The sequence below is a fragment of the Dyadobacter diqingensis genome (assembly GCF_024220585.1).
GTDB lineage: Bacteria > Bacteroidota > Bacteroidia > Cytophagales > Spirosomataceae > Dyadobacter > Dyadobacter diqingensis.
This window is the reverse complement of the sequence record NZ_JAMXKF010000011.1, coordinates 1-230686: the sequence shown is the minus strand read 5'-3', so window position 1 is coordinate 230686 and position 230686 is coordinate 1. Positions and strand designations below refer to the sequence as shown.

Below are 230686 nucleotides of genomic sequence, written 5' to 3'. Positions count from 1 at the left end.
CAGCGGGGTTGTCCGTTTGGCGGATATTTCAGCAGCAACGCTTCGACCATTCCCTGGGCGGAACGCACAGGCAATATGACCTTACGCCCAAATTCGGTGGTGCATTCCATTATCTATGATGAAAAGCAAAATAAGGCGACCGGAATAAGAGTCGTCGATACGCTGACGAAGGAAATGACGGAATATTATGCAAAAATCATTTTTGTAAATGCTTCGGCCATCAACTCCAACCTGATCTTGCTCAATTCAATATCGAATCGTTTTCCCAATGGCCTGGGAAATGACAGCGGTGTTTTGGGAAAATTCATCGGTTTTCATAATTATCGTGGCAGAGTCACTGCTGAATTTGATGGGTTTCATGATTCCACAACCGATGGAAAACGACCAAATGCTGCTTACATTCCACGTTTCCGTAACGTTTTCAAGCAGGAAACTGATTTTCTTCGCGGTTATGCGACATCTTTCTCCACTTCAAAAATGGGCAATCCGACGGATGGACTGGGGGAATCGCTGAAAGCAAACCTATTTAAACCTGAATCCGGTGGATGGATTGCCAACGCGCAAATGATGGGCGAAACTTTGATGAAAGAAAGCAATTTTATAAAACTGGATTCCGAACAAAAGGATAACTGGGGGATACCGAAACTCCATATGTCGGTGGATTTTGATGATAACGACATGAAAATGGTTCAGGATTTCTACGTGCAGTTATCTGAAATGCTGGATAAATCGGGTTTTACCAATATCAAAACATCCGACACCAAACGTAATCCCGGAAGTGAAAATCATGAAATGGGCGGCGTACGTATGGGGAAAGATCCAAAAACCTCCATGCTCAACAAATGGAATCAAATGCATCACTGTGCTAATGTGTTTGTTACCGACGGCGCGTCGATGACTTCCACTGCTACGCAAAATCCTTCGCTGACGTATATGGCCTTGACTGCGAGAGCGGTTGACTACGCGGTTCGGGAAATGAAAAAGGGAAATTTGTAACCAAAAAATGAAGTCAGCAAGTTTTAACTATTATAAAAATTCAGCGAATTTCGTTAATTTTAATAATCCAAGCTGACTATCTCTATGAAAATCAAATTGTTAAAATTTTCTACTGTTTTACTGCTTTCACTTTTCGCATTCGTGGCATGTGATGAAGGAACTGTGGAAGGCTCAACGGAACAGCAGATCTATTTCGAAGTAAGTTATTCCAACAGCGCCTGGGGAAATCAGTTTAAAGGTTTCATTATTGACCGGGACGGGCAGATCAGGCTTTACGAAAAGCCGGCTAAATGGAATCAGGTCAATGGAAAAAACGGGCTTACTTCGGGTCAGATCAAAGAAAACCTTTTGAACACGACGCTCGCATCAACGTCCATTGCTGCTGCGGATTTGAAAAACTATGTTTCAAAAAGCATTGCTATTAGCGACTCTGCCTTTTCCAAACCCGTCAGCGGCGGCGCAGACCGGGGAATAACCAGCTATTACGTTTATACCTACGACAAAGAAACGCAGGTTTATAAGTCCATTTTGGTTAGCCAGACTGGTGATATCGAAACATATAACAAAGATAAATCTGCGATTGAAGTTGCAGCCTGGCTGTCGACAGTGGTTGATCAGGTATATTAGAGGGGCTTTCGGCAATAGGCTGTTTCTCTTCCTGATTTTATTCACGTAAATCATGTAGAAACGCGTCGATCTGCTCTTTTTTGCTAATCATCCCTGCTTTCAGATTTCTTATAAAACAACAGGCTGCCCTTATGAAAGGACAGCCTGTTGTTTTTACAGCTCAGTTATTGATTAAAGTTTGAGTACGGATACGTTGTAGGTTTCCTTATCTCCCGATAAAATTACCTGGTAGACACCCGACGGTAATTTTGCAACGTCGAGATTGAAGTTGCCATTGACAATCTTCACCGCATCTTTTACAAATACCCTTTGTCCGGCAGAATTGATGATCTGAACCTGAACAGATTTAATTTCAGGATCAGGCAATTCCAGCGTCAGCATAGACTGAACCGGGTTGGGGAAAAACTTAATCTCTTTCGTTTGAAGCGAATTGATGTCGATGATACGGCTGTAAGCATATTTTCCGCCTTTGTCAACCTGTTTCAGACGATAATAACTTATTCCCTTCGGATTAGCGCTGTCAAGGAATTTATAGCGATTCAGTACAGATGAGTTTCCGATTCCGGATACTTTGCCAATTTCGGCAAAATTCTTTCCGTCTGTCGTTCTTTCAACAGCAAAATACTCATTGTTAACCTCCATCGTAGTTGCCCAGTTTAGTAGGTTTCCTTCAACCGTATTTTTTCCTTCAAATGTCGTTAGCGTAACAGGAAGCGGGCCGACTGGTGGGGCATCCGATAAACCAAAACCAGAAAATCCGGAATCAAAAGTGGCGGTGTAGGCCAGATCGGTATTGAAAGCCGCACTTCCCTGAACTTCCGCAAAGGATGAAGAAGCAACATTTCCTGCACCGATACTGCCTGCGCTTTTACCCATCGAAGTAATATCACCGCCATTAAAGTTTGGCAATTCCGCTGTCTTGTAATACAGCGTTATCTCATACTTTCCAGCCGGATTGTTATTCGTTGGCGTCACCTTGAATGTCTTCTTCGTTATTTTATAAGTTCCTACCCACGACGTTTCATCCACACCCGACCGATCGATTTCAACCGAAGTACATCCGTAATCGTGTGCCGTAAGGTTTTTGATTTTCGCCATAAGATTTCCTGTGGCCGGATCGTAGAACACTGCCGTTTCATTTGGCCCCAGATACTGCTGATCTGCATTACCCGTATTTACCGCCGTTAAAATGTCGGTCGAATGAGAACTGGTGAGTTTCACGTTGTCCACACCCCAATAGCCATCATAGATAGCCACATAACGGAAACGAATCTTCATATTAACATTAGCATATGCGTCCGGAATGTTAATGGTTTGCAGGTTAGCAGCTCCAAAAATTGATCCCAAATGCCCCGATGTCTGAGCTTGGGTTTGTACATTATGCCATGTGCTACCATCCCAGACATCAACCAAACCTTGTTCCGCAAATCCGCCGTTGTAGGGAAACCAATCCTGAGAATAAGTAAGTACAAGGTTCTTTTTCCCAACCGTATTGATAGCTGGTGATTCTATAATTTCATCCATCGTGATCGCGGTAGTTCCGGTTGCATCGCTATTCACAAAAAAGAACGGACGACCGGTTGCATCCAAAGTCGCATTACCATATTCTGTAAGCTGCCAGGTATCCAGCGTATTGCCTCCATTTTTTACGGTCCAGCCGCCCGAACCGTCATTGAAGCGCGAATTAAGTAATTCTTCTGTATAATTTCCAGGCGTAAGGTCATCGTCAACAATGGTCAGCTGATACGTTTGTAAGGATGCCGCCACAAAACCATTTCCTCCGTTTGCATTAATATTGTAAGAAAGATTGATGGTTTCGTTGCCTTCAACATATGCATCATTAAAAATCCTGATGGTAACATTTTGGGTTAATGCGCCTGCCTGCAACGTCACCGTCGAAGGTGTGATCGTATAATCGGCAGTAGATCCCAATTTCGCAGTACCGGTGGGCGCGTTGAAATTAACGGTTACCGGTTGCGTTGGAGCCTGGTCAATCTGCACGGTAACAACCTTATCGATATATTTAAAACAGCCCGAAATGGTTGTTGCTTCTCCTTCATTGATTGTTGATTTGTCGGTAATAAAATGTACAGTTGGTGTTACAGCGCAGGTAAATACCCGGACATCATCAATATACCAGCCGTCAGTGCCCCCGCACCCGTCCGTACCCACTTCCCAGCGGAATTTAATATTACCACCGGCTAAAAGACCTATGGACGTAAGATCAATCTGACTTTGCCCCCATGAGCCTTTTAAGGCTCCCTCATTAGCACCTGTAAACGCAGGCTGTCCTTGTAATGGATTGGTGTTTGCTGCCCCGCTTGTATTCAACGCGTTGTTGTAACCATTCGCAGTAAAGGCGGTCGCAGGTAATATTGTCCATGCTCCGCCATTTAAAGAGTATTTAATGTTACCGCCATCCCAGCCTGCTTCTGTGTTTACATAATGATCAAAGGCCATATTGAGATTACCTGCTGTTCCACCAGGAATGGTGATCAAAGGGCTTTCCAAACGAATGAGCCCCGCCTGATTGGAAGAAGTACAATTCCCACCCGGATAGTTAATACCAAAAGCCACTTTACCAGGTCTTCCGGCAGGAGCGGTAGATGATATCCACTGGCGCGCAACCCAGGAACCTGACGATGTCTGAGCGCTTACCGAAAATGCGCCCAGTCCTGATTCAAAATTTTCATTAAACAAAGCCAGTCCGGGACTAGCACCTGCGCACAAAGCCGCAACCGGTTTCAAAATAGGCTGAAAACCACAACCAGGCTCTGACCGGAGCTCAACTGCCAACAGTACTTTATTAAGTTCAACGGCGTCAGCCGCTGTAAGAATCTGTCCGGAATTGCCAACCGCCGCTCCCGTAGAAAGTCCCTGGAGATTGATCCCAACTAGATCCGTCAGTGAAGATTCGAGATAATCGGCCTGCGCCGCAAAATCAGTGGTTGCAGTCATATACACCGACTGTGCACGCCAGAAAATATGTGCGGCTTTGATTAAACCCAAGCCATTAATTGTTTGTCCATTATATGTCCCACCATCTACCAATAACGCATACGCATGGTTTAATACTCCCGAATTGGTATGCACTCCACCTTCATCGTTGGCCGCGCACCAATACTGCGGATCAGAAACTTTACCTGGTGCTCCCTTACAGGTCGGATCCCACATATCCCGCAGCGCTCCGCCGAAAGCAGAAGCTTTTTCGCCCATCTGCCAACGGGTCGAACTTGCACATCCGTTTCTAAGGGTACTGGTTTCTCCCGCATCCATATAATTGTCCAGCATATCAACGGTTTCTCCCCAGATATCAGAATAAGCTTCATTCATCGCGCCGGCCTGCCATGCGTAAATGAGGTTACTTGTGTATTCGGTATATGCGTGTGCCCATTCATGTGCCACTACATCATCTGCGGCAGTTCCGGTACAATAATTGGCGGTCGCCCCATTCCAGTTTGCGTTTGGACAACTGATACCCGGGGCGTTGTTGATGGTGATCATGGGTGCATCACTTCCGTTATAGGATATGCGACCAAAAGCATTTTTCATCAGATTGTAAATAAACCCGGATGTTTCAACTTCTGACTCCTGCCATTGATCCAGTGGTCCGTGTATGGCATCAAGCTCATCCCATTTCTTATTGGCAGGAGAGATAGACGTTTCATACAAAGTACGGTGTAGAGCACTATGAATACCGGTAAATTGCTCAACCAAAACGCCGGTATGCGCATCGATGTATAAAAACTCGCGCACATCAACGTCATTTCTAACCTCCACCTCATATACCAGTGATTTGTCTCCGTTATATCCTTGCGCCAGGCCTTTCTGAAAAATATACAGGCTACTCTTGTTGACTCTCAGCTGATTTTCAACCTTTTGTAATACTCCCTTTTGAACATATTTTATGGCCAGTGCCTCTGCCTCATGCTGCGCCAGTGTAGGCGCTGTATTGACCTTTATTTCTGAAATAAAATTACCATTGAGCGCGGTCAGCTCTTTGTTATTGTTGTAGTGAAACCTGTACATACCGTCAAATACCGGAACGCCCTTATAGGTTTGCTGAAGTGTAACATGTTCCAATCCGTAATTATCTGTCCGAATTTCTCTAAACCTGAAATCATCCTGATTAGCTCTTAAACCAAATATTTTAGGATTGACCGACATAAAATTTGCAGACTTTTGCTGCACATCGCCCCCGTCTGCCTGATAGGCTCTGGCAACAGGGAAACGTAAAAAACTGATCGAATTGGTTGCTTTATCGATCGTAGCAACAGAACCGGTTTTGGCCGCAAATGCATCAATTTCTCCCTTGACTGCATCCTGTGCCTGAGATACCTCTGCGCACAGGAAAACGGCACAAACAATTTGTAGAATTTTTTTCATAGATATGTAAGAATAAGTTCGGGATAACGAGATGCCAAAGTAGTAAATTATATTGTCGTATAGATCGTTGATTCTAAATATTTTATGAATTTTCCGCATAAAACCGACCCCATATCATCCACCCGACGGATTGCCTGTTTTTGTACTCATGATCCCTTCCGGCTGATACTAAACGTTCCTTCGTTGAAAGATCATTAAAAACAGTTTCCTGAATAGATATGTAAAAAAAATCAGTGCTGCCTGTTTCCCTTGCGTTACCTTATTGCGACTAAAAACATGCTGTTAATCAATGGCTGGCCAACCATCCGGTTGTAGCCAATATCATTCACCTAAATGTTATTAACCATGTCAGAATTACTTCCTGTTTATCGCCTTTCGCAATCGGAATCAGATTATGCTCAAACCATCGACTTGTCAAAACGTTTATTCGGAGACAGAAACGACTTTAAGTTTTCTAAATCAGCATCGGGAATCCATTTGCAAAATGATCAATACAGTGTTGAACTTGGTAATGGCGCTCAGGATATCTGGGCGGCAGACGTCACTCAATTGTGGAATCCTTCCATTCGTCCACAACTCTTAAAAGGCCGGGAGGCATTGGCGGAAGCCCAAAAGATTGTAGCAGAAAAAAAATTACTCCCAAAGCTGGACAAACAGTTCAAATTTGGCGAGCCTCATCTGGGAGGCACTTTCTTTGCTCAGACTGAGAATAAGAAACGTACCGATCACCAGCTTGACACACAAGTCGTATTTCCCGTTTTGGTGAATGGCTATCCTGTTGTTGGTGGAGGTGGAGATTTTACGGTGACGCTCGGCGACAAAGGAAAACTAACCGGTTTTTCGGGCAGCTGGAACCAGCCAAAGGAATCGTTTAATGTAGAAGTGATTGAAAAAGGCACAGTGGATGGCCAGTTCAGAGAAATTACCAAATCTATGGGGATTCATTCATTTGAATCGTATCTGGCTTATTATGCCGGGCCTGCATTCAGCGGACAATCTTATTTATATCCGGTTTATGTTTACAAATCGTCTGCAAAGTTGGGAGACCGGATTATTGCGTTGAGAAATATCGTTATTCCCGCCACGAAGTTTGGGCCGACGCCAGCAAGAAATATCCCTCAAAAAGCCCGTAATCCCCGTATTACGCCAAAGGTTATTGAAGAAAAAGATAAACTGCGTCGCTCATACAGCACCCACGCGCTCGCCGCAGCAATTAATCCTTTTGAAGCGGGTACCTCATGGATTGGCCTAAGCGGCGGACTTTCGGGAAGCCAGGCCAATGCAAAAGGTTTTATTGATGCATGGCGTGCCGACGGTTGGAATATCAATTTCAACTGGGGCGACGCGAACGCTTTTGAATCAGACTGGCGAAGAAACGATGATGTGTGGGTTGATGCGACCGATTTTGTGTTTTACACCGGTCATGCCAATAAGGACGGCTGGGTTTTGTCAAAACCGGATGACGGGTTCCTGTCTTTCTCAGAAGTAAGTACGGCAGCACAAACTCCCGGTGATCTTTGGGGACAAAACGATCTGGAATGGGCTATCATCGCCGCTTGCGGACCGTTACAGGATGACATTCTATATGCCGGCGGCGGCGACGTATTAGCCCGGTGGGATGGGGCCTTCGACGGACTTCACATACTGATGGGTTACGGAGGTATAACTTTTGACAATACCGAAGAGGGAAAACGTGTTTCGCAATATGCCAAACAGGGAAACACCCTGATCAATTCATGGTTCAGAGCTGCCAAGGAAATACAGCCATCCACGAATGGCTACGGAGCACCTGATGGTCCTAACATTTATGTGGGTGCTATGTGGGCCAGTCGTGCCGGTGCAGATCCGTTCAACGACCATGCCTGGGGACACGGTTCCGTATCAGCAGACCCGACCAACCCTACATCGATGAGTGCTATGTGGACGGTTTGCTAAAAAAAGAATGGTTCGGCGTAGTCCTCAAACTATGCCGAACTACTCTATGAAGCGTTTTAATCACAACTTCCAAGGATTCAGATAAGAACTTACTTTACCCGATTCATGAAATAGTCCCAAGCTGCTTTTGAAATATCCGAAATTATTTTTTCGTTGGTATCACTATTTTCAGTCGATTTTGATACAAAAACACTAATAAAATACTTTTGTCCATTTGGCAAAAACACTACGCCGATGTCATTTACTGCTTCTGTTATACCTGCCTTACTTGCTCCCGACGAGCCGGTTTTGTGGGCAACAATCGTATTACCCGGCAGCTCTCCTTTTAGCCGGGCTTTGCCTGTTTTGGTTCCTTTCATCGTTTCCCAAATAAAGTCGTGGCTTTTTTGAGACAGTAGCTTTTTCTTGTTATGATAAAATTTCACCAGGACTTCATTTGCCGCTTTTGGTGTCGTCCAGTTTTCAAACTGTAAATCCCAGTTTGCCTGCTGTACTTCTTCGGTTATTTTTATCGAAACGTCTTTAATATTGATTTTCCTGAAATATTCGTCAACGACGTGCGGACCACCAAGTAGTCTTAACAACAGGTCGCATCCAACATTGTCACTTTGGGAAACGGTGTACTCCAAAATTTCGGAAAGTTGCAATGTCGTTCCATTGGGATATTTGTCCCGAATTGGACTGTAAAGATTTGGTAGAAGGTCTTTCTTTTCAATTTTAATTTTTTGCTCCAGTGAAAATTTCCCCTGGTCAATTTGAGATAGGACTGCCAATGCAATATGAAACTTAAATACACTCTGCAACGGAAAATGCCTGTCGCCGTTTATGGATAAAATTTCCTTCTCATTGCCATCAACGATTGAAACGCCGACAACAGCCTTTTTTGCCGAAATAATTTGTTCAATTTTCTCTTTTAAAGCGCCAGTTGTTTGAGCTGAAATATGTTGAAGGGTAAATAGAAAAAGAAAAAAGGTTGAACGAAGTACTCTGGTCATAAGTTGCCCCTAATTAAATGTAATAGAAGTATCTGCAAAATTGCATCAGCTATCAAACTTAATAAAACATTGCCATACTTTTGGTGGACCCGATTCTAATTATTTAAGGGTTTCATTCAATGGTTAAACGATATGCTTTTCGGTATTGTTCGGCGCGGTCATTATTCGGTGCAGCCACTGTTCGGCGTAGTTACTGTTCACTGTTCGGCGTAGTCTCCAGACTACGTCGTTGCGTCACCGGTCTCGGACCGGACTTCGTTATAGCGCAGATCTTCATTAAACATTATACCCAACAATAATTAAAAGGTGCCGGATCACGAAACGTTCCTACGGAACGAAAACCACATGGTTTCGCTGCATTTTCTACCTACAAAATGTCCCTATGGGACAATAATATCAGGATATTTAAATGTTTTTGTTCCGATAAGGACATAATATCTGAACATCACATATTTTGTTCCGGTAGGAACATTTCGTTGGTAGCAAGCGAGTTGAATTGCTCGATTTCCGTTCCATCGGAACGGCTAGTATTTGCTATTATTAAACGTAATCCGGAAAACATGCGCACACGACCCCGTTCCATTTCCTACCAACCAAATCTCTCCATGGGACAACGACATCAGAACATCCACATGTTCTGTTCCGGCAGGAACATTTCGTTGGTAGCGAACATGTTGGATTTCTCCATTTCCGTTCCATCGGAACGGCTCGTATCTGCTATTATTAAACGTAACCCCAAAGACATGTGAACATGACCCAGCCTCAACAACAATTAAAATGCGCCAAATCACGAAACGTTCCTACGGAACGAAAACCACATGGTTCCGCTCCATTTTCTACCTACAAAATGTCCCTATGGGACAATGATATCGGGATATTTAAGTGTTTTTGTTCCGACTGAGAGATGATATCAGATTATCCACATATTTTGTTCCGGCAGGAACATTCCGTTGGTAGAAAGCATGTTGGATTTCTCCATTTCCGTTCCATCAGAACGGCTCGTATTTGCTATTGCTAAACGTAACTCCGAAAACATGTCAAAATGAACCCGCCTCAACAACAATTCAAATGCACCAAATCACGAAACGTTCCTACGGAACGAAAACCACATGGTTCCGCTCCATTTTCTACCTACAAAATGTCCCTATGGGACAATGATATCGGGATATTAAAGTGTTTTTGTTCCGACTGAGAGATGATATCAGATTATCCACATATTTTGTTCCGGTAGGAACATTTCGTTGGTAGAAAGCACGTTGAATTGCTCGATTTCCGTTCCATCGGAACGGTTCGTATTTGCGATTATTAAACGTAATCCGGAAAACATGCGTACGCGACCCCGTTCTATTTCCTACCAACCAAATCTCTCCATGGGACAACGACATCAGAACATCCACATGTTTTGTTCTGGTAGGAACATTTCGTTGGTAGAAAGCACGTTGAATTGCTCGATTTCCGTTCCGTCGGAACGGTTCGTATTTGCTATTGCTAAACCTAACACCGGAAACATGTGAACATGACCCAGCCTCAACAACAATTAAAAGGTGCCGGATCACGAAACGTTCCTACGGAACGAAAACCACATGGTTCCGCTCCATTTTCTACCTACAAAATGTCCCTATGGGACAATGATATCGGGATATTAAAGCGTTTTTGTTCCGACTGAGAGATGATATCAGATTATCCACATATTTTGTTCCGGTAGGAACATTTCGTTGGTAGAAAGCATGTTGGATTGCTCGATTTCCGTTCCATCGGAACGGCTCGTATTTGCTATTGCTAAACCTAACCCCGGAAACATGTGAACATGACCCAGCCTCAACAACAATTAAAATGCGCCAAATCACGAAACGTTCCTACGGAACGAAAACCACATGGTTCTGCTCCATTTTCTACCTACAAAATGTCCCTATGGGACAATGATATCGAGATATTTAAGCCTTTTGTTCCGACGAAGAGATGATATCAGATTATCCACATGTTTTGTTTCGACAGGAACATTTCGTTGGTAGCGAACATGTTGAATTTCTCCATTTCCGTTCCATCGGAACGGCTCGTATCTGCTATTCCTAAACGTAACATCCGTTCTCCGGTTCGACATAGTCACCACCGGTCTCCGACCGGACCAATAACCCCAAACCTCACTAAACATTATTCTCCTTTATTCCCAAAAAGTTAGCGACAAACTGAAAAGCAATAAACCCAAAACCAAACAGCGTTGTAAATTCATTGAAAAGCTCACCCGTCCTAAATGTCACGGTTATCGCAGCAATTCCCAACAAACCGAGCACGGCAGTATAAACAACCAGCGCATGTTTGTATTTTGTTTTTGAAAACATGGACCCGAAAGGTACCATCATGGCAAATCCGAAAGCCGCTATTGAAATAAATTTATCATCGCCGCTCGCTAACAACCCTGCCATCCCAACCAGAAACACCAGGAAACTTGCCGCAACAAAATTGGAGCTCATAATCTCTTTTTTATCCAGCAGATGTTTTCCGTATTTGTTAAAACGCAGGAAAAGATTACTTACCGGCGTAATGATCCACGTTGAAAATGCAATAATCGCCAACAATGTAACCAAAGGATTAAGAAACGGCCGCAGGCTTTCGTTGCTGTTGGCAATAACCCTCAATAATTTTGATCCCGCATAGAGTCCAATGATTACGCCCCATTGATAATTGGCGGTTAAATTCCCGATCCAGAATGCATACTTCAAAAATAACCGGTACACCAGATTGTTCGCCTTCAACGCTTCCACCATACCACCCTGAGCGTGATAGTTATCCGGATCATTTTTTAAAGCTTCTCCAAAATGCACCAGCGCTTTCTTATGGTCGCCCCGCTCTAAAAGGTTCCATCCATAATTTGCATGCGTATAAGCGTTATTGGGATCTTCCCTCAGTGCCCCTTCAATGGTTTGAAACGACTCCTCATGATTATTCAGCTTTAACAAAGCGGTGCTCCTTGTATTCAGCGCCAATATGTTTTCAGGATCAATTTCCAGTGCCTGATCCGCCAGCTCCAGAGCATTTTCATATTGTTTCCGAAGCAATTTTATCGAAGCCCAAAATGCGTAGTAGTCTGGTTCAGCCGGATCAAGTTCAAGCGCCTGTTTAAAATTCGCCTCGGCTTCATCATAGTCATTTTTCAGGAGAGAAATCCTCGCCTTCATATAAAACAGATATCCCGAACCCGGATCAATGCCGATGGCCGTGTCAATCAGACGCTCCGCTTTTTCGGTTTGTTCAAGATGAATGCTAGTCTCGGCAAGCAAAACGAGCGTATGCAAATCCCCCGGATCGCTGCTTAATACATCCTTTAAAATTTTTTCTGCTTCAATATATCTGCGCTGCTGAATCAATATCTCTGCTCTCTGAAGAAGGATTCCGGTCATTATTTTTTGATTTTTAAATGCGTAAGAATATCATCATACAAACCCGAATCATTTGCAAAAAGAGCAAAGTTCTTGGCCGTAGTGAACCACTCCTGTGTACTTGCCTTATGTTTTTTACCAGCATTCAGTAAATCCTGCGTTTTCAGCGGCTTGGGTACACCATCGATAAACGAGGATTCTATTTTTTCTTCTATTGCAATATCAATCACCGCTTCCAAATCCGCGCCCGAATAATGTTCCAGCTTTTTGGCTACCTGCTTATAATCTATCCCGTCAACAGGTTTGTTTTTGAGTTTCAGCTCAAGAATGGATTCACGCGCAGCATCGTCTGGCGGCGGTACAAAAATAATCCGGTCAAAACGGCCAGGTCTGCGGAAAGCAGGATCCTGGTGCCATGGCGTATTGGTTGCGCCCATGATCAGGATCCCATCATTATTATTTCCGATCCCATCGAGCTCCTGCAAAAACTGATTGATCAAATGTCTTCCACTTGATTGTTTCATATCGCTGCGGCTCGCTCCCAACGCATCTATTTCATCAAAAAACAGTACACAAGGGGTATTTTGTCTGGCTAGTTCAAATATTTGGTGCAGATTCTTTTCACTGCTGCCGATCCACATATCGAGAATATCATTCAGACCGACATTGATAAATCGTGCGTTAACCTGACCTGCTGTCGCCTTGGCGATAAAAGTTTTTCCACATCCCGGAGGACCATACAACAAAATGCCGCCGCCCGTCTTTTTGCCATATGCCTTATACAAATCCTGATGTAAAAGAGGCTTGATGATTTTAAGGTCAATCTCCTTTTTTACCTGGTCCATGCCGCCCACATCATTAAAATTAATGGATGGCCTTTGCATAAATCCAACTTCGGTTTCCTCTTCAAATACATCCTCATCCGGATGAATGCCTGTTATTCTCAATTCTCTATCAAGTTCCTCATCCTGATATCCCGGGTTCAGCGCCAGTGCTTTCTGGTATATATCCACGGCAGCATGAATACTTTTCTCCCTCAAAAGTGCCCTCGCATACAGTACCAATACATCGAAATTCCGCGGCTCATCTTCAATAAGATGTTCCAGAATGACATTACATTTGGAATATTCTGCCTTCAAAAAGAAAATCCTGGCAAGCCCGAATTTAGATTTTGTATCGCCTGACAACTTTAATAACTCTGAATATTCCTTTTCTGCCTCTTCAAGCCGGTTCGCGTGTAGCAAAGTTTCAGCAAGATGCTGTTTTAGAGGAATATTGTCCGGTGAAAAACTGAGGGCCGCCTTTAAACTATTAATCGAATTTTCGTCCATTCCTTATCATTAATAACTGATCCTGTTCGCTAATCTGTATCAAACTTTAATAATACGCTTATTATTGGTTAATCAGGCTTTTTAACGGTTTAAAAATTTAGTGATGCTACCGCTGACGTATTCCTGCTGGTCTGTATACCCGTGTTCGGAGTAGCGTTCGGCGTAGTCTGGAGACTACTCCGAACGCGTCATCGGTTTGAAAAAAATAGTGGGCAAGAAGTCTGCCAGAACGTCTTCCAAAGTATAAATTTGAAAAAATCATACAGGCATCAACTTCCCGAAAACAAATAATTTCTCCGTAATTTTATTAATAAGTGATTAATCACTTATATTTGAAAACAATTTTAAATATATGAGACACAGAAATATAGAAAAGGAGCAACTGGTTAAGCAAAAAACGATTGAACAGCTGGTCAACCACGGTTTCGAAAGCTTTACCGTGAATAAACTCGCAAAAGTCTGCGAGATTTCAATTGCTACGATTTACATCTATTATAAAGACAAGGACGACCTGATCATTAAAATTGCCCGGGAGCAAATTGAACTGATGCGGCAGGTTATACTTCGGGGGTTTGATCCGGAAACCAGTTTTGAAGAAGGGCTTCGCGTGCAGTGGAAGAACCGATATGACTATTTTATGGAGAACCCGATACTGGGGTTATTCTTCGATCAACTCCGGTCTTCATCTTATCAGGATCAGGTATACAATGGTTTTCAGGACGATTATCAAAAAATCCTGGATCGTTTTATGCAGAATGCCGTCAGCCGTGGCGAGGTAGAAGCCATGCCTTTGGAAGTGTACTGGTCTGTTGCATTTTCTCCTCTTCAGTCGCTGATCCGCGCACATTATGAAGGGAGCAGGCCAGGCGCTACGCCATTCAAAATGACGGAAATCATTCTCTGGCAAACATTTGACCTTATTCTAAAGGCTTTAAAAAAATAATCACCTCCAAAGCGCCTCTTGCAGTGTCTGGCAAATCTTCTTTATCAGTAAACAAAAGATCAATTCTCTAACCATTAGAACAAATATTTATGAAACTGAATCACTTAGGACTTGGGGTAACCGATGTTATCGGAACTGTTGAAATGTTTGAGAATTATTTCGGCCTGCTACGCGCTCCCGGAACTCCATTTAACTCAAAAATGGCGTTTGTTCTGGACGACAATGGGTCATTGATTACAATTTTCAAAAGCGATGATGTGATCTATCCAAAGATATTTCACATTGGCTTTATGCAGGATACCGTAGAACAGGTCCACGCAATACATGAAAGAATAACCGCCGACGGATACGCGCCAGAAGACATCCGGGAAGAGTTTGGAAGACTCACTTTTTATTTCAACGCTCCCGGAGGGTTTATGGTCGAGGTAAACAGCCTGATTCAGGAAGAACGTCCCGAGCTTAAAAGTAAAGTAAATGCAAACTGACGGCAGCAGGCAATCCTGATCATGTCGGCATTTGCTTTAAAACGGAACCGTTTATTATGCAGTCCTAATCGGAAGATAGGACTGCATTTTTTTATATTCATATAAAAATTTAACGTAACCGGATTGTCACGATCCTTGAAAACGATAACCGTAAAAATGTGTTAGTAATACCCACTTTTGTATAAAATGGCCAGGCACCGGACATAGTACTTTTGTTGTGTAACAAACAACGAAAATAATGTCAAAAACAATAATAATTACCGGTGCTTCACGTGGCTTCGGTAAACTATGGGCAGAGGCCCTTTTACAACGTGGTGATAAAGTAGCGGCTACTGCAAGAGATACCAAAACGCTGGACGACCTGGTAGCGAAATATGGCGACGCCGTATTGCCGATCAAGCTGGACGTGAACGACAGACAGGCCTCTTTTGAGGCCATAGATAAAGTGGTAAAACACTTTGGCCGTATTGATGTGTTGATTAATAACGCAGGTTATGGCTTATTCGGTACGGTTGAAGAAACGACCGAAGAGGAAGCAAGGGCGCAAATGGAAACCAACTTTTTTGGACTACTTTGGTTATCACAGGCCGTTTTACCCGTTATGCGTCAGCAAAAAAGTGGCCATATTATTCAGGTTTCCAGCATTTTAGGATTGGTCACTTTACCGGTTTTAGGGCTGTATAATGCGTCCAAATTTGCGGTTGAGGGCCTTAGTGAAACGCTTGCATCAGAAGTCAAGGACTTCGGGATCAACATTACGCTGATTGAACCTAACGGGTTTACAACCGACTGGTCAGGAGCTTCGGCATTCCAGACTGAACATATGGATGAATATAATGAAGTAAAAGAAGCCTTCAAAAAAAGTGCCGATCCCGATTCTTTCGGCAAGCCGGAGGCCACAGTTGACGCAGTTTTAAAAGTAATCGACTCAGAAAACCCTCCTTTACGTTTGCTTTTGGGTAAAGTTGCTTATCCTTTTATTAAACAGGTTTACGGGCAACGGCTGGAAAGTTTTAAAGAATGGGAGGAGGTTTCAGCAGCCGCACATGGATAATTTAATATAACTTTGTAGGGTTCAGCGACAGTCCTGAACCCTGCAAAAATCAGGCATATGAAACATTATAAAAAACTGAGCGACCTGCATCGCGAAAATGGATTTCCACCACCGGAAAATCCACTGTTCAGCCTGTACCAATGTAACAAAACCTGTTCCATTGGTGACCGTGAATTCACGAGCGACTTTTACATGATCGGTTTTAAAAAATTAAAATCCGGTGTGATCATGTATGGCCGCACAAAATACGATCATGATTGCGGGTCTATGATGTTTGTTAAACCGCGCCAGGTAATCGAAATGAAAAACCTGGAATTTGACGAAGATGGTTTCCTTCTTTTTATCCATGAAGATTTCCTGAACGGTCATGAGCTGTATAATGAAATAAAAAAATACCATTTCTTCGATTACGAAACCAATGAAGCGCTTCATCTGTCACCAAGAGAAGAGCAGATCATCTGGTCGTTTTATCATGCGCTGGAAGCCGAGTACAACAATAATCAGGATGAATTCAGCCGGGAGATTATGTTATCCAATGTGAGCTCCATGCTGAAATACGCTCAGCGTTTTTACAAACGCCAGTTTCTGAACCGCTCCCAGCTATCCGGTAAAACAGTAACAAAGTTCAACGACACCTTGGCCAAATATTTCTCGGGCGATAACCTTCAGACCCTCGGGTTACCGACTGTCAACTACATGGCCGGACAAATGAACGTTTCTCCACGTTATCTGAGTGATCTGTTAAAACAGGAAAGCGGTAAAACAGCACTGGAATTGATCCATATCTATCTCATTTCGGAAGCCAAAAATATGCTGATAGGGCCGGAGCAATCCGTTACCGAGGTTGCTTATACGTTAGGTTTTGAAAATATGTCCTATTTTTCGCGTCTTTTCAAGAAAGAGGTCGGAGTAACACCGAATGGTTTTAAAAAACATCAGCTGAATTAACCGTTCACAAGAAAGTACAAATTTGTCTTGCCTCCCCCCTGTCCTTGTCCCAAACCCCGACGTATAACTTCCTGAATTTCTCGTTACTTTGTGTTATGTTAATCAAAGCACAAACAACCGAAAGCTATGGAAACATTTGAATTGAAGGAAGATCTGAAAGTCATTTGTAATACAGCCAAGTCTTTTCCCGATGGGATAAAGGAAGCGTTTGACACTTTACAGGCGACCCTACCCGATTGCGAAAAAAGAACCTGGTACGGGTTATCCAGTCCTAATGAAAAAGGGGTGATCATTTACAAGGCAGCCGTTACGGAACTTCATGACGGGGAAGCCGAAAAAGCAGGTTATACCCCATTCACGATCGTCAAAGGACAATATATCAGTGAAACCATAATCGACTGGATGAAAAATCCACAGATCATCGGCAGCACATTCATGAAACTTCTTGAAGACCCACGTATCGCCCACGACGGTTACTGCCTGGAATGGTATAAAAACGATAACGAGGTGCTGTGCCTCGTGCGTCTCGAATAAAATATGGCTCTATTTGCTAAAAAAGGATGAATTCCGGTTTGGAATTCATCCTTTTTTATTTTCAGTTTATTCCTGACCTCTCGGATTTGACCTTTGTGACGGCTGCCTCGACTGTTCTCCACCAGATCTCGTGGCCGGTCTGGGCTGATTCACTGCCGGTTGCTGGCTTTGTGGAGGACGGGTATTTTGTCCCGGGTTAACCGACGGGCGCGTAACAGGCGGGCGATCGCGGTTAGGCTGCACCGCTGGCTGGCGCCCCGACTCGGTCGGTCTCGTAACCGGACGGGTAACCTCTGGTCGGGTGACTTCCGGACGGGTGGTTTGTCCGCCGCCCGTGGATGGTCTCGTTCTGTCAGGAACAGTCACACCTCCCGAGCCGGTTGATGGTCGTCCGATATCAGGTCTGGCGTTATCGTTATTTCCGGTCCCCGGCCTTGTAACCGAAGGCCTGCCCGACGAATTGTCGCCAGTGGACGGCCTTGTTCTGTCCGGAACGGTAACGCCTCCCGACCCTGTTGATGGCCTTCCGATATTCGGTCTTCCGTTGTCATTATTACCTGTCCCCGGTCTCGTGACAGGCGGCCTGCCTGTTGAATTATCACCAGTTGATGGCCTGCCTGTCGAAGGCCGTGTCACCGGTCTGAAAACATTATCCCGTGTCGAAACAACGTATTTGCGGTCGCGATATAAATTATTGTTACTGCCAGGTCGGGTGTAATCACCTCCCGGTCGGGTATACCCGCCACCTGGCCTTGGTCTGTTAACGGCAACATTGGGTCTTGGACGATTGTTATAGTCGTTTCCTCCCGGACGGTTATAACCTGGCCGATTTCCATAATATCCACCATTCCATCCCCATGGACGATGTGGAGGACGGTAAGCAGGCGGTCCAAACCAACCTCCTCCGTAGTAAGGGCGGCTGTATGCATAGTGGTACCAGCCAACATTGAAGCCCAGTCCAAAACTCATGGACCAGCCTGTCCAGGGATTATAGTGCATGCCAAAACCCCAGGTAATCGGCCTCGGGCGGTAATATCTGCCTCTCCATGGCCGGTAATGCCAACCGGTTCCCCACACAACGGTCGGGCCATAAATGTAATTCCCCATATAACCTTGCGTATATCCTACGTAGACATACTGCGGTGTCGTTTCATAGATCTGTACATACCTCGCATTGTAGGCGCTGCTGCTTGGAGGAATTCTGTCAACATCGGCGGGGCGCTCATTGGCTACCTGCCATGGGCCATAAGGATCATTGCTCACATACCAAATTCCGTTATCAAGGGCATAAAACCGGTTGTTGGCAGCCCGCATGACGGTGATATTACTATTTTCGGCAATCGACAGATTTGTATTTTCAATGGGGGCAAAACTTGGATTTCCGTCATAGTTCACTTCAACCCGCGCCGTAGAGCGGTCCACTTTTGCGGTTTGGGGAATTTGCGCATCCATTACTGCTTCATAGGCTTCGTCGGTTCCTGCTACGCTCGCCAGCACGCCATCCTTTTCCGACCCCGCCGGAATATCTGCGAAAGCACTGGGTAGCGCATCCTGAGAAACATATTCCCAGGGGCCATTCAGAGAGGAGCTCCGATACCAGCGCCCGGCAATAAGAATGTAATTTTTCTGACTGTCAATATCTTTAAAAATCTCATCCAGCGAGTTGTTGACATACAAAAGTGTAGAACCTTGCACGGATTGATACGTTGGTTTCCCCTCCGTCTGAATAAGCTCAGCAGGCTCCGTTACAACCAAAATGGCCGTCGGTGTGGTAAACTTGCTCGTTGGGTCATTTTCACTAGATGCTTTCTTTTCTTCCTCTTTCATTTTGGCATCCACCTTTTTTATCCGCGAGGGCAGTTTTTTTACATTTACCCAACCGTCTTTAATGCGCGTGGAGCTGTACCAGAAACTTCCTCCGTACAAATAATATTTCTTATCGTCGGGATTTTTAACGATCAGATAAGGTGTATTCACAACCCGCGTCATTTTCAGCTCCTCGTCGGTTTCTTCCAAAGGTTCACCATCCAGCACGATCAGTGTCGTAGGTTTGTCACGATAGATGATCAGTGGCGGATCATTTTTCAAATTCTCTCCGCCCCGTTGCTGATTAATGGAAGCCTGAAGGTTTTCTTTTGAAAACTGTACACGAAGACCGGGAAAACCCTGTTCTACTGATCTTTTAAAATCAGCTGCCGATATCGTTTCCTGATCCGCAAATTTGGACTGCCTGACCGTAACCTGTTTTACCGTCGCATTACTTCCGCGACTATCCAGTTGTGCCTGGACCCACATCGCTCCAAAAACCGGCTCGTCGCCTGATTTCTTCCTGACCGACACTGCTGCACGGAAATCAAGGTTATCCCCGGATAGTTTTTCAGGCTGTGGCTGGTAAATCGTTATGACACCTCCGCCCGAAAACGATAACTCTTTCGGCCAGCTGTCCTGAGCGCACACCTGCTTTCCCAGCAGAACGCTCCATAGTATGACGATAATCTTTAATGATCTTGAAGTGGCTAACATAGTTGAGATGAATTGATAATGCTTGAAATGCTAAACCAAATTAGCAATATTTTATTACTTTCGGGCATATCCGACGCTTTCCATTCTGCCGGCGTTAAACTTCTCGCGATAAGATTTCGGAGTCATACCGGCACTCTTTTTGAACAATTGCCGGAAAGCTTTCAAATCATTGTATCCGGAATTCAACATGACTTCCAACACACTCTGGTCGGTTTGTTCCAATAGTTTTTTGGCTGCTTCAATCCTGGTTTTCTGAAGGTATTCTATGGGGGTAACACCGGTCGCGAGCTTGAACCTACGGACAACGTTCCGACGGCTGGCCGGAATATCCTGTATCATTTCCTCAATCGTGCTTACTTCCTGATATGCATCCTCGATCCGTTTCTGAGCCATGGTAACGAGGTTATCCCCATGGTTTTGCGGAGGCTGAAAAGTGCCGAAATAAGCCTGCTGCTCACGGTCCATATCAATGGCAAACAATTTGGCAATGTGTATCGTTACTTCCCGACCGCAGTACAGTTTGATCAGGTGCAGCATCAGGTGAAAGCTGCTGGTCGCTCCTCCACTGGTATATATCCCGGCCTCGTCCGTCACAATCGCGTCGCCATAGAGGCGAACCGCGGGAAAAGCAGCTGCAAAATTCGCCGTGGCATTAACATGGGTAGTGGCACTTTTTCCATTTAAAAGTCCGGTGGCAGCCAGCAAAAAGGCTCCGGTACAGAAACTTGCAATTTCGGCCCCCTTCTGATATTGCTGCTGCAACCATGGGATCAAGGATCTGTTTTCCTGCACGGCTTCATTGGTATCTGTTGCCGAAAATGCGGGAATCAATATCAGATCTTGCTGTTCTGCCATGCGGACGGGCTGAAGCTGATGGTTACCGAAAGTCATTACACCCGGAGATTCCGTGGCGAGGGTGAATAATTTTATATCAAAAAAACGTGATTCTCCATTCGATTCATAAAACCGGTTTACCGATTCAAAAACATCCAGGATAGCAGCCACGCTTAATAAACGGTGTTTGTTTGTAATTAAAAGAGCTAGTTGTACCATCTTATTTTCGTTAAAATCATGACTAATCTAATTTTTGTCTCAAATACCCCTTGCGAATGACTTTTTAGGCCTGCATTTGAGTTCGCCAATATACTTAATTTTGTCCTGTAACATGATAAATAAGTGCTATGAAACTTGTCACGTACCAGGCTTTCCTCAGAAACGACAGAGGGCCATCAATGATCATCAAAATATATGAGTAGCAGACCTGTGTTTGATGGAGGTGTAAACGTCGCCGTCAAAATTCCGCTCGACCGATATGATAAAACCATCACGTTTTACCGGGATGTTCTTGGTTTCGAACTGACACCCTATTTCCATGAATATACTGGTCAAAGTCATTATTGCCGTTTTGGGACTCTTACGCTATGGTTTGACCGCGTTGATCATTTTAGCCAGACGGATATATGGTTTGAATTAAACACAGACGATATTCATCTGGCGAGAACATATTTATCAGAAAATGGAGTAAATTTCAGACCAGAGCTTGAAAAACTGCCTGACGATATGAAGGGAAACTGGATGTCGGATCCTGCCGGTGTGGTTCTCCTGCTCAAAGAAGATGAGCGTTTGAAAAAAAACTGATAAGATGGATGCCGTTTTTAAAAAACTAAACCTGAAAAACCAGAAAGCCGTAGTTGTGGTCAACGGACCGGATTCATTCCAGGTAAATCTGGACAGCATCCGTGATGAAACCACGGTTATCGATACGCTGGAAGGATTATCTGACATTGAATTTATCCTCCTTTTCGTTACCAGACAAAGCGAAATTGATCATTTAATTCCGACAATAGCCCCGCTTCTCAAAGGCGACGCGCTTCTCTGGATGTGTTATCCAAAAGGCACTTCAAAAAAATACAAATGCGACTTTAACCGTGATACCGGCTGGCAAATCATGGGCAACTATGATCTCGAACCCGTACGCATGGTAGCCATCGATGAAGACTGGAGTGCATTACGTTTTAAAAAAGTGGAATTTATTAAAACCATGACAAGAACATCGGAGCATGCATTATCCGAAAAAGGAAAAATTAAATCCGGACAAGGTAACGGTAAGTAATCATGAGCGAAAACAAGTTTGAAATTTCATTGCAATCAGGTGTCCATAAACAGTTGGGTACTTTGGCGGGACAATGGGAAGGAATAACCAAAACCTGGTTCGAACCCAATGTGCTGGCCGATGAATCGCCCATGAAGGGAACGATACGTCCGATCATGGAGGGCCGCTTTCTTCTTCATGCATACCAGGGAAGCCTGAACGGGAATTATTTTGAAGGCGTTGCTACCTTTGGTTTTGATATTGCAAACAACAAGGTCCAGTGCTCATGGGTCGACAGTTTTCATATGGGGACCGGAATACTTTTGTCCGAAGGAAATATCACCGATCGTGGCTTTTCAGTTTTGGGAAGTTATGGCGGCCCGGATATTCCCGAACCATGGGGCTGGCGAACGGTTTTCGAGTTGATCGATGAAAATAATCTGATCATAACCGCCTACAATATCTCACCCGAAGGCCAGGAAGACAAAGCTACGGAAACAGTGTACCAACGTGTCTCCTAAGTTTAAAGCTGATTCAACTCGTTTTTTATAAATACTTCAAGTTGCTCTTTACTTGGCAATTCAAGAATGTATTTGCTGACAATAAGGCCATATCCGTGTCTGCTACCGCATATTCGACCAGTGCTTTGTTCTGATCGGTTACCAGAAGAATTCCAACCGGAGGATTATCTCCTTCCAGCATAATCTCTTTTTTATAGTAATTGATATAGGTTTTGAGCTGCCCGATATGTTCATGTTTCACCTCATCGGTTTTGAGTTCGACCAGAACGTGACATTTTAAAACCCGGTGGTAAAAAACGAGGTCGATAAAGAAATATTCGTCCCCTATGGTTATACGTTTTTGTTTGGCCTCAAAGCAAAAACCATGACCCAGTTCAATCAAAAATTCTTCGAGGTGATCTACAAGGGCTTGCTCCAGGTCATTTTCGTAAACAGTGTCCCTTGATTTCAATCCCAAAAATTCAAAGGTAAAAGGAGATTTGATGATGTCTGACACTCTGACTTTCTCAGCATTTTCCTGAACATCCAGACTCAATTTCTCCGGATTCAGGCTCATTCCAGAGCGCTCGAAATACAACGTATTAATCTGACGCTTCAATTCGCTGACACTCCAGTTGCCCTTGATGCAGGCGATTTCGTAAAAAGTGCGCTTAATTTGATTTTTGATTGGTAACAACAACGTAAGATGTGAAAAAGACAGCTTTGTTGTCAGCAAATCCGAAGATAACTTATCAGGTTTCCCTGTCTGCTCCGTTGGTGATGCGGCGAGCAAATGTAACATTTCAGCATCAAACTTGTTTATACCGATGGACTTTTCAGAAACCCCAATTTCCGCTCTTTTCAATTGTGCAGACGCTGTCTGCACAATTTGAGGATAAGCAAAATAAAACTGTCTGAAGAGCTTTAAGTTTCTGGACCCGAGCCCTTTTATTTGAAGCGCCGTCCCCAACTCATCCAACAATCGCTCCCCATACCTCGCCCGATCCTCCCCTTTTTGTTCAAATTCTACGATGTAAAAGCCGATGAGCCAGTTTCTGATCGTCAAATGTTTGTTGATCGCTTTGATCGCACTTTGCTGAAGCGTAGCATGCGTATCATGAATGGTGTGTACCAATAAATCGAAATTCATCATCTTTTTATGTTATAGTGTGTATTTGTACACAAGATAACAGCAAATCGCTTTCAAAACAAAATAGGTCAGCTTCTGAAAAACTGACCTATTTACTATCTAACTACCTAACCTGTTAATCCCACTCACTATATATTATTTTTCAATTCGGTCTGCCATTGCTGGGCGAAAGTACGTGCAGCATTGGTGGGAGCCTGACCCATCCGGTAGCAAAATTTCCAGAGGTCGCTTTTTCCTTCATAGGCTCCGTTCACAAATTTTTTCCTGCCGTTAACCAGTTTCGTCTGGGCAGCAAAATCAACTCCCTGAGTTTTCGCCAAGAATTCACCCAACTTGGCTGAAAGCACTTTTTTAGGGTCTTTCCATTTTTCAAATTCCGCAGCATTCGACTTGTTATTTCTCGTCAGCTGATCGAGTTCCTGATCAATTTGTTCCTGCGCCTGAAGCTCTGCATATTGTTTTTTAAATGCCGCGTAGTCTGTTTTCAGAAGCTGTTTCAATCTTTTGTATTCAGCCACATTTCGTTTTCCGTTATCGACCTGCTTTTTAAAATCAGCTCGCTGGTCGGCCGGCAAACTGTTTAACATATTCCCCATTTCCGCAAAACTCTGGTTTGCTGAAATCTGCATATCGATCACCGGAGCGACATCCTGTTCTTTCATCATATCCACATTTTTCTGTCTGTCGTCACGGATCTGCTTGATCCGGCGCTCCGGAAGCTGAACGGTCGTTTGCGTAAATGTTTTCGCGAGCCAATCCTGATAACGCTTTTTAAAATCATCGGAAGCATAATATGCTTTGCAAAGGCCGCCAATCTTTTTGACGGCAGCAGCCTGTTGTTCTCCTGGAAAAGCACGGCAGGCAGTTTTTATATTATTGCTTACATAGGGAACATTAAGCCCGTTGTGTTGCAGCACATTCCACAACCGCTCATGCACATCACGGGAAGTCGTTTCAAATTCTGAGAAATCATCGGCAAACCTAAAATTCAGGAATGCAAGGGCGACACAATAAATAAGCAGGGAAGAAATTAAGTTTTTCATGGCAATGGCTAATAGAAATCAGGATATTTTAATTACAAGGTGTTTTCAAAAATTCGTCCAGGGCATCCTTGGAAGCTCCCGAATAGTACGTCGGGCAGGACTTAAAAAAATTATTGACGGCTGTTTTATAGGCTTCACATTTTGAAGTGCTCGTGGGATTCGCAGTATAAGCCTGGGCAGCTTCCGAAACTTTTTCCGCGTTTCTTTCGCAGGATGTGCCGACAACAGGATCGGATTTGGTGCAGCTGAATATCAAACCAATAGCAGCAAAAAAGGCAACAATTCTAAAATTTTCAAATATCGTTTTCATCTATCCGGGAATATATGGTAGGTGCATTTGCCATCGGCTTTCGGCAATCAGCTGTCGGATCGGTCCGAAAAACAACTTTTTAGCCGATTGCCAACCGCCGAAAGCCGATGGCAAAACAAATGATCCGTTATGTTGAGAAGTGTTATTTTTTAGTAGCGACAATATCAATTTGCGAACCGTCAGAGAAGACCGAAACGGTCAGGAGATTGTCCTTGCTTACATTCCCAACCTTTTCCGATCCGTCGTATAAATCGATACCGTTGTCACCTTTGTCTTTCAGGAGCACGTCCCCAAGATCCTCCGCTCCACTGTCTCCATCTTCGGTCGTGTATTTCATGATACCGTTCACCTCGGTCGCTGTGGATTTTGTAAAAACCATCGTGATCGAACGTCCATTGACAAGCGGTTTGTTCTCTCCGTCGATTTTCAGTTTAGTCGCTTTGTAAGAACCTTGTACGAGCGTACTCAGTTCGGGTGCCGGCTCAGGATCCTTCTTGTCTTTGTCTGTGCACGAAAAGATAAAAGTGGTAAGCGTCAATAATAAAAGTAATTTTTTCATGGCTGTAAAAAGTTATTGTGTTAATTTGTAATTGTTTAAAAATGAGTTCACTAACTTGCCTTTCGACGTTACAAAGGTAGCTACACAAACCGACGGCAATCAATCGTACGAAAGCACGATTTTTGAAAAATCATGCTTTTAGAGGATATTATTTAAAGGTTTTGTTTCAGACCTTTACGCTCGTAATTTACCGGCTGAACAAATTCAAACCGATTCAATGAAATCAGTTTTAAGCAGCATTTTCTTACTTTTTATCGGAATAGATATTCAGGCTCAAACGACTTTGCCCAACGTTGACCAGGCAACCGTTTTGAGGCAGATCCAACAAAGCAAGGGAGATAGCAACCGGGTATTGGCTTACATTAAATACGGGCAGCTTTGGGAAGGTGAAAACCTGGACAGCGCCGGAAAGTACTATATAAAAGCAGGCGCTCTGAGTGACAAGATCAATTATGCGCCGGGAAAAATCCGGTTCAGAACGAACTATACGTATATTTTAAATTTGCAGGGGAAATTTGCACAGGCCCTGAAACTCAACGAGGAATGCCTGGATATTTCAAAAGGTATTAAGGATCAGATTTATATCGGGAAAAGCCTTGCCAACATCGGAACCAGTTATTCATACCTTGGCAAGTTCACCGAATCGATTAAGTATTACCAGCAGGCTGCTGACATTTTTGATAAGGAAGGGAGGAAAGAATATGCTCCCCAGCTGTATTCCAACATTGGTACGGCTTTCGAACATGCCAATCTTTTCAGCAAATCGTATGTGTACAAGCAAAAAGCATTGGCCCTGGCCAGGCCGCTCGGCGACAGTTTGCAGCTTGCCGATCTTTTAACAACACTGGGTTTATGTCTTTATAACTTAAAAAAATACGAACAAAGCATTCCTTATTTTAACGAAGGGCTTACGATCGCCAAGGCGATCAAATCTGACATTTTCATTACCCAGGCATACAGCGGCTTGTGCAGTTCGTACCGGAATTTAAAACAGATGGACAAGGCCCGGGAATTTGGAGAGAAAGGTTTGGCGCTGGCGAGAAAAAGTAGTAATGTATTTCTTGAAATGTCGTGTCTCAGAGCGTTGATGTTTATCGCGGAAGATCAGGACCGGACCGAAGAATCGGCAAAATATACGGCGCAGGCTTTAAAAATTGCGGAAGAAAACGAGATGCAGGATCATCTGGTGGAATTGTATGAGGATTATGCGGCCGATCTGGCAAGAAAAAACAATTACAAAGGCGCTTATGATTATTTGATGAAATACAAGATTCTGAATGATTCTGTGCAGGGAAAGGACGTACAAAATCAGTTACAGGAACTGGACGCAAAATATCAGACCGCGCAAAAAGAAAAACAGATTCTTTCGCTTGAAAAAGACAAGGAAGCAAGAAACACAATGATTTATGGCCTGCTGGCCGGGCTGGTTGTCAGCATTATTATCGCTGCCCTGGTTTACAGAAACATCATGATCCGCAAGCGAATCGCTGAGAATGAGGTGCGGCAGTTACAACAGGAAAAACAATTGGTAGCAACAAACTCAATTTTAAAAGGCCAGGAAGAAGAACGAACCCGGGTGGCGCGCGACCTGCACGACGGTCTGGGAGGATTACTATCCGGCATAAAACTTACGTTAAATTCTGTGAAAGGAAATGTTATTTTGCCCGAATCGAGTGCCATTGCATTCACCCGGGCGCTCAGTCAGCTCGACGGCGCAATTAACGAAATGCGCCGTGTCGCACACAGCATGATGCCCGAAACGCTGGTCAGGTTCGGACTTGTGGATGCGCTCAGTGATTTCTGCGACGGCATAAGTGATTCAGGATCGCTGAAAGTAAAAATCCAAACCTTTGGATTTTCTGAAAGACTGGAATCTTCCGTGGAAATTACGCTTTACCGGATCGTTCAGGAGTTATTGAACAACGTCATCAAATATGCAGACGCCACCGAGGCACAGGTACAGCTTGCACGTATCGGCAACGAAGTGAGTGTTACCGTGGAGGATAACGGGAAAGGATTTGATGTCGATATTATAAAAACGAACAAAGGGGCCGGTTTACAGAATGTACAGGCGCGGGTAGATTATCTGAACGGAAAACTGGATATTCAGTCAAAACCAGCCGAAGGAACTTCCATCCTGATTGAAATTACCGTTTAATATCTTTTCCGCATGCCGGGGCGTTCGTTTTTAAATTTTCAGGGATGAACGCATACTTTTGCCAAAAATATTGAATAATGGCTGTAAGAATATTAATCGTAGACGATCATCTTCTGGTTCTGGAAGGCTTAAAATCACTTTTATCCGATTGTGAGGGCATTACTGTGGCCGGCACAGCCACGAATGCCTTTGACGCAATATCGTTTTTGAAAAACAATGAAGTTGACATCGCTTTCCTCGATATTAACCTGCCGGATATCAATGGAATAGATCTCTGTAAAAAAATAAAGGAGCAGTTCCCCTCCGTGAAATCGCTTGCATTGAGTACGTTCAGTGAAAGGGCTTATGTTTCCAGAATGATCCAGAACGGAGCCTGCGGTTATCTGATCAAAAGTTCTTCCAAAGAAGACATCCTGGAAGCGATCAAACAGGTACAGCAGGGAGGGTATTTTATGAATGTAAATTTCGACCAGCATTCCGCCACTGACATTACGCCCAAGGCAGTTCCCTTTCTGACCCGACGGGAAAAGGAGGTATTGGTGTTAATCGCCGAAGGTATGACAAACCCACAGATTGCAGAAAAACTGTTCATCAGCGTAACCACCGTAAACAGCCATCGGGCTAATCTGCTCATGAAATTTGATGTGGGAAATACTGCCTCGCTGATTAAGGTCTCCGCGACATTGGGATTAATTTAATCATTTTGGTACTCAAATTCTGGTTAACAGATCATCGATGATCGTCAACCCTTCGATCAGGATTTTTTCCTCCGAAACATTTCCCAGCGCCACCCTTATTCCGTTAAATCCAGGATCGCCTGCCACGTTATAACCGGCACTGGTCACTACATCCACACCGTTTTCCGATAATGTTTTGCCAAATTCCCATGGATTAACAAACGCGGGTAAAGGCAGCCAGAAATGAAAACTGGTCGGTTGTGTAATATAACTTAGGCCGCTTAACACGCGTGCCACGATTTTTTGCTTCTCAGCCGCTACCTTCCGTTTTTCCTCAATCATCTGCGCAACAACGCCTGCGTTGATCCAGTTACTCACGAGCCGGTTGTACAAAGTTACCGATCCGCTGACAGTCATCCATAACGCATTCGTAACCTGGGTTCTCCATTTTTCCGGTGTCAGGATGTAAGAAGTTTTTACACCGGGTGCGAGTATTTTTGCAAAACTGTATATGAAAAAGCCACGTTCCGGGGCAAGATGCGCAAAACTTGGCAGGATATCAGGTTGAAGAAAACCGTAGGCGTCATCGTCAATTAAAATCAGGTCGAAGCGACGGGCTACGTCAACAATGGCTTCTCTTCTTTGCAGCGGCATGACATAACATAGCGGGTTATGGATGGTTGGCATGAGGTAGGCCGCTTTGATACTCGGGTCAGCACACAATTCAGCCATTGCTTCTGGTATAATTCCGTGTTCATCAATCGCACAGGGAATCAGCGTGATGTTAAACATGGAGGCCAGCCCAATAAATCCGTTGTACGTTACGGGATCTACCAAGACTTTTCCACCCGACAAACCTGTTGCCAAAATGATAACGGTCAACGCATGATGCCCACCACATCCGATCAAAACAGCTTCGCTTTCGACCTTGTATCCAGGTGTTGAAAGCCATTCAGCTCCCGTTTGTCTATCATCAGGATAACCACCGGGTACCGCCATTTTCATGTAAGATTCATCCGGCTCCAAAGCCGATAAAGCGTCAATCAGTAACGGATGCTGGGAAGGCAGAACCGGGTAGTTGAAACGAAAATCAATCATGACCAATATTTAACGAAATATACCAATCCTTAAAATTGCATAATTCCATTAACTTAAACCAGCCATAACGTCGAAGCATTTTTATGATCTGCCGAAAAATATCCGCGAAAGTAGTGAGGTAAAAAGAAGCCTTATTTCCCTTCCTTACCAAATGGAAATAGCGCTGATGGCGTGTGAGACTGTTTCATAATGCGGCCGAGCTCTTTTGCTTTGTCAGGAAACTGCGCGGCTACATTGATTCGTTCACCGGAATCTTTTGATAAATCATAAAGCTCCACCGGTGCGTCAGGATTTTCTGTCACTTTTAGCCGCACTGCTTTCCAGTTTCCTTGACGAACCGCCTGTCTCCCGCCTTGTTCATGGAATTCCCAATACAGGTGATCATGTTTTTTCTGGATACCTTTTCCGGTAATGGATGCAGCAAAGGAAATCCCGTCAATATGCTGAGGAGCTTTGGCGCCTGCCAGTTCGGCAAATGTGGGTAGTATATCCCAGAAGGCACCTATAAAATCATTTTTTGTTCCGGGCTTGATCACGCCGGGCCAGCGCGCCGCAAACGGTTCACGTATTCCGCCTTCGTACAAATCACGCTTTACGCCTTTCAGACCAGCTCCGCTGTGAAAAAATTTGGGATCTGCGCCGCCTTCAATATGCGGTCCGTTGTCACTGGTAAAGATCACCAGGGTGTTTTTATCGAGACCTTTTTCTTTTAATTTATCCAGAATCTGACCTACATAAAGGTCCAGCCTTGCTACCATGGCAGCAAATGCGGCGTGGGGATATTGTTGCGAAGCATACCCTCCGTTGGTCGCTTTCGGCCCATAATCTGCTCCTTTGAAAGGCTGCTCATCAAACTTTCCCTTGTAATATTGGAAGATACTGTCTTCCGGTACGATAAGCTCCGCATGAGGCAGAATGTATGGTAAAAATAAAAAGAACGGTTGCTTACCATCTTTCGAATCGACGAAATCCAATGCCTGTTTCTGGATAAGATCGGGGGCATATTGTTTGTTGTGAATCAGGTTTTGATTTTCTTCCAGCACAACTTTTTTCTGGTTATCCCACAAATGATCGGGGTAATAACGGTGCGCCAGACTCTGGCAGTTGTAGCCATAAAACTGATCGAAACCCTGCTTGTTGGGATCTCCGTAAGAACCTACCGGGCCCAAACCCCATTTGCCAAAAGCACCTGTAACATATCCGGCCTTTTTCAAAACTTCCGCAACCGTAACCACCGAATCGGCGATCGGTTCCTGACCTTCCGGATCTACGCCCTTGTTCCCGCGGATGTAGGTATGCCCGGTATGTTTCCCACTCATCAGCGACGACCGAGACGGCGCACACACTGATGTGCCGGCGTAAAACTGGGGAAATTTAACACCCTCGGCAGCAAGGCGATCGATATTGGGCGTTTTGATTAATTTTTGTCCGTTAAATCCAACATCGCCATAACCCAGGTCGTCGGCCAGAATAAAAATAATATTGGGACGTTTGGCATTCTTATTCTGGGCAAAAAGATCGTTTAGCGAAATAACGGTCAGGATAAAGGCAAGGAGTAGGTATTTCTTCATTTCAGGACGAATTCTTGGTGATCGGGAATCATCTTTCAGGATTTCAACCCGAAAAATATTATCCGTATGTAGTATATTTGCGCTTCGCTTTGATCAAAAAATTTATTCTTTTCAGACTATTGTCATCGCGGTAGTCGTTAAGATATATAAAGGAAGCAATTTCCGAAGTCAGATAATATCAGGCAAAAAAATTAACCACTCCTGATACCCCGCGACAGCCCAGCCGGGCTAGCTTGAATTGACAACCACCGAAAATCCGGCAAGTCCGGTTTGCGCTGTCTCTCGGGTATCAGGAGTGGAAATATTTATCTCATCGAAAGATTTTCAAAACGTTGAATGTTATAAGTATCGTAAAATTTCAATATACTCTACTTAATTGATAGGCAAAGTAATGATATTGTTTTGATACTAACAAGGAGATTCAGAAAATAATTATTTTGTCTATCAAACTATACCAGGCACAAAGGATACAACAATCTCTTTTTCTGCTCCTTGTGGTTTGATACCATGCTAAAATTTCGGATCAATAAATTCCCATTCTTTTACAGTGGCATTCAAATGTTCCTTTCTCACGATATCATCCAGCCTGGAAATAATTTCGGGATGTTTTGACGCGATATCCAGCGTTTCTTTTTCATCAGCGATCATATCATACAATTCCCAGGAGGCATTTTTGTTATTCTTCACATCACTTTTGACCGCTTTAAACTTTTCGAAACGGATCGCAATCTGGCCTGACTTTTCACCATATTCAAAGTACAGGTATTCTCTTGCTTTGGGTTTTCCTTTTCCGGTGAAAACAGGCAGCAGCGAAATTCCGTCCGAAACCGGTGCGGGCAAGCCTGCGATATCCGAGAAGGTAGCAAACATATCAAACTGCGCAGACACAAAGTCTGTTGTTGTACCGGCTTTAATTTTCCCTGGCCATCGGGCAATGAAGGGCTCGCGGATCCCGCCTTCATAAATATCCATTTTCAGCCCGCGCAACCCGGCTACACTGTTGAAAAAACCAGCATCCACCCCTCCATTAAACGTTGCGCCGTTATCACTTGAAAACATGATGATGGTATTTTCATCCAGTCCGAGCGCCTTAATCTGCTGCATGATCTTGCCTACCTGCTTGTCCAGATATGTAATCATGGCTGCATAAGTGGAAAGCGGATATTTTACCGATGCATAATTCTTTGTCCCATAGTAGGGTTTTTCGTCAAACTTGCCAATGTATTCCTTCACCGCCTCATCCGGCACTTGCAGCGAAACATGCGGGATCGTCATCGGGAGATATAGAAAAAATGACTCTTTCTGATGATCAGCAATGAATTTTTGCGCTTTGTCGGCAATTTTAGCAATTGCATAATCTTTGCCTTTGAAGTAATTAAACGCACTGTCCGGGGCATCCGGGGATAATTTTCTATGCACATCGATCACCGGGTTATTCAGTTGATCCCGCTTGCCGTTTTCCCATAAATGCGTCGGATAATAGTTGTGGGCCTGTTTCTGGTCCAGGTAGCCGTAGAAATAATCAAATCCCTGTTTGTTTGGATCTCCTGTCGTGTTATTCATGCCAAGGCCCCACTTCCCAAAAGCACCGGTTACATAACCTGCGTTTTTCAGGATTTTGGCAATGGTGACGGTCCCTTCCGGCAAGGGCATTTGTCCACCTTCCTTATCGTCCGAAAAACCACCCATTTCATAATTCCCCCGAATAAAGGAATGGCCACCATGACGGCCCGTCAATAACATACAGCGGGCGGGTGCGCAAACGGGTGTACTCGTATAATGTTTGGTGAAACGTATCCCCTCTCCGGCCAGCTTATCCAGATTGGGCGTTTTGATTTTCTTTTGTCCGTAACATCCCAATTCACCGTACCCCATATCATCGGCATAGATGTAAATGATATTGGGTTTTCGGAACTGCTTTTGAGCAAAAACTGCGTTTGAGGTCGGCAGCTGTAAGGATAAACAAAAAACGAAAGAGGTTATTTTAAGATATTTCATGGGTTCAGGTTTTTGGTGTTAAAAAAGAGAAGTCAAGACTGGGTGTCCCCGTTTTAAAAAAGAGAAGTCAAGTTTTGAAAACTTGACTTCTCTATCAATTATTCACGCTATCAATCACTCATACTTCATATCAGCCGGTTTTGTTACTTATCCAGCTTGCCGACCGGCCTTACATTTTTCCCGGTACGTTTCTGTAAATCGTCCCCCAAATCTTCTCTCGCCGCCTCAGCTATCTTTTCAAGTTCGGCTACAATTTCAGGATTTTGCTCATACACGTTGTAACGCTCACCCGGATCACGGCCCAGGTTATAAAGTGCTCCCGGAAAATCATGATTTTCCGGTGCCGGACCCGGCTGACCATTTTTACCCGGCAGCGATCCTTCATATGTACGTCCCGGATGCGCAAAAACCAGCTTCCAGTCGTGTTTCCTCACCGCTTCAAGGCTGTTTTTCCGGTAATAATAAAGGAAGTTTTCACGCGGCGTTTGTGTATCGTCGCCTTTCAGCAATGCGGCAAACTCAATACCGTCAATTTTTTCCTTCGGAGATTTCGCTCCGGTCAATTTCACCAACGTCGGAAGAATATCAATATTGGACAATAACTTGTTCGAAACCCGGCCTGCCGGTACAACACCCGGCCAGCGAATAATTGCCGGAACGCGCTGCCCGCCTTCAAATGAAGTTCCTTTTCCTTCTCTGAAACCACCCGAAGAACCCGCATGATCGCCATAGTTCAGCCATGGACCGTTATCACTTGTAAAAATGACGATGGTGTTATCATCCAGCCCCTGCGCTTTCAGTTCTTTCATGATCTGCCCAACCGACCAGTCAAGTTCGGTCAACACATCACCAAAAATTCCACGGTCACTCTTTCCTTTAAACTTGTCTGTGGCAGCCAAGGGTACGTGCGGCATCGGGTGCGGAACATACAGAAAAAATGGTTTCTTCTTGTTTTTTCTGATAAAAGAAACGGCATGTTCGGTCACTGTCGGCGTGATCAGACTTGCATCGTCAAGGTTTTTGATTTCCTTCACCTGCTTGCTGCCTTCAATCCAGAAAAGTGGCGGATATTTCGCCTGAGCCTGCCACGGATGCAGCGGCCACATATCGTGTGAATACGGTACGCCGTAATATTCATCAAAACCCTGCTGCAACGGCAAAAATATAGAATCACTGCCGAGGTGCCATTTGCCAAAAATACCGGTTGTATATCCATTGGCCTTTAACAGATCAGCGATGGTTTCTTCTTTCGGATGAAGTCCAATGCCTTGTTTTGGTCCAAATGCACCGGAAACCCCAACGCGGTTTGGATAACAACCTGTCAGCAAAGCAGCACGTGACGCACTACACACCGCCTGAGCCGCCATGAAGTTCGTGAAACGTGTTCCTTCGGCAGCCATTTTATCAATATTCGGTGTTTTATAACCTAATGCTCCATTGACGGACAGGTCGCCGTACCCCATGTCATCGATAAAAAATAAAACAATATTGGGTGTTTTGGAAGCTGGTTTTGGCGCCATGGCTACCATAAACAACGTAAGGCATAATCCAAAACCCGACAAAAAAACGAGTTTCAACTTTTTAATTTTCAACATACTACCAACCAGGATTTTGTGTTAACGATGGATTTAGATCTCTTTCCTTTTGCGGAACCGGCCAAAGGTAATGACGATTTACATCAAATACCTTGTTCACGGCAACGACCTGAACGGTCACCAAAGCGCCGCTTGCATCTTTGTATGTGATCCCGTAAACAGGTCCCGGAATCACTTTTTCAGCCGTTTTCCAACGACGGATATCAAACAAATGCTGACCTTCGAAAGCCAGTTCAACAGTTCTTTCGCGGCGAACAATTTCTCTCAGTTCTGACTGCGAAGTAATCGTTATAGAAGGTTGTTTCACGTCTGTTCTGCCATTTCTTACGGTATTGATCGCAGCCAGCACACTCGCATCAGCCTGTCCCAATTCGATTTTTGCTTCGGCATAAGTCAGCAAAATCTCTGCGTAACGAAGCAAAATGATATTGATTCCGCTATTGTTTGGATTGGCAAAATCGTCGGCAAGAATATATTTTTTGATGTTGAATCCGGTTGTTGAAGCGATATAAGTGCTGCCGATTGCATCCGCGGTTCCGCTATTGGGCTGCGGTTTGAAAACATTTCCCCCCGGCAGAATATCCCCTTCCAAAAACACAGAATATTTCAGACGACTATCCCTGTTGGCATACGGCGTTGCGGGATTGTAGCCGCTGCCCGCGTCCGTAATTTTCTTTCCGTCCAACGTTTCATACGTATCCACCAATGCTTTGGTCGGGACGTAACTGCTGTTGCTGTTTTTCTGGCTGTAAGGTCCCAGAAGCTGGAAAATGTCAATTTTATATGTATCCTTAATGAACTGTCTGTCCAGCAAAACCTCCTTGCTGTTCTCAGCCGCGTAGCTGAACAGTTTCTCATAAGACTCATACACGCCATAGATACCAAGCTTCATAACCTTGTCCGCTGCGTCAGCCGCTTTCTGGTAACGCCCCGCATAAAGGTTTGCCCTTGCCAGCAAACCCAAAGCAGCGCCCTGCGTAATGCGACCTTTGTCCGTTGCCGGGTAAGTGGTCGGAAGCAACGCAGACGCTTCGGTAAGCTCCTTATCGATAAAATCCCAGATTTCGGCAACCGGCGTCCTTTTTAATACCCTGCCTTCATCAATGGTGATCGATGAAGTTACCAGGGGTACATCGCCGTAAAAACCGGCCAGTTTGATGTACTGGTAAGCACGTAACGTTTTCGCTTCACCTTTCAGCTGGTTAATCAGCGACGTATTGGTGGTAGTCACCTTATCCACATTTTCCAGAAAATAACTGGTGGCGCGAATACCCCGGTAAGCTCTTTTCCATTCACCATAAATCTTCGAACTCGTGCCGTCATAAGCACCAAGTTCAATATAGGCCTGCACATCGAAATTCTGATTCGTGTGTGCAATGTCCGTCAGGGCATCCCAGGTTACTATATTGGTACTGTCGAGGTCCGTATACAGGCCGTTCACGGCAAGTTTGGCATCCGTTTCCGTGCGCCAGAACACGTCAACCGACAAACGGTCATTCGGAACCGTTTCCAACAGATCACTGTCGCAGGAAACCAGGGCGCCTGCTGAAAGGGCTGCCAGGGACAAAATCAGACTTTTTAATTTATATTTTCTCATGTTCATTCAAGCTAATGGTAATGGATTCGATCAGAATTGGAGGTTCAAACCAGCTGTGTACAAAGCCGTTTGCGGATAATAAACCGCACGCCCTGACGGTGCTTCGGGATCCAGATTCCACTCGTTCAGTTTCGAGATCGTGAAAAGGTTTGTCGCCGATATGTACACGCGCACCCTGTTCAAATGGATTTTCTGGCTTAATGAAGTCGGCACATTATAAGCCAGCTGAACATTTTTAAGACGCAGGTAAGAACCGTTCAACACCAACCGGTCGGAAGTCGCTACGTTACGCAAATCGTATTTCACCGGACGTGGGAAACGGGCATCCGTGTGCTCCGGCGTCCAGTAATTATTGGTATAAATCTCATGTGTAAAACCTTCCTGGTTACCCATTTCGGCCAATGCACCGGCAAGTCTTGAATCTACTTTTGCCGCCCCCTGAAAAAGGATTGTCAGGTCGAAATTCTTGTAAGAGAAATCTGCATTCACCCCGAACGTGTATTTTGGGAAAGAATTTCCGATGTTGGTCATATCGTTGGCATCAATTTTACCATCGCGGTTCAGGTCAACATACTTAACGTCACCGGGTTTCGTATTGGCTGCATACGTAGCCCCATACTCTGTAATTTCCTGTTGCGTCTGAAACAACCCATCCGTTTTGTACCCCCAAAGCGTGTTGATCGGCAGGCCTTTTTTGATGATATAACGCGGATCAATGTCAGAACCGGTGATGTAGGGTCCCGTGCCTTTCAGGTCCGTTACCAAATTCTGGTTAATGCTCAAATTACCACCGACACCATAACGAAAGCCCGAAGCTGTTGGTGTTCCCCGGTAATTCAAGCTGAATTCCCAACCTTTGTTTTGCACCGAACCTGCATTTTGCGGAGGCGCCGTAAGACCGATTGTCGCAGGAATATCCAGGTTTAAGAGGATGTTATCCGTTTGCTTGTTGTAGTAATCAACAGTCAGATTTAACTTCTTGTGAAAAAATGCTGCGTCCAGACCTAAATCCAGCTGTGTAGTCGACTCCCATCCAAGGTTTGTATTGGCAAGCGTATTCTGACGGTATCCCTGCACAGCCGTTCCACCAAAGCTGTATCCGTTTGCAGTCAAAGCCGCGTAATAACTGTACAAATCAACCGACTGATTTCCCGTCTTACCCCATGATCCACGGAATTTCAGGTCGTTAACCGTTGTTTCAAGTCCCTCCCAGAATTTTTCTTTTGAGATTCTCCATCCGGCAGAAAATGAAGGGAAAAAGCTGTATTGTTTCGAGCCGGTAAATTTGGACGAACCGTCATAACGACCGTTTACTTCAACCAGGTATTTTCCGTTGTAGTCATAGTTTAGCCTTCCGAAAAACGATCTTAGGCCATAAACGGCATCACGTCCTGAATTACTTTTCGTTCCGTCATTAGCTCCCTGACCGATTGACCCAATATCATTGTTGTAAAAACGCTCGCGGTAAGCCGTTAAAAAAGTCTGGGTATTGCCAATTTGTGAATAACCGACCAGCGCTTTCAGATTGTGGCTTCCAAACGTTTTTTCATACGTCAGCAAATTATTCAGGGTATACTCACGGAGTGTATTCCGGATTTCGTACAAACTGTTGTTGGCGATCGTCTTGGTAATGTTGGTATTCTTATCGGTATTGATATAGGAATTCGTGTAATTTTTTTGCTGGGTGAAAAGACCTCTGCCCGCGATCTGAGTAGAGAAAGTCAACCCTTCGGCAATTTCAAATTCACCTTTTACATAACCCGCCAGATAATCCGTCCGTTGTTTCGATTGTCCACCGATTTCGATAAACATCAGCGGATTATTTCCCTGGGTGCTCAAACCGTAAGTGCCGTCCGGATATTTAGGAACTGCCCACAAGGATCCATGGAAGAAGTTATTTAGGGGTGAAACAACCGTCCCGACCGAAGCATCCGTGTTAGTAGTCGGGTTTTCGGTCACATTGTAGCGATAGTTGATATCAGCACTGACGCGGATTCTCTTCGAAACTTCATAGTCAGAGTTCAATCTGAATTCCCCGATTTTGTTACCAAAGTTTTTAATAACCCCATCCTGATCCTGATAACGAATACTCAAACGCGTACGCAACACATCATTTCCGCCAGCGATCGACAAGCTGTGATTTTGCTGAGGTGCAGCACGCAGCAAAGTTTCAAACCAGGTATTGGGCAAGGGATATTTTTCGCGGTCCGTCGCATTTACATATGCCTGAATCGATTCTTCTGTAAAACGGGCCGGAACAGCCGATCCCGCATTGGTATAAGCAGCCACCTGCTCACGCATGTAAGCTTCCAATCCCATCATTTTCGGAACATTATTCGATTTTTGAATCGCGTAATAACCGTGGTAATCAACCTGAATTTTACTTCCCTTAGCTCTTTTCGTCGTGATCAAAACAACACCGTTCGTTGCTCTGGAACCGTAAATGGCTGTTGAAGCAGCGTCTTTCAAAATGGAAACAGATTCAATATCATCCGGGTTAATGTCGCTCAGCTGCTGTTCGATTCCATCCACAATAACCAGTGCGTCATTTTTACCAAGGTCATAACCGCTGGTGCTGCTGCCGTTGATGTTAAAAGTCGTGATCCCGCGTACACGGATCGTGGCATTGGATTTTCCCGGAGCACCTCCCAAATCATTTACTGCCACACCGGGCATAAGTCCCTGAAAAGACTGCTGAATATTGGAAACCGGTCGGCGGGCTACGTCTTCACCCGTAATGGTCGAAACGGCATTGGTAAGACTGTTCCGCTTCTGCGTTCCATAACCAACTACGACCACCTCATCCAGCAAACTCTGGTCCGGTTTCAGCTGAACCGTAATATTGTCACGGCTTCCGATCGCAACTTCCTGCGCCTTATATCCTACAAACGAAAAAACAAGTGTGCCTTTTTCCGGGGCTCTGACCTGGAAATCACCGTTAACATCGGTTGAAGTTCCTACACGGCTGCTTTTCACCAGAACGTTCACACCTGGCAGCGACTCTCCTTTTTCATCCGTTACCTTTCCCTTTATAAGAATATCCTCTGCGGCCGGTTGTGCGGGCTCAATGACGCTGGCTTGTTTCACCGGCGCCGGTTTGGGAGCTTCCACCTTGATCAGCACATAACTACCTTCCACCTCATAATCCAGATGGTTTGGCTTCAGAATGCTGGTTAAAATTGACTTGACAGTCTGGTCCTTCGCATTGATAGAAACTTTTCCGGTCTTTTTCAGCACTTCGGCGGCATACATAAATTTGACTTTCGTTTGCGCAGACAGCTGATCCAGCGTCGCCGGTAGCGACTTGTTCCGCACCGAGAAAGTGGTTTTTTGTTCCAGGAGCTTCTGTGCCTGTGCCACGTCCGAAAACGCAACCGCGCTCCCGATGCTGGTTATCAACAGAAAAACTGCCGACAACTTTATTGCAAAGAGACTGGATCGTTTGGTAAACGATATTGATTTCATACGTTTTAAATTAAGTTTTAGTTACCTGTTGTTTTTGGTGTTCCGACATCAGCCTATCATGCCGAGCACAGTTATGGAGGATTGAGTTTTTTCATTTGCGGGTTAAATAGAAGTGCAGCCTGCACCGGTAATGTGGTAGATATCATTAACCTTTTTGATTTTTGCATCCATCAAACGGGTTAGCGCTTTGAGTGTAAGGTCAACCGGCTCGTTTCCGATCTGAGCATATACGTTGCAATTTTCCATGGCGGCATTCAGGCGGATGGTGATATCAAACTTCCGTTCCAAAACTCTGGCCACTTCCTTCATGGAGTTATTCCTGAAATTCAGCACACCGTTCTGCCAGGCAATCTCGTCCGCACTATCACATATGCCTTTTTCCAAAACACCCGTCGCAACCGTGTAGCTGGCCTTTTGTTGTGGCGTGAGCAAAACAGACCGGCCGGCGCCTTTTTCATTTGAATCCACAGCCACCTTACCCTCGACCACGGAAACTTCCATGAGGGCGTCCTGCCTGTAAGAGCGTATATTGAAACTTGTGCCCAGCACCTGTACATGAAGCTTTTCGGTCCGCACGATGAAAGGCTGTTTGGGACGTTTCGTTACCTGAAAATACCCTTCCCCTTCCAGCTGTACTTCCCGAATATCTCCCCTGAAAAGATTCGGATATTTCAGCTTGCTTCCGGCATTAAGTGTTACCAGAGTGCCATCGGCCAGCGTGATTTTGGATAATTTTCCGGCCGGAACCTGCAATTCGGTGTATTCAACCGGAGAGACGATATTCAGAATGCTGTTCCATTTTGAATAAAACAACCAGCCTATCCCGAGTGCCAGCACCACGGAAGCGGCCATCAGCAAGGTTCTGAACTGGATGTGACGGATCACTTTTTCTTCTCTGTCGTGCCGGATTTGGGAAGTGATCCTTTGAAAGATTTCATTTTCCAGCCTTGTTTCCTGTGACTCGGAAAGTTGAGGTACAGGTTCATTTTCAAACGCATCATCGTACGCTTTCAGAAATTCATTTTCCTCCTGCGTCGAACGGTTGTTCAAAAACTTTTTAATCAATGTCGTAAGTGACCGCTTGTTCATTTAACTATTAGTCTATATACTAACTAGTCAATCAAAAAGTGAAATCTCCTACGCGGGAAGTGAAAAAAGTTTTATTTTTTTTATATTGTTTCAAATGGTATTGAAAATCAATGAAATACACAGAAAATGTATTAGACATTTAGCAATAAGTTATTACGGTGCGTTGCAACGGGCTCTTTGTTACGGGTAATTGAGGTATGAATATTTGCAGGATAGTCAGATCGTGTTAGTCAGATGCAGCGCACCGTAATCATTGTAGCAATAAAATTCCCGGAATCAGATCGATCTAAATAAAAAAGCAAGAAGGAGGAAAAGCATGAATAACGCTTCCTTGATCGAATCAACAGCCTTGATCAGTTGGTTCTGGACTGTTTTCTGCGTGATGTTCAGTTTCTCGGCGATGTCGTGCGTGGAAAGTCCTTCCTCGTAACGCAGTTCAAAAACCTCACGTCTTTTCAGAGGCATTTTGTTTAAAATGACACCAAACCTTTCCTGCAATTCGGAGTATAATACATGCTGATCAGCACCCCCAAGTGACGTTTCAAAAGAAGCAAGATATTTGAAATACGTATCATTAACCTTTTCCCGCGCAATCAGGTTGTAGACCTGGTAACGCGCCGCAGTCTGTAAATAGGCTTTCAGATTATCGATGGCCAGGGTTTCACGCTGATCCCAGAGTTTGACAAAAATATCCTGAACGACATCCTTCGCCTGGTCTTCATCTCCAAGCCGTTTGTAGGCCGTGTCGTGAAGTAACTTCCAATACGTTTTGTAGATTTCAGCAAAAGCACATTCGTCGCTTTGTGATAAAGCGAAAAGTAGATGCTGCTCATGTTGATTCTGATCTGCCAACTTATTAAAAGGATTAGGCGGCAAATTTAATAATCTATTAATTATATAGGCTAAATAAATTAATAAAATTTATTTCAGCTGAAACACTTTAAAATTATCGATACGGTGTCTTGATTTTGTCGAACGGAAACCAAAATACCCCTCTGATAACGGATTCTTATCCTTATAAAAGAAATATTGCCTGCCATCTACCCAAAAGCCGGTAGCGCCATTTTCAACGACAATTCTGATTTTATAGGTATGGTTTGCCATAAGCAAATGTTCCTTATCGAGGTATTCCTGAATCAGAACACGCTCGCCATTTCCAGGATATTTCCTGAATCGGGTCGTGGTATTCGTATTGCCGCCCATTCCAATGTAGTACAAAGACAGGGAATCGTATTCTTCCAGCACACCTTTTCTGGTAAACAGATTTTTGTTTTTGGGATCGCTCGCCATCCAGAACTGGTTCAGGTCGGATAACCGGTCATTTTTTCCTCCGTCTACAACCACGGTCCAGTCGTATTCTATTTCAATATTTCCTTCGAGCTTCCTATTGAACCAAACCGTCACCCCACCCTGCGTATCCAGAACGAGTTTTCCATTCTGAACGGTTACGGACGAATTCGACAAAGGCGCAATTTCCGCTTTCCAGATTTCCGGATCCAATGCTTTTTCAAAAAAATCCGAATAAATCAACGTCTTATGCTGTGCCTTTACCCCGGCCGACAGCAAAACCATCAGGCCAATGGCCAGACCATTCCACTTTCCATTTAATAACCTTTTCATGCGTACTTTCTATTACTTTCCAACTCCGTTGACCTATCTTCCGTAAACCAGCTGAAGATATTGTTTCTGCAAAGATGAAAAATAAGCGAGTGACGCCACAATTAACAATATTAAAGAGGCAATAATCGTCGGATGGGGGTAATAGTAAAAGGTGGTGATGATCACCAGACAGCCCCTGACAAATTCAAGATAAAAAACCCAGCGGCGCTGTTCGAGAATGGCGCCACAGTTGATCAGCGTTATTAAGATGAATAGTGCCACCATGGTCTGGAGGAAGTTATCGGTCTGGTGTTCAAACAATAACAGAAAAAACAGTACGGTCACCATGACGATGAACTGACCCAGCACATAATGTCTGAATTTCTGAGAGCTCGTCCTTACCCTGTTTTTAGATAAAAATTTCTTTTCGACCAGGCCGCGTAATGCCGGATCAAAATCAGCAGGACTGCCAAAGATCATTTTTATTTTATTGACAAAACCCGTCTGATTTTTTACCGCATAACGAAGTTCAACCAGATAATGGAAATGCTGCCAAAGAAAACTGTAACTATCCAGCTGCTTGGTTAGGCCATAAACTGCCTCCTCTTTTTCTTCGGCGAAAGTCCCGAACAATTTGTCCCAAATGATAAACATATCGCCAAAATTCTTGTCCAGATATTGCTCATTACTCGCATGATGTACCCGATGATGCGAAGGCGTCACCAATATATATTCCAGAATCCCAAGTTTGCCAATCAGCTGCGTATGGGTAAAAAACGGATATAAACCGTGGATAATAAGCATGGTGGTGATCATCGGAGCGGGAAAACCGATCACCGGTAAAATGGCCCAGAAAGCCGTTCTGACCACCGACTGGAAAATCGTGATCCGCGTTCCGGCTGTGTAATTAAACTCTTCACTTTGATGATGCACCACATGAAACCCCCAGAACAAATTAACCTTATGCCCGAAGCGGTGATACCAATACCATAACAGGTCCGTTGCCAGCATCAGCGCAATCCAGAGCAAAATGCTGGGTTTTATATCAAAAATGGCAAAATGCTGATGGAGATAATCGTAAAAAAAATAAAATCCGCCGGCTGTAAACAAATCGATTAACCGCTCGGCCACACCCACATTCATATTGGCAAGTGAACTATTGAAATTAAAAACATTCTTCCCTAATCTTTTGGACATCACATATTCCAGTCCTATAAAAAAAAGGAAAACCGGAACGGCCAGTGCCATGTAATTGAGCGTCATAGGTTTAAATTTATGTGGAAGTGTTAATATTAGTTTATTAATATACTTATACGATAGATTTTATATGCAAATGTAAAAAGCAAAAAATGATATTCAATTTCTTTCTGATAAATCATTTTGGGTACATTCTCAGATTGTTACAAAAAATATCTTTTTTTGTTATTTAGAAAAGCCTCGTTACATTCGATATTATCTACTAATTATAAGCCGTGCTCCGGCCGATTGAAGGTTAATTTTAACTAAATGGAAAAAGATTCGACGTATTTTGGTGTGAAGGAAATTGCCCGCAGAGCCAACGTATCCATTGCGACGGTGGACAGGGTGATTCACAACCGCACCGGCGTTTCGGAAAAAACTCGAAAAAAAATCAATGAGATCATCAAGGAACTGGATTATCAGCCCAATATCCTCGCAAGCCGTCTCGCCTCAAAAAATATCATCATCCTGGCCATATTGATTCCGAGAGTTTCCGAGGAAACGGATTTCTGGGAGGCACCTTTACGTGGTATTCAGCGTGCAGAGGCAGAAATAAAGCAGTACGGTATCCAGACGATCAACTATTTCTTCGATCTGAACGATAAAGATTCCTTCATAAAACAGTCAAATCTGATCCTGGAAAAGGGCGTGAACGGCGTTTTGTTATCCCCGTCTTTTATCGAACAATCCATCCTTTTCACTCAGGAATGCCAAAAACGCAAGATCCCTTACGTTTTTATAGATTCCAATATTCCTGAGCAGCACAGCCTTTCCTATATCGGCCCTCACCTTTTCAAGAGTGGTTATGTGGGAGCAAAACTGCTGACCTACCGCGTTAAAAGCAATAACAAAGTACTGGTTGTCAATATTTCGAAGGAAATTGAAAACTATAATTATCTGCAAATCGAAGAAGGTTTCCGCACTTACTTCAAAGACAATCATATGGATAATGAAATTGTCCGGATTGACATGAAGGAAACGGACTATCTCTCGGTCGCCAGGCATATGACTTACGTTTTTCATATGCATAAAGATATTGAAGCCATTTTCGTGACCAATTCAAGGGTTTTCACGGTTGCGTCCTTTCTTCAGAACAGCCACCGAAAAAACATCTCATTAATAGGTTATGATTTTATAAAAGAAAACGTCCAGCATTTAAATACAGGCGTTATCGACTTCCTGATCTGCCATAAACCGGAAGAGCAGGCATACCGGGCGGTGATGGCTTTGTATCAAACCCTGGTCATAGGCAGTTCCGTCGAGAAAATCCAGTACATGCCAATAGACATCATCACCAAGGAAAACTACGAATTTTATCAGAATTAGGCTGATAGAATTAATTGAATGCTATTTATCGGTTTTTTAGTCAAAAGAAAGGCAATTGAATAGTTTCGACAGAATTTTTCATATATTTTTCAAAAAATCGTAGTATTTAAAATTTGTTTGTATATTTACGGGTACGTACCCGAAAGCAGTAAATTTCGAAGCTATTCCTAAACCCGTTACCATATTAATTGATGGATTCTTACAACAGAAGATTATTCATTAAAGCGGCCGTTGTATCAGGTGTAGGTCTGCACCTGATGGATGGATTACCTGCCCTGGCCCGTCAGTCCGATGGAAAAAGAGTCGGCATCATCGGGCTGGACACTTCCCACAGCGTAGCCTTTACGAAAGCACTGAACGCCGTTGCGCCGGGCGCCGCCGCGCCGGATCCGGTTTACGATGGCTACAAAGTCGTAGCCGCTTACCCGCATGGAAGCAAAGACATTGAGTCCAGCGTGAAAAGAATTCCGGGTTATACTGAAGAGGTAAAAAAACTCGGCGTTGAAATAACCGGTTCGATTAAAGAGCTGCTGTCAAAAGTGGATGTGGTTTTGCTGGAAACCAACGACGGACGCCTGCACCTGGAACAAGCACTGGAAGTCCTGAAAGCTGGTAAAAGGATGTTTATCGACAAGCCAGTCGCCGGAACTTTGTCCGACGCCATTGCGATTTATGAAGCTGCCAAAAAATATAACATTCCCGTTTTTTCAGCCTCTTCGTTACGATATATCAAGGGACTGGAAAACATCGACAAAGCGAAAGTGGTCGGTGCCGATACGTTCAGTCCGGCGGTGCTGGAAAAGACGCATCCTGATTTTTTCTGGTACGGCATCCACGGTGTGGAAACATTGTATACCGTGATGGGAACAGGCTGTAAAAGCGTTACAAGGGTTAACACACCTGATACCGATATCGTTGTGGGTATCTGGGGGGACGGAAGGACCGGTACTTTTCGGGGTACACGGACTGGCAAACACGACTACGGCGGAACCGTTTTTACGAAGGACGGAAATAAAGTATTGGGGCCTTACGCCGGATATGAACCGCTTTTGGCAGATATTATCAAATATTTCAAAACCGGACAAGTTCCTGTGACACCCGAAGAAACCATTGAAATTTTTGCCTTTATGGAAGCTGCCGACGAAAGCAAGCGCCAGGGCGGAAAAACTGTTACGCTGGAAAGTGTAATGGCAAAAGCGAAGAAAAAATAACACAACCTCCTATTCTATTTTCCATTCATAAATAACGGACTTTGGAAAACACCCAAAATTTCGTGCTCCGGTGGCTTAAGTCACTGGGGCCTGGCCTGATCACCGCAGCACTGGTGTTTGGCCCAAGCAAGCTTACCATCACCTCCAAGCTGGGCGCCGTTTACGGTTATTCGCTGCTCTGGGTTGTCATCGTGGCTATTTTCTTTATGGCTGTTTTTGTGTCGATGTCGACGCGGATTGGCATCGCAACCAATCAGTCCCTGCTGGCATCGGTAAAACAGAAATATGGAAAACCTGCCTCCGTTGCCATGGGAATCGGCGTTTTTCTGGTCACAACCTCCTTTCAGGCGGGCAATTCCATTGGTGTCGGTATCGCAGCAGGAGAGCTCTTCAAAACCTCACCCGTTCCCTGGATTATCTTTTTCAACCTCTTTGGCATCAGCCTGCTTTTCTTCCGCAGCTTTTATAAAGTACTGGAAAGCACAATGATATTGCTGATCTTTGTGAAGTTATTTTCGTTCTTCACCACCCTGTTTTATGCAAAACCGGATGTCGTAGAAATAGCAAAAGGATACGTCACTCCGACTTTCCCAGTAGGTTCACAGGGGCTGATCATCGCTTTTATAGCATCCTGCTTCTCCATTGTCGGTGCGTTATATCAATCTTATCTGATCCAGGAACGGATCCGTATCAATCCTGAACTGAGAAACAGTAAGAACGACAGCATCACCGGCATTATCCTGCTGGGTTTCATGTGCAGCATTGTTATCATCTGTGCGGCAGCCGTTTTGCATCCGAAAGGCATTCCGGTAAACTCCGCAACCGATATGGCCAAAGCCCTTGAACCCATATTTGGAAGCAACGCTTCCACCGTTTTCCTGATCGGTTTGTTTGGTGCAGCATTTTCGTCCCTAATTGGAAACGCCTCCGTTGGCGGGACTTTATTGGGTGATGCGTTGGGTTTCGGGAGCAATTTTAACTCAAAACCAGTTCGTTATCTCGTTGCCACGGTAATGGTTATCGGCGCCAGTATTGCCATCAAATTTGGTAAATTACCCCTTGAACTTATCGTTTTTGCCCAAAGTGTCACAATCCTGATCGTACCATTTATCGGGATTGCCATGTATACCGTAGGGAATGATAAAAAAATCATGGGAGATAAAGTCAACAGTAACACGGTGAAGTTTTTCGGCGGACTCGGGTTGTTCATTATCATCACACTCGCCATTATTAATTGCAGGGAATTATTTAATAATCCTCTTTTCCATTAAAAGAAATGACAGTAAAAGAACAATTTTTAAAACCTTCGGAGGCCTTGATCAGCGATGTAGCGCAGCTGGAAGGAGATATCCTGATCCTTGGCGCCGGCGGAAAAATCGGCCCAAGCATAGCCCGGTTAACACGGCAGGCACTGGATCTGGCCGGTAAGACCAACCGGGTCATCGGTGTTTCCCGGTTTAGCGAAGCAGGTTTGCAGCAGGAATTAAACAACGACGGCATCGAAACCATCGCGGCCGACATATTGGACGACGCTCAATTGCAGGCTTTGCCGCTTGCACCAAATGTTCTGTATCTGGCGGGAACAAAATTCGGGACCAAAAATAATGAACCCTACACCTGGGCGATGAATGCGTATCTGCCGGGCCGGGTTGCTGAAAAATATAAAGACAGCCGGATCGTGGTTTATTCAACGGGAAATGTTTATCCGTATACACAGATAGGTTCGGGCGGAGCAACGGAGGAAACCAAACCCGAACCGGTTGGTGAATACGGGCAATCATGCCTGGGGAGGGAAAGAATGTTTCAGCATTTTTCTTCCGTATATGGAACACCGTTGGTGCTATACCGTTTGAATTATGCCATCGATTTTCGGTACGGGGTATTGCTGGAAGTGGCAAAAGCGGTATTGGCCGATAAGGCTGTTGATTTGTCGACCGGGTATGTGAATGTGATCTGGCAAAGTGATGCAAATGAAATGGCGATACGCTCGTTGTTGCATTGCGAATCGCCTTCAAAAATTTTAAATATAACCGGTCCTGAGACAGTTTCAGTCCGGTGGCTGGCCGCTGAGTTTGGAAAACATTTTGGTAAAGTACCGGAGTTTATCAATGAGGAGCAGTCTACGGCCTTACTGAGCAATGCGGCTGAGTCGTTCAGGCTGTTTGGGTATCCGCAGGTCACGCTGAAACAAATGATAGAGATTACCGCCAACTGGTTGCTCGAAGGCGGAGAAACAATAAATAAACCAACACATTTTCAGGAAAGAAAGGGACAGTATTGAGGCTGATAGGTTGGGATTGGGCGACCACGAGGGTCGCCCGTACGGGCTATAAAAACACAAAACATGAAAAATTTATCTTCCGAAAAAAGGGACTTGCTGTCTCAGGGAACCGTCATTCCGGCGCATCCGCTGGCATTAAACGCAGACTATAAATTAGACGAGAACAGACAGCGTGGGCTGACCCGTTATTATATTGAAAGTGGCGCCGGCGGTGTCGCGATTGGTGTGCACACCACGCAGTTTGAAATAAGAAAACCTGAAATCAATTTACTGGAAGCCGTTTTTAAGATCACAGCAGAGGAAATTGAGAAAGCGGGTTTAACGAGGCCTTTCCTTAAAGTGGCCGGTATATGCGGCCCGACCGAGCAGGCCGTTGCCGAGGCTAATCTTGCAGTTCAATATGGTTACGACATGGGGTTGGTTAGTATGGCTGCCCTTGGAGATCGTTCAGAGGCAGAAGTACTTGAACATATCAGGACAGTATCTGAAATTATTCCTGTTTTTGGATTTTACCTTCAGGCGGCCATCGGCGGACGGGTTTACAGTTATGAATTCTGGAAGGAGTTTGTAAATATCCCTAACGTGCTCGCAATCAAGGTGGCGGCATTTAACCGTTACCAGACATTGGATGTGGTCAGGGCGCTTTGTAATTCGCCTCGAAAAGATGAAGTGGCATTGTATACTGGCAACGACGATAACATCGTCGCAGACCTGATTACTCCTTACCGGTTTAAAATCAATAATCAAATTGTTGAAAAACGATTCGTAGGCGGCTTACTCGGACACTGGGCTGCATGGACGAAAAAAGCAGTTGATTTGTTGGTTGAAATCAAAGAGACCGTAAAAACAGATACCAATGCGTTCGAAGAATTATTGGTCAGAAATATAGAAGTTACCGACATGAACGCCGCAATTTTTGATCCTGCACACGCCTTTCATGGCTGTATTCCGGGTGTACATCAGGTACTTTTCAAACAAGGGTTACTGGAAGGAATATGGTGTTTAAATCCGGATGAGGTACTTTCAGAAGGTCAGGCAGAAGAAATTGACCGGGTTCGCAACGCATATCCGCATCTGATTGACGACGAATTCGTTGCAGGATTATTAGGACAAGAAGCCAATTAAATATTGGAAAAACAGAAGTATCCCATCAAACTTTACAATGAAGTTCATCTTTTCTTCCCTGCTGTTTTTAAGCACCTTTTTCTTTGTTTCAAAATCGAAAACAAAGAGGGCTGACGATTTGGTGAGCATCGAAAAGCAGGTTGATGTCAACATTACGGATTCCACGAGAATAGCAGTCAGTACCGTGATCTCCGGATTGAACGTACCCTGGGAAATAAGTTGGGGACCCGACAACTGGATATGGTTTACAGAGCAAAGCGGCACAATCAGCAGGGTAAATCCGCAGACAGGAGAAAAAAAGGAATTAGTCAGGATCAGTGAGGTACTGAGATTAAGGTCATTAGGACTGCTGGGTATGGCTTTTCATCCTGATTTCAAGAAATATCCGTACGTATTCGTCGATTATACAACCCGGAAAGATTCAATTCATATTGTCTGTAAACTCGTCCGGTATCGTTATGCCCATGACAAATTGATCGACCCCAAAACATTGCTTGCAATACCGGGAAACACAGGACATAATGGATCTCGGATCGTCATTTCGCCCGATAGAAAAATCATGTTTGCCACCGGTGATGCGATCACCGAGACGAACGCACAGGATATTAACTCGTTAAATGGCAAAGTTTTAAGGTTAAATCTAGACGGCAGCGTTCCGGCTGACAACCCAATCAAAGGCAGTCTGGTTTGGTCCTGGGGGCATCGGAATATTCAGGGACTGGTTTACGGACCAAATAATATCCTGTACGCATCCGAACACGGCGACGCGTCAGATGATGAACTAAATATTATCCAAAAAGGGAGAAACTATGGCTGGATCAGGGTCGAAGGATTTTGCGACCAGCCGAAAGAAAAAACCTTCTGCGATTCTGTAAAGATAACGGAGCCCATAAAGGCCTGGACGCCAACCATTGCACCAGCAGGAATAGATTATTACAACGCAGACGCCATCCCCGAATGGAAAAACTCAGTCTTACTGACGACATTGAAAGACAGCGACTTGAGGGTTTTAAAACTGGACAAAACCGGAAAAAAGGTTATCCAGGAAACGGTTTATTTCGACAAAACCTACGGACGCCTGCGTGATCTGTGCGTAGCACCCAACGGTGATGTTTATGTCTCAACGAGCAATCGGGACTGGAACCCGGCGAAGGGATTTCCCAAAGAAACGGACGACCGGATTTTGCGTATTTCTCGCAGCAAAAAAGGCATGACGCTGGCAAAGGCTTCCCTTTCTCAACCGGAAGATCGGAGCTTAACCAGCGACAATGGGAAAAGGATTTATACACAGTATTGTTCTGCTTGTCATAAAGTTGATGGGACAGGGGTCGAAGGAACGTTTCCGCCTTTGAAGGGTGCAGAGCAGGTTTTGGGAGAGAAAACGGTATTGTTAAAAATCATTTTGAAAGGTTTGTCGGGTAAGATAGACGTAAATGGGAAATCGTATAATCAGCATATGCCAGCGTTCGGCTTCCTTAAAAATCAGGATATTGCGGATGTGAGCACCTATATCCGGACCAGTTTCGGAAATGAAGCGGCCAAGGTATCGGTGGATGAAGTGATTGCCGCAAGAAATTAGGTAGGCCAAATCACCAAACGTTCCTACGGAACGAAATTTACGGCATTCAATCATATTTTCTACCGACCAAACGTCCTGACAGGACGTGAATGAGGAGTCTACGGCAAAATTCTTTAAACCCAAAGCACCCAAAAAACCACGTCCCAAAGGGACGGTTCGTCGGTGATCACAAACCAGACATTTTAAACAAAAAGCAAATTTCCACGTCCCAAAGGGACGGCTCGTCGGTAGCAACGAAGTTGGTCAAAGCCAACATCGTTCCGTAGGAACGTTTGGTGAATGGTTATTAATCAAAGATTTTACAAACATATGCCAACGTCCCAAAGGGACGACTCGTTGGTAGCAACCAAGTCAGTTAAAGCCAACATCATTCCATAGGAACGTTTGGTGAATGGTTATTAATCAAAGATTTTACAAACATATGCCAACGTCCCAAAGGGACGGCTCGTTGGTAGCAACCAAGCCGGTTAAAGCCAACATCATTCCATAGGAACGTCTGGTGAATGGTTATTAATCAAAGATTTTACAAACATATGCTAACGTCCCAAATCGACGACTCGCTGGTAGCAACCAAGTTGGTTAAAGCCAACATCATTCCGTAGGAACGTTTGGTAAATGGTTATTAATCAAAGATTTTACAAACATATGCTAACGTCCCAAAAGGACGATTCGTCGGTAGCAACCAAGTTAACAGAAGCCAATATCGTTCCGTAGGAACGTCTGGTGGATGGTCATAAACAAAGACTTTAAACAAAAATGCCAATATGCCAACGTCCCAAAGGGACGATTCGTCGGTAGCAACCAAGTTAGTAGAAGCCAACATCGTTCCGTAGGAACGTTTGGTGAATTGTTATTAACCAAAGATTTACACACACATGCCAACGTCCCAAAGGGACGGTTCGTCGGTAGCAACAAAGTTGGTTAAAGCCAACATCGTTCCGTAGGAAAGTTTGGTAAGATGCGATAAACCTTTGATTACGTTCAAATTAAACACTTTCAATTTGACTATTTTTGCTATATTTACAAACAATATAAGTTTACCAATTAAACAAATTTTTGTTTACAAATATTCAAATGAAAGAAGATTCACTAGCCAGCAAAGTATACATTGAATTACGCAGAAAAATATTATCAAACCAACTGATTGCCGGAACAAGATTAAAGGAAGATGTATGGGCAAAGAAAATGGAAGTCAGCAGAATGGCCGTTCGAGAAGCACTAACCCGACTACTGGGTGAAAAACTCATCGTCTTAGGTGAAAAAAGCGGCTACTTTGTAAAATCCATGAATGCTGATGATATCCGGGAAATCAGAGAACTACGCGAAATTCTCGAACTCGGCGCACTACGACTCGCTTTTCAGAAAAACGACAAGGAAAGCATTCAGAAACTGGAAGAAATATGCAACGACTTCACAGCCATGGCACAACGGGGATATTTGGGCGGCGCAATGGAAGCTGACATAAAATTTCACGAAACACTCATACATGCTGCCTATAACGAGAAACTTAAAGATGCATACCAGGGAAGCAATATCCCTTTATTTCATCAGAAATTAGGTACCACACAAACCCATATGAACGACTACGAACAAACCGATATGGAACATCGGAAAATTGTAGAGGCATTAAAGAAGAACGATCTTACGCTTGCAGAGACCACATTGAGCAAGCACCTATCAAGAGGCGAAATTTCTTCACTGGATTAACGCAAAAAAATATAGAGAACAAATACATTTTAGTTGGCTATTGCCAACATTTAAAAATTTTATATTTAGATTTTTTTGTAAACAATAATAATATATATTTGTAAACATTAATTATTCAAAATTAATTACAAGTCTGTTAAAGTGTGAAGTAACATTGTTTATACAATCTCCCGGATTTCTAAACAATCGGAATATATATCTATTAGCATTTCTGTTATGAAAGAACAACATAACGGCCGCTCGTGGCAGGATGAATACTGAAGACATATTGTTGATCATAGTCGAATCTTAAAATATTGACAATCCAAACGCTTTCATACATGACTAAAACCCTTCGTTCTGATTGCACCCGCTTTACGGGTTATTTTTATTGATCAAAATAATTTCTTGATGACAAAGCGGGTACGTACCCTTTTTAAAAAACAGGTTATTGTTGATTCAATAAGTATTCCTAAACCATTCTTACACTTTAACGAAATGAAAAAAAGAAAACTTTACCAACTGAGACCTATCCTGATGATGGTTATTGCATTGTCATTATGCAGGACCGGATTATCGTTTGCTCAAAATGTGCGTGCCATCAAAGGAACGATCATCGACAGTGTGGCCAAATCCTCATTGCCAGGCGTTAATGTGATGATCAAGGGAACGAGCCGCGGTGTAGCTACGGATGTAAACGGCGACTTCACGCTCGAAGCAGCAAGCAACGAAGTGCTGGTCTTTTCGTTTATTGGTTATAATAAAAAAGAGGTAGCGGTTGGAAACCAGTCCGTTTTCAATGTCTCGCTCAGTCCAAGCAACACAAATCTCGATGAGCTCGTTGTGGTGGGTTATGGAACGATGAAGAAAAGTTCCGTTACCGCAGCGGTCAGTAAAATCGAAAATGTAATTCTCGATCAGATACCCGCCGGTAGGCCCGAATCTGCTTTGGTTGGACGTTTGGCAGGTGTAAATATTTCCCAAACCCGCAGTACACCAGGCTCGGCGCCACTCATCCGAATCCGCGGAGCAGGTTCTATTGACGCAGGCAATGAGCCATTGGTCGTTATCGACGGCTTTCCGGGAGGGAGTCTTGGGAGCATCAACATGAATGATGTACAATCCATTGAAGTTTTGAAGGATGCTTCTTCCGCGGCCATTTATGGATCCAGAGCAGCCGGAGGCGTAATTATCGTCACAACGAAAAAAGGAAAGAGTGGCAAACCCAAGTTCAGCGTAAACGCCTACACCGGTTTGGCAAAAGCAAGAGGCCATGACGACTGGCTGTCGGGCCAGGAGTATTATGACTATGCGGTCCGTTACCAGAACCGCGAATACGCCTGGGTTGGCGGAGACGTTTCCATTCCTGTTTGGGGAGATTCCCGCCGTCCCAACCAGTATCAGGTGAGTGATGTCCTGAAAAATGGCAACAATGTAAACTGGCAGGATCAGGTATTACAAACCGCCGCGATTCAGAACTACAACCTATCTGTTTCGGGAGGCACCGATAATGCGAAATATTATATTTCCACTACATTAAAAGACGAAAAAGGAACGCTAAAAAATACCTGGTACAAAAACTACGGTGTACGTGCGAACGTTGACCTGAAAGTGAATTCAGTTGTGAGCGTCGGATTGATGGTTAACCCCTCCTACTCCAACCGCCGTTATGCACCGATCGATATTAACGGCCTGGTAAAATATCCAAGTTTCGTAGCGGTACAGAATCCCGACGGCACCTATCCCAAATCCAGAGATTACTGGGGATTTGTTGTGTCGGGGCAAGTTAATCCAATGGCCGTTCTGAATGGCTCCGATTACAAGGCAAACACCTTCAACAACATCGGAGAGGCTTATATCAACTTTGATATCGCCCCTGGTTTACGCTTCAAGTCTTCCATCGGGAGTAACATTGCCTATAATACCACACAGCAGTTTCAGGCAACCTATGCGGCGAGCACCGGCACCAACTCAGGGTCGGAAGCGACTTCAAGAGGCATTAGTTTGCTGAATGAAAACGTTCTGAGTTATTCGACTACACTGAAAGAAAATCATGAGCTCAACGCCATCGCCGGTGCTTCCTATCAGCAGTTCAAGTCCAATTCGTCATCCATGACGGCCGTAGCCGGTTCTTTTAATAATGATATTATTCATACCCTGAACAATGCCATCATTAACCCGGCTTTGACCAGTACTTCAAAGTCTCAGTGGGGATTAATTTCCTATTTCACCCGTGTTCATTATGGTTACAAAAACAAATACCTATTGTCCGCATCGATCCGTACCGATGGCAGCTCCCGCTTCGGGCCGGATAATCGCTGGGGATATTTTCCATCAGCTTCGGTAGCATGGAGAGTTTCTCAGGAACCGTTTTTACAAAATGTGAAAGCGATCAGCGATCTTAAAATACGGGCCAGTTACGGTGCCACGGGTAACTTCAACATTGGTGATTTTGATTATCTGGGTAAAATCGGGGACGTTTATTACTCGCCGGGCGGTGTGTTGACCAAAGGACAGGCGCAGACTTCTTTTGGCAACAACAAATTGAGCTGGGAAAAAACAAATGGTTACGACGCCGGCATTGACATCGGACTTTTCAACAATCGCCTGAATCTGGTTATCGATTATTACGACAAGAAAACGTCAAAACTGCTTTACAACGTTTCTATTCCTTCCATTACGGGTTTTGCAACATCCATTTCCAACATCGGACAAATCAGTAACAAGGGAATAGAACTGGAAATTAACGGGCGAATTTTAACGGGCGAATTCAAATGGGATGCGTCATTCAACGCGGCCAAAAATGTTAACAAAGTTCTGGACCTTGGTGGGGTGGAAGAACGCATCACCACGGACACTTACGGCATGAGCTGGCTGCTTCGCAAAGGAGAAAAGATGTTCTCATACTACGGCTACAAAACCATCGGTGTGATCAAAACACAGGAAGAACTCGCAAATTCTCCGGTTTTGGCCGGGTCTAAATTAGGTAGTCCAAAATACCAGGATACCAATGGCGATGGTAAAATTAATGCTTCTGACAAGGTTATCCTGGGCAATTTCCAGCCCAAAGCATTTCTCGGCTTTATTAATAATTTCTCCTATAAAAACTTCGATCTGAGTATTGCGATGCAGGCTTCGCTAGGAGCCAAAATGTACAACTTCGAGAACGAATATTATCAGGGTGCTCTCCTGGGCGCGATGCGTCGTTCGCTGGTGGAAACGCAATGGTGGTCGACCAGTGAACCGGGAGACAACAAAATGCCGGCAAGTGCTTTGAGTACATTGAGTTTCCAGTCCTCTTCGGATGTGTACATTGAAAACGCTTCATTCCTCGCAGTCCGCAACATTAACCTGGGTTATACGCTTCCTGCTTCCATCGCACAAAAGTTAAAAATGAGCAACCTCCGGATTTACACCTCGCTCGCCAACCCGATCATGATCACCAGCAAAGATTTCCACGGCTACAACCCGGAAGGATATACCGCCGGAGAAATTGCCGGGATTAGCAGCAAGCCGGGTTTAAACAATGGTTCCGAGCCGATCAACAGAGTAATTACGCTGGGTGTGAATGTTAGTTTTTAACTTCTAATTTTTGAAATCATGAAAAGAAATAAACTATATATCAGTGCGTTGCTTTCGCTTTCCATAGCACTTGGAGGCTGTGAAGACAAACTTTTGAATCTGACACCCGAATCGGTTTTGACCAATGTCAATTTTTATACCAATGCGAAGGATATGAATTCAGCCGTGCTGGGGGTTTATAACCGTCTTCAGACACGGAAACAAACCGATTATCTGTTGCTGGAATCCCCCTCAGATAATCTGTATATGTCGTCCAACACCAATGTTGCAGGGGCATCGGAAATGGATTTGTTAGCCATCACATCTGATAATCCTCTTGCGGCCTCATTCTGGGACGCGAGTTATAACGGTATTTTTCATGCCAATGCGGTTTTGAAAAACATCGACAAACCGACAGATTACGCAGCCGGCACCAAAGATCAGTACGCGGGCGAGGCAAAATTTATGCGGGCACTTTTCTACTTCGATCTGGTCCGTGTTTTCGGCGCGGTGCCAAAAGTAGATTCGCAGCTTTCCATCGAAGAAGCTGCAAAACTTTCACGTGCTTCGATAGATGATATTTACGCATTCATCATCGAAGATCTCAAAGATGCACTGACCAAACTCCCTGCGCCCGACAAGGCTGTAAAAGGAAGAGCGAACAAAGGGGCTGCGGCAGGTTTACTGGCCAAGGTATATGTTTATCGTAAAGACTGGGCGAATGCCAAAACCTATCTTGAACAGGTTAACACCGAGTTTAAATTCAAACTGGTACCCAATTTCGCATCGTTGTGGCAGGTTGTGACCGAAGACAACGACGAAACGATGTTTGCCATGAAATACATCGATGGCACCAATGGACAAACATTATCAACAGCCTTCATTCCCAATTCAGGAGCTATTAATATCGTTGACCGCGGTGCAGAAGTGGCTTTGCCTTCCTGGTCATTACTGCAAAAATACGAGGCAACCGATACCCGAAAAGCGGCAACCATTACCGAATGGTGGGTTGCACCAAGCAAACCAAACGACCCGGCGACCTGGTATCCTTATGTCAGCAAGTATGCCATCAAACATACTTTTAACGCATCGGGATTGGATTTACCAGTGTTGCGTTATGCGGATATAGTCTTGCTTTATGCTGAAACACTGTATGAACTAAACCTGGCTGATCAGGCACTTTTTCAGCTGAATAAAATCCGTGAGCGTGCTTTTGGCAATGCGACACACAATTATACAGCAGCCGATATCGCTACAAAAGATGCTTTTACCAATATACTTCTGACAGAGCGCCAGCTTGAATTTGCCTATGAAAACGAACGCTGGTTTGATCTGGTACGTAAAGACAAGTTCCTGAACGTACTGACAAAGGAAGAAACCTATTATAATTATTCGAACAAAACACCAGTGGTGGTGACGCTGAAGCCTCAGGCTTACCAAAAGTTCTTACCGATCCCACAACAGCAGATTAATTTGTCGGGCGCGGGTGTGCTGGTTCAGAATGAGGGTTACTAAGTGAGCATTCCTGCCGCCCGTTTCCAACAGAGGCGGCAGGAAACTTTGTAGGTCTGATCATTTGTGTTCTGGGAGGCTCCGAAGGAGCCGGGGCCGTCGAGTTGGTCGGCATTTCTATAAACAGGATGCTCTTAAAAGAGCTGCTTGCATTGCACATTACTAAAACATTTACATTATGAAATGGCTACAAAGTTGTGAGAAGTTGACTTACCGCTCAGCTTTTGCCAGCGTTACGTTATGGCTCATCGTCATTCTCCTGTCCGTTAATTCAATCTCGGCCGTAGCTGAACCGCTGAGGAAAGGAAAATGGCAGATCAGAAAAGATGATAAAAACGAAGGTACCAACGTAAAAAAATTTGGTGCGAAGGCAGATGGTAAAACGGATGATACAAAAGCCATTCAGGCCGCTATTGATAAGGCCATAAAAGATGGCTCAGGAAAAACGCTGATTCCGGAAGGGCGTTATCTGATTTCCTCGGCACTTTTGATTCCCTCCAATTTCACCTTGACCGCCCACGAAAAAGCATACATAGAGCTTAAAAAATCGTCGAACCAATATCTGCTTCGTAATAAAGATCTCATCAACGGTAACGAAAACATCAAAGTTTCCGGCGGAAAATGGAATGGAAATGCCTGGACACAAACCCGGACAATCCGCAAAACCGTTGAAGATTCCGATTTCTGTTTTGGCTTTTTCTTTTATAAGGTAAAAAATCTGGAAGTTGCCAAAATGCAGATCGACAGCACCAGAAGCTGGGGAATCGCCTACATGGAATGTAATGATGTCCACATCCACGACATTCATTTTCAACAAAACCCATTCAGAGATAACCGGTATACGAGCGCATTAAACCACAACGGCGACGGAGTGACCGGTGGTGGAAACAACGTTTTGCTCGAAAACATCTCCGGCTTCACCAACGACGACCTGATCGCTTTTGCGTCAGGCGGCGCTAGTTTTCAGGGAAAGATGTCGCCGTTCCCGGCTTATGATTACAAGAATGTGACGGTCAGAAATATTTTCCCGCAAAACATCTACGACTCGATTCCGGCACTGAAAGCCGTGGCTTTTTACACCTTTGAAAATACCAAGGTTTCAGACATCACCATTGAAAATGTGAAAGGGAATACCGCCGCTGCATCCATCCTCTTTTACAGTTTATTCAATAAAAAGGGCACTTTTTCCAATGTCAAAATTAGTAATGTGGAAGGGGCGAATATTTATTCGAGATCGAGTCATCCCAACCTTCACGCTTCCTACGGCATTTTCACTTTCAAAGATTCCTATATCGATAACCTGACGATCACCAACGTAAGCAGGACTGAAAACATGTATGCCTCGCCGCAGTTTGTGTTTGACGACAATACAGTCGTAGACAAGCTGGTGATCAGCAAAGTGAATATCAAACACAAAAATATTGTCGGAAACCTTTTCTGGGATGCCGGAAAAGCGACGCTAAAAAATGTATCCGTCTCGGAGATCAGCATAAACAACATCAACAAATAACAACTGAAAATCAAAATTTTAAACATATCACTTCCGAAAATTAAATAGTATCGATTATGAATGCATGGCCAAAATCATTAGCACTTTTAAAGAATAACGAGCAATATATTCCTGGCGGCGTGGTGTCACTGAACCGGAAATCGGATCCGAATATTTGTTTTACAAAAGGAAGAGGAAGCCGCGTCTGGGATATCGAAGGTAATGAGTACATCGACTATCAGGCCGGATTCGCCGCTTCTTTTTTAGGACATAACGACCCAGATATCAACAATGCTGTACGTGATTTATTAGGCCAGGATGCCGTGTTAATGGGAGCCGGCCCTACCGATCAGGAAGGACGTTTTGCAGAATTATTCTGTAAAAGTGTTCCCTCTGTCGACAGCATCCAGATCACCACGACAGGCTCGGAAGCGACGTATCATGCCATTCGCATCGCCCGTTCGGTAACCCAAAAGGACCATATTATCGTGATGCAGGGCGGATACAACGGCTGGCATAACGAGGTGGCTTGCAACGTGATCAGCGCCTTAAGTGACGTGGGTGAGCGCGTGAGTCCCGGCGAATACCCATTCGACTCCCTTTCAGCTGGTATTCCTGATGAGCATAAATCCCTTGTTCACATCATCAACTACAATGACCTGGACTCGGTTCGGTATGTGCTGAAACGCTATCCGGTGGCCTGCCTGATTCTTGAACCGATCCTGCAAAACATCGGTATCGTAAAACCTCAGCCGGGATATCTGGAAGGACTACGCCAGCTGGCTGATGAAAATGGTTTTCTGCTGATTTTTGACGAAGTAAAAACAGGTTTCCGTCACGCAATTGGTGGCTATCAGAGCATTTGTGGTGTCACACCCGATTTGAGCACTTTTGGAAAAGCAGTTGCAAACGGGTATCCGCTTGGCGTGATCGGCGGAAAGAAAGAGTACATGGATTATTTTGTCAATCCCGACCGCAATAAACGTGCGCTTATTGCCGGTACCTATAACGCATTTCCACTGACCACGGTCGCTGCCATTGCTACACTGGAAAAACTAAGCTCACCGGAACATAAGGTTTATGAGCATATCAACAAACTTGGACAAATGATGGAAGATGGGTTAAATACCATATTCGCTCCTTTGGACAAGCCCTATTATGTTGCCCGCCAGGGATCAGCGTATTGTCTGTATTTCATGGATCACGCGCCTGTCGATTTCCACGACATCATGAAAAACCACGACTTCGCTTTTGACAAAAATTACCGTCTAAAACTGATCGAAAAAGGTATTTTCAACTTCCCCTTGCCGATCAAACAAGGCAGTATCTCCTTTGCTCATACCGAAAAAGACATTGAGGAGACACTGGAAAAAACGCAGGATGTTGTTCAGGAACTGGTAAAACAAACGACACTGGCATAATACCGGTCTTTTATTCTCAGGTGTTTCAGATACAACACCGCGGTGCTCTGCGCCCTAAACCTTTATTCAAAAATTTACTTCAAATGAAAATCACTGCCATAGAAACCCAGGTTTGCCATGCCCGCATGCGAAACTGGATCTTTGTCAAAATTATAACGGACCAGCCCGGATTGTGGGGCTGGGGCGAAGCTACACTGGAATGGCATACCCGCTCGGTTGTCGGAGCGATAGAAGATATTTCACAGTTACTGATTGGTGAAGATCCTCGCCGGATCGAGCACTTATGGCAGATGATGTATCGTCAGCATTTCTGGCATGGCAACGGAATTGTCCGCGGAACAGCCATTAGCGGCATTGATATTGCACTTTGGGACATTCTTGGAAAAATTCACGGAGTTCCCTGCCACGAACTGTGGGGCGGTCGTGTACGTGATTACATCCGACTATATTGTCACCTCGGCGGCGGAAAAATGGAAGACTTCTATCAGACAAAACCTGACGACGCCAACCGCTTCGGCGAACTTGCACAACGGGCCGTTGAAGATGGCTTTACGGCTTTCAAATCGATGGCTGTACCCGAAACGATGCCTTTGGAAGGTTTACAACCGATCCACTATGCGGAAGCGTGCGTAAAATCCATGCGTGAGGCCGTGGGCGACCATATTGATATCATGGTCGATTGCCACGCGCGGCCTTCCCCCAGAATGGGTATGCAGTTTGCAAAAGCGCTGGAACCTTACGGACTGTACTTTTTCGAAGAACCTTGCTGGCCCGAATCCATGGAAGATATCGCTTTGATCCAGCGTGCGGTTACCACACCGATTGCAAGCGGGGAACGTTTGATTGGCTTGCACGCCTTTCGTGATTTACTGGAAAAACGTGCCGTGAGCGTTATCCAGCCCGATATTACCCATTGCGGCGGTCTGAGCGAAGTGCGCCGCATTGCTGCATTGGCCGAAGCCTACAAGGTAGCCGTTGCGCCGCATAATCCGCAGGGGCCGGTGAGCACCGCAGCTTCCATCGAATTTGGCTTTGCAACACCTTCATACAGTATTTGCGAAAGTGTCCATAACGATGTCCCCTGGCGTGTGGATGTAGTCAGCGAAGGTTTCACGGTTGAGAAAGAGGGCAGGATTGTCAGACCAAACCAACGTCCGGGACTTGGCATCGAAATCAACGAAACAGAAGTAAAAAAACATCCATTTCAGCAGGAAGTGTTACAACGCACATTTTACAAAGATGGCAGTGTTGGCGATTGGTAAAAGAATTTATCGCGAATGACAAAGTTTCTGACTAGGTTAGCGACACAGGTTATTTTAAAAACTTAATTCCTGAACAATTCAGATTTTAACGGGAATGGATCAACTATTTAAAACAAAAACCGTCCTGATCAGCGGAGGTTTGGGAGATATCGGAAAGGCAATAGCTCTGGAATTTGCAGGTCGTGGCGCCAATATTGCGTTGGGGGATATCAAAGACGAGATTGACGCGTCCGGGTTTATGGCTGCACTCAGCCATTTCAATATTTCATCGGTCTATCATCAGGTAGACGTCTCCGATGCCCAAGCAGTCGACGAATGGATCGACGACGTCGAAAATAAACTGGGCACGCCCGACATCATCATCGCCAACGCTGCAACAGTAACGTTAGGTGGAGTGCATGCCATTACCCCACAGCAATGGTCGCAGGAATTGCGGGTCAACCTGAATGGTGCTTTTTTTATGACCCAAAATACTACTGCAAGGTTGCTCGCTAAAAAACTACCGGGACGGGTTGTCTTTATCGGAAGCTGGGCCGCGCATGCGGTGCACCCCAACCTTCCGGCCTATTGTGTTTCAAAAGCAGGGATAAGAATGCTTTGTCAGTGTATGGCTTTGGAACTTGCCCCTCACAATATTCTGGTCAACGAAATTGCGCCGGGGTTTGTTGAAGCCGGGTTAAGTGCGAGTATCTGGAAGGAAAAACCCGAGCTCAGCAAACAGGCAGCCGAACGGGTCCCGGTAAAAAAACTGATCAGCGCGGAAGCTGTGGCCAAACAGGTCGCTTACTTATGCCATCCGGATAACGAACATATGACCGGCAGCACTTTATTAATGGACGGCGGACTTTCAATACTTACTTAAATGGATTCAAAAACTTATCCCACCATAAAAAACCCTTCATTCTCGGGATTAATCGGTGTTTCACAGGAAGATATCACACCGCCGGTAGGAATTTACGCACGGAACTGGGGTGCGGCCAGACACGAAATCGCCGAAGGAATTCATCGACCGCTGATGCTCACCTGCCATACCTTTCAGTCTTCGGAAAATGAACAGCCGCTGGTGTTAATCGGAGCGGACCTCGGGTGGTGGAAAAGTGCTGAAGACGAACATTTTCTGCGACACAGTATCCTGAAAGCGCTTTCTTTGGAGCCTTCAAATCTGATGTTTTGCCTTTCACATACACACGCCGGACCAAGCCTTTTCACGGAAGATGCGGAAAAACCGGGTGGTAATTTGATCCGACCCTATCTCGAACAGGTTATCGAACGGGCCGTAGCCGCTATTAAAAACGCGCTTTCAACAGCGGTACCGGCAACGCTTGCCTGGCATTATGGTACATGTGATCTGGCTACCAACCGTGACCTGCCGGAAAGAACCAGTGACAGATTGCTTGTTGCATTCAATCCAGACGAAGTGGCTGATGACACTTTACTGGTTGGAAGAATAACTGATTCGGAAGATCGGATTATGGGGACAATCGTCAATTATGCCTGTCACCCAACTACCCTGGCCTGGGATAACCGCCTGATTTCCCCGGACTATATCGGCGCCATGCGCGAAGTTATTGAGTCTGAAACAAAAGCTCCCTGTCTGTTTTTGCAGGGTGCATCGGGAGAACTGGCACCGAAAGAGCAATATGTAGGGGACCTAAAACTGGCAGACAGTTATGGCCGGCAGCTCGGTTTTGCCGTGTTATCAGTTCTGGAAGGTATGTTTCCTGCAAAATCTCAATTGTATTTTAGCGGCGCAGTGGAATCCGGTGCACCTTTGGGAATATGGAAAAAAAAGGCTTTCGATCCGTCAAAGAAATTATCAGCCCAAATGATCGCGGTGGAATTTCCCTTAAAACCGCTCCCGTCCCTGGCAGAAATTGAAAAAGAATGGGCCGATTGCCAGGACAATGTTTTAAAAGAAAGGCTTTGGCGAAAACGGGGCATCAGAAAAACCGTCGGCGAAGGTGAAACCTCCAAAATGCCGCTATGGATCTGGCAGCTGGGCGATTCGTTTTTGATCGGACAGCCCAATGAAGCTTACGCAGAATTTCAGCAAAAACTGCGCGAACAGCTTGCTCCCAATGCCGTGGCTGCTATCAACATCGTGAACGGTTATGCCGGTTATCTGCCGCCAAAAGATTTATACCCAAAAGATATGTATGCCGTTTGGCAAACCCCTTTTGCATCCGGTTCGCTGGAATTACTTATCGCCACTGCCGTTGAGGCAGCCCAACGAATGATCTAAAATGAACCTGAACCTTACAGCGCTGGACGCAACCATTTTCGGCGTGTACATTCTGGGCGTCCTCGCGCTCGGTTTGTATGCATCCCGGAAAGGAAAACAAACGAAACGTGATTATTTCTTGGCCGGCGACAAGCTTCCCTGGTGGATGATCGGCGGCAGCATTATCGCCTCCAACATCAGCAGCCATCATTTGGTGGGTGCCATGGGCGCCGCTTACAGCCGCGGATTTGTTGTCATCGCGATGGAATGGGGCGCCATTCTGATGGGGTTTAATGCCCTATTATGGATTTTTCTGCCTTTTTATATCCGAAATGGATTTTATACCATCCCTGAATTCCTGCACCGGCGCTTCGGGACAGCAACACGTACAACGTATGCCGGACTTATCCTGTTTACTTACATTTTTGTAGAAATAAGCGCCGTGTTATATCTGGGCGCACTTTCACTACACTCACTTCTGAATATTCCGGTCCTTGCCAGCATCCTTATCCTTGCCTTGCTGACAGGTGTTTACACGATTTCAGGAGGATTACGGGCAGTGATCTGGACAGAAATGTTACAACTCGGTGTACTGGTAACCGGAGGAATTATTTTGACCATTGCTACCGTAAAAGCCTCAGGTGGCATATCTGCAGTGTTGGAAACGACCAAAGACTGGGAACTTATACTACCAGCCAATGACCCCGATTTTCCCTGGACGATGTACCTCGGCGGTGCCCTTTGTATCAGTGTTTTTTATTGCGCCACCAACCAGTTTATCGTACAGCGTGTGCTGGCAGCCAAAAATGAGTGGCATGCCCGAATGGGTGTTATTTTCGGAGATTATCTCAAATTCCTGATCCCCTTGATCATTACCGTTCCGGCACTGGTTGCCCCTAAACTCATTCCTCATCTGGACAACCCGGATCTCCTTTTCCCGACTCTCGTTGGAACCTTGCTGCCCTCGGGTCTCGTTGGGCTGGTGATGGCCGGATTGATTGCGGCAGTGATGTCACATCTATCAGGCGCCATCAATTCCTGCACAACAATCCTTACCGTCGATGTCTATTTACCCTATTTTGGAAAAAAAGCGAGTGAAGCGCAGGCTGTCCGGTTCGGGAGAATTTCCGGAGCATTTATTATTGTAGTCGGGATTCTATGTACCGGCGTTCTGATGAATTATTCCGATAAACCCATTTTCATTTACCTGATGAATGCCTACGGATTATTCACGCCCGGCATCGCCACGATGTTTTTGTTGGGAATTTTATGGAAACGGACTACCCAGGCCGGTGCGCTGACGGCCGGCATACTGACCATTCCACTGTCATTACTTATTGAATTCGTATTCCCGCAAATGCCATTTTTTAACCGGACAGGGATTGTTTTCTGGACTTGCATGGCGCTCTGCGTTGTCGTTAGCTTAGTTACAAAACCCAAACCGGAAACAGAACTGGAAGGACTGATATGGAATAAAGAAAGTCTTTCCTTGCTTCCCGAAGAACAGGAACAGCAGCGCGGATTGCGCAATCCGTTCATCTGGTGGGCGATTATCACTGCGCTTGTACTTTTCTTTTACGTGAAATACGCATGACCTGGGACATAGTCAGCACGCATCGATGTGCTCTTGGAGAAAGCCCTGTTTGGGATAAAAATAAAAACAGGGTGCTTTGGGTGGATATTCTGACAGGAGAAATTCACCATTTTTATCCGGAATCCGGCCGGCACGATACTGATAGGACAGGACAAAAAACCGGGGCGATTGCACTGAGGAAATCGGGAGGACTCATTGCAGCACTGGAAAATGGTTTTTATGAAATAGATATCGACAACCGACTCCAAAATCTGATTTCTAATCCGGAAAAACACCTGCCGGATAACCGATTCAACGACGGAAAGTGTGATCCAACAGGAAGATTCTGGGCCGGGACGATGTCGATGAGCGACAAACCAGGGGCAGGAAAGTTATATGCTCTGGAAAAAGATCTTTCGGTTACTGTTAAAATAGAAAATGTAAGCTGCTCCAACGGACTTGCATGGAGCCCCGACCAAAAAATTTTTTACCACATCGATACATTAACCCAAAACGTAGTCGCATACGATTTTGAAGCTTTGACCGGCCATATTTCCAATCCGGAAATCGTCATTCAGATTTCGAAAGAGGAAGGATATCCTGATGGGATGACCATCGATTCAGAAGGTATGTTATGGATCGCAATCTGGAATGGCTGGAAGATAGCCCGGTTCAATCCATTTACCGGAAAAAAAATAAGTGAGGTCAAACTGCCTACCGCCCAAATCACATCCTGCACTTTCGGCGGAAAAGACCTGACGGATTTATATGTAACCTCGGCCAGAACAGGATTAACCGGCGAACAACTAAACAAACAGCCGTATGCCGGAAGTTTGTTTATGATCGGCGATACGCATTGCAGGGGTCTGGAAACATTTGAATTTATGGGTTAATCTACCGACCGACCATTGCAAATTATATTTTTAAAAATTCCAGTTTAACCTTATTTTCTCATTGCATTTGTTAATTAAGATTATTGTTTATATTTTTCGGGTACGTACCCGAAATCAGTAATATTTTCCGAACACCGGCTTTTACAGGCATATTCTCCTGTGAATTTCGAGCCATCATTGATAATAAAATTAAAAGCACTAAACTCTTAACTTTATGCAGCACATAGATAAAAACTCGGCAGATCACGGCGCCCCAGGCGCAGATTCCAGAAGAGATTTCATTAAGAAAACACTGGCCGGTACAGCCTTGTTGTCATTTGGCGGAATCCTGCCGGGCTTCAGTCCCAAAAGTTATGCCAAAATTATTGGCGCGAACGAAAAAGTACGCGTGGGTGTCATGGGTGTCAACAGCCGTGGATTCGCGCTGGCTAGCAACTATGCTTTACAACCCAATTGTGAGGTTGTTTACATTTCGGATGTTGATTCCAGAGCCGCTGCTAAATGTATCGCCAAAGTGGAAGAGCTTTCGGGTTCGAAACCGAAAAACCAGCCTGATTTCCGGAAGGCGCTGGAAGACAAAAATATGGATGCGCTGGTTGTCGCTGCTCCCGACCACTGGCATGCGCCTGCTGCCATTCTGGCTTCCAAGGCAGGAAAACATGTTTATCTGGAAAAACCATGCAGCCACAATCCCAACGAAGGTGAGCTTTTGGTAGCCGCTTCAAAAAAATATAAAAACGTAATCCAGATGGGCAACCAGCGCCGGTCCTGGCCGAATGTTGCTGCCGGAGTAAAAGAAGTCATCAACGGAACCATCGGCAGACCTTACTTTGCGAAGGGCTGGTATACCAATAACCGGGCTTCCATTGGTATCGGGAAAGAAGTGGCAGTACCAACCTGGCTGGATTATGAATTATGGCAGGGCCCTGCGCCACGTACCGCTTACAAAGACAACCTGGTTCACTACAACTGGCACTGGTTATGGAACTGGGGCACGGGCGAAGCACTTAATAACGGCACGCACATGGTAGATTTAATGCGCTGGGGACTCGGCGTGGAATATCCAACGCATGTAACTTCTTCGGGTGGACGGTACCGTTACAAAGATGACTGGCAAACACCCGACACACAGGTTATCAGCTGGGATTTTGGCAACGACAAAGGCATGACCTGGGAAGGGCGAAGCTGCAATGGCCGAACCATCGAAGGCGCGAGTGTTGGTGTTGTATTTTATGGTGAAACCGGCTCGATCCAGATTGAACCAGGCAATTCCTACAAAGTATATGACCTGGAAAATAAATTGGTAAAGGACGTTAAAAACGACTATAAAATAGATCCGAGAAACAAAATGGATCCGTCTCAGGCACTGGATGCTATTCACATTCAAAATTTCTTTGATGGTATTAAAAAAGGAACGACTGTCAACGCCGAAATCGTTGGCGGGCACCAGAGCACCTTACTTTGCCAGCTTGGGAACATAGCGGTCCGTTCGGGTGGGTCTCTTGAAATCGATCCCAAAAACGGACATATCAAAAATAACAAGGAAGCCGAAAAACTCTGGAAGCGTGAATACGCAAAGGGTTGGGAACCCACTGTCTAGTTGAAAGTTAACGATTGAGTCTGGAAGTTATACCTTAAAAGAGCAGGCATAACTTCCAGTCCTCAGCCATAATGAAGGTAATTAGTGTACCTCCATACTTTCAATTCTCAACTCTCCACTTTCAACTTCCCAAAGAAATGAGTGCACAAACAACCGCGATCCGGGTAAACCAGCTCAGCAAGAATGACACCACGATCTCCATTCTGATCATCGGTCTGATGTTCTTCATTTTCGGTTTTGTTTCCTGGGTCAATTCCATTCTTATACCTTATTTTAAAATTGCCTGCGAACTCACGAGCTTTCAGGCGTATCTGGTGGCTTTTGCATTTTACATCGCCTATTTTGTCATGTCTGTACCTTCCTCCTATCTGTTAAAAGCAGTGGGTTTTAAAAAGGGTATGATGATTGGTTTCTGGTGCATGGCCACGGGCGCGTTTATTTTTGTCCCGGCTGCTATGTCCCGGACATATGAAATTTTCCTTCTTGGTTTATTCACAATCGGGATTGGCCTCGCCATTTTGCAAACTGCCGCAAACCCATACATTACCATTCTGGGCGCGAAAGAAAGAGCAGCGCAACGGATCAGTATGATGGGAATTTGCAACAAAGCAGCCGGCATCTTGTCTCCGATTGTATTTGCAGCCGTGATTCTTCGTCCTACTGATACGGATCTGTTCGCTCAGTTAAGTACAATGACCGAAACGCAGCGGAGCGGCGCTTTGGATGAATTGATTCGCCGGGTTATCAATCCTTATATCGGCCTGGGAACATTTCTTTTTGTGTTAGGATTTCTCGTCTATAAATCGCCTTTACCCGAAATTGACACCGAACATGAAAGCGAAGAAATTGCTACGGCGAACGCAGGCAAAACGAGTATTTTTCAGTTCCCCCACCTGATTCTGGGCGCACTAGCCATCTTTTTACATGTCGGAACGCAGGTTATTGCCATCGACACGATCATCGGTTATGCCAATTCCATGGGAATCGATTTGCTGGAAGCCAAGGTATTTCCTTCCTACACGCTGTTTTGTACCATCTGCGGATACCTTATCGGGATATCTTTGATCCCAAAATTTATCAGTCAGGTAAATGCCCTTCGGATTTGTACACTCTTGGGAACCGTTTTTACGCTGCTCATTATTTTCACCCACGGGCAATTGAATTTCCTGGGCCATACAACGGATGTTTCGATATGGTTTGTCGTGCTTTTAGGGCTGGCAAATTCTCTGGTCTGGGCCGGAATCTGGCCATTAGCGCTGGATGATCTTGGCCGTTTTACAAAACTTGGCGCGTCGGTGATGATCATGGGTTTGTGTGGAAATGCCATCATGCCGCTGTTTTACGGATACGTCGCCGATTTGTATGATGTACGAACAGCGTATTGGGTTTTGTTTCCTTGTTATCTATATCTGGTTTTTTACGCGGTTCAAGGACATAAAGTCAGGAAGTGGGTTGTTTAACACGAATCAATTATGCCACCCTTTCAGGGTTTGCACCCCGCTCGAAAGACTATTTTCTATAATAGTTTCATCCCGTCGGGATTTGGAACCGGATAAGGTAAAATCTTGTGACAGTATTAGAGAAAGATGTAGAGAAAAAAAATACGATTCCGAATTGGGGTATGTCACCCTCACAGGGTTTGCACCCCGCTCGAAAGACTATTTTCTATAATAATTTCATCCCGTCGGGATCTGGAACCGGATAAGGCAAAATCTTGTGAGATTATGATAAGCAATGGACATCAGTCCCGAAGGGATGACAGTTGTAGCACAATAAAACCAAACGCTAACTACAACCCTGAAGGGTGGAAGTATTATAGCACAATAAAAACCAAACGCTAACCGCAACCCTGAAAGGGTGACAGATTTGATTTCCGGTAGCCACAAAATGTCTACCGGATTAAACGAAAAAACAAAATGACCCTTACCAAAATATTCAACGGAAAAATACTCACGCCACACCGCATCATTTCAGGCGGTTGTGTCATCATTGAAAATGGTATCATCCGTGAAGTAAGCGAGAAAAATATTGAGGTTCCCGGTGCGACAGAAATCGACGCACACGGAAAATACATTGCACCTGGCTTTATAGATCTTCACATTCACGGAGGCGGGGGCGCGGATTTTATGGATGGAACCGAGGAGGCATTTCTAACGATTGCCGAAATCCATGCCCGATACGGAACGACCGCCATGGTTCCCACAACCCTGACCAGCGAAAAAGAAGATTTGTTAAAGACGCTGGATCTTTATGAAATAGCAAACAAAAACAATACAAAAGGTGCACAATTTTTAGGCATGCACCTCGAAGGCCCCTATTTTGCGATGAGCCAGCGGGGTGCGCAGGATCCACGTTACATACGCGACCCTGATCCTGCTGAATATCAGGAAGTACTCGCTCATTCATCATCCATAACCCGTTGGAGTGCAGCCCCCGAACTAAAAGGCGCTATTGAATTTGCCAAATATTTAAAGTCAAAAGGCGTATTGGCAGCTTTGGCACATACCGACGCCATCTACGAAGAAGTTTTGGAAGGTTTTGAAAACGGGTATACACTAGCCACACACTTATACTCGGGCATGTCAGGGGTTACGCGTAAAAATGCTTTCCGCTATGCAGGTGTCATCGAAAGCGCATTTATCATTGATGCGATGGATGTTGAAATTATTGCCGATGGTATCCATTTGCCTGCTCCTCTGTTGAAACTGATTATGAAAATAAAAGGAGCCGACAGAATCGCATTGATCACCGATGCCATGCGCGCGGCCGGCATGCCGGAGGGAGACAGCGTATTAGGTCCGTTAAAAACCGGATTGAAAGTGATCGTGGAAGACGGTGTTGCCAAATTACCCGACAGATCCTCCTTTGCCGGAAGCGTCGCGACAGCGGACCGACTTGTCAGAAATATGATTCAAATGGCCGATGTATCACTGCTGGATGCGGTCAAAATGATCTCCCTCACGCCGGCGAGAATTATGAAGGTAGACAACAGGAAAGGATCTCTGGTAGCAGGCAAAGACGCCGACATCGTAATCTTTGACGAAAATATTAACATAGAAAAAACCATAATAAACGGAAGTATCATTTACGATGCTCTCACTATTAAAACGTATTAAACGCAGAGGGAGGGAGTTTCTCGCGGAGTTGCTCGGATTGATTAACTCTAAATATAGACTAAGTAAATAATACACTCTTTTAACTCTGCGCAAAACCTCCTATAACACTGCGTTTAACAGACCGAAATATAGACTAAGTAAATAATATACACTCTTTTAACTCTGCGCAAAACCTCCTATAACACTGCGTTTAACAGACCGAAATATAGACTAAGTAAATAATACACTCTTTTAACTCAGCGCAAAACCTCCTATAACACTGCGTTTAATGCGTTTAAACCAAACCTTAACAAACAGAAAAAAATGAAAGCTGGTAATTTAGAAGTAAAGATATTTGACACGAGACTGGAAATGGGTGCAAATGCTGCGAAAACAGTAGCCGATAAGATCAGGGAATTATTAAAAACGAAAGAATTCCTGAACATCATTTTTGCTTCCGCTCCCTCTCAAAATGAGTTTCTTGCCGTTCTCTCAGAAGAGGAAAATATTGCCTGGGAGCGGATCAATGCCTTTCATATGGACGAATATGTAGGTCTTGCCAACGACGCGCCTCAAAATTTTGGTTATTTCCTCAAAACCAGACTTTTCGATAAAATCCCCTTACATTCTGTTCATTATCTCAACGGGAATGCAACCGATATCGAGGCCGAATGCGTACGTTACTCAAAATTACTCACCGATTTTCCAACTGATATCGTTTGCCTTGGTATCGGCGAAAACTGTCACCTTGCTTTCAATGACCCGCATGTTGCCTTTTTTGACGACCCTTTCATTGTTAAACAGGTAAGCCTCGACGATGCGTGCAGACAGCAACAGGTAAATGACGCTTGTTTTGACTCTTTTGATGAAGTGCCTCAGTATGCCCTCACCATTACCATTCCGGCATTATTAAAAGCACAGTATGCCTACGCCATAGTTCCCGGGCCAAAGAAAGCGGAAGCCATTCAGCATACCCTTGAAGATGAGATCAGTGAGGAATTCCCTTCAACGATTCTTCGCAATCACCCGGGTGCGATTTTATATATTGATAAAGACAGTGCGGGGAGATTAGCCGAAATTTCGTCTTTAAGTTAAATCTTGCCTGCCTTGCGCCAATGCAGGAACCTGTACTTTGTCAATTATCAATTAACATTATATGAAGGGAAAACTTTTGACAATCGCTTTAACCAGTATTCTTGCTTTGAACCAAGGATGTAACACAACAAAAAAAGAAGAAAAAAAGGAGGAAGAATCAAGCAAACCGCTAAGCCTCATTGTGGTTGAACCGGGACATTTTCATGCCGCTTTGGTACAAAAATCGATGTATGCCGATGTTAATCCGTTGGTGCATGTGTATGCATCCGAAGGACCGGATGTAAAAGCATATCTGGATAAAGTAGAAAAGTATAACACGCGCGCCGAAGACCCGACGAAATGGGAGGAAAAAGTATACACAGGTCCTGATTTCCTTGACAAAATGTTGTCTGAGAAAAAAGGGAACGTTGTTGTTTTGGCAGGAAACAATCAGAAAAAGACAGATTTCATTAAAAAATCTGTTGATGCCGGCCTAAATGTTCTGGCCGACAAACCGATGGCTATCGATGCGGCTGGTTTTGATTTGTTAAAAGAAGCGTTCACAAGTGCCGAGAAAAACAAAGTTTTGCTTTACGATATCATGACGGAGCGTTATGAAATCACCAATACACTGCAACGTGAACTGGCTGAACTTCCTGACATTTTCGGCGAGCTGCAAAAAGGAACCCCTTCTGATCCTGCGGTGGCCAAAGAAAGTGTTCACCACTTTTTCAAATACATATCAGGAGAACCGCTGGTACGTCCAACCTGGTTTTTTGATGTGAATCAGCAAGGTGAAGGAATGGTAGACGTAACAACACATTTAGTGGATCTGGTTCAGTGGAGCTGTTTTCCCAACGTAACGTTGGATTACCAAAAGGACATAAAATTGCTTTCTACAAAAAGATCGGCTACGCAATTGAAACCATCGCAGTTCAAGCTGGTTACAAAAAGTGATACTTATCCTGAATTTCTGAAAAAGGATGTAAAAGACAGTACTTTGAATGTTTATTCAAACGGCGAGATCAACTACACGCTTAAAGGCGTTCATGCGAAAGTTTCTGTGATCTGGAATTTTCAGGCTCCGGAAGGAACCGGCGACACGCATTACTCGATCATGAAAGGCTCGAAAGCCAATCTGATCGTTCGTCAGGGGAAAGACCAGAAGTACAAGCCTGTGCTTTACATTGAAACGGTTAGCAAAGACAAAGGTTATGAAGAGGCTGTCGCGAAAAGCTTTAAAACAGTACAGGATAAATTTCCTGGCATTGAATTGAAGAAAAACGCCAAAGGCTGGGAAATCAGCATTCCTGCAAAATACGATACAGGCCATGAGTCTCACTTTGCACAGGTTGCCAATAAATACATGGAGTACCTGAAAGCCGGTAAACTGCCGGAGTGGGAAGTGCCCAATATGATTTCTAAATATTACACAACCACGCAAGCGCTGAAGCAGGCGAAGGGAGGTAAATAAAAGTTCAGGGAATTTACAATCACTTCAAAGCGATACGGAGCACAACTCTGTATCGCTTTTTGTTTGAGAGCAAGACCTGCCCCTAAATTTCAGCGGTTTAGCTTTATTTGCCTATATTTGTTTAGATTCAAATCAATTCATGTATGGAAATCACCAGCCTCGATCAGCTAGATCTTAATGCAACATACAGCTATGCCGATTATTTAAAATGGCATTTTGAGGAAAGGATTGAGCTTATCAAGGGAAAAATATTCAAGATGTCTCCGGCCCCCGCCACAAGGCATCAGTTGATTTCTGGCGAAATCTACTTTCTTTTTAAGAGTCATTTAAAAAGAAATCCTTGTAAAGTATTTATCTCTCCGTTTGACGTGCGGTTAACACCATTAAGAAAACAAGAATCCAGCAAAATTTACACCGTTGTACAGCCCGATGTCTGTGTGGTTTGTGATCCAAACAAAATTGACGCAAAAGGCTGTGTAGGTGCGCCTGACCTTGTTGTGGAAGTACTTTCCCCGGGTAACACCGATAAGGAAATGAAAGAAAAATTTGAGATTTATGAGGAAAACGGTGTGAAAGAATATTGGCTCGTTGAACCGGATCATCACGTCGTTTTGGTTTATAAATTGAACGAGGCTGGCAAGTTCATCGGATTAAAACCCTTCGTTGAATCTGAAATTTTGACATCAGAAGTTATTGGGGGTTTTGAGGTATTGGTAAGAGATATATTTGATGTCTAAGTAATTTAGACATCATATTAGCTCCTTTAGGAGCTCCCTGTTTGCAGCAATCAAATTTACCAAAGTACGAATCCTGACTCCTTCGGATTCACCCCATAAAATAAGTTTTGGACTCATAACAAGAGGCTCCAAAGGAGCCACGCCTCCTGATGCAGCATTTTCTGCTATAAACAGGGCGCTCCTAAAGGAGCTTTGCAAGCCTTATTAGTACCGGCCAGGGTTTATTTGTCTCCGCAATTTATCCGATCTCTAACAACCGATTCCTTACCAACAAGCAGGCTCCTAAAATCCCGGCGCGTTCACCCAACTTCGACATTTTAAGCTGAGAATCATTGTTCACCAGACTTAATGAATATTTATTTAAGGCCGTTTTGATCGGCAGGTAAAGGTAATCTCCGGTTTTAATCAGACTACCGCCCAAAACAACCAGTTCGGGATTAAGCACATTAATCAACGCGGCAATACCTCGACCCAGGTTCTCTCCCACCCTTGCAATCAGCTCGATCGCCAGAACGTCGTCATTTAACGCGGCTTCGATAATATCGTCCATCGTGATATCTTCCGGTTTGATCTTTTTGGTTGAAGTCAGAACGGAAGAAGAACCTTCGGCGAGTTTTTCTCGGAACATTCTTTTCAGGGCCCAGCCTGAGGCTTCGGTTTCCAGACACCCTTTTTTTCCGCAATGACAAATGCGTTCATTGTCAAAAAACGGCATATGGCCTACTTCTCCGGCATACCCCGACTTACCATAATAAACCTGTCCGTCAAATAATATTCCGACGCCAATGCCATAATCAAGATTCAGGAAAAGCACGTCCTTTTCTTCCTCGACAGCCCCAGCGCAAAATTCCCCGTAGGCCATTGCTCTGGAATCATTTTCGAGAAAGACAGGGATACCAACCCGTCCCTGAATAATTTCGGCCAGCGGGCTTTCGTCAAAATGAAAAAAGCTGTAACTATGACCGGTGGTATAATTTATCCTGCCCGAAAGGTTGATACCTATACCTAAAACGCGGTCTGAGGGTACATTTAATCCGGCAATAAAATCCTGAATGTAACCGCAAAGCGCTTCAAGGGATTCGGGCGTATTGTCCAGTTTGTAGTCAAGCTTTTCAGAAACCTTTACCAGATTTTTCTGAAGGTCGGATAAGCCTATATTGATGTGGCTTTGTTTCACGTCCACCCCAATGAAAAATGCCGAATCCGGCACTATTCCATACAAATTCGGCTTTCTTCCGCCGGTTGATTCTATTTTTCCGTAATCTTTGATCAATCCTTCCTGAATCAGTTCATTGACCAGAGAGGTTACTTTGGGAACACTCACATCCAGATCTTTGCTCAGATCAGGAATCGTGGTGTTTCCGTTATTCGCGAAATAGCCAAGAATTATTTTTTTAGGATCGCCTTTTTTGCCTCCAACACCCACTAATCGAATCGTTCGACTCATATATTTACATCTGATACTTTCTCCCAAACTTACTTACTTTCAGTAATAATATTTGCATTTTACACTCTGAATTAGCGAAAGGAAAACTCATTTCAGGCTAATATTTTAGTAAGTCGGGTGAAAGTATCTCCACTTAATCAATTTAAAAATCTGGTATTAATTTTTTCAGGCTTTCGGCCATTGGGTCTCTATCCCCTGTTTTGTAATAAAACCCTGAAATTCTTTCAGCAAATTATTTTTGGCACGAACTTCCCGGGGAATCACTTTTTTATCCAGGGCATATTTGATCAGCAGCCCGACGGATTCTCCAATGCTCCATTCTACGGGATGCAACCTGTAACAGCCGTTCGTGATATGCGTTGTACCAATATTCTTGTTCGCAGGCAGCAAATTCTCCATTCTTTGGGGCAGCAATGCTCCTAACGGAATCTGAAAAGGCAGTGAGCCAAAATCGATATAATTATTGCCTGCCGTACTTGGATGCACGTCGATATGGTAATAACCTACGCCGACACTATCGTAAAATTCAGCGGCAGTATTTTCCTTCTTTCCCGTCACTAGTGCACGATTTTCTGCTCCGACATGTTCTTCTTTAATCGTAAACACCGCCTTGATTCTTCTCGACTCGCGGATGTAAGGATATTTGGCCAACCCGTCTTCCGTTCCCATAATATCTTTTCTCAGCCTGATTCCCGGCCAGCCTTTCCCGCCATCTGGTCGCGGTGCCTCCGTTTGAAGCCAGTATAAAAGTGACAGACTTAACTGTTTCCCTCCATCAAAATATTTTTTAAAATCCTTTTCGCTGGCTCCGATCAGGTTTCCCAGAAAATAATCGTTCTGAGGCCAGTTCACAATTGTGATATCGCCCGGATAAGTACCTTTCTTAAAATTATCCTTGCTGATAATCTTCCGGTAATTCCACAGGTTCAGCGTGTCACCCATCAGCACGCCTTCCGGATGAAAACCCAGTACTTTCGGTTCCAAGGTTTTGGGATTGGAGTAGGATAAGTCCAGCAATTTGCCCGACCAGGGTTTGGTCATTTTGGGTACAAAATTTTTCCAGAAATCATAATCCTTTGGCTTTTCAATAACATGATTTTCTCCCGGAACATAGTCAATCGCGAAACAAACCGTGAAGGCCTGATTATTCTCCGGATTAGCTTTCTCTGGTGCGTGCAGTTCGTTGGTTTCGCTTTTTGCCTCTGCACCCGTTACGAACTCGGTACCAGTCATAGGAAGCAAGTCCCCCATTTCCGTTGCGTCAACAAAATACGGCGCCGACAAAATCAGTTTTGAATTACTCCGCAAATTCACTGCTTCCAGTGCCTTCACCTGATTTCCCGCTACCGATGCACTGGTGATTTTGTGTTCCAGCAAAAGGGTAAGTTTTCCGGTACTGATGTAAGGCGCGAACATATTGTTCAAAACTGCCACCGCAACTCTTGGCTCATGACATAATTTGGATACCGAACCATCGCCCGGGTTCAGGTTTTTACGTGCTTTCGCCTCGTCCGTTAATGGATAATTTCTTTTGTAATAGTCCCTGACGCCATTTCTGAAATCCCGGTAAAGCTGTGTTGCACCGTGGGTTTCAATCCAGATATGCTCATCCGGCGGCACGCCCTGCTGACTTAATTGTCCGCCAATCCAGTCTGTTTCTTCTGTCAGGATAACCGACAAGTTATTTCTCAACGCCGCAAACGCCGAAGCGCAGCCTCCCAATCCTCCGCCTGCAATCACGACATCGGCGTTAAGCTTGGTCTTCCCATTTACAATTTCTTTTGTTTCCGCCTTGGCTGCGGCTGGTACAAAAGCCGAAGCAGTGGCCAACGCGCCACCGCTCAAAGCAATATTTTCAATAAAATTTCTTCTATTCATGATTCTAATTTAAAGGTTTAGCATGCTGTCGGCAATCGGCTTTCAGACTATTGCTATGAAACAAACATCGTCCTTCCAAAACTGGCCGATTGCCGACAACAATTCATCACCACTCAGGATTCTGCGTCAGTTTGGGGTTAATGTCTCTCTCTGACTGCGGAACCGGCAGCAGGTTTAGTTTTGGATACCAGTAACGAATCTCCCGTAACATCCTCGTGCTTTCGCTGGCGCTGTATGTTGGAATATTATTCAGATCATTGGCTGCCGTTGCCTTAAAATCAGGCGAAGCAGGTGTTATGGCAGGATCCTTGGCAATACCCATTACTTTTTGCGGCATCACGATCGAGGCAATGCCCCAGCGACGAATGTCGAACCAACGGAAACCCTCCATTGCCAATTCCACAGTCCGCTCACGCCGGATAAGCTGGCGCAATTTACTCTGATCCGCCTGAATCGCAGTCTCCACATCCGGTTGCCCTGCTCTTCTTCTTACCAGATTCATTGCATTCACTACCGATGCGTCCATCTCGTTAAGCTCGATTTTCGATTCTGCATAGGTAAGCAAAATTTCTGCATAACGCATCAAAATAAAGTTCACACGAGCTGTAAACGCATTTTCAGCTGTGAAAGTGTACTTGGCGTGCAACAGTCCGACACCGCTTTTTGATGGTCCATAGGCATTGTCAAAATCCGCGTTGGCTTTGGTACTCCACGTTCCGTCAGCGTTTCTTACCGATGTAGTATTTTTATAAATGTCATAGACAAAAGTAGTCTGGTTCATCGTAATCGTGTCTCCCGGAATTGCGACGGTATATTTCAAACGCATGTCTCGGTTCAAACGGGGATTTTTCGGATCATACACTTTTGATTCATCGATACGCTTGCCATCTTTTGCCTCGAACATATCCACCAGTCGCTGCTGCGGAAAACGTCCCGACTGTCCACCGGCCGTTCTGGAAATACTTCCCAAAGGCAGGTACGTAATCGAATTCGCATCAGCATCCGTGTAAAGAATTTCAAACATAATCTCTTTTCCCGCATTCGGTGTCTGTCCGGCCCTTGTAAAAAGATCCTGAAATTTAGGATTCAAGCCTAAACCTGCCCCGTCGATAACTTGCTTGGAAACATCGGCCGCCACTTTGTATTCCTTATTGTAAAGTGCAGTGCGGGCTTTTATTCCCAAAACAATGGCTTTGGACATACGTCCGCGGTCCGTTGGAGCCCAATCAAGTGTAGCCGCTGCCGCATCCAGGTCACTGTAAATAAATTTGATCACCTCGGCTTTTGGCGCTCGGGTTTGGGTGTAAAAGTCAGCAGGCAGCAGAGGTTTGGTAATCAACGGTACATCGCCGTATAGATTCACCAAAAAGAAATAAGCAAATGCCCTCAAGCCTTTTGCCTCAGCCTGCATGCGGTTAAACGCCGCCGCAGGAACATTGGCCTTACCCACTTCCATCCCATCAATCATCGTATTGGCGCGCTGGATCGTCGTATACGCCAGCGTCCAGATTGATTTTGCGTTGGCATTAAAAACATCGAAGTTACCCTCACCCATGTCTGGCGCCCGGAGCAAGGCAATATCCGTCCAGCCATCCATGATCGACTGATAAGGGGTCGTACCGGTATTCCAGTAAGCCGATTTGTACACAGCCGTTAAAGCTGCATTCATCTCCGTCTGGTTATTAAAAAACTGGCCTGTTGCGGGAGCGTCCAGCGGCGCTTGTTCAAGGTAATCGTTACAGCCCGAAAACACTTGTAATGAAACGCAAAGACCGATTGTATAGAGGAATTTCTTTTTCATGTTCTTAAAACTTAATGTTAATACCCACAGTGTACGTTTTCATGATCGGATAAAACTCTCCGCCGGTATCTTTTTGTTCCGGGTCAAATCCTGGGAAGAACTTGCTCCACGTTACCAGGTTCTGCCCACTCAGGTAGATTCTGGCCGACTTGATTTTTACTTTTTCAGTCAGCATTTTTGGCAAAGTATAACCCAGCACTACGTTTTTGATGCGGAGATAAGAAGCCGATCTAACCCAGTATGAAGACGTCACATAGTTATTCGGAATGCTGTTGGCCGTCAGACGCGGATAAGCTGCGCCGGTATTTTGCGGTGTCCAGAAATCTTCCTGATATTTAAACATAGATCCCTGAAAGCTGGCTGAATAAAACGGCTGAGAACCCGTTCCCGACAAATAGTTATCTTTTTTACCAACCCCCTGAAAGAACGCCGTTACGTCAAAACCTTTGTACTGAGCGGCCAGGTTGAAGCTGTATTCGTAACGAGGGAAATAATTTCCGAGAATCGTACGGTCATAGCTGTCAATTTTATTATCCGGAACGCCATCCGGACCGCTGAGATCTTTGTAACGAATGTCGCCGGGCGCCGTATTTCCATACTGGAAAGGAGCATTTTTCACCTCCTCGGCTGTCTGGAACAATCCATCGGCCTGATAACCGTAGTAAGAATCCAGTGCGTAACCCTCCTGCTGGATGTTCGCCCCGTTGATTATGGGCGTACCACCGTTTTTCAGCACTTTATTTTTAACGTCGGAAATATTAAACTGCACCTGGTAGTTGAAATCACTTATTTTGTCTTTCCATCCAATCGCCAGTTCCCAACCCGTATTACGCATGGAACCTACATTCACAAAAGGAGAAGCAAGCCCTACGTAACCCGGAATCGGAACGAGTTGCAGCATATCCTTGATATCACGCTGAAAATAGTCAGCCGTTACTGTCAGACGATTACGCAACAAACCAAAATCAGCACCAATATCCAGGATTTTCGACGTTTCCCATTTGATATTCGGATTGGCAGCCGTTGTCAGTGCATAACCTGCGTTTACTACATTGTTGAAATAATAGTTATAAGCCGTTCCCGAATAGAAGGTTGAATAGCTTGGGTAATAATCAGAAGCGCCGCCTCTTATCAAATTCTGGTTTCCAAGCGTTCCGTAGGAAGCACGTAGTTTCGCATCGTTCACGATATGGCTGATCCCCGACCAGAAATTTTCCTGCGACATTCTCCACCCTCCGGATACTGACGGGAACAGTTTCCACCAGTTGGCCTCTCTGAAACGCGAAGAGGCATCCATCCGGCCATTGACTTCCAGCAGGTATTTTTCGTTGTAGTTATAATTCAAACGACCATATGCCGAAACCATCGAATACTTGCTTGCACCACCACTAATGGTTTGTCCGAGCGGATCACCACTATCAAGATATGGGCGGTCCGGCGACAACAGGTTTTGGCGGAATGTGTTGACATTGGAAGTACTGAAATCCTCTGTACTAAAACCGCCCAAAACCGTAAAATTATGTTTTCCGAACGCCTTATTGAACGTAGCCTGTGCACGGAAAAGATTTTGCGTATTCTCGGAATTATTATCCGATAGCGAGTTCAGTGCAGGCCACGGACGAGCTAAGACCAGGGTTTTGGTAGAAGGATCAGCGTTGTAAATTTTGTATTGATCCGTAAAGTTTCTGCCGTGGGTTGTATAATAATTCGAACTGTAAGTGGCAAGAATTTCCAGCCCTTCGATCGGCTTATAGGTCAAAGTACCCTTTATGATTCTTGAATTGGTAATACTTCTCGAAAATCCTCCGTCCTCAGCCTGAGCAGCCGGATTGGCATTGGACCACCCCTCGCCCCATTCTCCCGTATCATAACGGCCCGGTGTTGTTGCCGGAAAACCCAGCATCTGACGAATGATTGACTGTGGCGTAGATTGTCCCGGCCACAAACGGTTGGATTTATTCAAAACAAGATCCATCGATGCAGACAATGTTTTGGTCACCGCGATGTCGGTATTGAAACGAAAATCGGCTCGTTTGTAATTTGTGTTGGCTGTTAATCCCTTCTGATCCAGAAAGCTTCCTGACGCGAAAACCTTGATCCGGTCCGTTCCACCTGAAACATTCAGGTTATGGTTTTGCATCATGCCACTATTGGTCAGCACGAGTTTTTTCCAGTCGGTATTGAAAAGGCTGAAATTATCCGGTCCGTTTTTCTCATAAGCGGCAATCTGCGAAGTGAAGGCTGCCGGCAAACCGCTGTTTACCTGTGCAATATCCCAGTATTTCATATGCTCCAACGCATTGACCTTATCAGGAAGATCCGTTGGTTTCTGGTCGGACACATAAGCATTATAACTGATGTTGATACCATTCGCGCCACGTTTGGTTGTGATCAGAATCACCCCGTTGGCCGCGCGTGAGCCATAAACAGCAGCCGCAGCAGCATCTTTCAAGACTGAAATGCTTTCAATATTGTTTGGATCGATCGCATCCAGATTCATCTCTACGTTATCAATCAGAACAAGTGGATTTTGTCCGGCATTAATTGAACCGATACCACGTATACGTATCGTACCGACATCACCACCCGGAACTCCCGATTGCTGCGTGATGGTAACACCCGGTGCAGCGCCCTGTAAAGCTAGCGAAGTGGATGCCACCTGCCGGTTGGACAATTTTTCCCCGTCAATGACAGAAACCGAGCCCGTTAAGTTTACTTTTTTCTGCGTTCCATAACCCACGACCACGAGTTCATTCAGCGTTTTGCTATCCGAAACCAACGACACGTTGATTTCCCCCGGCCCGTTAAAAGCTATTTCCTGGCTTACCATGCCCATAAAAGAGAACACGACTGTACCGGAATTCTGTGATAATGTCAGTTTATAATTCCCCTCTGCATCCGTTGTTGTTCCGACGGAAGTACCTTTAATCAAAACAGTTACACCCGGCAACGTTCCTCCTGTACTTTCCGTTACCTTACCTCGTAGATCCTGACTTTGCGCAGCAGCATAATATTGCTGGCAAATCGTAATGAGCACGGCGAGCCACCAGCCCATGCGCCGTTTTTGCTTGGAAAAATTCTGCATTGGTTAAATAATTGGGGGTTTAATTGAACATAGTCTTCCCGACCGGTCAAAAGACCGGCAAGGCAATCAGCATTAGGTATTAAAAATTTATTGGGTTTAGGAATAATCTGTATTTATTGGACCTGGCAGCTGATATTGAAATCAATGTCCGCTTCAAAAGTACGGTTCCATGGCAAATCAAAACTCAGGTTTGCCGGCTTGCTGCATTGTATGTTTTGCTGTAAACTATTGTTTTTCTTGAAATAACCCGTCAGAAACGAGTCCATATAATGTTGAAGCAGGCCCAGGCAATAAACTTCTACTTTCTGGTTGTCTACCTCGTTCATCAGGGTTGCGCTCGGCAATTTCTTCCCCGACAAATAGGTATTTGCTTTGGCACGTACCAGGTTATGATAATAATAATCGTCCATCACCCGATTCACCATAAACCAATTTTGTGCAGTCCAGATACGATTGGCGATCGTTTTGTTTTTCAGGAAGCGGGATTCCGCCAGTCCGAAAACAATTCCATGCGGAAGGGCAGTTCCTATCGTGTTCCCCGCGGTATTCCATGAAGCATATCCATTTAAGGATGAAAAAACATTGCGCTTTTCCAGCGCCTCCGTGAACACAGAATCACCGCCCTGTACATTACCGATCGGATCAATATCGGCCACGATCACTCTTTTGCCTGCCTTCACTTTTTGCTCAATTTCAGCGGCAAATTTTTCTGCAACCCCGGCCTCATGTCTTGAAGGAAATACATAAAACAGGATATCAGCTGCATTTTCAGTTTCAACTTCACCTGCTCCGGTAGCCTTAATATGATGACTTACCGTTTCTGCAAGTGTCCGGTCTTCAAATGGCATAACGGTATTTCTCAGCTTTTCAGACGAATAAACCGCCTTGATCTTCGGAGCGAACTGGTAGTTTTTATTCAGAGCCCTCGCTAAAAGAAGCATGGAAACCTCGTCTGCACCAGGCTGTATGGCAATTTTTTCCGTCAACCCGAGGGCATCACGTGTTTTTATTAGGTTCTGCCGGTCTACCAAATGGACGCCTTTGGGTGAAGCGTCATCCTGAGACAGGATCAGATAATCGATAAGACCATTTTTTACAAAATCGATCGCTTTCACATTCGTTTTATAATTGCGCTCTCTTGCTCGTTTGTAGTCAGCCAGGACTGACGCAGGAATATCCCGTTCCAGCTTTACGACTTCCGCTTTCGTTTTTTCATCGGTATCCGGCGATATTTTTGCCCAGGTTGCCAGTTTCTCACGATAAGCCTCATTTTTTCCGTCCGCGCTCGGAGCCAGACGCATGATTACGCTTTGCCCGTAAATTTTCAATTTCGGCGCATTTCTGCGAATTTGTTTCAAAACATCAACCCGGGATAAGGCAACCGAAGACTCCACATTATGTTTGCGGGAAGCAACCAGACCACCGTAAGCAATCATATCCAACACGATAATGGCTGCATCAAACGATTTCAGATCCTGTTTTAAAATCCATTCATTGATTTTTTCGGATTGTCCCGGATCCTGAAAATTCCCCAGTAAAGCCAAAGGCGGAGCAATCACCTCGGCGTCACCAATCAGCCCCATTTTCTCCGTCATTTTCAGGCAAGGCGGACGTGCATCCAACGGGATAAACAAAATCTTTGACGATAGCTTTACCTTTTTTTGAGCAAAACCGTTTATCACAAAACTTAGTAAGACCAAAATGAGAACGATCTTCTTTTTCATAAACTGCTAAATTTTGATTTATAACCGTTCAAACCGTAAAACATGATATAGACATAACAAGCCATCGGGAGCATAAAAGCTATTTTCCAGGTGCTATTGTCGATCAGCAAACCCTGACAGAACGATATCATAGCCCCACCCGCGATGGCCGTCGATAACAATCCCGATGCCTGCGTTGTATATTTCCCCAAGCCGTTTACAGCCAGTGAAAAAATGATCGCAAACATGATTGAATTGCATAAACCAACCGCGATCATACTCCATACTGCCAGATAACCCGACGTATTCACCGACACGATGATCAGGAGAATCGCGAACGCTGCACAGACACTCAGTACCGTTGACGCCTTGATGGATTTAAGCAAAACAGAACCAATCAGACGTCCTACAAGCATACCGCCCCAGTAAAAGGCCACATAATTATTGGCCGCACTTTCGGTAATTTTCAATAAATCAGCAATATAGTTGGTCAGAAAAGTGCCGACCGAAACCTCTGCGCCGACATAGACAAATAGCCCTATGATCCCGTAGTTAAGGTTTCTGAATGAGAAAATGCCCTTTTTTGAGTCATTGGATTTATCAACCACCTCCTCTTCTGTTGTTATAACCGGCAATGACAACCTGCTCACCACGAGTGCAATTACGATCAGTGCGGCAGCAATGCCCAGGTAAGGGTATTTCACCGCGTCACTGGAAGCGCTGGATGTTTGCAACGGTGCCAGAATATAATAGGCTCCAAAAAGCGGCGCTGCGGTCGTCCCGATAGAACCAACACCCTGAATCAGGGTTAACCGCGAAGAGGCTGTTTTGGCCGGACCTAAAATGGTGATATAAGGATTGGCGGCCACCTGTAAAAGCACGATACCGATCGCGACGATAAACAAAGCGGCCAAAAACAAAGCATATTGATGCATCACCGCAGCAGGAAAAAATAACAAAGCTCCGCAGGCCGCAATCGAAAATCCAAGTACCATTCCTTTTTTATACCCGACGCGCTCCACCACTTTCCCTGCCGGAATGGATGCAATTCCATAAGTTAAAAAGAAATAAAACTGCACCAGCGAAGATTCTGAATAAGTCAGTGTAAAACCTTTTTTGAAAAAAGGCACCAGGGTATCATTCAGGCAGGTGATAAAACCCATCATGAAATACAACACAGCCAGCGTGATCAGCGCCGGTGTATAATTTTGTTTTCCCTGACCAATCGGTTCGGAAATGGTCATATTGCTTACTGGAATTCCGGCCATATTACGAATATTGGACTTCTGATGATTTTTTAGCTACAATGGCTTCCAACGTTTTCCAGCACTGATATAATCCGCGTGGAACGTGGAAACAGCCTTTCCATTTACCACCCTTCAAAGGTAACAATACTTCACCCTGCCGGTTCAGGTAACCATACCATTCCGGATTTTCCTGATCTGCAAAATGCGACCAGGTATATTCGTGCACTTTCTCAAACCAGGTCCAGCACCTTTCGTCACCGGTATGCAGATAACCTTTCAAAAGGCTGATCAAAGTCTCCACATGCACCCACCATAACTTCTGATCCCATTCCAGCTGCTGTGGCGGAGCTCCTTTTACATCGAGAAAATAGAATATTCCGCCATGTTTCTTGTCCCAACCGTATTCCAGAATGTTCAAAGTTATCTCCATCGCTTTTTGCGCCAATGCCTTGTTATCCGAACGTTCTGCCAGATCCATCAAAAACCACATGGCTTCAATGCCATGGCCCGGGTTCACCAGACGACCTTCGAAGGAATCGGAGAAATTTCCGTCAGGTGTTACATTTTCCAGGATGATACCCAGCTCAGGCCGGTAAAACTGGTTCATGATGGTATCAATCCCATTTTGAATCGTGTTTTCAACCAGATCAGCGTCCAGTAAATGTTCTATTTCCAACACGAGATTACAAAGGATCATCGGCAGTGCAAACCCTTGCAACGGACGTGTTCCGGGGAAATTTTTATTGTAGATACCTTTTGAGTTATCCTTTTTTTTCAAAATGCTGTGAAAAGTATCCACCGCGATTTTAGCATGCGCCGGTTCATGAGTCGCCTTGTATAACTGCCCAAAGGCCATCGAAGCGAAACAATCCGAAAAGATATTATGTGGCTGAGTCAACGGAATACCTTCACGGTTTACTGAAAAATACCAGTTTCCGTTTTCATCCCTGCCATTTTTTTCCAGAAAGGAAGCGCCCAGCAAGGCGAAGTCGAGCCATTCCTGTTTTTTCTCAACCTTATTGTACAACATGGAAAAACACCAGACCTGGCGACATTGCAGCCAGATAAATTTATCTGTATCGAATACCTTACCTTCTTTATCAAGACACGTAAAATATCCTCCAAATGTTTCGTCCCCTGAATGCTGTAACCAGAACGGTATTACATTATCCAGGAGTGTGTCTTTATATTGTTGAATGTAATCGTCAGGCTGCATTGTAATCGAGTATTGTTAAAATAAAGCTTACTTGATATCTTATTTTACTTTGTTCGATGTAAAAAAAGTAAATAATTATTAAGTAGTCAAGTTTTTGACCTAATAATATTTTATAATTTTAACAAATACAGAAATATGCTACTACAATTACAAAGAAACACGGTAAATAATCCCGGCAGAAACGAAAAATGCCCTTGTTGAAGATTAACTTCAACAAGGGCAACCTTACTTTATTATTTAAAATATTAAGTTTCTAAAATTACATCCGGATATTTTCAAACCTTACCCATTACATACATATCTTCCATTGTTGGACTCGGGCTTCCGCCTGTTTTTTCAAGCGTGATTGCAAAGGCAACTGCGCCCGGGTTTGCCTGCTTCATTTTCAGTAACTTTTTGGTAAATTCCTGATCCAGTACCCCCATATCTACCGGCTTTCCGTTAACGATCGTCCACAACTGGTATTGTTTACCTTCCGGTGCAGCCGGCAATTTTTGCACATCCAGCAAAACATCGTTGGTTTTTGTATCCCATATGGCCGCTACGGCGCTTTCGGGAGACTTTTCCAAACCGGCCATTCTTACGACCTTATAACTTGGGTCTCTGTAAAGACTGGCTAAGGTCTGACCATATTCAACGTCCTTTTTCAGTACTTCCATATCCGACTTCATCGCTTCCATACTCGTCGCATAATCTTCCTTCTCTTTTTTCAGCCCTGAATTCTGCATGGCAGACCAGCCAAATAACACAGCAAAGAGAATTGAAGCAGCAGCGGCAAATTTGGCCCAGGAAGGATATATCACCGTGGCGCCCGCATTTGTATTAACTCCTGCATCGACAACGGTTTGGTTTTCCTCAGCTTTGAAATCTGTTTCAACCGGCAACTTCTTAATTTTATTATCGTCATCTCCCTGAACCAATGTTACCGGTTCAGAAATATCAGATTCAGCAGATTCAGGTTCTTCTGTAACCTCATCGAAATTCATCTGAGCAAAAAGCATCTCTTTTAAAGAAGCCGGCGGTGGTGTCTGATGTTTAAGCGCATACTGCTCCAAAGCGCTTTCTGTGCGCATCAACTCCTCTTTTATCTCGGGATAAATATGAGACATACACTCCACTTCCTGCTTCTCCTGAGGAGAAACGGTGCCCAATACATATTCCTCTAATATACCGGACTCTATGTAGGCTTGGATATTCATACTGCAAAGTATTGTTTTAACTCTTGTAATGCTGTTCGGATTCGCGATTTCACTGTACCTAGCGGAATCTTCAATTCATCGGAAATTTCTTCATGGGTATAGCCCTGGAAATAGGCCATATCAATAAGAATCTTCCGCTCGGGCCGAAGCATATTTACGATTGATTTTATTTCGGAACTCGTGGTACTTAATTCTTCACTCGTGTCCCGCTCGTTCAGAGCGGCCCGATCATCGATATCATCCATCATGGGTTTCCTGCCTTCCACACGGGCAGCGTCAATTGCACCGTTACGGGCAATATTCAGTATCCATGTAAATAACCTTCCCTTTTCCGGATTGTACGAGGCAATGTTTTTCCAGATCTTCAAAAATGATTCCTGCATAACATCAGCAGCCCGTTCCTCATCACGCAATGTTTTGCATATGATATTAAACAATGCCCCAGAGTAGTGATCGTAGAGGAATTCAAAAGCAGCCCGCTCATTTCGTTTGAGCGCCGCCACCAGTTCTTCTTCCGAATATTTTACTTTGCTAGTCGCCAAGAGTCGCTTAACATTTAATTTAACATTTCTTATTGGCAAGCTAATAAAATTTCCCAAGATCTGGTTAACCGGCAAATATATAATTACCTGCCTTTTACCATAATGCGAAATAGTTGCTGATCCGGGCGGTGCGGCCCCAATCAATAAGCTTGGTGAATTGATCATCTTAGTGTGCTTTTTATTATATACGTGAAAAGCAGAATCTTAGATCAATTCAAAAGTTCAAGAATAAACAGAATGTAAAAAACATTTTGGCATAACGGATCAAACAGGCCAGTGCAGGCTTGATAAGCACTTTTGGGAGCAATTCCAGTCAGATAAACCAGTAAAAAAGTCCGGTACTTAGCCAGAAACCGGCGGTAGAAATCATTACTTCCGAAGTAATGCCACGCGCTGATAGGTCAGATAAAGAAAGAAAACCATCAGGCTGAATAAGTAGATAACATTGCGGGAATCGACCAACCCTTTGCCGAGCGCCCGGTATTGTTCGTCCAGCGCGGTCCAGGAAAAAATATCAGCCGCAAACCCGCTTCCGAGCAGGGAAGAAACGGAACCAAAACCGACATACCAGATGAAGGCAAGAAAAACACCGAGGATAAAAGCAACGATCTGGTTTTCGTTCAGGGACGACGACCAGATACCCATGGACACAAGCACCCCGCTAAAAAGGAATAAACCGATGTAGGAGCCAAAAACAGCGGCAGAATCAATATTCCCTGCCGGGTTTCCTAATTTGTAGATACTGTAATAATAAAGTAACGTGGGCAGGATGGTCAATAACACCAGTATCCAGTTGGCAAAGAATTTCCCGAGGATCAGCTCCCAGTTACGGATTGGTTTTGTCAGCAATAATTCGAGCGTTCCCGTCCGGCTTTCTTCCGCAAGAGAACGCATGGTAATAGCAGGGATCAAAAACAGCAATACGTAAGGCGCCAGACTAAAAAAAGAGCTCAGGTCGGCATAACCGTAATCCAGTACATTGGAATCCGGAAAAACCCATACGATAAGTCCCACTGCAATCAAAAAGACTGCCATGACCATGTAGGCAACGAGGGAATTAAAAAAACTACCTATCTCCTTTTGAAAAATTGCAAACACCTTTTTGTTGTGAAAAAGTAAAATGAAGAATCTTTACCAGTTTTTTATGAAAATCGTTTCTATAAAACTTATTCAAAAACCGGCTTTTCGCGGCGCAAAACGGCTGCGATAATCAGTGAAAATATAAATCCTGCCAGAATATACACAAAAACTCCTCCGGCAAACATGATGCCCGGAGAGCTGAATTTTTGAGACAATTCCATGTAATGATCAATTTGTGCGTCATCCAGTCCTTGCGCTTCCATATCCGCACGGGCTTTGTCCAATATCTGGGCCGTTATCGTGGTATCAATAAATTTCACATAAAACATAGAAAACATGGAGGCGATAAAACCCAAAACACCGGACATCAAACTTCCAAGCCCTAACCCCTCACCATACCCCATAAATCCTTTGTTGTTATCCCGGAATTCTTTCATGGCCAGTATAATACCAATGATCAAAATCACGTAGGCCAACATCGGCAGCCATTTGTTTAGCGACAGTCCTGATACATATAATATTGTTGTGTAAACGATAACAGCTACTGAGGTGAGAATTCCGTATTTAAGTGCGGTGCGTGCGCTAGAAGCTTGTTCTTCCATAGGTATTTCGTGTACAGGTTTAGGTTAGTATGGGTTTAAAACTGGTTATTGACAAATTTAGGATTTATTATGAAATACGCCATAGTCCTGTTTCCTCAAAATCAGCGCTATGATCAAAATCGGGATAATGGCCATTACGGTTTTCTTGCTGATCTCGTCCGTTATAATTTCCGAAGTTTCCATGGCCTGGATGCTCGCATACATTTTAAGATATTCCGCATTTCCTATATTTTTTACCAGCTCCGCTTTTCCCTGTTGCAGAAGCGCTCCCATTTCCTGAAGGTAATTGGTAAAAACAGACGGATCGATATAAGTTATAAACAGGTAAATCAACCAGCCGTTAATAAAGGCACCAATGGTATTCACGGCATATCCGATCGTGAGTGCTTCCCATAAATGCAGAAATCCATTCCCGATCTTTTTCCTGAAATACCAGCAAGCGCCCGCGATCATAATCGCGTGAATACCGATATCCATCACTTTATTATTTCCCAACGGTACAATCCCGATTGCATACAATCCGAGAAAAAAAGCAAAAGCAAGAATTCCGGTAATAAATCCAAAAACAAGCGACACCTTTAAAAGTGGCTTGTCAAAATACGCTAATATTGATTTCATGATAATTAATGATAGAATGACAGATTAACAAACCAGAGACCCGGTGAGTTTATCTGTCATTCAGAAATGAACTTAATACCAATCCAGACGGTCGTTATTGAAAACACCGCGTACGGCACCTTTCAACGTTTTTCCAAGGAATGGTGTGTTTTTTGATTTTGAATAAGTTTTATCGAAAACCCATTCTGTTTCCGGTTCAAAGAATGTAAGATTTGCCTCTGATCCCGCATTTATATTAATCTCCGCCAACCTTAAAATATGTCTCGGCTGTGAGGTAAGTTTCTCAACAATATCTTCCGTCTTTAACCCGCTATGCATCACAGCCAGCGAAAATGCTGTTTCCAGGCCGGTGATACCAAAGTCAGCATGATCAAATTCCAGATTTTTGCATTCCTCGTCATGCGGGTTATGATCCGACACAATTGCATCAATCGTTCCATCCAATAAGCCCCGACGAATTGCCTCGTGATCAGAAGACGCACGGAAAGGTGGATTTACTTTAAGGTTTGTATCAAAATCAATCAGGTCCCTATCCTCAAAAGCAAGCTGATGCGCCGCAACATCACAGGTAACTGGAAGGCCTTTTCTCTTTGCCTCACGAATCAGCTCAACCGCTTCTGTTGTAGAAACCAGCGAAACGTGCAGCATAGGTTGCCCTGTCAGTGCAAATGTAGATTTTTCCAGTGCGTATTCCAGCAATTTCAAATCACGGTTCAGCATCATTTCTTCCGCCAGCGACGGCATTCCTTTCATACCGATCAGCGTACTGGTGATGCCCTCATGCATCTGGCCAAAAACAGTCAGCTGTCTGTCTTCCGGCCGATTCATCAGCAACGCGTTCAGCGGCTGCAAATAAAGTATTGTTTTCAGGAAAAGGTCGGCGTTCTGTACCGGATGTTCCCCGTCAGTAAAAGCAACAGCACCTGCCGTATGGAGGTCGATCATTTCGGTAAAATCAACACCCTGCGCTTTTCTGGTAACAGAAGCGGCGACGTGTAACGTAACCAAACCTCCCCGGCCAGAATTTTTGATATAATTTAACGTGTCTTTGCTATGCACTACCGGCTCAGAATTAGGAAGCAATACAATTTCTGTAAACCCTCCGTGAGCCGCCGTCGTCCGGACCGAATCCAGATCTTCCTTATGCTCAAAACCAGGATCACGGGAAGCAACCCGCATATCCACCCATCCCGGCGAAACACATAAACCGTTTCCCTCCTTCACCAGAGCGTCGGCATCGGACAGGCCATCGCCTATCTCAGCAATTTTTCCATCCCGGATCAATATGTCTTTAACCTGCCCATTGAAAGGCGAATTCTTATCGATGATTCGAACTGATCGAATTAGTACTTTCATAAATTGTTGTGACCGCAATACATGAATTTTTTCAGTAAATAAGCAGGAGGAAATAAACCGCACGCTTTATCCGAATCATTCATTTTTATTAAAACATCATCTTTTTTAACAAGCAAAAAAAAAGCTCCCTTCGGAGCTTTAATGCTTTCATCAGGCACCGATGAATTGTTTATAATCTTCGACAGAAAGTAATCCTTCCGTATCGTCAGGATTTGCCAAAGTTATTTTAACCATCCAACCGCGTCCGTATGGATCAGAGTTTACCAATTCAGGTTCGCTATCCAACTCGTCGTTCACCTCCGTTACCGTTCCGGCAACAGGAATAAACAAATCAGAAACTGTCTTCACAGCCTCAACTGAGCCAAAGACCTCCCCTTTTTCGAGTGAATCCCCAACTGTATTAATATCTACATACACGATATCACCCAATTCTTTCTGAGCGTGATCTGTAATTCCGATAAATGCCGTATCTCCTTCAATACGGATCCATTCGTGATCTTCTGTGTACTTTAGTTCTGAAGGGAAATTCATGATATAATTAGAGTAAGTTTCGAAACGTATTTCAGACGCAAATTACAGGATGTACTTTGTATTTTCCAAATCGAAATTTTATTCTGCCAGATTGAACTTCAACTGAACCCCTCCCGATGTACTCGAACGATAAAAAGAGTTGGACACCAGCGGGTCGTTAAATGTTTTGTCAAAGTAGAACTGGCAGCTTAGCCGGTTGTTGACCACATAGTTGATCGTCGGGTGCAGCTGGAAGTTGATGTTACCAGCGATAGGGATATTTTCGCCGTCAAACTTGCGCTGAATGTGGCGCGTATCACGGAAAGTCAAGCCTAGCTGCATCGTCATATCATTTTTCAGTTTTTTCTTCACACCATTAATCTTAAACGGCAGCGGAACATTATTTTTTGTAAAACCAATGTTCACCGTCAAATCCTGATTAAAGAGTTCAGCCACCTGAGCGTTCGAGAGATTCAGCGCAACCGTTCTGTCGCGGTTGTAGTCAATACTTGCTGTAATCCGGCTCTGCGTCCGGAAATTCACACCGACCAGAGGCGAAAATTTCTCCGACAATGTTATTGTGCTCATGGCAAACACCGGTACATATTGACCCAGATAGTTTGTTTTGGAAGATAATGGATACCCGGTCACCGCAAGATTTACATACAATGCTTCATAATCCAGATTAGACGTAAAGTTACCAACACTGTAGGTCGACATATACCTATGTTTCACTGTAAAACTGCTAAATAATCTTTTAAATGCAGGAATTCTCGACAAACCATCATAATTGATATCCCAGTTTGGCATTGGGAATTTCAGGAATGGATTGGTACGGACCGTCTTCGGATCTTTTCCGGTATACGCCGCAAAAAATGAAGAAATCAGAACATCCTGAGAATTTTCATTATACTCCCCGCCACTGCCATTTTCAGCATTCAAGCGATCACGCAGAACCGCACGATAAGATCTGAACTTATCAAAAACCGGAGACGAGTTATCCTTTCTGATTTTGGCAAATGCCGTTCTGAATGACATGAAAGACATGCTGAACTGGCCGTTACGCAGAGGATTCTGATGTGCATAATTACCCGATGAATCGGGTCTGTAAAATTCCTGATACGCGTCCTGCCTCGTCAACCTCACCTCAATCTGCATCCTGAAATCTTTGAAGGGTTCCAAAGAAGTGTTGGCCGCAAAATTCTTCGCAATTGTCTGCTGGAACGGCTGGTTCTGCTCTTGGCTTTTTGTTATCCATCCGTTGGCAGCAGCTTTCGTCTGGAAATTTCTGTCTTGTTGTCCAAGTACAAAACCCAAACCAGGTGCATTTGCATTATCAAGTCCAAAATATTTTGGAGCCCGCAAATACCCCGGAAGCGCCGTTGTTTCCTGAATTGAATAACTGACATTTATTCCACGCACAGTCATCAGAACACGGGTGATGTTTTTCAAAATATCGGTTGAACGCATATCGATGTCTTCAATATCACCAGGGCTACGTGCAAAGTTTTTGCGCTGCGCCGAAGGTGTATTGGCAAATTTCAGATAACGCAGTTTGTTATAGAGCATCACAAAATCGACTTTACCCGTGATACCTCTCTCCCTGCTGTTCCGGATAATATCACCAAAAGGCAGACTATCAGCATCCATCAATCCGAAAGCATTTGCCTGATAATTATACCCGATCGAATGCGAATAATCTGCCGTCATCCAGTCCAGAGCCGGTATTTTGTCCAACGGTAAGCGGTATGTAAGCTTGATCTTCTGATCGAAGTTTTTGATACGTCCCAGCTTTTTGAAGTTATTCCAAAGCGAGTCTTTCTTTTGTGCAGTATTCAGATCGCCCTGTGGTTCATCAATGATGGCGTTAGCGGATGCATTGTACATCAGGGTCATATTTTTGGTCAAATTCCAGCCAAAATCGTAATAGCGGTTAAACCAGAAATATTTCTCAAACATTGGCGTCATTCCTTCCGTCGTAAGGTCGGAGTTACGAAGCTGCGTGCGTGCAAACCTGCGGTCAACATCGGCTCTCACAGACACCATATTGGGCAGAAGCGTCAGATTGAAGTCTCTGATAAATTCAGCGTAACGGTTTGTTGCCTTCATCTTTTTGAAGGGTTCAAACGGCTTCGGCTGACTACTATATATGTAGGAAATTCCGCCCTTATACATCCGCTGAGAATATTCCTGTGTCAAAATATTTCGGCGTGTATCATCGCTGAAAGCATAGGTAAAGGAGAAGTTTTCAAAATCGTAGAAATGATTCCGAGCTCCTGGTTTGGTCTTGATCTTCCTTACATTGGAGAAATTAATCCCTCGTCTTACGGCATTCTCCTCAACGAGTCGCCGGTAACCATCCCGTTCCTCATCAGAGCGTAAATTGCTCAAAGAAGTTGACAAAGGTGTGTCTGGATCAAGGGGGTCGAAATGTGGTTTTACATTGCGTCGGTCATAACTTACAAACAACGGAATGCTGAATCCCCACTGTTGCGGCAATAACTTATCAACCGCGATATTTGAGGAGAAACCGTATTCTGTGGTCAGGTTTCTCGAACGCTCTCCGATGCGTTGCTGTACACTTCCAAACCCAAAAGTTTCAAGTCGCCCTGAGGCCGTAACCGTAGCAAAATCCGCCAGTTTTGCATTAAGCTGAGCAATCGCTGCAAAGCCGCCTGTTTCGTCAAAACCTTCGGCATGCATTTCGTCGGTCCAGATACAGAAAGTTTTTGCACGTTCATCCGCAGATTTCGGGTTACGCATACCGATCATCATCACCCGTACCGCACTTAAATCCGGGTTACCAACAACCGTAATCTTATACCTGCCATCAGCCGTGGTAATCGTATATGGCACACTCTGATTTTTATCAATCGCTTTATTTCTTTCAGATTTTGCACGAATTAAGTCAGCCAGCGCAATATTCAATTCATTGCTTTCAGGCCAGATTTCTTCACGTACCGTAACATTTTCTCTCGTCGATTGTAATCCTGAAATGTCAATTTCATAATAGTTTTGCGTAAGATCCGTACCCAATCTCATAAACGCACCAACCAACCCGTTTTCGTTGTCGTCGTTCTGCATGTGGATATACATACGAAGGCGTTTACGGAACAAAAGGTCAAGGTTAACATTTTTATAAACAGCTCTTGAATCACCATCGCGAAGATTGGTCACGCAAAGGCTCATCGATTGCTCATTCAACTGCAAACTTGGTCTCTGGGTAAAATCCTGATCACGCTCCCAACCCGGAGGTAGCTGATAGACATATTTCTTCGCAGATGCGTTAAGAGAGCTTGCTGCCTGTCCGTTTTCTTCAATACTTACCGTTCCCACTGTAAATTTGGCATCATAGGGCTCAGGAACTTCCTGCAAACCACCCGCATCCAGATTATAGGTGTATTTACGATATTGCTGGCCAATCATCTGAAGTTGTGCAAAACGAAGCACTACCGGCTGTTGGAAATCTGCCAGATACATACGCATAAAACGAATGGATTTGAAACCGTTGATTGTTCCAACCTGTCCTGTAAATTCCTTAATCGGAACACGGAACAGATACCAGTTCTGGGTTTCGCCGTTCTCACTTTTTGTAACAGTCTGGTCTACGACAAAACCGTTTCCAACTTTCATCTGATCTGGTTTCAGATCTATCGAATATTCATAATACGCTTCATTGTCGTTGATGGTATTGTCAACGTTCATATCTTCCCCATCCGGTATGCTGCTTGACGCAGGGGTCACGGTTGCCGAGTTTCCTGCACTTTCGGGAGAGTTATTTTCCATCCCGATATAATCCTTGTAACGGGCAAGAATTTTCAGATCAGCAAGATCCTGCTCTTCTCCAAGGAAATATTTAAAATCATCTCCCGACGGATCCGCCATGATTTTGGCTTTGGCCTCTGCTGTCATATTAGCCGGCAAGCGGTCAAGATAACTTTTAAAGAAAGCTCTTTCTTCTTCATTGCTTAGTCCGTCCAAACCAACATCCTGCTTCTGGCGGGCTCCTGCTTCGTTACTGAAAGCATTGATCAGGTATTGCGACTTTGTAACCTGTCCCCATACTGTCTGCTCAACGTTTTCGCCAACAACCTTAGTTGTCAGAGGCAATCCGTTCTCAAAATTGTAACGTTCATCCGGAATTACATCTTCTGAAATATCTCCCAAATTGAAGACCAGTTTACCACCGGTTGTATTGTTGGTTTCATTTCCAGGACCAGAGCCGTCACGGACAATTCCGTTTTTCCCTTTTACAAAAGGATCAAGCATCCAGAACTCGATACTTTCTATATTGGCATTGTCAAAATCATTATCCGAAGTGATAGCTCTGCTCAAACCACCAAAATTCTGTCTCGGATTTTTTAAACGTCCATTTACATCAAGGTCTGTGTTATAGTTGTAAATACCACGCTCAGTAGGGTAATAGGCAATATCCAATACATTTTGCGGATAATTAATTAACCCGGAAACCGATCTGTTCGGAAAAATATCTCTTGGCAGATACAACTTTTCGTAGACATTCTGGCGATCCTCATCTGTGATATTGCCAGGCGCCTGAGCACTTCCACCCAAACCTGCCGACCCTCCAAAAAGGTTATCAATCACATAGGCTGAAATTTTAGCTCTCTTGAAACCGTAATCCAGGGTCTTGCCATCAAAACCCTGACGATATGCTGCCGGCACAGCAGAAAGTCGCCATTTTTGCGGCTGCCGCGCCAGATCATATACAGTACGTGTAGATTCAAAATCGTCGATCAGCGATCTGTTATTAACCTCTTTTGAAACGCCGGGAATTAATTTCGCGAACTCAGCCTTAAACTGAATGCTCGACATTTCCTTCGTTTGCAAAAATGGTAACTTATCCAGCCACCTGGTCAGGAAAGGTACATTCTTACGAATGTTGATATTAAAACCAAGCATTGTGTTGTTCACGGGTTCATTTCCCAATGCTACACGGGTTAGAAATCCTGCCGGTTTTTCATGATAACGAATGGCCGTCAATCCCAGACTTATATCCCTGTTTACAACGTAATCCAAATGTGTCCCCAGGAGTGTACGAATCTGGTTCTGGAACATATCCGGGCGTTCATACTCAATAACGATTTCACGCCCCGAATTTATTACGCTGCTGTTCAATATACGGACACGGCCAATTTGCGCTTCCACGATATAGTCAGAACCTGCCGCCAAAGGAACACCTCCGGAAGTAACTGTAACTGACGTCTCCAGAACACCGTAGGGTAATGAAACCTCAGCTCCACCACTCGACTGATAAGAGCCTTTGATATAAAATTTATTGTGCTCGGTTACCTGCTGCGCATCGATCATCGTGGTGCGATACAGTTCATCAAATACATACTTTTTACGATAGGTATCTTCTGAAATCCGGGCGTTAAGGTTAGATCCAAAAGGTTCAAGCACCGGGAAGAAAACACGGCCGCTTTTGGTATCAATGGTTACGTTTTCAACAAAGTCAAAGTTACCATCAGGCTGCAAATCGTTCACCGGGTTCAACCGGTCAAGACCCATTACTTTGATCAATGGAATATTGGCCAGGTTACTTTCCTGCAAATTAGGATTATCAATCCCGGTAAGGTCGTCTTTATAAATGACTCTCAGTTGAAAACCTGTCTTATCAATGGAGCTTGTACCCAGCGAGTAAACGTTTTTCATCATCAAATCCCACATCGGTAACTTAGTATTGTTCCGGATCGTGGATGATTTAATCAATTTCAGGGCGATCACTTCATCGTCTTTACGGTTTTGGTAATCTTCCGTTAGCTCACCGACTTTATAGGATCTTCCATTGTAGGTATACTCGTAAGCAACCCCAAGTATCTCATCATTTCTTAAAGGCGTAGTCAAAGAAATATAACCCAGTTGAGGATGATAGGTATATTCCCGGTCCTGCACCAATTTTTTTGCTCCTCTCAACAATTCATAATCCACGGTTTTTTCAAATCCAAAACTCGTAACGGAAGAATTAGTATTATCAACTTGACGAAAACCAGGATTATCGGTTAGCTTTTTATACAAACCATTCGTGGCATTGTCCGCAGGCTGATTGGATCGGATCGGTTGAAGGCTTGGGTTACCAACCTGGTATGGCGTTGGCTCACCCAAATCGGTAAAACCAACTACGTTACGCAAAGATTCGGTGGTAGTGGTTCTGTTTGTTACATACACTTCCATCCTCGTAATCGTAACACCGGATGTAATCTGAGGCGTATTTTTTAAAGCGCTTTCATATTTACTGCGGAAATACTGAGAAAGAAAGAAGTTGCGGTTTTCATCATAATTATCAACCCGTATTTCAAATTCCCGGTTTTGAGCGCCGCCACGCAACGTCACCCTTTCCTTACTTGAACGTTGCTGCGAAGCGACAAAAGTTGCGCTTAAACGCCCGAACTGAAAATCGGTTTTTAGACCGAACAGGTTTTGAACACCCGGGATAAGCTGGCTATTGATCGCCCAGTTGATATTACCGGCCTCCACTTTTCTTAGAAAACTCTCTTCCGGATTTTTATAATTAAGCTTTAAAGCATTTTCAAAGTTAAAACTTGCTTTCGTATCAAAGTTGGTAAGAAAGCCCAGCCTGTCGCCAAGGTTCGCATTGAAGTTTATGCTGATCTGCTCATTAAAAATGAAATTGGTATTACTTCTCTGACGGATCGGAAGCGCCGGATTATCGATAAACTGATGCATCACACCAAGATCAAGCGCGACGAAACCGGTTGGTTTAAAATCAAGGAAATTGTCTCCAAGAATTTTCGAAAGAGCAGGCGGCACATCCAGTTTCGGAAGAAGCCCGCGTGCCCCCATGGCACTTTTGCCATCCTGTCTGGATGAATATTCACGCAGAAGACTTTTGAAGGCGCGGTCTTCCAATTCTTTGTCATAGGTTTCCATGTCCATTGTTTCAGGCGCACGGAAATCCAGATTCCCGTTGGGTGTCTGGATATCTTCTGTAACAGCAATTTTACCGCTGCTGTCCAATAAGATATTGGTTGAAATATTGGCCGGATCCTTTAGGTAAAAAGGAGAACGGGGCCGGGGCTGTGCAAATTTGTTGGAATAATAATCTTTCCAACGCATGATCAACTGATTTCCGGAGCGATCAACATTTTTACGTGTTGTATCGCCGAGCGTATCTGCTAAAATCGCCCAGTCTGCAAAAGCTTCCGCAGTTGATTCTTTTTGATCCACAGAAGCGGTTGCCAGCAGCAATGCTCCGGATGAAATCGTAATAGCCTTAAAGAGGGATGAGTAAACCGTTGATGACAAAGCTAAATACTTTATTTATAGAGGGTTCCTGCAATGATCACTGTCAACATATCCAACGAAACAATATAGATCTTTTCCATATTCCTGAACAACCATTATTTAATTATGACTAGCGAAGTGCCAATTTAATCAATTGCTCGACAGTTATCGCATATCCCTCACGTTTGATAATAGCATCCACGCTTTTTTCGGCTGTGGCTTTTGGAATACCCAGCGTAACCAAAGCAGCCAAAGCTTCGCTTTTCAAGGCACCATTCGAACTGCCAGGCGTTTTCACACCGGTAGTAAGCATTGCATCTTTGCGCATCTTATCACTTAATTCCAGAATAACCCTTTGAGCTGTTTTTAATCCTATACCTTTAATAGACTGGATTAAACGTAAATCCTCGTCGATGATACCCTGGCGGATCTCAGGCGACGAGAGCGAGGAAAGCATAACCAAAGCGGTAGAAGGACCCACTCCTGAAATGCTTATCAAATCTAAAAATAATTTCTTTTCATCACTTTCCAGAAAACCAAAAAGTACATGAGCATCCTCGCGTATATTCAGATAGGTAACCAACTTACACCGCTTCCCGACATCGGGCATTGCCGTATATGTCTGTAATGAAATACGAACTTCATAACCCAGTCCCTGAACATCAATAACGGCAAATGCAGGATCTTTATAAGTCACTGTTCCGTCAACGTAGGCAATCATATGTTTATAGTATGTGCGTTAATTACAACTTGTCTAGCTTGATACGATTAGTTTCATACCTGGCTTGATCTCGTTTCCTCTGATTTTGTTTGCCCGTTTCAGATAATCGATAGGCAATCCATAACGTTGTGAGATATTCCATAGCGTATCACCATGCTGAACGGTGTGGTAACGCATTTTGATATGTCTTGATTTCCTTTGTTCTTCTTTTTCAGTTCTTGCCTGGTCGTCTTTGTCGATTTTTGCAGAAGCAACCAGGGTAGCCGGCACTGTCACCTTAACATCTTTGTAAACTACCAGTTTTTGTCCTTTACGGATAGCGCTTCTGCGGATGTGGTTCCATTTTCTCAGCTCCGCAATCTCAACATCATATTTTCTGGAAATCGATTCAAGTGTCTCCCCTCCTTTAACAGTATGTGAAGATTTTTTTGATCTGATTTTTGTCACACTCGCCACTTCCTGTGCTTCGTCTCCCCCTTCTTCCGTTTCTTCACTGACATTGGTCAAAGCTACTTTGTCAAGCGAGTCATTGGTAACAGGTTCTTTGACCGCTTTACGCGAAGCTACCAAAACCGGCTTCACAGTCACCTTAACATTTTTGTAAACAACCAGTCGCTGACCTCTTTGCAATGAATTTCTGCGAATACGGTTCCATTTTTTCAGCTCCGCAACCCTGACGTCGTATTTTCTGGAAATCGATTGCAGTGTCTCGCCTCTCTTAACCGTATGTGATGATTTTTTGGACTGAATTTTTGTAACACCCGCGTTCTCAAATTCTTCCCCATCTCCATCCACATAGGCATAAGGGAATGCGCCGTTTCTGAACGAATCAGCTTTTGCGCTGTCAAGTTTTGCCAATACCAAACCGGATGGCAGGAATCTGCGGGTGCAGGAATCCATGATAATATTCCTGTTGCTAACCAGATAAGTGTATTTCACACTTGGTACTCTCAAAACAAAGTCACGTGTCTGATCCGGAAGCATGGTTTTGGTCAGCTGTGGATTCAGCTTCGTCAGTTCTTCGAAATCAATTCCGCTTTGCTGGCAGAAAGTGGTCAGGTTAATGTATCCATTTACATGAATTGTATCATTTGGAATCTGATATTCCATGTTTTGTGCATACACCCCATGATCATTACCATAATTCATCATGTAGTTCATCGCTACATATTGCGGCACGTAAGATCTTGTTTCTTTGGGAAGTACGTTATAAATCGTCCAGAAAGTGGTTCCGTGTGAGCGGCGCATGGCACGTTTTACATTACCCGGACCTGTGTTATAAGAAGCCAGTGCAAGTTCCCAGTCACCAAAAATATTATAAAGCTGTTTCAGATATTTACAAGCCGCCTCGGTAGCCTTTACGGGCTCAAAGCGTTCGTCAACGTAGCTATCCTGATACAATCCGAATTCACGGCCCGTCGCTGGCATAAACTGCCAAAGGCCACCCGCTCTTACTCTTGATAATGCCGTAGGATTCAGCCCTGATTCGATCATCGACAAATATTTAAGCTCTGTCGGAAGGCCGTATTTTTGAAGTGTTTTTTCAAACAAAGGGAAGTACAATGGCATCTTTTCCATCATACTGATTGTAAACTTTGTCTTTTTATAGATAAAGTATTCAACAAATTCGTGAGACGACTTATGATAAGTCAGGGGAATTGATTTTTCCAGTTTGGCGAAACGTTCACGGAGCAACTCTTCCGGAATTGCTGGCGTTAAACCGATCTCCTCAACATTTGGGAGTGCCGGAATTTCAGAATTCTCGTCAGCTTCGGCTGCGATTCCGAGGGTATCCGGACCAATTTCTAATTTCTCTCTTTGTATTGTCGCCATAACCGGCGAATTCCACAATCCTGCACACACGGCTCCAAGCCACAATACTCTTTTTGAAATCTTCATTAATTAATGCTTTTTGATGGGTTAATCAATTCCTGTTATCAAATAGTCAATGTCTGATGATGAATACTTTTTTATAAAATGACATACTATTTATAATTTCCTTTACAATTACTTCCGGAAATTATTTATTTAGGCACGGTTTTTTAGCATTTATGATGTCGTAAACAGAAATTAAAACGGTTAATCTGTTCAAAAAAATTTACGACAATTTTGATTATTTTTTCAAAGCCTTACTTATGCTTCTAAAATATTCTCTTTTAAAGTCGTTGAAAGATGGTTCGCAAACGAAAGCATCTTTTCTTCCTCAAAGAACGGCGCCATGATTTGTATCCCGATCGGCATGCCGTCTCTATCGACGCCGTTTGGAATAGAAATCGCGGGATTTCCCACCACGTTGGCCTGAACAGTGAATATATCAGCAAGATACATCTGTAAAGGATCATCCGTTTTCTCTCCAATTGTAAACGCGGTAGTCGGCGTAACCGGAGAAATCAGGAAGTCGAACTGTTCAAAAAAGCGTTCGGTTTCTTCTCGCACTAATCTTCTAACGCGTTGCGCCTTGGTATAGTATGCGTCATAATAATTTGCACTTAAAACAAAAGTACCTAATAATATTCTTCTCCTCACTTCTTCTCCAAAACCTTCTGTACGGGTGTTCTTATAAAGTGCGTCCAGATCACCGGTAACAGCTGATCTGCTTCCATACCTCACACCATCAAATCTCGATAAATTTGAGCTGGCTTCGGCTGTGGTAAGAATATAATAAGTCGGTAATAAAAAATCGAGAAGCGGCATTTCAATCGGCGTGACCTCATGTCCCTGAGCACGCAGGCGATTTAAAACATCAAGCGTCTGCTCCCTTATTTCGGGAGCGATCGCTTCGTTTTCAACTGAATTCCGGAGATAGCCGATTCTGGCCTTTCCGTTCCATTCCAGTTTTTTTGTATAGGCAGGTACTGCCTTGGCTGATACTGTACTGTCAAATTCATCTCCGCCCGCCATGATTTCCAGGATCAACGCAGCATCTTCCACGCTTTTGGTAATAGGTCCTATGCAGTCAAAAGAAGAAGCATAAGCCAAAAGTCCCCAGCGGGAAACGCGGCCGTAGGAAGGTTTTACACCAACTACACCACAAAAAGCTGCCGGCTGACGCACCGATCCACCGGTATCGCTACCCAAAGAAACGTGGCATAATCCTGCCTGCACAGCCACAGCCGAACCTCCTGACGAACCACCCGGAACTTTGGAGGGATCCGCTGCATTCAATACAGGACCAAATGCAGAATTTTCATTGGAAGACCCCATGGCGAATTCGTCACAGTTCTGGCGGCCGATCACGATCGCATCTTCGTCCAGAAGACGCTGAACTGCCGTAGCGGTATATGGCGATTTATAGTTATCCAGAATACGGCTTCCTGCCTGAACGCCATGACCTTTGTGAGCCAAAACGTCTTTCAAACCAATAACAAGACCTGCAAGCCGGCCAGCGGTTCCGTTCTTTATTTTTGTGTCAACCTCAGAAGCCAAAAGAAGTGCTTCTTCTGAATAAACATCAACGAAAACATTTAAATGGGCATTGGACTCAATCCTTTCCAAATAATGATTCACCAACTGCACGCAGGTTAAACCTCCTTCACGCAAATCATTTTGTATTTCGGTCAGCGTCGGGTACTCTTTCAACTTAATTATTTTTGGCGGGTAATAAATAAAGAATCAGAGCCATTTAAGTGTCTACTAAACGGCTCTGTTATGTACTCAATACGATGGAAAGATTACTTGGTAGTATCTTCCATACTTTTTTCAATATTCTCTTTTACGTCTTTGGTAGCGTTTTTGAATTCGTTAATTCCCTGGCCTAAACCACGCATTAACTCAGGAATTTTCTTCGCTCCGAAGAATAGCAAAACGAACAAGGCTACCAAAAATATCTCTTGTCCACCCAACCCCATAATTCCACCTAAAACAGTTACTGATTCCATATCTATTCTTTGATTATATGTTTACAAAAATACTTAATAATTCGAAAAGAACTAAAATAATCAGACACTTTATCCGATATTAATTGTTTTTTCGTTCTTTTCCCACTCGCTGAATTTGCGAATATCGTCCCCCAGTGTCTTGATTAGCCATAGAACAAGGGCCACGTCATCCGTAATTCCTATAACCGGCAGAAAATCAGGGATAAGGTCGATGGGCGACACAAAATAGATCAGAACCGCCACAATCGAAACCAGACTTTTCCATGGCAGATTCTTGTAAGCTCCCGAAGAATAGGCTTTCACCATTCTGATCAGCAACTGTACACTGCTTTGAAACTCGGTCATATTCCCTTTGAACCCTACTGTCTGTAATTTACCGGCAACGTCTTTTATCAATTCAAATAAACGGCTTGTGTTACTGGCATAACGTCCCGCCTTACCGGTGGCTTTTCTAAAAAAAATGGAATGTAATATTCTCGATATTAGTGACTCGTCATTCATTCTTTAAAATAAGAAAAAGTGGTTTATTGTGCCAATATAACTATCTATTTACGTAAAAAATTGCATTACGGATGTAAGCGTACTACTTTTCACACAAAAATTAAATCGGCTAGTGGTTTTAACAAATTATGTAACCTATTTTTAGGGTATATTTCAAAACATTAATTTTTACACAATTAAATACATTTTTTTATGAAGATTACTGTCGTAGGCGCTGGCGCTGTGGGTGCAACCACAGCCGACAATATCATTCGTCGCGAATTGGCGGAAGAATTAGTGTTGTTGGATATCAAAGAAGGTGTAAGTGAAGGAAAATCATTGGATATGTACCAAACCGCCGCGTTGCTGGGTTTCAATACCAAGCCTGTTGGTTCTACCAATGACTATGAAAAAACAAAAGGATCCGACGTAGTTGTCATCACTTCCGGTATTCCACGCAAACCCGGTATGACCCGCGAAGAGCTGATCGGAATCAATGCCGGAATTGTAAAATCAGTTACTGAAAATATTTTAAAATATTCGCCAAAAGCCATTCTTATTGTCGTTTCCAACCCGATGGATACGATGACCTATCTTGCTTTTAAAGAGGCGGATATCCCTAAGAAACGAATTATCGGTATGGGTGGTGCGCTGGACAGTGCGCGCTTCAAAACCTATCTGGCAATGGCGATGGAGGTTTCACCAAGTGATATCCACGGCATGGTGATCGGAGGCCACGGAGATACGACCATGATTCCTTTAACGCGACTTGCCACTTATAACGGGATTCCGGTAAGCCGTTTCCTTTCAGCCGAAAAACTGGAACAGATTGCCGCCGACACGATGATTGGTGGGGCTACCCTTACCAAACTTATCGGCACTTCGGCCTGGTATGCTCCGGGTGCAGCGGCAGCCATGATGGTTGAAAGCATTGTCCGCAACCAGAAACGCATTGTTCCCTGCGGTGTTTATCTGAACGGCGAATACGGCCAGAAAGATATCTGTATGGGCGTTCCGGTGGTTTTGGGCCGCAATGGATGGGAAAAAATCATTAACCTGCGTTTGAGTGATGCAGAAAAAGCTGCTTACGAAAAATCAGCAGAAGCCGTTCGTGCGATGAATGGTGCTTTGACGCTCTAAGCCGATCATGAAAGAAGTCAACTTTTGAAAAGTTGACTTCTTTACTACTTTAACTTCTTTACTACTCTTACTATTTTTTATCAGATCGAAACCTGGTATTGGAGAATCCAGGCTCCTTTTCTACCATCCTTCACCAATTCATTCGCAACGACCCCGTTTTTATAAACAGGACGGTTCTCATAGTTCAAAGTCAGTTTTGCGTTGTTTCCTTTGATGATCCAGTTTACACCTACATTATAAAGGTTCATCGGATCTTTCAGCCGTTCATAATCCGAACGCTGAACGGATGCAAACGGCATCAGCGTTCCCTGACTGCCAAGCAATCCATCTTTGAATTTATAGCCGGCCTGCGCATAGGTAACATTACCGGTCCCGAACATCGGGTAAGCATTACCATGTGTTCCGCTCGCACCTGCTATCGGGAGTGTAGTTCCGGTTGCCGGATTCATGCTTCCGTTATAACGCAGATATCCCTTGCCATAATCCATATGGAAAAATCCAAGATAACCGGAGACTGCGGTTCCTTTCTCTGTGTCAAGCGGCATATCAAGATATGACGCCACCGACCACAGATTCATATTGCTGTAAAGGGTATCAGCCCCTTCTCTTCTCCATGTCGCATTTTTTTGTGCGATAAATCCAGCTTCAACATTCCAGACTTTGCGTTTCCCCAGGTAAGTTCCGGTCATATAACCCGGCGTAGTATTATCTTCTGTATCAAAAATATTGTAGATCAGTAATCCGTCCAGTTGTTTTTTGTGTTTCTTCTGGGCAAAAACAGCGTTACCACCCAACACCGGAGGAACAGCCCCATTGGTTTCAATCGGAAAAGGATCAGCAACTGCTATCCGATAGTTAAACTTTCCTACTTGTCCCCGGCTGTAAATCGCCAGTTTACGAGCAAACTGGTCGGTTTGGTCCACTGTGGCCTGTGCAAAAATCGGAACATCCATGGTCATGATGGTGCCTATGCTCGGCTGAGAGAAACGGGAAAGTCCGTTCACAACCGTCAGCCCTCCCCCAAAACGGATAAAACTGTTGCCTTTACGCTGAATCTCGTATTCACCAAGCGCGTCGTGGAAAAATGCGGCCACTTTCCGGTTGCTCGGCGTTCCGGCTGTGTTATAACCCGGGAAACCATTTGTTTTATTAAAATTGTTCAGTCCAAACTGTGTATAAAAAAAGACACGATCAGTAATCTGGCCAAAGAGCTGCATCCGCGTACGACGCAAGCCAATATCAAAGGTGTTGGAAGCAGGATCGCTTAAAACCGTGGTTCCCGGGTTGTTTTCATTGAACCGGAACCAGGCCTGATTGGTAAATGTAAATTTCACATAATGCGAGCCCGAAGAGTTAAGACTATACCGGATATCGCTTTTGTTATTGTCATCCGTTGGCTTAATTTCCGCCATGACTCCCGATGAAGCCAGTAAAATTGAACAAAGTACTTTTTTCATTCCCATACGTTATATTGTTTCATATGCTAATAGCGTATATTACCCTTGATAAAGAGTCGAACGTTATTAAAAAATAGGTTAAAATGTTTTTTTTAGTGAGAAAAGAATGTTCTTCAAACATGTCTTTTTACAACCGTTGCGCCAAACATAAGCACATTTTAAACGGCATTATACTGTTTTTATTTGTGTTTTTTTCTTCTGCGGCTGCACAGGAGACACCTCCTCTTGTCAATTTTCCGAATACCCTTTACAAAGCGCACAACCAGAACTGGGCCATCGACCAGAGCAAAGACAACGTCATTTACACCGCCAATTCTGACGGACTTCTTGAATACGATGGTGCCGTATGGAAGTTATATCCTTTCCCCAACCGGCAGATAGTCAGGACAGTTTTAAGCGATACGGCGCCTGACGGCGACGGTCGTATTTACGTTGGCGGATACTCCGAATTCGGGTACTGGAAAAAGAACGAAATGAGCCAGCTCGTCTATCATTCATTAAGTAAAGGAGCCAATTTTAAAAGTTTACAAACCGAAGAAATCTGGCACATTTTAAAAGCCGGAAACAATATTTATTTCCAGTCTTTTTCCCGCATCTACCGCTACGACGGCAAAAAAATAACCGAACTGCTATCGAAGGACAACTTCATGTTCATGCGAAATGTCAGGAACCGGCTTTTCATCCAGTTTCTTAACAAAGGGTTATATGAGTTGGTAGGCAATACGTTTGTCAAACTGGCCGGAAGCGATTTTTTTGCCTCGTCTGTTGTTACAAGTATCCTTCCATTTTCAGGCAATCGTGTTTTAATCACAACTTCCAAACACGGGTTATTTATCTGGGACAACGGAAAATTCTCGGAGTGGAAAATAGCAATTGCCGATGATCTTAAACAGAATATCATCAACAAAGCAGTTGTTTTAAGTGCAGACAGCAGCTTCGCTTTTGGCACGATTTCAAAAGGATTGTATGTCGTTGACAAGAACGGGAATTTAAAATATCAGATCAAAAAGGAAAACGGTCTGCAAAACAATACCATATTGTCCCTCTTTGAGGATAATCGCAAACACTTATGGCTTGGGCTTGATCAGGGCATCGACCTTATTAAGCTATCTTCACCGATTATCTCCTACCAAACCAATGACAATCCGCTGGGGTCAACCTATGCAGCAGCGATCTGGAAAGACAAGTTATACATTGGCTCTAACAATGGTGTGTTTGTAAAAAAATGGCTGTCATCCGAGCCTTTCCGCCCGATCCGCGGATTGGAGGGACAGACCTGGAACCTCAAAGTACTTAACAACCAATTGCTGGCCGGCCATAACGACGCTACTTTCCGGATTGAAGAGAATGGGATAAAAAAAATATCTTCGATTAACGGGGGCTGGGTATTTCTGCCTATCGCAACCGGCCAGGATACACTCCTGTTACAGGGTTCCTACACTGGCCTGCACATTTATAAAAGAGATCCGAAGGGAATCTGGACTTACAATGCTGCTGTAAAAGGTATTCCGCCAATTCCGGCCAAACAGATCGTCAGAACAAAAGATGGTTCTTTATGGATTGCTCATGCGTACAGAGGTTTGTATCATATTGTTTTAACGCCCGGGCTGGACTCGGCACTTTCCTGGAAAGAGTACCGCTCACCGCAGGATATTCCCAGTGAATATGCCGTTGAAATTACTCCCTGGAAACAAAGCGTATTGGTGCGGTCGGGTAACAACTTTTTTCAGCCCGACGGCAACAACAAACTGCTGCCTTATAAAAATCTCGGCATCCTGGATGATAACGTGTTTAAAATCCGGACCGGCAGTGACAGCGATTGGTTTAAAATCTATCTTAATCAGGTCGTTTTTTATCACAAAAACGAGCCGCGCCCATTGGAACTTGCATTGATCCGAAACAGTGAAACCGTAATCCCTTTGTCAAAAAGATATTATTTCTTTTGTCTTGATAACGGCTATGCCTTGTACGACCGGACATTCGGAGAGAAACCGATCACAGCTACTTTGAAACCGGCAATCCGGAAGGTAATTAATCTGAGAAATTTGTCGGAGATGTTTGGCACGAACAACAACACCGCGTTACCAGCCGATGTCCGTTCTATCAGAATCATGTACGCGCTGCCGATTTTCGGGCAGGATATACAATATAAATATCGTTTGCGAGGACTTTCTGAACAATGGTCGGAATGGACCGAGGAGAGTTATGTTGATTATACCAACCTCGCGTCCGATAAGTATATTTTTGAAATCAAGAGCAGCCTGAATAATCAGATTACTGCATATCATTTTGTTGTGAAACCTTACTGGTACGAAACCGTCTGGGCCCGTTTACTCTTTGTTTTGCTTGCGGCAGCGGCTTTAACGGGCATTATCATTTTTCAGGAAAAAAGACTCGTGAGTCACCGCCAGAAATTGATAAAAGAACAGGAAGAAAAACTGCGGCAGCAAAAACTGATCAATGAAAGAAGGATTATCGAAATCACCAATGAAAACCTTCAGAACGAAATCAAAAACAAAAGCCAGCAACTGAGCAATGTTGCTATCAACGTCGTTCGCAAAAACGAGATCCTTCAGGAGATCCGTGATGAGCTGCAACAGGTGAAACAGGAACTCGGGCAACAACTCCCCAATATCCATTATCAGAAATTACTGAACAGTATCGAAAGAAATGTTGCAGGCAAGGATGACTGGGTGCTGTTTGAAGAAAATTTCAACGAAGTACATGACGAATTTTTCAAAAGACTGAAAAGAATTTGTCCTGCAATCTCCCCCTCTGAACTGCGACTTGCGGCATGTCTCCGCATGAATCTTTCCAGCAAGGAAATGGCTCCTGTACTGGGAATTTCTGTCCGCGGAATTGAAATCAAGCGTTACCGTCTCAGAAAAAAACTGGATTTAGATGCCGATCTTAACCTGACCGAGTATATGATGGACATATGAAAGGATAAGACAAAACCAATTTTAATGCAATAAAATACTATATTTTGTTGCATTATTCTCATTGATGTAGTGGTGATGTAGTGGTATTTTTGACAATAGGTATGATTAGTACTTAGTTTTGAAGACAATTTAATCTTCTAAAAGTTCAATACACCTAATTAATCACCAATGAATGGATATGTACGATCACTGTACTTGTTGATCTTTCTGGCGTGCAGCACAACACTTGCGTTCGCACAGGAAATTAACATAACAGGTAAGGTCACTTCAGCATCAGACGGCTCAGCGCTTCCGGGAGCCAGTGTATTACTAAAAGGAACAACAACAGGAGTTCCTACTGATACCGACGGCAGTTTTAATATCAAGGTTCCTTCTTCGAGCTCAATTCTGGTTATTTCAATGATTGGAATGACTTCACAGGAAATCACAGTTGGCTCAAATTCGGTTATTAATGTAGCACTTCAGGAAGACGCCCGCTCACTAAACGAAGTAGTTGTCGTTGGTTACGGCTCACAAAGAAAAGTAGATGTGACAGGATCTGTGGTGGCGATCAAGGGAGCGGAAATTGCCAAGCAATCTTCTATAAACCCGGTCAGCGGTCTTCAGGGAAAAGTAGCTGGTGTTCAGGTAAACAATTCCGGAAAACCAGGCGAAGCACCTCAAATCCGTATCCGCGGTGTCGGTACGGCATACGGCAGCCCAAACCCTCTTTATGTTGTAGACGGTGTGTGGTTTGACGATATCAGTTTTCTTAACTCGGCTGATATTGAAAGCATGAACATTCTGAAAGATGCATCCAGCCAATCCATTTATGGGGTACGTGCAGCGAATGGCGTGGTTTTGATCACAACAAAAAAAGGAAAATCTGGCAAAGCAATTGTTGATTACAATGGTTATGTTGGTGTTCAAAAAGTGACCAACCAGGTCAAAATGGCCAATGCAAACGAGTATGCAACGATTATTAATGAGTTGAGCAATATCAACGGCGGCAAGCAGATTTTGGATCCGACCCAATATGGCGAAGGTACAGACTGGTACAAGCAGATTCTACGCGATGCGTTTATCACCAATCACCAGATTTCTGTGAGCGGCGGCGGCGAAAAATCTACTTACAACTTCTCGCTGGGATATCTGAAACAGGATGGTATTGTTGAAAAAAATAATTTTAAACGTTACACAGCCCGTTTTCAAAATGATTTCCAGGTAGCTAAAAACCTTCGCGTGGGTTATACAGCAACCGGTGCATTCAGCAAATCTCAGGACGAAGCAGGTGGTATTTTCAGACAATTGTATGCTGCATCTCCTGCACTTTCCGTGTACAATGCTGACGGGACCTATGGCGATCCATCCAAACTGAATCTTGGAGATGGTGCCAATTTCAACCCTCAGGTTACTGTTGATGTTTACAATCAAAACACAAAAAAGACGCTTCTGACTGCGAATGCCTACGCAGAATTGTCTTTCCTGAAAGATTTCACTTTCAAAACCAGTCTTGGCGGCCGTTATTCACAAGATGAAACACGGGCTTATGTACCGGTGTACGCAGCTACGGTTGCACAACGTAACACAAACAGCCTTTTAACTTTCACGCGTCCACAGGCACGTTACTGGATCTTTGAAAATACACTGACGTATACCAAAGAGATCGGTAAACATAACTTCACGGCTCTTCTTGGCCAGTCTGCACAGCATGATCAGTCGTACAAACTAACTGCCTCAGCCCGCGATGTTCCTTATTCGAGCGAAGGTGATTTATATCTTACATTGGGTAATGTGGATGGAAGAAACGTAACGGATGAAGGAGATCTTGCTACGTATTCATCTTACTTCGGACGTGTCAACTACTCGTTTTCCGATCGTTACCTGATCAATGCATCTTTGAGAGCGGATGGATCATCCAAGTTTTATCAGGGAGGTAATGCATGGGGCTATTTCCCATCGGTAGGAGCCGGCTGGGTGATCAGCAATGAAAGTTTCATGAAAGATCAAAAGATATTTGATAACCTTAAACTTCGTGCAAGCTGGGGTAAAATCGGTAATGCTTCGGTTCCTTCAAACTTATCTACCCTGACAGTTGCGACCGGAGGAAATCTGGCTGCTATTTATGGCGGAACGGTTAACACAGGTGCGAGTATTAACTCGATCATCCCGCCGGTTACTGTCTGGGAACGTGGTGTAGGAACGGATATCGGTTTGGAAGCATCTTTAATGAAAAATCGTCTTACTGTTGAACTGGATTATTACACAAAGAAAACAGAACGTGCGATTTTCGATCTTCCTATCCTGGCTTCAATTGGAACAGCTTCCGGAAAAATCATCGGCAACCAGGCCGATTTCCAGAATAAAGGTTTTGAAGCAGCTATCAGCTGGAAAGATGATATCGGCGAAAATCTTTCTTACAGCATTGGCGTCAACGGAAGCGTTAACAATAACAAAGTATTGTCTGTGTCTACCGGTGCCAACCCGATTTATGATGGAGGCGTTGGACTTACAGGTGGTGCGCTTGCAACAAGAACAAGAGTTGGAGATCCGATTGGTTCATTCTACGGATACATCGTTGACGGCATTTTCCAAAACCAGGCAGAAATCGACGGATCGGCACAGAAAACAGCTAAGCCGGGTGATTTTAAATACCGCGATATCAGTGGAAGCAATGGTACTCCTGATGGCAACATCACAGGATTGGATCGCCAGGTAATTGGAAATCCTAACCCAAAATATACTTACGGTATCAACACGAGCTGGAATTACAAATGGTTTGATTTGATGCTCGACTTCCAGGGCGTTGCAAAAGTTGACATTTACAATGCAAACATGGGATGGCGTTATGGAAATGAAAATTTCACCAAGGATTATTTCGATAACAGATGGCATGGCGAAGGAACTTCCAATACTTATCCGTCAGCCAATATCGGTGGTGGTTCCAACTATCTTGCCAATTCGTTCTTTGTGCAAAGCGGAAGTTACTTCCGTGTGAGAAATGCGCAACTGGGATATACGTTCCCGGCAGCAGTTACAGATCGTCTGAAATTGAAAAAATTGAGAATCTATGCCAACGCGCAGAATGCACTTAATTTCTTCAAGTACAAAGGACTTTCACCGGAAGTGAGAGCGAATGAGAACAAGCCAACTCAGGCAGGTATTGATGCTAACGTGTATCCGTTATCAGCTACCTACAACTTTGGTATCAATGTTACTTTCTAAGACGAATAAGACTATGAAAAATATAAATTTGAAAACGAAATTAGGAAGATTCGGGCTTTATGCCGGCCTGGCTTCAATGCTGCTGCTTCCATCAGCCTGTCAGGATAGCTTTCTGGATACCGATCCGCAAGGAAAGCAATCCGGCGACGTTTTCTGGCAAAATGAGGGAGATGCAACAAAAGCGGTTAATGCCATGTATGCCAATCTTCGCAGCTGGAACAACACGGCATTCGCTCCTATCGCGATCGAAAGTGTGGGCTCTGATGAAACAGAAAAAGGAAGTTCCGCATCAGATGCTACTTTCTTTAATACATATGATAACTTTTCTGTGGGTTCAACCGACGGCCTCTTAGGAGGATTTTGGCAGGGACAATATGAAAATATCAATTATGCCAATCAGGTACTGGATAATGTTCCGGCGATTGAAATGACTGCGGCATTAAAAGACCGTTATCTGGCAGAAGCAAAGTTTGTACGTGCTTATTCTTATTTCAGATTGGTACGCGCTTTCGGAGATGTTCCATTACGTCTGAAAGTGCCTGCCGGAACTGCTGAATATAATATTCCACGTACCGCAAAAGCTGAAATTTATGCTGTCATTGAAAAGGATCTGACGGAAGCCGCAGCGGTTTTACCCGTTTCTTACGGAGCATCAGATCTTGGCCGTGCCACCAAGGGTGCAGCGCTTTCCTTGCATGCAAAAGTATCGATGTATCAGCAAAAATGGCAGCAGGTATATGACCTGACAACGCAGGTGATCAATTCAGGAAAATATTCGCTTTTCGCTGACTACTATCAATTGTTTAGAATCAAAAATGAAAATTCTTCGGAATCTGTCTTTGAGATACAAAACGAACTGGTTCTTGAAAACAAGGATGCTTCCAATTCACAGTATTCTCAGGTTCAGGGAACCAGAGGTGTTGTTGGCGGAGGCTGGGGCTTTAACGTCCCAACCAAAGAACTGGCAGCAAGTTATGAAACCGGCGACCCAAGAAGAGACGCAACCATTATTTTCCGTGGTGAAACTACACCGGAAGGCGATGTGATCCCTACGACAGGAGATAACCCGATGTACAACCAAAAATCATACGTTCCTTTCAGCCTGTTTGTTTCAGGATTTAATGAGGGAGCGCAGCAAAATATACGTGTAATCCGCTATGCTGATGTATTGCTGATGAACGCCGAAGCTGCCAATGAACTTGGAAAAAGTGCAGAAGCCCTGGCATCTCTTGAATTGGTCCGCGCAAGGGCCAGAGGTGCAAGTACCACGATTTTACCAAAAGTAACGGCAACAGAAAAAGCGACTTTGCAAAAAGCGATCTGGAAAGAGCGTCAGTCTGAGTTGGCAATGGAATATGACCGTTATTTCGACGTCATCCGCCAGGGAAGAGGAACGGAAGTTTTTGGTCCAAAAGGATGGAAAGCAAATAAAAACGAAGTGTGGCCCGTACCCCAAACAGAAATCGACCTGAGTGGTGGTGTCTTGACCCAAAATACAGGGTATTAAATTAACCTAACTATAAATTTGAAAAGACCCGTGGCAGTGATAAAAGAAATCAGATGTTCTGATATTCCCGAAATCACTTCTGCGGGTTCTTTTTTGCCCAAATCCGGAGATTTACTCCCAATACCAGCCTTGCCGTGAAAAACTGTTCTTTATTGTTGCTACTCCTGACTTTTGTAGCCGTTGGCTGTAATAGCGGAAAGGTCAGCGCACCCGACGTTATCAAGCCTTCCACTTTCGTGGTAGACTCAACAGACAAATTTCCGGTCATTACGGACGAAGCGCTGCTCACGTTAGTCCAAAAACAAACTTTTAAATACTTCTGGGACTTCGCTCACCCGGTCAGCGGGTTGGCCCGGGAAAGAAATACTTCCGGCGATGTCGTTACTTCCGGTGGCAGCGGGTTTGGGATCATGACCATTCCTGTGGCAATTGAACGAGGGTTCATCACAAGAGCAGAGGGATTGCAAAGGATTCAGAAAATCACGGGATTCCTGAAAGCCAATACGCAAAAATTCCACGGTGCATTCCCGCACTGGATCAATGGAAGCACTGGAGCCGTTGTCCCGTTCAACACAAAAGACGATGGGGCTGATCTGGTCGAAACTTCGTATCTGATTCAGGGCTTGCTTACCGCCCGACAATATTTTAGCGGAACAGATGCCGCCGAGACAGCATTGAGAAATGACATCAACACAATCTGGCAGGGTGTTGAGTGGGACTGGTTCAGAAAAAACAACGAAAATGTGCTGTACTGGCATTGGAGCCCAACCTATAACTGGGACATGAATCTGCCCATCAAAGGCTGGAACGAATGTCTGATCACTTATGCGCTTGCCGCTTCTTCACCAACACATCCCATACCAAAAATTGTTTATGACAATAGCTGGACGAGAAATGGCTCCTTTGTCAACGGCAAAGATTATTATGGTATCACCCTTCCGTTGGGAGATGCGTACGGTGGACCACTGTTTTTCTCCCAATATTCTTTCCTTGGTCTCAACCCAAAACTGCTGATTGATAAATACGCCAATTATTTCAATCAAAATCGGAGCCATGCTTTGATTAACTACAATTACTGTAAAACCAATCCTTTGAAATATTATGGATATAGTGATCAATGCTGGGGCCTGACGGCCAGTGACATTCCGGATGGATACGCAGCAAGTTCACCAACCAATGACCAGGGAGTTATTGCGCCAACGGCTGCCTTGTCCAGCTTTCCCTACAAGCCAGTAGAGTCGATGAAAGCTTTAAAGTTTTTCTATTATAAACTGGGCAATAAAATCTGGGGAGAATATGGTTTTTACGATGCGTTCTCTCTGAAACAGCCGTGGTTTGCCAATTCCTATCTGGCCATTGATCAGGGGCCGATCATCATCATGATTGAGAACCATCGCAGCCAACTCTTATGGAATTTATTTATGAGTTGTCCGGAAATCCAAACCGGACTAAAAAATCTGGACTTTCAGAGTTCCGGCATATAGTTTCTCAACGAAAAATTATTGAAAAAGAAATTAATTAACCAATCATGAAATATATACTTTTAAACATAGCAGTATTATTCTGCCTGCTATTTTCAACGACAGAAAGTTTAGCCCAAAAGAAAAAAGCAGCAGGCCCTACCCCTGCTTTCAATCCTGCCAACAGGCCTAAAAACTTATCCGATACCGCGCTGCTTGAACTCGTGCAGAAGCAAACATTTCGTTATTTCTGGGATTTTGGCCACCCTGTGAGCGGCATGGCGCGCGAAAGGAGTAACGTTGCATTTGACTATGGCGACGAGGTAGTGACGACCGGCGGAACCGGCTTTGGTATCATGGCCATGGTCGTGGCCGCCGAACGCGGTTGGGTACCCCGGGATTCTGTCTCTGCCAGGTTATTGAAGATGGTGAAATTTCTTTCCAAAGCGGATCATTATCACGGTATATTCCCGCACTGGCTTAACGGAGGCACCGGAAAAATTATCCCGTTCGGTCGTAAGGACGACGGCGGCGATTTGGTAGAATCTTCATTTCTATTTCAGGGATTACTCACTGCAAAACAATACTTCAATGGAGATAATGATACCGAACGCGACCTTAGAAACAGAATAACCTGGATCTGGGACGAAGCAGAATGGGATTGGTACACGCGGGGAAATCCTGATCAGCTCTTCTGGCACTGGAGCCCGAACAACGGTTGGGCTATGAACTTTGAATTACGAGGGTATAATGAAACATTGATCACATACATCCTGGCGGCGTCATCCCCACGTTATCCGATCAATGCGCAGGTTTACAACAAATGCTGGGCACAAAGCGACCATTTCAGAAACGGCAAAGAGTTTTATGGCGTTAAACTTCCTTTGGGATTTGATTTTGGCGGACCGTTATTCTTTGCCCATTACTCATTCCTCGGCCTGGATCCACGAAACCTCAAAGATCAGTACGCCAACTACTGGGAGCAAAACGTGAATCACACCATGATCAACTACAAACACTGCGTGGCGAATCCAGGTCAATTTAAAGGTTATGGCGAAAACAGCTGGGGACTCACAGCCAGCGATACCTACAATGGTTACAACGCTTTTTCCCCAACCAATGATTTTGGAACGATCACACCAACCGCAGCATTGTCGTCTTTCCCATACACACCGGAACAGTCGATGAAAGCATTAAAGCATTTTTACAACGATCTGGGTGATAAAATATGGAGCGAATACGGCTTTACTGATTCCTTCAACGAATCTCAGAACTGGTATGCAAAATCCCATCTGGCGATTGACCAGGGGCCGATCATTGTCATGATTGAAAATTACAGAACGGGTCTGTTGTGGAAATTATTTATGAGTAATCCGGACGTACAGAACGGCTTAAAAAAGCTGAATTTCGAAAGCCCCGCTTTGAAAGCAATCAGCAAAAATTGATCATTCATTACCCAATATTCGCAAGAATCAGAAGCCGATACTGATCTTTCGAATTTATAAAATAAATTGTACCTTAATGGTATTTCTCAGCCTTCCGGGATCTTAAAAAATCCCGGAAGGAACTTATACCTGGACAATTTATGATGAACGCATTCTACAAAATCGGAGCACTTCTTCTGGTCATTAATGCAATGACCGTTAGCGCCACAGCCCAAATCTGGCGTGCCATAGAACCCGAAAACCTTCCCGACAAAAGGCACGAAAATGCGATGTCCCATGCCAATGGAAAACTGTACCTGTTGGGCGGTCGTGGGTTAAAATCTGTCGATGAGTATGATCCGAAAAAAGACACCTGGGTTACGCTTAGCAAAGCACCTATGGAAATGAGTCATTTTCAGGCCGTGTCTTTTAAAAATGAAATTTACGTTTTGGGCGCCTTTACAGGCAGTTATCCCCATGAAACCCCGATTCCCAATATTTATATCTTCAACCCTGTTAAAAACGAATGGCGCAAAGGGCCGGAAATACCTGAAAACCGGAGACGCGGGGCAGCCGGCGCTTTTGTATTAAATGACAAAATATACCTGGTCTGCGGTATCCAGGATGGGCATTGGGACGGACAGGTAACCTGGTTTGATGAATACAATCCGGCAACCAATACCTGGCAGCAGCTTGCAGAAGCACCTCGCCCGCGTGATCATGTACAAGTCGCCGTTGTGAATAACAAACTTTATGTAGCTGGCGGCCGGTTGTCGACTGCCAGAATTAACCAGGTTCTTAATACGACTATTGCCGAAGTGGACGTTTACGATTTTAAAATGGGTAAATGGACCACGCTTGACGCCTCCAACAACATTCCTACAAAACGCGCCGGAAATACAACGATTGCCCTGGGTAAAAAACTTCTGGTCATCGGCGGGGAAAGTGATGCACACGTAGAAGCACACAACGAAGTAGAGGCTTTCAATACCCAAACGCAAAAATGGGAAAAATACCCTTCCATGCATCAGGGCCGGCATGGTACACAAGCTGTTTCGATGAACAAAAAAGTGTACATCGCAGCCGGTTCAGCCAACCGTGGCGGTGGTCCCGAATTAAATACCATGGAAGTTCTGGAAGAATAATCAACTACAATCAGACTATAAATTATCCTAACCTGTTCAGTAAATGTTAAAGAACCTTTTTTCTTTTTGTCTATTCATAAGTCCTTTTCTTTCCGTTGCCCAGGAACAAACTGTTTTTACCCACGCCGATACACTTCGCGGATCGGTTACCCCGGAGCGTGTATGGTGGGATCTTACTTATTACCATTTGAAAGTGCGCCCCAATGCACAGGACAGTACCATTACCGGTAGCACCGTTATTAATTACAAGGTTTTGCAACCTTACCAAACCCTGCAAGTCGACTTACAGGAGCCTTTAAAAATTGAAAAGGTAACTCAGGACGGACAAACACTTGCTTTCAAAAGAGATGGAAATGCGTTCTTTATTGATTTAAGCAAGAAACAAGAGAAAGGTAAACTGGAATCGATCGAGGTATTTTACTCGGGACGTCCCCGCCTCGCCCGCCGCCCGCCCTGGGATGGTGGCGTGCAATGGGTTCCTGATGGCAATGGAAACACCATCATTTCCACTTCATGCCAGGGTCTTGGATCAAGCGTGTGGTGGCCCTGCAAAGATCATATGTATGATGAACCGGACAGCATGATGGTCAGTGTCACAGTGCCTAAAAAGATGACGGATGTATCCAATGGAAAACTACGAAGCATTGTTGAGAACAGCGATGATACGCATACTTTCAATTGGGCCGTTGTCAATCCGATCAATAATTACGGCGTGAATATGAACGTAGCAAATTATGTAAGCTGGAAGGAAATTTACAAGGGTGAAAAAGGTGATTTGCCGGTGAGCTTTTACGTGTATCCTGAAAATCTTGAAAAAGCGAAAGTACAATTTCAGCAGGCAAACAAAATGCTCAAAGCTTTTGAACACTGGTTTGGACCATACCCTTTTTACGAAGACGGATACAAGTTGGTTGAAGTACCTTACCTGGGCATGGAACACCAGAGCTCCGTCACATATGGAAACGGTTATAAAATGGGTTATCTCGGCCGCGACTTATCCAAAACAGGCTGGGGATTAAAATGGGATTTTATCATCATCCACGAAAGCGGTCACGAATGGTTTGCCAACAATATTACGTACAAGGACGTTGCCGATATGTGGATTCATGAAAGTTTCACCAACTATTCAGAGAACCTTTACACGGAATATTATTTTGGCAAAGAGGCCGGATCTGATTATGTGATTGGGACCCGTGCTCTTATCGCGAACGATAAACCCATCATCGGCCCTTACCATGTAAACCGGGAAGGATCGAGAGATATGTATTACAAGGGCGGCAATATGCTTCATACGATCCGTCAGGTTGTAAATGATGATGAAAAATGGCGCCAGATATTGAGAGGGCTCAACAAAACATTTTATCATCAAACCGTTGAAACTGCTCAGATTGAGGGTTATGTCAGCAAAAATGCGGGACGTGACATCAGCAAAGTTTTTGACCAGTATTTAAGAGACACCCGTATTCCGGTTCTGGAATATTCATTTAAAGGCAACACGGTGGAGTACCGCTGGACCAACGTCGTAAACGGATTTGATATGCCTGTTAAAATAAAACTGGGTGAAGGAAAAGATCAGTTTATCTCTCCCACTTCTGAATGGAAAACTTTGAAGACCAAGGGAGAAAAAACGCTGGTGGTAGACCGCAACTTCTATGTGGAATCCAAAGGTGTTTAATCCCAGCATTCCATAATTAACAAATCTCCATTTCGGGCGGAAATTCGAACCATACCATCGGTTTCCGCCTCATTGCTGTTACCCGTCCGGTGGCCTAGCGTCAGTGTTTCATCGTAAAGGTTATATTTCAAACCGGAAGTAATAATCCCTTCAACCACACCAACAGGAATAAGCGAAACGGGTGTTCCCTTCACATACCATTTTTCAAAAACGCCCGACAGCGGAAAAATTTTCGAATAGTCATCAAACAACACCAAACGGATTGTTTCCTTATAACGGACCAGATTGGTAATATTGGTAATGGAATGGTCGGCACGGCGCCCCGTAGCCCAGACAATATTGGCGGCCGGAAAACCTTCTTCAACCAGATAATCGATCGCCTTTTCGAGATCTGTTTTTTCCTGGTCCGGCGTATGCACAATCTTCAAAGGATGCTGACGGGCACTGATTTCTTCAAAGTCGTGATTTTGATCAAAATCTCCCAACCACACATCCACCTTAATCCCCAGTTCGAGAACCCTGTAAATGGCATGATCCAAAACAAGCACCAAAGGACTCCATTCCAGCAGTTGCCCCAATAACTCTTCGCTGCACGCCTCGCCATTGGCAATGATCAGTGCTGGCTCCTGTTTTTCTCTAATGATATGATGTGAAGACATTAATTATTCTTATTTCGCTTTAATGAGAGAAACGAGCAGATCGAATCTGTCGTCAAATTTACGTTCCATTTTGTCGAAACGTTCATTTACTTCTCCTCGCAAATTATTTAAGTCTTGTTTTATTTCCGCAACATCCGTTTTTAGACCGTTAACGTCGGCTTTCAAAACACTGACATCAATTTTCAGTTCGCTGACATCAGCCTTCAAAACACTAACATCAGTTTTCAGCTCGCTAACGTCAATTTTCAAAACACTGACATCGGTTTTCAGCTCGCTAACGTCAATTTTCAAAACACTAACATCCAACTTAAGGCCGCTGACATCAAGTTTCAGTGAACTTATATCGGTTTTCACACCAGACATATCCCGCTGCAAGCCGGCTATGTCCTTCCTTATTTCTGTCTGCTGTTTCTTGATATCAGCAAAACCTTTGTGTACCACCGTAGTCAGCTTGGCCAAACCACCGGCAATGATCTCAATTTGCCTCCCCTGATCCACAGAAATATTCTCCAATTGCTCCACTCGTTTAAGTAAATTCATGTCCGTTCATAGTGTGTTGACTGATACATTTCGCAAATTATATCCAATATCAGCAACATATTTCTGCTACACAAACCTTAATCAAATTATGAATAATTTAATCTAAACCTTCAACACCTTCGCCTGATTCCAGTACTCATCCATCTCTGTAAGCGTCATTTCTGTTAACGATTTCCCGTCGGCTTTGGAAGCTTCTTCCATGTATTGGAAACGACGGATGAATTTCTTGTTGGTCCTTTCCAGAGCTGTTTCCGGATTGATATCGACGAATCTCGAATAATTCACCAGTGAAAAAAGTAAATCGCCAAATTCAGCTTCCGCCTCATTTTGATCAATGACTTCCTGTGATTCAATGTTGAAATTTTCTTTAAATTCCTGCAATTCTTCCTCAACCTTTTCCCAAACCTGCTGCTTCTCATCCCAGTCAAAGCCTGCACCTCTGGCTTTTTCCTGGATACGCATCGCTTTTACCAATGCCGGCAACGAAGACGGAACTCCTGACAATACCGACTTATTCCCTTCCTTCAATTTAAGTTTCTCCCAATTTTGCTTTACCTCCTCCTCCGTATCAGCTTTGGTGTCTCCATAAATATGCGGATGACGGGAAATCAGTTTGTCACAGATGCCATGCAACACATCCTTTATATCAAATCCTGGTGCAAGATCAGGGTTATTTTCGGACGCTATTTTTGCATAAAACACGATATGTAAAAGAACGTCTCCGAGCTCCTTCTTTATTTCAGGCAAATCATTTTCAAGAATTGCGTCCGACAGCTCATATGTTTCTTCTATGGTTAGATGTCTCAGGCTGTCCATCGTCTGTTTCCGGTCCCAGGGGCACTGCTCACGAAGCTCATCCATGATGGTCAGCAAACGGTCAAATGCCATCAGTTGCTGCTGGCGGCTTTCGGGTAATTCATTGAAGTGTTTTTCCATGTTACAAAGGTAATGTTTCGGTTTTGAAAACTTCGCTGTCGGCAAAGAACCGCAACAAAGTGTCAAGTGAGTCAGCACTTTTTCAAAACGAACTTTTTTCATAACAAAATGATTTACAATAAGTCATCATTCATATTCGATCTATTGAAAAAAAAGCCGGCAACCAATTCCTTTAAGTCATCTCCCGATAAGTCAGAATCTTTCAAAAAGCGATTTTCCGCTTTGCAAAACCTTCCCCGTTTTTTTCGCCTCGTCTGGGAAACCAATAAACTATTAACCGTTGGAAATGTTCTTTTCCGGCTCATAAAATCCGGGCTTCCTCTGATAATGCTTTACATTGGTAAAGAAATTATTGACGAAGTAGTCCGACTTGCCGATCACCGTGCCGATTCGCACCGGTATTTATGGATGCTGGTTGGTGCTGAACTTGCATTAACCATCGTCTCCGATCTTTTAAATCGCTGTATTAATCTTTTTGATAGCCTTCTGGGTGATCTGGTAGCCAACAAAACTTCTGTGGACCTGGTACATCATGCAGCAAAACTGGATCTGTATCAATTTGAGAATCCGGTTTTTTATGACAAACTGGAACGTGCCCGTCGCCAGACTTCCGGCCGTACTGTCCTGCTTTCACAGACACTGGCACAAATGCAGGATATCGTGACGCTGCTTTCCCTTGGAGCGGGTTTGATTGTTTTCAATCCATGGCTTATCCTGATATTGATCATCGCCGTTATCCCTTCTTTTCTTGGCGAAACCCATTTTAATGAAAAAACGTACTCATTGACCCGTAGCTGGACACCCGAAAGGCGTGAGCTCGATTATCTGCGTTACCTCGGTTCAAGTGCAGAAACAGCGAAAGAAGTGAAGGTATTCGGGCTTGAAAATTATCTTTCCAAACGTTTTAAAGAACTTTCGGAGGAATATTTTCTGGCAAACCGAAAAATCGCCATAAGCCGGGCGGGCTGGGGATATTTGTTATCCGCAATCGGTACTTTGGCCTATTACGCCGCTTATTTATTTGTACTGATGCAAACACTGGCCGGCCTGATCACCATCGGAACCATGACTTTCCTTTCAGGAGCCTTCCAACGCATGCATGGGATGTTGCAGGGTATAATGAGCCGTTTTTCAGGGATTGCCGAGAATGCGCTCTACCTTAAGGACCTGTTTGATTTTTTTGAGATTGAACCGACTATACTGGCCAATGAGCATGGAAAATCCATACCCCGCCCCATTAAAAAAGGCATAACTTTTGAAAATGTCAGCTTCAAATATCCCGACAGCGATTTCTGGGCTATTAAAGATCTTTCGTTTAACCTGAATCCCGGCGAAAAACTGGCACTGGTTGGTGAAAACGGAGCAGGAAAAACAACCTTGGTCAAACTGCTGGCCTGCTTGTACAAACCGACGGAAGGCCGAATCCTGATCGACGGAATTGATATTCTGGACTATCAGCTGGCGGATCTGAGGGCCAATATCGGGATTATCTTCCAGGATTACATCCGTTACGAAATGACAGTTTCAGACAATATTGCCGTCGGAGATATTGAAAATATTGATGACAAAGCAGCGATCTCTGTTGCCTCTGATATGAGCATGGCCAGCGAGGTTATTGCGCAGTTACCACACGGTTTTGATCAGGTTTTAGGTAAAAGATTCAAGGAAGGTACAGAGCTTTCCGGCGGACAATGGCAAAAAATAGCGCTGGCACGCGCCTACATGCGGGATGCTCAGCTTATTGTTTTGGACGAACCTACCTCAGCCCTTGACGCAAGAGCTGAACACAAGGTTTTTCAACGCTTCAGTGAATTGATTCATGGCAAAATGGCGGTGCTCATTTCACATCGTTTTTCTACGGTGAGGATGGCTGACCGCATTTTATTCCTGGAAAAAGGAAGGCTAATCGAATTCGGATCTCATAAAGAGTTGCTCGGTCTGGATGGGAAATATGCCGAACTTTTTCAATTGCAGGCCCAGGGTTATCTTTGATCAGAACGGAATTTTCAGATTGGTCTGTAAAAGATTACTGCTGCATTTGGCGATAATCAGTCCCTCGGCATTTGTAATCACTCCTTCCACGTGAATTATATTCTTGCCCGCGCGGATTACTTTGGCATTTGCCGTGACAACCTCGCCCGTTTTCGCAGCATTTAAAAAATCGCAATTCAGGTTAACAGAGGTGTAGGCAAACTCACGTCCCAAGGCAAAAACCATTGTACCCACAACATCATCAAGGATCGTGGCCGCAATACCACCGTGAAGCACGCGCATTGGATTGGACATATCCTCACGTACCACGTATTCCACCTGCATACTTCCATCCTGAATATCCAGCAGCTTTCCGTTCAGCCATCTGCCGACCGGCGAAAAACTTTCCTGCATCGACTTGCCAATAAAGGCCTGCATATATTCCAGTCGTGTCGTTGCCTTATCTGTGATGGATTTATCGGGTTCAGTCATTTTCAAAAATCGATTAAAGAAAGTAAATATACACAGGTATACATTTGAAAAATAGTAATTATCATAGATTTAGGTATTCCTTTGCGTCAATACTATGGATTTTATTGCTACGTATCAAAGGTAATTGCTACCTTTGCCCGAGTTTTTCGAAGACTTAAAAGAGTATCCAAATATGAATTTTACGTTATCACAAGTTCCTTCCCGTTCTGAAAAGCCTCGTGAAAAGGGAATTACGATGGTTATGGATAAAGGGCTCAGTATCAGGGAAACCGAAGATATGCTTTCCAGTGCCTCCACATTTATAGATATCGTAAAGCTGGGCTGGGCCACATCTTATGTAACCTCCAACCTGAATGAAAAACTGGCCGTATATAAAAATGCCGGGATTCCAGTATACTTCGGAGGAACCTTGTTCGAAGCCTTTGTTGTAAGAAATCAGTTTGACGACTACCGCAAACTACTTGATAAATACGACCTGAAATACGCGGAAGTGTCCGATGGATCAATAGAAATGCATCAGGATGTAAAATGTGGATATATTCGCACTTTGGCGCAGCAGGTTACCGTTCTATCTGAAGTTGGTTCAAAGGATGAGAATAAAATCATTCCGCCTTACAAATGGATCCAGCTTATTCAGTCGGAATTGGAAGCAGGTGCCTGGAAAGTGATCGGAGAAGCGAGAGAATCCGGAAATGTGGGTCTTTTCAGAGCGAGCGGCGAGGTTCGTCAGGGTTTGGTTGAAGAAATTTTAACCCAGATCCCATTTGAAAAAATGCTTTGGGAAGCACCGCAGAAGTCGCAGCAGGTTTGGTTTGTAAAACTTTTGGGAGCCAATGTCAACCTGGGCAATATTGCACCAAGCGAACTTATTCCACTGGAAACCATTCGTCTTGGCCTTCGTGGAGATACTTTCACTCATTTCCTGAATGCCAAAACAAAAAAAGAATGGAAAGTTGATTCCAAATAACTGTTTTAAAACTCACCTTTCATATTTATAACTAATAAGTTAAACTTAAAAAAAGCAATGGAATTTTTAACGCAGTTTATTGACTTTTTCCTTCACCTGGATAAGCATTTGTTTGATATCGTACAGGAATATGGTACGCTCACCTATGTAATTCTGTTTCTGATTGTTTTCACAGAAACCGGCCTGGTTATTATGCCACTGCTGCCTGGTGACTCACTTCTTTTTGCGGCTGGCGCAATCGCTGCCAATGAAGGAACGGGACTAAACGTTTTCCTTATTATTATAATTTTAATTGTTGCAGCACTTTTGGGCGACAATCTCAATTATTTTATGGGTAAAAAATTCGGTGGCGAGATTAAAAAACGGGAAAGAATATTATTCCTGAAAAGAGAATACCTTGAAAAAACCGAAGCTTTCTACGAAAAACATGGTGGAAGCACGGTGATTATGGCGCGTTTTATTCCTATCGTTCGTACCGTCGCTCCTTTTGTTGCAGGTGCGGGCAGTATGAATTATTCGAAATACATTGGCTATTGTGTCCTGGGTGCTCTTCTTTGGGTTCCTTCTTTAACGCTTCTGGGTTATTTCTTCGGAAATATGGAAGTGGTTAAGAAAAACTTCGAGCTGGTTATTTTTGGAATCATCGGGTTCTCCGTGTTGCCAATGATCTATCAGTTTCTTAAAAGCAAAATGGCAAAAACGAACGTAGCATAAGTTCTGGCTTATCGCCAAAAATTTTCAGTGATCATTAATATAACAAAAAATGCCCTGTTTCATCAACAGGGCATTTTTTGTTTCACTATCTGGTTAAAATCAGAAAATTATTTCGAAGAATAATTCGGTGCTTCCTTCTGAATCATGATATCATGCGGGTGGCTTTCTTTGGAGCCCGCTGTCGTTATTTTTACAAACTGGGCCTGATGTAATGCAGTTATATCAGGAGCTCCGCAATAACCCATCCCGGCTTTCAGTCCACCGACCATCTGGTAAATGATTTCGGAAACTTTTCCTTTAAAAGGAACACGTCCTACAATTCCTTCCGGAACCAGCTTTTTGATATCATCTTCCGCATCCTGAAAATAACGGTCTTTCGAGCCTTCTTCCATGGCCTCCACAGAACCCATTCCCCGGTAAAGTTTAAATTTACGACCTTCATAAATCACGATTTCTCCCGGTGCTTCATCGGTGCCGGCAAGCATTGAACCGATCATCACCGTACTTGCCCCGCCGGCAATGGCTTTGGTAACATCCCCCGAAAAACGAATTCCGCCGTCCGCAATAACCGGGACACCGGTCCCTTCCAAAGCCTCGGCAGCTGAAATAACTGCGGTTAACTGAGGAACACCGATACCTGCAATGATCCTTGTGGTACAAATACTGCCAGGTCCTACGCCTACTTTTACGGCATCCGCACCGGCATCAGCCAGGGCTTTTGCAGCATCGCCCGTTGCCACATTACCGGCTATAACCTGTAAATTGGGGAATGCAGCTTTCAGTTTCCTTACAGATTCAATCACATTGACATGATGCCCATGTGCCGTATCCAGGCTCACGACATCCACACCCGCTTTTACCAGCGCTTCCACGCGTTTGTGCAGATCAGCCGTGACGCCGACTGCCGCCCCAACGCGTAACCGGCCGTATTCATCCTTACACGCATTAGGGTGGGATTTTCTTTTCAGAATGTCGCGGTAGGTAATCAGCCCTGTCAGCTGATAATCTTTGTTGACGATCGGGAGTTTTTCAATTTTATATTCTTCCAGAATCGCTTCCGACTCTTCCAGTGTAATTCCTTCCAAAGCAGTAATCAACCGCTCTCTGGTCATGATTTCCGTAACAGGTTTCGACATTTCCCGCTGAAAACGAAGATCCCTGTTGGTCAGTATCCCGATCAGCTTTCGGGATGCATCAATAACCGGAATACCACCAATTTTAAATTCGCCCATAATCTGATACGCGTCTCCCAGCGTGGCGCCTTCGGTCAGCGTAATCGGGTCGAGGATCATCCCGCTTTCCGAACGTTTTACTTTGCGCACCTGCTCAGCCTGCGCCTCGAGACTCATGTTTTTATGGATAATACCGATCCCGCCTTCCTGAGCCATGGCAATAGCCAGTTCATACTCGGTAACGGTATCCATCGCGGCAGAAATAAACGGTATGTTCAGAGAAATTTTTCTCGTAAGCTGGGTAATAGTTTTGGTGTCTCGCGGAAGTACTTCCGAATAGGCGGGCATTAAAAGAACGTCGTCGTAAGTAAGCGCCTCGAAGAGGACTTTGGTGGGATTTGTGCTCATAGCAAATAATCGATTTGTTATTTGCCAGGTAAAACTAATAAGAAATTTGGAGTCTGACAAACAAAATCCCTCCCCAACCCAATATTATTTCCCCAAAGTATCGATTTTCAACAATTTAGTTTTACGCACTTTTTTAAATTTATTAATTAGAGAGACAGTTACAAAAAAATAATTAAAATAATCATAAACAGGTTTAGGGATTTTTATTCTTTGTTTGACTATACATTTGTATCCACATAGCGGAAACCCCATGATCAAGTTATTAACCGATGAACAGCTGGTTATTCAACTCAATGAAAGCAATAAACGTGCTTTCGGGGAAATCTACGACCGTTACTGGTACAAACTTTTTTGTATCGCCTATCATCAGATCGGCACGAGGGAAGAAGCCGAGGAGCTGGTACATGATTTATTTGAAAGCCTCTGGAACCGGAGAGATCAGAGTAATATCCGGCATCTCAGCTCCTATCTGGTACTTTCGATGAAACACCTGATAACCAATTTCATCAAGTCGAAAATTACCTGGCGGAAGTACAAGGAACACATTCTCCTCCAAAAAATGCAGGAAGCTTCCATCACCGATAATGATGTTGAGTTTACAGATTTATCCCAGGCTCTGGATGCCGCTCTGAAAAAACTTCCTGAGAAAACGAGCAAAATTTTTCAGCTGAGCCGGTTTGAGAATCAGTCGGTGAAGGATATCGCCAAAGAGCTGAATTTATCCGAAAAGGCTGTCGAATATCATATTACCAGGTCGCTTAAAATATTGAAAGACCACCTTTGGATCTATCACACACCAAACTAAAATCACTCCGCTGAAACATAAAAGATGAATCAATTTGACTTCGATATACTGTTGCAGAAATATCTGTCGGGCGAGCAAACACCCGAGGAAGAAAAGTATGTCCTGGAATATCTGGAAAATAATCCTCCCCTGGCGTCTCCCGTTTTCGAATCTGAAAAAGAGCAGATCGGTGACCGGATAAAACAAAAACTTCATAAAAGTACAATTGGAGAGCCCTGGCAAATCCGTTTTTTACCGTGGATTAAAGGTATTGCCGCCTCGATCCTCCTGGTTTCCGGCAGTTGGTTTCTCGTCAACAGAATCCAAAATAAAGAATCCGCCAGCATTGAAACGATTGAAAACCGCGGGGTTATCGAAGTGAAAAATACTTCCAACAGTCCCCAGCGTGTTCCGTTGGAGGATGGGAGCGTAGTCATTTTAAAACAAAAGAGCAGCATCAGTTTCCCCGAACATTTCGGAGAGGAACGCCGGTTAGTCTATTTACATGGTGAAGCATTTTTTCAGGTAAAAAGAAATCCTGCTAAACCATTTGTGGTATCTACGGAGAACCTGGCAACGCAGGTGCTGGGCACAAGTTTCACCGTTAAATCCTACGACGATGCGCGCTCAATTGAAGTTTTGGTTACTTCCGGCCGTGTATCCGTGTATGAAGTGGCCGATAAGGTTTCCGCAAACAGTAACGGGGTGATTCTGACACGGAATCAAAAAATTGTTTTTGACAAAAAATCAAAAAAAATGGAACTGGCTATCGTCGAGAACCCGGTTATTACGACTTCCCAGTTGCTATCTACCCATGGGTTTTCGTTTCTGGAAACACCGGTAAAAGACGCATTTTCTTTACTTGAAAAGGCTTACGGAATTGATATCGTGATCGAAAATGATGCGGTGGAAACCTGTTTGTTCACCGGTGATCTGACTGATCTTTCACTTTTTGAGCAGCTGGATCTGATTTGCAAGTCTGTTAACGCAAGTTACGAACGGCGCGGAACAACGCTTTTTGTAAGAGGCGAAGGATGTACCAAATAATTTACAACAATAAAAAGGTGCCGGAATGCTCTAACATAACCGGCACCGATAAAGTCCCCTGCTGAAAATCAGCAGGATATTTCCACGTTTTTGCGTTTCGTTAACCACAAAAACTTTTAAAATTATGAATAAAAAAATACCCCTCAAAAGGGTTGTTTACAAAGTCATGCGTACTACCGTAAAGCAACTGTTTATTTCGATTTTATGCTGTGGTATTTCCATGGCCCATACCCTGCGCGGCCAGGAGTTGCTTAGCAAGGAAATCTCGCTGAAGGTGGAATCGATGGAGATTAAAAAGATCCTTAACCTTATCGAAAAACAGGCGGATGTGAAATTTGTGTATAGCACGAGCAGCATACAAAACTCGCAAAGCACTTCTTTAAAGGAATTGCGAGGACCGCTGAACAAGGTACTTGACCAGATATTAAATCCGTTGAATGTTTCATACGAAGTGGTCGGCAACACCCGGATTTTGCTGAGAAAAAAGCCATCGGGAACCGCAATTCCATCCCAGGGACTGCTTTTCCCTAATCAACTGATCGAGCGTAAAATCTCGGGCAAGGTGATCGATGAGAAAGGCGAAGGACTGCCTGGCGTTAATATTCTCGTACTCGGTACGCAGCAGGGAACTTCTACCAACGAAAAAGGCGACTATCAGTTAGCCGTTGGAGATGGCGCTGTAACGCTGAAATTTTCATTTATAGGTTATGTCAGCCAGGAAATTGCGCTGGATAAAAGTGATGTCGTCAACATATCACTCGTGCCTGATGTGAGCGCTCTGAAAGAGGTGGTAGTTGTAGGTTATGGAACCCAGGAAAAGAAAGATGTGACTGGCGCTGTGTCGTCCGTAAAAGGTTCCGATTTCCAGAATCTGCCGTCTGGCGGTGCTCAGCAGGCCCTTCAGGGCCGCGCAGCCGGGGTTAATATCGTCAGAAATGGCGGTGCTCCGGGAGATGCCGGAACAATTCAGATCCGTGGTTTTGGAACAGTAAACAATTCAACTCCACTTGTTGTGATTGACGGGGTGCCATCAGGCACCATGAACGATGTCAATCCCAATGATATCGAATCCATTGAAATTTTAAAAGATGCTTCGGCTTCCGCGATTTACGGAACACGGGCTGCCAACGGAGTGATCATCATCACAACCAAACGCGGGAAATTCGATAATCCGATTGCGCTTACGGTAAACGGATACCTGGGTGTAACCAACCGGATCAAAACACTGGATGTACTGGATGCCAATTCGCTGGCTACTTTAAAACGTGAAGCTTATACCAACGACGGGCTGCCGGTTCCGGCGATCTGGCAGGATCCAAAATACCAGACCCAGCTTACCAACTGGCAGGATGAGTTGTTGAAACAAGGCATTACGAGAAATTATGATGCCTCGATCAGAGGTGGCGGAAAATATTCTTCTTTCGCCATTTCGGGTGGTTATTATAATGAAAAAGGTATCATCGGTAATTCAAATTACAAAAGGCTTACTTTTCGTATAAACTCGGACCACAAAATCGGCTCACGTATTAAAATTGGCCAGAATTTCCAGTTTACGAATACCCATAACAGCTCTCCCGATACCAAATCCTCACAAACAGGTTTGCTTTGGAGTGCCATTCGTTTTCATCCGGGATTGCCCGTTAAAAATGCCGATGGATCTTACAGCTCTACGCAGGGGATTGGTGCTTTCGGAGATATCAACAACCCGATTTTCACGGTTGACAATCAGGATACGGACAATATCCGCAACCGCTTCCTGGGCAGCGTTACCGGCGAACTTGAAATTCTGGAAGGGCTTAAACTTCGTGCCAACGTGGCCATGGATGCTACTTTTGGAGAAAGCCATACTTTTGACATTAAAATCAACGATCAGTTCAGGACTAATTCCTACAATCAGCTAAGTTTGAGCCACGATAAAAACTGGTCGTTCCTTCAGGAGTATTTCCTGTCTTATGACAAAAAATTTGGTCAGCATTCGCTAAATCTGGTTGGTGGTTATACTTCCCAGACTTTCAATGATATTTATTCCAACCAGCGCGGGCGTGATTTTGCCAGCGAAGATATGTCCCTGCGCTACATGCAATATGCAGGAACCATTGTTTCCATCCCCCTTTCCGACGGAGGCAATGGCGGACGCACTTATGATGCACTGGCTTCCGTATTTGGCCGGGTAAATTATTCGTTCAAAGACCGCTATTTGTTCACTGCGACTGTCCGCAGTGATGGCTCTTCCAAGTTTGCTCCCGGCAACCAATGGGGTTATTTCCCTGCGTTTTCAGCAGGATGGAGAGTTTCAGAGGAAGATTTTTTCAAAAATGCCCTTCCGATTTTCAGCAACTTCAAGCTAACCGGTGGCTGGGGACAATTGGGTAACCAAAACGTAGCTTCTCTGCAATATCTTGCTTTGATCAATTCGTCATACCGTTATGCATTTGGCAACGGAGGCGTACAAAATCAAATTGCCGGCGCTGCGCAAAGCAGACTTGCCAACGTTCATATCGGCTGGGAAACTGCCGAAATGAGCAACTTCGGTCTGGAAGCAGGGTTGTTGAAAAACAGTCTTTATTTCTCCGCAAACTATTTTGTGAAGGATACGAAGAAGATGCTTCTGGCACCTCCATCGATCGGAACCATCGGAACTTCTACAATTCCTGATCAAAACATTGGGCAGCTGAGAAATCAGGGACTTGAACTGGAAGCTTCTTATCGCCATAGCGTTGGAGATTTCACCTTCAATTTCAGCGGGAACGCAACGTTCATCAAAAACAGAATTACCAAACTGGCTACTCCAGGCGGTTTCCTCGCCACGCAGTTATACGGAAGAGGGCAGCAGGAAATTGTCCGCACGTATGAAGGGCATCCCTATGGCACTTTTTATGGATACAAAACCGATGGTCTTTATCAAAACCAGGGTCAGATTGATTCTGATGCCAATATCGCCAATGATTCCCGCCGCACTGACGGGCAAATCCATCCCGGCGACGTCCGCTTCGTTGATTTGAATAAGGACGGTGTCGTTGACGATCAGGACAGAACCATCATTGGCAGCCCTCAGCCTAAAATCAATTACGGGTTTTCAGCAGGCGTTAATTACAAAGGTTTTGACCTTAACCTGTTTTTTGTCGGTGTGGGCGGTGTCTCCATTTACAACGCAGACCGGATGCAGGGACTTGACGCGAGTTATTCCTTTAATCTTTATGCCGAAGAACAAAACCGCTGGCATGGCGACGGGACGAGCAATACGGTTCCACGCGTAAGCATCGATAACGCCAACCGCAATTTCCGTCCTTCGGATCTTTTCGTTGAAAAAGGTGATTTCTTACGCCTGAAAAATATGACACTGGGTTATACCATTCCTAAATCGGTGATCGGTAAATTAAAAATGTCGCAAGCGAGAATTTATGTTACGGGTCAGAATATCATCACGTTTACAAAATACTCCGGCTTAAATCCTGAACTCGGATATGTTGGCGGCGGTACAGGGCAATACAACCAGCTTAATGTTGATTATGCTCAATATCCTTTGGCCAGAACATGGACAATCGGTGCTTCGCTATCTTTCTAATCCTAACGTTCAGATTTTATACCAGCAGAATTTCTACTATTTATGAAAAAGATAACTACACTCGCCGGCTATATTTTTCTTGCAACGTTGATCAGTTGTCAGGATAACTTACTCGAAACAACGCCATACGGACAGGTTACATCACAGCAATACTGGCGCAACGGCGACGACGTTGTGGCCGCTACCAACGCCATTTATGCCCCATTATTAAACGAAGACGGATTCGCGCATACAGAATATACCTTCGATAACTGCTCGGATGATATGAACCGTGCGGGTGACCATGCTGATGAGACTGCCCTGGAAATGTTCACCTTCGATGCTTCCAATTCACACATTCTGGCAACCTGGTCGACCAAATACGAAGTTATTTCAAGAGCCAATGCAGTGCTGATCAACGCTCCGAAAGTCAAGATGGATGATGCGCTGCGTAACCGCAGCATGGGCGAAGCTTATTTCTTGAGAGGATTCGTCTACTGGCGGCTTTCATTAATCTACGGAGAAGTCCCGATTTTACTGGAAGAAGATGCCATTAACCAGACTTATAACAAACCAAAATCAACGCTGGCGCAAGTGCGCGCCCAGGCGGAGGCCGATTTCCAGAAAGCAGCATCACTGTTGCCGGTAACGTATGAGGCTGCCGAAGGAGGCCGTGTAACACAGGGAGCTGCCTATGGTTTCCTGACCAAACTATATGTTTATCAGGAAAATTGGGCGAAAGCCGTTGAAGCCGGTACCAAAGTAACGTCAAATGCTGCCTACAAACTGGCAACGGGCTATAATCAGAACTTTGAACTGGTCACCGAGAATAACACCGAGACATTGTTTTCACTTCAATATGAAACAGGGTGGACCACCGATAACTCCCCCGCTTATTACCACACGCCACAGGCTTTTGGTGGCTGGGGTTTTCATGAACCGATCCAGGATCTGGTCAACGAATTTGAAGCAGGTGACCCAAGACGAGCCTATTCTATTTTCAGTCCGGGTGATACTGTGACGCAGGGTTCTCAGGGAAATGTCAAATTTACAGCCGATATGACGCGTGTGACGGGTTATGCATTCAGGAAATACACGCAGTTTACGGCTACGGGGGATATGGACCAGAGTTTAAATTCGCCTTTCCTTCGCTCGGCCGATGTATATCTTCTGGTGGCAGAAGCGAAGATACGGTCAGGACAAAATGGCGATACGGAATTGAATACGGTAAGAAAACGTGCCGGTTTGAAATCGATCACGAACGCAGCGATCAAGGATATCATGCACGAGCGCCGGGTGGAACTTGCGGGTGAAAATGAAAGACATCAGGATCTGATGCGCTGGGACAAAGCAGGTTTGATCGACATTTCCGCTCATTATAAGATTGCCCGCGGGCCTTACAAACCGAGCCGTAATTTCGTAAAACCGAAACATTATTACTTCCCGCTTCCGCAACGTGAAGTCGATTTGAGTAATGGCGTGTTGATCCAGAATAGCAATTATTAAGCGTTAACTGTTATTGAAATTGGCTCGAATGATTCTCAGCCATTAGAGAAGTTAAGTTTCCATAAAGAAGTCAAGTTTTGAAAACTTGACTTCTTTTTCTCGCTCTCGCTCAGACCTGCCCACATTTTTAAATTTATTATTTCCTCAAATCGTGAAAAGAGTAATAGCCTGTATCATTCTTGTAAGTCTTCTGACACAATGTGCATCCCGGGAAAAAAATATCCAGGGCACCTGGCGGACGGATTCCATTTCTACGTTTGTGAACGGCTTTACACATACCAACGATTCGCAGGATGAGCATTGGTCGCATTTTGAGTACAATAGCAAAGGCGAGGTTTTTGAGCGAAAAAAAACAGAGTTCAGAAAGTACACCTACAAAATTCTGGCTGCCGATTCACTGGTTTACCTCGATTCTACCGGAAATTTTTTGTCAGGTTATAAGATCCTTAAACTGGATGATAAGCAACTGGTTTTAAAGAAAATACAGAAACCCTATCTTTCCGGTAAAAATCAAACACTTTACGAAGTCCGCTTCTTTTCAAAAATTCTTCCCGATCATACTTCTGCTTCAAAATGATCCAACGACTGATATTATTGCTTTCGCTAGGCAGCGTTTTATTCGCATGTAAAAAGAAAGAGCAGGATACGTTATTTGAATTATTGCCTTCTTCTGAAACCGGAATCAGCTTTGCCAACAATCTGAAAGAAGATGAAAAACTCAATATCCTTACCTACGAATATTTTTACAATGGCGGAGGCGTAGGCATCGGGGATATTAACAATGACGGCTTGCAGGATATTTTCCTGGGCGGCAACATGGCCGAAAGCAAGTTGTATCTGAATCGTGGTAATCTGAAATTTGAAGATATTACAACCTCTTCCGGCATTGCGCTTTCGGATAGCTGGTCGCGGGGAATTTCCATGGTCGACATCAACGCCGATGGCCTATTGGACATCTACGTTTGCAGGGCCGGGCCACGATTGGCTGGGCCGCGATCAACAGGATCTGATTTTGAATCTCGACCGAACGCGGCCCGGCCCAATTTATTGTACATCAACCAAGGCAACAACAAATTTACCGAAGAAGCCAAAAAATATGGCCTGGACTACGACGGCAACACCACCCAGGCAGCTTTTTTTGACTATGATCACGATGGAGATCTGGATGTTTTTCTGCTGACCAACGTCATGGAGAGAAAAGGCCCGAACGTTATCAGACCCAAAAGAACGGATGGCTCTGCGTTGAGCACCGACAAGCTGTATCGGAATGATGGTAAAATCTCAGGGAAGCCTGTTTTTACCAATGTTTCCAGGGAAGCCAATATATTGACCGAGGGTTTTGGCCTCGGCGTTTCCATCGTAGATATCAATGAAGATGGCTGGCCGGATGTATACGTTTCCAACGACTATTTGTCCAATGACCTGCTTTACATCAACCAGCAGAACGGCACTTTTAAAAATGAGATCACCGATTATTTCCGCCATCAAAGTTATTCGGCGATGGGTAATGACGCAGCCGATATCGATAACGACGGACTGGTAGATTTCGTCACACTGGATATGTTACCGGAGGGGAACACACGCCGGAAGAACATGTTCGGGCTCATGAATTATGACCGTTATCTGTCCGAGCAACGCATGGGTTATCAGCCTCAGTTTATGCGGAATACCTTGCAACATAACAATGGCAATCGTCCCGGAACAAATCATCCTTTTTTCAGTGAAATCGGACGGTTTTCAGGAATACAGGCTACTGATTGGAGTTGGAGCGCCTTGTTTGCCGACTACGATAACGATGGTCAGCGTGACCTCATAATCACGAACGGTTACCCGAAAGACATCACAAACCGGGATTTTGTCATTTACAGAATGGCACAATATCAGCAGCAGATGCAATCGGGGAATATGAACAACACCCCCACCCTAAATGCTTTAAAGGAGGTAGAAGGCGCGCATGTCGCCAATTACCTGTTTAAAAATAACGGCGATCTCTCATTCAAAAATCAGTCGGAATTGTGGGGTTTTGACAAGCCATCATTCTCAAATGGCGCGGCCTATGCGGATCTCGACAATGACGGAGATCTTGATTTGGTGATCAACAACATTGATCAGGAAGCGTTTGTTTATAAAAACCATGCTGAAAAACTTCCGGACCATCATTATCTGCGCATCAATTTAAAAGGCCCGAAAGAAAACCCTCACGGTTTTGGTGCCAAAGTGACTATCTATTACGGTGCAGAAAAACAGTTTATCGAGCATTCTCCGTACCGGGGTTATCAGTCATCGGTTGAAAATACACTGCATTTTGGTTTAGGAAAAAACAAAAAACTGGACTCGGTTCGCATTGTCTGGCCAGATCAAAAAACGCTGTCGCTAAAAAATGTTCCTGCGGATCAGGTGTTAACGGCGGATTTTGAAAAAGCCAAAGCCGAAAAAGTGATAAGGCCGGCATTACCCACCACGCTTTTTAAAGAAGCAGCCGACATCACCGGAATTCATTACAAACATACTGACGAGTTATACATTGACTTTAAGGTGCAGCCACTTTTACCGCATCTTTTATCCCAAAACGGACCGGGTATTTCTGTTGGTGATATCAACGGAGATGGTCGTGAAGATTTTTACATAGGCGGCGCTTTCAAACATTCCGGCAACTTTTTTGTGCAAAATGCGCAGCAAAAATTCATCCAAAAACCGCTGACGAAGGACCAAAAATTCGAAGAAGATATGGGGTCGCTCCTCTTCGATGCGGATCAGGACGGGGATCTTGATTTGTATGTCGTGAGCGGAAGCAGTGAATTCCCAACGGATTCTAAATACTATCAGGACCGCCTTTATCTCAACGATGGCAAAGGAAACTTCAGGTTAGATCCGGCCGCTTTACCCGTTAATACAACAAGCGGATCCTCGGTCAGTGCAACGGATTTTGACAAAGACGGTGATCTTGATTTATTTGTTGGCGGGCGGCTTACGCCGGGTCAATATCCGGTTTCCCCTAAAAGCACGCTGCTGAGAAATGACCATGGAAAGTTCACGGACATGACGGCACAAGCCTGTCCTGAGCTCAAAAATGCGGGCATGATAACCACTTCGCTCTGGACTGATTTCGACGAGGACGGATGGACGGACCTGATCATTGCAGGAGAATGGATGCCACTTACTTTTCTTAAAAATCGCAGCGGAAAATTTGTCAACGTAACGGCCTCAACCGGCCTGACTGACACACAAGGCTGGTGGAACAGCATGATTGCCGGAGATTTTGACGAGGACGGAGATATTGATTATGTTGCCGGAAATGTTGGGTTAAATACAGAAGGTCGCCCGCAAACCGGTAAACCACTAACACTTTTTGCGAAAGATTTTGATAAAAGCGGGACGATGGATCCGGTTATCTGTCAGTACCTGGGAGAAAATTTATACCCTGTACACCCACGTGATGAGATGACCAGTCAGATGAATTTTCTCAAAAAACGATTTGTTTACTATGCCGATTACGCCAAAGCTGAAATGAAGGATGTTTTCACGAAAAAAGAGCTGAAAGACGTAACCAAACTGGTATGCGAGCAAATGCAAAGTGTATTGCTGGAAAATCTGGGGCATGGGAAATTCAAGATCAAACCACTGCCCGTCGCTGCTCAATTAGGTCCTGTGTACGGCCTTTCAGCCGCAGATTACGATCTTGACGGACACCTTGATTTACTGATAACCGGAAATTCCTACGCGCCGGAATCGATCAGCGGCCGGCTGGACGCCTTCAACGGTTTGTTACTAAAGGGAAATGGAAAAGGTAGCTTCACTCCTGTTTCCGCTGCAAAAAGTGGCTTTCTGGTGGAAGGAGATGGAAAAAGTCTCGCGGTTTTAAATTTGAACGATGGAAAAAGACTGGTTCTCGCGGCTCAGAATAATGATTTACTTAAAGTCTTTTCATCGGAGAAATCCACTGAGAAATTGATAAAAGTACAGCCATCAGCAACCGACAACTGGGCGGAAATTATTTTCAAAGACGGAAGCAAAAGACGACATGAATGGAGCAACGGCTCGGGATATCTGTCGCAATCGTCAGGTGTGTTGACTGTCCGGAAAGATAATTTGTCAGCGATAAAAATTCACGATTCGAAAGGAGGCATTCGGTCGGTTGATATTTCAAAATAACGATTGCTAACCAACCAGCACCCTTACTTTCTTGATCCTTTTCTTGTCGGCAGACTGTACCTTAAAGGTGATTTCCCTATGCGTGGCAATTTCGCCGGTTCGCGGCAGTCTTGAAAAAAGTTCGAGTAAGAGCCCTGCGAGCGACTCACTGTTTCCACGGACTTCATCGAAATAATCCGATTCAAGATTGAGTATTCTGCACAGGTCGTTGATCAGAACTTTTCCCTCGAACACATACGTGTTCTCGTCGACCTTGGTGTAATTGACTTCTTCCTCTTCATCATATTCGTCGTTAATATCACCAAAAATCTCTTCGATGATATCTTCCAGCGTGATTAAACCGCTTGTCCCACCATATTCGTCGATGACAATCGCCATGTGCACGCGACGGTTCTGAAATTCCTTCATCAGGTCGTCCAGCCGCTTGCTTTCCGGAATAAGATAAGGCTCACGAAGTAATTTCTGCCAGTTAAAATGCTCGTTGTGATGCAGATAAGGCAGCAAATCTTTTACATTCAGCGTTCCTTCCACGCTGTCGAGCGTGTCACGATAAACAGGAACCCTCGAATATCCCGACTTATTGATCTTGTCCATTAACTCATGAAAATCCAGCTCAATATCAAATGCCGTGATATTGACACGCGGCTGCATTGCTTTTCTGGCGTTGGTCTGTCTGAAATTTGCCAGACCGCGTAAAAGATCTGTTTCCTCTTCACTTTCCGCTTTTGCTTCGAATCTTTCCGTAGAAATTTCGGAACCCTCCGGCGTCAGTATCCCGAAAAAGTAACCCAGGCGTGTTATAGGTTTGGTGAGCGGTTCACAAATTTTGATAATAAGATGAGTCGTGCCGGCAATTTTCGGGATCAGCTCAGCTGCATTGCGTGCCGAATAAAACCTGACCATTACATCCAGCCAGATCCAGAAGGCAAGTACGGCCAGCGATATCCATTGAAAAATAGTTTCATCGTTATCCTGAACCTGTAACCAGGTAAATCTTGCAGCAAGTAAAAGTGCGAGCAGGGTGACTCCGCGCTGAATAATAGAAAGTGCGAGCTGTTGAATACGGGTTGGAAGATTTCCTTCAGAAACACTTTTTCGTTCCCAGGGATTTTCCATCGCGCCGGCTGTTGCGTAAGAGGCTCTGATTCCGGAAAGAAAAAGAGAGACAGCCAAAAGAATGAAGACAAGAATTAATTCGTAAACGGCAAAACGATCAATGGGTATAACCATCCCGGCCAGCAGAGGAAGCGCACTTTTAACAGGATAAATTATCCCCGTACGCTTTCGGGACAAAGGATCGTCACTATCGGCAGTTTCTTTCACAAAAAGTCAGAAAAGTTCATAATAAACCCAAGATAAGAATTCTACCCAAAAATCTTGCTGCTTATTTGCACCGCAGTGGAAATAAACATGTTTTCCGGATAGAATTCCTTTGAAAATCAGAATGGCAGATCGTCATCATCATTTCCGGCAGCCATAGACGGCGGAATCGGATCGTTTGATCTCGGCTCCTGATTATTAGGCCTTGGTGCCGCAGAAGGTTGACTATAACCCTGATTACTGGAATTATCACCCGCTCCGCCCGTATTGGGCCCGCCCAGCAATGTCATGCTGTTCGCACGAATGGTCACGCCGGAACGCTGCTGTCCTTCTTTGTCCGTCCAGTTATCCGTCCGAAGTCTGCCTTCGATATATACAGAATTTCCTTTTTTAAGATATTTCTCGGCGACCTTCGCAAGTCCTTCCCACAGTTCAATGCGGTGCCATTCGGTATTTTCTACCCTTTCGCCATTCTTATTGGTATAGGCTTCGGTTGTGGCAATACTGAATTTTGCCACGGCTGATCCGCTTTCCAGATATCGTACTTCCGGGTCACTTCCCAGGTTTCCGATTAAAATTACTTTGTTAACACTTGCCATGATTTTGTGCGCTTGTGATGATTGTGGATAATTAAATTCAATATACCGGATATTAGTTCAAATAAACAAATTCAAATTTTGCATAAATCTATCTGGCAACGGAATAACCCCACATTCCTCTTTAAATATCCCTTTCACTGATTTTCCCCGTCACCTTATCCTTTAAAATTAATTTATTTCGGCCGTCATGCGTTACTTCCTGTTTGATCAGATAATGGCTTTCATCATATTCGACGTAGTTTGACGGTTTGGTAACGCCCTCTTGTCCGCGCCAAACCGGAAGTTCTACTTTTTCCCACAATTTGGTCTTTGCTGACCGGTACGCGGCGTCGATAATGGCATTGACTACATATCCGTCGTAAAAAGTTTCAGCTGACTCACGGCCCTCTTCCGCCGCATTGAACATATCCGTAAACATATGGTTATATCCCAATTCATTTACTTCATCTCCGACGGGAAACAGCCAGCCGCTCTTACTTTCAGCCTTTTCTGCAACATAATCACCGCCGCTTCCCGAGGTATACATTTCAAATCCGGTTCTCAGGAAATTGTTTATCCATATGGTACCTTCTGTACCCATCACTTCGTCGCGCAAGTCCATTCCTCCACGAAACGTCCAGCTGACTTCAAATTGCCCGATGGCTCCGTTTTCATACTTCACCAGCGCAATTGCATGATCTTCCGCATCAATCGGCTTTACCTGCGTATCTGCCCAGCACATGACCTCCACCGGACGAATATCCTTGCCGATAAAATTCCTCGAAATTTCGATACAGTGGCAGCCAAGATCCAGAATACAGCCGCCGCCAGCCTGCTCAATATCCCAGAACCATTCGCTATGCGGTCCCGGATGTGCCTCCCTCGATTTCGCCCAGATAATTCTTCCCAGCGCGCCGTTTTTGACACTTTCGAGCGACTTTAAAAATTTCGGTGTATAACAAAGGTCTTCCAGATAACCTGCAAAAATGCCTGCTTCCTCCACCGCTTTCAACATCCGAAGCGCTTCGTCCGCATTTCTTCCCAATGGTTTTGTCGACACAACTGCCTTTTTGTGTTTGGCACAAAGCATAACCGCCTCTTCGTGAATATTGTTGGGCAGCGCGATGCAGACCATATTCACACTCGGATGTGAAATAACTTCCTCCATATTCGCAGACCAGAAATCACAACCATAATCCTCCGCAAATTTCCGGGCGCTTTCTTCCCTGCGTGCATAAATGGCAACAACCCTATCCCGGCCCCGCTGGCCATGAATTGATTCAGCATAAAACCGTCCGATAAATCCGGAACCCAGCATCGCTATTTTTTGCATACAATAAAGTCTAAGGTTTAGTAATTAATTCCTACCGGTAAAAGCATTGTAACGGCATCAAATACTAGTGTGCAGCTTTCCTCTTTTTTATCATGCGGTATTAAAGGAAAAACTCTTCTTTTAGTACCGTATCCATCAAAATCGGTTTCGGGAGAACTTCAACCTCATTTTTGGTATAAAACGCCATATCTTCCGGTAATTCAACAGATTCATTTTCGGGAACAGTAACCCACCAGAATCTTACCGTCAGCCTCTGATGTGTGAGCAAATGGGTATATTCTTTGAGCACCTGCCGGAGCTGTCCTTTTTGTTGCCAGTCTTTCAGAAATTTATCCTCAGGCAAATCGTCCGGATTATTGATATCGGAGGCCGATTCAACCAGATAAAAGTCATATAATCCTTTCCATATGTCTTTTTTCAACCGTTCGTGCATCGCCAGTTTGCCTCCTTTCTCCAAAATGAAATAATTAAAATACCGGTTCTTCACAGCATTCTTTTTCATCTTGACCGGAAGCTTGCTCTGCATATTAAATGCATAGGCATAACACATATAGGTAAAAGGACAAACCGCACAATTGGGCGACACGGGTACGCATTGCAAGGCGCCAAATTCGATCATCGCCTGGTTGTAGGTCGCGGGATCCTCCCGCGAAATGATTTGTTTGCCCAGATCTGTAAATTCTTTTTTTGCTCCCGAACTTAAAATATCCGTATCAATTCCGAACAAACGGGACATGACCCTGTAAACATTTCCATCAATAGCCGGTACTGCCTCACCGAACGCAAAAGATGCGATCGCCGCTGCCGTGTAAGCACCAAGCCCTTTGAGCTTTGCCAGTTTAACAGAACTTTCCGGGAAGCTGCCTCCCCACTCTTCCACAATATGCCGGGCGGTATGGTGCATGTTCCTGGCCCGCGAATAATAGCCCAATCCCTGCCAAAGCCGCAGCACATCACGCTCATCAGCAGCTGCCAAATCAAAAACCGTAGGGTAATTGAGCAGGAATTTTTCGTAGTAGGGAGTGCCCTGCGCGACCCGCGTTTGCTGCAAAATTATTTCCGAAAGCCATATCTTATAGGGATCAGTTGTCTGTCTCCACAACAGCGGACGATGGTTTTCCAGGTACCAGGATTTGAGTTTTGCGTTAAATTCAAGTAGTTGTAAATGATCGGGTAGCATAACGTTTAGACTTATGTACGCTGTTTTTTAATGAATTAGAAAAAAAATGAAAATGCTAACCTTTTAAAATATGGTAAAATTACCCTACCTTTGTGTTCCCAAAATTTAGAGGAGGAAATAAATAAACGAAATAATATCCACTTAAAGTAAACAATCAAAGTGACTAAGGCAGACGTAATCGCACAAATTTCCGAGAAAACAGGTGTAGACAAGGGCGATGTTCAACAAACGCTAGAATCGTTTTTCACCGTGGTAAAAGACTCGCTTGCAGAGGGTGAAAATCTATATGTTAGAGGTTTCGGTAGCTTTATCAATAAAAAGCGTGCCCGTAAAGTAGCTCGTAATATCTCTCAAGGAACTTCAATGATCATTGACGAGCATTTTGTACCTAGCTTTAAACCAGCAAAAGTTTTTGTTGAGCAAGTTAAAGTGAGCGACAAATTGAAAGATCTAGCTGAAAAATAATTTGCCTAAATAGGTTTGATTAAAACAGTATGAAAAAGTCTATAATTCTTTCTTGCGTATTAGCACTGGCACTGGTCGGAACACTTTACAGTCTTCCGAAGGTTGTTGTGAATACAAAAGCAAAAGAAGTGGACACCGAGAAGAGTGAGGTAGCGGCAGCACCCGGTGCTTCGGCATCAGCTACTCCGGCGCCCGAAACTCCCTCAAACATGCATGATGGAGCCACTTTATCTCCTGAACAACAAAAACAAGTTGAACAACAGAGAAGTGGCTTCAATCAGGCAAGTGGAAAAGAAAAAATAGCTGCCGGATTAAAATTGTCTGACACGTTTGCCAAACTTCAAAAGTTTGACAGCGCCGCACGTTACGCTGAACTGGTAGCCCAGTTATCGCCCTCTGTTGAGAATGTTACAAAGGCCGGTGACCGCTATTATGAAGCGTACGGATTTGCCGTTGATGAGGCCAAGGCTAAGACCCTGGGCAGCAAAACGCGTGAATATTACGGAAAAGCAATTGAAAAAAATCCAGGATTGCTAGCTGCGAAAGCCAATATGGCCATGACTTACGTCAATACAGAAAACCCTATGCAGGGAATTTTGATGCTGCGTGAAGTGTTGGATACGGATCCTACGAATGAGCTGGCTTTATTTAACCTTGGTATTTTGTCCATGCGATCGAACCAATACTCGAAAGCTGCTGACAGGTTCAAACAAATATTGACCAACAACCCTAACAACACAAAAGCTAAGTTTTATTTAGGACTTACACTTGTGGAATTGGGCAAGAAGGAAGAGGCCCGTAAAGTACTGGCAGAGGTAAAGAAGGAGGAAAAAGACCCGGTGATCCAACAGGCCATTGTGGAGCTTCAAGCCCGTCTTGATAATTAAAATGTAAAACAATTATTTTTTATTATATAAACGACATAAATTTATGCCTTGCGGAAAGAAAAGAAAGAGACATAAGATTTCAACTCACAAGAGAAAGAAACGTCTTAGAAAAAATAGACATAAGAAGAAATAATTGATATGTGACCGGATTTGTATATATTATGAATCCGGTCATATTATCTCTTACGATATATATGTTGCCTGGCTTTAAATGTAAAGCAGGAGGTTGAGTATTAACTTTATATAGCCATTTGGTTGGTTGAACATTGAGTAACGAATTACTAATAAATTCTACTCAAAAGGGAGAACGTATAGCCCTTTTGCAGGATAAACGTCTGTTAGAATATCACGTCGAAACACCGGATCAGAGCTTTACCGTTGGGGATATTTACCTTGGTACAGTTAGGAAACTTGTGCCTGGGCTTAATGCCGCATTTGTAGACGTGGGATTTGAAAAGGATGCTTTTTTGCATTATCTGGACTTAGGACCTAACATCAACTCTCTCAATAAATTAACCAAGGATGTAATTTCCAAGCGTGTCAATTCAGGCAAGTTGAGTAACTTCAAAATGGAGCCTGAAATCGAGAAACTTGGCAAGATCGATAAAGTACTTTCAAAAAATCAACCTATTCTGGTTCAGATTGTAAAAGAACCAATTTCAACAAAAGGTCCCCGCCTATCGTGTGATATTTCCATAGCAGGTCGTTACATCGTTTTAGTTCCTTTTTCAAACTCGGTAAACCTTTCCAAAAAGATTACTGACAAACAGGAAAGAACGCGTTTACAGCGACTGATGTCTTCCATCAAACCAGCCAACTTCGGTGTTATTATCCGTACCGTTGCCACTGGAAAAGATGTAGACGAACTGAATAAAGACCTTCAGGATTGTCTTGACAAATGGGAAAATGGTATCAAAATGCTTCGTGATGCCAAACCCCGCGACCGTGTGATCGGTGAAATGAACCGTGCTTCTTCCATTATCCGTGACATGTTGAACGAATCGTTTGACAGCATCACTGTGGACTCGAAAGAAGTTTATGAGGACATTAAAGCCTATATCCACAACATTGCCCCGGATAAGGAAAATATCTTGAAACTGCATAACGGCAAGAATAAGATATTTGAACAATTCGGTTTAGAGAAACAGATCAAATCTCTTTTCGGCCGTTCGGTGAGTTTACCAAATGGTGGTTATCTGATCATTGAACATACGGAAGCTTTGCACGTTATTGACGTGAACAGTGGAAACAAGTCCAATTCAGAAGAAGATCAGGAAGCTACTGCGCTCAGTGTAAACATTGAAGCAGCAAAAGAAATTGCCCGCCAGTTGCGCTTGCGTGATATGGGTGGTATTATCGTTGTCGATTTCATTGACATGAAGAAAGCGGAAAACAAACGCGTTCTTTTTGACATGATGCGTGACGAAATGAAAGGGGACCGTTCAAAATATACGGTGCTTCCGCTTTCTAAATTCGGGTTACTGCAAATCACACGTCAGCGTGTAAGACCCGAAATGAACATTGTGACCCGCGAAACCTGCCCAACTTGTGGCGGTACGGGAACAATACAGGCAAGCATTCTGGTGACGGATATTATCTTGTCTAATCTCGATTATATTCTCTCGAAACAAAATGAACGTGGTATTACCATCGCGCTTCATCCGTTTATCTACGCCTATTTTACGAAAGGATTGATTTCTGAACAGGTAAAATGGTTCTTCCAATACAGAACCTGGGTGAAACTGATTAAGGATACTTCCTTAGGCGTGATTGATTTCAAATTCCATAACAAGTATGGGGAGGAAATTGAGATTGTACCGGGAAGCTAGTTTTTGGCTGTTAGCGGTTAGGTTTTAGCTTTTAGGATGGCTTGTTCCGAAATTCGTTTGTATTTTCTTTATTTTCCTTTCCAGATTGGGGTTCGCTTTTCTTTGAATGCGGCTGTACCTTCTTTGGCGTCTTCGGATTCCAGGAGTTTATCTAGTTGAGATTTCAGATAAATATGGCGTTTGCCTTCTTCTATTTCTGATAAATTTCGCAATGCCTCCATTCCTGATTTTATAGCGTATGGAGCATTTGAGCAGATTAGATTTGCAAGTTTGTTAACTTCTTCTTCAATAACTTCTTTTCCTGCAATTTGGGTGACCAATCCTAAATGAAACGCTTCTTCTGCCGAATAACTTTTTCCGGTTATCGACATTTCAAGTATTTTTCTTTTGGGGATAATGTCGAGTAATGACGCCATAACCTGCATCGGCCAGATTCCCCTTTTTACTTCGGGCAAACTGAAATTTGCTTCCGGTATGCTCATAACAAAAGTACATCCGCAAATAATTAGAAATCCTCCCGCAAAAACAGAACCTTCGACCTGGGCAATACAGGGCTTACATAACGTTGAAAAAGCATCACCTAACCTGACTTCCTGAAGTGGCTCGGGCAGTGTTGTGTTTTTTTGATCGGCTGACGGATCGTGAAAGGCATTAAGATCGGCACCTGCGCAGAAAACCGGCCCTCTGGCCTTGATTTCGACACAGCGAACGGTATCCTGAACCTTGGCATAGGCCAATGCAAAAGCAATTTCATTCGCCATGGTTGGCGTAAACGCGTTCCTTTTTTCCGGACGGTTAAGTGTTATCGCAAACACATGTCCGTTCAGAGAAGTTTCGATATACAGGAATCGAACGGTGTCAAAGTTCCGGAGATCTTCTTCTTTGAAAAAAGGCATAGAAAATATCGGTTTGCGTTAAGACTCTACTTGGCAACCACTTCTTCCAACATACTAATATATTGACTGATACCTGCCTCAATTTCATGCAGGTAGATAAATTCGTTAGCCGTATGTGAGCGTTCAGAATGCCCCGGCCCCATTTTTAATGACGGACAATCAAGCAACGCCTGATCCGAAGTAGTGGGTGAGCCATAAGCCGTCCGACCCCGTTTCAGTCCAGCCTGCACGATCGGATGATCCATTGGAATACTAGAAGGGCGCAAACGAATGGAACGTGCATTAACTTCCGACTGAATGTTAGCCTGAATAATTTCGATAATCTCTTCCAAAGAATATTGGTCCGTTGCTCTCACATCGATTGTAAAAACACAGGTATCAGGCACGACGTTATGCTGCGTTCCGGCGTTAATAATGGTGACAGACATTTTGATCGGTCCCAAAGTCGGGGAAACCTTCGGGAATTTGTAATTCCTGATCCAGTCAATATCCTGAATAGCCTTGTAAATCGCATTATCTCCTTCTTCCCTGGCCGCATGCCCTGACTTGCCTTTGGCGGTACAATCCAGCACCAACAGCCCTTTTTCCGCCACAGCGAGATGCATTTCGGTCGGTTCGCCCACAATCGCAAAAGAAATCTCGGGTAACTCGGGAACAACGATTTCCAAACCTTCCTTTCCTGAAATCTCCTCTTCGGCAGTAGTGGCAATAACGATGTTAAACTTTAAATCTTCACGCTGATAAAAATGACAAAAAGTAGCGATTAAAGAAACCAGGCAGCCACCCGCATCATTACTTCCCAAACCAAAAAGTTTATCGTTTTCAACCAGAGCCTCAAACGGATTTAGGGTCCATGATTTATTTGGCTTTACAGTATCGTGATGAGAGTTCAACAAAACCGTAGGCTTCGAGGCATCAAAAAACTTGTTGTAAGCCCAGATATTATTCTTTTTTGTCTGAAAAGGAATACCCTTCTGCCTGAAAAAATCCTGGATCAATGCCGCCGTGTTTTCCTCTTCTTTACTAAATGAAGAAGTTTCAATCAGCTTTTTAAGGAGAACAATAGCCTCCTCAGATAGTATTTGAATATTTTCAGCGTCAGTTAATGAAGACATATTTAGACTTTCTGGTACAACAATATTTTGGGCAAAGGTATAAAAAAAGGATTCACAAGAGTGACCTTCCCATACGGCTGCGTCAAATCTCTTTGTATCCCAAACGTTCTATTCTATATTCGTGTTATGATAATAAACTTTAGACATAAAGGTCTTAGGTTATTTTATGAAAGAGATGATCCCTCGAAACTGCAACCTTACCATGTTGAAAAGATTAGAAGGATTCTTTATCGCCTGGATGAATCGTTGGTGATAGAAGATATGAATCAGATTGGTTGGGGACTTCACCAGCTAACAGGAGATCTGAAAGGATTCTGGTCTGTTAAAGTTGACAAAAATTTTAGAATTATATTCAGACTGGAAAACGGGCAAGTCTTGGACCTAGACTATATTGATTACCATTAATTTCACAATTATGATAAATCGCGGTATGAAACCTCCACATCCTGGATCCATGATTCGGGATATTATGGAAGGAATAAAAGAAGAAACCGGCAATTCTTTAACGATTACCACAGTTGCAAAAGGACTGGGTGTGACAAGGAGCACAGTTTCAGCCATTTTGAACGAACGTCAGGGAATAAGTGCCGAAATGGCTATCCGGTTATCTGAGGCCTTTGGCTCATCTCCTCAGTTTTGGGTAAAATTACAATCGGACTATGATCTCTGGCATGCAGATAAGAAAGTAAATAAAAGTGAAGTAAAACATTTCTTGTCACCACGAACATTGGAAATTGCGTAGTGACAAGAAATAATTCTAAGCTCTAATCTGCCCATCACCTCTGACAACCCATTTTTCGGTCACCAGTTTTTCCAAAGCGAAAGGCCCGCGGGCGTGTAATTTCTGCGTGGAAATACCGATTTCCGCACCTAATGCAAACACACCACCATCTGTGAAGCGCGTAGAAGCATTGGCATAAACCGCAGCTGCATCCACTTCATTCAAGAAGATTTCAATCGCTTCCGCATTTTTTGAAATAATCGCTTCCGAGTGGCATGATGAAAAATTATGGATGTGGTTTAATGCCGCATCAAACCCTTCGACAACCTTTATCGAGCATTTATAGTCAAGAAATTCTCTCCCGAAATCTTCCGGTTCAGCTTTTTGCAAAAACGGATATTCAGCGTTTTTAAGAATATCATAAGAAACTTCATCAGCAAAAACTTCCACGTTCCATTTGATAAAATCATCCTTTAAAGTCGGCAAAAATTCAGCGGCAACTGCTGCGTCAACGATTACTGTATCCAGTGCATTGCATGCAGCAGGACGCGAAACCTTTGCATTCACAACGATATTTTTGGCCTTTTCAAGATCAGCTGTTTTTTCAACATAGGTATGGCAAACGCCTGCACCGGTTTCAATGGTAGGTACCAGAGAATTTTTTCGTACAAATTGAATCAGCCCCTCCGATCCACGAGGAATAATAATATCCACATATTGGGTGGCCATCAGAAGTTCATTGACAAATTTACGATCCGTTGGCAGCAGCATCACCGCAGACCAGTCGATCCCGATTTCCATTAAACTTTCGTGAATCAGACCGACCAGATAGGTATTGGAAAAATGTGCTTCCTTACCTCCTTTTAACACACAGGCATTTCCGGAGCGCAGACAAAGCGAAGCCACATCCAGCGTCACGTTAGGTCGTGACTCATAAATAACACCCACAACGCCGAGCGGAACAGTCAGCTTTTGCAGCGACATGCCCTGCTCTATCGTTTTTTCCAATAAAACCTCTCCCGTCGGATCCGGCAGCGCCGCCACGTCACGTAAACTTTGCGCCAGGTCAACAATTCTTTTTTCTGTCAAAAGCAGGCGGTCCTTTTTGGGGTCCGCATCATCCATCAACACCAGGTCTTTCTGGTTTTCAGTGATGATGTTGGCGGTATTCGCCAAAACTTTGTCTGCCAAAGAATTAAGCAACCGTGCTCTTTGTGCATCAGATAATTTACGAACAGCAAGAGAAGCGTCCTTGGTTGCTTTTAAAAGAGGTATTATAGATTCCAATTCCATTATAATAAAACGATATCGTTGGCGTGCGCCACTTCAAAATTCAATGTTTTCAAATTCACTTTTATCGCACCGGAGGTCTCCCTCGCACGGGCAACCGCAATCATTTCGTCATCCGGAGCATAAATTTCAATAATTTCCCCGGCTTCAAAATCCCCGGTTACCTCGATCACCCCCACAGCCAGCAGACTTTTACGTTTCAGCAAAGCTTTTGAGGCACCTTCATCGACGTGCAATCTTCCCGAAACCAGCCCTCCGCTCCCCAGCCAGCGATTCCGCGCAGACAGCGTACTTTTTTCAGGGCTCATTTCTGTACCAGCTTTTCCTTCGAGCGCTTTTAGCAATTCGTCCTGCTGCTTCATCCCGAAAATAAAAACCTTGATTCCCATCCGGGTTGCAAGTTTGGCAAAGGTCAGCTTGGAAGCCATACCGCCCAATCCGAGGAACGATTTATCCGTTCTTACAAATTTAAAAACCTCATTTACATTGGATACGTTCCCGATAATATTCCCGCCTTCATCCAGCAAGCCACCGACCGATGTACAGAACATCAGCGTTTCCGCTCCAAAGCCAACGGCCAGCAATGTAGCCAGTTCGTCATTATCTGAAAATTTCAACTCCCGGTCGCTCACCACGTCATTTTCATTCACAATAGGAATGATATTATTCTGCCAAAGTTCTTCAAAAGTATTTTTCAATTGCAGAAACTTATTGCGGTTTGCAAAGTGCTGTCTTTCACAAAGACTTTGGGCGATAAAAATACCGTTCGGAGCAAAATAACTAGCGTATAAACCAACCAATAAAGGATTTCCAACCGACGCAGCCGCCTTTCGCTGTGTCATCGTTCCCTTATAATCGTTGATATAAGCTTTACCGGCACCCACCGCTCCCGACGAAACAATGATGATGCGGTATCTGGGATGCAATAAAGAAACCTGACGGGCTACTTCTGAAATAATCGTAACATCGGGCTCTCCCGAAGGCAGCGTGATAGACGCTGTCCCGAACTTGATAACAAGGATTGGTTTTGACACTTTATTAAAACTTAAAATACTTCTTACTGTCAGAATGAAATTTCAGGCCAAAATTACTTAGTTACCTGATTATTAAAAAGCAGAATGTTTGGGAGGAGCAGTTTGCGGCGGATTTAAGAGAAACTTCCGATTCAACTGAAGTGCTTTTTTCAGCCTTTCCATATAGTCGGTCCTGGGTATTTCGATGGCACCGTACCTTAAAACATTGTCATTGATAAACTGAGTATCCAGCAATATGTAGTTATTGGCCCGTAACGTTTCAATAAGAAAATGAAACGCGACTTTGGAAGCATTGCTTTCTCTGAAAAACATCGATTCACCGAAAAAAACGCCCCCAATAGCAACACCGTACAATCCTCCTACCAGTTTATTGTCCCGGTAAGCTTCCACACTGTGCGCATAGCCAAGCTTATGCAGGTTTGTATAAGCCGCGATGATATCCTCTGATATCCACGTTCCTTCTTCCTGAGCACGAGGACCTGCACAGCCCTGCATCACACCTTCAAAATCACCGTCTATGCGAATTTCAAAAGTTTTTTTATTGATGACCGGCCGGAGTGACTTTGGTGATTTGTACGAGTCTATTGGAATGATTGCCCTGGGATCCGGAGAATACCAGTAAATTGTTCCGTCCGGCTCGGCCATCGGGAAAATTCCATTGATATATCCGTACAAGAGATCGTCGGCAGTTAGGGTCGTCATTCTGAATTTTAATGCAACATAAATAAAGACTTGTGCAAGCTAAAAAAAAACCGAGTATGTCCGAATATTTTTTTCTGTAAGACGAACTATAAAAATATAATGCATGTTTCTTTCAAGTAACATTTTTTTTTGCAAAATTTGCAACCTCTTAGACGACCAACAAAGTTAAATGAATAGCAACGGCATACATACTGTTCTTCATACTACACCTTTCAGGTTTAGGTCCCCCAGGACCGTCTAACTCTCTTTTACCTATGTGGTAAAACTTCTATCCCCATCTTTTTTTAAATTTTTGAAACGTCCCATCGTAATTTTCTGGGAATTTAATTTTTGTTTCGAACAATTTTTCGTCAGTAAATTCATCAATGAAAAATACCGAAGTAGTAGGCAGTAAGTTCATTATACAAACCGCCAATGAAAATCATTTCCATTTTGCAGATACTATTTGTGCAGAAATGGAAGAGAGTGCCAAAAAACGTGGTACTGGTATAGCAAAACGTTCTCCTGTGTATATCATGGAAAAAATGGTAGAAGGGAAAGCGATTATTGCAACAACTGATACCGGGGTGTGGGTTGGTTTTTGTTACATCGAAACCTGGGAACATGGAAAGTTCGTGGCCAATTCCGGCCTTATCGTTCATCCTGACTTCCGTCAGAGCGGTATGGCAAAAGCGATCAAGCAAAAAGCCTTTGAACTTTCCCGTCAGAAATATCCTGATGCCAAAATTATTGGTATCACCACCAGCTTGCCCGTTATGAAGATCAACTCTGATCTTGGTTATGAGCCTGTTACTTTCAGCGAACTTCCTGCGGATGACGCTTTCTGGAAAGGCTGTGCGAGCTGTGTAAACTACGATGTACTTACCCGTACCAACCGTAAGCATTGCTTATGTACCGGTATGATGTACAATCCTGAGGAACATAAAAAAACCGAGGCACAAGCAGAAAAAGACACATGGGATTTCCTGAAAGAGTCCAGCCTTTATGAGCGTTGGATGCGTATTAAGCAACGTATTTTGTTGCGAAGGGAAGAACGTGCTAAAAAGAAAAATGCCGAGGCGATGCTCGTACACTAAGTACAGCACCATATTATTGATTATTATATCATTCTAAATACCTCGCCCGGCAGCTTTTAAACTCCGATGCGAGGTATTTTTTCGTTACTTTGTAATTCCATTTTAATTAACACCAGAATAAAACATAGAATGTCACAGCCCAAAGTAGTATTAGCGTTTAGTGGAGGATTGGATACCTCTTTTTGTGTAAAATATCTGGCCGAAGATAAAGGCTATGAAGTTCACTCCGTTTTAGTGGACACAGGTGGTTTTTCAGACGAAGAGCTTAAAACAATCGAAGCAAACGCCTATTCATTAGGTGTGAAGAACCACGCTACTATTTCCAAAACAGCAGATTATTATAATGATTGTATCAAATATCTGATTTTTGGTAATGTACTTAAAAACAACACGTATCCACTTTCTGTAAGTGCTGAACGTGTTTTCCAGGCAGTTGCAGTAGCTGAATATGCGAAAGAAATTGGTGCAACAGCTATCGCCCACGGAAGTACAGGCGCAGGAAACGACCAGGTTCGTTTCGATATGGCATTCCGCATTATCATTCCGGAAGCTGAAATCATCACACCAATCCGCGATCTTAAACTTTCACGCGAGGCTGAAATTGAATATCTGACAAAAAAAGGTGTTGGTCGCGAGTGGGCCAAGGCTGCATATAGTATCAACAAAGGACTTTGGGGAACATCAGTCGGCGGCAAAGAAACTTTGACCTCCGAGAAATATCTTCCGGAAGAAGCATGGCCAACACAAGTTTCCAAAACAGAAGCAGAAACCATCACTTTGGAATTTGTTGAAGGCGAATTGAAAAGTGTTGCCGGAGAAACTTTCGAAAACCCTGTTCAGGCGATCCAGAAACTGGCAGCCATTGCCCAGCCATTTGGCATCGGCCGTGACATTCACGTAGGCGACACCATTATTGGTATCAAAGGACGTGTTGGTTTTGAAGCTGCGGCTCCGTTGATCATTATCAAAGCGCACCATACATTAGAAAAACACGTTTTGAGCGAGCAACAGCTTTACTGGAAAGAACAGCTTTCTAACTGGTATGGAAGTTTGCTGCACAAAGGCCAGTTTGTTGAGCCGGTTATGCGTAACATCGAGGCGTTCTTGTCTGATACACAATCACATGTAACAGGAAAAGTGCATGTACATCTTGCGCCATACCGTTTCTATGTGGAAGGAATTGAGTCTCCATTTGATCTGATGTCTTCTAAATTCGGAAGTTATGGAGAAATGAACAACGCCTGGACTGGCGATGACGTAAGAGGGTTCTCAAAAGTAGCATCGAACCAGGTGATGATTTATCAGAAAGTAAGCGAGAGCAATGATTAAGGGTTAAGTAAAGTTCAGATTATTAGAATTAAACTATTCTGATTATGACAGTAACAGAGCTTCAAAATCAAATTCAGCGTAAGGCGCAAGAACTACCTCCCGATTTACTTCAGGAAGTATTTGATTACATGGAATTTGTATTGGAAAAAAGAAGGAAGAGATCATCTTCCCATGATCAGACATTGGATACATGGTGGGAGAATCTGTCCAACTTTTCTGACGATTATATGTCTGAAAGGAATCAGCCTCCTCTTGATAAATCTGAACGGTTGTTCGAATGAAATACTTGTTGGACACAAATATTGTCGCATACATTATCAACAAGAAACCTGTTGAAGTTCTAAGTAAATTTCAGTCAATATCCTGGAATGAGATAGCTGTATCTTCAATTGTTGTTGCCGAACTTTGGTTTGGTGTTGCAAAAAGTCAACAAAAGCATAAAAACAGATTGGCTCTTCAAAGCTTTTTAGAGCCACTCCTTATTGTTGACTTTGATAGTGTAGCTGCTGAATATTATGCTAATATCAGAGTTAATCTGGAAGGTAGAGGAACAATAATTGGTGCTAACGATTTATTAATTGCCGCTCACGCGCTTAGTCTTGACTTAACTCTAGTTAGTAATAACGTAAAAGAATTTAATAGAGTAGAGGGGCTAAAAATTGAAAATTGGATTTCAAATGAATAAAGTTAATATAGGCATCATAGGTGCCGCAGGTTATACGGGTGGCGAATTATTGAGAATTGTCATTAATCATCCGAATGTAAACATTGCCTTTGCACATAGTAAAAGTCAGATCGGGAAACCGGTTTACGCCACGCATACCGATTTATTGGGTGATACAGAATTGACTTTCTCCGGAGAAGATATTCAAACCTTATTAAATCAGGCAGAGCTGAATGCGATTTTCTTATGTTCAGGTCACGGCGAATCGAAGAAATTTCTGGATGAATATGACGTTCCGGAAACAGTAAAAATCATCGATTTGAGTACTGATTTCCGCGATGAGTCCAACGGCTTTACTTACGGTTTGCCTGAGCTTCAAAAGGAAAAAATCAAGTCTTCATCCAAAATCGCCAATCCGGGTTGTTTTGCAACGAGTATTGAACTGGCCATTTTGCCTTTGGCTAATGCTGGTTTATTGAAGGATGATGTGCATGTAAGTGCAGTAACCGGCAGTACCGGCGCAGGCCAGTCGCTTAGTGCTACCACACATTTTTCATGGCGGAATAATAACCTGTCAATTTATAAGGCTTTCAGCCACCAGCATTTGACTGAAATCAAAATGAGCCTCAAAAAATTGCAGACCGGTTTTGATAAGGCTGTTCATTTTGTCCCCTACCGCGGCGATTTCACCCGTGGTATTATGGCCAACGTGTACACTCCGTTTTCGGGAACACTGGAAGAAGCAAAGACGATCTATAAAACTTACTACGCGGAACATCCATTCACGCATGTAAGCGATACGCCGATTGATCTTAAACAGATTGTGAACACCAATAAATGTTTCATTCATCTGGAAGTGCACGACGGACAATTACTGATCAGCAGCATCATCGATAACCTGACTAAAGGTGCGTCGGGCCAGGCGGTTCAAAATCTGAATTTAGTTTTTGGACTACCGGAAGATGCAGGATTACGATTAAAAGCACCATCATTCTGATTTTTGTTTAAACCCAGAGTTAATCGAGTTAAGCGCAGAGGACGCTGAAACTTTTTCTCTGCGGCACTTTGCGTAAAACTCATTTCCTCTGCGTTTAAAAAATATTACTATGTCACATTTATTTGATGTATATCCACTTTACGATATAGAACCTGTTAAGGCTGAGGGCAGCTATCTGTGGGATTCTAACGGTACAAAATATCTGGATCTTTATGGAGGCCACGCTGTAATTTCTGTCGGACATTGTCACCCCTATTATGTGGACATGTTGGGCAAGCAGCTTCACGCGATTAATTTTTACTCCAATTCGGTAAAAATATCGTTGCAGGAAGAATTGGCTGAAAAACTTGGAGACCTGTCGGGTTATCCTGACTACAAACTTTTCCTTGTTAACTCGGGTGCGGAAGCCAATGAAAACGCTTTGAAACTGGCATCATTTCACACGGGTCGTTCGAAAGTTGTTGCTTTTACAAAAGCATTCCACGGGCGGACAGCAGGCGCTGTTGCGGCTACCGACAATCCATCGATTGTTGCGCCGGTTAACTATAACAAACACGTTACTTTTCTTCCGTTTAATGACATAACCGCGCTTGAAGAGGGTATTACCGACGAAGTGTGCGCCGTAATTGTGGAAGGTATTCAGGGTGTTGGCGGCATCCAGGTGAGCAGCGACGAGTTTCTTCAGGCATTGCGTAAAAAATGTGATGAAACGGGTGCAGTCTTAATTCTGGATAGCGTACAGTGTGGATATGGCCGCACCGGAAAATTCTTTTCGCATCAGTTCAGTGGAATACATCCGGACCTGATGACTATGGCGAAAGGGATGGGTAATGGTTTTCCGATCGGTGGTGTTTTAATTTCTCCTAAGTTTAAGGCGAGTTATGGTTTGCTTGGCACTACTTTTGGGGGCAACCACATGGCTTGCGCAGCGGGGATTGCCGTACTGGATATCATGAAAAACGAAAATCTTTTGGATAATGCGACCGAAATCGGCGACTATCTGCTGAAAGGTATCAAAGAAATTGGCGGATATAAAGAACTTCGCGGCCGTGGTCTGATGATCGGAATTGAATACGATTTCCCTGTGAAAGACCTTCGCAACAAATTGTTGTTTGAACATAAGATGTTTACAGGCGTCGCCGGTGCTAATACGATTCGATTGTTACCTTCTCTTGCATTAGGGAAAGAGGAAGCGGATTTATTTTTGGAAGCATTAAGAACGGAAGTTACTAGCCTTACTTAGTCTTTCTTTTTAACCGCAATAGACGCGATGGATTTCGCTATGGACGCAACAAAAAATACCAGTGACGAATTTTGGTTAAACTGCAACAGGTTTTCGCAATGGATGCGATGGATGTTTTTGAGAATAGAATTGCAAAACAAATCTATTTTTGTGCTCTGAAAGTACATAAGACGTTAGGACCCGGTTTACTAGAATCCGCTTACGAAGAGTGCCTGTGTTATGAAATAAAAAAAGAGGGACTTTTGGTTGAAAAGCAAAAAGCATTACCTCTCATATATGAAGATATCCGGCTTGAAGTTGGATACAGAATAGATTTATTGGTGGAGAATTGCGTGATCGTTGAGATAAAAGCCGTTGAAGCGCTTAACGATGTGCATGCAGCCCAGTTATTAACTTATCTTAAATTAACAAATTGCAAACTTGGACTATTGATTAATTTCAATGTCGCGTTAATAAAAAACGGTGTCAAGCGATTGGCTAACGGATTATGATTTTATAGCGTCCATTGCGAAAACCATTGCGTCCATAGCGGTTAAATACAATATTAATGAAACATTTTCTTTCACTTGCAGACGTCTCAGACCTTAATCAGCTTATTACAAGTGGGATTAATGCTAAGCGTAATCCTTTTGCTGACGAAACACTTGGCAAGCATAAGACCATTGGGTTGATGTTTTTCAATTCCAGCTTACGTACCCGCATCAGTACCCAGAAGGCTGCTACAAACCTGGGACTAAATGTGATTGTCATGAACGTTGGGCAGGACAGCTGGGGCCTTGAAATGGAAGAAGGTGTGATCATGAATGGCACAAAGGCTGAGCACGTAAAAGAGGCAGCGGCGATCATGGGCCGTTATTGTAATATCATCGCCATCCGATCTTTTGCCGAGCTAGAAGACCGCGACAAGGATTATGCCGAAATGGTTTTCCAGCAGTTCAAAAAATATGCAGAAGTTCCGATTGTTAACCTGGAATCTGCCACCCGGCACCCGTTGCAATCTCTGGCCGATTGTATCACCATTGAAGAATTTAAGATAAAGGAACGTCCGAAAGTGGTATTGACCTGGCTGCCTCACTTTAAGGCTTTGCCTCAGGCCGTGGCTAATTCTTTCTGTGAATGGATGAATCCGATGAATGTGGAACTGGTGATCACCCATCCGGAAGGATATGACCTGGATCCTAAATTTGTTGGAAAAGGACAGGTAATTTACGACCAGGATAAAGCACTGGAAGGAGCCGATTTTGTTTATGGTAAAAACTGGTCGTCTTACAACCATTATGGCCAGGTACTGACACAAGATCCTTCCTGGAAAATCACAGAAGCAAAAATGGCTTTGACCGATAATGGAAAATTCATGCATTGTCTTCCATTGAGACGTAACATGAAAGTGGCTGACGAGGTACTGGACGGTCCACGTTCTCTGGTTATTGAGCAGGCTGCGAACAGAGAATGGTCTGCGCAGGCCGTTTTGAGGGAAATTCTGCTGGGATTAAACGCATAAAAACTTTTCACCATACGAACTTTGTAGACATCGGGTTGAGTTATAATAATTGTGACACGTCCTGTTGTAAATTTTAATTTTTTGTAATGAATACCGAAACGCTGACAAATCCATCTTTACTGAAAGAAAAACCTGTTGGTAAGACAGGCGTTTTAATAGTAAATCTGGGCACACCGGATAGTCCTTCCGTTCCTGACGTAAGAAAATATCTGCGTGAATTTTTAATGGACGAACGCGTTATTGACATACCTTATCTGAATCGCTGGTTACTGATTAACCTCATCATCGCGCCTTTCCGCGCTCCCAAATCGGCTAAAATTTATCAGCAACTTTGGACGCCTGCCGGCTCTCCGTTGAAGATATACGGCCAGTCAGTTGAAAAGAAATTACAAAAGGCGCTGGGTGATGATTTCGTGGTAAAACTGGCCATGCGCTATCAGAGCCCTAGCATTGAGAATGGCTTGAACGAACTAAGGAAACTTTGTCTGTCCGAGATCATCGTGGTTCCGTTTTTCCCGCAATATGCATCCGCTTCCACCGGTTCGGTTTATAAAAAAGTAATGGAAGTGGTGAAAGACTGGGAAGTTTTACCTGAAATAAAATTCATTAACCGCTTCCTGGATCACCCGAAATTCGTCGAAGGTTTTGTCAATCTTGGCAAAAAATACATGGCACAGCGAGATTATGATCACTTTGTATTCAGTTATCATGGCATTCCGGAAAGGCAAATTACAAAAGGGGATGTTGCAAATCATTGCCAGTTTGGAAGTTGCTGCGATACCTTGAACGAGAAAAATCAGCATTGTTATCGTGCGCAGTGTTACGAAACAACAAGGCTTTTTGTAAAAGGAATGGGAATTCCGGAAGGGAAATATACCGTTGCTTTCCAGTCGCGACTTGGTAAAACACCATGGATTAAACCTTACACGGACGAACTTATTCCCGAACTGGCTAAAAAAGGCGTAAAAAGTGTCCTGGCATTTTCTCCGGCTTTTGTGGCTGACTGTTTGGAAACAACGATCGAAGTGGGTGAAGAATATAAAGAGATTTTTGAGAAAGAAGGCGGTCAGCACTGGCAACTCGTGGAAAGTCTTAATGACAGTGATATATGGATTGAGGCTTTGGAGGATATGGTCAAGAAGGCATAGCTTTCCGGATCAGAGAATTTTCATTCATCGCCAAGGCTAGAAATTTCTGACATTCAAAAAAAATAGCTTATAAGCCAAAGAAGTCAAGTTTTGAAAACTTGACTTCTTTTTGTTTTTGGCCTAAAATTATTTTTTCGTCGCTGGTTACAGCATTACCGATTCTTTCCTATAAAGCTCTGCTAATGTATTCACAGCAAAATCAACTTCCTCGGCGGTGTTATATTTCCCGAAAGAAAAACGGACATTCGCCCTGTCGGGGTTAATCTGAATTTCAGTCAGGACATGGGATCCCACATCCGTTCCGCTTGCACAGGCACTTCCTCCTGAAACGGCAACACCTGCAATATCCATGTTAAAAAGCAACATGTCGTTCAGTCCTGATGGAGGCAGACTCACGCTTAACACAGTATACAAACTTTCGTCAAGCGACGCCGATTTACCATTAAACGTAACTCCTTCAATATTTTCACGAAGCTGGTGAATCATGCGTGTTTTCAGCCCTTCGATGTGACTGCGGTGAGCATCCATATCGCGATAAGCCAATTCCAATGCTTTTGCCAACCCAACGATTCCGTACACGTTTTCCGTACCGCCACGCATGTTACGCTCCTGCGCACCACCATGTACAAATGGAAAAATCTTCGTTCCGGGTTTTACATATAAAAACCCGATACCCTTAGGTCCGTGGAATTTATGTGCCGAACCAACGATAAAATTGGTTTTCAGCTGTTGCAGGTCATGTTTGTAATGTCCCATCGTTTGCACCGTGTCGCTATGAAATATCGCATCATAGTGTTCACACAAATCTCCGACGGCATTAAGATCAAGCAAATTTCCTATTTCATTGTTTCCATGCATCAAGGAAACCAACGAACGGGAATGTGTTTTCAGAAGTGTTTCCAGATGTCCCAGGTCCACTTCTCCTTTTTCGTTCAGATTAACAAAACTCAGTTCAATCTGTCCCGTTTTTGCAAGATGTTCCAGGGTATGAAGCACCGCATGGTGTTCAATCTTCGACGTGATGGCATGTTTAAGACCAAACGTTTCGATACTGGAACGGATCGCAGTGTTATCCGCTTCCGTACCTCCGGATGTAAAAAATATTTCGGCAGGAGCTGCATTTAATATGCCTGCTACACTTTTCCTCGCTCTCTCCACCGCAGAACGGACTGCACGACCATAAGAATGGATGGACGAAGGATTACCAAATGTCTCCGTCATCAGAGGCATCATGGTTTCCAAAACTTCCTGATCCAACCGCGTCGTCGCAGCGTTATCAAAATACGCTTTCATTATTATTTTTTCGGTTCTGAAATAATTTCCTTGATATCGGAAATGATTTTATTGGCCAGATTATCAGCTGTCGTCAGTGTCTCAGACTCTGAATATATCCTGATAATCGGCTCGGTATTGGATTTACGTAAATGAACCCATTCCCGGTTAAATTCTATTCTTACGCCGTCAATCGTACTCAATGGTTGTTTTGAATACTTGGTCTGAATACGGCTGAGAATATTATCAACATTAATATCCGGCGTTAGTTCAATTTTATTTTTAGAAATATAATATCCCGGGTACGACTTGCGAAGCACCGATGCCGTTTTTCCAAATTTGGCCAAATGTGTCAGAAACAAAGCAATTCCAACCAGGGCATCACGTCCATAATGACTTTCAGGATAAATAACACCACCGTTTCCTTCTCCACCGATTACCGCGTTATTGGCTTTCATCGCCGTTACCACGTTCACCTCACCCACGGCAGAAGCAAAATATTCACCACCTGCTTTAATGGTAACATCCTTCAAAGCTGCGGTAGAAGACAAGTTGGAAACTGTATTGCCAGGCGTGTTTTTCAACACATAATCAGCCACGGCCACCAGAGTATATTCCTCTCCAAATGGCGTTCCGTCTTCACAGATCAAAGCCAGACGGTCTACATCAGGATCCACCACAACACCGAGATTGAAAGAACCATCTTTCAATTCTTTGCTGATATCCCTTAAATGCTCCGGCAATGGTTCTGGGTTATGTGCAAAATTACCTGTTGGCTCGCAGTGTATTTTTTTAATATTTTTCGACTCAACACCCAGTGCTTCCAGCAACATCGGCACCACAATTCCACCGGTTGAATTCACTGCATCGACCACGATTTTAAAATTCGCAGCCCTGATCGCCTCCACATCTACCAGTGATAGTGCAAGAATATGATCAATGTGTTTTTGCAGATACGTATCGTCAGTTCTGTAACTTCCCAGTTTTTTCACATCCGGAAAAAGAAAATCTTCTTCATCTGCAATCCTCAGGATTTCTGTCCCCTCCTCTTCTGAAATAAACTCCCCATCATGGTTAAGCAATTTCAAAGCATTCCATTGGATAGGATTATGGCTCGCCGTCAGGATAATTCCTCCGGCAGCTTCTTCCGCTGTCACTGCAATTTCCACTGTTGGCGTCGTAGAAAGCCCCAAATCAATCACGTGAAGGCCCACTCCTTGCAAAGTTCCGGCTACAAGACGGCTCACCATCTCGCCCGAGAGCCTTGCATCACGGCCTATCACCACCTTTAAGTTTTGTGGATTTGTACGCCGCAACCAGGTTCCATAGGCTGCAGCAAATTTAACAACATCAATTGGAGTCAGTGCATCACCGGATTTCCCTCCTATTATCCCTCTGATTCCTGATATAGATTTGATTAACGTCACGATCTAGTATTCCTCTGTTTGTTACGATACAAAAATAACAAATTTCCCGCGGTCTATCGGATTATTTGATAAAACAATCCAAGAATTGAGTAACAGGCTACGCTGAAATCAGATCAGCGCGATGTCAACATGCGTCACAAGTGACGACTGAGCAGAACCTCTGAAAAATCCCATAACCGGTGCAAGCTGATCAAAGTCAGCGGAAGCGCCCAGGCTAATGTGATTATTTGCAATGACTTTCCCTTCGGTGGGATCAAACCCTCTCCAGCCGGCACCCGGCAAATAAACCTCGACCCAGGCATGAAGCTCGTGTGCCTGCATTAAATTCCCATATAAATAACCGCTGACAAAACGGGCGGCAATACCAAGACTTCTGCAGGCAGCTATAAACAAACGCGAATAATCCCGGCAAGAACCGGTTTTATCCCTTAACGTATCATCCGGCGGATAGGCTACTCCAAATTCGCGATTCTGGTAAGAAAAATTTTCAGCGATATATTTACTTAGTTCCACTAAAAACGGAACCGTCCCCCAGTTAACCTCTGATGCAATCCGTCTGGCAAACTGCTCGACGTAACCCGTAACATCACTTCGGTCCAGATAAGGGATCAGGTATTTATAAATCCTGTTATCGTACAAAAAAGGAAAAAACTGGGTAGTAAAAGGGAAAAGTACAAAATCAAAAACATTAACAGGATCGGAACATACGGTCATTTCAGCCTGCACTTTGAAGTTTGTAACAGCTCCGTTAAAAAAATGAACCACCTGCTGTACATTTCCTTCTGCATCCACATTTTTAACAATGTTGGAAGGAACAGGATCAATTACCAAAGAATATTGCAATACCCGCTGATGCGGGTATGACTTTGGGTATAAATAAAATGTATGAGAATCCAGTTCTACGGGAAAATCGTAACTGTAATCAAGCGTATGACGTACCTTTAGATTCATGGAATTTGACGGGTTTTAGCAAAAATTTGTGCTATGAAATATTATAAACCCATGACCACGCGTGCAGGTCAGTTCATCCACTGACTTTTGAAATGCCCCGAAGTCTGCCCCATCGACTGAGTTTGCGATTTCTCAGATTCCAAGCCAAAATACATATCAAAAATCGCGTTATCTATTTCGTTATTGTTCGTCTGGAAGCGATCCAGATATTTGTGAAGTCCCATTTTAAAAACATCCTCCACCTCTGTAAATTCCAGTTCGCTGCGCATTTTACTTAATGCCCGTTCAGCAGGATTGGTATGACCACGTTCAGGAATCGAGCCGGCGATGGCGTACAAAGACAACTCAGCCTGACGAACGCAGTAGGCGATCGAACGCGGGAACAATTTGTCAAGGATTAAAAATGCCACGATATTCATCGGGGTCAGCGCACGGTGCGTTTGACGATACATGTTATAAGCACTTACCGATTTCAAAACTGCGGTCCACATCATCAGGTCGAGCGTAGAGCCAGAGGTTCCTGTGTCCTGTAAAAGCGTAAAATATTTCACATCCAGAAATCTGGAACATTTATCAGCACGTTCGATATGTCTTCCCAAACGACCGAAATGCCAGGCCTCATTACGCGTAATCGAAGCATCAACCACACCATGGAAAAGCTGGCAATTTTTGCGGATATCCGTAAAAAAAGACTGCATATGATCCATATTTCTGAAATCGTCCGGAGAAGTACCGCGGATTGTCAGATAAAAAGTATTGATACTTTCCCACATTTCTTTCGAAATTGTCTCACGGATCGTACGGGCATTTTCCCGGGCTTCGTACAGACAGCTCACAATCGAATTAGGGTTTCGCTTGTCGAAAGTCATGAAATGGATGACGTCCTCCTTTGTTGGTTTATCGTAATATTTATAAAACAAAAAGTGGTCGGCAGTGGCAATAAGAAGCGGCTCCCATTGCTCATCCACGTCAGGAGGAAGGTCAAGTGCTAGATTAAAATTAACTCCGACGAAACGGGCATAATTTTCAACCCGTTCCATATAACGATTCATCCAATAGATTGAATTAGCAACTCGACTAAGCATAGGCGGCAATGAATTGTATTTTAATAAATTATTTCAGAATAATAGCATAGTGATAATGCCAAAATACCTAATAATATTCCGCAAAAACAAAATACTACGAAAAATAACATAAGTTCTTCAAAGAGTATTATTCTCCTCTAAATATTCTGATCGAAGCTTGAAATCTTTACAAAAGATATAATTTTGATAAATTAGAACATTATTAACGATAACTACATACACCCGTGTCAAAAAGAGATCAATTCATAGCTGCAATCCAGAAATCGTATCAAACTGACAAACCAACCATACATCTCGGATCGGCAATTCTCGACGGAGAAATTTTAACAGAGGCAAAAGTAAATTTACCTCTTCGCATGATGAACCGCCATGGATTGGTAGCCGGAGCAACGGGCTCGGGTAAAACGCGTACACTTCAGGTATTGGCCGAACAACTTTCGGCGGCAGGTGTTGCTGTTTTCATGTCCGATATCAAAGGTGACTTATCCGGTATTGCCAAACCGGGAACGTCCAATGGCGCCATTGAAGAGCGTTCGGCAATATTGGGAACCCCTTTTGAAGCGAGAGGATTTCCAGTTGAATTGTACTCTTTAAGTGGAGAAAAAGGTGCGCAAATGCGTGCAACAATCCTGGAATTTGGCCCTATTTTATTATCGAAAATATTTGAACTTAACGATACACAATCGGGTGTTTTAGCGATTCTTTTCAAATACGCAGATGATAAAAAGCTGCCGATGGTCGATTTGAACGACTTGAAAAAAGTTTTAAGTTACCTTTCTGAGGGACCGGGCGCGGCGGAAATAAAATCTGATTATGGCTCGATTTCTTCATCGACTGCCGGCACAATCCTCAGAAAGATCGTCGCTCTGGAACAACAGGGTGTCGGTACCATTTTCGGAGAAAAATCTTTCGACATTTCTGATCTGATCAACAAAGTCGATGGCCAGGGGGTGATCAGTCTTTTGAATATTTCAGATGTGCAGGATAAACCGGCATTATTTTCGACGTTCATGTTAAGCCTATTGGCTGAAATATACCAGACATTACCGGAGGCAGGTGATCTTGACAAACCAAAACTGGTTTTCTTCCTTGACGAAGCGCATTTATTATTTAAAGATGCGCCAAAAGCATTTTTGGATCAAATTGAACAGGTTGTTCGTTTGATTAGATCGAAAGGTGTCGGAATTTTCTTCTGTACACAAATGGCGCAGGATATTCCTGTATCCGTACTTGCGCAGTTGGGAAACCGGGTTCAGCACGTTCTTCGCGCATTTACCCCACAGGACGCCGATGCTTTAAAACAGACTGTTAAAACATATCCCCGGTCGGATTATTATTCGATCGACCAGATATTGACGACACTTGGTATAGGCCAGGCTTTGATCACCGTTTTGAATGAAAAAGGAATTCCGACAGAAGTTGCTGCGACACATTTGCTGCCTCCAACCTCGATTATGGGACCGATGACGCAATCGGATTACGAAAATCAGGTTCGCCAGTCCGACGTATATCTGAAATATAAAGACCCGATCGATCCGGAAAGTGCATATGAAATTCTGACGAAACGACTGGAAGAGCAAACCCGTCAGGAAGCAGAAATTAAAGAAGAAGCCGCTGCTGCAAAAGGCAATGGCAAACAGGAAAAAGGAATGTTTGAAGAAGCACTTGCATCGCCTCTCGCAAAACAGATCGGAAGAGAAGTAGTGCGCGGCGTATTCGGCATGCTGTTCGGCAAATCAACATCCAGAACAAAAAAAGGAGGCTTATTCGGCTTCTAATGCGAAACTATTAGTTCTTTCTTTTCTACCACCTGAGACATATGAGGTTTCACCTTAGGTGTTTCTCATATGTCTTAGGTGGTAAAATATTAAAAATGGTTACCAGCCTATGACGCATCTTTGCTGAGAAAGCTGGTCCAGGTTTTCACCGACTTCGATTCTTCCTTTTTCGCTATCGAAGGCGTTACGATATTGCTCTCTCAATTCGCGACGTTTCATTGCTTCCAGAAATCTTCGTCCGTCTTCTTCACTTTCCAGCAACAGCGGCGGGACCAACGCAGGACGATCGTCCTCGCCCTTAGCCACCATGGTCACATACGACGTATTGGTATGACGCTGTACGCCGTTTCTGACATTTTCTGCGATCACACGAATTCCGATCACGAGGGATGTTTTGCCAACATAATTTACAGAAGCCATCAGCGACACCAGATCTCCAACTTCTACCGGCTTCAAAAAATCTACTCCGTCCACAGAAACCGTCACGCAATAAGTAGCCGCATGACGCGACGCACAGGCATAAGCCACCTTATCAATCAACGAAAGCAGGATGCCTCCGTGGATTTTCCCACCAAAATTGGCATAGGAAGGAATCATAAGCTCGGTTAGCGTCGTTTGCGAAAAACTTACGGGTTTCGGGTCAAGGGAAGGCGATTCTTGCACTTGTTTTCAAATTTTAAATAAACATTATTTTAAAATAACCGTTTTGCCGGATTTTGCAGATGCTTTCGCAGCCTCTAAAATCTCAACAACAGTTACATTCACAGGCAATTCATACAAATCATTCTTATCCATTTTTAATCTTCCCTGCACTACGTCAGCCAAAACTGAAAACGGATCAGTAAACGGAGCCGGGCGCGGATCGATTTTCTTTTTTTCTTCCGGCGCTTTATCCTGCAAACGCTCTCTGATGGTTGTAGGGTCAACCGCAACGGCATATCCTTTCGTTCCATAAACCTCCATGTCTTTTCTCGCGAAAGACCAGTTCCACGATCCCTGGATTATACATTGCGCCTTGGGATACTGCAAAACGATCGAGGCTTCATCGTCAACTTTTTGATAAATATCAGGCTTGTTCTGATGCGTTACCGCTGTAACAGAAACCGGACGTTCTCCTTTCATTAGCCATGTCATCAGGTTGGCACCATAACAGCCAAAATCAACCAAAGCCCCGGCACCATTTTTTGCAGGATCAGTCAGAATCTCAAAAAACTCTTTGCTTACACCGATTTCCTTTGGTCCCTGATGCCCGTCATTGACCATCACTTTTCTGATCTCACCCAACTTTCCTTCCTGTACCAAATCATTGACATACTGATTACTTGCATACCACGAAGTTTCAAAATTGGTCAAAACCCTGATATTATTCTTTTGTGCCAGGCTCTGAATTTCTTTTGCGTCGGCAAAAGTAGTAGCCAAAGGTTTTTCCACCATCACGTGTATTTTTCTCGGCGCACAAGCCCGAACAATCGTAATATGCTCGCTGATCGCACCAAAAGCCGAAACCGCATCTGGTTTTGTCTGATCAAGCATTTTATTCAAATCCGTAAAAAACAGGTTTTTATCCAATTTGTAACGTTTCATAATACGGTCGGCGAGATCCTGATTCGGTTCATAAATCCCTACAATTTCAGTATCCTTTTTGTCCTGGCGGTTAAAAGCCCAACCGACATGTCCATGACTTAAACCGGCAATAGCAAGCCGTACTGGGGTTTGTGCCATTCCTGAGGTTACAAGGAAAGCACACAGCATAATCGTTACGAGGTATTTCATTTGTTAGGTTTTAGAGTTTAGCGGTTAGTAATCAGCAGGAATACACGGCAAAGTTTATGAACTAACCTGATTTCAAGAACCCCTACATTCAGGCCGCAACCTAAAACCGATCCTTAAAACCTGTCAATCAAATCTTTAATCACTTCCTGAAAATAAGCTCCGTTATAAGGCCCAAACCAGCTCATGGTCGTAGTCTCATACAGGTCTCTATCAAAGAACTTATCATTGGTAATATACCCGACATACCCACCGTTAAAACTTGTTACCATTAAATGAAGGCCTTTTTTGGCAGCATAAGCTGTTAGTTCCGGCATCAGTTCCCCTGAAAAATCGCATGGAACGCCTACCATCAAAACATTGCCCACCCGAAGTGCTTTGACATAAGAAGGCACGTCGCCAAACGCCCAGCGGAATACCCAGCTGCGTAAAGCAAACTTGGGTGTCAATTTTGGCGTCGGTTCTCTTAGCGGCAAAGGCACCGTAACCGAACGCAGTATATCCGGCTGTTTTTCAAATTTTCCGATTATCGACTGGATCGCCTTTTCTACACCACCAGCCTGATTTTTAACTTCATCAAAATCATCATTACCCTTTTCAATCGGCCCCATACTTCCGACGGCACCTGCCATATATACGGCAAAATTAGCCTCCCCGTCTTCCAGATCGTCTACCAGCGCACCTGCGTAATCGCGGGATAATTCCATCGTTTTGGCATTAAGCACTGTCGAATGCGCGGCGTATGAAGCGATTAAAGCTTTTTTCCCGTCCGCCTTTACAAATTCGATGTTCCTGACCCATGGATCAAGAATTCCTTCGTCACCAACCAGACGATTCCGGATATCCAGTGTGTCCTTTACTTCGCCAAAACCAATGGTTGCGGGCTGTAAATTTTTCTTCGCATCAGCGATTGACTTAATAATTGCCTGAGCAATATTTTCAACCGTGGCGGCATCGTAAGCACCGGCAAAAAGTTTTCCGGTAATGGTGTTATACCACCCCCCCAAACTATTGTGACTATGAATAGCGCCGAAATAAACCTGATCAAAAGTAAAACCGATCGTTGGCAGCAGCGCTTTTACGCGTTCGGTAACATTGGGCGGAACAATCAGCATGTCGGCCGTGATGATCGCCGCTTTTGTCACACCATTATCCAGAACAACCGTACGTACATAAATCGAGTCGTGAACAGCTTCATAGTGCGCACCTTTTCTTTTTCCATAACCCGCCATCGGCCCGGGTTTTTCCGGCGTAATATTAACTTTCGCCCAGCCCGCAGACAAGGTCTTCCCTGTCGTGTCAGCAGCAGGCTGACTGCCAATTTTTGCAACATTTTCCTTCCATTGTTTGTAATAAGCCATTTCCTTGTAGGGTGTCCGGTCAATGGTCGTAACCATCGTGGCCACCATGATCAGTAAAATAAGCAATATCGAACCGATGAAATAAAGAAGGATTTTAAGGAATTTCATGTGGAGAAACTGGATGGTTTTGTGGCGGTAAAGATATGGAAGGATTTGGAGAATTGGGGTGGGTTGAATATTATCAATTATTACTTTTTAGCTTCAATGATAATAGAAATTGCGGCAACATAACAAACCCGGCTGATTCTGAGTATAAGTCAGGATCAGCCGGGTTCAGCTGCAAAATAGTAGGATTAAAGATTGATACTTACACAATCGGGATCCTATCAACCCCCCTCCACCCGCGGCGGTAATAACTTGTACAGTACCGGCGTCACAATTCTTGACAAAATGGTAGAGCTGATCAAACCGCCAATTAAAACCCAGGCCAGCGGCGAATAAAGCGGATTTCCTTCGATCGCTAGCGGAATCAAACCACCGATGGCCGTTAAAGATGTAAGCACGATCGGGACGAAACGGATTTCTCCTGCCTGCTGAATGGCGTCCAGTAAGGGCACACCTTCTGCCCGGAGCTGATTTGTGAAGTCAACCAGCAGAATGGAATTTTTCACTTCGATACCAATCAGGGCAATAAGGCCGACAATGGCGACGAATGACATCGGATATCCGACCAGGAACAGCGCGCATAATGCGCCGATAATTCCCAGGGGTATCACGGATAAAACGATCAGAGAACTCTTGAACGTCCCGAATTCCAGCACCAACACACCCAGAAAACCAAAAGCTGTTATCAGAATAATCGTCGTCAACCCTCCAAATGACTTTTCTCTTGCTTCGAGTTCGCCTGCGGCTTTGTAATAAAATCCGTCCGGAAATTTGTATTGATCCAGTTTTGCAATAACCTGATTGTAAACATCATCAACCAAAAAACCTTTTTTAACATAAGCCGTCACCGTCACATAGCGGTCCTGATCATAATGCCGGATCTGGTTTACAGCACTTTCAAATTGAAGGTCAGCGATCTGTCGCAGCGGCACCGAAGTTCCTGTTAATGTGTTTACATACAAATTATTCAAAACACTTTGATCTGCCACTTTCCCCTTTGGCATAGTCAGATTGATGATGTAGTCATCGCCTTCTTCATCTTTAAAAATCCCGATATTGAGTCCGGCGACGGCGAGTCGGATGGTGCGGTTAATTTCAGCAATAGAAATACCCGACATACTGGCTTTCTCTTTATTGATCTTCACACGAAGGTCCATTTTCCGGTTGGCCAGCGGGTTGTTTACATAAATGGTACCGGTGGTGCTTTTCAGCGTTTTTTCTACATCTCCTGCCAGCACACGCAGTCGATCAAGATCCTCGCCAAAAATTCTGATCGCGATGGGCGCCTCCGTATTAGGGCCCTGCTCAAAGTCTTTCACCTCCACTTTCGCGTTGGCTATACCTGCAAACCGGTCACGAAAATCCTCAATAATGGTTTCCTTTTCATCCGGTGCCATATCTTTCAGCTGTATAAAAAACTCGGCATAATTCGTTGCCTCAGAACGCTGGATCACATTGTAATAAATTCTCGGATTCCCTTTTCCAACATTCGTTGTGCTATAAAGCACTTCCGGAGTCTTTTTAATCTCTCCCTCCACATAACGTGCCACCCGATCCGTTTCAGAAAGCGCTGTCCCATCAGGCGTTTCAACGGTGATCAGAAACATCGGCTTTTCTGATTTGGGAAAAAGTGAGAATCCGATAACCTTGGTTAATCCCAGCGAGGCCACAAAGATCAGTAAAGCAACGATCAAAGTCGGAATGGGATGACGGAGCGACCAGTGTAACAGCTTACTATATGAACCGCTGATCACTTTTTTCAGCGAACGCATAAAAATATTTCCTTCCGGGTTATGCGATTCTTTGAGTAACCGGCTGCTCAAAAACGGAACAATCGTCAGTGAAACGACCATGGAAGCCAGGATCGTCATCGTCACAGCCATAGGCAAACTGCGGATAAAATCGCCTGATGCCTCAGGAAGAAAATTGAGTGGTAAAAATGCCAGTACCAGTGTCACGGTGCAGCCAATAACCGCCAGTGTGATCTGTTTGCTTGCTTTGACCGCCGCTTCGCGTTTCGGATGACCGTCGCGCATCCAGCGTTCGATATTTTCAACCACCACAATGGAGTCGTCGACCAGAATACCGAGTGCTACAATCAACCCCACGATACTTAACTGATTAATACTGAAACCCAGAAAATCAATTGCTGCCAGACCGATGGCAAGCGATAACGGAATGGAGATCATGACCACCAGGGCCGCACGAAAGCCAAGGGGCAGCAAGGTCAGTGCAACAAGGAAAATAGCAATTGCAAAATCCTTTCCAAAACGACTTAACCGCTTGCTCACACTTTCGGATTGATCGAAATTTTTGATAAGCTGAATCTGATGCGGCAATGTTTTACTGAATTTCTCAACAACGGGATTGACAATCGCCCCTACTTTTTCAATGTTCTGACCTTCCTTTTGAGCCGCGGTAACCAGCACGGCCCGATGCCCATTCAGTCTGGTAATGTGCGATTCTTCCGCATAATCGAAATTGACCGTGGCAATATCTTTCAGATAAATGATTTTCTGCGACTTACTGCCAAAGCCTGTACTGGCTACGATCGTATTCCCAATTTCTTCAATCGACTGGTAATCTCCGGAAGTTTTAATATTGAATTTACGCGTTCCGGCCTGAATACTCCCACCCGGAATATTATAATTTTCACTTTGCAGTGCATTGACCACCTGTGTTACAGGCACCTTTTCAAGCGCCATTTTTTCAAGATTCAGCGAAATCCGTACAGTCCCGGCCGGATAACCCCAATCCTGAACAGTCTTCAAGCTTTTAATTTTTGCCAGTTCATCCTTCAATCGATCCGCCTGATCGCCCATTTCTTTGTTGGAGGCTGTTTCCGAAACCAGGGCAATCTGAACGATATTAACATCCGTTGGCGAGAAACGACGGATTTCCGTACTGAAAATGTCTGTTGGCAATTCCTTTTGCAACGCACCGACCTCACGGATCAGTTCCTGATATTTTTCATCCGGGTCCTCACTGTAATCATATTCAATGACGACAACCGCCAAGCCATCATCCACACTCGTTTTAAGCGTATTGACATTTTCCAAAGCACTTAGCCGCTTCTCCACCTTATCCACAACCAGTTCCTCCATATCAAGGGCGTCAGTACCAGGATATACATACACAACGGCAAAAGATGGGGCAAAAAACTCCGGATCTTCGCCTCTTGGCATGTTCAGCAAAGAGTTTAATCCCAGCGCCACGACGCCAACAAACATGACCAGCATGAACTGCCAGTTCTTAACGGAAAACTCGGAGATATTCATTTTAAATTAAGAATTAATAATGAAGAATTAAGAATAATCACCCCTTCCGAGGCTTTTGCTCTTTCATAATATTTTGTCGTGTCGTGATCTGAATAGAGCCCAGGATTTTTATCAGCTCTTCACAATCTGTTAGCATTGAATCAAATACCTTATCGTCCAGACAGCCGCCAGCACGCAGAATCCTCAACCAGTATCTGGTTTCTCTTGCTTCCTTGAAAGCTATGCCAATTTTTACTGCAAATTCCTTCTTTGTAAACCCACCGGTCGCCTCTTCGATATTAGCGCCGATAGCGGTACCACTTCTTAAAATCTGATCCGCAACAGAATAAATACGGTGGTGTTCCAACAGCCATTTATACAGCTTGAATATTCTGACGCCATAGTCAAATGACTTGACCCTGATTATATTTTCCTTTTCCATATCAATAAAGTGTGTGTGACATAAGCCCGTTAGGGCGGCAATTCCGGAGTTTTACCTATTCTTTATTTTCAATTCTTCATTCTTAATTAATAATGAAGCCCCCTCAGTCAGGTAAGCCGATCCGGCTGTGACGACCTCCGAAATATCTTCCAGACCATTTTTGATCAGGACATTTTCTCCGTCCAGATATCCGATTTTTATGGGAATCCGTTTTGCTTTCCCATGATTATTGATAAAAACAAAGGCGTTTTCACCGTTTCCTTCAATCACCGCCTCAACCGGAATAACCGCATAATTTCGGCTTTGAGAGGGAATCAGGTTCACTTTTGCATACAATCCGTTGGCAAATCTCTTTCCAGCCGGGTTAATTTTCACCTCAATTTCATATAGTTTGCTGGCAGGGTCCGCCGACTGGGCCAGGTTACTGATTGTTCCAGAAAATGGTTCGTTTGGATACGCATCCAGAGACACGGAAGCCTTATCTCCCATTTTTATTCTTGCCCAGTCCTTATCAGAAACTCCGACCCGCACCACCCAGTCGTTTTTATGATTCGAAGCCAGTAAAAAAGCAGGATTATTGGCTCCGATCAATTCTCCTTCATTAATCATTTTCTGCGTCACAGTACCGTCAATCGGTGAAATAATTTTGGCATATGACTGGTTGAACTTTGCAATTTTTAGATTTTGCTGCGCCACTTCGTGCCCCGTCGTGGCATTTTGTAATTGCTCCAAAGTGGCTGCGGTATCGCGCACCATGTTCTGGATACGTTTCATATCACGCTCCGATTTGTCGGCAGAAAATTGCGCCTGATTCACCTGCGCATCGATTTCCGTTAAGTCAAGTGTAGCCAGAAGCTGACCTTTACGCACAGTTTGACCTTCCTTTACATATACTTTGTTAATCACCCCTCCCACTTTAAAAGCCAGTCGCGCCTCCTCTGAAGATGCAACCGTCCCGGCAACACGGATTGGCTCGGAGCGCTCTGACTTATCGACTTTTGTCACTTTTACAGGAACCGAATCCTTTGCCAAAACCTCTGTTTTTTGTTCAGTCTTCTCCTTTCCACAGCTCGTTTGCAAAAGCATCAGTGCCAGAACGGAGGAAATATGTATGGTCGTTTTCATTTTGTTTCTGTTAAAAATCATTGATACTTGTCAGTAAAGCGTTCAAAGAAATAATCAGGCATAGAGGAGAATAATACTTTGTGTCAAGGCTTGCGAAAAGTGATTTTTTGACTTTCTTGAAAAACCCGACATATCTGAAATCGCCAATGGCTCTAATGAAAAAAATGGCAGTGATAACCCAGAGCCCTTTGCTGTCGACCCAGTTTGGAAGAGGTAAAACAAACAAGCCTATTTTGTGTAAATGCAAAACAGCCATCGCTCCGAGTCCTGCTGCCACAATCAATGTGCTGAATATATCCGGTTTCAGGACTTTCTGACCGCCCAATTCAGGCAAAGCAGCGGCGGCCCCCCATTTCCCACCAAAAGCCCAATAGACGTGAATGGCACTGATGGCTGTAAGAATTGTGAAATTGATTAGTCCAAAAATCATGGTTCAGCAGTAATTTTATCCAACATCGATTTTTTGATAAGTACATCGTATTTGGTGATAGATTGCTGCAATTGTGCCGTTAACACATCATTTTGCGCTTTGATGTATTCCAACAGCAGAACATTCCCGTTGCGATACCGGCTGTCAATTAATTTGAAATACTGACTTGCATTTACGAACCCGTTTTCGGCTGCTCTTTGCGATTCCCGCGTAGAAGCGAGATCATAAAAAGCCTGAGTGGTTTGCAGCGCGATCTGTTTTTCAACTTCATTCTGTTTGGTTTTCAATAAATCAGTCTGGATTTTAGCCTGCTGAATTTTCGATTTTCGTTCAAAACCTTTAAACAGATCCCATTGTAACCCAACCTGCCCAACCGCATATTGCTGGTCCCTGAACGAGTAACCATAACCCTGAAAACCAACATTTCCACCTATAAAAACAGCAGGGCGGTAAGCCGCTTTTTCTTGTAAAGTGATAGCCTGACCAGCCGCCTGAATGGAAAAATCCAGCTGTTTCAGTTCCTGCCGGTTAGAAACCGCCTGGGCCGTGAGTCCTTGCAGATCCGAATTAATTTCAACACCCAGTGTGGTACTTTTAACCAGCAAGGAATCTACCTGTATCGCTCTGGTCAGCTCATTATTCAGCAGAAAATTGAAATAAGCCTGCGCAACCTGTGTATTCTTCGAAGCTTCGGTTCGCTGCTGAACGAGTTTGCTGACTTCATACTCCGCAGAAAAAACAGCGTCTTTCGTCATCACATTATTAGCAACCAGTTTCTTGTTTAACCTGAGCAGCTCGTCCAATACCTTTCCGCTATTATCAAGGATTCTTACGGCTTCCAGTGTTTGCAAATATTGGTAGTAGGCCGTCTCAATGGAATAACGCAGTTCATTTTCGACCACCTGCTTTTTAGCTTCCTGCGCAGTAAGCAAACTTTTTTGTATCAGATAGTTGTATTTTATTTCCGGGTTATAGATAGCATATTGCACGCTCACTTTCGTATCATGGAAGTTTGTCGGTGCCAATAAAATATCTACATTTTCGATGTTGGTGGGGAACTGGTCTTTACCAGTCAGCTCATTTAACGACTTATAAGCCGGGTTCAGAAGATCACCTACCGGAAAATTCAGACGGCGCCCGCCAGCTGCTATGGAATAGGTTGGCGCAAAAGTAAGATGCGGATAAAAAAGCGCTTTTGCCTGACGGATTGCCTCAGCAACCTTTTGAATTTCCAGTGACTCCTGTTTCAGCGACAAGTTATTTCGCAGACCTTCCTGCACATAACCTTCGAGGATGGTGGAATTTTGAGCCAGTACAATTCCCTGACACAGGGTCAAAAAGAGTAATAAAAGTGTTTTATTAATCATAGATCATTTAATAAACAGTGTTTAGTCAAAGGGCAAATTTTTTTAGTTGCCAATTTTCCCCAAATGTGTATGCTTAAAATCATCGCCGTACTTTAATCCGTAACCAAATACTCTGTCCATGCAGGAGTGGCCAAATAATATTACTCCCGCCAGCATCAGAGGCTGGCTGGCCAGCATGAATCCGGCTGAACCTATCACAATGCCCAGGCCTTTGTGATGAACGAAATTGTAGGCCGCAGCCCCAACGCGGGAATTGACCATATATCCGAGCATACTGAGATCCGGCAGCAGGATCAACGTCGGGTACAACCACCAGGCATATTCCAGTTTGCTAAAAAGGAATATGGAGAAAATCCATTCAGCAGCATCTTCAAGTTTTAATAAATTTTTCATGGCTAAAAGATGTTAGAATCTGCATTTGATCATCTCGACAAATAACTTGAATGATTCTTCGATCCGCTCCATTTCACGGTTATCCTCAAACATGCTCATCCGTTTTTTTAGATAAATGGTGATCAGGCCATGCATAAAACTCCAGATCGTCAGGGATGAATTTTCAATATCCTCTGTATTTTTGAAATAGCCCGCGTTTATGCAGTCGCCGATTACAATTTTCAAAAACCCAAAAGAGGTCTGTCCGTCCTCCCACACCTCTTCACGGCAGGCCAACGTCTCCATCGGTGCTTCCATGATAAACATCAGGTCGTACAATTCAGGGTTTTCAATTGCGAACTTGATGTACTGCCGACCGAGCGCTACCAACCTTTCAAATGGATCCGTTACAGCAGCTACTACTGAAAACTCCGCCATCATTTTTTGAAATGCATCTTTATGCAAGGAAAAGAACAACTCGTTTTTATCCTTATAATACAGGTAAATCGTTGCAGGACTGTATTCTATGGCTTCTGCGATGCCTCTGATACTCATTTTTTCATATCCCTGGGTAAGGAACAATTTCCGTGCTGCCTGCAAGATCAAATCCCGCATTTCTTCCCGCTCTCTTTCCTTCCGCTCTGTGATTCCCATGTTTCATTTTTATTTACATGACAAATGTAATAAACAGTGTTCATTAAAAACAAATCGTTTAGTAATTTTTGGATGAATGGTTATATTTTGGCGATGAACTCTATTTTCGATGGATTGAATTTGTTCATGAATTGAAATCCTTTTTCATAAATTGAAATCCTTTTCACGGATTAAAATCCGTGGCTACAAGATCGGTCGTGCCGATGGCACTGTTTCGTTCATAGATTGCCGTAGGCATGGCCGATTTTGTAACCGTGGATTTCAATCCACGAAAAACAAGAAATGCCCATTCCCACAAAGTAGAAACAGGCATTTCTTCAAAACAAATATTAAGTCCTAGCTTTGTTTAACAAGCTGTATATTAGCAATCAACTTCACATCTTCCCCGATCAACAGTCCTCCTGTTTCGGTCAGCTGCATATAATTCAGTCCAAATTCCTGGCGGCTCAATATCCCGACAACCTCAAATCCCAGACGAATATTTCCATCGGCATCGCGTTCAGTTCCACCGTATTCGGCATCAAGCTCAATGGGTTTGGTTATACCTTTCAAAGTCAGTAAACCTGAAAGCTTGTAATGGTCACCCTTCGCCTTATGAAAATAATTGGACTGAAATGTAATATGCGGAAACTGGTCAGCGTCGAAAAAATCGGCCGATTTCAGGTGCGTATCGCGCATATCCTGGTTTGTATCGATACTATCCACATCCAGTGAAAAGTGAATCTCAGCATTTTCAAAGTCGTTCAGATCAGACGTTGCTCCTCCTTCGAAATTCTTGAAAGAACCTGTGATTGTAGAGATCACCAAATGTTTAATTTTAAATTGTACATCAGAGTGTACCGGGTCTACTATCCACTTTGTAATTGCCATAGGAATAAACTTTAAATTTTAAAATGATCCACGGACGGATATCCCAAACCGTCGGACTGGTTACCTACCTGGCAGAAATGAATCAAAATTATGCCATTTCCTGCCTTCTTGTATTGGAAAACGGAAATCTAGTAAAATTAGGTCACGTCTCAAAGAATTTAATTTTTCTCTAATCTGTACCGGCTTACTGTCAATCAAAATCAATTTAACATAACGTTCCCCAAATAAATTATAATTAAAATAAGTTCTTCTGACACAGTTCGATACCAGACCTTATATCTGGCACAATTGTTTATAAATCGATGTTAAGAAAATTTTAAAACTGGTTTCCACACCTGATTTCCACCAATAAAGCTTTCTATCTTTACTAAACTTTACTTAAACGGTTTTTACATGAAAATGAAGGGACGTAGCATATTTACTTACGATGTATATGCGCCCACAACAATAACAACAATGCTGCGCCCGAGGCGTCAGGAAGGGCAGTCCATTATTAGCGAGGGGTTTAAAATCGACCCGGCTATCCCATTTTCAGAATATACAGATATTTACGGAAACCCATGTCAGCGTGCCATCCTGCCGGTTGGGAAAGTTACAATCAGCACCGAGGTTGAAGCGCAGGTTAATCCGACCAAAGTAATTCCTAATCCGGCCCCGCCATTTATGCTCGTTGGTGACTTACCGGATGATGTGATGCATTACATTTTACCAAGCCGTTATTGTCAGTCTGACCTGCATGAAATTAACATGCTGGCGATGGAAATTGCCGGAAATCTCGTTCCCGGATATGAACAGGTTGAAGCCATACGCAGCTGGATCCACAACAACGTGACTTATCAGTACGGGATGACCGACGCCAGTACAACCGCGCTGGACCTGGCCAGGAACCGCATTGGTGTCTGCCGGGACTTCACGCACCTGGCCATCGCACTTTGCAGAAACCTGTGCATCCCAACCCGAATGACGGTTGGATACCTTGATAAATTAAAGGATATGGACCTGCATGCCTGGTTTGAAGTATACATCGGAGGTGATTGGTTTACTTTTGACGCCGTTCAGGAAAAAACGGAAGGTTACCGCATTGAAATTGCTCACGGCCGCGACGCCGCCGATGTTGCGATGGTGACCCAATACGGCAATGCAACTTTACAGTCTTTACATGTGGAAGTAGAGCTTCTTGAACCGGAGCCTCAGCAAGCCAATAACCAATAACTTACAATCCACATCCAACAGAAAAGCCGGACATTAAAATCCGGCTTTCTGCATTATATGTTGATGAAATTCAATTAGCTGATAACACCAAGTTCCTTGCCAATCTTGGTGAACGCGGCCACAGCTTTTTCCAGATGGTTCTGCTCGTGACCTGCCGAAATCTGTACCCGAATACGTGCCTTGCCCTGCGGTACCACCGGATAGAAAAACCCGATTACATAAATTCCCTCGTCCAGTAATTTCGCGGCAAACTGTTGTGCCAGTTTCGCGTCGTATAACATAATCGGAACAATAGGGTGCTCGCCCGGAAGGATATCAAAACCAGCTTTGGTCATTTCTTCACGGAAATATTTTGTGCTGTTTTCAAGTTTGTCGCGAAGTGCCGTTGAACTCGTAAGCAGATCAAGTACTTTGATAGATGCGCCAACAATCGATGGCGCCAACGTATTGGAGAACAAATACGGGCGTGAACGCTGACGAAGAATTTCAACAATTTCCTTTTTCGCAGCCGTAAACCCTCCCGACGCACCACCCAATGCTTTTCCATAAGTACCGGTAATGATATCGATTCTCCCCATCACATTACGGAATTCATGCGTACCACGACCAGTTTTACCAATAAACCCGGAAGCATGACATTCGTCGATCATCACCATCGCCGAATATTGATCAGCCAGGTCACAGATTTTATCAAGCTGCGCGATAGTCCCGTCCATCGAAAAAACGCCATCCGTCACGATCAGGATACGACGACTTCCCTGTGCATCTTTCAGTTGTTGTTCAAGATCTTCAAGGTTATTGTGCTTGTAACGGAAACGTTTTGCTTTACATAAACGAATACCATCAATCAGCGAGGCATGGTTTAATTCGTCCGAAATAATTGCGTCCTGCTCCCCAAGCAACGGTTCAAAAACGCCGCCGTTTGCATCAAAGGCAGCTGCGTATAAAATGCAATCTTCCGTACCTAAAAACTCAGCAGTTTTACGTTCAAGTTCTTTGTGGATATCCTGGGTTCCGCAAATAAAACGAACCGAAGACATCCCGAAACCGTGTGTGCGGATTGCGTCAATACCGGCTTCAATCACATCCGGGTGCGACGACAGCCCAAGGTAATTGTTGGCGCAGAAATTCAAAACTTCTTTACCATTTTCTGTGGCTATCTGCGCAGCCTGTGGCGTCACGATAATGCGCTCCGTTTTATAAAGTCCGGCCTCTTTGATTCCGTCAAGCTCGCCCTGAAGTTGTTCCTTAATATCTCCGTACATGATAATTTAATTTGGATGAATAAATGAGAAGACTAGCTTCTGACGATTTCATATTTCTTTCTCAATTCCTGGATCATCTCTTCCGTCATCTTGTCCAGCGAATAAGCCGGGCGCCATCCCCAGTCTTTTCTGGCTTCCGAGTCATCGATTTCTGACGGCCACGATTCCGCAATCGCCTGACGGTAATCAGGATTATAACTGATTTCAAAAGCAGGAATAATTTTCCGTATGCTCTCGTATATTTCTTTTGGAGAAAAACTCATACCCGCCAGATTATAACCCGTTCGGACACTTATTTTTTCAGACGGAGCTTCCATCAAACGAACCGTCGCGTCCAGCGCATCGCTCATATAGATCATCGGCAAAGTCGCATCTTCTTTCAAAAAGCAATCAAAATGCTCGCCCTTTACTGCTTTGTGATAAATATCGACAGCATAGTCCGTCGTTCCTCCACCCGGCATCGACTGATAGCTGATAATACCCGGATACCGCAGCGAACGAATATCCATTCCATAACGGTTGAAATAATAATTCGACCAGTTTTCACCGGCAGCCTTACTGATTCCATAGACCGTAGACGGATCCAGGTAAGAAAACTGATCCGCAGAACCATGCACATGCGCCCCAAAAACGGCGATGGAGCTTGGGTAAAATATCTTTTTCACACCCTGTTCACGGGCTACTTCCAGTACATTGAAATAAGTCTGCATATTGATCTGCCAGGTATTCAAAGGATCTTGCTCCCCTTTTGCAGACAAAATTGCCGCCAGATGATAAATCTGGGTTATTTGATGGCGTTTTACGATTTCCTGTAAAGCTTTGCCATCTGTCGCATCAAGCACTTCAAAATAATCCTGTCTGTCCGGATTTACCCGCAGGTCAGAAGCAATCACTTTGCTGTCACCATAAATACCACGCAAATATTCCACCAGCACCGATCCGATCTGGCCATTTGCTCCGATAACTAAAATACTTTCAGATTTCATTTTACAAGGCATTTATAAAGTATAAATCACTTGCAATTTTGCATTTTAAGATAATATTTTAAACAATTACGTTTCATTTCAATAAATATTATTGCATATTTATCAATCAAAAGAAAAATTTACTTTTTACAGATATTCTGTTTTATAAAAGCAGGAAATATTATGCCACCATGGAAGAAATAGATAAAATCGACACAAAAATTTTGCGGATTTTACAGAAAGATGCAAAAAAAACGACAAAAGAAATAGCGACGATCCTGAATCTTACCATCTCCCCGATCTATGAGCGCATCCGAAGGCTCGAAAATCTGGGTTTTATAAAACAGTATGTTGCCATACTGGATAAAAAACTGATTAACAGGCCCATTACAACAATCTGCCAGGTATCCATGCGTTATCATAACGAGGCATTTATCGAAAAATTTGAGCAGGAAATCCAGAATCTCGACGAAGTCCAGGAATGTTATCACATGGCCGGCCAGGTTGATTTCCTGTTAAAGATCAATGTGAGAAGCCTCGACGAATACCACGACTTTGTCAAGTACAAACTGTCGAAGATCGACAACATCGGCGTTTTGAACAGCACCTTCGTTTTAAAGGAAATTAAACATACTTCTGAGTTCTACATCTGATCGGTGGTTAAACGCAGAGTTCGGGGAGTTTTTCGCAGAGTTTTAGGAGTTATGATTTCACTAGGTCATTAAACCGCGCGGCGTCCGCTCCGTGTCCTCTGCGCAAAACCGGGCGGCGGCCGCTCCCTTACTCTGCGTTTAATAAGATAGTTTCGCGGCGTGCCCGGAGTTATAATTTCACCAAATCATAAAACTCCTGAAACTCTGCGAAAAAATCCCTTTGCTCTGCGTTTAACCTCCCCTATCGACAATATAGCTAAAAGAAAAACCCGAAGAAGAATCTCCGGGTTTTCAAATTGGGACATAGTAACTTCACTATGTTTGGGTGGACGACACTATAAGATCTATTATTATAAATTTCTACGTGCTACGTTAAAAGTAAATGTTTTACTGCCAGCCAAACCGTTTTTTGTAATTCCCTGTATTACGACTCTGTAACGCCCCGACTGATCGGACGTATAAAAACTCAGCTGTGATTTTCCCTGTGCATCGGTTGTTACATCCGGTGCCCAGTGCAAAAGGTTCCTGAAATCCGGTATCCGGCTTTGCATATTGGCCGGCGTATCATATTTCGGGGCATAAAATTCACGTTTCACCTGCGGACCTTCATAAGGTATCACCAGAATACGCGGATCCAGTTCAAATCCGGCCAGATCTCCGCGATAAGTTGACAGACTGACGACTCCTGTAAACACCGCACGCCCTAAATAGTAACGCGCGCTCATCAGTTCTATCTTCTTAACTTTCAACGGATCGAAGGCCATAATCTTATCCGTATTAAAAATAGGTATACCATCCAGCAAAATCAAAGGATCTGTATTAAAAAATGTTTGAGGGAACAATTTATCCATCATCACGAAGTGGAATTCCTTCTGTCGCCTTCTCACCATCACCCCGCGAACGTATTCCCGCATGACCTCTTCCATGGTGGGAAAACGCGTGTAGTCGTCAAGAATGTACTTTTCGTCGGGTCTGCCGAAGAATGCGAGAGAATCCGGCGACACATATTTGTTTTCCCGATACCATTTTGGCAGAAATGCGTTCGTCGTCTGCATATTGACCGAACGTACCAGCAACTGGTTTTCAAGATTTTTGTCAAATTTGAAAGAAGATAACCCGGAACTTAAAGGCTGTTTGGAAAAAGGATTGGCTACTTCAAAACGATAGGTGCTGTCGGTACGAAGATCTGTCTGGATTGTGAGCTCCTTGGGACCAAAAAATTCTTTCACTTCAAAACGAACCTCGCCTGCACTATTACTCTTGGCAAAATACAGTCTTGCGGGCGCATCAGGAGCAGCCAAATAAGTTTCTTTATCTTTCACAGGAGCGCCGGTGATGGTGCTAAAAACTTTTCCGAAAATAAAATGTCCGTCAAATTCCGGAAGATTTGGAAATGATTTGGGAGAATCTTTAAAAACATCATCCCATTTGAACCTGCGCCAGCCATGGGTTAACATCAGGTTATCCACATCTGCATCCACCTCCTTGCCGCGCTGAACATAATACTCAGGTGATTCGATATTGCCTTTCAAATCTGAACTCAGGTATAAATAACTTCCGATGTTCTCATGATCCTCTGCCCGAATGGAATCAGTCAGGTAAACAGAAACCGATAAATTCGCCAGCTCTGCAACACCAGCATCCGAGCTTGTGCTCAAATCCATCGTGACTTTATCCCGCGTTGCATACTCCTCCTTACCTGCTTTACCTTCAATGATCAGATTTTTGGCAGGACGTTTGAAATAAAGCCGCTCACAAACCGGATTACCCGCATTGTTAAAAATTGAAATATGGCTGATTCCGTCTCCGATCTTGCTTTTGTCAATGGTAAACACAGCTTTTCCTTCAACAACCGCCTTTGTTTCAGTATACCGGTTTTCCTGCCGTGTATGTGTCAGCAAACTCACACTGCCGGAACCCGGACTTGCCGTTACAACCACACCGATCTGATCGGCAGACAAGTCTCTCACCTGCATCACATAACCCTGCTCCTGTATCTCAGGCAACGAATACGTCCCGACAACACCCTTCTCATCTTTGATCAGGATTTTATACGTTTCTCCGGTTAAGGGTTTGAAAGTAAAATTCCCAATCCCAAATTTCTTTGGCTCAAACCTGACAATCGTATCATTGTTCTGGCCTATCAGGAAACCCTTGAAGTTTATACCTTTCCCATCATTGGCGATTCCGCGGAACCCAACTTTGCTTTCAATATTTCTGACCAGATGACCGCCTTCAGGGAAAAATTGAATATCATAAATCACTTCGCGTTTTTCATCCGGATCCGGGTCAAACTTTACAAATGGATTAACAACCGATATCGAGGTTTCAAAGAAATAATCAGAACTGAAATTTTTCATCCAGTTGGTATAACACCGAACCTTGTAATTGCCGCTGACAACCGAAGAAGGCAGCACAAGCGAACCATTTCCTTTCCCGTCCAGCAACGAAAATTTGGTTTGCGCCACGGCGTTCAGATCCTTATCCATCACTTCCAGATAGGCGATCTTGCTGAGGTCGATAAAACGGTGTGTGCCTCCGTTAAGGTTATAGGCCTTGAACCACATGGTTTCACCCACCAGATAAAAACTCCTGTCAAGATGCAGGTATAACTTTTCCTGTACTGCCCGCTGGCTGTATTGCTGAAATTTCTGCACAATTCCCGCCCCTGCGTTATCCTGCGTCTTACCGGTAAATGGCAAAGCAAGAAACCCGAGTAAAATCAACAGGAAGTTTTTATAGTTCACCGTTTCCTTGAGTGTTATGGTATTCATCATTCCCAAAATGAAGGTTTAGTAGTAACGCCGCCCTGTACGCGGCAGTCTGCACAATAATCGCTGGTCACAAGTACCGAGTCGAACCGTGCACCTGTATAATTCATTAACAACGAACTGGTTTCCTGTGCTTCAGGTATTGACAAAGTATCCGGTTCAATACATCCTGGATAAACGCCCAGACGCGGTGTCAGGAAAATTCTTTTTTTCTGTTCAACAGATGCACTGAAATATCCAAAGACCAATTCCTGACCATCAGCCGTATTTTTAATATTTCCCGTAATCTGCGAGGGAAGCGGATCAAATAAGCTACCCGTGCCTTCCGTCGTTTTGGCCAGACTCGTCCAGTATTCAAACGCATCCTGGGTAAGCCCGTACTGTTTGACCAGAATACTGTATTTGATATAAAGCTTATTGGTAGAAGCAAGAACCGTGGTTAGTGGCAAATCCTTGATAATATCCTGTGAAAGCTTAATGGTTGATCCCAGTAAAATATTGCCCGATTTCAAGGTACGCCAGCAGAGATTGATATCATTCCGTCTGGTGATAATCTCCCTTTCTTTGTTTGCATTGGTAATCGCTTCAAGCGCCGAGTAATAAGCAGCCCGGTATTCCCAGGTTTCTTCAAATTTCCAGCGATAGAAACGGGTTTTGTTTGTGGCATCATGTGTATTGACCTGCATCACCATGGCATTCTGCCGCTCATCGAATTTTCCGGCGATACTATCAATCGGCGGGGTATTTTTTACCTCTACATAATCGGAAAGATATTCGCTCCCACTTACGGTTTTGATACGCAACCTGTATTTCACGGTTTTACTGAACGTTTGCGGTGGCAAAAAATACGAGCCGTTTCCCTTTTCAGTAAATGGATAGGTTAACCCATTCTCCTGTTCTACCACAACTTTCGCCTTAGGCTCCTTCGCTATCGGCTGTGTCGCATTCGTGTTTTGCGTATGGCTTAATTCAATCCAGCTGGTATCTGAGCCCACATTTAAAAACCCGTCGATTACCAGATACCCCTGGTCACTGTTAACTTCCGGTGGAGAAAAGGGTTCCACACAACTGTAAATAACGAACAGCAGTGTTAAAACCCCGATAATCCTTACGTATTTCTTATTCATAGCCTATCAATTAAATCATTCCCAAAACGAAGGTCTTTTTGTTACACCTCCCTGTGCCCGGCAGTCGGCGCAGTAAGCGCTGGTTGCCAGTATAAACACGGATCTCTCCCCGGTGTAGTTCATCAGCGTTGCGCTGGACTTAAGGGCATCCTCGATTTTCAGCGTGTCCGGAGCCGAGCAAGTGGGATACCGACCTAAATTGGGAGTCAGAAAAATACGCTTCTTTTGCTCCACCGCTGCACTGAAATAGCCAAAAACCAGCTCCTTCGGATTGGTCGTACTCCTGATATTGCCTGTAATCTGTGAAGGAAGCGGATCAAATAAACTTCCCGTGCCTTCAGTGGTTTTCGCCAGATTTGTCCAGTACTCGAAAGCATCCTGCGTTAATCCGTACTGTTTAACCAAAATGCTGTATTTGATATAAAGCTTGTTTGTGGATATCGGCACAGTCGTAATCGGAAGGTCTTTGATAATATCCTGTGATAATTTGATGGTCGAGCCTAACAAAATATTAGACGACTTCATCGTGCGCCAGCAAAGGTTTATATCCTCCTTCCGATAGTCAATCACACCTTTCACAAGTTCCAGAGACGAATAAAAGGCTGCACGATATTCCCAGGTTTCCTCAAATTTCCAGCGATAAAATCGTGTACTGTTCGTGGCATCATGTGTATTGACCTGCATCACCATGGCATCCTGCCGTGTATCGATTTTTCCCTCAATCGCATCAATAGCAGGCGTATTTTTCACTTCAACAAAATCCGAAAGATATTCCCCGCCTACCCGCGTTTTGACACGCAGCCTGTATTTTTGCGCGGTGTTAAATGCATAAGGCGGCAAATAATATGACCCGTTCCCTTTCTCAGTAAAAGTATAAGTTTCACCTTTTTCTCCTTCCACAGTAACTTTTGCACCCGGTTCTGTGATGATCGACGTCTGCGCATTCGTATTCTGTGTATGACTCAGTTCGATTCTGCTCGTGTCAGAACCGATGTTTAGAAATCCGTCAATAACCAGATATCCCTCATCAGAATTTACTTCCGGCGGCGAAAATGGCTCGACACAGCCGATTACCGTAAAAAGTGAGGCCAGAAAAACGATTATCAAAAAATAATATCCTTTCATTTTTCCCGGTTTAAAATCTAAAATTGTACGTGATGGTTGGTATCGGCTGACCAAAAATCGACAACTGATAGCCATTCACCCTGCCGCCCTGTGTCTGGAAATAAACCGAAGATGGGTTTTTCCTTCCCAACACATTATACACCGCCAGCGTCCAGGAGCTGTGCGCCAGTTTCTTCACCCTGTGATTCCCCTCTATGTTCATTGCCAGATCGGCGCGGTAATAATCCGGTATCCTGAACTGATTTCTGTCTGCGTAATAAACCCGCTGCGCACCATCAATAATATACTTACCAACCGGTGGCGTGTAAGGCCGGCCCGTGCTGTATGTAAAATTGAACGAAAGGCTAAACCTGTGTGAAAGCCTGTAATTCGTGATCATCGTAAAATCGTGCGGCTTGTCATAGTTGCTCGGATAATAATTACCCTTGTTCGGCGCATCCGGCGATTCACGATCGAGTGCCCGAAGAAGCGTACGCGAATAAGTATAACCAATCCAGCCATTAAGCTTGCCGGTCATCTTTTTCACCATCAGTTCCACACCATAGGCCTTCCCTCTTGTTCCCAAAACTGCCGCCTCGATACGCGGGTTCATGATCAGCGAATCTCCGCCTTTGTAATCCAGAAAATTCTGAATGTTTTTATAATAACCTTCCAGCGAAACTTCAATTTTATTCCCTCTGAAATTCTTGTACAGCCCGACAGAAACCTGATCACCCGTTTGCGGTTTGATAAACTGATCGCTCAGTTTCCAGATATCCGTTGGCGAAACCGTCATGGTATTCGTCAGCAAATGGATGTACTGCCTCAGCGTATTGTAACTTACTTTCAGAGCGAGATTATCGTAAATCGTGTAACGCAGCGAAAGCCTATATTCCGGTCCGCCATATCCTTTGATCTTTTTTCCGGAGGCATAAGTTTGCGTTCCGTCTTCATAAATTTTATCAATCGGAAAACCCGGGACGTATTTATTGACCGTTCTTGGCCCCAGATACTGATAAAGCGAATAACGCAGACCTGCCGTGATAGAAAGTTTCGGATTGACCTCAAATTTGTCTTCGATGTAAAGAGCACTTTCAAGAGCCTGCTCACGCTGCAATTCATCCGGAATGACCAAAGATTGTTCACTATTAGGCTGGAAAGAACCCGGATGCAGTTTGTAATAAATGGAACTCAACCCAAAGTCCAGTGTATGTTTTGGGTGCAGCACATAATTGAAATCAGCCTTAAACTGCGACTGATTGATATCAAACTTTAAATCAAAAGCATTCAGCGGCAAGCCCTGGCTTTCCATTTCATAATTATACTTGCTGTGAGAAGCTGTAAATTCTCCATACAACCGGCTGTTGAATGTGTGTTTCCATTTCAGCGAAGCAAGCTGGTTTTGGTAGGAATAAGTCGTGTCACCAAACAGTTTAAACCGGTCTTTACTCATGTAAGCGGTTACGAAAAGACTGTTCTTCTCATTGATCTCATGGCTGACGTTCAAGTTAACATCATAAAAAGACGCAGAGCTTTTATTATATTTTTCGTCGTCCAGACGTTTAAGCAGCCAGCTTGAATACGTTGAACGCCCGCCCAGAATGAAAGAAGTTTTATCTTTGATAATCGGGCCTTCGAGTGTCAACCTCCCGGTTACGAGACCAACACCACCGGAAGCCACAAATTTCTTTTTATTGCCGTCCCGGCTATTGATATCCAGCACGGAAGATAACCTGCCTCCGAATTTTGAAGGGATCGTGCTTTTATACAATTCCACATCTTTCAAAACATCGGGGTTAAATGCAGAGAAAAACCCAAACAAGTGCGAAGGATTGTAAATAACAGCGTCATTAAACTGGATCAGATTTTGGTCCGTAGAGCCTCCGCGCACGTTAAGTCCGGTACTATTTTCACCCACCGACTTGACACCCGGCAGCGTCAGCACCGTTCTTAGAAGATCTGTTTCACCGAAAACGGTCGGTACCTGTTTCAGATTTTTGATGGTCAGTTTTACCTGTCCCATTTGTGTCCCGACTACGTTTTTATCCATTCCCGCCTTCACAGAAACTTCTTTCAGCGCGATGACGCTTTCCCGCATCTCAATATCCAGCTTTCCGTCGGAGTACAAAATAATCTGACGCTGTGTCTCACGCATACCGAAACTTTTAATTTTCAGCTTTTGCTTGCCACGGGGAATTGTTAAAGCGTAAAAACCCAAAGCATCCGTGGTCACACCGATGGATGGGGATTCAATAAAAATCGCCGCACCAACCACGGGCTCGCCGGTCACTGCACTTCGGATATAACCAGTCACGGTCGAATTACCCGGCTGAATTTTATATCGTTTAATACCAATTTCATGCACCTTGCTTTCTGCGGTCGACAACAGTTTTTCCTGTGCGGCATTATCCGGACTGGCATAAGTTACCGGTTCATTTCCGTCCGGACTATTGGGATTGAACAATCCGGGTTGAAGTTGTGTAATAATCTTTTGCCCCTCGGTAATGTACACACGTTTGCCTGTATCAAAGGCGTAGGTAAAATCAGAACCCCGGAAAACCTGTTCCAAGACCGTTCGGATTGTCTGGTCTTTTACATCAAGATCAATCGTAAGACTGTCGAAACGTGCTGCGTCGTAGTAGAAAAAATAGCCGGTCTGTCGTTCCACATCTTTCACAAAATCGTTGAAACGGGTTGAGTCCAGATGCATGGTAATGCGTGGCTCCGTAACGTTCTGCGCCCAGCCATGCTGGGAGAAAAAGATCAGACTAAAAAGGAGAGTAAATGTTCTGAATATTTTCATGGTTTAGTTAGTTCGTCGTAGCGGGCAACCATCGTCACAATAGCCATCTCACGATTTTTGCGGAATCGGATATTTTTTTCACGGAGCGCTTTGCGCAATTCACTCTTATGCGCAGGAAAAAGTGCCAGTACAGACTTTTTAGAACGTACTGAGTTATACTTTCCATTTTTATACAGATAATAGAAGTTCTTTGAGGGAAACTGGGCTATTACCTTTTTCTCGACAATTTTTTCCTGTCGCTCTTTAATCCTACGGACTAAGGTTTTCGTTTTCCCGCTGTATAGCTCGTCATAGAAACCGGTTCGCATCTCCGGATTTATTCCGTTCCCGGATTCAAACCGTCGGAAATTATGGTTGTAAAATGAGAAGTATTTCACCTTCGGCGATTGCAGCAAAATATTTTCATAACCATTGATGTGGGTGATAATCAGCTCATCCCGAACCAGATCATACATCATGGGAATATTCTCATACTGCTGACCGTCGTAAAACACGGTGCCATTTTCCAGCTTTCTTGCATCAAAAAACTGATGCTCTTCATCCCGTGCATCGTAGATGTAATACAATCTCCCGTTGTAGAGATTTTGTGCATCGGTGGTTGCAGCTTTGTAAAGCGACAGTGGATATTCCGGTACAGGATCCGGAACAGCAGATTTGGAATCGGCCAGCTGCCCGTAGCCAGGACCGAAAACACATGAAAAAATAAACAGGCAGGATGTAAAAATACGCATATATCGGGTTCAGGGAGTTTTTAACGCAGTACGAACAATCACAGGCGTTTGTGGCAAAAAACCAATTATGTATTAAAGTTATCAATAATAGTTACTTACTATATACTTAAGAAGTTTATTTATTAAATGTTCGCAAACGGTAAGTGGATGCCGTTCCATAAAAAACAAGAACTTATCCCTTCAAATTTCCTGAATGATCCTAACTTTGATGTTCGAAGAGAGCACACGTGCATTCAAACTTTCATATATCAATATTATTCATGAAAATACTTATTACCGGTGGCGCCGGCTTTGTAGGATCGGCCCTGGCGATATCACTAAAATTAAATTATCCGGATTACCAGATTTTTGCGCTGGACAACCTTAAACGCCGTGGTTCTGAACTCAATCTGAGCCGTCTGAAACAGGCAGGCGTTGAATTTGTGCACGGCGATATTCGTAATAAAGAAGACTTTGATGCCTTTCCGGCAGTCGATACAGTTATTGAGGCTTCTGCTGAACCATCGGTTCTGGCAGGTCTTGACGGCACTCCCGATTATCTGATCAATACCAATCTCGTAGGAACTGTCAACTGTCTGAACTATGCACTTAAGCATAAGGCTGGTTTCATCTTCCTTTCCACAAGCCGTGTTTATCCGATCAAAACGATTGAAACACTGAATTTCGTTGAAGAAGAGACTCGTTTTTCGCTTGCAGACGATCAACCGGTTCCAGGTGTTTCTTCCAAGGGAATTGCCGAAGATTTCCCGTTGAACGGAGCACGCTCACTGTATGGCACAACCAAGCTGGCTTCTGAGTTAATCATTCAGGAATATAATGAATTCTATAACCTGCGTACGGTTATCAACCGTTGCGGTGTTATCACGGGTCCATGGCAAATGGGTAAAGTAGATCAGGGTGTGATGGTACTTTGGATCGCAAAACACTATTTTGAGCAGCAATTAGGTTATTTTGGCTACAGTGGTACCGGAAAACAAATGCGTGACATGCTTCACGTGGCTGACCTTTACCGTTTGATCGACTGGCAGCTGCACAACCTGGATAAGGTGAACGGAGAAATCCTGAATGCAGGTGGTGGTTTGCAAAGCAGTGCTTCATTGCAGGAACTTACGAAAATCTGTCAGGAAGTGACTGGCAAAACAATTCCGATTAAAGTTGTGCCTGAAACACGTACCGCTGATATTCGTTTGTACTTGACAGACAATACCAAGGTGACGGCTCTGACTGGCTGGGAACCGAAAATCGGTATTCGCCAGATTGTTGAGGAAATCACAGCATGGCTGGCAGAAAACGAGAAGGACCTGGCTCCGATATTGAAATAAGTATCGGCTTTCGGCGGGGCCGCCCCGGCTGTCAGCTATCGGCGGGGTCGCCCAGGCTGTCATGCCAATCCAAGGGATGACTGTCGGGAGCGGCGCTGCCGAAAACCGATTGCCGACCGCCGAAAGCCGATTGCTGAAAGCAATATCTAATTCCTTTGCCTATGAAACTGATCGAATGCCCCCGGGACGCATGGCAGGGCCATCACCCTTTTATTCCTACCCACAAAAAAATTGAATACCTGAACAAGCTTCTCCAGGTTGGTTTTGACACGCTGGATTTCGGAAGTTTTGTTTCTCCCAAGGCCATGCCACAAGTCAGCGACACGGCTGATATAATTCCCAAACTTGATCTTTCTGCTACTTCCACCAAATTGCTGGCGATCGTCGCCAACGAACGTGGTGCTGCCGAAGCCTGTGCTTTTGACCAGATTACCTACCTCGGTTATCCGTTTTCGATCTCTGAAACTTTTCAGTTGCGAAATACCCATGCGACTATTGCCGAATCATTAGGTAGAGTTGAGCAGATTCAGTCTTTATGCAGACAACACGGCAAAAAACTGGTGATTTACATTTCCATGGGTTTTGGTAATCCTTATGGTGATACCTGGAATCCTGAAATTGTTTTGCATTGGGTAAAAAAACTTTCTGCGCTGGGGATAACTATATTTTCACTGGCCGACACTGTTGGGCTGGCAGATGTGGAAGACATCACAGCGCTTTTTCAACAATTGATCACAACGTATCCGGATCTGGAATTCGGAGCGCATTTTCATACGAAGGCCGAAGCCTGGCAAGTAAAAATTAATGCTGCCTACGCAGCAGGCTGTCGGCGGTTTGACGGTGCATTGTTAGGCTACGGAGGCTGCCCGATGGCACAGGACGATCTGGTGGGCAATATGCCGATGGAAAGGTTACTGGACTTCGCCCGAGAAAAAAAGGACCTGACTTGTCTGGATATGAAGGCACTGGATGAAGCCCGTCAAATGTTTTTGGAATTAGTCAATAGTCAGATATGAAGTGATTGATATTTTGAATCAGCTAAGCTGATTGCTGAAAGCTAAAAAATAAAACCTATGCCCAAACAGACACCACAAATCGACTCTATTCAGTTATTTTATGATAACCGAAAATTTGATATTGAATATTTCTACCGTCAGGGACGGAAAGAGACATTGTTGTTTGTTCACGGGCTGGGTGGTTCGAAAGAGAATTACTGGGAAGCCTGCAAAGCGGATGCGCTGGCCGACCATACTTTAATTTGTTTTGATAACCCCGGCACGGGCAATTCCAGTTATTATGAAGATGATCCGCTTAATGTTGATGATCTTACCGCCATCACCTCGCTGTTTATTGATAAACTGGCGATAAAGGATTTTATCCTTACTGGTACCAGCATGGGCGGTTTAACCACGTTGTTGTATCTGCAACGAGGCGGGTTGGAAAAGATCAAAGCCTACATCAATATTGAAGGCAATCTGATGCCGGAAGACTGTATGTTTTCGAGCATGGTAGTGACCCACGAATATGACCGGTTTTCCAAAGAAATTTTTCCGAAAGTCATTACCGACATGAAGAAAAAAGGAAATGCAGGATATCATATTATTGCCAATAACTTACAATTGAACACCAATATCAAATCATACTATAATTACAGTTTCCAGACCGTAGCTTATTCCGCGACGGGGGAATTGCTGGAACAATACCTGACGATGGAAATTCCACGGATTTTCATTTACGGGGAAGAAAACAAAAATCTGTCGTACATTCCCAAGCTTGTCAATAATGGGATGAACATCAAGTGTATCCCGGGCAGCAACCATTTTGTCTTTTACGACAATCCGAAAGAGATGTATGAAGTAATCGCGGGTTTTGTAAATACATTAACCTAGAAACGATCCATCAATCCGGACGGAAAATGACCAGAATTATTTGGCATTCTGCTCCCGGAGAATGTAACCTAACGAAAAGTGATGCGACCAGCCCAGTTGCTGATGCGTGTGCATGGCATAATCCAAATGAAAACGATTACCCTTAAAACCCATACCAAAATGATTGGTCTGGGGCCTGGAAGTTATGCCTGTCCTTAACACAAAACGTTTAACAATCTCGTATTCCAGACCGGCACGCAGACTAAGCGGATAATCCGTAACTTTTTCGATCTCAGCACTAAGCTGAATGGCTGCTGAGGGTTTATATAAAAATCCGGTCCGCAACGCCGTATCCACGATTTCGCGGAAATCTCCTGAATAGGATGATTGCGTTACATTGAACATATGAGCGCCAAAATCGAGTTGGGAAGAAATCGTGACAATGCCGCCAAATTCAAAAACAAGGGCTTTTTTACTAACGATTAATGCGGAAGAACTAACGGCGGTTTGAAGATAATTCATTTTCAATCCCAGACGAAACCGGCCGATCTTGTGACCGGCTCCCAATCCGATCGCAATCTGGTTATACACTTTATCACCAAAACGCTGTATCGATAAGCCTGCACCGAGGTTTTCGGAAACTGGCATCACAAACCCGACGCCGATGGTATTGATGCCGTCAAAGTTATAGTGCGAATCGTAGGTGGAGAAAACTGCCGTGGTGGTGATACCGCCCAGTCCGGCCAGGTTATTTCCTATGGCGTAATAATCAGAACGGGCAATAGCTGCATTCGCCAATCCCCAGGCTCTTGCACCGACAGGAAATGGATTCCCGTCGGCGAAAGCCTTGTAAGATATTGTAATAATGATAACGAATGATCGAAGGAAGTTTTTCTGTCGAGATAAACATCCAGATCGCTCTTTCATATTTACTACGCCAGTAAAATAATATGTCGGGAAACGCTATTTTCTCAGCTGAATTTCCGTTTGATGATTGACAATAATGCCTGAACTGCCTCTCCGTTGACATCCCACGCATATTTGGAAGCGTAACGATGCCAGATCAGATTTTCGGCCTCCTCATAACTTTTCACAAGATCCAGCTCGTAAATTGCCTTATCAAAGTGCTCGCTATTTCTGCTGAACAATTGATTTACAAACATGAAACGTTGCCCCAATGGAATAGATCCGGCGATATTTTCAACTTTCACCTGCACACTTCCATACCGGTTTTCATCCGAGACTTTGGGGATATCTACTTTGAAACGGTTATTCAGCGATTCCCGCTCAGAAGAATTTGTTTTAGAAACAATTTCTGAAAGTACTGCCACGCCCGGTTCCGCGCGCTGCTGGCTGGAAGCCTGAACAGGAATAGCGACCGGTTTGGCAGGGTCAATTTCGGAAAATGCCGAATCAAAGAATGATTTCGGTTCCTGCTTATGACCATTCTGCGGCACTGCATGCGATGATGCATTAGCCACCGGAAGCAGCTCCGACGAGTCCAAGGTCAGGATCTCAGAAAACTGACTGATAAAAGGTGTCACATCATCCAGCAATTCGACATCGCTTTTTATTTCGTAAAGCCATCCGATTACCTGTGTCATATAAACAGAATCAGCATTACTATCTGCCAGGCGGTCTGCAAGTGCTTTCGCGATACCGTTGTGAATCTGTGTATATTTTATCAGCTGTTGTGCTTTCTCGGGTGTAAAAACCGACTCTGGCATGGCCCGAAGCTTTTCTTCGAAATAGCTCTCCGGTGTATATAAAAGCGTGATGGCATCTTTCACAGAATCCAGAAATAGCGGTTCGAGATCGTTGCGTTTGACGGCAATATTCTGCGACACCGTATTCATGAACGCCTGAAGCGCTGACTTTACATCTTCACTTTCAAAATCAAAATATATACTGCGGAATGCAAGGGCCGTATTTTTCCATTGATCAAACAACCGGTTCAGAATACCTAGATTAACCTGGCGAACAGGTGTAATTTTCAGTAGCTCAGGACCTTTTACAACAGTTTCGTTACGATATGCTTCATTAAGGACAGTAGCCGTAAATCGCGCTGCATATTGATTAAGTGCATTTGAGTTCAAACTATTCGGCATAACGAATAAGAGCTTTGTAACAAGAGTGTTTAAAAAATGTGTTTGTTTTGTAAATATAATTAAAAAATGACTGTTCGGACAGTCGATCACAGATTCAACTTATTTCACGGCTATCATGTTCATCGAGCCTTCACATGTAAGACACCATCAATACCCGCGTGCAGGATGGATTGAGGTGATTTGCGGATCCATGTTCTCGGGCAAAACCGAAGAATTAATCCGCAGACTCACTCGCGCCAAAATTGCCCGCCAGAAAATAAAGATCTTTAAACCTGCTCTGGATAAACGCTATCATCTTGAGAACATTGTTTCGCACAACGAGAATTCCATCGAAGCGATCCCTGTGAATCTCTCTTCTGAAATCATCGCGTTGTCTGAAAATGCGGAAGTAGTCGGACTGGATGAAGCTCAATTTTTTGATGAATCGATTGTCAGCGTGTGTGATGCACTTGCAAATTCTGGAAAGCGGGTGATCATCGCCGGGCTGGATATGGATTATCTTGGAAAACCTTTCGGCTGTATGCCTCAGTTGATGGCCATCGCGGAATATGTGACCAAAGTACATGCGATCTGCATGGTTTGCGGGGAAGTTGCCTCTCATTCGTACCGGCTTTCGCCATCGAATGAAAAAGTGTTACTGGGAGAAACCGATCTGTATGAAGCAAGATGCCGCCGGTGTTTCAATCTGGGCGAAGAAGCTTATCATCAGGAGTAAAAAAACAGGAGGTTACCGCTATGCAGTAACCTCCCGTCCTGAAATTTATTTTGTCAATTCTTCCACGAGCCTGTTGGCTTTGTAAATATGTTTCATAGCCGCGATCATACCACCGGCATGCACCGAAACAGTACGATTACCTGCGTCTGGCGCAAAAATGAAATAGCCCGGCAAGCTTTCCACATTTCCGTCAAATATCAATCCAACGGCTTCCAGTTTCTGATTAACCATCGGAGACCCTGAATTTCCGCCAATGATATCGTTGGTCGAAATAAAGTTAACCGGCGCTTTCAATAATTCTGTCGGAGGATTCAGCCAGCGTTTCGGCAATGACCATGGAAACACACCGCCGTTGGACTCATAACGGTCATACATCCCGAAGTAGGTTGTTTTAACTGGCGCCGTTGTACCGTTGTATTCATAGGATTTTACAACACCGTCGCTGATACGCAATGAAAAAGTAGCATCCGGCGGAATACTTGTTCCGTAGACATCATAAAGCAAGCGGCCAAGTTTACTGCGATCCACATTCAATTTCGAATTCGCATCTCTTGCAGCCGCTGCGGCATACATAAATCTTGGCTGGGAAATTCGTGCCAGCTGGATCAGCGGATCATCCGAAGCAGAGATTGCTGCTGCGCCTCCGTCCAAAAGCTTGTTTACGTAGGCATCATCACTCAATTTTGTATTTTTAAGCGCTGCCGCGGCCGCTTCTTTTGGCGATTTACCAGCCAGGGCCGTTTTAACGTACTCGTCGTTTCTGCCTAAAAACGTGGTGGCTTCCTCAAAATGTGCCGTCAGGTATGCCTCTTCCAGCGAAGCAATATCCGGCTTAAATGCTTTCAAAGTTCCTTTTAACGTATTCGCGCGGTCCGGATTTGTTTTGGAAAGTGATGCAAAATCAACCAGTTGCTGTGCAAAAGTCAGCAATTCACCGCGGGATAGCGGATTCGGCTGCATAATTGAAACATCGTTGCGGACAGCACGCAAAGTTTTTACGTTTTCTGAAATATTATCCCACATGCCATAATTCGGCGCCAGCTTTGGGTTTGCCCGAACTGCCTTCTTAAAGTTCTTTTCAAAATCCCGCTTGCGCGCCATCAAAACCGGATCTTTCATTCCTGCCAAGCGGCCTGCATAAGCTTTGTAGCTATTTTCGTAGCTGAAAATTTCATTCAGGATACTATCGCTTTTTGCCGTTTTGTTATATTCCTGCAAAGCAAGAGAACGGTTTTTCAATAGCTGAAGTGTGAAAGGCATAACCAGATCACGGTCCAGTTCCAGTTCATCAACGGTACGTAAACGCCCCGTACTTCCCGGATTCCCTACGACAAAAACAGGTTCACCATCCTTAATTCCATCCGTATTAAACTTGTAATAATTTTCCGTTTGAAGCGGCTTGCCATTGTCGTCGTAAACACGGAAAAATGAGCAGTCCAGGTTATAACGCGGATACGTGAAATTGTCAGGATCACCGCCAAAAAAGCCCATTTGAAGCTCCGGCATAAATACGACCCGCACATCTTTATATCTTTTGAAACCGTACAAAGAATAACGTCCGCCGCTGTAAAAACTGACCGTTTCAACTTCCAGACCTTTCCAGCCATCTTTTGCCTGATACTCTTTTTTAATATTCTCAAATGCCTGGTCGCGCAATTTTACACGTTCGGCATTGGACTCACCCTGGTCTTCGATTTTCTGAATACGTTCGGTGATATCTTCGATTTTCACGAGCTGGTCAACAAACAGATCTGCAACCTTTCTTTCATCCGAAAGCTTGGCGGCATAAAATCCGTTGGCCAGAAAATCCTCTCCTTTTTTCTGAACAGCCACGCCCGATTCGCGCGCGCAATGGTGATTGGTCATTACCAGACCATTCGCCGACACAAAGGACGCCGAGCAATAGGTAGCAAAACGGAGCGCCGAAAGCCTGGCCTTTTCAAACCACTTTTCGTCGGGGGTAAAATTATAGGTCTTTTTAAAATACTCGGCTGGCGGGGTATCGAACGTCCACATTTTACCCATATCAAATTCCCCCGCTTTTACAGAGTCCAGTTTGATATCCTGCGCCTGAACGACCACATTCCCCAAGGAAAGCAACCCGATCAAACCAAGTTTTTTAATGATTTTTGTTGTTGACTGCATAAATTTATCCAAATAATAAAGATGTAACACTGTTGCACAAAGCTAATAAGATTATGCAAAAGTTATCTCAATATACAGATATCGTTACTATTTGGAACAAAATCATGAGATTTAAACCGTTAACCGTTTTTCCAGCGGCCCTTAAACTGAACCAGAAAGATGAAAACAAAAGTTATTCTCTCAATTTCTTTGCTGTTCAACATCATTTTTCTGATCGTCTGTGCCTATATTTTCCGTGATAAATGGATTCAAAAAATAGTAGCGATAAAAGGCGACACCAAAATAGTCATGTTCGGAAATTCACTGACTGCACAAGGAAAATGGGTTGAACTTCTCGGACGAACCGACGTGCTCAACAGCGGATTTCCAGGACTTTGCACGTATCATTTCATATCCCTTTTGCAGCCCCATGTCATCGATAAACATCCTGCCGTCTGTTTTGTTGAAGCAGGCATTAATGACATCACCGTTGGCGTGGCTCAGGAGAAAATCCAGCAGAACTATCAGGTAATTTTAGAGACAATCGTAAAAAACGGGATCAAACCGGTCGTCACTTTAACGCTTTACGAGCAAAATGATCCTGAGAGTAAAAAAGAGGTAATTCGGCTGAATGAATTCCTGATAACCTATTGTCAAAAAAACAACATTGAATACCTGGACCTGAATCCACACCTATCCGATGCAACGGGGCTGAAACCAGCGTTTGCAAAGGATAAGACACATCTGAATACAGCAGCCTATAAAATTTGGGCAAATGAAGTTGACAAAGTTTTAAAAAAGATGAGTATAAAACATCAATTATCAATATAAATTCATAAAATAATTGTACTATTGAAGTTGCAAAAATAGTAATTAGCCACTCATCTTCAATATAATGAAACCTTTCTCCATCCTACTGATATCCACAGTGTCCTTATTCTGGGTTTCCTGCAAAAAGGAAAGTAGCCCCGATCCTGCCCAACCTTATTTAAATAAAATCACGGAACTGCGGTATCTCCCGGATGACAGCGTAACAGTAGAATACACATTTGACAGAGATGGCTTATTGGCGCAGGAGAAAAATTCCCGCAACTTTTCAATAAGAGGATTTAGAAATAATGAAGAAACATCCCGTTTAACCGCCGGATCGATATATTACAGGCTATACACCTACAACCTGTCTAACCAGCCCGTAAAATTCGAGGAATTTAGAGCAACTTCCGGCGCAAGAAAACACTTCGTCTCAGACACCAGCATGTATGAGAATAATAAACTAATCAAAAAAGAATTGAGGAGTTTTTGGTTTGAGATACCGGGCGAGGGCGATGTTTTATTCAACTATCCATTATGGGTCACCAAAAGGTATTTTAAGTATGACAGCCAAAACCGTATTTCAACAGAAACAGATTCCGTATTTATCTGCCATGATATTCGAAAAGTGATTGGAATTGTTGAAAAGACCGAACCAAGATTTGTTTACACAACGAACACTAAAAATAACTATAACCCCAAAAATGAGCTTATCGAAAAGATAACGAGCACCACCAAAAATAATATGCTCTTCTACGAGGATGGCAGATCTGTTTTTGGCTATACAAATCCTGGAAGGGTTTACCCGGGGTCTGTTATTTACAATTATCAGTACAACACTTTGAATCAGCTTATCACCAAAACTGCAACGTTCACCAACTCACATGACGACAAGGCATATAAGAGCATTTTCAATTATAGTTATGTTCAGTAGGGCGCAGACCATATTTATCCTATAAAAACAAAGGTCATCTCCTTACGGAAGATGACCTTTGATATCTGTTAAAGTTTGTTTCAAACAACGATTATGCGTTGATCTGATTCATCACTTCAGTTTGTTTACGGATAGACTCCATGTGAACAAGCTTGAAAAGTTCGTCAACAAGGTTCGGGTAAAGATTAAGGCTCTTACCCCATGCTGCACGAGTTTCCAATACTTCACGGAAACGATCAACCTGATAAGCAGCAACGTTGTTATCACGTTTGTATTCAGCAAGTTTTTCAACCAATGACATACGGTTTGCAAGGTTTTCAAGCAATTCGCGGTCAAGGTTATCTATTTTACCACGAACGATTTCCAATTGAGACTGGTAATCTGTCGGGTAAGATTCTTTACGCACGTGAAGTTCGTGTAACATTTCGCCCAATGCAGCAGGAGTCAATTGCTGAGAAGCGTCAGACCATGCCTTATCCGGATCACGGTGTGATTCAATGATCAAACCGTCATAGTTAAGGTCAAGTGCACGCTGCGCAATTTCAAACAACAACGAACGCTTACCTGCCATGTGGCTAGGGTCACCGATTACAGGAAGCTCAGGGAAAATCGTTTTAAGTTCGATCGCGATGTTCCACATTGGAGAATTACGGAATTTCGTTTCCTGAGCGTTAGAGAAACCACGGTGAATAGCACCAAGTTTCTTCACACCTGCCTGGTTCAAACGTTCCAAAGCTCCAACCCATAGTTGCAAATCCGGGTTAACCGGGTTTTTAACCAAAACAGGAACATCCACACCTCTTAATGCTTCTGCCAATTCCTGAACGTTAAATGGATTCACCGTTGTACGTGCACCAACCCAAAGGATATCCACACCATACTTCAATGCCAATTCTATATGCTGAGGGTTTGCTACCTCAACGGCAACAGGAAGACCTGTTTCTTTTTTTGCAGCTTGTAACCATGGCAAAGCCGCTTCACCCATCCCTTCAAAACTTCCCGGACGAGTTCTTGGCTTCCAAATTCCCGCACGGAGTACGTGAGCAAATCCTTCTTTTTTGATCTGGCTTGCGGTTTCTAACATTTGTTCCTCGGTCTCGGCACTGCAAGGCCCGGCGATTACCAAAGGTTTTCCTTCGGTATTGATCCAACTGCTAAGCGGAAGGATATCTAAAGAAGCATTCATATTCAAAAACTTGTCCTTAATAAAACAATAAGATAACTATAATATTTCGACTCGGTATTATGCGTATTTAACGGATTGCCGTACATTTGATGCTTCAAAAGTATCCGGCCCTTTTTGGTATTTACTTTTGCCCGATTGGTTTACTTAAAAACCAGGAGGAAACCACTAATGATAAACAAAAAAATGGCTTACGCTTCTCAAAAAGACCAAATACCTGTATTTTTTGAAGACACTTCAATTGCATTTGCTTCAAAATCAGACTCTCAACTCAGGAAAACCTACTGGTTATTTAGCTTAATGAATCAGGCTCGAGTGGTAAATTTAGGCACTTTTTTTATAAAGATCGCTCTAAAGCTTCACTTACCTATAAAAAATCTTATTCGGGTCACTATTTTTGAACAATTCTGTGGGGGTGAGACGATTAGTGACTGTCAGCATACTATTTCAACATTGGCCCAATCAGGCGTAGGAACGATACTTGACTACTCGGTTGAGGGAGAAGACGATGAAAATAGTTTTGATTCTACCGCCGAAGAAATTTTGCGTACCATTCAAAAGGCTTCGGAATCCAAAGATATACCTTTTTCAGTTTTCAAGATCACCGGAATTGCTTCCACTGATTTATTAGAAAAAGTTCAACGGAAAGAAACGCTGTCTGACTCCGAAGCGGCGGCCTATGCAAGAGTAAGAGAAAGACTTGAAAAACTTTGTGCGTTATCCAACAAACTTAATGTCCGCATATTTGTAGATGCTGAGGAAAGCTGGGTTCAGGGCGTTATTGATGACCTGACCTACGAAATGATGGAAAAATATAACAAGGAAAGAGCCATCGTTTACAATACTTATCAATTTTACCGTCACGAAACGCTGGCATCCCTTAAAAATTCCTATATCACAGCCAGACAAAAAGGTTATCTGCTGGGCGGAAAACTCGTACGCGGGGCCTACATGGAAAAAGAACGCATGCGTGCCCGGGAGAACGAATATTTTAATCCGATCCATACTTCCAAGGAAGCCACCGATAAAGACTACAATGCTGCCATTGATTTCTGCCTTGAAAATGTGGAACATATCTCCATATGCCTGGGCACCCACAATGAATTCAGCTCTCAGTACTGTACCTGCAAAATGAAAAAGCTGGGCATCAAAAATGATGATGGCAGAATCTGGTTTGCGCAGCTTCTGGGCATGAGCGATAATATTTCTTACAACCTCGCCAAGGTGGGTTATAATGTTGCGAAATATGTCCCATATGGCCCTATCGATGCTGTCTTGCCTTATTTAATCCGCCGGGCTGAGGAAAATACCTCCATCGCCGGGCAAAGCAGCAGGGAATACCTGTTGGTAAAAAGCGAAATGCAAAGAAGAGGATTAAGGTCTTTATAAGGAACTTGCTATTTTTGCACTCACATCGATATTAATTGTAATCAATCTGGAATGAATCAACCAAAAAATCCAAGCCGGTATTTACTGTTCAGCGTTTTATTAATTGCAGTGGATCAATTGTCAAAACTTTTGGTCTATAAGTATATGGAACCGGGGTTTTCAGGACAGATTTTATTAATTGGAAACTGGCTTAAACTGCACTATGTATTGAATCCCGGTATGGCCTTCGGTATGCAGCTTGGGCACGAATACGGCAAATTATTCCTTACACTTTTCAGATTGCTGGCCATGTGCGCCATTGGCTGGTACCTGGTGCATCTGGCCCGTAACGGCGCGTCCAAAGGGTTATTATGGGCTTTGGCCATGATCCTGGCAGGAGCAGTTGGAAACGTAATTGACAGTACATTTTATGGCGTTTTTCTGGATAACGCGCCTTATGGCTCGCCAACACCCTGGTTCCACGGTCAGGTTATTGATATGATTTTTGTGGATTTCTGGGAAGGATTTATTCCCGAATGGGTACCGGTCTGGGGTGGCCAATATTATTCCACGCCGATATTTAACATTGCCGACTCATGTATCTTTGTCGGTGTTTGCAGTATCCTTATCTTCCAGGGCCATTTTTACAACCCTGAGGAAGGAGATCACCACAGCAGAGGAACTGACAACGACGTATCACCTGAAACGCTCCCAGAAGACAATCAACCTATTGAAACGGATATCATAAACGAATCATCGCAACCAGAAGAGACCTCTGTAAAAGACGAATTCGTAAATCCGGATTCTCCCGAGATTTCTCCTCCGCTAAATCCGGAACAAGAAGAAAACAAAAAAGAGAGCTTGTAGCTCTCTTTTTTGTTTTCAGTTTAATATCTAAAACTTCCTTTCGGATTACTCGTCTTTCTCCAATGGCATAAAATCCTTAAATGCCTTTTTAATCGCAGCGTCTACTTTCTTCTCGTCATAACCTGCTGCTTTTTTATTCTCCCAGTTCGCATCCAGTTCCAAAGCAACCAAACCGCTCAGGTTCATCAAAGCTTTGAATTCATCCAGTTTTCTGATAAAATCAGGTGAGCGGCGGGCAGACTTCTGTGCGTATTCACGTGCAAATACATCTCCCTTATTCTGCAATTCGTTTTTCTTCTGCATTACATAGTTAAAGCGGTCCAGCAAGCCATTGGTGGATTTACCAATAACTTCCGTGGCTTCAAGCGTCCCCAGTGTTGCAACGGTTGTCCCTCCGAGCGTCGTGATATAACCTCTCGTTTCCACGCTTGATTTTGCGATAACAGGAGCCAGACCTGTCGTTGCCCCTAAGGATGCATTGACCAGTGAGCGACTTCTCTTACCTTTCTTAGCCCTTCCGTAGGCTCTTTTGAGCTCGCCTTCTTTCTCTTTCATTTGCTCCAACAAGCTCCAGGCATTAACCAACCCGCCGCGGTACAAGCCGTAAACGTAAGCATCACGCTCTGCTTCATTAACTGTGTTCTCGATCAGGAACCGTAACGTTCTTTCCTTTTTGTTCTGCGCCTTGTCAAGCACATAAAACGTGATATTGAAAGCAAGCGAGTCAAACGGATCTTTTACAAACTCATAACCCGGCTCCCAAATGAATTCATAACTCGTTGGTGCATTTTTTACCAATGCCGACTGAGGCACATTTTTGTTTTCAGATACAAAATCAAAAGTGGCAATATCATCGTCACCGTTCGGGTCAGATAACGTAAATTTCAAATTGATGCGGTTATTTTCCTTGCTGCGTACAAGCTGGTTCTGCGGTACGATTTTGAAATCCGGTTCAAGATCCATCTGCGTTACTTCAAGTTTCAGCCGGCCTTTTGTACGGACTTTCGATGGCTGATCTTCCACGAAAAACTCGATATATCTCGGTCCTTTTTTTAATAGGTTAAATTGTGTTGTGGAAGGATCCCAGATAATCTCACCGGCAGCCGTCATGCGCATCCCTTCCGGCATGCCGTCCAAAACGGGAATAAAAACCACCGGATCACCATCCGCATCACGAACAGAGTTCATATCGATCTGATAGGTATTCTGCGTTTTATACTGGACGTAAAATGGTTTTAGCTCATCTACTTCCGGCGCACGGTTTACGTGCATGATTTTAAAAGCAACCTGCTGAGAAACCGTTTCGCCTGCCAGATTAACGGCTTCAAAAACGATTGGCCACAATTTAACCGTGTTGATCCGGTCTGCCATTTCATACGTTGGCGTCCACACGAAATGTCCCGTGGAATCAAACTTCATATCTTTTCTCCAGCCGCTCGTAATGCTGTAACGGATCGAATCGCTCTTTCCCCCGCGCACCTGAAGATGAAAATTTATTTCCTTGCCTTCCTCCAATGTATTCCACTCCGCATCTTTTGGAAAAATCAACTGAAATGATGCATTTCCCCCATTGGCCTGCGTATTATCCTGTGCCAAAACCGGATAGGAACAGAATGAGGTTAGTAATAGAATGAGAAAGTAAAAGATATTTTTAAAAACCATAATAGCAGAAATATAATTTATTTTATGAGCTAAGGAATATAACTTCCATAACGCAAAATTAACAAATCCTGTATGCTTAACGTTCTGAATACTTCTGTTTTTTTAGAAGCCAGAATTTTCGATATATCCAACGCGCTTCATTTTGCACTTTTTAAATACAGTACAATTTAAAACATATTGGATGTCAGGTCCGAGAGCACTACCAATAAAAAAACTCCCTAAAACAAATACCGGGGAACAGTCTGTAAAAGACTACTCCCCGGTATTATATATTCTAAAAAACTTAGAAAAAACTACTGCTTATTTCTTTTTAGGCGTAGCAGCAGGTGTTGTTGCAGCTGGCTTTGTTGCAGGTGCTGGTGTTGCAGCAGCCGGTTTGGTTGCAGGAGCAGCAGCTTCTACTTTGTCAGGATCGATACCCAATTTTTTGAAGATAAGAGGTGTTGCGTTGTTTTCCTCAGATCCGGCATACAAAATAATTGGTGTAGTATTTGCTCCTGCATCCATGTTAAGGATGTAAAGGAACCCACTTTCTTTACCTACTTCCTGAATTGCGTTGTTCACCTTTGTAAGGATTGGTTCAAGCAATTGCTGTTGTTTTGTTTGCAAAGACTGTTGCGCGTTGGTTTGCATTTCCTGAATACGAGTTTGCAGGTTTTGCAATTCCTTTTCTTTATCAGCACGGATCACGTCAGTCATCTGCGCACCGTTTTTCTGATATGCTTCGTATTTTTCCTGAGCTTCTTTATAAGTCTCGCCAATGGCTTTATCCAGCTGTGCTTTTGTTACTTCAAGTTGGTTTTGCATTACTTTACTCTCAGGCAACTTGCTGATCACGTAGTCTACATTGGTATAACCAATTTTAGTCAGTCCGCTAGCAGGAGTTGTTTGCGCCAAAAGAGGAGTACTTAGCATGGCCATTGCGACCATAAACACTATCAATTTTTGTTTCATTGTTTTTTTACTATTTAAGTTTATTGGTTGTACTTTTTTGTTTAGGTGAGCTCTCCTTTGGTGCTACCGACGGTTCTTCTTTTACTGGTTTTTCTTTCGCAATAGCTTTGGCAGGCTGGGCGTCTATTCCCAGTTCTTCCATAATATAGTCCGAATAGTCGTGCTTTGGATTCGAGTAAATCATCCCCACATCACTCGATTTATCAAACATAAAATCAAGTCGTTTCTGGATACATATTTTCGATACCGCCCTTTGGACTTTCTCCATTACCGGTTTCATCAACTCCTTCTTCTTTTGGAACAACAACCCTTCCATACCGAAAATCTTGCTGTTATATTCTCTCGCCTCAGCTTCCTTTTCCTTTATTTCTGACTGTCGTTTTCTCTTAAGATCGTCGGTCAGCAAAACTTCTTCCGCCATGTAGGCACGCTGCATTCTGCTAACGTCAGCAAACTTGTCCTGAATTTCCTTGGCCCACTTTTCGGAGAACTTTTTCATTTCCGTTTGCGCCTGCTGATATTCGGGCATTTTACTGGTAATAAACTCCATATCGGCATACCCGAATTTCTGAGCCATTCCCTGTCCGCTGGAAATAAGGGACAAAACTAGTAAAATAATAATGTTCTTCATGCCAAGCCGCCAATAATTTAAACAGGTTTAACGAAAAGGGATCTATAATATTATCTGATTTGCTGCCCGATGGTAAAGTGGAACTGCGCTCCGCTTTTCTTCGCCTGCCCCTGAATACTATCAAACCCGTAACCCCAGTCAATACCCAAAAGACCGAACGCCGGCATGAAAATACGGGCACCTACCCCGGCAGATCTTTTCAGATCAAAAGGATTAAATTCTTTGTAAGTCCCCCAGTTGTTACCACCCTCTGCAAAACCAAGAATGAAAATGGTTGCCTGCGGATTAAGCGAAACAGGATAGCGAAGTTCCATCACATATTTGTTGTAAACAATACCACCACCTGACGCCGGATACCCCTGAGATGTCAAAGGACCAACTTTCTGATCTTCATAACCACGCAAACCGATGATGTCCTGGTCAGCAAGTGAGAAAGATCCCTGACCTGCCAAACCTGATCCCCCAACGATGAAACGTCCGAATTTACTGAAATCAAGTTTTTTGTTGTATCTGCCCAAATAACCCATGTGCGTTCTTGCACTCAATACCAGCTTACCTGTGATGGTGGCATAGTACGTTGCATCAAACATCCACTTGTTGTATTCTACCCAACGGTATGTGTCGCTGATATCTTTGTAATCGTTTTTACGCAACGCTGAATAAGGAGGCGTAAAAGTTGCACTTAAAGAGATATTCGATCCGCTTCTCGGGAATTGGAAATCACTTAAAGTGTTACGTGAAATCGTTGTATTGAATGAAATGTTGTTGGAAATACCATTGCTGTACCCGATCCGGAAAATATCCAGGTCATTCAGACGATAACGCTGATAAGACAATGAGTGTGTTAACACAAGGTAACGATCCGGCTCTTTCAAACGACGGCCTACCGATAAGGTAATACCCGTATTGTAATATCCGCCGCCATAGTTAACACCACTTCCTGCACTGGACTGATAATAGTTGTTATAACTTGCTACACGATAAACGGTGTGCTGCAAAGAAACCCCGAAATTGATCGGCTTTTTACCTCCCAGCCAAGGCTCGCTGAACGACATCGAATAGGTCTGATACTGCTTACCGTTTGCCTGGAAACGAAGGGATAATTTCTGACCGTCCCCTGATGGAAGTGGTCTCCATGTTTCTCTGTTCGGAATGTTACGAAGCGAGAAGTTATTGAAAACAAGACCCAGCGTACCTACGAAACCGATGTAACCTCCCCAACCTCCGGAAAGCTCGATCTGGTCAGATGGTTTTTCTTCCACGTTCCATTCGATATCCACCGTTCCGTCCTGCGGATTTGGAATCGGGTTTGGAGCAATTTTTTCAGGGTTGAAATACCCCATTTGAGACAGCTGACGCTGCGTGTTGATAATCTCCGTCTTGCTGAATTTCTGTCCTGGCAATGTGAAAAGTTCACGTAATACTACACGATCACTTGTTTTGGTATTACCATTCAGGATGATGCGGTTGATTGTTGCCTGCTTACCTTCAAACATACGAAGTTCAACATCAATCGAATCGCCGTCAACAGCCTTTTCAGTCGGATCAATACGGAAATACAAATAACCGTCATCCATATAAATGGAGCTGATATCACCACCTGGAATTCCATTGATTTTCTTTTCAAGTTCTTCCGGGTTGTAAACGTCACCTTTGTTAATAGCCAGTCTTTCACCCAGGAATTGAGACGTGTAAAGGTAGTTACCAGTCCAGCTTATATTGCGGTAAAAGTATTTTTTACCTTCATCAATTTTCATGTTGATGCTGATCGTTTCTCCGTTACTTTTAATGGTATCGAATTCAATCGTTGCATCACGGTAACCGTTTTTACGGTAGTAAGCGATAAGTTTTTCCTTATCCTCGTCGTATTTTTTAGGAATATATTTTGAAGGATTAAACAGACGGCCAATGCGTTTCTGCTTCGTTCCCTTCATTTTACGTTTCAGCGTAGCGCTGCTGATATCGGAGTTACCCTCGATATTAATTTCTTTGATTTTTACCTTACTTCCTTTTGTAATGGTAAAGTTCAGTGTGGCTTGTCCACGTGTGGAATCCGGGATTTGCAGCACCTTTACTTTGGTGTTGTAAAAACCTTTATCCATGTAATATTTTTTGATGACAAGCTGTGTATTCTTGATCACCGTAGGCGTAATCACACGGCCTTTGATCAGCTTTACCTTATCATTCAAAGTTTCTCTCTCTCCCTTGCGGACACCAGAAAAAGACACTTTGTAAAGTCTGGGACGCTCTTTGATGTGAATGTTAAGCCAGATCTTTTCTGCTTCTACTTTGGTTGCCATGATTTCCACGTCATCCAGCGTTCCGAAATCCATCATTCTTTTGATTGACGATGGAATAGCCGGGCCCGGCACACGGATTTTGTCCCCAGGTTTCAAACCCGAAATAGAAACCATAGAATTCGGATCCAGAAACTGCGTTCCCGAAACCGTAACTTCTGCAATTGTATATTCCTTTGGATTAGCAGGATCAATACCGAGATTAGCAGTAGATGCTGCCGGTTTTGGAGATGCACCCAAGCCTACTTTTTGCGCCTCTGCCGAAAAACACCAGCATAACAATACTCCTGTTAGTGCCCAATTACTTTGTACGAATGTTTTAATAAAGTTTCTCACCAGGTTCATATAATTCTACTTAGCTCCATTCGCTTTTACTTGTTCACCGGTTTTACCAAAACGTCGTTCCGTTTTCTGGTATGCCAAAATTGCCTGATAAAGATGCTCCTTGCGGAAATCGGGCCAAAAAAGGTCTTTATAAAAATACAACTCTGCATATGCGAGCTGCCACAACAGGAAATTACTGATCCGGTGATCACCACCGGTGCGCAGCATCAGGTCCACTTCCGGTCTGTCCTCAGTAGAAAGATGCTGGTTCAACAAAGTTTCGTTGATTTCTTCAGGCTTAATATTACCTTTCTGAACACCCTCTGCAAGCTTTTTCGCTGCCTGAACAATATCCCATTTCCCGCTGTATCCCAACGCAAGAATAAGATTAAGCCCCGTATTATCGCGGGTACTTTCAATGGCTTCTGCAAGCTGGTTCTGGCAACTCTTCGGCAAACTATCCATATCGCCAATCGTGTCCAGCTTCACGTTGTTTTTCTGCATCGTAGGAAGCTCGTTGCGGATAGACTGCACCAGCAATTCCATTAATGCGCGAACCTCAAACTGCGGACGAGCCCAGTTTTCTGTGGAAAATGCATAAAGCGTCAGATAGGATACGCCAAGCTCTGCACAGCCTTCGGTCACTTCTCTTACTGCTTTGATTGCATTACGATGGCCGAATACACGTGCCGCCCCCTGGTTCTGTGCCCACCGCCCGTTACCATCCATGATAACGGCTATGTGCTTTGGCAGATTGCCCGAATCAATGAGTTCTTTCATTATATCTGAACTCTTTTAACCTTTTTTAACAAAAACAAACGAACCATTATACGCCGATCTTATAAATTCTATTTGATGTTTTTTCAAATCTGACTGTAATGTGGGTCCTCTGCTCCTATTGAGGTACGCAGATTGTGCCACAATTGTGTCGAAAAATATTAAATTTCAACAACAAAAATTCGTGTTAACAACACAAATGTACTGATAAAGAGCACATTAAATCAATAACACACACGTCGGATTTTAACAAGGGCGCAATTTAGGAATAAGTATGCCGTCTTCAAAATCAATATTTCCAACAGCACACCAGGATGCAAGGTGATTAATTATCAAGAAGATGGCGAATGACTTCCGTATAAGTGCTCCCGCTTTGCAGTTGAGAGACTTTCTTGTCACGCATCACAACGACATATTTGCCATTAAAATGCTTTTGAATTTCTTTGATATGATGGGAATTTACAATACCAGCCCGGCTGATGCGAAGGTAATGGGAAGGAAGTTTTTCTTCCAGGGAGGTCAGCGTATAGTTCAGAAGATACTTTAACCCATCCAGCGTGTTGAGAAACACGTACTTCTCTTCTGCTTCAAAATGGGTGATTTCGGTCAGGGGAATAAGCAGGATCCGGTCTCCTGATTTTACGGACAATGAGAAGATTTCCTTTTTCGGCTTCATTTCTTCCAATAAACGTAAAAGGTTATCAGAATAGGGATTGTGCCTTTCTCCGGTTTTAAAACCAGCCTGAAGAATATTACGGATCTTGTCGATTGTCTTTAAAAGCCGGTCGTTTTCAACAGGTTTTAATAAATAATCCACCGAATTCTCTTCAAAAGCACGGATCGCGTATTGGTCATAAGCGGTTGAGAAAACAACCAACGGCATTTTTGTCAGTTTGGCCAGCATTTCGAAACCGTTGAGAAGCGGCATTTCTATATCCAGAAAAATGATTTCGGGATTATGTCTGTCAATTTCCAGCAGACCTTCTGCCCCGTTTTTTGCTTCCGCTACGATCACGAAAGTTTCCGGATGTTTTTCCAACAGTCTCCTGAGCCGGCTTAATGCCAAAGGCTCGTCGTCAATCAATATAGTCTTTAAAGGAAAATTCATTTGAGATTAATTTTTCGCAGCGAAACGATGCGTGGAATTAACAATTATTTTACAACAGCATTTCAAAATTAGCAACTATTCCATGTCTTCTTCGCCTTTCCCGATCACGGATTTAAGAATCGAAATATTTACCGACTTATTTGGCTCGTTGTGAAGTTCCAGACGGGCGTCATCGCCATACAACAATTTAAGTTTCTCCTGGATGCTCCGAATGCCATAACCCGCGCCCATTGTGTCCGCAAAAAGCGGTCCGTTGTCGTGTACACAAAGATGCAGCCAATCGTTTTCTTCATAAATTTTGACAATGATCTTGCCCTGATCCGCCAGTTTTGCCACGCCGTGTTTGATGGCATTCTCGACAATTGGCTGCAAAATAAACTTGGGAACCTGAAGTGCTTTCAGCTCCGGATCGGTTACCTCTACCTCAAACTGCAACCTTTCTCCGAACCTTACCTTTTCTACCTGAAGATAGGTCTGCACCATTTCGAGCTCATTTTCAATGGTATCAAAGTAATCTCTGTTTTTACGACCTGTTGTGTAACGGAAAAGTTTCGATAACAATAGCGTCATTTCCTCGGCCTTATCCGGATCTTCATGTACCAGGCTGGCAATACTGTTCAGCGCGTTGTATAGAAAATGAGGGTTGATTCTTGCCTGCAAGGCATCCAGTTCCGCACGCGTTTTCAGTTTTTCAAGATTGAGAAGCTGATACTCCTGATCCGAAATTTTCCGGGATAGCTGTCGTCCCTGCCGTGCCAGATAATAAAATACGTTGGCAATAATAACAGGACCGATCGTGTACCAATACCAGGCATTGTTCTGAGCCGCTTCCAGGGGATACTGAACTTGTACCGCCTTAAAAATCTTTTGTCCAAATGCGAAATACATGCCCATCGACAATGCCAGAAAGAACAAAATGATAACGGTACTCAAAGCAAGATGCCGAAGAACGACTTTATCAATCATCGTGTCCAGCCAAACCGCCATATTTTGGGCAATTAAAACCGTCATGACCCCGCCAATAATATTCTGAGCAATAAGGTATTGGTTGAGCTGAACCCGAACGGCGTTGGATGTATATGCAATTTCGAGCGTGAAATAAATGATGGCGCTTGTCCCGTAGAGCATCAGCGCCCCGATGAATACGGCCACCAACGTCCCGATCCAGCTCTGGCTCTGGATAAGCCCAATCAGTTTGAGATCCTGCCAGTTAAACGATTTCCCCTGAGAGGAAAAACTGAAATTAGCGCCTTCAATCTTCGCCCCGGTCATATCCGTGTCGGTCAGACTGCTAAAACTCATATCTGCATTCGTCAGATCCGCATTCCGGAACGTCGCTTTTTCCAGGGATGCAAAACGTATTTTCGCGCCGCGTAGATTGGATCCGTCAAAATTGATCCCTTCCAGGCTTGAAAAACTAAAATCGGCTCCTTCCAGATTCATGTTACTAAAATCCCGTCCTTCTAGCGAAGTGCCGGTCATACGCAAAGGCTTTTTCTTATCTTCCATCGGGTTATTCCTAAATTCTTAATGACTTACTGATTCGCCTGCGAGAGCATCCACTCCGCTTCCATTTTACCCCATTGCGGAGCAATTGAACTTTGCGGTTTGAAAGCAGCAAATTTTGCGATGGATTTTTCGAGTAAAGGTTTGGCCACTTTCTTTCCTCCGCCGTATTCTTCCGGCGTAAAAAACAGACTTGACCCTTCAAGATAATAAATACGCGGGTTATCGCTATTTACCGCTTTGGCCGCGTCAATATTTTCAGTGAACAACGCGCCGTACTTTTGCCAGCGGTTCATGCCGTCGGCTGCAAGCCTGATCTGCGCCGCATAGGCTTTCATGATCAGTATTTCATCGGAAGGTTTTCCGGCCAGTGTTTCCGATTCCTTCAGCAGGCCGTCTGCCTTATCCAAAAATTTATCTTTCTCCGCAATCGAGTTCCCCGACAAGCCCATCAGCGTATAACAATACGCCGCATAATATCGTGGCAGCCACTCCTTCGCTTCTGCGGTGCCAATGCGTTCAAAGCGGTTGGCTATTTCCTGTAATTCAACCGGATCATTTTTTGCTTTGTCTACCTTGTCCAAAAGGCTGATCGAAGATTCCATGGCCTGCACATACTTTTCATTTTGTGCAAAAACGCTGATCATCGAAACCAGCAGCAACGCGGATGTAATGAATAACTTTTTCATAATTTTTCTTGATTGGGGATCGGTATGATGTAAATAGGTTATAAATCGTTTTTATCAACTTTGGCTTTTTTCGATAACATAATCTGTGTACCGACAAAGAAACTGCGGTAACTTTGCGGTCCCACCGCATACCGGGTTTTTCCGTCGGGTGTATAGCGATAGGTGAACACATTTTTAATGTTGAAAATATTGTCAACAGAAGCATACAGAATAATCAGGTTTCCTTTGATACTTGTAAGCTTGCTTGCCTGAATACTCACATTGTGCACGGCAGGCGTACGATCTGCTAAAAATTCCTCGTTGTTCGGATTGTAGTAAGGACGTCCGCTGGTAAAAGCATAAGTCATATTCAGGCTTGTCTGGATTTTCTCAAACCATTTCTTGGTAATCAGACTGGCATTGTGATTTGAAATAAAAGTCGGGGTGGCAGCGTGATCAAATTGCTGAAATAACCTTTTGGAATCGACATAACTGTATGTCACCCAGTAATCAAAGTTTTTGATCGTTTTCTGATCTCGCCAGAAAAAATCAAAACCTCTCGCATAACCGTGTCCGCCATTGTTGGTTGTTCCCCAGGGAAAACGATAAGGATCCGCATCATAAGCCTGCCCCGTAAATTCGCGGACGAGCTGTGCATAATTCTTATAAAAAGTCTCAAAACGGAACGTACGCTGATTTTTGATGATTTGGAAATTCAGGATCAGGTGATCGGCTCGTTCGAAATTGAGATTTTTATTAAGATATAAATAACGATAATCAGGGTTTTGATAAAACTGTCCGGCTGCCAGCGAAACCTGGCTGTACTTCCCGGTTTTATAAGCAAACGATAATCGTGGTGCTACGTTGAAACGATCCAGCAAGGAAGAATATTCACCACGAACACCCACGCGGCCGGCAAGCTGCCGCGTCACATAAATTTCACTCTCCGCAAAAACCGCCGTGTAACGGTCTTTCAGATGATACAATGTACCATCCACCCCGTTTTGCAGATTAATAACATGTGCCTCTCCGCCAAAAAGAACCGAATTGTTACCCGATAATAAACGTGTCAGTACCAGGCGTGCCTGCGTTCTTTCGTCGAAACGATCAAAATGAACGGCGTCAAAGGTCATGTTATCTTTATTGCGGCTATAAGAAAAACCGGAATTCAACAGCCACTTCCCATCGCGCCACTGGTCCGTATAGGTGCTCGTTACAAAAGCATTGCGGTTTTTAAGATCAAGTTTCATCTTACCCGACTCGTTAGACGGATCTTTTGAATTCATGCTAAGCCGGCTGTCGGAATACATGCCATAGACTTTCAGCACACCATGTTTGGTTGGTTTCAGGCGATAAGTAAGGGAGGAGCCTTTGAATTCAGGCTCATGCAACCAGTCCACATTCTGCTTAACCAATGTAAAAAGTGGTTTCAGGTTTCCATAATAGGCAACAGCGGATATAGACTGATTCTTGGTTGCATAATCATAATTCAGCCCGGCATTAGCAAGATTGAGACTTATTCCTAAACCATTGTTACTGGCCTTATCGGTCGTATTCAGCAGCAACACCGAAGACAGAGCCTGCCCGTACTGTGCCGAATACCCGCCGGTGCTGAACGACGTTCCCTTAAACATAAAAGGGTTGAAGCGTCCCCGCTGCTGCACATCCGGCAAAGAACTGAAAAATGGATTCTGAACAATCATCCCGTCAATAACCACCTTGGTTTCCTGCCCTGACCCGCCGCGCACAAACAGGCCTTCCTGCTCTCCTACCCGTTGCGCGCCAGGTAAAAACTGTATAGCACCTGTAATATCAGCGGCTGCTCCGGCAGTCGTAACGATATCGAGCGGTTTAAGCATCGCCATCCTTTTTTCATCAGATGCCTCAAAAGCACCGGCCGTAATGACAACCGTATTTAATTCATTGGCCAATTCTTCCAGACGAAACTGATAGACAATCTCTTTCCCTTTTAAGGAAAGCTTCGTTTCAGCAATTTCAAATCCGACATAACTGGCTGCCAGTGCGGCACTGTCCTTTTCAAAGGTTTTAAAATAAAAGGCACCGGAAGAATCCGTGGTAGTGCCGTCATAAGTCCCTTTCAAAAACACATTGGCTCCCGGCAGTGCATGTCCTTTTTTATCCATTACCTTTCCCTTCACCACCGTTTGCCCGTAAGCAACCGAGGTAGAAAAAAACAGCAGATAATAAAAAAGCTTCATGGCTGACAGATTTTGTGTTTTTGATGACACAAATCTATCGACCATGAAGCCAGTATGTTACCTAATTCCGACGAACTGCGCCTTAACACAGCATGAACTTCGGAACTATGGAAATGAATAAAAAATCAAAGTCCTACAATTCTTCAAGAATAAGATCTTTCCAGCGCACTTTGATGCCTCCGCCGGAGTGAATCTGCAATGCAATCGATCCGTTTGCTGCTCCAATTTTAGCATCATCAAAATCAACCATAGCGTTGCCGTTCAACCAAGTCTGTACTTTTGGGCCCACCACGCGGATCCTTAAAGTATTCCACTCACCCATTTTCAGGAAACCTTCCTTTTCGTCCGGGATTTTCACCAGCCACTCGCGGCCATACGATTCGTAAACACCACCCGTATCATGATTTGGCGGTGCCACCTCTACCTGCCAGCCCGAAACTTTTGTGCCATCCACCGTCGATCTGAAAAACACACCGCTGTTTCCGTTTGCTTCCTGCTTAAACTTTAAAGACAGATCAAAATTCTTGTAGAACTTGTCTGTTGTCAGGTAACCATACTCTTTGTCCGGACCGCTTTCACAGATCAGTTCACCTTTTTCGGCATACCATTTTTCGGTTCCATTGATTTTCCAGCCTGTTAAATCTTTGCCGTTAAACAATTTTACCGTCTTCTTTTTAGTTATAGTTCCATCGCCTTGAATGGCCAGAAAGGCGGAACTTGTAAACAAAATGACCGCACAGCATGCGGCTAAAAATTTAAACTTTAACATGTTGCATTGGGGTTTAGGATTAAAAAATTTCGGTTTTAAAATTCATCAAACTACAATTTCAATTAGTTTTACAAAAATTAAACCGATTCGAAGCTATGAAAAAAATCAACTTTATAGGGCGTTATACGGCAATTTTTTTGTCGGTTCTATTATTGGGCACCGCAATAACCTCCTGCAAGGAAGATGACAAGGACGTTGTAAAACCTAAAACCATCACTGACGTTATTTTGACCAACAGCCAGTTTTCAATCCTGAAAGAAGTTATTATAAAAGGTGATTTAACTGATGAATTCAGGTCTGAAAACATAACTATTTTTGCCCCTAGCGATGCAGCCTTTAAACTTTCGAACATAACGAGTGCAATGGTGACCGCCGATCGGGATTCGGCAAGAGCTTTTGTATACCGTCACGTACTGAAAGACAAACTGACTTATGACCAGATTAAAAAGGACAAGCTTGGAAACAATCTGACATTTGATGGAAAAGGAGTCATTAATATTAAAAAGAGCCCAACTGCCGACTCATTATTGATCATTAATGGTCTTGCTTCGGTCGTTACCAAAAATGTTAATGCCGACAATGGCATGATTCAGGTGGTTAATAGGGTGCTTGACAAGATCAAGTAATTTTTACTTCCAAAAGAAAGGGCCTTATGTCGATGACATAAGGCCCTTTCTTTTGGAACAGTGTGTTCTTAGAATTGCTCCGTGTGTGCGAAAAAGAAGTTTCCTTCAATTTCAGCGTTTTCGTCCGAGTCAGAACCGTGGATCGCGTTTGCTTCGATTGATTTTGCAAACAATTTACGGATCGTTCCTTCATCAGCATTGGCAGGATTTGTCGCGCCGATCAGCGTACGGAAATCTGCTACTGCATTTTCTTTTTCAAGGATCATCGGTACAATAGGACCTGATGACATGTAGGCACATAAATCGTTATAGAAAGGTCTTTCTTTATGTACTGCATAAAACTCTCCCGCACGCTCAGGAGTTAATTGTGTTTTCTTAAGGGCCACAACACGGAATCCGGCTGCCTCAATCATTTTAATAATAGAACCTGAGTGTCCGTCTGATACGGCGTCAGGTTTGATCATCGTGAAGGTCTTATTGGTTGACATACAGTTTGCTATAATTTATTTGGCTGCAAAACTACAATTTTCATTTTATATAGCCAGCAATTCTGCAAGGAACCTCATTTAAGCATAAAAACATTGGCCCGAGAATAAGCCTTTAGTACTCAACATTAAACAAATCCCAACAGTTTTGTTAATTTTGTGATCAAAATGCAGGGTCCAAGTTTTCTTTTTGAATTAAATAACTGTGAATCAAACCATTGAAGAGCTTGTTGCTTTTCTATCTACTCCTCAAAAAATCATCATCACGATGCACAGGGATCCTGACGCTGATGCGCTTGGTTCTTCGCTTGGGTGGGCAAGTTATTTATCCAAAAAAGGTCATACAGTTACCGTAATAAGCCCAACCGACTATGCTGCAAACCTTTGCTGGCTACCGGGCATGAGCGAAGTGATGGTATATGAGAAGGCTGGTGAAAGCGGAAAGGCAAAAAGAAAAATCGAAGAAGCGACTTTAATTTGCTGTCTTGATTTCTCGGCGCTGTCCCGTTTAAAGGATCTCGGAAAAGTAGTTCAGAATGCAAAGGCGCCTAAATTAATGATTGATCATCATCTGGAACCCGAACATTTTGCAAAATGGATGATCTGGGATACAGGCGCTGCGGCAACAGCTCAGCTGGTTTATGCGTTAATAAAAGAAATTGAGGGAGACGTTCCCACCACGGATATTTTTGACATCCCGATGGCCGAATGTCTTTATGCAGGAATCATGACCGATACCGGGTCTTTCAGGCATGGAAACGTAACACCGGCCGTTCACCTGGCCGTTGCAGATCTGATGCTGACAGGATTTGATTCCAGCAGAGTGCACAGGCTGATTTATGATAATTCGCCGCTTTCGCGCCTTCAGTTTCTGGGTTATGTGTTGTCCCAGAAATTAATCGTGCTTCCCGAGTACCGGACCGCTTACATGGTACTGACGGAAGCAGAACTGATCCGGTTCAATTCAAGCGCGGGAGAAACAGAGGGGATTGTCAATTACGGATTGCAGGTGGAAAATGTCGTGATGTCGGCATTGTTTATTGAAAGAAAAGGAGAGATAAAAATATCGTTCCGTTCCGTGGGAGCTTTTTCGGTGCGGGATGTTTCAAGCACTTATTTTAGTGGAGGAGGCCACAAAAATGCGTCAGGAGGAAGAACGGAGCTTTCGATCAATGATACCGTCGATCTCTTTTTATCCATCCTTCCCAAGTACAAAGAAGAACTTTTAAAGGTTGACTAATACATTTATAACATTCACATAAATATTTTTTAATTAATACAATCCAATGAATCTTAAATCACTAGGTTATGTACTAGGCATAACTATCCTCGCATCAGCCTGCGACAAGTATAAGACTAAGGTTAATGAAAACGGTCTTAAATACCAGATTTTTGAGCACGATGACGAAGCTCGCAAAGCGAAACTTGGTGATATCATGTCATTTCATCTGGTTCTTAAAAACGGTGCTGATTCAGTTTTAAAAGATAGTTACAAAGACAAAAACCCTGTAAAACTGGTTCTTCAGGCTCCTCCTTTCAAAGGAAGTTTCGAAGAAGGTTTGGCTATGCTTGCAGCAGGTGACAGTGCGAAATTCTTCATCAATGCAGATACATTATTTGCAAGAATGATGCAGCCACTACCTCCAATGATCAAAAAAGGTTCAGAAATTACTTTTACAGTTAAAGTTTTGAGCGTTCTTACTTCTGAGGAATTCCAGAAACAACAGACAGAATCTGCTGGTAAACAAAAAGCAGTAGACGAAAAAGTAATCCAGGATTACCTTGCAAAAAATAACCTGAAAGCAAAAGCGCAGCACACGGCTTCGGGATTGTATTATGTGGATGAAGTGGTTGGTACAGGTGCTAACCCTACACAGGGCGACAACGTGAAAGTGCACTACACGGGTAAACTTTTGGACGGAAAAGTATTTGACAGTTCTAAAAACGCAGGTAAACCTATCGACTTCCAGGTTGGTGTGGGTATGGTTATCCCAGGTTGGGAAGAAGGTATTATGCTGATGAAGAAAGGTGGAAAACGTACACTTATCATTCCATCAGGATTGGCTTACGGTGTTGACGGTTCTCCGGGCGCAATTCCAGGTAACTCTGTATTGTTGTTCGACGTTGAATTGGTTGACTTTACAAAAGGCGCAGCACCGGCAGCAACTCCCCCTGCTCCGGCACCAGCCAGATAATATTAAGTTATAAAATTGAAAAACGGCTGCTTCTTCTGATGTGGCCGTTTTTTGTTAAACAGCATTTTAAAATAAATCAACTCAATCGATGAAACTCTGTTTTGCAACGAACAACGCCCATAAACTGGAAGAGATTCAGGACTTATTAGGCGATTCATTTTCCCTGACCACTTTGCGTGAAATCGGCTGTGAAGAAGAAATTCCGGAAACGCATGACACGATACCGGAAAACTCTTTTGAAAAAGCAGAATATATCTGGAAAAACTACGGTATCAATTGTTTCGCGGACGATTCGGGTCTTGAAGTAGATACTTTAAACGGGGCTCCGGGTGTACATTCTGCCTATTACGCCGGCCCCCAGCGGGATGCGGACGATAACATGGACCTGCTTCTGGAAAACCTGAAAGGACATGAAAACCTTGCGGCAAGATTTATTTGTGTGATCACCCTGGTTCTGGATGGTGAGTACCGCCAGTTTGAAGGGGCCATCGAGGGGAAAATTTCAATGGAAAAACGTGGCAGCCATGGATTCGGCTATAACCCTGTTTTTATTCCGGAAGGCCACGACCGTACTTTCGCTGAAATGACGATGCAGGAGAAAAGCGAACTAAGCCACAGAGGCAGAGCTTTTGAAAAATTGAAACAGTATCTGATCAGCTTGTAGGAAGTACTTGGCCTGGACTGTAAAAATCGTAAATTGAGAATCTTATTACCTATTCATTCAATTTACTAAATCCAGGCATATGTCCAATTTTAAATCCGGCACATTCCGTGTAGACGGCACTGAAAAGTTTGATATCAAAAAAGCCAGCACCCGCTTCAAAGATATTTATGACGACAAAGAGGAGTACGAATCCATGCTGGCAGATTTTGTTAAGCAGCTGGACGAACTGCAAAGCAAAATGTACGCCCATAACCGTTACGGGCTTCTGATTATTTTCCAGGCTATGGACGCTGCCGGAAAGGACGGGACGATCAAACACGTGCTGGCGGGTGTAAATCCGGTAGGCGTCAAAATTCATTCGTTTAAACGCCCGACAGATACCGAACTTGGCCACGATTTTCTGTGGAGAACCAATAACGTACTTCCTCAACGCGGCACAATCACGATTTTTAACCGTAGTTATTATGAGGAAGTATTGGTAGTAAAGGTGGATCCCGAAATACTGACAGGTTCTCAGCGGCTTCCCGCAGAGCTGACAGAAGACCTCGACAAGGTCTGGGATCAGCGTTATACCGACATAAAAAACCTTGAAAAATACTTGTACCGTAATGGCATCCGGGTTATCAAGTTCTTTTTAAATGTTTCAAAAGAAGAGCAGGCCGAAAGATTGATCGAACGTATCGAAGATCCCAACAAAAACTGGAAGTTTGAGGAACAGGACGTTAAAGTGAGAGACAAATGGGATGAATACCAGCAAGCTTATCAGGACGCAATCAATGAAACGGCCACCAAAAAATCGCCATGGTTTGTCATTCCTGCTGACGACAAAAAGAATACCCGCCTGATTGTCGGAGAGATTATTGTAGAGGAGTTAAAGAAAATGGATATGAATTATCCCGAGGTAAGCCCGGAACGTGCAGCAGAATTGCAACGGTTTATCCAGATTATCAAAGATCAGAATACGAAATAAATATCGGTTTAAAGCAAAAATGGAGCCTGACGATTGTCAGACTCCATTTTCTTGTTAAGCTAAAAACACTGTCAGAGTTATTACTTAATCGTGAAGTTTGTTCCTCCGATTTTATAACCTTCTGAATAAAGTTCAACGCTGTATTTACCAGGACGGAACTGAGATGTATTATCATACAACATTTCCACTTTCTGGTTGTTGTTCTGGTATGCTACCGATTCACGTGTTGTGAATTTCGATGGCGCACCGTCAACTTCAAATTCTCCTGAACCAGTAGCATCGTCTGCTACCACGGCTCCCTGAGGATCCAAAACTCTCACGTAGATATCTTTTGATTCCTGCGCAGTAAGCGCGTTTTCAGGTAGGTTGAAAACCAATTTCAGTTTATCAACACGTTTTGCTTTATACTCTTCTTTGTCTTTTACTTTACCTCTTGAATTCACTGTCAAAACTTTGATGTTTTGCGCTTTAAGAGCAGCTGCCTGACTAACCTTTGCAGATAGTTCTTTGTTGGCAGCAGTAAAAGTTACAACTGAATCAGTAAGTTCAGCCTGGCGTTGCACGAGTCTCTGACGCTCGTTTGTCAACGTACCTACGTGTGTGCTTAGTGAATCATTTGATGCTACCAGATGCTCGTTTTCTAATCTTAACTGAGCGATAACTTCATCTTTTTCAGCAAGGAACTTTTCGTACTCCTTAATTTTGCCAAGGTATTTGTTTGTTTCAACCTTGTTGCTTCTGCGAAATGCGATCTTATCCTTTTCAAGTTGTTCTTTAACTTTCGTAAGTTCCGAAACATCTCCGCCAAGTTTTTCGATCTCTGCAATTTTCGCATCAAGTACTGTTGAAATCGAATCAAGTTTTGTTTTGGTTAATGCCAATTCTCTGGCTTTTTCCACTACCATTGATTCCTGCTGTGTCAATTCACTTTTCTGAGTAGTGAATAGATAGCCAAACATGGCCGTTGCTAGCCCAAGGACAACTACCATTGCCCACGCTATTGTCTGCTTGTTTTTCTGTTCTGGTTGCATTGAGAATAGGTTTATTTTAATTGTGTAATGTTTGATTTATTTAGATTTTCAGTTAGACTCTGAATCATTTATTACCAATATCATTCCCCAACTTTCCGGGCATCTTAAAAAATGTTACAGTCACGCAAAACCTAGTTCTACAAAACAAAAAAAACGCCATTACAGCGTTTTTAAGCATATTCAATAAAATAAATGATAAGAATAATGTTTTTTTTACCAGTTTTATACTTATCAATAATCGCCCAAATTTCTGGGTACGGCATACACAAATTAGGGTAAAATACTACAATCTGGAATAATATCCACTAGTAACTTACCTGTGCTTTGATGTCAAAATCCTTCTGGTCGGTCATGGCAAGTTTCTGATACCCTTTTATGGAATAAGATGTCAGATGCCATTGGTTCGATTGGCTGACACAATGCATCTCAATATTCTTTTCCGACTTATACAGCTTATTTTCCGACCGTAGCAGCGCCTTGATCGATATGGGATTTTCTGAAATTTTATCCAGTTGTACCTTCAGATAACGCACAGGCAGGTTTTCTGTCGGTTTTAGGGTATAAATAACAGTCAGAGAATCCGGTTTCTCCACAACATAACTTTTACTGTACGCTGGCTTATTAATATCAGCCTGGATAAATAATTCCAGCTCTTTTTTCCAGTCAACATTTTTAGTGGACCGTTCTTCCTTTTTACCAGCAACGCTCATTTGCTTGCTCACTTTCGGCTTTTGTTCCGACAAAAAAGCAATCTGCGTTTCTATAAATCCTTTGACATCATAATAGGTTTTCTTCTCTGCCGGTTTGTCCTGCGCCTGATCACACCCCATCAAAAACAGAAAAATGATTACAGACAGGTATTTAATAAATTGATTGCAAGAGCGTTGAAGCGTAAAATGTTGAAATCCGGTATTCATATTTTATTTAAGTAGCCAGCACTATGGTGAAAATACTCGGGAAAGACCCGTATAAAAAATCAGAGAGCCTGACCCAGACTCTCTGACAAAAATAACACCTTTTATACTTGTATAGTTTACAGAATGCTGTCGCCAGTCATTTCTGCTGGTTTGGCAACCCCCATCAAATCCAGGATTGTTGGTGCCATATCAGCCAGTTTACCATTTTTGATTGGTTTTTGGTATTCATTATCAACCAAAATACATGGTACCAAATTTAGCGAATGGGCAGTATTTGGTGATCCGTCGTCGTTGGCCATGTAATCTGAATTACCGTGGTCAGCAATGATGATCGAAGTATAACCATGTTCCAGGCCGGTTGTTACAACCGACTGTACACATTGATCCACCGTTTCGCAAGCTTTTACAGCCGCTTCAAAAACACCTGTGTGGCCAACCATATCCGCATTGGCAAAGTTCAGGCAAACGAAATCAACCTCTTCCTTGATCAATTCAGGGACGATCAAATCACGAAGTCCGAATGCAGACATTTCCGGCTGAAGATCATAAGTCGCCACTTTCGGAGACGGACTTAACAAACGGCTTTCACCTTCAAATGGTTTTTCACGCCCACCCGAGAAGAAAAATGTAACGTGAGGATATTTCTCAGTTTCAGCGATACGGATTTGTTTTTTCCCAGCCGCTTCCAATACTTCACCTAAGGTATTGTTAAGGTTATCCTTATCAAAAATGACGGAAACACCTGTGAAGGTATCGTCATAATTGGTCATCGTGATATAACGCAGATTCAGTTTGTGCATATTCTGCTCGTGGAAATCTTGCTGCGTCAATGCTTCGGTGATCTCACGGCCACGGTCAGTACGGAAATTGAAACAAACGACTACGTCATCTTCTTCAATAACCGCAACGGGCGAACCGTCTTCTTTTACCGCGATGATCGGCAAAATAAATTCGTCCGTCACACCTGCTTCGTAAGATTCCTCCACAGCCGCCAAAATACCACCCGCCTTAACATGTTTGCCTTCGCCAAGAACCATGGCGTCATAAGCCAGTTTTACACGCTCCCAGCGTTTGTCGCGGTCCATTGCATAATAACGACCGGTAACGCTGGCAATCTGGCCGGTTGATGTTGCCATTGTTTCTTCCAGTTCGGTTAGGAAACCAAGGCCACTTTTCGGATCCGTATCACGGCCATCCGTGAAAGCATGAACGAAAACATTGCTCAAACCTTTGTCAGCCGCAATTTTACACAAACCTTTTACGTGGTCGATGTGTGAATGCACACCACCATCCGATACAAGGCCGATAAAGTGTACTTTCTTATTATTTACCTTCGCAAAATTAAGGGCGTCTGCCAATACCGGCTCGTTCGCCAGTGTCCCGGAAGAAACCGCAAGATTAATTTTCACAAGATCCTGATACACGACACGGCCAGCGCCAAGGTTGGTATGCCCCACTTCGGAATTGCCCATTTGTCCGTCTGGCAAGCCTACTGCAAGACCACTTGCTTCCAGTTTGCTATGCGGATATTTTGCTAAAATGCTGTCGTAAAATGGTGTTTTCGCAGCCAGAATAGCTGAACGGTTTTCTTCTCCGGCTTTGGCAATTCCCCAGCCGTCCATGATGATAAGGATTACTTTTTTTCCCAATTTCGTATTTGTTTAAAAATTCTGCTTTATATATTTCAAGAATCCGGCTGTAAACGAAGGTTATCCGTTTAAGCCAGACTGTGTTTTTCAATTAAAAAATCCAGAAAGGCGGTTCCGCTTCTCTTTACAATTCCGTAAACATCGTCAAATGCCAAAAGTTCTTCATAATAAGGATCCGGAACAATAACCGCATCTGCTCTTTCAGGATCAAACATTCTGTATAAATATAACTGATCTTCGGGCAAATAAAATCCATGGGCACGAAAGCTCTCCTTCCGAATATTCTCGAAATTAGACTCATCCATGGCCACAATGTAATTGAAATTAATAAAATCTTCGAAGGAAAGCTGTCTGGCCTGATGCGTCAGGGTAAGGCCATTTGCCGAAGCCACTTTGCGCATACGTTTATCAGGCAAACTTCCGATGTGATAAGCTCCCGTGCCCGCCGAATCGCATTGAATCAGGTGATCAAGCCCTTTTTGTTTGACAAGATCTTTAAAAACACCTTCTGCAATCGGGGAACGGCAAATATTTCCTAAGCAAATAAAGAGTACGTTAATCAAAGTGCAGTGGTAAGTAAACAGTTTTAGAGTGAACAGGATTGCCGGGGAGTCTGTTTGCTACTGTTACAAGGAAATGGCCCGATCTGTTAGCGGAGCATTACTTCCTATTCCTCTTTCCGGCTTTCGATGGGTTGATTGTTTTCATCCACAATGACATAAACATCTTCATGTGGCTTTCGCATGTAATATTCTTCACGAGCCCATTTTTCAAGCATTTTGGGATTTCCAAAAACTTCGTTACGCTCGCGCACTACCTTTTTTATTTTGTCTTCCAGTATGCTTTTTTGTTTTTCAAGTTCTTTCATTTTGACGCGGTGCGACAAAACTACTTTGAGGTTGTTGTTATCCAAAAACAAAATCCACACCAGCCATACCACAAAAGTTGCAGTATAGAATTGTCGCATGGATTGCAGAAGCCAGTAAGATTTGTTCTTTAAATCGGTCATGCTGAGAAAACAGAAAACCGGAGCCATAAGCTCCGGTTTCATTATACTAAAATTAGAATTTCAATCCTGGGAAGTATGCGCTTTCGCCCAATTCTTCTTCAATACGAAGAAGCTGGTTGTATTTCGCCATACGGTCAGAACGTGAAGCAGAACCAGTTTTGATCTGTCCTGTGTTCAACGCTACTGCAAGGTCAGCAATTGTAGCATCTTCTGTTTCGCCTGAACGGTGAGACATGATGGTTTTATAGCTGTTTCTCTTAGCAAGATTAACTGTATCGATTGTTTCAGTCAATGAACCGATCTGGTTTACTTTAACCAAAACAGCGTTAGCGATCTGAGACTCGATTCCTTGCTGCAAACGTGTTACGTTTGTAACAAACAAATCATCACCTACTAACTGACATTTTTTGCCAATTGATTCAGTAAGTGTTTTCCATCCAGCCCAGTCATCTTCGTCCATACCGTCTTCGATAGAGATAATAGGGTATTTAGCAACCCACTGAGTCCAGTAGTCAGCCATTTCAGGAGAAGTCAATTTACGTCCGTCTGATTTTTTGAAGTGATAGAAACCATCTTCGTAGAATTCAGAAACAGCTGCATCCATCGCAATGAAGATATCTTCACCTGGCTTGTATCCTGCTTTTTCAATCGCCTGAATAACGATTTCAATCGCTTCTTCGTTTGATCTGATGTTTGGAGCAAATCCACCTTCGTCACCTACATTCGTAGAGAATCCTTTGCTTTTCAATACAGTTTTCAAAGTATGGAATACTTCAACACCCATACGAAGAGACTCCGAGAACGTATCCGCTTTCGCAGGAAGGATCATAAACTCCTGGAAGTCGATTGAGTTATCTGCATGGCTACCACCATTCAGGATGTTCATCATTGGCACAGGAAGTGTGTTTGCATTCACACCACCGATGTAACGATACAATGGAAGACCAGCTTCCTGAGCAGCAGCTTTAGCAACCGCTAAAGAAACACCAAGGATTGCGTTAGCTCCAAGCTTGCTTTTGTTTGGCGTACCATCCAATTCAAGCATTATTTTATCAATCAGGTTTTGTTCGAAAACAGAAGCGCCGATCAATTCAGGGAAAATGATATCATTTACATTTTCAACAGCCTTCAAAACTCCTTTTCCAACATATACACTCTTGTCGTCATCGCGAAGCTCAACTGCTTCGTGCTTACCGGTTGATGCACCAGAAGGCACCGCAGCACGTCCTAAATAACCATTTTCGGTACGAATATCTACTTCTACTGTAGGGTTTCCTCTTGAATCCAGAATTTGTCTTGCATGTACTGACTGAATCGTACTCATTTGCAGCTTTGGGTTTGATTTGAAATGGATATATTAACGGTACAAAATAACACAAAAAAAATGTCATACGTGAGCCGCGAATCTATTTTAAGGTAAATTTACATTATCATAGAATTAAATTTTATAGTATGAAAAGTATTCTCATATCATTTCTGAGCATATTGCTAACCGCTTCTGCGGGGCTGGCTCAGACTCAGTTATCCACCAGTGACTTTCAAAACAAGCTGAATGCAACCAAACAAGCGCAATTACTCGATGTAAGAACGCCGGAAGAATATAACCAGGGACATCTGGAAAAAGCCGAAAATATCGATTACAAAAATACCGCCTTCAAAGAGCAGGTTGAAAAACTGGATAAAAATAAACCAGTGTTTGTTTATTGTCTCTCCGGCGGAAGAAGTGCCGCCGCCGCCAAAGTTTTGCATGAAAAAGGTTTTACCAACGTTTATGAAATGCAGGGCGGTTATTTGAAATGGACTTCAACCGGTAAATTAATCGATGCCCCGAAAGACGCCTCTGCTGCCAATAAAGGAATGAATAGCGCAGATTTTAAGAAGTTAATCAGTTCGGATCAATTGGTTATGGTTGACTTTTACGCACCGTGGTGTGCCCCATGTATCAAAATGCTGCCAACAGTGCATAAACTCGCCGAGGAGTATAAAGCCAAAGCTACGATTGAAACGATCCACTACGATCAGAATAAGGCCCTGGCAAAGGATCTTGGTATCGATGAAATACCCGCATTTCTTTTCTACAAAAAGGGAAAACTCATACTTCGCAAGAATGGCTTAATGGAAGAAGCCGAGTTCAGAAAGCTGATCGAGCAGAATCTTTAAAAGTTTCTAAACAAAAAGAGGCTGTCTCAAAAAGGCGGCCTCTTTCCATATATACCTCTCATGAAATTTTGATTTATAACTATATTTTCGACTAC

182 protein-coding genes (1 of these 182 cut by a window edge) are annotated in these 230686 nt (G+C 43.8%); 83 read left to right on the top strand and 99 right to left on the bottom strand.

Annotated elements, in window-relative coordinates:
• On the top strand, positions 1–996 hold the 3' portion of the coding sequence (locus M1L62_RS25535) for a GMC oxidoreductase (protein WP_254562484.1). The gene continues 717 nt to the left of window position 1, outside the view; 996 of the gene's 1713 nt are visible here — the last part of the coding sequence; its start codon lies off the left edge, out of view; its stop codon occupies positions 994–996.
• A gap of 84 nt (positions 997–1080) precedes the next feature.
• Positions 1081–1623, top strand: a complete 543-nt coding sequence (locus M1L62_RS25530; RefSeq protein ID WP_254562483.1) for a hypothetical protein — start codon at positions 1081–1083, stop codon at positions 1621–1623.
• A gap of 171 nt (positions 1624–1794) precedes the next feature.
• On the opposite strand, the gene M1L62_RS25525 is transcribed toward M1L62_RS25530, so the two are convergent.
• Entirely contained in the window at positions 1795–6009 is a 4215-nt protein-coding gene (locus M1L62_RS25525; protein ID WP_254562482.1) for a M4 family metallopeptidase, read from the bottom strand.
• 345 nt (positions 6010–6354) lie between these two features.
• Here M1L62_RS25525 and M1L62_RS25520 point away from each other — a divergent pair, with 345 nt between their 5' ends.
• Positions 6355–7944, top strand: a complete 1590-nt coding sequence (locus M1L62_RS25520; protein WP_254562481.1) for a DUF6345 domain-containing protein — start codon at positions 6355–6357, stop codon at positions 7942–7944.
• Positions 7945–8033: 89 nt separating this feature from the next.
• Here the strand turns inward: M1L62_RS25520 and bla are convergent, their stop codons facing one another.
• From bla to M1L62_RS25505, 3 genes are all read right to left on the bottom strand, one after another.
• The gene (bla, locus tag M1L62_RS25515; RefSeq protein ID WP_254562480.1) at positions 8034–8939 is read right to left on the bottom strand and encodes a class A beta-lactamase, subclass A2; all 906 of its coding nucleotides are present in this window, start codon (positions 8937–8939) and stop codon (positions 8034–8036) included.
• 2144 nt (positions 8940–11083) lie between these two features.
• Positions 11084–12337, bottom strand: coding sequence for a tetratricopeptide repeat protein (locus tag M1L62_RS25510; protein ID WP_254562479.1), 1254 nt, complete (start codon positions 12335–12337; stop codon positions 11084–11086).
• Positions 12337–13647, bottom strand: coding sequence for an AAA family ATPase (locus M1L62_RS25505; RefSeq protein WP_254562478.1), 1311 nt, complete (start codon positions 13645–13647; stop codon positions 12337–12339). Before M1L62_RS25505 ends, M1L62_RS25510 begins: the two co-directional genes overlap by 1 nt.
• A gap of 352 nt (positions 13648–13999) precedes the next feature.
• On the opposite strand from M1L62_RS25505, the gene M1L62_RS25500 reads away from it, so the two are divergent.
• The 5 genes from M1L62_RS25500 to M1L62_RS25480 all read left to right on the top strand — a co-directional run bounded on the left by M1L62_RS25500 (position 14000) and on the right by M1L62_RS25480 (position 17611).
• The gene (locus M1L62_RS25500) at positions 14000–14590 is read left to right on the top strand and encodes a TetR/AcrR family transcriptional regulator (RefSeq protein WP_254562477.1); all 591 of its coding nucleotides are present in this window, start codon (positions 14000–14002) and stop codon (positions 14588–14590) included.
• An 89-nt stretch (positions 14591–14679) separates the two neighbouring features.
• Entirely contained in the window at positions 14680–15075 is a 396-nt protein-coding gene (locus tag M1L62_RS25495; RefSeq protein ID WP_254562476.1) for a VOC family protein, read from the top strand.
• 238 nt (positions 15076–15313) lie between these two features.
• A complete protein-coding gene (locus tag M1L62_RS25490; protein ID WP_254562475.1) occupies positions 15314–16129 on the top strand; it encodes an oxidoreductase in 816 nt (271 codons plus the stop codon).
• 57 nt (positions 16130–16186) lie between these two features.
• Positions 16187–17077 carry a helix-turn-helix domain-containing protein gene (locus M1L62_RS25485; RefSeq protein WP_254562474.1) on the top strand — a complete coding sequence of 297 codons (891 nt, stop codon included), beginning with the start codon at positions 16187–16189 and terminating at the stop codon, positions 17075–17077.
• Positions 17078–17203: 126 nt separating this feature from the next.
• A complete protein-coding gene (locus tag M1L62_RS25480; protein WP_254562473.1) occupies positions 17204–17611 on the top strand; it encodes a transcriptional regulator in 408 nt (135 codons plus the stop codon).
• A 66-nt stretch (positions 17612–17677) separates the two neighbouring features.
• On the opposite strand, the gene M1L62_RS25475 is transcribed toward M1L62_RS25480, so the two are convergent.
• Positions 17678–20134 (bottom strand): hypothetical protein, encoded by a 2457-nt coding sequence (locus tag M1L62_RS25475; protein WP_254562472.1) that lies wholly within the window; start codon positions 20132–20134, stop codon positions 17678–17680.
• Positions 20135–20188: 54 nt separating this feature from the next.
• Positions 20189–21187, bottom strand: a complete 999-nt coding sequence (locus M1L62_RS25470) for a GlxA family transcriptional regulator (RefSeq protein ID WP_254562471.1) — start codon at positions 21185–21187, stop codon at positions 20189–20191.
• A 195-nt stretch (positions 21188–21382) separates the two neighbouring features.
• Here M1L62_RS25470 and M1L62_RS25465 point away from each other — a divergent pair, with 195 nt between their 5' ends.
• The 3 genes from M1L62_RS25465 to M1L62_RS25455 are packed head-to-tail and all read left to right on the top strand — an operon-like array spanning position 21383 to position 22747.
• The gene (locus tag M1L62_RS25465; protein WP_254562470.1) at positions 21383–21772 is read left to right on the top strand and encodes a VOC family protein; all 390 of its coding nucleotides are present in this window, start codon (positions 21383–21385) and stop codon (positions 21770–21772) included.
• 4 nt (positions 21773–21776) lie between these two features.
• Positions 21777–22247 (top strand): hypothetical protein, encoded by a 471-nt coding sequence (locus tag M1L62_RS25460; protein ID WP_254562469.1) that lies wholly within the window; start codon positions 21777–21779, stop codon positions 22245–22247.
• A 2-nt stretch (positions 22248–22249) separates the two neighbouring features.
• Complete coding sequence (locus M1L62_RS25455; protein ID WP_254562468.1) at positions 22250–22747, top strand: DUF1579 domain-containing protein; 498 nt, start codon at positions 22250–22252, stop codon at positions 22745–22747.
• A 25-nt stretch (positions 22748–22772) separates the two neighbouring features.
• Here the strand turns inward: M1L62_RS25455 and M1L62_RS25450 are convergent, their stop codons facing one another.
• The 4 genes from M1L62_RS25450 to M1L62_RS25435 form a co-directional block, all read right to left on the bottom strand.
• Positions 22773–23879: a PDDEXK nuclease domain-containing protein gene (locus M1L62_RS25450; protein WP_254562467.1), complete on the bottom strand. Its 1107-nt coding sequence runs from the start codon at positions 23877–23879 to the stop codon at positions 22773–22775.
• A gap of 125 nt (positions 23880–24004) precedes the next feature.
• A complete protein-coding gene (locus tag M1L62_RS25445) occupies positions 24005–24919 on the bottom strand; it encodes a hypothetical protein (RefSeq protein ID WP_254562466.1) in 915 nt (304 codons plus the stop codon).
• 28 nt (positions 24920–24947) lie between these two features.
• Positions 24948–25229, bottom strand: a complete 282-nt coding sequence (locus M1L62_RS25440; RefSeq protein ID WP_254562465.1) for a hypothetical protein — start codon at positions 25227–25229, stop codon at positions 24948–24950.
• A gap of 142 nt (positions 25230–25371) precedes the next feature.
• The gene (locus M1L62_RS25435; RefSeq protein ID WP_254562464.1) at positions 25372–25788 is read right to left on the bottom strand and encodes a hypothetical protein; all 417 of its coding nucleotides are present in this window, start codon (positions 25786–25788) and stop codon (positions 25372–25374) included.
• Positions 25789–26005: 217 nt separating this feature from the next.
• On the opposite strand from M1L62_RS25435, the gene M1L62_RS25430 reads away from it, so the two are divergent.
• Positions 26006–27946, top strand: coding sequence for a tetratricopeptide repeat-containing sensor histidine kinase (locus M1L62_RS25430; RefSeq protein ID WP_254562463.1), 1941 nt, complete (start codon positions 26006–26008; stop codon positions 27944–27946).
• A gap of 77 nt (positions 27947–28023) precedes the next feature.
• Positions 28024–28644: a response regulator gene (locus M1L62_RS25425; protein WP_254562462.1), complete on the top strand. Its 621-nt coding sequence runs from the start codon at positions 28024–28026 to the stop codon at positions 28642–28644.
• A 12-nt stretch (positions 28645–28656) separates the two neighbouring features.
• On the opposite strand, the gene M1L62_RS25420 is transcribed toward M1L62_RS25425, so the two are convergent.
• The 10 genes from M1L62_RS25420 to M1L62_RS25375 form a co-directional block, all read right to left on the bottom strand.
• Entirely contained in the window at positions 28657–29721 is a 1065-nt protein-coding gene (locus M1L62_RS25420) for an aminotransferase-like domain-containing protein (protein ID WP_254562461.1), read from the bottom strand.
• Between the two features lie 131 nt (positions 29722–29852).
• Positions 29853–31292, bottom strand: coding sequence for an arylsulfatase (locus tag M1L62_RS25415; protein WP_254562460.1), 1440 nt, complete (start codon positions 31290–31292; stop codon positions 29853–29855).
• 510 nt (positions 31293–31802) lie between these two features.
• A complete protein-coding gene (locus M1L62_RS25410; protein ID WP_254562459.1) occupies positions 31803–33290 on the bottom strand; it encodes an arylsulfatase in 1488 nt (495 codons plus the stop codon).
• A 143-nt stretch (positions 33291–33433) separates the two neighbouring features.
• Positions 33434–34885 carry a sulfatase family protein gene (locus M1L62_RS25405; RefSeq protein ID WP_254562458.1) on the bottom strand — a complete coding sequence of 484 codons (1452 nt, stop codon included), beginning with the start codon at positions 34883–34885 and terminating at the stop codon, positions 33434–33436.
• A 1-nt stretch (position 34886) separates the two neighbouring features.
• The gene (locus M1L62_RS25400) at positions 34887–36482 is read right to left on the bottom strand and encodes a RagB/SusD family nutrient uptake outer membrane protein (protein ID WP_254562457.1); all 1596 of its coding nucleotides are present in this window, start codon (positions 36480–36482) and stop codon (positions 34887–34889) included.
• Positions 36483–36512: 30 nt separating this feature from the next.
• Positions 36513–39947 (bottom strand): TonB-dependent receptor, encoded by a 3435-nt coding sequence (locus M1L62_RS25395; protein WP_254562456.1) that lies wholly within the window; start codon positions 39945–39947, stop codon positions 36513–36515.
• A gap of 102 nt (positions 39948–40049) precedes the next feature.
• Positions 40050–41036 carry a FecR family protein gene (locus tag M1L62_RS25390; protein WP_254562455.1) on the bottom strand — a complete coding sequence of 329 codons (987 nt, stop codon included), beginning with the start codon at positions 41034–41036 and terminating at the stop codon, positions 40050–40052.
• Positions 41037–41312: 276 nt separating this feature from the next.
• Entirely contained in the window at positions 41313–41888 is a 576-nt protein-coding gene (locus tag M1L62_RS25385; protein WP_254562454.1) for an RNA polymerase sigma factor, read from the bottom strand.
• 69 nt (positions 41889–41957) lie between these two features.
• Complete coding sequence (locus M1L62_RS25380) at positions 41958–42656, bottom strand: DUF6250 domain-containing protein (protein ID WP_254562453.1); 699 nt, start codon at positions 42654–42656, stop codon at positions 41958–41960.
• Positions 42657–42689: 33 nt separating this feature from the next.
• Positions 42690–43898: a sterol desaturase family protein gene (locus M1L62_RS25375; protein WP_254562452.1), complete on the bottom strand. Its 1209-nt coding sequence runs from the start codon at positions 43896–43898 to the stop codon at positions 42690–42692.
• A 243-nt stretch (positions 43899–44141) separates the two neighbouring features.
• Here M1L62_RS25375 and M1L62_RS25370 point away from each other — a divergent pair, with 243 nt between their 5' ends.
• The 22 genes from M1L62_RS25370 to M1L62_RS25265 all read left to right on the top strand — a co-directional run bounded on the left by M1L62_RS25370 (position 44142) and on the right by M1L62_RS25265 (position 74994).
• On the top strand, positions 44142–45200 hold the full coding sequence (locus M1L62_RS25370) for a LacI family DNA-binding transcriptional regulator (RefSeq protein ID WP_254562451.1): 1059 nt from the start codon (positions 44142–44144) through the stop codon (positions 45198–45200).
• Between the two features lie 191 nt (positions 45201–45391).
• A complete protein-coding gene (locus M1L62_RS25365; RefSeq protein ID WP_254562450.1) occupies positions 45392–46411 on the top strand; it encodes a Gfo/Idh/MocA family protein in 1020 nt (339 codons plus the stop codon).
• 41 nt (positions 46412–46452) lie between these two features.
• A complete protein-coding gene (locus M1L62_RS25360; RefSeq protein WP_254562449.1) occupies positions 46453–47682 on the top strand; it encodes an Nramp family divalent metal transporter in 1230 nt (409 codons plus the stop codon).
• Positions 47683–47687: 5 nt separating this feature from the next.
• Positions 47688–48692 (top strand): NAD-dependent epimerase/dehydratase family protein, encoded by a 1005-nt coding sequence (locus M1L62_RS25355; RefSeq protein WP_254562448.1) that lies wholly within the window; start codon positions 47688–47690, stop codon positions 48690–48692.
• Between the two features lie 63 nt (positions 48693–48755).
• Positions 48756–49817, top strand: a complete 1062-nt coding sequence (locus M1L62_RS25350; protein ID WP_254562447.1) for a dihydrodipicolinate synthase family protein — start codon at positions 48756–48758, stop codon at positions 49815–49817.
• Positions 49818–49854: 37 nt separating this feature from the next.
• The gene (locus tag M1L62_RS25345) at positions 49855–51396 is read left to right on the top strand and encodes a PQQ-dependent sugar dehydrogenase (protein WP_254562446.1); all 1542 of its coding nucleotides are present in this window, start codon (positions 49855–49857) and stop codon (positions 51394–51396) included.
• Positions 51397–52470: 1074 nt separating this feature from the next.
• The gene (locus M1L62_RS25340) at positions 52471–53103 is read left to right on the top strand and encodes a GntR family transcriptional regulator (protein ID WP_254562445.1); all 633 of its coding nucleotides are present in this window, start codon (positions 52471–52473) and stop codon (positions 53101–53103) included.
• Positions 53104–53580: 477 nt separating this feature from the next.
• Positions 53581–56664 (top strand): SusC/RagA family TonB-linked outer membrane protein, encoded by a 3084-nt coding sequence (locus M1L62_RS25335; protein ID WP_254562444.1) that lies wholly within the window; start codon positions 53581–53583, stop codon positions 56662–56664.
• Between the two features lie 18 nt (positions 56665–56682).
• Positions 56683–58158 carry a RagB/SusD family nutrient uptake outer membrane protein gene (locus M1L62_RS25330; protein WP_254562443.1) on the top strand — a complete coding sequence of 492 codons (1476 nt, stop codon included), beginning with the start codon at positions 56683–56685 and terminating at the stop codon, positions 58156–58158.
• Between the two features lie 175 nt (positions 58159–58333).
• Complete coding sequence (locus M1L62_RS25325) at positions 58334–59665, top strand: glycosyl hydrolase family 28-related protein (RefSeq protein WP_254562442.1); 1332 nt, start codon at positions 58334–58336, stop codon at positions 59663–59665.
• Between the two features lie 56 nt (positions 59666–59721).
• The gene (locus M1L62_RS25320) at positions 59722–61065 is read left to right on the top strand and encodes an aspartate aminotransferase family protein (RefSeq protein WP_254562441.1); all 1344 of its coding nucleotides are present in this window, start codon (positions 59722–59724) and stop codon (positions 61063–61065) included.
• 83 nt (positions 61066–61148) lie between these two features.
• Complete coding sequence (gene dgoD, locus M1L62_RS25315; protein ID WP_254562440.1) at positions 61149–62327, top strand: galactonate dehydratase; 1179 nt, start codon at positions 61149–61151, stop codon at positions 62325–62327.
• A 94-nt stretch (positions 62328–62421) separates the two neighbouring features.
• Positions 62422–63189 (top strand): SDR family NAD(P)-dependent oxidoreductase, encoded by a 768-nt coding sequence (locus M1L62_RS25310; RefSeq protein ID WP_254562439.1) that lies wholly within the window; start codon positions 62422–62424, stop codon positions 63187–63189.
• Positions 63190–64569, top strand: coding sequence for a neutral/alkaline non-lysosomal ceramidase N-terminal domain-containing protein (locus M1L62_RS25305; RefSeq protein ID WP_254562438.1), 1380 nt, complete (start codon positions 63190–63192; stop codon positions 64567–64569).
• A gap of 1 nt (position 64570) precedes the next feature.
• Complete coding sequence (locus M1L62_RS25300) at positions 64571–66142, top strand: SLC5 family protein (RefSeq protein WP_254562437.1); 1572 nt, start codon at positions 64571–64573, stop codon at positions 66140–66142.
• Positions 66139–67014, top strand: a complete 876-nt coding sequence (locus tag M1L62_RS25295; protein ID WP_254562436.1) for an SMP-30/gluconolactonase/LRE family protein — start codon at positions 66139–66141, stop codon at positions 67012–67014. The genes M1L62_RS25300 and M1L62_RS25295 overlap by 4 nt, the downstream gene beginning before the upstream one ends.
• Positions 67015–67228: 214 nt before the next feature.
• Complete coding sequence (locus M1L62_RS25290) at positions 67229–68614, top strand: Gfo/Idh/MocA family protein (RefSeq protein ID WP_254562435.1); 1386 nt, start codon at positions 67229–67231, stop codon at positions 68612–68614.
• A 137-nt stretch (positions 68615–68751) separates the two neighbouring features.
• A complete protein-coding gene (locus tag M1L62_RS25285) occupies positions 68752–70074 on the top strand; it encodes a sugar MFS transporter (RefSeq protein WP_254562434.1) in 1323 nt (440 codons plus the stop codon).
• Positions 70075–70530: 456 nt separating this feature from the next.
• Positions 70531–71730 carry an N-acetylglucosamine-6-phosphate deacetylase gene (gene nagA / locus M1L62_RS25280; RefSeq protein WP_254562433.1) on the top strand — a complete coding sequence of 400 codons (1200 nt, stop codon included), beginning with the start codon at positions 70531–70533 and terminating at the stop codon, positions 71728–71730.
• A gap of 303 nt (positions 71731–72033) precedes the next feature.
• Complete coding sequence (locus M1L62_RS25275; RefSeq protein ID WP_254562432.1) at positions 72034–72804, top strand: glucosamine-6-phosphate deaminase; 771 nt, start codon at positions 72034–72036, stop codon at positions 72802–72804.
• 61 nt (positions 72805–72865) lie between these two features.
• Complete coding sequence (locus M1L62_RS25270; protein ID WP_254562431.1) at positions 72866–74257, top strand: putative oxidoreductase C-terminal domain-containing protein; 1392 nt, start codon at positions 72866–72868, stop codon at positions 74255–74257.
• A gap of 143 nt (positions 74258–74400) precedes the next feature.
• On the top strand, positions 74401–74994 hold the full coding sequence (locus tag M1L62_RS25265) for a Uma2 family endonuclease (protein WP_254562430.1): 594 nt from the start codon (positions 74401–74403) through the stop codon (positions 74992–74994).
• 238 nt (positions 74995–75232) lie between these two features.
• Here the strand turns inward: M1L62_RS25265 and M1L62_RS25260 are convergent, their stop codons facing one another.
• The 20 genes from M1L62_RS25260 to M1L62_RS25165 all read right to left on the bottom strand — a co-directional run bounded on the left by M1L62_RS25260 (position 75233) and on the right by M1L62_RS25165 (position 105641).
• The gene (locus M1L62_RS25260) at positions 75233–76441 is read right to left on the bottom strand and encodes an ROK family transcriptional regulator (protein ID WP_254562429.1); all 1209 of its coding nucleotides are present in this window, start codon (positions 76439–76441) and stop codon (positions 75233–75235) included.
• A 165-nt stretch (positions 76442–76606) separates the two neighbouring features.
• Positions 76607–78319, bottom strand: coding sequence for an FAD-dependent oxidoreductase (locus M1L62_RS25255; RefSeq protein WP_254562428.1), 1713 nt, complete (start codon positions 78317–78319; stop codon positions 76607–76609).
• 106 nt (positions 78320–78425) lie between these two features.
• Positions 78426–80120, bottom strand: coding sequence for a RagB/SusD family nutrient uptake outer membrane protein (locus tag M1L62_RS25250; protein WP_254562427.1), 1695 nt, complete (start codon positions 80118–80120; stop codon positions 78426–78428).
• A 4-nt stretch (positions 80121–80124) separates the two neighbouring features.
• On the bottom strand, positions 80125–83205 hold the full coding sequence (locus tag M1L62_RS25245) for a SusC/RagA family TonB-linked outer membrane protein (protein WP_254562426.1): 3081 nt from the start codon (positions 83203–83205) through the stop codon (positions 80125–80127).
• Between the two features lie 113 nt (positions 83206–83318).
• Positions 83319–84929 (bottom strand): DUF4127 family protein, encoded by a 1611-nt coding sequence (locus tag M1L62_RS25240; protein WP_254562425.1) that lies wholly within the window; start codon positions 84927–84929, stop codon positions 83319–83321.
• Positions 84926–86176: a sugar MFS transporter gene (locus M1L62_RS25235; RefSeq protein ID WP_254562424.1), complete on the bottom strand. Its 1251-nt coding sequence runs from the start codon at positions 86174–86176 to the stop codon at positions 84926–84928. The genes M1L62_RS25240 and M1L62_RS25235 overlap by 4 nt, the downstream gene beginning before the upstream one ends.
• Before the next feature lies 1 nt (position 86177).
• Positions 86178–87371 carry a n-acyl-d-glucosamine 2-epimerase gene (locus tag M1L62_RS25230; protein ID WP_254562423.1) on the bottom strand — a complete coding sequence of 398 codons (1194 nt, stop codon included), beginning with the start codon at positions 87369–87371 and terminating at the stop codon, positions 86178–86180.
• A 275-nt stretch (positions 87372–87646) separates the two neighbouring features.
• Positions 87647–88570 (bottom strand): anti-sigma factor, encoded by a 924-nt coding sequence (locus M1L62_RS25225; protein WP_254562422.1) that lies wholly within the window; start codon positions 88568–88570, stop codon positions 87647–87649.
• Positions 88567–89277 (bottom strand): RNA polymerase sigma factor, encoded by a 711-nt coding sequence (locus tag M1L62_RS25220; protein ID WP_254562421.1) that lies wholly within the window; start codon positions 89275–89277, stop codon positions 88567–88569. The genes M1L62_RS25225 and M1L62_RS25220 overlap by 4 nt, the downstream gene beginning before the upstream one ends.
• Before the next feature lie 204 nt (positions 89278–89481).
• Positions 89482–90210 (bottom strand): gliding motility-associated ABC transporter permease subunit GldF, encoded by a 729-nt coding sequence (gene gldF / locus M1L62_RS25215; RefSeq protein WP_254562420.1) that lies wholly within the window; start codon positions 90208–90210, stop codon positions 89482–89484.
• 68 nt (positions 90211–90278) lie between these two features.
• The gene (locus M1L62_RS25210) at positions 90279–90794 is read right to left on the bottom strand and encodes a DUF4199 domain-containing protein (protein WP_254562419.1); all 516 of its coding nucleotides are present in this window, start codon (positions 90792–90794) and stop codon (positions 90279–90281) included.
• Positions 90795–90851: 57 nt separating this feature from the next.
• On the bottom strand, positions 90852–91412 hold the full coding sequence (locus tag M1L62_RS25205) for a DUF4199 domain-containing protein (RefSeq protein ID WP_254562418.1): 561 nt from the start codon (positions 91410–91412) through the stop codon (positions 90852–90854).
• A gap of 72 nt (positions 91413–91484) precedes the next feature.
• Complete coding sequence (locus tag M1L62_RS25200) at positions 91485–92768, bottom strand: dihydroorotase (protein WP_254562417.1); 1284 nt, start codon at positions 92766–92768, stop codon at positions 91485–91487.
• A 150-nt stretch (positions 92769–92918) separates the two neighbouring features.
• Positions 92919–93299, bottom strand: coding sequence for a glycine cleavage system protein GcvH (gcvH, locus tag M1L62_RS25195; protein ID WP_254562416.1), 381 nt, complete (start codon positions 93297–93299; stop codon positions 92919–92921).
• 78 nt (positions 93300–93377) lie between these two features.
• Positions 93378–100562: a T9SS outer membrane translocon Sov/SprA gene (gene sov / locus M1L62_RS25190; protein WP_254562415.1), complete on the bottom strand. Its 7185-nt coding sequence runs from the start codon at positions 100560–100562 to the stop codon at positions 93378–93380.
• Between the two features lie 109 nt (positions 100563–100671).
• Positions 100672–101262, bottom strand: coding sequence for a Holliday junction branch migration protein RuvA (gene ruvA, locus M1L62_RS25185; protein WP_254562414.1), 591 nt, complete (start codon positions 101260–101262; stop codon positions 100672–100674).
• A gap of 33 nt (positions 101263–101295) precedes the next feature.
• Entirely contained in the window at positions 101296–103161 is a 1866-nt protein-coding gene (locus tag M1L62_RS25180; RefSeq protein WP_254562413.1) for a LysM peptidoglycan-binding domain-containing protein, read from the bottom strand.
• Between the two features lie 234 nt (positions 103162–103395).
• Positions 103396–104841, bottom strand: a complete 1446-nt coding sequence (gene gatA / locus M1L62_RS25175; RefSeq protein ID WP_254562412.1) for an Asp-tRNA(Asn)/Glu-tRNA(Gln) amidotransferase subunit GatA — start codon at positions 104839–104841, stop codon at positions 103396–103398.
• A gap of 92 nt (positions 104842–104933) precedes the next feature.
• Complete coding sequence (locus M1L62_RS25170; protein ID WP_090341378.1) at positions 104934–105140, bottom strand: Sec-independent protein translocase subunit TatA/TatB; 207 nt, start codon at positions 105138–105140, stop codon at positions 104934–104936.
• A gap of 69 nt (positions 105141–105209) precedes the next feature.
• Positions 105210–105641, bottom strand: coding sequence for a YkvA family protein (locus M1L62_RS25165; RefSeq protein WP_254562411.1), 432 nt, complete (start codon positions 105639–105641; stop codon positions 105210–105212).
• Positions 105642–105833: 192 nt separating this feature from the next.
• Between M1L62_RS25165 and mdh the strand changes: the two genes are divergently transcribed.
• On the top strand, positions 105834–106760 hold the full coding sequence (gene mdh / locus M1L62_RS25160; RefSeq protein ID WP_254562410.1) for a malate dehydrogenase: 927 nt from the start codon (positions 105834–105836) through the stop codon (positions 106758–106760).
• 80 nt (positions 106761–106840) lie between these two features.
• Here mdh and M1L62_RS25155 read toward each other — a convergent pair whose 3' ends face one another.
• Positions 106841–108217: a hypothetical protein gene (locus M1L62_RS25155; RefSeq protein WP_254562409.1), complete on the bottom strand. Its 1377-nt coding sequence runs from the start codon at positions 108215–108217 to the stop codon at positions 106841–106843.
• Between the two features lie 185 nt (positions 108218–108402).
• Between M1L62_RS25155 and M1L62_RS29640 the strand changes: the two genes are divergently transcribed.
• The 7 genes from M1L62_RS29640 to M1L62_RS25120 all read left to right on the top strand — a co-directional run bounded on the left by M1L62_RS29640 (position 108403) and on the right by M1L62_RS25120 (position 121574).
• Positions 108403–111159, top strand: a complete 2757-nt coding sequence (locus tag M1L62_RS29640) for a two-component regulator propeller domain-containing protein (protein ID WP_254562408.1) — start codon at positions 108403–108405, stop codon at positions 111157–111159.
• 168 nt (positions 111160–111327) lie between these two features.
• Positions 111328–114363, top strand: coding sequence for a SusC/RagA family TonB-linked outer membrane protein (locus tag M1L62_RS25145; protein ID WP_254562407.1), 3036 nt, complete (start codon positions 111328–111330; stop codon positions 114361–114363).
• Positions 114364–114376: 13 nt separating this feature from the next.
• Complete coding sequence (locus M1L62_RS25140; protein ID WP_254562406.1) at positions 114377–115870, top strand: RagB/SusD family nutrient uptake outer membrane protein; 1494 nt, start codon at positions 114377–114379, stop codon at positions 115868–115870.
• A gap of 134 nt (positions 115871–116004) precedes the next feature.
• Positions 116005–117354, top strand: a complete 1350-nt coding sequence (locus M1L62_RS25135; protein WP_310590002.1) for a glucoamylase family protein — start codon at positions 116005–116007, stop codon at positions 117352–117354.
• 44 nt (positions 117355–117398) lie between these two features.
• Complete coding sequence (locus M1L62_RS25130) at positions 117399–118775, top strand: glucoamylase family protein (RefSeq protein WP_254562405.1); 1377 nt, start codon at positions 117399–117401, stop codon at positions 118773–118775.
• A 140-nt stretch (positions 118776–118915) separates the two neighbouring features.
• Positions 118916–119899: a Kelch repeat-containing protein gene (locus tag M1L62_RS25125; protein WP_254562404.1), complete on the top strand. Its 984-nt coding sequence runs from the start codon at positions 118916–118918 to the stop codon at positions 119897–119899.
• 43 nt (positions 119900–119942) lie between these two features.
• Positions 119943–121574, top strand: coding sequence for a M1 family metallopeptidase (locus tag M1L62_RS25120; protein WP_254562403.1), 1632 nt, complete (start codon positions 119943–119945; stop codon positions 121572–121574).
• On the opposite strand, the gene M1L62_RS25115 is transcribed toward M1L62_RS25120, so the two are convergent.
• The 3 genes from M1L62_RS25115 to mazG all read right to left on the bottom strand — a co-directional run bounded on the left by M1L62_RS25115 (position 121571) and on the right by mazG (position 123709).
• Complete coding sequence (locus M1L62_RS25115; protein WP_254562402.1) at positions 121571–122233, bottom strand: thiamine diphosphokinase; 663 nt, start codon at positions 122231–122233, stop codon at positions 121571–121573. The two genes, M1L62_RS25120 and M1L62_RS25115, sit on opposite strands and share 4 nt — an antisense overlap.
• Before the next feature lie 9 nt (positions 122234–122242).
• Positions 122243–122773 carry a hypothetical protein gene (locus M1L62_RS25110; protein ID WP_254562401.1) on the bottom strand — a complete coding sequence of 177 codons (531 nt, stop codon included), beginning with the start codon at positions 122771–122773 and terminating at the stop codon, positions 122243–122245.
• 102 nt (positions 122774–122875) lie between these two features.
• Entirely contained in the window at positions 122876–123709 is an 834-nt protein-coding gene (gene mazG / locus M1L62_RS25105) for a nucleoside triphosphate pyrophosphohydrolase (protein ID WP_254562491.1), read from the bottom strand.
• A 144-nt stretch (positions 123710–123853) separates the two neighbouring features.
• On the opposite strand from mazG, the gene M1L62_RS25100 reads away from it, so the two are divergent.
• Complete coding sequence (locus M1L62_RS25100) at positions 123854–125701, top strand: ABC transporter ATP-binding protein (RefSeq protein WP_310590001.1); 1848 nt, start codon at positions 123854–123856, stop codon at positions 125699–125701.
• Here the strand turns inward: M1L62_RS25100 and M1L62_RS25095 are convergent, their stop codons facing one another.
• Positions 125702–126172 carry a PaaI family thioesterase gene (locus M1L62_RS25095; protein WP_254562399.1) on the bottom strand — a complete coding sequence of 157 codons (471 nt, stop codon included), beginning with the start codon at positions 126170–126172 and terminating at the stop codon, positions 125702–125704.
• 172 nt (positions 126173–126344) lie between these two features.
• On the opposite strand from M1L62_RS25095, the gene M1L62_RS25090 reads away from it, so the two are divergent.
• Both M1L62_RS25090 and M1L62_RS25085 read left to right on the top strand, forming a co-directional pair.
• Entirely contained in the window at positions 126345–127139 is a 795-nt protein-coding gene (locus tag M1L62_RS25090) for a phosphosulfolactate synthase (protein WP_254562398.1), read from the top strand.
• A gap of 57 nt (positions 127140–127196) precedes the next feature.
• Positions 127197–127853: a DedA family protein gene (locus tag M1L62_RS25085; RefSeq protein ID WP_254562397.1), complete on the top strand. Its 657-nt coding sequence runs from the start codon at positions 127197–127199 to the stop codon at positions 127851–127853.
• 107 nt (positions 127854–127960) lie between these two features.
• Here M1L62_RS25085 and guaB read toward each other — a convergent pair whose 3' ends face one another.
• Positions 127961–129433, bottom strand: coding sequence for an IMP dehydrogenase (gene guaB, locus M1L62_RS25080; protein ID WP_254562396.1), 1473 nt, complete (start codon positions 129431–129433; stop codon positions 127961–127963).
• Between the two features lie 250 nt (positions 129434–129683).
• Here guaB and M1L62_RS25075 point away from each other — a divergent pair, with 250 nt between their 5' ends.
• From M1L62_RS25075 to M1L62_RS25050, 6 genes are all read left to right on the top strand, one after another.
• Positions 129684–130238 carry an RNA polymerase sigma factor gene (locus M1L62_RS25075; RefSeq protein WP_254562395.1) on the top strand — a complete coding sequence of 185 codons (555 nt, stop codon included), beginning with the start codon at positions 129684–129686 and terminating at the stop codon, positions 130236–130238.
• 24 nt (positions 130239–130262) lie between these two features.
• Positions 130263–131264 carry a FecR family protein gene (locus M1L62_RS25070; RefSeq protein WP_254562394.1) on the top strand — a complete coding sequence of 334 codons (1002 nt, stop codon included), beginning with the start codon at positions 130263–130265 and terminating at the stop codon, positions 131262–131264.
• Positions 131265–131388: 124 nt separating this feature from the next.
• Entirely contained in the window at positions 131389–134829 is a 3441-nt protein-coding gene (locus M1L62_RS25065) for a TonB-dependent receptor (RefSeq protein ID WP_254562393.1), read from the top strand.
• A 42-nt stretch (positions 134830–134871) separates the two neighbouring features.
• The gene (locus M1L62_RS25060; protein ID WP_254562392.1) at positions 134872–136314 is read left to right on the top strand and encodes a RagB/SusD family nutrient uptake outer membrane protein; all 1443 of its coding nucleotides are present in this window, start codon (positions 134872–134874) and stop codon (positions 136312–136314) included.
• Positions 136315–136465: 151 nt separating this feature from the next.
• Positions 136466–136891 carry a hypothetical protein gene (locus M1L62_RS25055; RefSeq protein ID WP_254562391.1) on the top strand — a complete coding sequence of 142 codons (426 nt, stop codon included), beginning with the start codon at positions 136466–136468 and terminating at the stop codon, positions 136889–136891.
• The gene (locus M1L62_RS25050) at positions 136888–140466 is read left to right on the top strand and encodes a VCBS repeat-containing protein (RefSeq protein WP_254562390.1); all 3579 of its coding nucleotides are present in this window, start codon (positions 136888–136890) and stop codon (positions 140464–140466) included. The genes M1L62_RS25055 and M1L62_RS25050 overlap by 4 nt, the downstream gene beginning before the upstream one ends.
• A gap of 6 nt (positions 140467–140472) precedes the next feature.
• Here M1L62_RS25050 and M1L62_RS25045 read toward each other — a convergent pair whose 3' ends face one another.
• The 4 genes from M1L62_RS25045 to mutY form a co-directional block, all read right to left on the bottom strand.
• Positions 140473–141789 (bottom strand): transporter associated domain-containing protein, encoded by a 1317-nt coding sequence (locus M1L62_RS25045; protein ID WP_254562389.1) that lies wholly within the window; start codon positions 141787–141789, stop codon positions 140473–140475.
• Positions 141790–141905: 116 nt separating this feature from the next.
• Entirely contained in the window at positions 141906–142385 is a 480-nt protein-coding gene (locus tag M1L62_RS25040; protein ID WP_254562388.1) for a single-stranded DNA-binding protein, read from the bottom strand.
• Between the two features lie 121 nt (positions 142386–142506).
• Complete coding sequence (locus tag M1L62_RS25035) at positions 142507–143697, bottom strand: Gfo/Idh/MocA family protein (RefSeq protein ID WP_254562387.1); 1191 nt, start codon at positions 143695–143697, stop codon at positions 142507–142509.
• A gap of 100 nt (positions 143698–143797) precedes the next feature.
• A complete protein-coding gene (gene mutY, locus M1L62_RS25030) occupies positions 143798–144877 on the bottom strand; it encodes an A/G-specific adenine glycosylase (protein ID WP_254562386.1) in 1080 nt (359 codons plus the stop codon).
• A 159-nt stretch (positions 144878–145036) separates the two neighbouring features.
• On the opposite strand from mutY, the gene M1L62_RS25025 reads away from it, so the two are divergent.
• The 3 genes from M1L62_RS25025 (at position 145037) to M1L62_RS25015 (ending at position 148058) form a co-directional block, all read left to right on the top strand.
• On the top strand, positions 145037–145342 hold the full coding sequence (locus M1L62_RS25025; RefSeq protein ID WP_090341329.1) for an HU family DNA-binding protein: 306 nt from the start codon (positions 145037–145039) through the stop codon (positions 145340–145342).
• 29 nt (positions 145343–145371) lie between these two features.
• On the top strand, positions 145372–146229 hold the full coding sequence (locus M1L62_RS25020) for a tetratricopeptide repeat protein (protein ID WP_254562385.1): 858 nt from the start codon (positions 145372–145374) through the stop codon (positions 146227–146229).
• A 266-nt stretch (positions 146230–146495) separates the two neighbouring features.
• Positions 146496–148058, top strand: a complete 1563-nt coding sequence (locus tag M1L62_RS25015) for an Rne/Rng family ribonuclease (protein WP_254562384.1) — start codon at positions 146496–146498, stop codon at positions 148056–148058.
• A gap of 68 nt (positions 148059–148126) precedes the next feature.
• Here the strand turns inward: M1L62_RS25015 and M1L62_RS25010 are convergent, their stop codons facing one another.
• Both M1L62_RS25010 and M1L62_RS25005 read right to left on the bottom strand, forming a co-directional pair.
• The gene (locus tag M1L62_RS25010; RefSeq protein WP_254562383.1) at positions 148127–148954 is read right to left on the bottom strand and encodes an enoyl-CoA hydratase-related protein; all 828 of its coding nucleotides are present in this window, start codon (positions 148952–148954) and stop codon (positions 148127–148129) included.
• Between the two features lie 26 nt (positions 148955–148980).
• Positions 148981–150069, bottom strand: coding sequence for a M20 family metallo-hydrolase (locus M1L62_RS25005; protein ID WP_254562382.1), 1089 nt, complete (start codon positions 150067–150069; stop codon positions 148981–148983).
• A gap of 126 nt (positions 150070–150195) precedes the next feature.
• Here M1L62_RS25005 and M1L62_RS25000 point away from each other — a divergent pair, with 126 nt between their 5' ends.
• Positions 150196–150474 (top strand): type II toxin-antitoxin system RelE/ParE family toxin, encoded by a 279-nt coding sequence (locus M1L62_RS25000; protein ID WP_254562381.1) that lies wholly within the window; start codon positions 150196–150198, stop codon positions 150472–150474.
• A 25-nt stretch (positions 150475–150499) separates the two neighbouring features.
• The gene (locus M1L62_RS24995; RefSeq protein ID WP_254562380.1) at positions 150500–150811 is read left to right on the top strand and encodes a HigA family addiction module antitoxin; all 312 of its coding nucleotides are present in this window, start codon (positions 150500–150502) and stop codon (positions 150809–150811) included.
• A gap of 15 nt (positions 150812–150826) precedes the next feature.
• Here the strand turns inward: M1L62_RS24995 and M1L62_RS24990 are convergent, their stop codons facing one another.
• The 3 genes from M1L62_RS24990 to aat all read right to left on the bottom strand — a co-directional run bounded on the left by M1L62_RS24990 (position 150827) and on the right by aat (position 153816).
• A complete protein-coding gene (locus M1L62_RS24990) occupies positions 150827–152077 on the bottom strand; it encodes a glutamate-5-semialdehyde dehydrogenase (protein ID WP_254562379.1) in 1251 nt (416 codons plus the stop codon).
• A 5-nt stretch (positions 152078–152082) separates the two neighbouring features.
• Entirely contained in the window at positions 152083–153114 is a 1032-nt protein-coding gene (gene proB, locus M1L62_RS24985; protein ID WP_254562378.1) for a glutamate 5-kinase, read from the bottom strand.
• A gap of 72 nt (positions 153115–153186) precedes the next feature.
• Complete coding sequence (gene aat / locus M1L62_RS24980) at positions 153187–153816, bottom strand: leucyl/phenylalanyl-tRNA--protein transferase (RefSeq protein WP_254562377.1); 630 nt, start codon at positions 153814–153816, stop codon at positions 153187–153189.
• A gap of 365 nt (positions 153817–154181) precedes the next feature.
• On the opposite strand from aat, the gene M1L62_RS24975 reads away from it, so the two are divergent.
• The 9 genes from M1L62_RS24975 (at position 154182) to hemH (ending at position 161774) form a co-directional block, all read left to right on the top strand.
• Positions 154182–154892, top strand: coding sequence for a GNAT family N-acetyltransferase (locus M1L62_RS24975; RefSeq protein ID WP_254562376.1), 711 nt, complete (start codon positions 154182–154184; stop codon positions 154890–154892).
• Between the two features lie 129 nt (positions 154893–155021).
• A complete protein-coding gene (gene argG, locus M1L62_RS24970; protein WP_254562375.1) occupies positions 155022–156221 on the top strand; it encodes an argininosuccinate synthase in 1200 nt (399 codons plus the stop codon).
• Positions 156222–156265: 44 nt separating this feature from the next.
• Positions 156266–156502 carry a DUF2281 domain-containing protein gene (locus M1L62_RS24965; RefSeq protein ID WP_254562374.1) on the top strand — a complete coding sequence of 79 codons (237 nt, stop codon included), beginning with the start codon at positions 156266–156268 and terminating at the stop codon, positions 156500–156502.
• A complete protein-coding gene (gene vapC, locus M1L62_RS24960; RefSeq protein ID WP_254562373.1) occupies positions 156499–156906 on the top strand; it encodes a type II toxin-antitoxin system tRNA(fMet)-specific endonuclease VapC in 408 nt (135 codons plus the stop codon). The genes M1L62_RS24965 and vapC overlap by 4 nt, the downstream gene beginning before the upstream one ends.
• Entirely contained in the window at positions 156899–157882 is a 984-nt protein-coding gene (gene argC / locus M1L62_RS24955) for an N-acetyl-gamma-glutamyl-phosphate reductase (protein WP_254562372.1), read from the top strand. Before vapC ends, argC begins: the two co-directional genes overlap by 8 nt.
• Positions 157883–157991: 109 nt before the next feature.
• A complete protein-coding gene (locus M1L62_RS24950) occupies positions 157992–159125 on the top strand; it encodes an aspartate aminotransferase family protein (protein WP_254562371.1) in 1134 nt (377 codons plus the stop codon).
• Between the two features lie 98 nt (positions 159126–159223).
• Positions 159224–159616 carry a GxxExxY protein gene (locus M1L62_RS24945; RefSeq protein ID WP_254562370.1) on the top strand — a complete coding sequence of 131 codons (393 nt, stop codon included), beginning with the start codon at positions 159224–159226 and terminating at the stop codon, positions 159614–159616.
• A 56-nt stretch (positions 159617–159672) separates the two neighbouring features.
• Positions 159673–160626 carry an N-acetylornithine carbamoyltransferase gene (locus M1L62_RS24940; RefSeq protein ID WP_254562369.1) on the top strand — a complete coding sequence of 318 codons (954 nt, stop codon included), beginning with the start codon at positions 159673–159675 and terminating at the stop codon, positions 160624–160626.
• An 86-nt stretch (positions 160627–160712) separates the two neighbouring features.
• The gene (hemH, locus tag M1L62_RS24935; protein WP_254562368.1) at positions 160713–161774 is read left to right on the top strand and encodes a ferrochelatase; all 1062 of its coding nucleotides are present in this window, start codon (positions 160713–160715) and stop codon (positions 161772–161774) included.
• 144 nt (positions 161775–161918) lie between these two features.
• Here hemH and M1L62_RS24930 read toward each other — a convergent pair whose 3' ends face one another.
• The 4 genes from M1L62_RS24930 to M1L62_RS24915 form a co-directional block, all read right to left on the bottom strand.
• Positions 161919–163067 carry a cysteine desulfurase family protein gene (locus M1L62_RS24930; protein ID WP_254562367.1) on the bottom strand — a complete coding sequence of 383 codons (1149 nt, stop codon included), beginning with the start codon at positions 163065–163067 and terminating at the stop codon, positions 161919–161921.
• Positions 163068–163069: 2 nt separating this feature from the next.
• On the bottom strand, positions 163070–164473 hold the full coding sequence (gene glmM, locus M1L62_RS24925; protein ID WP_254562366.1) for a phosphoglucosamine mutase: 1404 nt from the start codon (positions 164471–164473) through the stop codon (positions 163070–163072).
• 108 nt (positions 164474–164581) lie between these two features.
• Positions 164582–165424 carry a transglutaminase family protein gene (locus M1L62_RS24920; protein WP_254562365.1) on the bottom strand — a complete coding sequence of 281 codons (843 nt, stop codon included), beginning with the start codon at positions 165422–165424 and terminating at the stop codon, positions 164582–164584.
• Positions 165425–165492: 68 nt separating this feature from the next.
• The gene (locus tag M1L62_RS24915) at positions 165493–166509 is read right to left on the bottom strand and encodes an alpha-E domain-containing protein (RefSeq protein ID WP_254562364.1); all 1017 of its coding nucleotides are present in this window, start codon (positions 166507–166509) and stop codon (positions 165493–165495) included.
• 224 nt (positions 166510–166733) lie between these two features.
• Here M1L62_RS24915 and M1L62_RS24910 point away from each other — a divergent pair, with 224 nt between their 5' ends.
• Positions 166734–168287, top strand: a complete 1554-nt coding sequence (locus M1L62_RS24910; protein WP_254562363.1) for a helicase HerA-like domain-containing protein — start codon at positions 166734–166736, stop codon at positions 168285–168287.
• Between the two features lie 99 nt (positions 168288–168386).
• Here the strand turns inward: M1L62_RS24910 and M1L62_RS24905 are convergent, their stop codons facing one another.
• The 12 genes from M1L62_RS24905 to M1L62_RS24850 form a co-directional block, all read right to left on the bottom strand.
• Positions 168387–168884, bottom strand: a complete 498-nt coding sequence (locus tag M1L62_RS24905; protein ID WP_254562490.1) for an acyl-CoA thioesterase — start codon at positions 168882–168884, stop codon at positions 168387–168389.
• A gap of 90 nt (positions 168885–168974) precedes the next feature.
• Positions 168975–170060 carry a Gfo/Idh/MocA family protein gene (locus M1L62_RS24900; RefSeq protein WP_254562362.1) on the bottom strand — a complete coding sequence of 362 codons (1086 nt, stop codon included), beginning with the start codon at positions 170058–170060 and terminating at the stop codon, positions 168975–168977.
• Positions 170061–170173: 113 nt separating this feature from the next.
• Positions 170174–171526: a neutral/alkaline non-lysosomal ceramidase N-terminal domain-containing protein gene (locus tag M1L62_RS24895; protein ID WP_254562361.1), complete on the bottom strand. Its 1353-nt coding sequence runs from the start codon at positions 171524–171526 to the stop codon at positions 170174–170176.
• 218 nt (positions 171527–171744) lie between these two features.
• Positions 171745–174801, bottom strand: a complete 3057-nt coding sequence (locus M1L62_RS24890; protein ID WP_254562360.1) for an efflux RND transporter permease subunit — start codon at positions 174799–174801, stop codon at positions 171745–171747.
• A 37-nt stretch (positions 174802–174838) separates the two neighbouring features.
• Positions 174839–175222 (bottom strand): four helix bundle protein, encoded by a 384-nt coding sequence (locus M1L62_RS24885; protein ID WP_254562359.1) that lies wholly within the window; start codon positions 175220–175222, stop codon positions 174839–174841.
• A 51-nt stretch (positions 175223–175273) separates the two neighbouring features.
• Positions 175274–176347 carry an efflux RND transporter periplasmic adaptor subunit gene (locus tag M1L62_RS24880; protein WP_254562358.1) on the bottom strand — a complete coding sequence of 358 codons (1074 nt, stop codon included), beginning with the start codon at positions 176345–176347 and terminating at the stop codon, positions 175274–175276.
• A gap of 10 nt (positions 176348–176357) precedes the next feature.
• Complete coding sequence (locus tag M1L62_RS24875; RefSeq protein ID WP_254562357.1) at positions 176358–176777, bottom strand: DUF3995 domain-containing protein; 420 nt, start codon at positions 176775–176777, stop codon at positions 176358–176360.
• A complete protein-coding gene (locus M1L62_RS24870) occupies positions 176774–178144 on the bottom strand; it encodes a TolC family protein (RefSeq protein WP_254562356.1) in 1371 nt (456 codons plus the stop codon). The genes M1L62_RS24875 and M1L62_RS24870 overlap by 4 nt, the downstream gene beginning before the upstream one ends.
• Positions 178145–178186: 42 nt before the next feature.
• Positions 178187–178537 (bottom strand): DUF4260 domain-containing protein, encoded by a 351-nt coding sequence (locus M1L62_RS24865; RefSeq protein ID WP_254562355.1) that lies wholly within the window; start codon positions 178535–178537, stop codon positions 178187–178189.
• Between the two features lie 12 nt (positions 178538–178549).
• Positions 178550–179170 (bottom strand): TetR/AcrR family transcriptional regulator, encoded by a 621-nt coding sequence (locus tag M1L62_RS24860; protein WP_254562354.1) that lies wholly within the window; start codon positions 179168–179170, stop codon positions 178550–178552.
• A gap of 163 nt (positions 179171–179333) precedes the next feature.
• Complete coding sequence (locus M1L62_RS24855) at positions 179334–179483, bottom strand: hypothetical protein (protein WP_254562353.1); 150 nt, start codon at positions 179481–179483, stop codon at positions 179334–179336.
• Between the two features lie 23 nt (positions 179484–179506).
• A complete protein-coding gene (locus M1L62_RS24850) occupies positions 179507–180040 on the bottom strand; it encodes a YceI family protein (protein WP_254562352.1) in 534 nt (177 codons plus the stop codon).
• A gap of 393 nt (positions 180041–180433) precedes the next feature.
• Between M1L62_RS24850 and M1L62_RS24845 the strand changes: the two genes are divergently transcribed.
• On the top strand, positions 180434–181252 hold the full coding sequence (locus M1L62_RS24845) for a transglutaminase domain-containing protein (RefSeq protein WP_254562351.1): 819 nt from the start codon (positions 180434–180436) through the stop codon (positions 181250–181252).
• 74 nt (positions 181253–181326) lie between these two features.
• On the opposite strand, the gene kbl is transcribed toward M1L62_RS24845, so the two are convergent.
• Both kbl and M1L62_RS24835 read right to left on the bottom strand, forming a co-directional pair.
• Positions 181327–182517: a glycine C-acetyltransferase gene (kbl, locus tag M1L62_RS24840; protein ID WP_254562350.1), complete on the bottom strand. Its 1191-nt coding sequence runs from the start codon at positions 182515–182517 to the stop codon at positions 181327–181329.
• Between the two features lie 32 nt (positions 182518–182549).
• On the bottom strand, positions 182550–183503 hold the full coding sequence (locus M1L62_RS24835) for an NAD-dependent epimerase/dehydratase family protein (protein ID WP_254562349.1): 954 nt from the start codon (positions 183501–183503) through the stop codon (positions 182550–182552).
• Between the two features lie 170 nt (positions 183504–183673).
• On the opposite strand from M1L62_RS24835, the gene M1L62_RS24830 reads away from it, so the two are divergent.
• Positions 183674–184135 carry an Lrp/AsnC family transcriptional regulator gene (locus M1L62_RS24830; protein ID WP_254562348.1) on the top strand — a complete coding sequence of 154 codons (462 nt, stop codon included), beginning with the start codon at positions 183674–183676 and terminating at the stop codon, positions 184133–184135.
• Between the two features lie 350 nt (positions 184136–184485).
• Here the strand turns inward: M1L62_RS24830 and M1L62_RS24825 are convergent, their stop codons facing one another.
• Genes M1L62_RS24825 through M1L62_RS24805 form a run of 5 tightly spaced genes read right to left on the bottom strand, consistent with a single transcriptional unit; the run spans position 184486 to position 192671 of the window.
• Positions 184486–186912 carry a hypothetical protein gene (locus M1L62_RS24825; protein WP_254562347.1) on the bottom strand — a complete coding sequence of 809 codons (2427 nt, stop codon included), beginning with the start codon at positions 186910–186912 and terminating at the stop codon, positions 184486–184488.
• Positions 186909–188033, bottom strand: a complete 1125-nt coding sequence (locus M1L62_RS24820) for a DUF4249 domain-containing protein (RefSeq protein ID WP_254562346.1) — start codon at positions 188031–188033, stop codon at positions 186909–186911. Before M1L62_RS24820 ends, M1L62_RS24825 begins: the two co-directional genes overlap by 4 nt.
• 15 nt (positions 188034–188048) lie before the next feature.
• Positions 188049–189158, bottom strand: a complete 1110-nt coding sequence (locus tag M1L62_RS24815) for a DUF4249 domain-containing protein (RefSeq protein ID WP_254562345.1) — start codon at positions 189156–189158, stop codon at positions 188049–188051.
• 10 nt (positions 189159–189168) lie between these two features.
• Positions 189169–191940 (bottom strand): TonB-dependent receptor, encoded by a 2772-nt coding sequence (locus tag M1L62_RS24810; RefSeq protein WP_254562344.1) that lies wholly within the window; start codon positions 191938–191940, stop codon positions 189169–189171.
• Positions 191937–192671, bottom strand: coding sequence for a hypothetical protein (locus tag M1L62_RS24805; RefSeq protein ID WP_254562343.1), 735 nt, complete (start codon positions 192669–192671; stop codon positions 191937–191939). Before M1L62_RS24805 ends, M1L62_RS24810 begins: the two co-directional genes overlap by 4 nt.
• A gap of 260 nt (positions 192672–192931) precedes the next feature.
• On the opposite strand from M1L62_RS24805, the gene M1L62_RS24800 reads away from it, so the two are divergent.
• The 3 genes from M1L62_RS24800 (at position 192932) to M1L62_RS24790 (ending at position 195882) form a co-directional block, all read left to right on the top strand.
• Positions 192932–193993, top strand: coding sequence for an NAD-dependent epimerase/dehydratase family protein (locus M1L62_RS24800; protein WP_254562342.1), 1062 nt, complete (start codon positions 192932–192934; stop codon positions 193991–193993).
• 161 nt (positions 193994–194154) lie between these two features.
• Complete coding sequence (locus M1L62_RS24795; protein WP_254562341.1) at positions 194155–195009, top strand: hydroxymethylglutaryl-CoA lyase; 855 nt, start codon at positions 194155–194157, stop codon at positions 195007–195009.
• 57 nt (positions 195010–195066) lie between these two features.
• Positions 195067–195882: an alpha/beta fold hydrolase gene (locus M1L62_RS24790; RefSeq protein ID WP_254562340.1), complete on the top strand. Its 816-nt coding sequence runs from the start codon at positions 195067–195069 to the stop codon at positions 195880–195882.
• Between the two features lie 36 nt (positions 195883–195918).
• Here M1L62_RS24790 and M1L62_RS24785 read toward each other — a convergent pair whose 3' ends face one another.
• A complete protein-coding gene (locus tag M1L62_RS24785) occupies positions 195919–196788 on the bottom strand; it encodes a PorV/PorQ family protein (RefSeq protein WP_254562339.1) in 870 nt (289 codons plus the stop codon).
• 44 nt (positions 196789–196832) lie between these two features.
• Positions 196833–197969, bottom strand: a complete 1137-nt coding sequence (locus M1L62_RS24780) for a DUF8457 domain-containing protein (RefSeq protein ID WP_254562338.1) — start codon at positions 197967–197969, stop codon at positions 196833–196835.
• A gap of 115 nt (positions 197970–198084) precedes the next feature.
• Between M1L62_RS24780 and M1L62_RS24775 the strand changes: the two genes are divergently transcribed.
• On the top strand, positions 198085–198684 hold the full coding sequence (locus M1L62_RS24775; protein WP_254562337.1) for a thymidine kinase: 600 nt from the start codon (positions 198085–198087) through the stop codon (positions 198682–198684).
• Between the two features lie 45 nt (positions 198685–198729).
• On the opposite strand, the gene M1L62_RS24770 is transcribed toward M1L62_RS24775, so the two are convergent.
• A complete protein-coding gene (locus M1L62_RS24770; protein WP_254562336.1) occupies positions 198730–200829 on the bottom strand; it encodes a S46 family peptidase in 2100 nt (699 codons plus the stop codon).
• Between the two features lie 159 nt (positions 200830–200988).
• Here M1L62_RS24770 and M1L62_RS24765 point away from each other — a divergent pair, with 159 nt between their 5' ends.
• Both M1L62_RS24765 and M1L62_RS24760 read left to right on the top strand, forming a co-directional pair.
• Positions 200989–201639, top strand: a complete 651-nt coding sequence (locus tag M1L62_RS24765) for an SGNH/GDSL hydrolase family protein (RefSeq protein WP_254562335.1) — start codon at positions 200989–200991, stop codon at positions 201637–201639.
• A 64-nt stretch (positions 201640–201703) separates the two neighbouring features.
• The gene (locus M1L62_RS24760; protein ID WP_254562334.1) at positions 201704–202552 is read left to right on the top strand and encodes a hypothetical protein; all 849 of its coding nucleotides are present in this window, start codon (positions 201704–201706) and stop codon (positions 202550–202552) included.
• A 91-nt stretch (positions 202553–202643) separates the two neighbouring features.
• Here the strand turns inward: M1L62_RS24760 and M1L62_RS24755 are convergent, their stop codons facing one another.
• Positions 202644–203738: a chorismate mutase gene (locus tag M1L62_RS24755; RefSeq protein WP_254562333.1), complete on the bottom strand. Its 1095-nt coding sequence runs from the start codon at positions 203736–203738 to the stop codon at positions 202644–202646.
• Positions 203739–203921: 183 nt separating this feature from the next.
• Between M1L62_RS24755 and M1L62_RS24750 the strand changes: the two genes are divergently transcribed.
• Positions 203922–205124: a proline dehydrogenase family protein gene (locus M1L62_RS24750; protein WP_254562332.1), complete on the top strand. Its 1203-nt coding sequence runs from the start codon at positions 203922–203924 to the stop codon at positions 205122–205124.
• A gap of 51 nt (positions 205125–205175) precedes the next feature.
• Positions 205176–205970, top strand: a complete 795-nt coding sequence (locus M1L62_RS24745; RefSeq protein ID WP_254562331.1) for a lipoprotein signal peptidase — start codon at positions 205176–205178, stop codon at positions 205968–205970.
• Between the two features lie 45 nt (positions 205971–206015).
• On the opposite strand, the gene M1L62_RS24740 is transcribed toward M1L62_RS24745, so the two are convergent.
• The 10 genes from M1L62_RS24740 to M1L62_RS24695 all read right to left on the bottom strand — a co-directional run bounded on the left by M1L62_RS24740 (position 206016) and on the right by M1L62_RS24695 (position 218885).
• Entirely contained in the window at positions 206016–207632 is a 1617-nt protein-coding gene (locus M1L62_RS24740) for a hypothetical protein (RefSeq protein WP_254562330.1), read from the bottom strand.
• 300 nt (positions 207633–207932) lie between these two features.
• A complete protein-coding gene (locus M1L62_RS24735) occupies positions 207933–208586 on the bottom strand; it encodes an OmpH/Skp family outer membrane protein (protein ID WP_254562329.1) in 654 nt (217 codons plus the stop codon).
• A gap of 10 nt (positions 208587–208596) precedes the next feature.
• Positions 208597–209217: an OmpH/Skp family outer membrane protein gene (locus M1L62_RS24730; RefSeq protein WP_254562328.1), complete on the bottom strand. Its 621-nt coding sequence runs from the start codon at positions 209215–209217 to the stop codon at positions 208597–208599.
• A gap of 50 nt (positions 209218–209267) precedes the next feature.
• Positions 209268–211859 (bottom strand): outer membrane protein assembly factor BamA, encoded by a 2592-nt coding sequence (bamA, locus tag M1L62_RS24725; protein ID WP_374760319.1) that lies wholly within the window; start codon positions 211857–211859, stop codon positions 209268–209270.
• Between the two features lie 6 nt (positions 211860–211865).
• On the bottom strand, positions 211866–212618 hold the full coding sequence (gene uppS, locus M1L62_RS24720; RefSeq protein WP_254562327.1) for an undecaprenyl pyrophosphate synthase: 753 nt from the start codon (positions 212616–212618) through the stop codon (positions 211866–211868).
• Between the two features lie 322 nt (positions 212619–212940).
• On the bottom strand, positions 212941–213723 hold the full coding sequence (locus tag M1L62_RS24715; RefSeq protein ID WP_254562326.1) for a LytR/AlgR family response regulator transcription factor: 783 nt from the start codon (positions 213721–213723) through the stop codon (positions 212941–212943).
• A gap of 75 nt (positions 213724–213798) precedes the next feature.
• Positions 213799–215232: a histidine kinase gene (locus M1L62_RS24710; RefSeq protein ID WP_254562325.1), complete on the bottom strand. Its 1434-nt coding sequence runs from the start codon at positions 215230–215232 to the stop codon at positions 213799–213801.
• A gap of 26 nt (positions 215233–215258) precedes the next feature.
• Entirely contained in the window at positions 215259–215918 is a 660-nt protein-coding gene (locus M1L62_RS24705) for a hypothetical protein (RefSeq protein WP_254562324.1), read from the bottom strand.
• Between the two features lie 38 nt (positions 215919–215956).
• Positions 215957–218116 (bottom strand): TonB-dependent receptor, encoded by a 2160-nt coding sequence (locus tag M1L62_RS24700; RefSeq protein WP_254562323.1) that lies wholly within the window; start codon positions 218114–218116, stop codon positions 215957–215959.
• A gap of 133 nt (positions 218117–218249) precedes the next feature.
• Positions 218250–218885: a 3-keto-disaccharide hydrolase gene (locus M1L62_RS24695; RefSeq protein ID WP_254562322.1), complete on the bottom strand. Its 636-nt coding sequence runs from the start codon at positions 218883–218885 to the stop codon at positions 218250–218252.
• Positions 218886–218980: 95 nt separating this feature from the next.
• On the opposite strand from M1L62_RS24695, the gene M1L62_RS24690 reads away from it, so the two are divergent.
• Positions 218981–219511 carry a fasciclin domain-containing protein gene (locus M1L62_RS24690; protein ID WP_254562321.1) on the top strand — a complete coding sequence of 177 codons (531 nt, stop codon included), beginning with the start codon at positions 218981–218983 and terminating at the stop codon, positions 219509–219511.
• 68 nt (positions 219512–219579) lie between these two features.
• Here the strand turns inward: M1L62_RS24690 and M1L62_RS24685 are convergent, their stop codons facing one another.
• Positions 219580–219999 carry a nucleoside-diphosphate kinase gene (locus M1L62_RS24685; protein ID WP_254562320.1) on the bottom strand — a complete coding sequence of 140 codons (420 nt, stop codon included), beginning with the start codon at positions 219997–219999 and terminating at the stop codon, positions 219580–219582.
• A 202-nt stretch (positions 220000–220201) separates the two neighbouring features.
• Between M1L62_RS24685 and M1L62_RS24680 the strand changes: the two genes are divergently transcribed.
• From M1L62_RS24680 to M1L62_RS24665, 4 genes are all read left to right on the top strand, one after another.
• Complete coding sequence (locus tag M1L62_RS24680) at positions 220202–221236, top strand: DHH family phosphoesterase (RefSeq protein WP_254562319.1); 1035 nt, start codon at positions 220202–220204, stop codon at positions 221234–221236.
• Between the two features lie 46 nt (positions 221237–221282).
• Positions 221283–222191, top strand: a complete 909-nt coding sequence (locus M1L62_RS24675) for an FKBP-type peptidyl-prolyl cis-trans isomerase (RefSeq protein ID WP_254562318.1) — start codon at positions 221283–221285, stop codon at positions 222189–222191.
• Positions 222192–222279: 88 nt separating this feature from the next.
• On the top strand, positions 222280–222855 hold the full coding sequence (rdgB, locus tag M1L62_RS24670) for an RdgB/HAM1 family non-canonical purine NTP pyrophosphatase (RefSeq protein WP_254562317.1): 576 nt from the start codon (positions 222280–222282) through the stop codon (positions 222853–222855).
• A gap of 79 nt (positions 222856–222934) precedes the next feature.
• Complete coding sequence (locus tag M1L62_RS24665) at positions 222935–223825, top strand: polyphosphate kinase 2 family protein (RefSeq protein ID WP_254562316.1); 891 nt, start codon at positions 222935–222937, stop codon at positions 223823–223825.
• Positions 223826–223905: 80 nt separating this feature from the next.
• Here the strand turns inward: M1L62_RS24665 and M1L62_RS24660 are convergent, their stop codons facing one another.
• The 6 genes from M1L62_RS24660 to eno form a co-directional block, all read right to left on the bottom strand.
• Entirely contained in the window at positions 223906–224856 is a 951-nt protein-coding gene (locus tag M1L62_RS24660) for a DUF8428 domain-containing protein (protein WP_254562315.1), read from the bottom strand.
• A 305-nt stretch (positions 224857–225161) separates the two neighbouring features.
• Positions 225162–225773 carry a hypothetical protein gene (locus M1L62_RS24655; protein WP_254562314.1) on the bottom strand — a complete coding sequence of 204 codons (612 nt, stop codon included), beginning with the start codon at positions 225771–225773 and terminating at the stop codon, positions 225162–225164.
• Positions 225774–225889: 116 nt separating this feature from the next.
• On the bottom strand, positions 225890–227422 hold the full coding sequence (gene gpmI, locus M1L62_RS24650) for a 2,3-bisphosphoglycerate-independent phosphoglycerate mutase (RefSeq protein WP_256527765.1): 1533 nt from the start codon (positions 227420–227422) through the stop codon (positions 225890–225892).
• 68 nt (positions 227423–227490) lie between these two features.
• Entirely contained in the window at positions 227491–227985 is a 495-nt protein-coding gene (locus tag M1L62_RS24645; protein ID WP_254562313.1) for a low molecular weight protein-tyrosine-phosphatase, read from the bottom strand.
• A 104-nt stretch (positions 227986–228089) separates the two neighbouring features.
• On the bottom strand, positions 228090–228473 hold the full coding sequence (locus M1L62_RS24640; protein WP_254562312.1) for an FtsB family cell division protein: 384 nt from the start codon (positions 228471–228473) through the stop codon (positions 228090–228092).
• A 10-nt stretch (positions 228474–228483) separates the two neighbouring features.
• On the bottom strand, positions 228484–229755 hold the full coding sequence (gene eno, locus M1L62_RS24635; RefSeq protein WP_254562311.1) for a phosphopyruvate hydratase: 1272 nt from the start codon (positions 229753–229755) through the stop codon (positions 228484–228486).
• Between the two features lie 128 nt (positions 229756–229883).
• Here eno and M1L62_RS24630 point away from each other — a divergent pair, with 128 nt between their 5' ends.
• Positions 229884–230591 (top strand): thioredoxin domain-containing protein, encoded by a 708-nt coding sequence (locus M1L62_RS24630; RefSeq protein WP_254562310.1) that lies wholly within the window; start codon positions 229884–229886, stop codon positions 230589–230591.
• The last annotated feature ends 95 nt before the right edge of the window (positions 230592–230686 follow it).

Coding starts and splice junctions, on each gene's coding strand:
- M1L62_RS24735 (WP_254562329.1), bottom strand. CDS start 208,586: ATGAAACAAAAATTGATAGTGTTTATGGTCGCAATGGCCATGCTAAGT.
- M1L62_RS24790 (WP_254562340.1), top strand. CDS start 195,067: ATGCCCAAACAGACACCACAAATCGACTCTATTCAGTTATTTTATGAT.
- M1L62_RS25170 (WP_090341378.1), bottom strand. CDS start 105,140: ATGGAATCAGTAACTGTTTTAGGTGGAATTATGGGGTTGGGTGGACAA.
- M1L62_RS24815 (WP_254562345.1), bottom strand. CDS start 189,158: ATGAAAGGATATTATTTTTTGATAATCGTTTTTCTGGCCTCACTTTTT.
- M1L62_RS25155 (WP_254562409.1), bottom strand. CDS start 108,217: ATGAAAAAAGTACTTTGTTCAATTTTACTGGCTTCATCGGGAGTCATG.
- M1L62_RS25090 (WP_254562398.1), top strand. CDS start 126,345: ATGAATTTTACGTTATCACAAGTTCCTTCCCGTTCTGAAAAGCCTCGT.
- M1L62_RS24950 (WP_254562371.1), top strand. CDS start 157,992: ATGTCACATTTATTTGATGTATATCCACTTTACGATATAGAACCTGTT.
- aat (WP_254562377.1), bottom strand. CDS start 153,816: ATGACGACCCTAACTGCCGACGATCTCTTGTACGGATATATCAATGGA.
- M1L62_RS25410 (WP_254562459.1), bottom strand. CDS start 33,290: ATGAAATATCTTAAAATAACCTCTTTCGTTTTTTGTTTATCCTTACAG.
- M1L62_RS25285 (WP_254562434.1), top strand. CDS start 68,752: ATGAGTGCACAAACAACCGCGATCCGGGTAAACCAGCTCAGCAAGAAT.
- M1L62_RS24695 (WP_254562322.1), bottom strand. CDS start 218,885: ATGTTAAAGTTTAAATTTTTAGCCGCATGCTGTGCGGTCATTTTGTTT.
- M1L62_RS25140 (WP_254562406.1), top strand. CDS start 114,377: ATGAAAAATATAAATTTGAAAACGAAATTAGGAAGATTCGGGCTTTAT.
- M1L62_RS25375 (WP_254562452.1), bottom strand. CDS start 43,898: ATGACGCTCAATTACATGGCACTGGCCGTTCCGGTTTTCCTTTTTTTT.
- M1L62_RS25060 (WP_254562392.1), top strand. CDS start 134,872: ATGAAAAAGATAACTACACTCGCCGGCTATATTTTTCTTGCAACGTTG.
- M1L62_RS24660 (WP_254562315.1), bottom strand. CDS start 224,856: ATGCAACCAGAACAGAAAAACAAGCAGACAATAGCGTGGGCAATGGTA.
- bamA (WP_374760319.1), bottom strand. CDS start 211,859: ATGAACCTGGTGAGAAACTTTATTAAAACATTCGTACAAAGTAATTGG.
- M1L62_RS24675 (WP_254562318.1), top strand. CDS start 221,283: ATGAATCTTAAATCACTAGGTTATGTACTAGGCATAACTATCCTCGCA.
- M1L62_RS24805 (WP_254562343.1), bottom strand. CDS start 192,671: ATGCGTATTTTTACATCCTGCCTGTTTATTTTTTCATGTGTTTTCGGT.
- M1L62_RS24915 (WP_254562364.1), bottom strand. CDS start 166,509: ATGCTTAGTCGAGTTGCTAATTCAATCTATTGGATGAATCGTTATATG.
- M1L62_RS25085 (WP_254562397.1), top strand. CDS start 127,197: ATGGAATTTTTAACGCAGTTTATTGACTTTTTCCTTCACCTGGATAAG.
- M1L62_RS25095 (WP_254562399.1), bottom strand. CDS start 126,172: ATGACTGAACCCGATAAATCCATCACAGATAAGGCAACGACACGACTG.
- M1L62_RS25240 (WP_254562425.1), bottom strand. CDS start 84,929: ATGAAAAAGAAGATCGTTCTCATTTTGGTCTTACTAAGTTTTGTGATA.
- M1L62_RS24920 (WP_254562365.1), bottom strand. CDS start 165,424: ATGAATCTAAAGGTACGTCATACGCTTGATTACAGTTACGATTTTCCC.
- M1L62_RS25325 (WP_254562442.1), top strand. CDS start 58,334: ATGAAATGGCTACAAAGTTGTGAGAAGTTGACTTACCGCTCAGCTTTT.
- M1L62_RS25460 (WP_254562469.1), top strand. CDS start 21,777: ATGGATGCCGTTTTTAAAAAACTAAACCTGAAAAACCAGAAAGCCGTA.
- M1L62_RS25110 (WP_254562401.1), bottom strand. CDS start 122,773: ATGAATTTACTTAAACGAGTGGAGCAATTGGAGAATATTTCTGTGGAT.
- M1L62_RS24760 (WP_254562334.1), top strand. CDS start 201,704: ATGAAACCTTTCTCCATCCTACTGATATCCACAGTGTCCTTATTCTGG.
- M1L62_RS24750 (WP_254562332.1), top strand. CDS start 203,922: ATGGCTTACGCTTCTCAAAAAGACCAAATACCTGTATTTTTTGAAGAC.
- M1L62_RS24860 (WP_254562354.1), bottom strand. CDS start 179,170: ATGGGAATCACAGAGCGGAAGGAAAGAGAGCGGGAAGAAATGCGGGAT.
- M1L62_RS24875 (WP_254562357.1), bottom strand. CDS start 176,777: ATGATTTTTGGACTAATCAATTTCACAATTCTTACAGCCATCAGTGCC.
- M1L62_RS25415 (WP_254562460.1), bottom strand. CDS start 31,292: ATGAAGAAATACCTACTCCTTGCCTTTATCCTGACCGTTATTTCGCTA.
- M1L62_RS25205 (WP_254562418.1), bottom strand. CDS start 91,412: ATGAAATCAATATTAGCGTATTTTGACAAGCCACTTTTAAAGGTGTCG.
- rdgB (WP_254562317.1), top strand. CDS start 222,280: ATGAAACTCTGTTTTGCAACGAACAACGCCCATAAACTGGAAGAGATT.
- M1L62_RS24770 (WP_254562336.1), bottom strand. CDS start 200,829: ATGCAGTCAACAACAAAAATCATTAAAAAACTTGGTTTGATCGGGTTG.
- M1L62_RS25480 (WP_254562473.1), top strand. CDS start 17,204: ATGGAAACATTTGAATTGAAGGAAGATCTGAAAGTCATTTGTAATACA.
- M1L62_RS24740 (WP_254562330.1), bottom strand. CDS start 207,632: ATGGTTTTTAAAAATATCTTTTACTTTCTCATTCTATTACTAACCTCA.
- M1L62_RS24765 (WP_254562335.1), top strand. CDS start 200,989: ATGAAAACAAAAGTTATTCTCTCAATTTCTTTGCTGTTCAACATCATT.
- M1L62_RS24745 (WP_254562331.1), top strand. CDS start 205,176: ATGAATCAACCAAAAAATCCAAGCCGGTATTTACTGTTCAGCGTTTTA.
- M1L62_RS25500 (WP_254562477.1), top strand. CDS start 14,000: ATGAGACACAGAAATATAGAAAAGGAGCAACTGGTTAAGCAAAAAACG.
- M1L62_RS25075 (WP_254562395.1), top strand. CDS start 129,684: ATGATCAAGTTATTAACCGATGAACAGCTGGTTATTCAACTCAATGAA.
- M1L62_RS25035 (WP_254562387.1), bottom strand. CDS start 143,697: ATGCAAAAAATAGCGATGCTGGGTTCCGGATTTATCGGACGGTTTTAT.
- M1L62_RS25485 (WP_254562474.1), top strand. CDS start 16,187: ATGAAACATTATAAAAAACTGAGCGACCTGCATCGCGAAAATGGATTT.
- M1L62_RS25345 (WP_254562446.1), top strand. CDS start 49,855: ATGAAGTTCATCTTTTCTTCCCTGCTGTTTTTAAGCACCTTTTTCTTT.
- M1L62_RS25145 (WP_254562407.1), top strand. CDS start 111,328: ATGAATGGATATGTACGATCACTGTACTTGTTGATCTTTCTGGCGTGC.
- M1L62_RS25010 (WP_254562383.1), bottom strand. CDS start 148,954: ATGCCTTTTTTCAAAGAAGAAGATCTCCGGAACTTTGACACCGTTCGA.
- M1L62_RS25445 (WP_254562466.1), bottom strand. CDS start 24,919: ATGAAAAACTTAATTTCTTCCCTGCTTATTTATTGTGTCGCCCTTGCA.
- M1L62_RS25370 (WP_254562451.1), top strand. CDS start 44,142: ATGGAAAAAGATTCGACGTATTTTGGTGTGAAGGAAATTGCCCGCAGA.
- M1L62_RS25050 (WP_254562390.1), top strand. CDS start 136,888: ATGATCCAACGACTGATATTATTGCTTTCGCTAGGCAGCGTTTTATTC.
- M1L62_RS25380 (WP_254562453.1), bottom strand. CDS start 42,656: ATGAAAAGGTTATTAAATGGAAAGTGGAATGGTCTGGCCATTGGCCTG.
- M1L62_RS24700 (WP_254562323.1), bottom strand. CDS start 218,116: ATGAAGCTTTTTTATTATCTGCTGTTTTTTTCTACCTCGGTTGCTTAC.
- dgoD (WP_254562440.1), top strand. CDS start 61,149: ATGAAAATCACTGCCATAGAAACCCAGGTTTGCCATGCCCGCATGCGA.
- M1L62_RS25005 (WP_254562382.1), bottom strand. CDS start 150,069: ATGTCTTCATTAACTGACGCTGAAAATATTCAAATACTATCTGAGGAG.
- M1L62_RS24885 (WP_254562359.1), bottom strand. CDS start 175,222: ATGGAAAAGGAAAATATAATCAGGGTCAAGTCATTTGACTATGGCGTC.
- M1L62_RS25130 (WP_254562405.1), top strand. CDS start 117,399: ATGAAATATATACTTTTAAACATAGCAGTATTATTCTGCCTGCTATTT.
- M1L62_RS24785 (WP_254562339.1), bottom strand. CDS start 196,788: ATGAAAGAGCGATCTGGATGTTTATCTCGACAGAAAAACTTCCTTCGA.
- M1L62_RS25350 (WP_254562447.1), top strand. CDS start 48,756: ATGAAAAATTTATCTTCCGAAAAAAGGGACTTGCTGTCTCAGGGAACC.
- M1L62_RS25495 (WP_254562476.1), top strand. CDS start 14,680: ATGAAACTGAATCACTTAGGACTTGGGGTAACCGATGTTATCGGAACT.
- M1L62_RS24640 (WP_254562312.1), bottom strand. CDS start 228,473: ATGAAACCGGAGCTTATGGCTCCGGTTTTCTGTTTTCTCAGCATGACC.
- M1L62_RS25300 (WP_254562437.1), top strand. CDS start 64,571: ATGAACCTGAACCTTACAGCGCTGGACGCAACCATTTTCGGCGTGTAC.
- bla (WP_254562480.1), bottom strand. CDS start 8,939: ATGACCAGAGTACTTCGTTCAACCTTTTTTCTTTTTCTATTTACCCTT.
- M1L62_RS25120 (WP_254562403.1), top strand. CDS start 119,943: ATGTTAAAGAACCTTTTTTCTTTTTGTCTATTCATAAGTCCTTTTCTT.
- nagA (WP_254562433.1), top strand. CDS start 70,531: ATGACCCTTACCAAAATATTCAACGGAAAAATACTCACGCCACACCGC.
- M1L62_RS24835 (WP_254562349.1), bottom strand. CDS start 183,503: ATGAAATCTGAAAGTATTTTAGTTATCGGAGCAAATGGCCAGATCGGA.
- M1L62_RS25200 (WP_254562417.1), bottom strand. CDS start 92,768: ATGAAAGTACTAATTCGATCAGTTCGAATCATCGATAAGAATTCGCCT.
- M1L62_RS25510 (WP_254562479.1), bottom strand. CDS start 12,337: ATGACCGGAATCCTTCTTCAGAGAGCAGAGATATTGATTCAGCAGCGC.
- M1L62_RS25340 (WP_254562445.1), top strand. CDS start 52,471: ATGAAAGAAGATTCACTAGCCAGCAAAGTATACATTGAATTACGCAGA.
- M1L62_RS25430 (WP_254562463.1), top strand. CDS start 26,006: ATGAAATCAGTTTTAAGCAGCATTTTCTTACTTTTTATCGGAATAGAT.
- M1L62_RS25435 (WP_254562464.1), bottom strand. CDS start 25,788: ATGAAAAAATTACTTTTATTATTGACGCTTACCACTTTTATCTTTTCG.
- M1L62_RS24880 (WP_254562358.1), bottom strand. CDS start 176,347: ATGAAAACGACCATACATATTTCCTCCGTTCTGGCACTGATGCTTTTG.
- M1L62_RS24930 (WP_254562367.1), bottom strand. CDS start 163,067: ATGAAAGCGTATTTTGATAACGCTGCGACGACGCGGTTGGATCAGGAA.
- mdh (WP_254562410.1), top strand. CDS start 105,834: ATGAAGATTACTGTCGTAGGCGCTGGCGCTGTGGGTGCAACCACAGCC.
- M1L62_RS24850 (WP_254562352.1), bottom strand. CDS start 180,040: ATGGCAATTACAAAGTGGATAGTAGACCCGGTACACTCTGATGTACAA.
- M1L62_RS25505 (WP_254562478.1), bottom strand. CDS start 13,647: ATGGACGAAAATTCGATTAATAGTTTAAAGGCGGCCCTCAGTTTTTCA.
- M1L62_RS24825 (WP_254562347.1), bottom strand. CDS start 186,912: ATGATGAATACCATAACACTCAAGGAAACGGTGAACTATAAAAACTTC.
- M1L62_RS25210 (WP_254562419.1), bottom strand. CDS start 90,794: ATGGAAGAACAAGCTTCTAGCGCACGCACCGCACTTAAATACGGAATT.
- gcvH (WP_254562416.1), bottom strand. CDS start 93,299: ATGAATTTCCCTTCAGAACTAAAGTACACAGAAGATCACGAATGGATC.
- M1L62_RS24940 (WP_254562369.1), top strand. CDS start 159,673: ATGAAACATTTTCTTTCACTTGCAGACGTCTCAGACCTTAATCAGCTT.
- M1L62_RS24685 (WP_254562320.1), bottom strand. CDS start 219,999: ATGTCAACCAATAAGACCTTCACGATGATCAAACCTGACGCCGTATCA.
- M1L62_RS25245 (WP_254562426.1), bottom strand. CDS start 83,205: ATGCAGAATTTTTCCAAGCAAAAACGGCGCATGGGCTGGTGGCTCGCC.
- M1L62_RS25455 (WP_254562468.1), top strand. CDS start 22,250: ATGAGCGAAAACAAGTTTGAAATTTCATTGCAATCAGGTGTCCATAAA.
- M1L62_RS25440 (WP_254562465.1), bottom strand. CDS start 25,229: ATGAAAACGATATTTGAAAATTTTAGAATTGTTGCCTTTTTTGCTGCT.
- M1L62_RS25395 (WP_254562456.1), bottom strand. CDS start 39,947: ATGAAATCAATATCGTTTACCAAACGATCCAGTCTCTTTGCAATAAAG.
- M1L62_RS25125 (WP_254562404.1), top strand. CDS start 118,916: ATGATGAACGCATTCTACAAAATCGGAGCACTTCTTCTGGTCATTAAT.
- M1L62_RS25330 (WP_254562443.1), top strand. CDS start 56,683: ATGAAAAGAAATAAACTATATATCAGTGCGTTGCTTTCGCTTTCCATA.
- M1L62_RS24890 (WP_254562360.1), bottom strand. CDS start 174,801: ATGAATATCTCCGAGTTTTCCGTTAAGAACTGGCAGTTCATGCTGGTC.
- hemH (WP_254562368.1), top strand. CDS start 160,713: ATGAATACCGAAACGCTGACAAATCCATCTTTACTGAAAGAAAAACCT.
- M1L62_RS25275 (WP_254562432.1), top strand. CDS start 72,034: ATGAAAGCTGGTAATTTAGAAGTAAAGATATTTGACACGAGACTGGAA.
- M1L62_RS24715 (WP_254562326.1), bottom strand. CDS start 213,723: ATGAATTTTCCTTTAAAGACTATATTGATTGACGACGAGCCTTTGGCA.
- M1L62_RS25475 (WP_254562472.1), bottom strand. CDS start 20,134: ATGTTAGCCACTTCAAGATCATTAAAGATTATCGTCATACTATGGAGC.
- mutY (WP_254562386.1), bottom strand. CDS start 144,877: ATGCTACCCGATCATTTACAACTACTTGAATTTAACGCAAAACTCAAA.
- M1L62_RS25530 (WP_254562483.1), top strand. CDS start 1,081: ATGAAAATCAAATTGTTAAAATTTTCTACTGTTTTACTGCTTTCACTT.
- eno (WP_254562311.1), bottom strand. CDS start 229,755: ATGAGTACGATTCAGTCAGTACATGCAAGACAAATTCTGGATTCAAGA.
- M1L62_RS25180 (WP_254562413.1), bottom strand. CDS start 103,161: ATGAAGATTTCAAAAAGAGTATTGTGGCTTGGAGCCGTGTGTGCAGGA.
- M1L62_RS25070 (WP_254562394.1), top strand. CDS start 130,263: ATGAATCAATTTGACTTCGATATACTGTTGCAGAAATATCTGTCGGGC.
- M1L62_RS25400 (WP_254562457.1), bottom strand. CDS start 36,482: ATGAGAAAATATAAATTAAAAAGTCTGATTTTGTCCCTGGCAGCCCTT.
- M1L62_RS24975 (WP_254562376.1), top strand. CDS start 154,182: ATGAAAAATACCGAAGTAGTAGGCAGTAAGTTCATTATACAAACCGCC.
- ruvA (WP_254562414.1), bottom strand. CDS start 101,262: ATGATTGCCTACGTTGACGGAACAGTGACTTATAAAGATCCTGCATTT.
- M1L62_RS25260 (WP_254562429.1), bottom strand. CDS start 76,441: ATGAGTCGAACGATTCGATTAGTGGGTGTTGGAGGCAAAAAAGGCGAT.
- M1L62_RS25225 (WP_254562422.1), bottom strand. CDS start 88,570: ATGAATATCCAAGCCTACATAGAGTCCGGTATATTAGAGGAATATGTA.
- M1L62_RS25115 (WP_254562402.1), bottom strand. CDS start 122,233: ATGTCTTCACATCATATCATTAGAGAAAAACAGGAGCCAGCACTGATC.
- M1L62_RS24900 (WP_254562362.1), bottom strand. CDS start 170,060: ATGAAATACCTCGTAACGATTATGCTGTGTGCTTTCCTTGTAACCTCA.
- M1L62_RS25220 (WP_254562421.1), bottom strand. CDS start 89,277: ATGATCAATTCACCAAGCTTATTGATTGGGGCCGCACCGCCCGGATCA.
- M1L62_RS24865 (WP_254562355.1), bottom strand. CDS start 178,537: ATGAAAAATTTATTAAAACTTGAAGATGCTGCTGAATGGATTTTCTCC.
- M1L62_RS25365 (WP_254562450.1), top strand. CDS start 45,392: ATGGATTCTTACAACAGAAGATTATTCATTAAAGCGGCCGTTGTATCA.
- M1L62_RS25465 (WP_254562470.1), top strand. CDS start 21,383: ATGAGTAGCAGACCTGTGTTTGATGGAGGTGTAAACGTCGCCGTCAAA.
- M1L62_RS25270 (WP_254562431.1), top strand. CDS start 72,866: ATGAAGGGAAAACTTTTGACAATCGCTTTAACCAGTATTCTTGCTTTG.
- M1L62_RS25265 (WP_254562430.1), top strand. CDS start 74,401: ATGGAAATCACCAGCCTCGATCAGCTAGATCTTAATGCAACATACAGC.
- M1L62_RS25310 (WP_254562439.1), top strand. CDS start 62,422: ATGGATCAACTATTTAAAACAAAAACCGTCCTGATCAGCGGAGGTTTG.
- M1L62_RS25335 (WP_254562444.1), top strand. CDS start 53,581: ATGAAAAAAAGAAAACTTTACCAACTGAGACCTATCCTGATGATGGTT.
- M1L62_RS24995 (WP_254562380.1), top strand. CDS start 150,500: ATGAAACCTCCACATCCTGGATCCATGATTCGGGATATTATGGAAGGA.
- M1L62_RS24810 (WP_254562344.1), bottom strand. CDS start 191,940: ATGAAAATATTCAGAACATTTACTCTCCTTTTTAGTCTGATCTTTTTC.
- M1L62_RS25065 (WP_254562393.1), top strand. CDS start 131,389: ATGAATAAAAAAATACCCCTCAAAAGGGTTGTTTACAAAGTCATGCGT.
- M1L62_RS24710 (WP_254562325.1), bottom strand. CDS start 215,232: ATGGAAGATAAGAAAAAGCCTTTGCGTATGACCGGCACTTCGCTAGAA.
- uppS (WP_254562327.1), bottom strand. CDS start 212,618: ATGAAAGAACTCATTGATTCGGGCAATCTGCCAAAGCACATAGCCGTT.
- M1L62_RS24965 (WP_254562374.1), top strand. CDS start 156,266: ATGACAGTAACAGAGCTTCAAAATCAAATTCAGCGTAAGGCGCAAGAA.
- M1L62_RS25490 (WP_254562475.1), top strand. CDS start 15,314: ATGTCAAAAACAATAATAATTACCGGTGCTTCACGTGGCTTCGGTAAA.
- M1L62_RS24665 (WP_254562316.1), top strand. CDS start 222,935: ATGTCCAATTTTAAATCCGGCACATTCCGTGTAGACGGCACTGAAAAG.
- M1L62_RS25020 (WP_254562385.1), top strand. CDS start 145,372: ATGAAAAAGTCTATAATTCTTTCTTGCGTATTAGCACTGGCACTGGTC.
- M1L62_RS25355 (WP_254562448.1), top strand. CDS start 47,688: ATGACAGTAAAAGAACAATTTTTAAAACCTTCGGAGGCCTTGATCAGC.
- M1L62_RS24730 (WP_254562328.1), bottom strand. CDS start 209,217: ATGAAGAACATTATTATTTTACTAGTTTTGTCCCTTATTTCCAGCGGA.
- M1L62_RS25230 (WP_254562423.1), bottom strand. CDS start 87,371: ATGCAGCCTGACGATTACATTCAACAATATAAAGACACACTCCTGGAT.
- M1L62_RS25450 (WP_254562467.1), bottom strand. CDS start 23,879: ATGATGAATTTCGATTTATTGGTACACACCATTCATGATACGCATGCT.
- M1L62_RS24800 (WP_254562342.1), top strand. CDS start 192,932: ATGAAAATACTTATTACCGGTGGCGCCGGCTTTGTAGGATCGGCCCTG.
- M1L62_RS25520 (WP_254562481.1), top strand. CDS start 6,355: ATGTCAGAATTACTTCCTGTTTATCGCCTTTCGCAATCGGAATCAGAT.
- M1L62_RS24905 (WP_254562490.1), bottom strand. CDS start 168,884: ATGATTCCTTCCTATGCCAATTTTGGTGGGAAAATCCACGGAGGCATC.
- M1L62_RS25290 (WP_254562435.1), top strand. CDS start 67,229: ATGCAGCACATAGATAAAAACTCGGCAGATCACGGCGCCCCAGGCGCA.
- M1L62_RS25040 (WP_254562388.1), bottom strand. CDS start 142,385: ATGGCAAGTGTTAACAAAGTAATTTTAATCGGAAACCTGGGAAGTGAC.
- M1L62_RS25425 (WP_254562462.1), top strand. CDS start 28,024: ATGGCTGTAAGAATATTAATCGTAGACGATCATCTTCTGGTTCTGGAA.
- M1L62_RS25525 (WP_254562482.1), bottom strand. CDS start 6,009: ATGAAAAAAATTCTACAAATTGTTTGTGCCGTTTTCCTGTGCGCAGAG.
- M1L62_RS24775 (WP_254562337.1), top strand. CDS start 198,085: ATGTTCATCGAGCCTTCACATGTAAGACACCATCAATACCCGCGTGCA.
- M1L62_RS24690 (WP_254562321.1), top strand. CDS start 218,981: ATGAAAAAAATCAACTTTATAGGGCGTTATACGGCAATTTTTTTGTCG.
- M1L62_RS25305 (WP_254562438.1), top strand. CDS start 63,190: ATGGATTCAAAAACTTATCCCACCATAAAAAACCCTTCATTCTCGGGA.
- M1L62_RS24945 (WP_254562370.1), top strand. CDS start 159,224: ATGGATGCGATGGATGTTTTTGAGAATAGAATTGCAAAACAAATCTAT.
- M1L62_RS24795 (WP_254562341.1), top strand. CDS start 194,155: ATGAAACTGATCGAATGCCCCCGGGACGCATGGCAGGGCCATCACCCT.
- M1L62_RS24845 (WP_254562351.1), top strand. CDS start 180,434: ATGAAAATGAAGGGACGTAGCATATTTACTTACGATGTATATGCGCCC.
- argG (WP_254562375.1), top strand. CDS start 155,022: ATGTCACAGCCCAAAGTAGTATTAGCGTTTAGTGGAGGATTGGATACC.
- M1L62_RS24855 (WP_254562353.1), bottom strand. CDS start 179,483: ATGCCTGTTTCTACTTTGTGGGAATGGGCATTTCTTGTTTTTCGTGGA.
- mazG (WP_254562491.1), bottom strand. CDS start 123,709: ATGGAAAAACACTTCAATGAATTACCCGAAAGCCGCCAGCAGCAACTG.
- M1L62_RS25420 (WP_254562461.1), bottom strand. CDS start 29,721: ATGATTGATTTTCGTTTCAACTACCCGGTTCTGCCTTCCCAGCATCCG.
- M1L62_RS25470 (WP_254562471.1), bottom strand. CDS start 21,187: ATGGTACAACTAGCTCTTTTAATTACAAACAAACACCGTTTATTAAGC.
- M1L62_RS25000 (WP_254562381.1), top strand. CDS start 150,196: ATGATAATAAACTTTAGACATAAAGGTCTTAGGTTATTTTATGAAAGA.
- M1L62_RS24630 (WP_254562310.1), top strand. CDS start 229,884: ATGAAAAGTATTCTCATATCATTTCTGAGCATATTGCTAACCGCTTCT.
- M1L62_RS24870 (WP_254562356.1), bottom strand. CDS start 178,144: ATGATTAATAAAACACTTTTATTACTCTTTTTGACCCTGTGTCAGGGA.
- M1L62_RS25405 (WP_254562458.1), bottom strand. CDS start 34,885: ATGTTGAAAATTAAAAAGTTGAAACTCGTTTTTTTGTCGGGTTTTGGA.
- M1L62_RS25390 (WP_254562455.1), bottom strand. CDS start 41,036: ATGAACAAGCGGTCACTTACGACATTGATTAAAAAGTTTTTGAACAAC.
- M1L62_RS25250 (WP_254562427.1), bottom strand. CDS start 80,120: ATGAAAAAGAAATTCCTCTATACAATCGGTCTTTGCGTTTCATTACAA.
- argC (WP_254562372.1), top strand. CDS start 156,899: ATGAATAAAGTTAATATAGGCATCATAGGTGCCGCAGGTTATACGGGT.
- M1L62_RS25295 (WP_254562436.1), top strand. CDS start 66,139: ATGACCTGGGACATAGTCAGCACGCATCGATGTGCTCTTGGAGAAAGC.
- guaB (WP_254562396.1), bottom strand. CDS start 129,433: ATGAGCACAAATCCCACCAAAGTCCTCTTCGAGGCGCTTACTTACGAC.
- M1L62_RS24655 (WP_254562314.1), bottom strand. CDS start 225,773: ATGAATACCGGATTTCAACATTTTACGCTTCAACGCTCTTGCAATCAA.
- M1L62_RS24820 (WP_254562346.1), bottom strand. CDS start 188,033: ATGAATAAGAAATACGTAAGGATTATCGGGGTTTTAACACTGCTGTTC.
- vapC (WP_254562373.1), top strand. CDS start 156,499: ATGAAATACTTGTTGGACACAAATATTGTCGCATACATTATCAACAAG.
- M1L62_RS24830 (WP_254562348.1), top strand. CDS start 183,674: ATGGAAGAAATAGATAAAATCGACACAAAAATTTTGCGGATTTTACAG.
- M1L62_RS25255 (WP_254562428.1), bottom strand. CDS start 78,319: ATGAATAGAAGAAATTTTATTGAAAATATTGCTTTGAGCGGTGGCGCG.
- M1L62_RS25235 (WP_254562424.1), bottom strand. CDS start 86,176: ATGGCCGGAATTCCAGTAAGCAATATGACCATTTCCGAACCGATTGGT.
- M1L62_RS24895 (WP_254562361.1), bottom strand. CDS start 171,526: ATGAAATTCCTTAAAATCCTTCTTTATTTCATCGGTTCGATATTGCTT.
- M1L62_RS25165 (WP_254562411.1), bottom strand. CDS start 105,641: ATGAATGACGAGTCACTAATATCGAGAATATTACATTCCATTTTTTTT.
- kbl (WP_254562350.1), bottom strand. CDS start 182,517: ATGTACGGAGATATTAAGGAACAACTTCAGGGCGAGCTTGACGGAATC.
- M1L62_RS24780 (WP_254562338.1), bottom strand. CDS start 197,969: ATGCCGAATAGTTTGAACTCAAATGCACTTAATCAATATGCAGCGCGA.
- M1L62_RS24705 (WP_254562324.1), bottom strand. CDS start 215,918: ATGAAAAAGTTATTCATTACATCCGCGTTGCTGCTGGTTTCGATGATC.
- M1L62_RS24755 (WP_254562333.1), bottom strand. CDS start 203,738: ATGAATGCTTCTTTAGATATCCTTCCGCTTAGCAGTTGGATCAATACC.
- M1L62_RS25320 (WP_254562441.1), top strand. CDS start 59,722: ATGAATGCATGGCCAAAATCATTAGCACTTTTAAAGAATAACGAGCAA.